Here is a 230,686-nt window from a genome sequence, read left to right as displayed (position 1 = left end):
CGCCAGGCGCTCGTCGTCCGCGGGGGCTGGGACGGCCACCAGCCCGTCGAGACCACCGACCTGTTCGTCCCGTTCCTGCGCGACAACGGGTTCGCGGTCCGGGTGTCGGACTCGACGGCCGTCTACGCCGACGAGTCCGTCATGGCCGAGGTCGACCTGATCGTGCAGGTCGTCACCATGTCGACCATCGCCGACGACGAGTTCGCCGGGCTGCAGCGCGCGGTGCTGAACGGCGCCGGACTGGCTGGCTGGCACGGCGGGATCGCGGACGCGTTCCGGAACACCGCCGACTACCTGCACATGGTCGGCGGCCAGTTCGCCCACCACGCCGGCAAGCACCCCGACGAGCGCGTCGGGGAGCAGTCCGACAACTACATCCCGTACACGGTGCACCTCACCGACCTCGGACGATCGCACCCGATCACGCAGGGCATCGAGGACTTCGACCTCGTCACCGAGCAGTACTGGGTGCTGTCCGACGAGTACAACGACGTCCTCGCGACCACCACGCAGGAAGCGCGCGACTTCGACGCCTGGAACCGACCGGTCACCGCACCGGCGATCTGGACACGGCAGTGGGGCGAGGGCCGCGTGTTCGTCTCCGCACCCGGGCACCGCCTCGAGGTCGTCGAGTCGCAGCCACTCCGCACCATCATCGAGAGGGGCCTCCTGTGGGCAGCACGGTGAACGAACCCGTCCTCCGCGTCGGGGTGGTGGGCGTCGGCGTGATCAGCCAGCAGTACTTCGAACACTTCCCGTCCCTGCCCGGACTGTCGCTCGTCGCGGTCGCCGACCTCGACGTCGACCGGGCGCAGACGGTCGGTGCCGCGCAGGGCGTGCGCGGGACGAGCGTCGACGAGCTGCTCGCGGCCGACGACGTCGACGTGGTGCTCAACCTCACGATCCCCGCCGCCCACGCCGACGTCGCGACCCGGGCGCTCGCCGCGGGCAAGCACGTCTACGGCGAGAAGCCCCTGGCGATGTCCACAGCCGAGGCCGAACCGGTGCTCGAGGCAGCCCGGGCCGCGGGCCTCCGGGTCGGCAGTGCTCCGGACACCGTGCTCGGCACCGGCATCCAGACCGCTCGGGCCGCCCTCGACGACGGCCTGATCGGCACCCCGGTCGGCGCGGCCGTCGCCTGGAGCGCCCCCGGTCACGAGCTCTGGCACCCGGCACCCGCGTTCTACTACCAGCCCGGTGGCGGCCCGCTGCTCGACATGGGCCCCTACTACCTGACCAGCCTCGTCACGTTCTTCGGACCGGTCGTCCGGGTGAGCGGCAGTGCCACCCGCTCCACCCGTGAGCGCACCGTCGCGACCGGACCGAACGCCGGCACGTCGATCCCGGTCGACATCGACACCCACGTGGTCGCGATCCTCGAGCACGAGAACGGCGTCGTCTCGACCGTCACCGTCTCGTTCGAGGTGTGGGCGACCCGCGCACCGCTCTTCGAGGTGTACGGCACGGCCGGCACCCTCGGTGTGCCGGACCCGAACCGGTTCTCGGACCCGGTGTCGATCGCCACGTCGGACGACCGCGAGTGGCGCGAGCTGCCGGTCTCCGCCGGGTACACCGACGCCGGTCGCGGCTACGGACTCGCCGACCTGGCGCACGCGATCACCACGGACCGTCCGCACCGGGCCTCCGGCGACCTCGCGTTCCACGTGCTCGAGGTCATGGAGGCCGTCTCGGCCGCGGCCCGCGACCACGCGGTCGTCGATGTGCACTCGCGCGTCGACCGCCCCGCCACCGTCCCCGCCGGGTCCGACCCCGGGTCATGGTGACAGCCCTCGACCACAGCACGGACCTCGACCACCGCACGGAAGGACGACGACGATGACGACGACGGACGCGAGCGACCAGGCGGAGCCGACCCGGGCCTCCAGGCCGGTCACGCTGTTCACCGGACAGTGGGCCGACCTGCCCTTCGAGGAGGTCGCCCGGCTCGCCGGCGACTGGGGGTACGACGGACTCGAGATCGCCTGCTGGGGCGACCACCTGGACGTCCGGCGCGCCGCGACGGACCCGGCGTACGTCGCCGAGCGGCAGGCGATCCTGGAACGCAACGGGCTGCGGGTCTGGACCATCGCGAACCACCTGGTCGGCCAGGCCGTGTGCGACGACCCCATCGACCAGCGGCACGAGGACATCCTGCCGCCGCACGTCTGGGGCGACGGCGAGGCCGAAGGTGTCCGACAGCGTGCCGCCGAGGAGCTCCAGTGGACCGCACGCGCCGCAGCGGCACTCGGGGTCGACACCGTCACCGGGTTCTCCGGGTCGTCGATCTGGAAGACCGTCGCGGGCTTCCCGCCGGTCCCGCCGAGCATGATCGACGCCGGATACCAGGACTTCCACGACCGGTGGTCGCCGATCATCGACGTGTTCGAGGAGGTCGGGGTCCGCTTCGCGCTCGAGGTGCACCCGTCCGAGATCGCCTACGACTACTGGACCGCCAAGCGCACGCTCGAGCTCTTCGCGGACCGGCCGGCGTTCGGGTTCAACTTCGACCCCTCCCACTTCGTCTGGCAGGACCTCGACCCCGCCGCGTTCCTGCTCGACTTCGCCGACCGGGTGTACCACGTGCACTGCAAGGAGTCGGTGAAGCAGCTCGACGGGCGCAACGGCCGGCTCGGCTCACACCTGCCGTGGGGTGACCCGCGCCGCGGCTGGGACTTCGTGACCGCCGGACACGGTGACGTGCCGTGGGAGCGCGTGTTCCGCGTGCTGAACCACATCGGGTACACCGGCCCGACCAGCGTCGAGTGGGAGGACGCCGGCATGGACCGACTCGTCGGAGGACCCGAGGCGCTGGCGTTCGTGCGGCAGCTCGGCACGATCGCGCCGCCGGAGGCCTCGTTCGACGCCGCGTTCTCGCGTTCGCGGTGACCGGCGGTTCCGGGCGTACCTGCCGGATCCGGGCGTACCTGGTCGTTCGTTTCGACCAGGTGTGCCCGATCCCGCTTCCCATCGCGGGCGTTCTGGGAAGGACCGAACACGCGAGGATGGGCCAGCACACACGGAGCACGACCGAGAGGACCCGATGGCTCGCCTGACAGCGGCACCCGTCGTCGCGCAGACCCCGACACGCGGCAACGCTGCGCGCGTCCTCCGCCTGGTGCACGAGGACGGTCCCATCACCCGCGCCGAGATCACCCGACGCACCGGTCTCAACCGGTCGACCACGCTCACGCTCGTCGGTGAACTGGTGGAGCGCGGACTCGTGCACGAGGACGTCCCTGCAACGGGAGGCACGACCGGCGGCACGGGAGGCACGACGAGCGGCGCGACCGCAGGCGTCGGCCGTCCGAGTCCCGTCGTCCGCGCCGTGGCTGAGGTGGTCGCCGTCGCCGTCACGGTCGAGGTGGACGCCGTCACCGTCGCGTTGGTCGGGCTCGACGGTAGCGTGCGCGACCGTGCGGTGGCGTCGAGTCGCTCGGCCCCGACCGCTGCCCAGGCAGTCGAGACCATCGCCGGACTCCTGGACGAGCTGGTCGCCGGGGACGCCGCACCCGCCCGGATCGCCGGCATCGGCGTCGCCGTGCCCGGGACCGTACGGGTCGAGGACGGCGTGGTCCGCTCCGCGCCCCACCTGGGCTGGCACGACGAACCGATCGCCCGTCCCCTCGCCGAGCGCACCGGCCTGCCGGTCCGTGCGACGAACGACGCGAACTCCGGTGCCTGGGCGGAGCGCCTGTACGGCAGCGGCCGCGGAGTCGACGACCTGATCTACCTCAACGGCGGCGCGAGCGGTATCGGCGGCGGTGTCATCAGCGCCGCCCGGCCCCTCAGCGGCGCGGACGGCTACGCCGGCGAGCTCGGCCACACGTTCGTCGCGGCGAACGGTGTCCGCTGCCACTGCGGGGCCGTCGGGTGCCTCGAGACCGAGGCCTCGCGCGACGCCCTCGTCGCGGCGGCCGGTGTCGCTCCGGACGACCCGTCCGCGCTCGCCGCGGTGCTCGCGCAACGCCGACCCGAGGTCGAGCGGGTGGTCGACCGCCAGGTCACCGCTCTCGCGACCGCACTCCGCAACGCGATCCACACCGTCAACCCCGAGGTGGTCGTCCTCGGCGGGTTCCTCGGGGTGCTGCTCGAGCACGTCGGCGACCGCATCGAGGTCGAGGTCCGCGCCCAGTCGATGGCCGCCGTGACCGAACGGCTGCGGATCGCTCCGGCGGCGCTCGGTGCCGACGTGCTGCTCCGCGGCGCCGCCGAACTCGGGTTCCGCGACCTGCTGCGCGACCCGACGGCAGCCCGGCTCGTCCCGAGGCCAGCTCCAGCCGGCACCACGACCGCCCACACGCCCGACCGCTCCACCACCCCCACGTCCGACCGCGACGCCGCGGCCGAGGAAGCGAGAACCCCATGACCTCCATCCAGCGCCAGCGCACCAGCGTGCTGCTCGGGACCCAGGACCTGACCGTCGAGGACCGCCCCGTCCCCGAGGTCGAACCGGGCGACGTGCTCGTCCGGGTCGCCGCCGTCGGGGTGTGCGGCTCCGACGTGCACTACTACCGCCACGGCCGCATCGGGGACTTCGTCGTCGAGGAGCCCCTCGTCCTCGGTCACGAGCTGTCCGGCACGATCACCGCTGTCGGCGCTGGCGTCGACCCCGCCCGCGTCGGGGAGCGCGTCGCCGTCGAACCGCAGCGCCCGTGCCACCGCTGTGCGCAGTGCCTGGCCGGCCGCTACAACCTCTGCCCGCACATGCGCTTCTACGCGACCCCGCCGGTCGACGGCGCCTTCGCCGAGTTCGTCACGATCGAGGCCGAGTTCGCCCACGTCCTGCCCGACTCCGTCTCGTTCGAGGCCGGTGCCCTGCTCGAACCGCTGTCCGTCGGGATCGCCGCGGTCCGCAAGGCCGGCATCGTCCCCGGCTCCTCGGTGCTCATCGCCGGTGCCGGCCCGATCGGGATCATCTGCGCCCAGGCCGCGCGGGCCTTCGGCGCCACCCGGATCGTCATCAGCGACCTGGTCCCCGAGCGCCGGGAGCGTGCGTTGCAGTACGGCGCCACCGAGGTCGTCGACCCGACCGTGGTGTCCGTCGCCTCGGACATCGCACCGGTCGACGCGTTCATCGACGCCAGCGGTGCTCCCCGTGCCGTGTCCGACGGCATCAAGGCCGTCGGACCAGCGGGCGCCGCGGTGCTCGTCGGGCTCGGCAACTCCGAGATGACCCTGCCCGTCGAGCACATCCAGAACCTCGAGGTCACGGTCACCGGCATCTTCCGCTACACCGGCACGTGGCCCGTCGCGATCGGCCTGGTCGCGTCCGGACAGATCGACCTCGACTCGCTCGTGACGGGTCGGTTCGGCCTCGACGAGGTCCGCGAGGCACTCGAGAGCGACACCGACCCGGAGTCCCTCAAGTCGGTCGTGTACCCCGGCGGCGTGCCCGCCTGAGCGCGCACGGTGCGCGGTTCGCCGCCCCGTGCCGCGTTGCGTGCCACGTGCGGGGTTGCGACCGGACACGGTGCGCGGAAGCTCGCACCGGGTGACGACGCGCGCACGGTGCGGACGGGAGGCCCGTGGCCAGGCCGCCACGCGCCTCCCGTCCGGCTCGTGACCCGGAACGGGGCCACCGGCGCGTCACCGGGACGCGCTACGGTTCGCGCATGACCGCTTCACCGGCCGCCGTCGTGCCGCAGCGCACCGACCGGCGCGCGCTCGTGTCCTGGGCGCTGTGGGACTGGGGGTCCGCGGCGTTCAACGCCGTCGTCACCACGTTCGTGTTCAGCACGTACCTGGCCAGCCGGGCGTTCGTCGACCCGGCGAAGGTGGCCGACACGTCCGCCGCGGGCACGGCGTTGGTGGAACGCGAACTCGCCCACAACGCCGCGGTGGTCTCCACAGCCCTGACGATCGCCGGCATCGTCGTCGCGCTCGTGGCCCCGGCGATCGGGCGCCTCGCTGACTCGTCCGGGCACCGCCGCCGGTCCGTGCTCATCGCCACGATCGGCATCGTGCTTTCCATCGGCGGCATGGTCTTCGTCGCACCGAGCCAGCCGTACCTGGTGCTCGGGGCGGCGCTGCTCGGCATCGGCACGGTCGCGTACGAGATCGCGAGCGTGGGCTACAACGCCATGATCGGGCAGGTCGCGTCAGGGGAGCGCACCGGACGGGTGTCCGCGATCGGGTGGGCCGCCGGGTACTTCGGCGGCATCGTGCTGCTCGTGCTGCTGCTCGTGCTCTGCATCCAGGACTTCCGCGGCGACGGCGTCGTCGGCGGACTCCTGCAGCTGCCGGCCACCGTCGCGACCGGGCAGTGGGACGTCCGCGTCGCCATCGGCATCGCCGCCGTGTGGCTCGCGGTCAGCTCGATCCCGCTCTTCGTCGTCGTGCCCGAGGCCGCGCCCGACCACCGGCACACCGGCGGCGTGTTCGGTGCCTACCGCGACCTGGGTCGGGACATCGCCCGGCTCTGGCGCGAACGGCGGAACGTGCTCGCGTTCCTGGTCGCCAGCGCGGTGTTCCGCGACGGCGTCGGCGCGGTGTTCACCTTCGGCGGGATCATCGCGGCGCAGGTGTTCGGGTTCAGCGCCTCGCAGGTCATCCTGTTCGCCATCGCCGCGAACGTCGTCGCCGGCGTCGCCACCTTCGTGTCCGGACGGCTCGACGACCGCTTCGGCTCGCGCGCGCTCATCATGGTGTCGCTGATCGGCCTCGCTGCCTGCGGGCTCGGCGTCCTGGCGGTCGGCAGTCGGACGGAGTGGTTCTGGGTGCTGGGGCTGACCCTGGCGTTGTTCGTCGGACCGGTGCAGTCGTCGTCGCGGGCGTACCTGGCGCGGCTGGCGACCCCCGGCCGCGAGGGCGAGCTCTTCGGCCTCTACGCCACCACCGGCCGGGCGGCGTCGTTCCTGGCGCCGGCACTGTTCGGTGTCGCGGTGACGGTCGGCGGCTCGACGCGTTTCGGGATCCTCGGGATCGTGGTGGTGCTCGTCGTGGGGCTGGTGCTCATGGCGTTCGTGAAGGCCGAGCCGCGGGTGCTGCGCGGGTAGGTGTTCGGGTGTAGCTGGTCGTTTCGGGCGTAGCTGGTCGTTTCTTCCGGCCAGGTACGCCCGATCCCGCTTTCCATCCCGAGGTCGATGGGAAGGAACGTCACCGGTGCGGTTGTGCGCACGGTTCTGCACAGGGCCGCGGTTCCACCGGACTCCGCGGCGCGGGTGCGCCAGGATGGACCCATGACCGACCAGCGCATCGCCGTCGTCGTCCTCGCCGCCGGGCAGGGCACGCGCATGAAGTCGTCCACCCCCAAGGTGCTGCACCGGCTCGCCGGGCTGCCGCTCATCGCGCACGTGCTGCGGACGGCGTCGTCCCTCGGGCCGGAGCACGTGGCCGTGGTCGTGCGGCACGAGCGTGACCTGGTCGCAGCGGAGATCACCGAGCGCGCGCCCGACGCCATCATCGTCGACCAGGACGACGTCCCCGGCACCGGCCGTGCGGTCGAGGTCGCGGTCCAGGCGCTCCCCACCGACTTCGACGGTGCCGTCGTGGTGCTCTCCGGCGACGTCCCGTTGCTCGACGCGGGCTCGCTCCGGACGCTGGTCGACGCGCACCTCGGCGCGGCCAACGCCGTCACCCTCGTCAGTGCGATCGCGCCCGACCCGACCGGGCTCGGGCGCGTGGTGCGGGACGGCTCCGGGGCGTTCGTCGGCGTCGTCGAGCACAAGGACGCGACGGCCGACCAGCTCGCGATCACCGAGACGAACGCCGGCATCTACGCCTTCGACGCCGCCCACCTGCGTGCCGTGCTGCCGTCGCTGACGACCGCCAACGCACAGGGCGAGAAGTACATCACCGACGCGCCGACGCTCATCGCCGGGCGCGGGGGGATCATCGACGTCGTCACGCTCACCGACCCGTGGCTCGTCGCCGGCATCAACGACCGCGCGCAGCTGTCCGACGCCGCCCGCGAGCTCAACGCCCGCATCGTCCGCCGACACCAGCTCGCCGGCGTCACCGTGCAGGACCCGGCCACCACCTGGATCGACCTCGACGTCTCGATCGAAGCGGATGCCGAGGTCCTGCCCGGCACCCAGCTCCTCGGCGCGACCGCCATCGCCGCCGGTGCCGTCGTCGGGCCGGACACCACGCTGCGCGACACCGAGGTGGGCGCCGGCGCGACGGTGAACCGGGTCGACGCCACCCTCGCGGTCATCGGTGACGGTGCCTCGGTAGGGCCGTTCGCGTACCTGCGTCCGGGCACGATCCTGGGCGACCAGGGCAAGATCGGCACCTTCGTCGAGACGAAGAACGCGAAGATCGGGCGCGGCAGCAAGGTCCCGCACCTGTCGTACATCGGCGACGCCGAGGTGGGCGAGGACTCGAACATCGGTGCGAACACGATCACCGCGAACTACGACGGCGTGCACAAGCACCGCACCGAGGTCGGCTCGCACGTTCGTACAGGCTCGCACAACGTGTTCGTCGCCCCGGTTAGGATTGGTGACGGTGCGTACACGGGTGCCGGAACGACGGTCCGCAAGGACGTCCCGGCCGGATCGCTCGCGATCAGCTACGCCCCACAGCGCAACACCGACGGATGGGTCGAGGAACACCGACCCGGCACACCGGCGGCCGAGGCTGCTCGGCACGCGAACGGCGAATAGATCCTGGCGACCACCGGTCGTCGACATCGACCCCACACGGGTCAGGGAGTGAGCACCGCACTTGTCCGGAATCAAGACAACCGGCCAGAAACGACTCGTCCTCGTCTCGGGGCGAGCACACCCGGCGCTCTCCGCCGAGATCGCAGAGGAACTCGGTGTCGACCTGGTCCCCACCGATGCCCGGACCTTCGCGAACGGTGAGCTGTACGTCCGGTTCGACGAGTCGGTCCGCGGGTGCGACGCGTTCGTCATCCAGTCGCACACGGCACCGATCAACGAGTGGCTCATGGAGCAGCTCATCATCGTCGACGCGCTGAAGCGGGCCTCGGCCAAGCGCATCACCGTCGTCGCCCCGTTCTACCCGTACGCCCGTCAGGACAAGAAGGGCCGCGGCCGCGAGCCGATCTCGGCCCGCCTGGTCGCCGACCTGTTCAAGGCCGCGGGCGCGCACCGCATCATGAGCGTCGACCTGCACGCCGCCCAGATCCAGGGCTTCTTCGACGGCCCGGTGGACCACCTCTTCGCCATGCCGGTGCTGCTCGAGCACTTCCGCGAGATCCTCGACCCGTCGATGCTGACGGTCGTGTCGCCCGACATGGGGCGCGTCCGCGTCGCCGACATCTGGTCCGAGAAGCTCGGCGCACCCCTCGCCATCATCCACAAGCGTCGCGACCCGCTGGTCCCGAACCAGGTCACGGTCCACGAGATCGTCGGCGACGTCTCCGGCCGCTGGTGCCTGCTCGTCGACGACCTGATCGACACCGGGCGCACGATCGCCAAGGCAGCTGAGGCGTTGAAGGCTGCCGGTGCGATCGGCGTCGTCGTCGCCGCGACCCACGCAGTGTTCTCCGACCCGGCCACCGAGCTCCTGCAGAGCGAGTTCATCGACCGTGTCGTCGTCACCGACACCCTGCCGGTGCCGGTCGAGAAGCGCTGGGACCGTCTCGAGATCCTGCCGATCGCCCCGCTCCTGGCCCGCGCCATCCACGAGGTCTTCGACGACGGGTCCGTCACGTCGATGTTCGACGGCGCAGCGTAGCGGAGCCGTCGAACCATGGGCACAGCCGACGGCGCCTCACCGTCTCGTCGACGTGACGTGTCTGCGGAACGTTCGTGACCCATCCCGCGCGTGACGCCCTCGCGGCCCGGCTCCGGGCCACGGGGAGCGTCTTCGCCGAGGACGAAGCCGACCTGCTCCTCGAAGCAGGCGACGGTGAACCCGTCCGGCTGCGTTCCCTGGTCCAGCGTCGCCTCGCCGGTGAGCCGCTCGAGTACGTCCTCGGCTGGGCCGCCTTCGACGGACACCGTATCCGGGTGACACCTGGGGTGTTCGTCCCCCGTGCCCGGACGACCGTCGTGGTCGAGCAGGCTGCCCGTCGGTTGCAGCGCTACGACCGCGTGGTCGACCTGTGCTGCGGCGCCGGTGCGATCTCGGTGGCGTTGTTCGGCCGGGTCGGCGCGCTCGACCTCGTGGCCACGGACGTCGACCCGGATGCCGTCGACGTCGCGGCCGAGAACATCGGCGACCGTGGGATCGTCGTCGCCGGCGACCTGTTCGCGCCGCTGCCGGACCGGTTCCGCGGCGCCGTCGACGTCATCGCGGTGAACGCCCCGTACGTTCCGACGGCGTCGATCGCGATGATGCCGGTCGAAGCGCGGGAGCACGAGCACCGCGTGGCCCTCGACGGTGGCGCGGACGGCCTCGACCTGCACCGGCGGATCGCCGCAGGAGCGGGAGAGTGGCTGCGCCCCGGTGGTTCGGTCGTGATCGAGGTGTCGGTGGCGCAGGCAGATGCGTCGGTCGCGGCGTTCGTGTCCGCCGGGTTCACTGCCGTGGTCGAGCAGGACGACGAGGTCGACGGCACCTGCGTCGTCGCGACGCTCCCCGTCTGACCCGACGAGTCTGACCCGACGAGTCTGACCCGACGAGTCTGACCCGACGACCCGACCCGCACGAGTTCGACCCGCACGGGCTCGACCCGCGCGAGTTCGGCCGGCGCCTGGTTCGCCGACCGGTCGCGACACGCCGCTCAGTTCCGTCGAGGTCGCACAGACGGCCGTTCGAACGCTCGACATGCCGAGATCTCGGAACCTCGACGACCAGCGGACGGCGTGCCGCACGGCCTCACCCGACGCCCCCGACGCGCGCCGGCCAGCGCTACTTCGCGTCGACCGTCACCGACGCCCAGCCCGAGGCCCCGTTCGGCGCGGGCGGCCGCTCGACGCTCGTCTGCACCTCGCCGTCGGCGCTCACGGCACGGACCTCGATCCGGTGCGAGCCCGCGGTCGGCGTCCACCGCAGCACCCACTGGCGCCAGGTGTCCGCGGACACCGACTCGGCGAGTTCCGCCTGCTGCCACGCACCCGAGCCGACCCGGACCTGCACGGCCTTCACCCCGGTGTGCGGCTGCCAGGCGACCCCGGCGATGGCGACCTGCTCGCCGACGGTCACGGTCGTCCCGTTCCGTGGGGTGTCGATGCGCGACTCGAGCTTCACGGGCCCGCGTTCCGACCATCCGCGCGGCGTCCAGTAGCCCTGCGCATCGGCGAAGCGCGTGACCTCCATCTCGGTCACCCACTTCGTCGCCGACACGTACCCGAACAGCCCGGGCACGACCATCCGCGCCGGGAACCCGTGCTCGGTCGGCAGCGGTTCGCCGTTCATGCCGATGGCGAGCAGCGCGTCGGTGCCCTCGTCCTGCAGGACGTCCAACGGCGTCCCGGCGGTGAACCCGTCGATGCTGCGGGAGAGCACCATGTCGGCGTCCCCGGTCGGCTTCGCGCGGGCCAGCAGCTCCCGGATCGGGTACCCGAGCCAGAGCGCGTTGCCGATCAGGTCGCCGCCGACCTCGTTGGACACGCAGCTCAGGGTGGCCATGTGCTCTTCGAGCGGCAGGGCCAGCAGCTCGTCCCACGTCAGCGTGACCTCGTTCTCGACGGCGCCGTGGATGCGAAGGCTCCAGTCGGCCGGGTCGATCGAGGGGACACGCAGCGCGGTGTCGATCCGGTAGAAGTCGGCGTTCGGTGTGACGTACGGCGTGATCCCGTCGACGTCGAGCGAGGCGCCGCCCGGCACGGCCGGTGCGGGTGTCGCCGCCGCGGGCAGGCGCACGGCTCGTCGGGCAGCGGCGACCGCCTGCATCGCGGACGACCCCACCCGGGAGGCCGTGCCCACCACGACCGCGACCGCTGCGGTCGCGACACCCCAGACCAGGAACGCGCGGCGCTCGGTCGAGGCAGGTCGCGGTGACGCCGACGGGACGGCCGCTGCGGCCTCCCAGCGCCGGAGCCGACGGAGCAGCAGTCGCAGGGTGATCACGGCGGCTGCCACGCCGAACACGGTGGGAGCGCCGTCGAACGTGCCGCTGCCGGAACGGGTGCTCACCGCGATGAGCGCGAGCACGCCACCGACGGCGAAGACGAGTGCCCCGAAGGGCGGCCGAGCGCGCTCGAGGACCCCGGCCCCGGCGCTGATCGCGGCGACGATGACGGTCATGAGCGCGAACAGTGCGACCTTGTCGCCGGTGCCGAACAGGGCGACCATCAGGTTCTTGGCCCCGGCCGGTGCGAGGTCGATCACGGCGGACCCGACGGCCACCAACGGGCTGCCGGCACCACCGAGGAGCAGCGCCCCGAACTCCGCGATCCCGAGGAAGGCGGCGGCGGCCACGAGACCGACGGCCGCAGCGAGGACCGCGGGCCGGCGGAGCGGGGCTCCGGCCGGGTGTTCGTCCGTCGATGGGTCGTCCGGCGTCGGGACGTCCGTGGTGCGTTCGGTGGTCACCGCCCGAGCGTAGGTCGCCCGGCCGCTCGTCCGCTGTGCGTGCGGTTCCCCGGGCGTTCACCGACCCCGGCCAGCACCTGCCGATCGGGCCGTGCGAGGATCGGGGTGTGCCGAGGCATCCAGATCCAGTTCCGCGCCCCGGCCGCGCCCGCCGATCCGACCGCACGCCGATGTCGGCTGCACAGCGCCTGTCCACGTTGCGGTGGGTGATCGTGGGCATCTGGGCGGCGCTCCTCACCGCGCGGATCATCGTCGTCGCGACGGCACCTGACGTGGACCTGTCCTGGTTCGGGATCGTCGAGTTCGGTGCGATCGCGCTGGGCGTCACGGTCATCGTGGTCGCGGTCTTCCGTGCCGCTGCGGTGCGACGTCGGCACGCTGACGAGGCCCTCGCGCTCGCCATCCGCCGCATCGACCCCACGGTCTGGCTAGTGCCGGCGGCTCCGACGACCGAACTGCGCGACGCGATCGCCGAGGTCCGGCCGGAGGTGAGCCTCGGTGCCCGTGTGACGTGGGCGTTCGGGGCGACCGAGGCCTCCCTGTGGGAACTCGACGACCGCAAGGCCACACGGTTGCTCGTGGTCCGGTGGAGCCGGGTGGTGCACGTCGGGATCGAGGACGTCCACGGCGACGGTGACCACGCCGATGCCCGTCGGGCGTGCGCGGTCGCGATCCACTACGTCCGGCCGGACGACACACCGGCGGTCGCGACCTTCTTCGTGCGGACGGCTCCCGGCTCTCGTCGGCTGCTCGGCCGCGGACAGCGGCTGGACCGGCTCGTCGCCGACCTCGCGCGCGAGCGCATCGTCGCCTGAACCGAGCGCTTCGTCGTGACCGAGCGCACTGCGGTCGGACGTGGGAAGGGCCCCGCCGATCGGCAGGGCCCTTCGAGGGTGCGGTCGTGCCGCGGTCTAGTGGGTTGACGGTTCCTGGTCGACCTCGCGGCGGTCGTCGTCGGACCACAGCGTGTGGAAGGTACCGTCCTTGTCGATGCGCTGGTAGGTGTGCGCGCCGAAGAAGTCGCGCTGCCCCTGGATGAGCGAGGCGGGCAGCCGCTCGGAGGCGAGCGAGTCGAAGTAGGACAGCGCCGACGAGAAGCCCGGCGCGGGGATCCCCGATGCGGCGGCGATCCCGACGATGCGGCGCCAGGCGGCTTCACCCTCCTGCACGGCGTTCGCGAAGTACGGGTCGACGAGCAGTGACTCGAGCTCCGGGTTCTTGTCGTACGCCTCGACGATGCGGTTGAGGAACTGGGCACGGATGATGCAGCCGCCCCGCCAGATCTTCGCCACGTTGCCGAGGTTGATGTCCCAGCCGTACTCCTTCGCCCCGGCGATGATCAGGTCGAACCCCTGCGCGTAGGCGACGACCTTCGAGGCGTAGAGCGCCGCGCGGACGTCGTCCTCGAAGCCGTCGGGGACCTCGGCGATGGCGGGCCGGTCCGGGAACGCCTGCTGCACCGCGGCACGCTGCGAAGGCTTCGACGACACTGCGCGGGCGAACACCGCTTCGCCGATGCCGGAGACCGGGATGCCGAGTCCGACCGCGTTCTGCACGGTCCACACGCCGGTGCCCTTGGACCCCGCTTCGTCGCGGATGACGTCGACGAGGGGCTTGCCGGAGTCGGCGTCGCGCTGCTTCAGGACCTCGACCGTGATCTCGATCAGGTAGGACTCGAGGTCGCCGCCGTTCCACTCCTGGAACACCTTGACCAGGTCCTCGACGGAGAGCCCGCCGACGCGGCGGAGCAGGTCGTAGGACTCGGCGATGAGCTGCATGTCGGCGTACTCGATGCCGTTGTGCACCATCTTGACGAAGTGGCCGGCGCCGTCGGTGCCGATGTGGGTCACGCAGGGCTCGCCCTCGGCGACCGCCGCGATCGACTTGAGGATGGGGCCCAGGGTCTCCCAGGCTTCCTTCGAGCCGCCGGGCATGATCGACGGCCCCTTGAGCGCGCCCTCTTCACCACCGGAGATGCCCGTGCCGACGAAGTTGAGGCCCTTCTCGCGCAGGTCGTGCTCACGCCGGATCGTGTCGTGGAAGTTGGCGTTGCCGCCGTCGACGATGATGTCGCCTTCCTCGAACTTCTCGGCGAGCTGCGAGATCACGGCGTCGGTGCCCTTACCGGCCTGCACCATGATGATCGCCGTGCGCGGCTTCGAGAGCGAGGCGACGAAGCCGTCGATGTCCTCGGACGCGATGAAGCCGGCGTCACCGTGCTCCTTGATGAGTTCTTCGGTGCGGGCGTAGGTGCGGTTGTACACCGCGACCGTGTTGCCCTCACGCGACGCGAGGTTGCGTGCGAGGTTCGACCCCATGACGGCGAGGCCGATGACCCCGATGTTCGCCTGACCAGTGCTGTCTGCCACGTCGTCTCCTTTGTCCGGACGTGACACCAACCTACGGTCGGCGCCCTGGGACCGCACGGGTGTTACGGCAACTGGGGACCACTGTTCACCCCGTCAATACTGTGGAGGGATGACCGACACCGCTGTCCTCCCACCTGTCCTCGTCATGGGCGTCTCCGGTTCCGGCAAGTCCACGATCGGGCAGGCGCTCGCCGACGCGCTCGCCGAGCAGGGCGAACCGACCGTGTTCGTCGACGCCGACGACCTGCACCCGGCCGCGAACAAGGAGAAGATGCGGCAGGGCATCCCCCTCACCGACGACGACCGCTGGCCGTGGCTCGACGCCTGCGCCGCGCAGATCGCCGCCGTCGAGGCGTCCGGGAGCCGCTGCGTGATGGCCAACTCGGCCCTCAAGCGCGTCTACCGGGATCGGCTCCGGCAGTCGGCGCCGGGCCTCGTCATCGCGTTCCTGGACGGCTCGCACGACCTCATCGCCGAGCGGCAGGCGCACCGGCACCACGAGTACATGCCGTCGTCGCTGCTCGACTCCCAGTTCGCGACGCTCGAACGGCCGCAGGCCGACGAGGCCGCCGTCGACGTCTCCATCGACGGGCCGGTCGACGACACGGTGACGACGATCCTCGCGGCGCTGTCGGTCACTTCCGGCTGAGCTCGGACAGCCGGGCGCGGTACTCCTCGGCATCGATGTCGCCGCGCGCGAAGCGGTCGGCGAGGACGCCGCGAGCGTCGGAACGGGCCCGCCACGACCCGCGTCGGAGCACGCCGAACACCAGGAAGACGACGAGGAACACGACCAAGAAGAACACCGGGAACACGAAGAACGGGAAGCCCGGGCCCTGCCAGTGCGGCCCGTACGTCGCTGCCGCGGTGAGTGCTGTTGCCGAGATGGTGCTGAACACGGGGACCTCCAGTGGTCGGGTTGGGTGCCGCAGGAGCGACAGGACAAGCGTCCGGTCTGGAGGCCCGTCCCGCGTCCGCCACCGAGGCGCACTTCCGTCTGCTCCCACGGGCGTGGACGGGGTTCTCCTGCACACCCCGGTACTCCCGGGGGAGTACTCCACAGGTCCTCGTGCGGCCGATGCCGCCGCGGACGGGCGACCCTAGGCTCGACCCATGACCACGGCACCGCGCAGCGACGACCTCGACCGGGCCGGTGCCCGGTGGCGGGGCCGTCCCCGGTTCGCCCGGGTCGGGCGGGTCGTGCCGGTCGCGTTCGTGCAGATCGTCGGGACCCTGGTGGCCGCGCGGATCACGCCCGCCGGTCCGGGCGGACCACCGTGGACCCGATCCGCGGCGGCCGTCGGAGTGGACCCGGTCGTCCTGGGCCCACTCGCGGTCGCGCTGCTCGTGGCGGGGGTCGTCGTCCTGCCGTGGCGCTGGCGGTGGCCGCGGTCCGTGCTGTTGCTGACCTTGGCCACGACCGTCGGGTACGCCGTCGTCGTCAGTCCGCGCGGACCGTTCGTGGCCGCCTTGACGATGGCGATGGCGAACGCGTGGTTGCGCGGCCACCGTCGGACCGTCGCTGCTGCCGCGGTCGTCGCAGTGGCCGTCCTGCCGACGGCCGACGTCGTGCTCGGTCGGGCACCGACGATCGACCTCGCGGCCGTCGGACTCTGCGTCGCGTGGGTCACGGTGACGATCGTGGTCGCCGAACTCGTCCGGGTGCGGACCGAACGCGTGGCCGAACGCCGTCGTGCCCGTGCCGAAGCCGAGCGTCGGCGCGCGGGTGAGGAACGGGTGCGCATCGCACGGGAGCTGCACGACTCGGTTGCCCACAGCATGTCCCTCATCACCCTGCAGGCCGGCGTCGCGCTGCACCTCGGTGCGGAACTCCCGGCTCCGACCAGACAGGCCCTGGTCAACATCCGCGACTCGAGTCGCGATGCCCTCGTCGAGCTCCGGACGATCCTCGGGGTCCTCCGGTCGGTCGACGGCGACCGGCGCGACGGCGACCGGCGCGACGGCGACCGGCGCGACGGCGACCGGCGCGACGGTGACGGACCGGACCGGAGTCCCGTCGCCGGACTCGAACGTGTCCCCGACCTCGTGGAACGTGCCCGAGCCGCCGGCGTCGCCATCGAGCTCTGCGTCGACGGCGATCTCGGGTCGGTGCAGGGGACCACCGGGCGCAGCGCGTTCCGCATCGTGCAGGAGTCCGTGACCAACGTCATGAAGCACGCCCCGGGGCACGTCGCTCGCATCGAGGTCACCATCGGACCCGACGTCGTGGACCTCGCAGTCGAGGACCGACCGACGCCCGGCGCGCCGACCTCGTCCGAGGGCACCGTGCCGGCCGGACTCGGCACGACGGGCAACGGCGTCATCGGCATGCGGGAGCGAGCGGCCGCGGTCGGCGGCGACCTACGAGTCGGCCCGACGACGGACGGCGGCTGGCGGGTTGCGGCCAGGTTGCCGCTGGCGACGGATGGTTCGGTCGACTCCGCGGGTGGCGCAGTGGACCCGGCCGACGCGTCGGAAGGTGGCAGCGCATGACCACCATCACCGTCCTGCTCGTCGACGACCAGGTGCTCGTCCGAGCCGGTCTCCGGGCGCTCCTCGATGCCGAGCCGGGCATGACCGTCATCGGCGAGGCGGGGGACGGGGACGACGCCGTCGACCTCGCCCGCAGCCTGCGTCCCGACGTCGTGCTCATGGACATCCGGATGCCGGGCACCGACGGCATCGCTGCGACGCGACGGATCAGCGCCGACGCCGCGCTCGACGGGGTGCACGTGGTCATCCTCACGACCTTCGAGCAGGACGACTACGTGTTCGAGGCGATCCGCTCCGGTGCCGCCGGGTTCCTGGTGAAGGACACCGAGCCGGCCGAACTCCTCCGGGCTGTCCGCACCGTGGTCGCCGGGGATTCGCTCCTCTCGCCGCGGGCGACCCGCTCCCTGATCGAGGCCTACGCGACCCACGCCAAGCCCGCGTCCCTCGCTCCGGGCCTCGGCGTCCTCACCGCCCGTGAGCGCGAGGTCATGCAGCTCGTCGCGATCGGCCTCACCAACACCGAGATCGCCGAGCAGCTCTTCGTCAGCCCGCTCACCACGAAGACGCACGTGTCCCGCGCGATGATCAAGCTCGGCGCCCGTGACCGCGCGCAACTCGTCGTCTTCGCCTACGAGACCGGCCTCGTCACCCCCGGCTGGCAGCCCTGATGCCCCGGTACGCTCGCGGGATGAACGTCATGCGCACTGATCTCGACGCACTGCTCGACCGCGCGCTCACCGAGTACGCCGACGCGCTCACACGCCTCGCGACCCGCCTGAGCTGACCGGACTCACCGCCGCGTCGCGCGGACGGCAGCGTGCGGCCGCCGTCCCGGATCGACCCGGACCCGGACGTCCACCACGTCGAACCCGTGGTCGTCGAGGACCTCCGCCAGCGCGCTCGTCGGCCACCGGTACGCCGTGACGACCGCGTGGTCGAAGGACTCGATCCAGGGCCCTTCGAAGAACCCGACCAGCAGGCCGCCGCCCGGCCGGAGCACCCTGCGGAACTCGGCGAAGACCTCGCCGACGCAGGACGGATCGTGGTGGATCACGGAGTACCAGGCGAGCACCCCGTCGACGCTGCCGTCGTCGAGACCGGTGGACTCGATCGCGCCCAGGCGGAAGTCGACGCCGTCGTGCGCGCGTCGTGCGTGCTCGACGAAGGGTGCGACCGCGTCGATGCCGATCACTGCGTGCCCACGATCCGCCAGGTGTGCGGCCCAGTGCCCCGGCCCGCACCCTGCGTCGAGGATGCGCGCACCGGATCCCGACGCCCAGGCCTCGACCTGTGTCCGGTCCTCGTCGTGGACGGCCGACATCGATCCGAGGAGCTCCGCGTACTCGCCCGCACGGTCGCCGTACGCAGCGGTCACGTCGAGGTCCATCGTCCGACCGTACCGGCGCCGGTGGCAACGGACGGCAACAGTCGCCGTCGGCACCTCGGACGAGTTGCATGGACCGCATGTCGTCCAGGGGACTCGGCGTCGTGGCCGGGGCAGAACTGACCGAGGTGGTCCGCCGCGCGGGCGCGGACCACGTGGAGCCGACGATCGCCGGCAACCTCGCGGTCCGCGACGGAACGGGGTGGCGGCGGAACGAGGTCTACGCCGGCCAGCGGTTCCCGTCCTTCGCCATCCTGGTGCCCGGCGATCTCCCGCTGCTGACCACGGAGCTCGGGACGGTCCGGTCGTACTTCGAGTCGGTCCTGCCGATCGTGCGGTCGGTCGCGGAACCGGGCGCGACGATCGTCTTCGGGTCGGGGACCGCTCGGAACGCTCCCGACGGCATGGCGGGCGACGACGCCCTGCGCCGGTTCGGCGAGGTGGTCCGGACCGCACGCGATGTGGCCGCCGCGAACGACCTGCGCATCGTGGTGGAACCCCTGAGCCGCGCGGAGACGAACGTCCTGCACACGGTCGATGCGACGGCGACGTTCCTCGACGGTGCCGCCCTCGACGGTGTCGGCGTCGTCGCCGACCTGTTCCACATCCGGAACGAGGGCGAGTCGTTCGAGGTCCTGCGGCGCCACGGCGACCGGATCGGGCACGTCCACCTCAGCGACCCGGACCGTCGGCCACCCGGCACGGTCGACGACGTCTGGCACGAGTTCCTCGCCGCCGTGCACGACGGCGGGTACCGGGGCGCCGTCTCGCTCGAGTGCCGGTGGGCGCTCGACGCCGAGACCGCCGAAGCCGAGATCCGTTCCGCGCTGGAACGCGTCCGCAGCGCCACGGCCACGGCCACGGCCCCGGCCCGCACCGCTACAGCTTGAACGTCGCCCGCGGGATGTCGGACACGATCCGCCGTGCGGTGCGGACGGCGTCGTCCTCCGAGATCTCGTGCGTGACGACGAGCGACGCCAGGTACGCCGCATCCGCTCGCCGCGCCATGTCGTGCCGCGCCGGGATGGAGCAGTACGCCCGGGTGTCGTCGATGAACCCGGAGGTCTTCGTGAACGACGCCGAGTCGGTGATCGCGGAGCGGTAGCGGCCGATCGCCGCCGGGGTGTCGATGAACCACCACGGTGCCCCGGCGTACACGGCGGGGTAGAAGCCGGCGAGCGGGCCGATCTCGCGCGAGAAGACGGTCTCGTCGACGGTGAACAGCACGAGGTGGAAGCCCGGAGCGGTGCCGAAGGACTCCAGGAGCGGTCGCAGCGGCGTGGTGAAGGAGCCGACGGCGGGCAGGTCGTGGCCGGTGTCCGGGCCGAAGCGTTCGAGCGTCGGCGCGTGGTGGTTCCGGATGACGCCGGGGTGCAGCTGCATGACGAGGCCGTCCTCGACGCTCATCTCGGCCCAGCGGTAGAGCATGTCGTGCCGGTACGCGGTGGCGTCCGCCTCGGAGACGGAAGACGGGTCGCGGAGCGCCTCGGCGTGGATTCGCTCGCGCGACGTGGCGGACAACGGCGACGATCCGGCGTCGAGCACCCCGGTGTCCGTGGCCGTCGCACCGTGCTCGATGAAGTACTGGCGACGGGCGCGGAGTGCTGCCAACAGCCCTGCGTGGGTGCCCGTGTCGATGCCGGCGGCCTGCCCGATGGACGCGACCACGGGCCTCCAGTCCGATCGTGACGGGTCGAACACGGCGTCCGCGCGGAACGTGGGGACCACCCGGCCGGTGAACGTGGGGTCGGCGGCGAGCTGCGCGTGCGCGGCGAGGTCGTCGGCGGGGCCGTCGGTGGTGGCGAGGACCTCGATGCCGAAGGTGTCGAACAGCGCGCGCGGGCGGAAGGCGGGCGAGGCCAGCAGACCGGCGATGTGGTCGTACTGGGCGTCGGCGTTCGCCGCCGACGGCTGCTCCGTCAGTCCGAAGACGTCGTGCAGCTCGGTCTCGAACCAGTAGCGGACGGGGGTGCCGAGGAAGTCGTCCCAGTGGTCCGCCAGGTTCCGCCAGATGGCTCGACCGGGAGGCACGGGGCTGGTCCCCGACAGGTCGGCGCGTCCCAGCGCGGCCAGGTCCACCCCGTTCGCGTGCGGCAACCGGAGCACGTAGTGGTCGGGCGTGATGAGCAGCGACGCGGGATCGCTGAACGGCTGGTCGGCGGCGATGAGCGCCGCGTCGACGTGTCCGTGCGGGGAGATGATCGGTGCGTCCTTGACCGCGTCGTAGACGGTCCGCGCCACCCGTCGCGCGCCGGGGTCGGCGGGGAGCAGCCGGTCGGGGTGCGGGGCGAGACGGGTGGCGGTGCTGGTCTGGGTCATCATCGACTCCTTCGAGAACGGTACGGACGGCGGGGCGCGGCAGGGCCGGCGGGTGCAGCAGGCGTGCGCCGGTGTCAGGCGGGCGCGGGACCCGTCGACTCCCGGACGGTCAGGTGGGTGGGCAGTGCGACGGCGCCGGTCATGTGCTCACCGGGCAGCTCGTCGGCGGGGATCGCACCGAGCCGGCCGAGCAGCATCCGGATCGCGACCCGGCCGGCGCGTTCGATCGGCGAGGTCATGGTGGTGAGCGGCGGGTTGCAGAAGTCGGCACCGAAGATGTCGTCGCAGCCGACGATGCTCATGTCCTCGGGGACGCGGACGCCCCGTTCCCGCAGCCGCGCGAGCATGCCGATCGCGATCAGGTCGTTGAAGGCGATGCAGGCGGTGGCCCCGGCGTGCACGGCGGCGTCGGCGGCTGCGGCTCCGGAGTCGACGAACGGCGCGTGCGGCCCGACGCGGGCGACGCGGACGCCGAGGCGCTTCGCGACGCGCACGAGCGCCTTCCACCGGCGTTCGTTCGACCACGAGCTGTCCGGACCGGCGACGTAGAGCACGTCGCGGTGGCCCAGGGAGACGAGGTGCTGCACGGCCTGCTCGACGCCGCCGGGGGTGTCGATGAGCACCGAGGGCACCCCGGCGGGGCGACGGTTGACGACGACGAGGGGGATCCGTTCGGCGAACCGGGCGATCTGGGCGTCGGACAGGCGTGAGGCGGTGAGGACGACGCCGTCGGCCTTCGCGCCGATCGAGCTCAGGGTGGCGAGCTCGGCGTCGGCGGACTCCTCGGTGTCGACGAGCAACTGCGTCCACCCGGCGCCGGCGAGCTGGTGCTGCGTGCCACGGATGACGTCGAAGTAGAACGGGTTCGTGATGTCGGAGACGAGCACGGCGACGGCCCGGGTGCGGCCCGACGTCAGGGCGCGTGCCTGCGAGTTGGCGACGTAGCCGAGTTCGCGGGCCGCGCGTTGGATGCGCTCCTGCGTGGTGTGGTTCACGCGGTCGGGCAGCGAGAGTGCGCGGGACACGGTCGACGGGGCCACGCCGGTCGCGTCGGCGATGTCCCGGATGGTCACGCGCCGGGCAGCGCTGAAACCGGCGCCGACGCTCGTGTCGGCGCTCGCGTCGGATCGCGTGCCGAAGCCGCTGCCGGCGCCGGAGACGTCGATGTCTGTGTCGCTCACGAGGCCGAACGTATTCGCGTCTGGCAACAAGTGGCAACCGGTTGCCGGATGTTGCCAACGGCGGAACAGTGGTGCCACCGGGCAGCGCCGCCCGGAGGAGGTCTCGAGGAGGAAGCCCCCGGATGAACAGAACACGGCTGAAGCCCCGCACCCTCGTCGGTGCCGTCGCGGTGATCGCCCTCGCCGCTCTCTCCCTGCAGGGCTGCGCCGTCGTGAACGGCAGCGGCGACGACCCGAACACCCTCCGCGTGATGATGGGCGCGGACACCACGTACCCCAAGGAGCGCAAGCAGTGGCAGCAGGACACCGCTGCCGAGTTCAAGCGCACCACCGGTGCGGACATCCAGTGGGAGACCTACTCGTCCGCGCAGGAGGAGTTGACCGCCATCCAGACCAGCGTCATCTCCGGCCAGGGCCCCGACGTGTACGCCATCGGCACCACGTTCACCCCGACCGCCTACGCCACCGGTGCCTTCGTCGAGATGGGATCGAAGGAGTGGCAGGCCATCGGCGGCAAGGACCAGTTCGACCCGGCCTCGTTCGGCATCTCGGGTCCGAGCGATTCGAAGCAGATCGGGATCCCGTTCGCCAGCCGCCCGTTCGTGATGGCCGTCAACAAGGACCTGCTCGCGAAGGCCGGCATCACCGACATGCCGACCACGTGGGACGAGCTGACCGAGGACGCGAAGGCCACCACCGGTGACGGCCGCCACGGCCTGGCGATCGCCTACGCCGACGGCTTCGACCCGTGGAAGTTCGTGTGGGGCATGGCGCAGAACGCCGGCAACACCATCGTCGACGGCTCGAAGGCCGAGATCGACAGCGACGCCGTCGAGAACGCGTACCGGACCTACTTCGACTGGGTCACGAAGGACGGCGTCGTCGACAAGGCCGCGATCGGCTGGAACAACGCGCAGGCCCTGGCCCAGTTCACCGAGGGCAAGGCCGCGTTCTTCCCGATGACGACCACCACCGCGATCAACTCGTTCAAGGACACCAAGGTCGACGGCAAGTACGAGTTCGCCCTGCTCCCCACCGTCCCGCCGGGGGCCAGCGAGCGCCCGGCCGACGGCATCGAGGCCGCGAGCATCCTGTCCGGCGACAACTGGGTGGTGGCCGACTACGGCACGAAGCAGCAGCTGTCCTTCGACTTCGTCAAGCAGCTCAGCGCACCGAAGGCGCAGCTCGAGTACTACGACCTGTTCGGCAACCTGCCGACCAATGCGTCCGCCGCCGCTGACCTGGCAGCAGACAACCCGCAGCTCAAGCCGATCATCGACGCGGGCCGCCTGTCGAAGCCCACCGCCTTCACCGGCGCCTGGTCCGACATCCAGCTCGCCCTGGTCGACGTGGTCGTGCAGTCGATCCCGTCGCTCAAGAGCGGCGAGGTCACCGACGACCAGCTCCGCAAGCGTCTGCAGGACGCCCAGAAGGACGCCCAGTCCACCCTCGACCGTCAGAAGAACGGAGGTCTGTGATGACCAGCACCCAGACCAGACCGCCGCAGCGCACGGAGCAGACGGTCCGCCCGCACGGCACGACGCCGCTGTACAAGAAGGAGCGTCCGCTCTGGATGCTCATCCCCGGCGGGGTCCTCATGCTCGCCGTCATCGTGGTGCCGCTCCTGGTGGGCTTCTACATCGCGATGCTCGACCTGGACCAGTACACGCTGCGGCAGTGGTTCAGCGCCCCCTTCATCGGCTTCGCGAACTTCACCGAGGCCTTCACGAACTCGCCCCTGCTCCACTCGATCTGGATCTCGGTGTCGCTGTCCGTCCTGGTCACCGCGGTCACCGTGCCGATCGGCGTCGCGGCGGCGATCTCGACGCAGAACCGGTTCCCGGGGCGCGGCCTCGTCCGGTCGATCTACCTGATCCCCTACGTGCTGCCCGCGTTCGTCGTCGGCACGTTCTTCCGCACGATGCTGCAGCCGCAGGGCGTCGTGAACTCGATCCTGCACACCGACGTGCTCTGGCTGAACGGCTCCGCGTCGTACTGGGCGCTGGCCGGCGTGATGATCTGGACGAGCTGGCCGTTCGTCTACCTGCTGTCGCTCGCCGGACTGCAGGCCGTGGACAACGAGGTGCACGAGGCCGCCGCGCTCGACGGGGTCACCTGGTGGGCGAAGCTCCGCTACATCATCTTCCCGTACCTGCGCGGGCCGCTCAGCCTGGCGGTGATCATCGCGATCCTGCACAACATCAACAACTTCACCCTGCCGTTCGTGCTGTTCGGCATCCCGCTGCCGTCGAGCGTCGAGGTCATGCCCGTCCTGACGTACATCGCGAGCTTCCAGTCGTTCCGCTTCGGTCTGTCCGCGGCCATGGCGATCTGCTCCCTCGTGATCGTCGCCATCCCGCTGTTCGTCTACCTGCGAGCCGTCAAGCTCGACACCGGTGACGACGCGGGCCCCAACCGGAAGCAGCGCCGCGCCGACCGCGCCACGCTCGCCGCCGCCCCGACCGCCGCCGACATCGACGGAGCACGAGCATGAGCACGCAGAGCACATCCTTCGCCGGCACCACCCGGACCCGCCCGACGTCGACCCTGACCGAGAGCATCACCGCACCCGGTCGACGCCACAAACGCCCCTACGACACCGACGTCACCCGGCTCCTGCCCCGCTGGCTGCTCATCGTGGTGATCGCGATCATCATCGCGTTCATCGCCGCCCCGGTCCTGTACATCCTGTTCGGCTCGGTGAACTCGGACGTCGCGGTCGCCCGCGGCGAGTACTTCCCGTCCGAGTTCACGCTGTCGAACTACGTCGAGATCTGGTCCACGGTCGCCCTCGGCGAGGGGCTGGTCAACTCGATGCTCACCGCCGGCGCGGTCGCCATCGCGAGTGCCGCGCTCGCCGTGTCCACCGCGTACGTGCTGGTCCGGTTCCGGTTCCTCGGCCGCCTGACCATCCTGCGTGGGCTCCTCGCGCTGCAGTCGATCCCGGGCACGCTCCTGCTGCTGCCCGTGTTCGTGGTGTTCTCGAACATCGCCAGTGCCACAGGCGTGCAGATCATCGGCACCCGCTGGGGTCTGTTCGTCACCTACCTGACGTTCGCCCTGCCGTTCTCGACCTGGGTGATGGTCACCTACCTGCGTGGTCTGCCCAAGGAACTCGAGGAGGCCGCCCGCATCGACGGCGCCTCGAGCACGAAGATCCTGACGAAGATCGTCCTGCCGCTGTCGTGGCCCGGCATCGTCGTCTCGGCGATCTTCGCCTTCCTGCTCGGCTGGAACGACGTCCTGTTCTCCACGATCATGACGACCCCGAACACCCGGACGGTGGCCGTGGTCCTGCAGGTGCTCGGCACCGCGCAAGAGGGCGGTGCCGTCCCGATCTACGGCCAGATGATGGCCGCCTCGATCGTCTGCGCCGTGCCCGTCGTCGCCCTGTACCTCATCTTCCAGCGCTACCTGGTGGGCGGTCTGACGGCCGGTTCCGTCAAGTGAGCGCGGCAGTCACCGCAACCCAGAACCGGACTGGAGGCCCGTGGCGGCCCCGCCACGCGCCTCCCGTCCGACACGAAAGGACACCATGACCGACCAGCCCACGTGGGAACTCTCCGGCTTCGGCGACGAGATCGACGCAGACCCCGTCGTCCAGGTCGCGGTCCTGCAGGCGCTCGGCGCGAGCGCCATCGAGGTCCGCAGCGCCTGGGGCGTGAACGTCGTCGACCTCGACGAGGACCAGCTCGCCGGACTCCACCGCCTGCTCGAGGAGCGCGGACAGACCGTGTCCGCCATCGCCTCGCCGATCGGCAAGGTCTCCGTCGACGAGCCCGTCGAGCACGAGGTCGGACGGCTCGGTCGCGCGATCGCCGCCGCGCACGCCCTCGGCACCACGAACATCCGGATCTTCTCGTTCTACTTCGAGGGCCGGCAGCCGGAGGACGTCCGCGACGACGTCCTCGTCCGGATGCGCGCCCTGGCCGACCTCGCCGCACGCGAGGGCGTGACCCTGCTGCACGAGAACGAGAAGGACATCTACGGCGACGTCCCCTCGCGCGTGCTCGACATCGTCGAGAGCGTCGGGTCCCCGGCGCTCCGACTGGCCTGGGACAACGCGAACTACGTGCAGTGCGGCGTCAAGCCGTTCACCGAAGGGTGGGCGCAGCTCGCGCCCTACGTCGACTACCTGCAGGTCAAGGACGCCCTGGCCGCCGACTCGTCGGTGGTCCCCGCGGGCGAGGGCGACGGCGAACTGCTGCAGACCCTCACCGCGCTGCGCGACGCCGGGTACTCCGGCTACGCCTCGCTCGAGCCGCACCTCAGCGACTTCACCTCCCTCGGCGGGTACTCCGGCCCCGCGGCCTTCGGTCGCGCCGGTCGTGCCCTCCGCACCCTCACCGACCAGATCGGAGTCACCCTGCGATGACCACCCCACTGAAGTTGGCAGTCGTCGGCGCCGGCGTCATCGGACGCCACCACGCCACGGTCGCCGTCCACCACCCGGACCTGCAGGTCGTCGCCCTCGTCGACGCGATCCCCGCCGCCGCCACGAGCGCCGCCGACGAGATCGAGGCGATGGGCGTCACCCGCCCCGTCACGACGTCCACCATCGAGGAAGCGATCGCGCAGACCGACATCGACGTCGTCGCGATCTGCTCGCCCTCCGGCATGCACGTGCAGCTCGCCGAGGCCGCCCTGGCCGCCGGCAAGCACGTCGTCATCGAGAAGCCCCTCGACACCACGATGCCCCGGGCCCGGCAGATCGCCGCGCTCGCCGCAGCGGCACGCGACCGTGGACTCGTCACGAGCGTCATCAGCCAGCACCGCTTCGACCCGGCCTCGGCTGCCGTCGCCGCAGCCGCCCACGACGGCGGGTTCGGCACCGTGACCTCCGGCCTGGCGAGCGTCGCCTGGTACCGGTCGCAGGGCTACTACGACTCCGGCGACTGGCGCGGCACCTGGGCGCTCGACGGTGGTGGCGCCGTGATGAACCAGGGCGTGCACACCGTCGACCTGCTCGTCTGGGCGCTCGGCCGTCCGGTCGAGATCTCGGCCCAGACCGGGCTGCTCGCGCACGACCGCATCGAGGTCGAGGACACCGCCGTCGCCACCGTCCGGTTCGCCGGCGGCGCGCTCGGCGTCATCCACTGCACGACCGCCGCGTACCCGGGCCTCTCCGCCCGCTACGCCGTGTACGGCACGCACGGGTCGGCGATCGTCGACGACGACCGCCTGGCCTACTTCCACATCGCACCCGACGCCGCGACCCTCGAGTCCGCGTCGACCACCTCGAACGCCTCGGCGATCGCGGGCGCGGTCGACCAGAAGGACGACGTCGTCCCGCCGGAGCACGTCGTCGGCGGCCCTGCCGAGCCCGACCACTTCGCCGCAGGGCACGGTCGGCAGTACACCGACATCGTGGCCGCGATCCGCGAGGGCCGTGAGCCCGGCGTGACCGTCGACGCGGCCCTCGTGTCGCTCGCCACCGTCCGCGGGCTGTACGTCAGCGCGACGCTCGGGCAACCCGTCCGGATCGACGACGTGATCGAGGGCAAGTACGACGACGTGGTGCCCGTGGTGGGCGCTGCAGCAACGTCCGACACCGCGACCGAAGGAGCCACCCGATGAAGTTCTCCGTGTTCACCGCCTCCACCCCCGACTGGACTCCGTCGCAGGCCGCCTCGACGCTGGCCGAGCAGGGCTGGGACGGCGTCGAGTGGCGCATCGTCGACGACCGCCCCGCGGACGGCACCGTCGTGCCCGCCGGTCGCTCGTTCTGGGCCGGCAACAACTCCACGTGGCAGTTCACCGGCGTCCAGGACCACGTCGGCGAGATCGCGCGGATCACCGACGCCGCCGGCCTCGAGTACTCCGGCATCGGCGGGTACCAGCAGGCGTCGGACCACGAGGGCGTCGAGACGATGCTCCGCGTCACGAGCGAGCTCGGCGCCCGCCAGGTCCGCGTCTCGATGCCGATGTACCGGCAGGAGAAGGAACGCACCGGCGAGACGTACGGGCAGATCTTCGACCGCACCCGCGCCGACCTCGAGTGGGCGGTGACCCGGGCGACCGAGCTCGGTGTCAAGGCGCTCGTCGAGCTGCACCACATGACGATCACGCCCTCGGCCTCGGCGGCGCTGCGGCTCGTCGACGGCCTCGACCCGGAGCACATCGGCGTCATCCACGACCTCGGCAACCTGGTCATCGAGGGGCAGGAGGACCACCTCGCCGCGTTCGAGCTCCTCGGCCCGTACCTCGCGCACGCCCACGTGAAGAACGCCCGCTGGGTCGACACCGGCGACACCCGCGCCGACGGCAGCACGATCTGGCAGAACGAGTGGGCGCCGCTGCGCACCGGGCAGGCCTCCGTCTCCGAGTACCTCGACGCCCTCCGCCAGGTCGGCTACGACGGCTGGGTCACCATCGAGGACTTCTCCACCGACCTGCCCCTCGAGGCCCGGACCGCCGACAACCTGGCGTACCTGCGGTCCCTCGTCCCGGTGACCGCATGACCGATCGCCGCCCCGGCATCGTCCACCTCGGGGTGGGTGCGTTCGCGCGTGCCCACCTCGCCTGGTACACCGCCCACACCACGGGGGAGCCGTGGGGCATCACGGCCTTCACCGGCCGCTCGCCCGCGGCGGCGGACGCCCTCACCGCGCAGGACTGCCGGTACACGCTGGTCACGCGTGCTGCGTCCGGCGACGACGCCGAGGTGGTCGACACGATCGTGGCCGCCCACCCGGGCAGCGACGACACGGCCTGGAGGCACGTGGTGGCGTCCCCGGAGACCACCATCGTCACGCTGACGGTCACCGAGCAGGGCTACCGGTCCGGTTCCGACGTCCCGGCCCGGTTGGTCGCGGGGCTCGACGCCCGGCGGACGGCCGGCGGCGGGCGCATCGCGCTGGTCAGCCTCGACAACCTGACGCACAACGGCGCGGTGCTGCGCGAGGCCGTGCTGGGCGCCACCACCGACCCCGACCTGCGCGCGTGGATCGAGGCGAACGCCTCGTTCCCGTCGTCGATGGTCGACCGGATCACCCCCGCGACCACCGACGCCGACGTCGAGGGCCTCGCCGCCCTGCCGGGAGCGCTCGCCGGGGACCGGGTGCCCGTCGTCACCGAGCCCTTCGCGGAGTGGGTGCTCGAGGACGCCTTCGACGGGATCGACCGCCCCGCGTGGGAGACCGCCGGCGTGCGCATCGTCGACGACGTCACCCCGTACGAGCAGCGGAAGCTCTGGCTGCTGAACGGCTCACACTCGCTGCTCGCGTACCTCGGGCTCCAGCTCGGGCACGAGACCGTCGCCGCGGCCATGGACGACCCGGTGTGCCGTGCCGCCGTCGAGCAGCTGTGGGACGAGGCCGCCCGCGAACTGCCCCTGCCTGCCGACGAGGTCACCGACGCCCGTGCCGCCCTGGTGGACCGGTTCCGGAACCCCCGCATCCGGCACACCCTGCGGCAGATCGCCTCCGGCGGGTCGCAGAAGCTGCCCGTCCGGGTCGTCGACGTCGTGCGGCACCGACTCGAGCGCGAGCCGTCCGCCGGCATCGGGCCCGGCGCCGCGACCGCGATCGCCGCGTGGTGGCTCCACGTCACGACGCAGCCCGACCTCGTGGACGACGACGAGGCCCCCGGGGCAGACTCGGACGTGCGCGACGTGCTGCGCGTCATCGCCTCCGACCTCGACAGCACCGACGTGGTCGACGCGATCACCGCAGCGGCCGACGACATCCGAGCGGCGGGCACCACCGCACGCACCACCACCAGCACCGCCCGAACGAGCACCGACGAAGGAGTCCACGCATGACCGACACCACCACGAACCCCGCGGCCCCGGTGCCGGGCGCCGCCGACACCGGCGCGGCGACCGGGCACACCTCCGGGCGTCCGGACACGTGGGCGTCGGCCGACCGCGGTCAGCTCATCGAGCGTGCCGAGGTCATCGTCACCAGCCCGAACCGGAACTTCGTCACGCTGAAGATCACGACCGCCGACGGTGTCACGGGCCTCGGCGACGCGACGCTGAACGGCCGCGAGCTCGGTGTCGCCGCGTACCTGTCCGAGCACGTCGTGCCGCTGCTGATCGGCCGCGACGCCAGCCGCATCGAGGACGCCTGGCAGTTCCTGTACCGCTCGTCGTACTGGCGTCGCGGCCCGGTCACGATGGCGGCGATCGCGTCCGTCGACATGGCGCTCTGGGACATCAAGGCCAAGGTCGCCGGCATGCCGCTGTACCAGCTGCTCGGTGGTGCCTCGCGCACCGGGCTGATGGCGTACGGGCACGCCTCGGGCAAGGAACTCCCCGAGCTGTTCGACTCGATCCGCGAGCACCAGGAGGAGGGCTACCGCTCGATCCGCGTGCAGACCGGCGTCCCCGGCCTCGAGAGCATCTACGGCATCGCGTCGAACAAGACCACCGAAGGCAACGAGGGCGTCCGGTACGACTTCGAGCCGGCACAGCGCGGAGCCTTCCCGGCCATGGAGGACTGGGACACCCGCGCCTACCTGCGCCACGTCCCCACCGTGTTCGAGGCCGTCCGCAACGAGTTCGGACCCGAACTGCCGCTGCTGCACGACGGCCACCACCGGATGACCCCGCTGCAGGCCGCGAAGCTCGGCAAGTCGCTCGAGCCGTACGACCTGTTCTGGCTCGAGGACTGCACCCCCGCCGAGAACCAAGAAGCACTCAAGCTCGTCCGGCAGCACACCACCACACCGCTCGCGATCGGTGAGGTCTTCAACACGATCTGGGACTTCAAGGACATCATCCGCGACCAGCTCATCGACTACGTCCGCGGAGCCGTCACGCACATGGGCGGCATCTCCCCGCTCAAGAAGACGATGGACTACGCCGCGATGTACCAGATCAAGTCCGGGTTCCACGGGCCGACCGACATCTCGCCCGTCGGCCTGGCCGCCCAGATGCACCTCGGGATGGCGATCCACAACTTCGGCATCCAGGAGTACATGCAGCACGGCCCGCAGACGAACCAGGTGTTCCAGCAGACCTTCACTTTCACCGACGGCTACCTGCACCCAGGTGACGAGCCCGGCCTCGGGGTCAGCCTCGACGTCGACGAGGCCGGCAAGTACCCGTACGAGCAGGCCTACCTGCCGTTCAACCGCCTGGCCGACGGCACCGTCCACGACTGGTGACCCCGCCGCGACCGCGAGGTGCTCGTACCTCGCGGTCGCCATGCATACAGAAACCGTTGCGTCAGTGGCCTCCGGCAGTATCGTTCCTGCAACAAGTGGAAGGAGACGACATGGTTCCGACGGTGACCTTCATGGACAGGAGCTCGATCGCGATCGAGCGTTCACGCCTGCTTGCCCTCGCGCACATGCCCTTGGCAGACCTCCGCAAGAAGGGGGCGACGTTCCAGCTCGACCCCGAAGAGCAGTCGATCCTGCGCGCCCTCGACGAACTCGACTTCCTCGAAGGTGATGACTGACCGCACCTCTGACCTCGCAGCACGGGTCCAGGGGTTCGCACAAGAACTGATCGACACACTCTCTGCAGTCCTCGGCGCGCCGGTGTCCTTCGACGTCAAGGTCGGAACATCGCCGGCGCGGCCGCAGGTCGCGATCTCGCAGTCTGATCCGATCGGCGTCCCGCTCACCGTCGACGGACACGTCATGTTCCGCCTGCTCGTCCAGTTCCGCTGTCGGTGGAACACGACCGGAAACTACCTCGCCGTCGAACAGTCCTCCTTCGCCGTGGCGGTCGAGCAGGTCGCCGAGCCGTTCTTCCACTTCGACTACGTCCGCGACTCGATCGAGTCGGTTCCCGTTGCGCACCTGAACATCCACGCGCACCGAGACGAGGTGATCTGGGCGATGCTCATGGCCCGGACCAAGCGAGGGAAACGTCGCGCGAAGGACGCTGCCAACGGGAAGATCACGCGGATCTCGACGCTGCACTTCCCGCTCGGCGGGCATCGGCACCGACCATCGATCGAGGACGTCCTCGAGATGCTCGTCAACGAGTTCGGGATCGATCACGCCGAGGACGCCCGCCACGTACTCGCCGCCGGTCGGCGGCGGTTCCGCTCGATCCAGACGGCGGTCGGCGTCCACGACGCTCCCGAAGTCGCGGCGACGGCGCTCCGGGAGCTCGGGTACACCGTGACAGCTCCGGCGAACACCCCGGTGCTCCGAGCGGACCGTCTCGAGCGTTACTGAGGGGATCGCGGGCAAGCTGGGGGCATGGAGTTCGCGGACGTGGCCAGGGAGCTGCTGCTCGTCGCCCCCGGGGACTTCGTCGCCGAGCGCACGGCCCGCCAGCGCGCGGTCCGGAAGGACGACCGCGACCTGGCGGCGGCGATCGGGAAGCTCCGGAAGCCGGCACCGGCAGCGTGGGTCGTGGACCTGCTCGCGCACGATGGCGCCCTCGACGACGCGATCGACCTCGGGCCAGCCCTCCGCAAGGCCCAGGCCGACGCCGACCCCGGCGAGATCCGGACTCTCCGACAGCAACGCTCCGAGGTGATCGAGGCGCTGGCGCAGGCGGGGGCCGACCTCGCCTCGGACGCCGGACACCCCGCGACGTCGGCCGTGCTCGACCAGGTGCGCGCGACGATCGAGGCGGCGATGGCCGACCCGCACGCCGGAGCCGCCGTGCGTTCGGGGCTGCTCGTGACGCCGCTGGAGAGCGTGGGGTTCGACGCGGTCGACCTGGACGGGGCGCTCGCGGATCCGGACGCGGTGCCCGACGCCTGGTCCGGCAGCGATGCCCCACCCATCCCGATCACCCAGGCGAGGGGCGCGCGGAAGGCGAGCCGTGCCTCCCGGTCGACCGAGACGGAACCACCGGACGGACCGGAGCCGGAACGCGCCCCCGAGCCGAAGCGTGACCCGGCCGCTGAGCGGAAGGCCGCGCGCCAGGCGGAGACCGCCGCCCGGAGCGAGTCGCGCGACGCCGATGCCGCACTCGACGCCGCGGAGGCGGACCTCGAGCAGGCCGAGGAGCGCCGGGCCGACCTCCAGCGCGAGCTCGATCGGGCGATCGCGGAGATCGAGGCCCTCGAACGTGCTCGTGACGCCGCCGAGGCCACGAGCAACGACGCCCGCGAGCTGCTGGCGGCCGCGCAGGAGCACCGGCGCAGCCTCGGTCGATGAGCCTCGCGGAGCGTTCCTTCCCATCACGCGCGCGATGGAAGGTCGAATCGGGCGTACTCGGCCGAAAGGAACGACCACCTATGCCCGGAACGACCCACTACGCCCGGAACGACTCCCTCCGCGCGGCACGACCGCCGATCGTTACACAACAGTTGTCGTTCTTGACGAGCGGCGTTGGAGCGGTCTAACGTCGGACACCATGCTTCGGGCCGGCGATGGTCCGCCGGGATCCGTCTCCGCACCAGCACGGGGCGCCCCGGGTACAGGACTCGCATCATCGCCGACGCCCCGACCGCCCGCAGCCACTGCGCGGGCGGTCGGGTGCGTGGCGCGCGGCGCACCCCGGAGACATGCCGCGATGCCGGGTCGAGCACTCCGGGGCCCCTCCAGGAGAGACGACACATGTCGGAACCCCGCACCAACCGCACCACGACCATGACCCCGCCGAACGGCGTGACGACCGCCCCACCTGCCACCGCACCACCGGCTGCCGGGCGCGAGGGCTTCATCGCCCGCCTCGGCATCCCGCACCCGCTGCGCTGGGGCTTCCTCGGTGTCCTCGTCTTCATGACGGGCGACGGCATCGAGTCGAACTTCATCGCTCCGCACATCGCCGCGGCCCTCGGCTCGGGCGGTACGGACAGCGCCGCGATGGTGATCGGCATCTACGGCGTCGCCGTCCTGGTGGCGTCCTACTTCGCCGGCGTGCTCTCCGAGCTGTGGGGCCCGCGCCGCGTCATGACGATCGGGGCCGTCCTGTGGGTGGTGTTCCAGGTCGCGTTCCTCGCGGCACTGCCCACCGGGTCGGTCGGGCTGATCGCCCTGACGTACTTCCTGCGCGGACTCGGCTTCCCGCTGTTCGCCTTCTCGTTCCTCTGCTGGGTGAACCACACCGTGGCGCGCGACCGGAACGCCACGGCCGTCGGCTGGTTCTACGTCGTCTTCACCGGCGGCCTGCCGACGCTCGGCTCGCTCATCGCGATCGGCAGCATCCCCGCGTTCGGTGGCGGCCACACGGGTGAGACGTGGTCGATGGCCCTGTCGCTCGTCCTGGTCGTGGCCGGCTGGGTGATCGTCCGGTTCGGCGTGCACGAGCGGACCGGGCTCGGCCGCATCGCCCCGCGCTCGCACTCCGCCGCACGGGTCATCGCCAGCGGCATCGAGGTCTGCATCACGCGCCCCAAGGTCCTGCTCGCCGTCCTGATCCGGCTCGTCAACACGGCGCCCGAGTTCGGCATGTTCGTGATCATGCCGGCGATCATCGGTACCGAGCTCGGGTGGGGCCAGTCGAAGTGGCTCACGATGACGGTGATCGTCTACGCCGGCAACATCCTGTTCAACGCCTTCTTCGGTGCCCTCGGTGACCGCATCGGCTGGATCCGCACCGTCAAGTGGTTCGGCATCGGCGCCTCGGCGATCGGGCTGCTGGCCTGGTGGTACGTCCCGCACCTGGTGCCGGCCGGTTCCGAGTGGGGCTTCTGGCTCGCCACCGCCGCGGGGACGGTGTTCGGCATCATGCTCGCCGGGTTCACACCCATGGGCGCGATCGTCCCCGCCTTCGCCGGCGAGGAGCGTCGCGGTGCCGCGATGGCGATGTACGCCACGGCGGCCGGTGGTGCGACCTTCCTCGGCAACGCCGTGGTCAGCGCCGTCCTGCCGTGGGGTGGCCCCGGTGGCGTGGTCTGGACGTTCGTCGGCCTCTACGTCCTCGCCTTCGTGGTGCTGTCCTTCCTCAAGGTGCCGAAGGAGTCGGTGGCTGCGGGGCACTGAGGCACGACACGCCCGGCGGGTGCTGGTAGAGTCGGTGATTGACTTCGGCGAGGGCCGCGACAGCGGCCGTGATCGACGCGGTGGGAGACCCGGCCCAGCCCAGGGAACGTTCCTCACGCGTGCACGCGTTCGAGTTGCAACACCACAGACCCCCACGATGCCGGACCGCCGGTGTCGACCCCCGAGACCAGGAGGCACCATGGCCGACTACACGAAGCTCGCAGCGGACGTCCGCACCAAGTTCGGCAAGGGTGCAGCGCGCAAGCTCCGCGCCGCCGACAAGATCCCGGCAGTGGTCTACGGCCACGGCACCGAGCCGAAGCACATCTCGCTGCCCGGCCACGAGACCATGCTGCTCGTCCGTACCGCCAACGCGGTCGTCGACCTCGACATCGAGGGTGCGGCCCAGCTCGCCCTCGTCAAGGACGTCCAGCGTGACCCGGTGCGTCAGATCATCGAGCACATCGACCTCGTGGTCCTGCGCCGCGGCGAGAAGGTCACGGTCGACGTGCCCGTCGTCATCGAGGGCGAGTCCTTCTCCGGCACGATCCACGTGCAGGACCTGAACACCGTCTCCCTGTTGGTCCTCGCGACCGACATCCCGGAGCACGTCGTCGTCGACGTCGAGGGCCTCGAGGACGGCGTGCAGATCCACGCCGCCCAGCTCGAGCTCCCCGAGGGCGCCGAGCTCGAGACCGACGCCGAGGCGCTGGTCGTCGCGATCGTCACCCCGCGTGGCACCGCTGACGACGACGCTGCGGACGAGGCCTCGGCCGAGGCCGGTGCCGAAGCCGGCGCCGAGGGCGGCTCCGAGCCGGTCGACTCCGAGTAACACCCCTTCGAAGGCATCTGGTCGACGCTGTGGCGGATCGAACGTTGGTCGTGGTCGGACTCGGGAACCCCGGGCCCGACTACGCCGGCAACCGGCACAACGTCGGCCAGATGGTCCTCGACGAACTCGCCGCCCGCATGGGTGCGCGGTTCAAGAAGCACAAGACGCCGAACCAGGTCGCCGAGGGGCGCCTGGTGCCCGGCGGTCCGCGCCTGGTGCTGGCGAAGCCGGGCTCGTTCATGAACACCTCGGGCGGACCGGTCTCGTCGGTCCTCGGGTTCTACAGCGCCACCCCGGCCGACCTCGTCGTCGTGCACGACGAGCTCGACCTGCCGTTCGACACCGTCCGCCTGAAGGGCAGCGGGGGTCACGGCGGGCACAACGGCCTGCGCGACATCATCAAGGCCAGCGGCACGAACGAGTTCACGCGCGTGCGGGTCGGCATCGGTCGTCCGCCCGGTCGTCAGGACCCCGCCGACTACGTGCTGCGTGACTTCTCCGCAGCCGAGAAGAAGTCGCTGCCCATCCTGCTGGCCGACGCCGCGGACGCGGTCGAGGCGATCGCCGAGGTGGGACTCGTCGCCGCGCAGCAGCGGGTGCACGCGCCGTCCTGACCACGCCGCCCGTGTTCGCCCGTCGCGCACCACGCGGGCGGTGTCGGTGGGGGCCGGTACCATCTCCTGAGTGACGATCTCGGGCATCATCCCTGCGCTCTCGCGCGCCTCCGCGTTCGATCGCGTGCTCCGCGCCGCGCCTCGTGACGCCGACTTCTCGGTCGTCGACGGCCTGCGGGTCCCGCTGCTCGGAGCACTGATCGCCGAGCGGAACGGGCCCCAGTGCGTGCTCGTCATCACGGCGACGGGGCGTGAAGCCGAAGCGGTCCGCGACGCCCTCGGCAGCTACGTCCCCGACGCCGACGTCCTCGAGTTCCCGGCGTGGGAGACCCTGCCGCACGAACGCCTCAGCCCGAGTGCCCAGACCGTCGGCACCCGCATCGCGACGCTCCGCAGGCTCGCGTCCTGGTCCGCTGCCGACGCTGCCGACCGCCGCACCACCATCGTCGTGGCGAGCGTCCGCGCAGCGCTGCAGCCGATCGCCGCCAACCTGACCTCGCTCGCACCCGTCGTGCTGCGCACCGACTCGCGCGGCAACGACCTGGCCGCCATCGCCGCGAAGCTGGTCGACATGGCCTACGCCCGCGTCGACCTCGTCACGCGGCGCGGTGAGTTCGCGGTGCGCGGCGGCATCCTCGACGTCTTCCCGCCCACCGCGGACCACCCCGTCCGCGTCGACTTCTTCGGCGACGAGATCGAGGCCGTCAAGGCGTTCTCGGTCGCCGACCAGCGCACGACCGAGGACGACCTCGGCTCGGTCGAACTCACGGCCTCGCGCGAACTCCTGCTCAGCGACGACGTCCGGCAGCGGGCGCGCGAGATGCTCCACGAGTTCCCGAACCTGTCCCAGATGCTCGCGAAGATCGCCGAGGGGATCCCGGTCGAGGGCATGGAGTCCCTCGCCCCCGCGCTCGTGCAGGACCTCGTCCCGATGACGTCGTACCTGCCCGAGGACGCCACCATCGCGGTGTTCTCGCCCGAGCGGGTGAACGGTCGCGCGAACAGCCTGGCCGAGACGAACACCGAGTTCCTGCAGGCCGCGTGGAGCGCCGCGGTCGCCGGGGCCCAGGCGCCGATCGACCTCGACGCCGGCAACTTCCTGACGGTGCAGCAGCTCAAGAACACCCGCGGCCAGCGCACCTGGTGGACGGTGTCGCCGTTCGACTCCGGTCTCGACGAAGGCGACACCGCGCGCGTGCTCACCGACGCCGAAGCAGCAGCCGAGGCGGGGGAGTACATCCGCGTCCGTGCCGAGGCAGTACCGAGCTTCGCGGGCAGCGCCGACGGCGCGATCGCGCACGTCAAGGCGCTCACCGATGACGGGTGGGCGGTCGTGGTGACCGCCCAGGGCCAGGGTCTGGTCGAGCGGGCGGTGCAGGTCCTCGCCGACGCCGGGGTCGCAGCCCGTGCCGAAGCCCTGCCCGCGCCTCCCGAACCGGGTGTCGCCATCGTCACGACGGCCACCGTCGAGCACGGCTTCGCCATCCCGGATCCGCGCATCGTCGTGCTCAGCGAAGCGGAGTTCTACGGCCGGAGCGTCCAGCAGGGCGCGCGCACCGTCAAGAAGCTCGCGAGCCGTCGCAAGAACGTGGTCGATCCGCTGCAGCTCAAGCCGGGCGACGTCGTCGTGCACGCGACCCACGGCATCGGCAAGTTCGTGGAACTGGTGAGCCGCGAGGTCAGTTCCGGCGGCCGCAACGCGGTGAAGACGCAGCGCGAGTACCTCGTGCTCGAGTACGCGCCGTCGAAGCGGAACTACCCCGGCGACAAGCTCTTCGTGCCGACCGACCAGCTCGACCAGCTCTCGCGGTACGTCGGTGGCGAGTCACCGACCCTGTCGAAGATGGGCGGTTCGGACTGGTCCGCCGCCAAGTCGAAGGCCCGCAAGGCCGTCCGCGACATCGCCGTCGACCTGGTGAAGCTGTACTCGGCGCGGATGGCGTCGAAGGGGCACGCGTTCGGCCCGGACACCCCGTGGCAGCGCGAGCTGGAAGAGGCGTTCCCGTTCGCCGAGACCGCCGACCAGCTCACCACCATCGACGAGATCAAGCGCGACATGGAGCGGCCGATCCCGATGGACCGCCTGCTCTCGGGCGACGTCGGCTACGGCAAGACCGAGGTCGCGATCCGCGCCGCGTTCAAGGCGGTGCAGGACGGCAAGCAGGTCGTCATGCTCGTGCCGACGACCCTGCTCGTCCGCCAGCACATGGAGACGTTCCAGGAACGCTTCGCCGGGTTCCCCGTGCACCTGCGCGCCCTGAGCCGGTTCCAGTCCGAGAAGGAGTCGAAGGAGACCATCGCCGGGCTCGCCGACGGCACCGTCGACATCGTCATCGCGACCCACCGGATCCTGTCGCAGGGCATCACCTTCAAGGACGTCGGGCTCGTCATCATCGACGAGGAGCAGCGGTTCGGTGTCGAGCACAAGGACCAGCTGAAGAAGTTCAAGACGAACGTCGACGTCCTGGCGATGTCGGCGACCCCGATCCCGCGGTCACTCGAGATGGCCGTCACCGGCATCCGCGAGATGTCGACCCTCGCGACCCCGCCCGAGGACCGCCACCCCATCCTGACCTTCGTGGGGCCGCAGTCCGACCTGCAGGTGGCCGCAGCGATCCGTCGCGAGCTCCTGCGCGAGGGCCAGGTGTTCTACGTCCACAACCGCGTGCGGGACATCCAGGGCGTCGCCGCGCACCTGGCCGAGATCGTGCCGGACGCCCGCATCGCCGTGGCACACGGGCAGATGTCCGAGAGCACCCTCGAGCAGGTCATGGTCGACTTCTGGGAGCGCCGGTTCGACGTCCTCGTGTCGACGACGATCATCGAGACCGGCCTCGACATCGCGAACGCGAACACGCTCATCATCGACAAGGCCGACAAGTACGGGCTGTCGCAGCTGCACCAGCTACGTGGCCGTGTCGGACGAGGGCGGGAGCGCGGGTACGCGTACTTCCTGTACGACTCCGAGAAGCCCCTGTCCGAGACCGCACAGGATCGCCTCGAGACCATCGCCGCGAACAACGAGCTCGGCGCGGGCATGCAGGTCGCCATGAAGGACCTCGAGATCCGCGGCGCCGGCAACCTGCTCGGCGGCGAGCAGTCCGGGCACATCGCGGGCGTCGGGTTCGACCTGTACCTCCGGATGATCGGCGAGGCCGTCTCGCAGTTCCGCGGTGACGTGGCCGAGGGGCAGACCGAGTTGCGGCTCGAGATCCCGGTGGACGCGCACATCCCCGAGGACTACGTCGAGTCCGAGCGGCTCCGGCTCGAGGCGTACCAGAAGCTGTCAGCGGCCTCGGCTCCGACGGCCCAGCAGGACGCCATCGATATGGTGCTCGACGAGCTCACCGACCGCTACGGGCAGCCGCCGCAGGCCGTGCAGACGCTGGTCGAGGTCTCCCGCCTGCGTCGGATGGCGCAGCAGGTCGGGCTGTCCGACGTGGTGGTCATGGGCTCGAACCTGCGCGTGGCGGGCAAGGAGCTCGCCGACTCGTCGCAGGTGCGGCTCAAGCGGATGTTCCCGGGCGCGAAGTGGTTCCCGCAGCAGAACGCGGCGAGCATCCCGATGCCGCGTCCGCACGACCAGGCGCTGCCGGACGACGCCCTGATCCAGTGGGTCGAGAGCATCCTCACCGCCGTGTACGGCGCGACGACGCCGGCGGAGGCGCCGGCCGCGTAAGGGGTGCAGTGGTCGCGAGCGGCGACGGACAGGAGGCACGGTGCGGGCTGGCACCGTGCCTCCCGTCCGCTCGTGGGCGCGTCCACCGCGCACACGCTGTTCGCGACGATCCACCCGTTGATCGACGCGTGGATGGTCGCAAAGGTGGTGCGCGCCCGGAACCGCGCCCCGCTACTCGGTCGCCTCGGCCTCGGACAGCTCGCGCCGCCCGCGGTACGTCCGGGCCCGCAGCGTGACCACGACCGCCGACGCGACGATGGCGATGCCGGAGCCGACGAGCACGGCGAGCACGCCCTCGTCGAGGATCTCCTCGTTCCGGGCGAACGCGAGCTCGTTCATGAGGAGCGAGACCGTGAAGCCGATCCCGCCGAGCACCCCGACGGTGATGATCGAGAAGAACGACAACGAGGACCGCCCCGGTGAGCGGAAGACCCGCGTCGCCACCGCGCCGAACAGCGTGATGCCGATGACCTTGCCGACCGGCAGCGCGATGACGACCGCCCAGAACGTGGGCGAGAGCTCGCTGATGCCGACGGCGGGGATGACCACCGCGGCCGACGCGAACGCGAACACCGGGAGCACGATCGCGTTCGACCACGGCTCGACGTTCTCGTGCAGGGTGTGGCCCGGACGGCGGGGGAGCACGAGCCCGAGCGCGACGCCGGCGATGGTGGCGTGCACGCCGGAGTGGTAGACGAGCCACCAGGTCAGGAGCCCGACGACGACCATCGCGACGATGAGCAGCGTCTGCCCGTTGCGCCCCGGACGGAGCATCCGGCCGAGCAGCCAGAACACCGCGAGCGTGACGACGGCACCGGCGAGGGCCAGGAAGTCGGTGTCGTGCGCGAACACGACGGCGATGATGATGATCGCGATGAGGTCGTCGAGCACGGCGAGTGCCAGCAGGAACACCCGGATGCCGCTCGGCAGTCCGCGACCGAACATCGCCAGGACACCGAGGGCGAACGCGATGTCGGTCGCCGTCGGGATCGGCCAGCCGTGCGTGTACGGGGTGCCCGCGGTGACGAGCAGGAAGATGCCCGCCGGCACGAGCACGCCGCCGACCGCCGCGATGGCGGGGATGATCGCGGTCTTCGGGTTCGACAGCTCACCGTCGACGAGTTCCTGCTTCAGCTCGATCGCCACGAGCAGGAAGAAGACGGCGAGCAGGCCGTCGCTGATCCAGTGCGCGATCGACAGGTCGAGGCCGACGGCACCGAGCGGCAGGTGCGCGTCGAGCAGCCGTTCGAGGCCGGGGCCGACGGGTGAGTTCGCGACGACCAGGCCGAGCACGGCGGCGGTCAGGAGCGCGATGGCGCTGAAGCGGGGGGAGCGGACGAGGGACGACATGGATCTCCGTCTCGAGGGGTCGGGTGGTTGTCCGTCGACCAGACTTCCCGACACACCACGACCAGCATACGTGGGTGAGACGATGGCGCGATGACCGCCGTACCGGACCTCGTGACCGTCGTCGACCGCCTGCTCGCCGAGGACGGGGGCTGCGTCTGGAACCGTGCGCAGACCCACGCCACGCTCGCGCGCTACGCGGTCGAGGAGTCCTACGAACTCGTCGACGCCATCGACGACGGCGACCCGGACGACGTCCGCGAGGAGCTCGGCGACGTCCTGTACCAAGTCGTCCTGCACGCCGGGATCGCCGAACGCGCGGGGGAGTTCACCCTGGAGGACGTCGCCGCCGGGGTCCGCGACAAGATGGTCCGTCGACACCCGCACGTGTTCGGCGACGAGACCGCGGACACCGTCGACGACGTGGTCCGGGTGTGGCGCGCGGCGAAGGCGGCGGAGAAGTCGGCCCGGACGAGCGCCCTCGACGGCGTCCCGCGTGCGATGCCGCCACTGGAGCGGGCCGTCAAGCTGCTGGAGCGCCTGGAGGAGCACGGTGCTGCCGACACGGCCGTCGCGTCGGTCGTGGCCGCCGCGTCCGTCGAGTCCGTCGCGTCCGCCGAGTCCGTCGCGTCCGCCGCATTCGGCTCGGTCGCTGACCGGGAGGCCCGCGGCACGTCCGACACGTCGGCCGCGGCACCCGGAGCGGGGACCGCTCGGGCATCGGTCGGGTCGCCGGCACCGGCCGACGGTGCGGGGGCGGTGGACCCGGCGTGGGGGATCGCGATGCTGGAAGAGGTCGCCGGAGCGGTGCGGGACGGGATCGACCCGGTCGCGAGTCTCCGCGTGGCGGTCGCTGCGCTCGAGGAAGCCGGCCGCGCCGCGGAGTGAGTGCGCGGGGAAAGAGAAGGGCGCCCTCCTAACCCGAAAAAGGAGGGCGCCCGTGAGCGGGTGGGCACACCCCCAGGGAGAGGTGTGCACGCAGAACCCGCTCGGGTCGCGGGGCACACTGCAGCACGGTGCCCACGCGATCGGTCCGGAGAGTGGATCAGGCACGCTCCGAACCGAGGTACTGAATGCAGTATGCCAGTAGGACGCATGCCGCGCAAGCCGGCAGGGTGCATCTGCCAGACTGGACGCCATGGCGACGACCGTGACGGCACCCCGTGGCATGCGCGACTTCCTCCCGGCGGACAAGGCCCGACGCGAGCACGTGCTCGGTGTCGTCCGCGACGTCTACTCGCGGCACGGGTTCGACGAGATCGAGACCCCCGTGGTCGAGGACGCCGCACGGCTGCACTCCGGGCTCGGCGGCGACAACGAGAAGCTGGCGTTCGCGGTCATGAAGCGCGGGCTCAGCACCGAGGACCTGCAGGCTGCCCAGGCGCCGCTCGACCTCGCTGACCTCGGGCTCCGGTTCGACCTGACCGTGCCGCTCGCCCGGTTCTACGCCTCGCACCGCGCCGAGCTGCCCTCAGTGTTCCGATCGGTGCAGATCGCGCCGGTCTGGCGCGCCGAGCGTCCGCAGAAGGGGCGCTACCGCCAGTTCGTGCAGTGCGACATCGACATCCTGGGGGAGCCCGGGCAGCTGGCCGAGATCGAGCTCATCCGCGCCACGACCGCCGCGCTCGATGCGCTCGGGGTGACCGGCACCACGATCCGCATCAACGACCGGCGGATCCTGCTGACCCTGCTGGCGTCGTGGGGCATCGCGGACCCCGCTGCCGCCGACCGCGCACTCATCACGGTCGACAAGCTCGACAAGATCGGCCCGGACGGCGTCGCCGCCGAGCTCCGCAGCACCGTCGGACAGGAGCTGCCGGGGCTCGAGGACACCATCCGTGCGCTCGAGGCCGCGGACTGGACCTCGGTCGAGGGGGCTGCGTGGCTCGACGCCGAGGCGTTCGCCGACCTGCTGCGCCTGCGGGAAGCGCTGCCCGGCGTCGACCTGCGCTTCGACCCGACGCTCGTGCGCGGCATGGGCTACTACACCGGCACGATCTTCGAGGTCGCGCACCCCGACTTCGGCTACAGCCTGGGCGGCGGCGGTCGGTACGACGGCATGATCGGTCGGTTCCTCGGGCAGGACGTCCCCGCGGTCGGCTTCTCGCTGGGCTTCGAGCGCCTGGTCGACCTCGTGACACTCCCGGAGTCCGCCGAGTCGGACGCCGTGGTGCTCGTCTACGACAAGGACGTCGACCCGGTCCGGCTCGCGGCCCTCAAGACCGAGGCGCTCGCATCGCACCGGCGCGTGCGGCTCGAACGGCGCACCAAGAACACGAAGAACCTGCTCGCCGGTCTGGCCGCGCAGGGGTTCTCCGCCTTCGCGACCGTCGTCGCCGACACGACGTCGCTCGAGGGTGTGGAGTTCCGCCCGCTCGACTGAGTTGTCCACACCGGGCGTCACGGTCGACGTCGTGTTCACCTCGGCTCGCTAGGATCGGTCCCGCAAACACCACAACCAATGTGTAGGGAGTACCCCGTGGCCCTGATCGATGCCGTAGGCGCACGCGAAGTCCTCGATTCCCGAGGCAACCCGACGGTCGAGGTCGAGGTCCTCCTCGACGACGGCGTCGTGTCCCGCGCGCTCGTCCCCTCCGGTGCCTCCACCGGCGCGTTCGAGGCGTACGAACTCCGCGACGGCGATGCCTCGCGCTACGGCGGCAAGGGCGTGCTCAAGGCCGTCGACGCCGTCCTCGACGAGATCGGCCCGGCGCTCGAGGGCTTCGACGCCACCGACCAGCGCCTCGTCGACGCCGCGCTCATCGAGCTCGACGGAACCGAGAACAAGTCCCGCCTCGGCGCGAACTCGATCCTCGGTGCCTCGCTCGCCGTGGCCCGTGCCGCTGCCGACTCGGCTGACCTGCCGCTGTTCCGCTACCTCGGCGGCCCGAACGCGCACACGCTGCCCGTTCCGCTGATGAACGTCGTCAACGGCGGTGCCCACGCGGACACCAACGTCGACATCCAGGAGTTCTTCCTCGTGCCGTACGGCGCCGAGTCGTTCTCCGAGGCGCTCCGTTGGGGCGTCGAGACCTACCACGCCCTCAAGGGCGAGCTGAAGAAGCAGGGCCTCGCGACCGGCCTCGGCGACGAGGGCGGCTTCGCGCCGGAGCTCGCGTCGAACCGTGCGGCGCTCGACTTCCTGCTGACCGCGATCGAGAAGGCCGGCTTCACCCCGGGCAAGGACATCGCCGTCGGCCTCGACGTCGCGTCCACCGAGTTCTTCCACGACGGCAAGTACTCGTTCGAGGGCAAGCAGCTCTCGAGCCAGGAGTTCACCGCGTACTTCGCCGACCTCGTCGCGAACTACCCGCTCGTCACGATCGAGGACCCGCTGGCCGAGGACGACTGGGAAGGCTGGTCGCACCTGACCGCCGAGCTCGGCGACAAGGTCCAGATCGTCGGCGACGACCTGTTCGTCACCAACCCGAAGCGTCTGCAGCGGGGCATCGACGAGAAGGCCGCGAACTCGATCCTGGTGAAGGTCAACCAGATCGGCACGCTCACCGAGACCCTCGACGCGGTCTCGCTCGCGCACCGTCACGGCCTCACCTCGATCCTGTCCCACCGCTCCGGCGAGACCGAGGACACCACGATCGCGGACATCGCGGTCGCGGTCGACGGTGGTCAGATCAAGACCGGTGCACCGGCCCGTTCGGACCGCGTCGCGAAGTACAACCAGCTGCTCCGCATCGAGGAAGAGCTCGGCGACGCCGCGGTGTACGCCGGTCGCTCGGCCTTCCCGCGCGCCAAGTCACTGTAAGCAGCTCGGCCAGCAGCACCGGCACCACCGAGACGCCGTCCTCCTCCGGGAGGGCGGCGTCTCGTCGTGTGCGCGGCGTCGAGTTGCTGAGCGGTCAGGACGTGCCGCGCGCGCTGCGTCGAGTGGTCACGAGTCGTCGGCCGGGCCGGGCCTGGCCGACAGGACGTGACCGCCGGACGCACGCCGGGCGGTGTGTCGTGACCACTCCTGGCACGGGCCGGACGGTGCGGACCGGAGCCGCGCCTCCCGGCAGCATCGATCGGACGACACGAGTCGCTGAGAGGCCACCGAACGGCCGCGTGCCGGGCGCTCCCACCGCGTCGGTCGGGTTATCGTCGGGACGTGCCCAGCCAGAAGCCCCGCGTCCGCCGCGTCCCCGTGGCGATGCCCGACGGCAGCACGTCGGCGCAGCCCTGGTACCGCTCGATCCACTTCTCCGGGTTCAGCCTGCTGATGCTCGCGATCATCGTGCTCTTCGTCGTGGTGCTCGCCCCGTCGCTCCGCACGCTCATCCAGCAGCAGGAGCAGATCGCCCAGCAGCAGCGTGAGGTCGCGAGCCAGAAGGCCGACGTCACGCAGAAGAAGAAGGACGTCGCCCGCTGGGACGACCCCGCGTACATCGAGGCGCAGGCGCGCGACCGCCTGCTCTACGTGTACCCGGGCGAGGAGAGCTACCTCGTGATGGGCGCCGAGGACCGGAAGGCCGAGACCACGCCGACGACGGACTCCGGCACGCCCGTCAGCACGAAGGTCCAGACGCCGAAGGTGGACTGGGTGCAGGCGATGCTGTCCTCCGTGCTGCAGTCGGGGCTCACCGACGAGACCGCCGCCGACCTCGTGGCCCCGGACGTCTCGGGCACCGGCGAGAGCAAGTAGCTCCGAGCCGGACCCGTCCGGCGCGACGGTGCGCGGGGTACCGGGTCTCCGGTAGGCTCACGTTCCCGTGACGACCCCTCCCTTCGACCCGCCCTCCGACCGCGACGTCCAGGTCGTGTCGGCGCAGCTCGGCCGACCGGCACGCGACGTCATCGGGATCGCGGCACGGTGCGTCTGTGGCAACCCCACGGTCGTCTCCACGAAGCCCCGACTGTCGAACGGCACCCCGTTCCCGACGTTCTACTACCTGTGCCACCCCGCGGCCACCGCTGCGGTCAGCACCCTCGAGGCCAACCAGGTGATGCCGGAGCTGGCAGCACTGCTCGAGGACGACACCACCGCGGCCGCGTACCTCGCGGCCCACGAGTCCTACCTGGCCGATCGCGAGTCGATCGAGCACGTCGACGAGATCGTCGGCATCAGCGCCGGTGGCATGCCCACCCGTGTGAAGTGCCTGCACGCCCTCGTCGGTCACGCCCTCGCCGCCGGACCCGGCGTCAACCCCATCGGTGACCTCGCGCTCGAGCGCGCGGACTGGTCGCCCTCCCGGTGTGAGTGCCGGGCGTATGATGACGGTGCAGACGCTGGAGTCGGGGCGGGTGGCGGCGAAGTCTGACTCGACTCCGAAACCCCCATCCAAGGAGATCATCCCCCGTGCCCAAGATCCTCGTCGTCGGCGGCGGTTACGCCGGTTTCTACACCGCATGGAAGCTCGAGAAGCACCTTCGCCAGGGCGAAGCCGAGGTCGTCATGGTGGACCCGCTGCCGTACATGACGTACCAGCCGTTCCTGCCCGAGGTCGCTGCCGGTTCGATCGAGCCGCGTCACGCGGTCGTCTCGCACCGCCGCCACCTCAAGAACACCCGCGTCGTCACCGCGAAGGTCACCAAGGTCGACCACGCGACGAAGACCGCCACGATCACGCCGACCGAGGGCGAGGCGTGGGAGGAGTCCTACGACCAGATCGTCATGACCGCCGGCGCGGTGTCCCGCACGTTCCCGATCCCGGGTGTCGCGGACGAGGCCATCGGCCTCAAGACGATCGAGGAAGCCGCGGCGATCCGCGACAAGATCCTCACGAACTTCCACAAGGCGGCGAACCTGCCGGCCGGTCCCGAGCGTGACCGCCTGCTGACCGTCGTCGTCGTCGGTGGTGGCTTCGCCGGCATCGAGGTCTTCGCTGAGCTCCGCTCCTTCGTCACCGACCTGCTGAAGAGCTACCCGCAGCTCTCCTTCGACGAGACGCGCTTCCACCTGGTCGAGGCGATGGGCCGCATCATGCCCGAGGTCTCGCTCGAGACCTCGCACTGGGTGCTCAAGAACCTGGCGCAGCGCGGTGCGAACGTGCACCTCGAGACCCAGCTGGCCTCGGCCGTCGGTGGCGTCTGCGAGCTCAAGACGAGCGACGGCGCGATCGAGAAGATCGAGTCCGACCTCATCATCTGGACCGCCGGTGTCATGGCGAACCCGATGGTCAAGGGCACCGACTTCCCGCTCGAGCAGCGCGGTCGCATCCGCGTGCAGCCCGACCTGCGCGTCGTCGACGACAACGGCGTGATCGCGGACGCATGGGCCTGTGGCGACGTCGCAGCCGTGCCGGACCTCACCGGTGGTGGCGTCGGCGGCTTCTGCGTGCCGAACGCCCAGCACGCCGTCCGTCAGGCGAAGCAGCTCGCGAAGAACCTGGTCGCGACCATCCGTGGCGAGGCCACGACCGACTACAAGCACGAGAACCTCGGCGCCGTTGCGGGCCTCGGTCTCGGCATCGGCGTGTTCCAGTCCGGCAAGTTCGCCATGAAGGGCTTCCTGGCGTGGGGCGCGCACCGTGGCTACCACGGCATGGCGATGCCGTCGTGGGAGCGCAAGTGGCGCGTCATCGGCGACTGGGTCGGTGGCTTCTTCCTGGGCCGCGACATCGCGTCGCTCGACGACCGTGAGACCCCGCGCGCTGCGTTCGAGGCCTTCGCGTCCCGTCCGAAGCCCGCGGCCGAGGCCCCGGCCGCGCCCGCCGCGGCCCCGGCTCCGGAAGAGGGCAAGGTCGCCGGTGCCGCCGGTCCCGTCTACGGCGAGCCCGCGAAGGACGTCTCCAACGCCCCCGAGCCGGTGACGGCCCCGGCCGACGCCAAGTAGCACCACTCGTCACGAAGGCGGTCACCCCGAGCGGGGTGGCCGCCTTCGTGCATCGGTAGGCTGTTGCGGCCCGCCCCCGTGGCCCAATCGGTAGAGGCACGCGACTTAAAATCGCTGAGTTGTGGGTTCGAGTCCCACCGGGGGTACCAAATCGAGTTCATGCGAACCCTTGACAGAAAGAAAATCTGTCAAGGGTTCGTTCTCTTCCGGAGACGGTTCGCTGCTGACGTGAGCGCGATAGTCGAGGACCGTCGTGAAGGGCTCTGCGAGTTCTCCGTCGGCCAGGCCGTGCTCGTCGATGTAGAGCCGGCTGAAGAACGCCTGGTTGAACTGCCGACGGACGGAGTCGCTGGCTCGTGAATACGCCTCGTGGCAGTGTTCGGCGAGATAGATGGCCGACTCGACGTTGGCTTCGACATCGACTGTCCGGACGTCGAAGGCTGCGATGCGTTCGGAGAGGGCTGCTGACCGCGCGCTGATGCGTTCCTGTTCTTCTGCGTAGAGCTCGGAGGGGATGACTCCGGACAGGTGGCCATCGAGTAGCACGCGGGCGCGCTCGGACAGCGCTTTCAGGTCTGCGGCGCAGCGGGCGCGCAATGCTAGCGTGTCGGCCAGCGAGACGTGCGCGTCCTCGCGTACGACGTTCCGGGCGCGTTCAGCGGCTTCGGGCGTGAGTGCGATCCGTCGATAGAGCTTCGCGACTTCCTCTTCAATCACCGAGATGCGCATCGCTTGGCGCGAGCAGGACGTGCGCTTCGAGTGACGTCCGGCGCACAGCGTGATCGTGCTCCACCGGAATTAGTGGCTGTTCGTCAGTGAGCTCCCGAGTCTCGCGCGCCGACGCTCACTGGCAGCGTTCCTGTGCGCGCGACAGCACCGCTCATCCTCCAGACGGGCACGACTGCCCGGAACCCTAGGCGGAGGGCCGTCAGTCGCCTGGCCGGATTCGGGTCTGGGTGAGCCGGTCGACAACCTGGCTCGGCAGGCACCCGTTGTCACTGAGGACGGCACGGACATGCTTCCTTTGTTCACTTTCGGACATGCGCCCCGTCGCCGCGGACAGAAGGTTCATCCAGACGGCGGTCACGTCGCCGACCATCCCCAGCACCACGTCGGGCGGCGTCAAGTAGACGTAGGGATTGGCGCCTGACGCATGTTCAGGGTCGACCGCAAGCCGTTCCGACAGGAGTACGACCACGCTGCCCGCGGGAGCGTGGTCGGCGCCGCGGTCATGGGCAAGCTGGTCGAGCTGCGTGTTCGCCTGACGGATGTCCTTGGCGGGGAGCAGCCCGTCTTCGCGCTCCTCGGACTTCGCCTCGAGGGCGACCCACAGCGCGGTGCCCCATTCCCAAGCGGAGTCGCAGCGTGCCTGCCCTTCCGGCTTCGACGCCGAGGCCCCCAGGTACTTGCCGAGGGTCGTAAGGCCCCGCTCGTACCTTGCGGCCTCCTGCTGCGCGAGCGCGGCTTGCATCTCCGCGATTTCGGCCGTGATGACGCCCAGGCGCAGCCGGCCCCGAAGGCGCGCGACGATCTCGTTCACGGCGACCACGTCCATAGGAGCGAGATCGACCTCGTCGGCGGCCGGAAGCGGCAGCATCTCCCGCAGCCAAGTTCCGCGGTTCGCGGCGAGGCCCGCCTCGCGGACGAGTTCGCGCGCTCGCGCGCGTTCCGTTTCGTCCGTCGCTCCGACGTGCAACCAGACGCCTGCGATGTAGAGCAGAAGGCCCCGGTAGCCGCGGGTCGTTTCGGGCCCGACGTGGACCACCGCCTCCCGGAGCTTACCGCTCGCCCCGATCCAGTCGCCGCTGTAGGCGAGGTTCCACGCGTCGACTTCAAACGGAGCCGCCTTACCGAGAGGCTCCGCTGCCGGGGGCTCCATCTTGACGGCGTCTTCTCGGAATTCGGAGACCATCTCCTCGCCGTTCTCTCGCCATTCCTTGTCGTGCGCGAGGAACGTGGCGACGTTCTGGACGATGTCGTCCGGATCCGCACCGCGGCTGTTGGCCCAGCCGAACTGCACCTCCGCCTGAACTTCGGGCTCGAGTGCCGAGATGTTGTCCTGCCGGCTGAAGTACTTCGTGATGTCTGCGCCGCGGACGATCACGACCGCGTAGTCATTCGGACCTCGCGTGCTTCGACCGGCGCCCTGAACGATCCGGGTTCGGATTCGTTCTGACAGCGCCGCGTTCGCTTCGGCGCGTTCGCTGAGGAATTTCTCTTGCAGGCCGACGGCGTCGGGCTTGCCGTCGAGGACGACGATTCTGCACGCGTGGTCAGGGAGGTCCATGCCGTCGTACCGGTTCGCGAGTCCGAGCACCCCGGTCTTCGCTTTCGCGAACTCCTCGAGGCCCTTCTGTTCCAGTTCGTCGCGGCCGAGCACGGGAACGTTCTTGCCGGCGAGCGACTCCGCCGTTGCTCGGGCGCGTGCGACGGTGTCCTGGCTGAGGACCAGCGCCTTGTCCGTGAGACCTACGAGGCGCTTGGTGAGGGCCGTCCCGTCGCCTCCGGCGACCAGGTCCGGGAAGACGAACAGGCGCCGGCCGGATCTAGGGGGCGTCTTGCTCGGCAGCGGCATGCGGGTGATTTCTCGGCGCCCGAATGCGCGTTCGAGCTCTCCGCCGGCACCGAGAGTCGCGGACAGGTAGATGCGCTGTCCCGCCCCGGTGAACACCCTGTTCTCGAACGTGGGCGGAATCATCGGGCGTATCTGAATGCCGCCGTAGGAGAGGTAGACCAGACACGAGGCAAGCCCTGCGCGCACCATCGCCAGTTCGAACTTGTACGGTTTCGGAAGTTTGGCCAGGGTCGCATCCAGCGCGGCGAGCGCGTCCGGATCCGCCGCAGGGAGGATCAGCCGCACCTGGTGGTGCGCGCCTGGATCGGGGGAGCCTTCAAGCCGTTGGAGCAACAGGCCGGACATAAAAGGCTTCAGGGCGGCCAGCAGCGCCAGATAGGCGTCTTCGTCGTCGGACCGCCGAATGTCGACGCCGTACTCGTGTCCGACGAACTGTTCGCCGGCGTGGGCGTCGTCGAAGACGACGAGCCGGGGGACGGGCACGTGCGGGTTGCTGTTGAAGATTGCATTGTATGTCACGACGCCGATCGCGTCTCCGCTCTCTACGGCGGTCGCGTCAGCGAGGTCCCAGCTCGTGTGACTCCCGATCAGGAGCGCGACCGGCACGCCCTCGCGCTTCGCCGCGGCGGCTACCTGCTTCGCGAGCTGCTTAGTGGGCGTCGCGTAGAGAACGGGTCCTTCTCCCTTTCGCCGCACCCATTCTCCGATGAGCAGGCCCGGGACCGTCTTGCCGGTGCCCGTCGGGAGCTCCAGAGCGAGGTCCGCAGTCGTCTGGTGCTTCTCGGCATACGCGCGGATGACGTCGCCCTGGTGCAGCCAGAGCGACGGAACGGCTTCGCCGGTTCGGGGGAGCCCTCCGCGGAGGTACATCTCCTCCGGCGTCTCGAAGTGCTGGGCAACCTTTTTCGCCTTGCCGACGAACGCCATCGTGAACTCCTCCGTGGCAGGCCGCGCCTCAATGCGCGTACGGGACTGCACCAGACATATTCTCACGTCTGGCGGCCCTGTGCCGGGACAACCGGCGGTCAGCGCCGAAGTCGTGCGAGCCTACTGGAGACCTCCTCCGCGCGGGCACCGATCATGTGGTCATCCGTGATGGCGAACCCGGACTTCCTGAAAAAGGCTTCCCGCTCGGCGGGGCTCGAAGACAGGTCCAGAGCCCCCGCGACATAGGTGCATGTGCGCGCGAGAGCCTCATCTACGAACGCCTCAAGCAAGTCCGACCCGGCGCCCTGTCGACGCGCGCTCGTGGCGACGTAGATACGAGTCAAGAACGCGTGCGGCCCAGGCGGGAGATCGAGTGAGTCGAACGAAACGTTGTCTCGATAGTCGTATCCGAACGTACCGGTGATCACGCCCTTGATCGCGGCGTCGGTCCGAACGACGAAGTCCACGTGAGGCGGCTTCGCCGCGAGGTACCAGTCGGCGACGCCCGCAGGCAGATCGCTGGCGTCCTTCAACATCGACACCAGCTCGCGACGATCCGTCGAACGGATAAGTTGCACGGTCATGCGCCTAGCAGACCACACGGAGGGGCGTTGCGGCTCCATCCTTCGCGCCAACATTGAAACGCACGGTCACGCGTCATCTCGACCGACGAGGCCAAGGAGGAGAAGTCTGGCCGCACGAGCGGGCGCTGGGCCTCGCGGCGCCGCACCGGGCGCGGACGCCTGAAGGTGGGTTCGGGGTTTCCGGAAGGCCGGCCAACCTGGGCGCCCTAGAGGGACGCCGCTCCGGTGCCCGGCGCCTGAAATCCGCATGTCCGGAGGCCTGGACTAACGCGCCGTGGCGACGCGCCGATAGAAAGCAGGCGAGCCCCGTCCAAGGAGTCCATGTGTTTCTAATCTTGATCGCAGCCCCACCGGCGCTGACTCCGACCCCCACATCAACGCCTACGCCGACCGTGCTGCTTCCCGCCGATTCCGGGCCGTGGTCCGGTTGGGCGTCCGCAGCCATCGCAGTTCTTGCCTTGGTTGTCTCTATCCTGACATTCGTCGCCACAACGCGAAAGAATCTCAAAGAGGCAAAGCGGAAGACGATTGATGACTTACGCGTCGCGTCTTCGGTGTTGCGCAGCCCAAGCGTTCAACGAGCCATTGAAGAAATCGAAGGGTCAGCGGAGGCGATCCGACTCAGGAAAAGCGAGTACGACAACCGGCTGCGGACCGCCGACCCCGCTTCCGTGCCCGACGCTGTGCTGGAAGAGAGGATCCGAGGCCGCCACTTCGCTCGTAACGGCGACGAATTCGGTCGTGCCTACGGGCAAATCGCGGGGGCCATCATTACGGCTGCTTCTTATGTTCCCCCTGAGATAAAATCTCGCGACGTTCCGGTGTGGCGACAGAATGGGCGCGATCTCTACCTGCTCGTGAAACACGCAGTCGGATCACTGGCCGAGCCGCGCTGGGAGCTGAAGAAGCTTCCTACTCTCCGTGCGATGTTCGGTGTCGAATCGGAGCTTAGCGACGCGGCCCTGCTGGCTGCGATCGCGACACTGAATCGCATTCGTCCTGACGACACCGAAGCCCTGATTCTTGCTTATGCGGACGAGTGACGACGGGAAACCGCCAATCGCAATGCTGCGATCATCAGCTTAGAACTTGGATGCTGAGAAACGCGCTTCCCCGTCACGCGCACCGGGACATTGGCATGGTCGGAACCACGCTCGATATCGATGGTGCCGGCAAGGAAGTCCGGAGTCTCATCGCCCACGGTTTAGCGCGTCCGGAACCGGATTACCGCTTGCTCGCAAAGGCGCTTCTTGCTGAGGCCGAGCAGTTGAATCGCGGCCAGTAGATGCGGCGTTCAACGAATAAATGCACATACTGCGCTGTTCGAAAGCTATTCAAGCAGTGGTGCTCACCCTTCGAGCAGCAGCTGGGCTCCTCGTTCCTCTGAGGTCAATTCGAGGAGATCAGGTCGTTCCGCGTAGAGCGTGCGGAGGAGTTGCAAGGCGATCTCGATGGCCCGCTCCTTCTGGGCCCATGCGACTTCAGGCTTCGGTTCTTTGGAGCCGTGAACGAGCATGCTGCGCGCCGAATAGAGCTTTTTCAACTCGGTTTGCAATTTCAGCCTGTCGTCGGTACTGCCGGGTTCCAGGAGCTTAGCTATGGATGCGGTGACACGGAACGTCGTTTCCTGCTGGGTGCCAAAGGCATTTTCCCATACGATGACCGCGTCAATGAAGGCGTCTGCCGCATCCCACCGCTGGGACACAGCCCCGAGAAGGCGCTTCATCGCGATGTTAAGCGATTCCGGATGTTTGTCCAGGACAAGCTTGTGCCAACGGACTGCCTCTTTGCCCAATGGCTGCGTCAGTTCGTAGCTCGCGGGGGCGCGGGCGTCGGTCTCCCATGAAGACGAGCCTCCGGGCTGTGTTGGGTCTGCGATATACCGTGATACTTCGCCGGTAGCCAGCAGCTCGCCCTTCGACGTCGAGGCGAGTAGCAAGCCGAGGCGGACGCGGTCAATCCGCCTTTGGAGTGCGCGATATGACTCTTCGATGCGCGGACCGAGTTTTCGCCACTCCTTTAAGAATTGATCATCGCTGGGAAGCGACTGCGGGTAGATCTTCAGCAGCTGGATAGGGAACTGCGTTGTGTAAACGCTTGTTATGCGATCGGTCTGATTCAGCAGTAGTTCCTGTTCGACTGGGAGCATCTCCCGAAGTTGGTCGTCGCCGAATGAGAGAGATGTTCCTTCTGCCATTCGAACGCCGCTGAAGCCGATGAATGCAGGAACCTCAACCTCGTGTCCGGCGGCGAGTTGACGGAATGTGTTGACAGACTCCTCGATCGAGTCCATGAGGCGTGCCTGCGTAAGAGCCGATCCATCGAGCCGAGCGAGCACCGAGGCGTGGAAAACGATGCCGTCTAGTACTGAAATCAGCTGCCGGCTACCGCCCTGGCCGGTGCTCATCATCCAGTTGCTCTGTATCGCAAGTATCTCTTGGCCCATAGTTTCGACGTGGTCGATCGACTCTGCATCTGGGAAAAGCTTCGTCAACTCCGCGTCTGCCATGAAAGCTTTCGCGGCCTGAGGAGTCTCGGGGTGAGAGAACAAACCAGGCGTCGTCGACATCCAAAAAGTGCGCGGGCCCTGTGTCGGAGGCTTCAATAGGAGAACTGGCCATAGATCGCGAGCTACGATGCTTAGCGCATGAACTACAGGGCCGTCGCTTGGAGATGCGTCGGCTACTTCGCCTCCGCATTGGAGTCGAAGGTAGTTCGCAAGACTCCCGCCGAAATCGGCTCGGAATTGAGCGAATGCCGAAGACGAGTAGAGCATGACGTCCAGCTCCCCATTGCCACTCCAAGGGGCCTGGTTCATTGCATCGAGAAGCAGTGCCACTGCTGAGGGATCGGTGCGCGCTTCGATCAACTCCATGATCGAGCCCTCAATCGGAAGATTGAGCACATACCGCAAGAACTCATCGCCATAAGAGTTGATTAAACGCTGGTAGGTTTGCTCGGGAAACTTGTTCATGTTGTGTACCAGTGTGACACCTCGAACTTTATTTGGCTAGAGGCGGCGGTCTCGGGTGTACCTGCCTGGTGCTCAGACCATCATTCTGATATACGGGTCAGGGTCACTATTAAGGAAGTAGAGCCAGGTCCAACGTAGTGCAGAACTTCGCTTCGTGAGATGCGCGCGATCGCTGTGTGATATGAGCGCGCGTTACTCCAATCAATCCTCTCGTTTCAGTGCCGACCTGACTGTTGTGGCACCCCGTGAGAGTTGACGCGCTATGACCTGGTAAGTGAGCCCTTGCGTACGCAGCTCTTTCGCTCGTCGCACTTCGGCTCCGGATAGCGGCTGCTTGCCAAGCGCAAGACCCCGTGACCTTAGGTGCCGCGAGACTGTGACTCTGTGCACTCCGTACTTGGCTGCCAGGTCGTAGATCGACTGCCCGCCGGCCATGTACTCACCAGCCACAGCGTCGACGTCCGCGGAACTGAGCCGCAGCTGCTGGGCCGCACTCGGGGCAGCGGGACGGACGTCCGATGAGAGCAGGTCGTCCATGCCGCCGGACTTGACCATCTCGATGAGCCTCCTCGTTGCCGCCGGAGGGTTTGCGAACGCTTCCCTTCGCCGTACCGCCGAGGCTCTGGCGTGGCGCCCGCCGCGTGCCGCTGCGAAAGCGACAGAACTCTGCGAACAGTTCGCGTCGTTCTGTCGCTCCGGCCGCACAGTCCGAGCGATGGTCCTGCCATCTGTCGCTTCGACGGTGGGATCGGGTCGCCCTGGGCATCGGACTGGAGGCGCGGGACCGGCCCGCCACGTGCCTCCCGGCCCGCGGGCCGTCGCCTTCCCGCGAAGACGGCGCGACTGCACGACCGGCTCGCTGCCCAGTAGCATCGACGATCGTGGTCGGACTCGGAAGCGCACTCGCGAACCTGCAGAACGCCCTCCGTCGGCCCGAGGCCCACGTCGAGGTCGTCGACGGCGAGACCGTCCCCGTCGGCATGCTCCTCGGCACGCTCGGTGCACTGCTGCTCGACGCGGGCAGCTCCGTCACCGACGTCCGCTCGGCGCTCGAGAAGGCCCGCGACGCCGCCGGGGTCGGTCCGACCCTGGCGATCGGGGTGCTGCCGGCGCTGGTGATGGTGAGCGAGGTCTCGACCGGTGCGGCGACGATCGTGAACGCCGAGGGCGTCGAGCTGTCGTCCCGACAGGCTGCACGGGCGAACCGGGTCGTGCTCGGGTTGGAGAGCGGGTCGATCGCCCTCGCCGAGATCCCCGCGCGGGTCCGGGCCATCCGTGCCGGCACCGTCCCGCCGCCCGCACTGCCGTGGATCCTCGGCAACGCGCTGACCTCCGCCGGGCTCGCCGTCGTGTTCCGGTGCCCGTGGTGGGCGATCCTGCTCGCGCTCCTGGTCGGTGCGCTCGTCGGGGTCATCGGACTGCTGCTCCGGCGCTTCCGCGAGGCCGTCGCGATCATCCCGTTCCTTGCCGCTTTCGTGTCGACGGCCATCGTCGGACTCGTCGCCGCGGGTGCCGGGTTCGAGCAGGTCCCGCTGTTCGCCGTGTGCGCCCCGGTGGCGGTGTTCGTCCCCGGTGCCCTCATCACCAACGCCCTGCTCGAACTGACCGCCGCGGACATCGTGACCGGGTCCTCGCGGCTGGTCCAAGGGCTCATCATGCTCGGCTTCATGGCGGCCGGCATCGCCTCGGGCAGTGCGCTGACCGGGCTGCATGTCGACCCGTCGTCGGCCGCGCTCGTCGGCGAGGTCGCCGGCGTCGGCACGGACCTGGCCGGGTGGGAGTCCGTGCCGTCCTACTGGGTGTCGTGGGTCGCCGTCGTGGTCTTGGCGGTCGGCCTCGGCCTGGTGTTCCGCTCGGGCTGGCGGCTGACGCTCGTGTCGGTGGCCGTCATGGTCACCGCCTACGCGCTGGTGAGCGGGACGACGCCGGTGTGGGGGAGCGTCGTCGCGACCGGGGCGACGGCTGCCCTGTTGTTCGTCGCGACGCGGTTGCTCGAGCGGCTCGTGCCGGCGATCCCGGCGACGGTGTCGTTCTTCCCGGCGTTCCTGCTGCTCGTCCCCGGGACCGTCGGGCTGGTGGCGGTGGCCACGTTCGACCCCGAGTCCCTCGCGACACCTCTGGCGACCTTCGTCAGCCTGTGCATCGGGACGAAGATCGGTGGGTTGCTGCCGGGTCTGTTCGCCCGGAACGCGCCGAGCCACACGTAGCGCCGCCCCGGGCGGCCCCGCACCGCCTCGGGGGTACCTGGCCGGATCGGGCGTACCTGGTCGGAAGTTTCGACCAGGTACGCCCGATCCCGCGGAGCACCGCGGCTGCAGCCGCGACCGCAGCTGTGGACGCGACCGGCTGACGGACGGGAGGCGCGCGGCGGGGCCGCCACGGGCCTCCCGTCCGGCGCCGCGCACGTGCAGAGCCCGCTACGGCTCGAGCAGTCGGCCCGCCGCCTGGTCCTCCGCTGCCGTCGCCTTGGCGAGGTAGTGCACCTTCTTGCCCGTCGCGTTGTAGGGCAGCTCGTCGACGAAGCGGTACCGCCGCGGCCGCTTGTAGCGGGCGAGACCGGGGTGCGAGCCCGTCCACTCCTCGAGCTCGGCGGCGGCCGCGACGTCGTCCTCCGGTAGCCGTCCCGCTGCACGGACCACGTACGCCGTGACGACCTCGCCCCACCGCTCGTCCGGGATCCCGACGACGATCGAGTCGGCGACGCCCGGGTGCTCCTGCAGTGCGGCCTCGACCTGGACGGGGTGGACGTTCTCGCCGCCGGAGATGATCATGTCGTCCTTGCGGCCGACGATCGTCACCCGTTCGTGCTCGTCCCACGTGGCGAGGTCGCCGGGGTAGAACCAGCCGTTCGCGAACTTCTCCGCCTCGAGCCCCGGGTTGCGGTACGAGTAGCCGGACTTCACGGTCCGGACCGCGAACTCGCCGATCTCGGAGCCGTCCTTCGGCACGGTGTCGCTCGGGTCGGCCAGGCGGTCCTCGTACACGCGCACCACGGCGACGTCGTCGTCCGTCGATGCTCGTCCGGTGGAGCCGGCGCCGTCGGGGAAGTCCTCAGGACGCAGGAACGTGTTCCAGAAGGTCTCGGTCGTGCCGTAGCCGTTGAAGATCCGCGGGGACAGGAGCTCCTGGTAGCGGAGTGCGGCGGCACGGTCGAGCGGCGCACCCATCGTGACGATGCCGTGCAGGGACGACAGGTCGCGGGGCCGGGCCTCTTGCGCGTTGGCGAGCTGCACCAGGTTCGGCGGCGCACCGATCAGGAACGTCAGGCGCTCGGACTCGACCAGGTCGAGCACCCGCTCGGCGTCGAAGTGCCGCAGGGTGGTGAGCTCGGCGCCGACGTAGAACACCGGGTTCGGGCCGCCCGAGTACAGGCCGCCACGGTGGAACAGCGGCGACATGTTGAGCGTCTTGTCGAAGGGGCTGAGCGGGAAGTGCATCACGACGTCGTGGGCGCTGAGCACCTCGACCAGGCTCGGCAGGGGTACCGGCTTCGGTCGCCCGGTGGTGCCGGAGGTGTAGAGCCGGGTGGTCTCGTCGTAGGTGCTGCGGGGCTCGGTCGCGGCGAGCTCGGCGGGGGTGACGGGGTCGGCGGCGAGGAGCGCGCTGAACGCGACGCGCGCGTCGTGTGCTGCGTGGCCGTCGTGTGCGGTGTGCGTGTCTTGGTCGTCGTGGTGCGCTGCGTGGTCGTCGCCACTGACGACGACGATGTGGTCCGGACGGTGCGGCGCGGTCTCGAGCGCTCGGGCGATGTCGTCGCCGCGCACCGCGTCGTGCACCAGCACCACGGGCGCGGAGTCCTCGATGATGAAGGCGACCTCGTCGGGGGCGAGCCGGAAGTTCGTCGGCGAGAACACCGCGCCGATGCGGTGGCACGCCAGGTAGAGCATCGCGAACTCGGGCGAGTTGAACAGCTCGACCATCACGACCGAACCGCGACCGACTCCGTGCCGGACGAGCCACCCGCCGATGTGGTCGACGACGTCCCCGAGTTCCGCGTAGGTCCACGACCGACCCGTGTCCGGGTCGCGCAGCGCGGGCCGGTCCGCGAAGCGGTGGGTGTTCCGCGCGAAGCCGTTCGCGTACGTGTAGCTGCCCTCGAACACCTCGCGGAACCGCGTCGGGTCGTAGTCGGATCGGGTCTCGGTCATCATCGCTCCCTGGGGCGGTCGAACGGCGCGTCACGCACCGATCGTCACTGTATCCGCCGCGCGGGGACGGCGGACGGGAGGCCCGGTGCGGGTCAGGCGGCCGCGTCCGGTCGCGCGGTGCGCGCCCAGAACCAGGCCCCGATCGCGCCCGCCACGCAGGCCGCGCCGACCGCGCCGAGCAGCACCGGCGACGCGTGGGTCCCCGCGGGACCCGAGTAGACCGCGGCGGTGAGCGCCACCGCGACGACCGCCAGTGCCACGTACCGGGCACGCGAGGCCACCAGGACCGCACTGCCGGCGGAACCCGCGAACGGCAGCAGCGTCGCGACGACGGCTCCGACCCCGCCGACGCACAGGGTGATGGCGAACTCCGACGTCAACGCGGACCAGAAGCCCCCGCCCGCGGTCAGGCTGTGGAGCACCCACCCCGCGGTCGCGAGCCCGAGCAGCGCGATCGTCCGCCAGGTCGCGCTGCGGGCACCGGCGGCGATCCCGGAGCCGAGGCGCAGTGCGGCGGTGTCCAGGTCGGGGCGTCCCGACGGCACGAGCACCATCCCGACGATCAGAGCGGGGGAGAGGTCCGCGGCCCGCGTGATCCCGCACGCCACGAGCGCCGCGAGCACCAGCCACGGGGACACCCGGAAGCCCACCGCACGGTGGTCGGGTCCGGCTGCCCACCGGGTCACGAGCACCACGGCTGCCGTGAGCACCGCGGTGCCGAGCAGCACGGCGATGGCGAGGCGGACGTAGCGGGCCTCGAGCGAGACGCCAACGCCGAGCAGTGTGCACAGGGCGGCGACGGCCACCGCGACCGTGATCGACACCCACGTCGGCAGCACGTCGTCGGACCCGGAGCGGTCCGAGCGCGAGCGGTTCCGCCCGAGCAGTCCGGCGAAGGGCGAGCGGATGCGCCCGCGGGCAGCGGCGGCGACGAGCGCGAGGGGTGCGGCGATGAGCAGGAGGAACCCAGCGGCGACGGCCGTGGCGATCAGGACGGTCCGCCACGAGAACGCGGCCTGGATCGTCGGAACGGTGCGGTCGTAGGCGGTGGCAGCGGTCCAGTCGCCCGCGGGGCCCGACCAGTCGGTGCGGCCGCCGCCGGAGCCTGCGGCCCCGGGGGTGCTCGTGCCGGTCGGGTCGGTGCCGTCACCGGGCGCTGCCGCTGATCCGGGGCCGTCGTCGCCGGTGCCGCCTGCGTTCCCGGTTCCGGCCGGGGTCTCCGCGTCACCGGGGGTCTGGCCGTCACCCGGTGCGGTCGTGGTGCCGGTGGTGTCGGTTCCGTTGCCGGTGCCGGTGCCGGTGCCTGTGGTGCCGGTGCCGTTGGTCGGTGCGTCCCCGCCGGTTCCGGAGGTGCCGGGGGTGCCGTTCGGGGTGCCCGAGGTCGACCACACGGTGACCTGCACGGCAGCGGACGACCGCGAGTAGTTGCCGGCGGCGTCGTGCTGCGTCGCGGTGAGGTCGTGTCCGCCGGCCCGCAGCTGCGACCCCGCGGTGGAGCAGGACCAGGAACCGTTCGCAGCGACCTCGGCCCGGCAGACGGGTGCGCGGTCGACGTAGACGGTCACGTCGGCGCCGGGCTCGCCGGTGCCGCGGACGACCGTGGCGTGCGAACCGACGCGGTCGCCGTCGTCGGGTGCGGTGATCCGCGGAGCCGCCGGTGCTGTGCGGTCGACCGTGATCCGCACCGGGGCCGAAGATGCGCTGCGCAGGTCGGAGCGGTAACCGCGGGCCGTGCTGGCGGTCTGCGAGGCGGTCACGGTGACGGTCGCGTCGGACCGCAGCGCGAGCGAGGTCACCCACCGACCGTCCGGGCCGACCGGGGCGGTCTGCTGCGTCGACGATCCGGAGACCGACAGCACCACGGTGGAACCGGGGAAGCCCGTGCCGGAGAGCGCGCCGCTGGTCGGGTGGTCGGACGCGATGGTCGGCGGCACGATGACGTCGGAGGCCGGGGCACTCGCGGGCGGCTGGCTCGGCGCGGTGACGTCCCGCACCGTGAAGACCTGCTGCGGACCCGACCGCACCGTACCGAGGCACGACCACGAACCGTTCGCCTGCACCTGGGCCGAGCACCCGGCCGAACCGGTCGACGCGGGGCCCGCGACGCGGACGACGTGCGCCGGGGTCCCGGTGCCGTGGAACCGGGCGGTGCTGCTCGTCACGTCCCCTGGGTCGGCGATGGTCGGTGCGACGGGCGGTCGCCCGGTGGACGCGGGCGGGGGCGTGGGGGTGCCGGGGCGACCGCTGCTCGGCGGGCCGACGAGTTCGCCCGGTGCGGGGGTCGCGGTGCTCGCGGCGCTGACGCGTTCGGTGGTCGCCTGTTCGTGGGGCGCCGTGCCGGCGAACGCGGGTGCGGCTGCCGCAGCCAGCAGCGCCGCGGCGAGGACGGCCGTGGCCGAGGCGAGCGCGACGAACCGGGTACGACGACGAGGGCCGTCGCCCCCGACGGCCCGGTCGTCCACGTTGTCCCCTCGCGTGCTCACCGGCTCCATCCCACGTGATCCGGGCCGCTGGGTCAATACACCTCGCGGATGATGTCCCGCATCCGGTCGTGTTCGCCCCGCAGCCCGAACGCCCGGTGTGCGTGACTCGGGAATCGCCCGTGAACCCTGGCGGTCGACGCGAGCACTGCGGACGCGTCGGTAGACTTCACGACGGCCGTTCAGGCCACGCAGCACCGCGGATCCGAACGCGAGAAGGAGCACCCACGCATGGACACCGGACTCGTCACGACGCTGATCGTCGTCGGAGTGGTGGTGGTGATCCTGGTCATCATCGGGATCTACCTCTGGGTGACGTACAACTCGCTCGTCACGCTCAAGGTCCGTGTGGACGAGGCCTGGAGCGACATCTCGGTGCAGCTGAAGCGGCGCGCCGACCTGATTCCGACCATCGTCGACACGGTCAAGGGGTACGCCACCCACGAGAAGGCCGTCTTCGACGACGTCACCAAGGCGCGCTCCGAGACGCTGACGGCCGGTGACGCCGGCACGGCCTCCGCGGCCGAGGGGCACATGCAGAAGGCGCTGAAGAGCGTGTTCGCGGTCGCCGAGGGGTACCCGCAGCTGCAGTCGAGCCAGAACTTCCTGCAGCTGCAGACCGAGCTCGTCGACACCGAGGACAAGATCCAGTCCGCCCGGCGCTTCTACAACGGCGGCGTGCGCGAGCTGAACACGAAGATCCGGGTCTTCCCGAACTCCACGTTCGCCAAGCGACGGGGCTTCGCCGAGGCGACGTTCTTCGAGACCGCCGAGCCGGCAGCCATCGCCGAGCCGCCGCGCGTCCAGTTCTGACCCCAGCCTCGCAGCTGCCGTGTACAGCGCCATCGCGCGGAACAAGCGCAACACCGTCGTCATCGTCCTGGTCTTCCTGCTGATCATCGGCGCGCTCGGGTTCCTGGGCGGCTACCTGGCGGGGAACGTGTCGATCGGCGTCATCGTGCTCGCCGTCGCCCTGGGCTACGCGGTGCTGCAGTACTTCTTCGCCGCTCGGCAGGCGACCGCCATCGCCGGTGGCATCGAGATCGACCGCACCTCCGAACCGCGGCTCTGGCGGACGGTCGAGAACCTCGCGATCTCGACCGGCATGCCGATGCCCCGGGTCTACGTGATCCAGGACCCGTCGCCGAACGCCTTCGCCACCGGGCGCGACCCGGAGCACGCCGTGGTCGCGGCGACGACCGGGCTGCTGCAGATCATGGACGACCAGGAGCTCCAGGGTGTGATGGCCCACGAACTCGGGCACGTCCGCAATTACGACATCCGGGTCTCGACGATGGTGTTCGGGCTGGTGGTCGCCGTCGGCCTGATCGCCGACGTGCTCCTGCGCATCTCGATCTTCAGCGGCCTGTCCGGCGGCCGGAACCGCAACTCGGACAACGGCGGTGGCGCGAACCCGGTGCTGCTCATCGCCGGCATCGTGGCTGTGGTCGTGGCGCCGATCGCCGCGGCGGGCGTGCAGGCTGCGGTGTCCCGGCAGCGCGAGTACCTCGCCGACGCCACCGGTGCGATGACGACGCGCCACCCCGAGGGCCTCGCCCGGGCGCTCGAGAAGCTCGGCGCGTACGGCCGTCCGATGCAGACGCAGAACTCGTCGATGGCGCACCTGTGGATCGCCGACCCGATGCGCCCCGGCGTGATGGACCGGCTGTTCTCGACGCACCCGCCGCTGCCGGACCGCATCGCACGGTTGCGGGCGAACGCCGACCGATTCTGACGCCGGTCAGGCCTCGACGGCGTCGAGCTGCTCCGTGGGTTCGGGGGCATCGGCGTCGTCGACGGCTTCGTGCGGGACCAGCGGGAGGCCGAGCGCCCCGGCGACCGCGGCTGCAGCCGTGCCCCGATCCGTGACCTCGACCTCGTCGAGTCCCTGCCAGGCGGCGGTGCGTCGGAGGGTCTCGGCCAGCCGCTCGGCATCGAGGTGCTCGCCGGGCTCCTGCCACGCGGTCCGGACCCGCAGCACGCCACGCTGCCGGTCGCTCTTCAGGTCGACCCGGCCGACGAGGCGGTCGTCCTGCAGCACGGGCAGCACGTAGTACCCGAACACCCGCTTCGGCGCCGGTGTGTAGATCTCGATCCGGTAGTGGAACCCGTACATCCGCTCCGCCCGTCGGCGGAACCACACGACCGGGTCGAACGGGCTGAGCACCGCGTCGGCGGTCAGCTGCCGGGGCACCCGGGCATCGGGGTGGAGCCAGGCCCGCTCACCCCAGCCCTCGACCCGCACGGGCAGGAGCTCGCCGGCCGCGGTGAGCTCCGCGATGGCGCCGGCGGTGTTGTCCGACCGCAGTCGGTAGTAGTCGGCGATGTCCGCTCGGGTGCCGACGCCGAGGGCGCGGGTGGCGTGCCGGACGAGTTCGAGCACTGCGGCAGCGCGCGGCGGTGCCGTCTCGAGGAACCCGGCCGGCAGGACCTGCTCGGGGAGGGCGTACACGCGCTCGAAGCCCGACCGTCCGGCGCTCACGGCCTCGCCCCAGCGGAACATCTGCTCGAGCCCGAGTTTCACGTCGCTCCAGCCCCACCACGGACCACGGCGGACGTTCGACTCGTGCTCGACCGCGCTGGCCCGCATCGGCCCCTCGGCACGCAGGAGCGCGTGCAACTCGCGTCGGACCCCGGCGGTGCGGGTGACGCCGTCGATCCTGGTCGGACCGGCGTCGCGCTCCCGCAGGGCGTCCATCCGCCAGCGGAACAGCCGCAGGTCGTCGCGCGGGATGAGGGCTGCCTCGTGCGCCCAGTACTCGGTGTAGGGCCCGGACCGGCCGAGGGTCAGCCGGTCGAGCGTGGACCGGTCGTACGCCCCCAGCCGTGCGAAGAGCGGCAGGTAGTGGCTGCGCTCGAACACGTTCACCGAGTCGATCTGCAGCAGCCCGAGCCGGGCGAACGCTGCGTTCACCGCACGCGTCGAGACCTCCGTCGCCGGTGGCCGACCAAACCCCTGCGCGGCGAGGGCGACGCGGCGGGCTTCGGCGGCGGAGAGCGAGGACCTGACCATGCGGCGACGCTACCGAACCCCGCCGACAGCGCGGCGTCCGAACGTATGCCGTATCTGGAACGCGAGGACGTCTGGATCGCTAGGATCGGCCCATGGCCTGGGGAAAGAAGACACCGCACACGGATCCCGTCGTCGTCGATGACGCGGTGCCGCCCGGCATGCGGATCGCCGGTGCGTGGTCGTGGCGGATCCTCGTCGTGGTCGGCGTCGTCGCGGTGGTCATCTACCTGGTCACGCTGTTCAGCGAGATCCTCATCCCGTTCCTCATCGGCATCGTCGTCGCCGCGCTCCTGGTCCCGCTGTCGAACTGGATGCAGCGCCACCACGTGCCGAAGTGGCTCGCCGTCATCGTCAGCCTGGTCGGTGGGCTCGCCGCCGTCGGGGCGCTCATCTGGCTCGTCGTCGACCAGATCGCCGCCGCCTACCCGTCGCTCCGCGACCGCACCCTGTCGCAGTACGACAACATCCGCGACTTCGTGCTCAGCTCCGGGCTCGGGATCAGCCAGAAGGACCTGAACTCCTACCTCAACCAGGCGACCGACTGGCTGCAGAGCAACTCCGGCTCGATCCTGTCCGGAGTGGCCAGCGCGGGGTCGTCGCTGACGCACATCCTCACCGGCCTGTTCATCGTCATCTTCACGGTGATCTTCCTGCTCATCGACGGCAAGAACGTCTGGCGCTGGACGGTCCGGCTCTTCCCGAAGAACGCCCGCAGCGCGATCGACGGCGCCGGGGTCGCCGGCTGGACGACGTTGACGAGCTTCATCCGGGTGCAGATCTTCGTCGCGTTCGTCGACGCCGTCGGCATCGGCCTCGGTGCGTTCTTCCTGCAACTGCCGCTCGTCGTGCCGATCGCGGTCTTCGTGTTCCTCGGGTCGTTCATCCCGGTCGTCGGCGCGATCGTCACCGGGTTCCTGGCGGTGTTCGTCGCCCTGGTCTTCAACGGCCCGGTGGCGGCGGTCATCATGCTCGGCGTGATCCTGGTCGTGCAGCAGGTCGAGGGACACATCCTGCAGCCGCTCGTCATGGGCAGCGCCGTCAAGGTGCACCCGCTCGCCGTCGTCCTCGGGGTCACCGCGGCGTCGGGTCTCGCGGGCATCGCGGGCGCGTTCTTCGCCGTCCCGCTCATCGCCACCGTCAACTCCATGGTCACGACCATCTCGAGCGGCCGGTGGAAGACGATGGACTCCGACCACGTGCTCGAGGCCAAGCAGGACGCGCACGACGAGAACGTCCGGACCAAGCGCCGGCGCAAGATCCTCAAGCTGCGCAAGCGCCGTGGCGACGTCCCGAAGCCGGGCACCGACGAGCAGCCGACCGCGGTCAAGGGGACGGCAGGCTGACGCTGAACGATCCCTCGTGTCACGGGTTCGCCGCGGACGCCCGGAACGACGATGATGGGGGAGTGACCGACACCAGCGCCTCCCAGCACACGCTCGCCGCGATCCCCACCCTCGCGGACATCGAGACGGCGCGGGAGACCATCTCGGGCGTCGCGCGCGTCACCCCGATGGAGACCTCGCAGTTCCTGGCCGAGGTGCTCGGTTCACCGGTGCACCTGAAGTGCGAGAACCTGCAGCGCACCGGCGCGTACAAGGTCCGCGGCGCCTACAACCGCCTGTCGACCCTGTCCGAGGAACAGCGCGCCAAGGGCGTCGTCGCGGCCAGCGCCGGCAACCACGCCCAGGGGGTCGCCCTCGCCGCCCGCGAGCTCGGCATCCCGGCGACGATCTTCACCCCGGTCGGTGTCGCGCTGCCGAAGCTGCAGGCCACCCGCCACTACGGCGCCGAGGTCGTGCTGCGCGGCCACTCGGTGGAGGAAGCCCTGAGCGCCGCCAAGGACTTCGCTGCGCACACCGGCGCGGTCTTCATCCCGCCGTTCGACCACCCCGCCGTCATCGCCGGCCAGGGAACCCTCGGCCTCGAGATCATCGACCAGGTGCCCGACGTGGACACCGTCGTCGTGCCGATCGGCGGCGGCGGGGTCATCTCCGGCATCGCCCTCGCGGTCAAGGGCATGGCCGAGCGGCTCGGACGACCGATCAAGGTCATCGGGGTGCAGGCCGAGAACGCCGCTGCCTACCCGTCGTCGATCCGCGCCGGCGAGCCCGTCACCATCACGACGACACCGACGATCGCCGACGGCATCGCGGTCGCCCGCCCCGGCGACCTGAACTTCCCGATCATCCGCGACCTGGTCGACGACATCGTCACGGTCTCCGACGACGACACCGCCCGCGCCCTGCTCGTGCTGCTCGAGCGCGCGAAGCTCGTGGTCGAGGCCGCCGGAGCCGTCGGCGTCGCCGCGATCATGTCCGGCGCGGTCCGCGACACCGGGCGCACCGTCGTGCTGCTCAGCGGCGGCAACATCGACCCGCTCATGATGGAGCGCGTGATCACGCGCGGTCTCGTCGCCGCGTCGCGCTACATCGGCATCCGCATCATGCTGCCGGACCGTCCGGGCCAGCTCGCCCGGGTCGCCCAGGTGATCTCGGACGCCGGCGCGAACGTGGTCGAGGTCCTGCACACCCGCCACGGACAGGGCCTGGTCATCAACGAGGTGGCCCTCGACCTGTCGATCGAGGCGCGCGGCCCCGAGCACGCGCAGGAGGTCATCCAGCGCCTGCACGAGGTCGGCTTCCGCCCGGAGCTCCTCGAGCACTAGCCCTGCGACGATCCACGAGTCGTTCGACGCGTGTCCTGTCGGATCCGTGGTGCGCCCCGGCGGGCGGGGCCGTGGAGGCGACCAGCGGACAGACGGGAGGCCCGTGGCGGTGTCGCCCCGGGCCTCCTGTCCGTCTGTGGTGCTGCCTACGGCTCGTAGCGCTCGATCTTGACGACCTCGACCGCGATCTCCTTGCCGTTCGGCGCCGTGTAGGTGGCCTTGTCGCCGGCCTTGAGGCCGACGATCGCCGCGCCGACGGGGCTGACCGGGCTGTAGACCGTCAGGTCGGAGCCCTCGGCGACGATCTCGCGGCTGCCGACCAGGAACGTCGACTCGTCGCCCGCGATGACCGCGGTGACGACGGTGCCGGGCTCGACCGTGCCGTCGAAGACCGCTTCGCTGACGGTCGCGTGCTTGAGGAGGTTCGTGAGGACGCGGATGCGCGCCTCGATCTTGCCCTGCTCGTCCTTGGCGGCGTGGTAGCCGCCGTTCTCCTTGAGGTCGCCCTCTTCGCGAGCGGCCTCGATGCGGCGCGCGATCTCGGCACGGCCCTCGCCGCTCAGCTCGTCGAGCTCCGCCTGGAGACGGTCGTGCGCCTCCTGGGTCAGCCAGGTGACCTGCGTGTCGTTGCTCATCTTCTGTCCCTTCGACCATGAAAAAACGAGACCGGCCGAGTGGTCGGTCTCGAGAGGCGAATCAGGACAGTCTAGGGAATCCAGCAGTCGTGGATCAAGCCGGTGACGCCACGGGTCGTGGTCGTCACCTCGGTGCTGACACTGCGGGTGCGCTGCTCGGACGGGGCGAGGGTGATCTCCTTCCAGCCGACGATCGAGTAGCTCTTGTCGAGGACCTGGACGGCGCACTTCGCCCGGACGCCCGGGTCGACGGAGACCTGCGAGTGCACGACCGTGCTGTGCTGGGAGAGGACCTCGTACCCCACGACGTCGTCGGTCAGGCCGCGGTCGGACTGGTCGAGACCCGCCCAGATCACCCAGGCGGCGAAGACCACGACCACGGCGATGGCGGCGGTGATCGCGACGGCCTTGCTGCGGCGCGCTCGGGCCGGGGTGCGGCCGTAGCGGTCGTCGAGGGTGGCGGTGTGGTGCTGTTCGGACAGTTCGGGGCTCCCGGGGTGATTATCCTGATCCCAGGGTAGTTCACGCGTCGCTGTGCACTTCCCGTCCCCGCTCGTCCTCCGCTCGCCCACGCTCACCCACGTGAGGAAGTCCCGTGCCGTACCGCTTGCTGGCCGTCCACGCCCACCCCGACGACGAGTCGAGCAAGGGGGCGGCGACCGCGGCGAAGTACGTGGCCGAGGGGCACGAGGTGCTGGTCGTCTCCTGCACCGGGGGCGAGGCCGGCGACATCCTCAACGACCAGCTCGGCGAGCCCGCGACGAGCCGCGCGCACCGCGACATGGCCGGGTACCGCCGCGGTGAGATGGCCGCCGCGCAGGCAGCCCTCGGCATCGACCACCTGTGGCTCGGCTACCACGACTCCGGGTTGCCCGACGCCGAGAAGGGCGAGACCGTCCGACCGGGCACGTTCTCGACCGTGCCGCTCGAGTACAGCACCGAGGCGCTCGTCCGGGTGATCCGCCGGTTCCGTCCGCACGTGCTCGTCACCTACGACGAGAACGGCGGCTACCCGCACCCCGACCACATCCGCACGCACGAGGTGTCCGTCGCCGCCTGGGCAGCCGCGGCCGATCCCGCTGCGTACCCCGCGGCCGGCGAACCGTGGTCGATCGCGAAGCTCTACTACGAGCGCACGATGAACCCGCGCCGCTTCCGCACGATCTTCGAGGCGCTGCAGGACCGCGACCCGGACAGCCCCGCGATCGAGCAGCTGCGCGAGTGGGTGGAGCGGTTCGCCGACCGACCCGACCTCGCCACCACGCACGTCGACGTGCACGAGTACTTCGACCAGCGCGACGCCGCGCTCCGTGCCCACGCCAGCCAGGTGGCGCCGGACAGTGCGTTCTTCTACTGGCCGAACGACCTCCTGGCCACGGTGTGGCCGACCGAGGACTACCAGCTCGTGGAGGCCCGCGTGCCCACCGAGCTCCCGGAGACCGATCTGTTCGCCGGGATCCCTGCCGACAAGGAACCGACCCCGTGAGCTCCATCGCGGCGGCACTCGCCGCCACCCCCAGTCCCAGCCCCAGCGTCGTGCCGGACGTGAACGTCACCCCCGGTGTCGTCGGGTTCATCGCCATCGCGCTCGTGGCGATCGCGACGATCGTCCTGGTCGTAGACATGACCCGGCGCATCCGGCGGACGCGCTACCGGTCGGAGATCCGCGAGCGTCTCGAGGCGGAAGCGAACGGCACCGCGGTCGACGGTCCGGCGACGGACGAGTCGGAGCGGCGTGCGGCCGAGGACGGCCGAGCCGACGTCGGGGACGACACCGAGCGCGGTTGACCCGCTAGCGCCTGACGGAACCGGGCGTACCTGGGCGGATCGGGCGTACTTGGTCGAAAGTTCCGGGTGAGTACGCCCGGAACGACCAGGCATCGCGCGCGTTCTGGGAAGGAACGTGCGACCGTCAGCGCACCGGGTCCAGGGCGACGATGAGCACGCCGACCCACTGCGCGCCGAAGGCCACGACCGTCAGGGCGTGGAACACCTCGTGGAAGCCGAACTGGGTGGGCACCGGGTTCGGCCGCTTGAAGCCGTAGACCAGCGCGCCGATGATGTAGGCGACACCGCCGGACAGGATGAGCACGGTCATCGGGACGCTCGCCGCGAAGAACTGCGGCAGCAGCCCGAGCGCCGCGCAGCCGAGCACCAGGTAGATCGGCACGTACAGCCACCGGGGCGCGTTGATCCACAGCACCCGGAAGGCGATGCCGAGGGCGGCGCCGGACCACATCACCCAGAGCACGACCACCATCAGGGTGTGCGGCAGGGCGCAGATCGCGATCGGCGTGTAGGTGCCGGCGATGAGCAGCAGGATGTTCGTGTGGTCGATGCGCTTGAGCACCGCCTTGACGGTCGGCCCCCACGGGAACCGGTGGTACGTCGCGGAGACCCCGAACATGGCCAGCGACGTCGCCATGAACACCGCGCTGCCGACCTTCGCCGCCGTGCTGTCGGCAAGGGCGATGAGGACGATGCCCATCGCGATGGCGAACGGGAACGCGCCGAGGTGGATCCAGCCGCGCCAGGCGGGGCGGGTGTCCTCCGTGGTCGTCGCGGCCTCTTCGGTGAACGGGACGTGGGGGAGGGTGGCGGTCTCGTGCTCGTCCTGCATGTGCCGACTGTAAGCCCCGTGCCCGAACGGATGCCACGAGTTCTGGGGGAGCCGCACTCGGGACGCTCCGACCGACGGTGCACTACGCTCGGTGCGTGACCGGCAGGGTGGGATGGGCAGGACGAGGGATCCTCTACCGCGCCTACCAGAGCCGCATCCGCCGCCAGATCGAGGGCAGCGCGAAGCCGAAGCACGTCGCCATGATCGTCGACGGCAACCGTCGGTGGGCGAAGCAGCTCGGGCTGGAGTCCGCTGCGCACGGCCACCGCGCCGGCGCCGCGAAGATCCCGGAGTTCCTGACCTGGTGCGACGAGCTCGGCATCGAGGTCGTGACGCTCTACCTGCTCTCCGCCGACAACCTGACCGGACGTGCCGGAGCGGAACTCAGCGAGCTCGTCGGCATCATCGGCGACCTGGCCGGGGTGCTCGCCGACACCACGGACTGGCGCGTGCAGCACGTCGGGTCGAACGAGGGCCTGCCCGACTCGCTCGTGTCCGCGCTCGCGCAGGCCGAGGAGCGCACCGCCGGCCGGACCGGACTCCACATCAACCTGGCCGTCGGGTACGGCGGGCGCCGCGAGATCGCCGACGCCATGCGCAGCATCGTGGAGTCGCACGGCGCGGGTGGCGGCACGATCGACACCCTGGCCGAGGTCCTGACGCCGGAGCTCATCGGCGACCACCTGTACACGCAGGGACAGCCCGACCCCGACCTGGTGATCCGGACCTCGGGCGAGCAGCGGCTGTCCGACTTCATGCTGTGGCAGAGCGCGCACAGCGAGTTCTACTTCGTCGAGGCGCTCTACCCCGACCTGCGCGAGGTCGACTTCCTGCGCGCTGTCCGCGACTTCGGGCTGCGGTCGCGACGCTTCGGCGGCTGACCGACGGACGTTGCCCAGGCCGCTGACGCGCTGGCCACGTCCCGCGTCGGTTCGGCCCCGGCAGCCCCGTCCCAGTAGGCTCACAGGGTTCCACCCCGTGAAAGGTGCACCACCTGTGAACATCGACGAGTACGCCGCCGGCTTCTCCGAAGACCCCGGCTACCTCGACCACGCCGCGTTCGGCCCCGTGCAGACCGCCGTGCTCGAGGAGCAGCGCGTGCTCGGCACGATCCAGGCGCACATGCGCTTCGGCGCGATGGAGACCCTCGACGAGCAGGACGCCCGCGTCCGCACGATCGCCGCGCGGCTGGTCGGCCGCCGCGTGGACCAGGTCGTCTCGCAGACCGCGACGACGCCCGGTCTGCTGCACACCGCCTTCGGTCTGACCGGCGGCGTGCTCGTGTCCGCCGACGAGTACCCGTCGCTGCCGCTCGCGCTCGCCAGCGCCGCCTCGGCGACCGGCGGCCGGGTCCAGCCCGTCGTCATCGAGTCCGGTGCCGGGTGGATGACCCCCTCGCTCATCCAGGAGCGCCTGACCGACGACGTGACGGCCGTGGCGGTGTCGCTGGTCGACTGGCGCACCGGCTACATGGCCGACCTCGCCGGCATCCGCGAGGTCATCGGCGACCGCCTGCTGATCCTTGACGCGATCCAGGGCTTCGGGGTGGTCGACGCCCCGTACGAGATCGCGGACGTCGTCGCGACCGGCGGCCAGAAGTGGCTGCACGCCGGCTGGGGCACGGGCTTCACCGCCTTCAGCGACCGCGCCCTGAACCGCCTGCGTCCGGCGCTGTCCGGCCCGCACGGCACCACCGGCTGGCCCGTGGACGTCCCCGCCGTGCGCCCGGGTGCCGCCGGGTACCAGATGACCCGCATCGACCCCATCGCGCAGGCCCGCCTCGCGGTGTCGCTGGACCGGCTGACCGCCGTCGGCGTCGCCGCCGTGCAGGAGCGCGTCACCGAGCGCGTCGAGCGCGTGTTCGCGATCGCGGACGAGTTCGGGCTCGAGGTCGAGTCCAGCCGCGACCCGCGCGAGCGCGCCGGCATCGTCGTGCTGCGGCCGGCCGAGGGGCGCCTGACCGCGCTGTCCGCGGCGCTGCACAACCACGGTGTGACCGCGACGACGCGGCTCGGCGTCGCGCGGGTGTCGGTGTTCGCCTCGACGACGGACGAGACACTCGACATGTTCCGGGACGCCTGCGTCTCGTACGCCACGCTGCAGTAGCGCGGTTCCGCGAAAGCGACAGATCTCCGGGAACGGTTCGCGGAGATCTGTCGCTTTCGCGGATCTGGACGTGCGGAAGGGCGGACGGGAGGCGCGGGGCGGCGCCGCCACGGGCCTCCCGTCCGGCGGTCGGCCACGTCGACTGCCGGTGTCACGTTGTTCACGTGACCGTAACGCCGGAAACCGCGTGTCGCTGGCGGGGTGTTGGAGGGCGGACGTACGTTGTCCCCATCGGGCACCGCGCCCGATCGAAGCGGCCACAGTCGGTGCTTCGGGACCCGCTCCACGGCCGCGTTCGAGGACATGGACCGGGCTGCTCGCGGCCCGGGGATGGAGTGGTCGTGACCTCTCAGAACGTCTCTCGCGGAACCCAGCACCAGCCCACCGCGGACTCGTCCACGTCGGTCGCCCAGCGCACGTACGTGCTCGACACATCGGTGCTCCTCAGCGATCCGCGGGCCTTGTTCCGCTTCGCCGAGCACGCGGTGGTCCTGCCCGTGGTTGTCGTCAGCGAACTCGAGTCGAAGCGCAACGACCCGGAGATCGGGTACTTCGCACGGCAAGCCCTGCGGCTGCTGGACGAGATGCGCATCGAACACGAACGGCTCGACTTCCCGATCGCGCTCGGTGACGGCGGTTCCTTCCGCGTCGAGCTGAACCACTCCAACCAGTCCGTCCTGCCGTCCGGGCTGCAGCTCGGCGACAACGACTCCCGCATCCTCGCCGTCGCCTCGAACCTGCAGAACGACGGGCTCGACGTGGTCGTCGTGTCGAAGGACCTGCCCCTGCGCGTCAAGGCGTCGTCGATCGGCATGGCGGCCGAGGAGTACCGCGCCGAGCTCGCGGTCGACTCCGGCTACACCGGCATCGCCGACCTGCAGGTGTCCGGCGAGCAGATGGCCGACCTGTACGAGAAGGAGGAGATCCGCTCCGTTCAGCTCGACGGCGTGCCGGTCAACACCGGTGTCGTCATCCACTCCGAGCGCGGTTCGGCCCTCGGCCGCGTGCACACCGCCGGTTCCGTCGCCCTGGTCCGTGGCGACCGCGAGGTCTTCGGGCTGCGCGGCCGCTCCGCCGAGCAGCGGCTCGCGATCGACGCCCTGCTCGACTCCGAGATCGGCATCGTGTCCCTGGGCGGCAGCGCCGGCACGGGCAAGTCCGCGTTGGCCCTGTGCGCCGGGCTCGAAGCAGTGCTCGAGCGGCAGCAGCACAAGAAGATCATGGTGTTCCGGCCGCTGTACGCCGTGGGTGGCCAGGACCTCGGGTTCCTGCCCGGTGACGCCGGCGAGAAGATGAACCCGTGGGCGCAGGCGGTCTACGACACCCTCGGGTCGGTGGTGTCCGACAACGTCCTCGACGAGGTGATCGAGCGCGGCTTGATCGAGGTCCTGCCGCTCACGCACATCCGCGGTCGGTCCCTGCACGACGCGTTCGTGATCGTCGACGAGGCGCAGTCGCTCGAACGGAACGTGCTGCTCACCATGCTCTCCCGCATCGGGCAGAACTCCCGCGTGGTGCTCACCCACGACGTCGCGCAGCGCGACAACCTGCGGGTCGGACGGCACGACGGCATCGCGAGCGTCATCGAGCGGCTCAAGGGCCACCCGCTGTTCGCCCACGTCACGCTGACCCGGTCGGAGCGCTCCGCGATCGCCGCCCTCGTGACGGACCTGCTGGACTCGCCCGACCTGGTGTAGCGCCCGGCTGTTCCCCACACACGAAAGCGACAGATCTCCGCGAACAGTTCGCGGAGATCTGTCGCTTTGGCGGAGGGGTCAGCGCGGAGGGGTCGCGCGGCAGGAGCTCAGTTCGGGTGGGTCATGGACAGGACGTCCAGTGCCGCGTCGAGCTGCTCCTCGGTGACCTCGCCACGCTCGACGTGGCCGAGTGCCACGACGGCCTGGCGGACGGTGATGCCCTCGGCGACGGCGTACTTCGCGACCTTCGCCGCGGCCTCGTAGCCGATGACCCGGTTGAGCGGGGTGACGATCGACGGCGACGACTCGGCGAACGCGCGGGCCCGCTCGAGGTTCGCCTGCAGCCCGTCGATGGTCTTGTCGGCCAGCACTCGCGAGCTGTTCGCCAGCAGGCGGATCGACTCGAGCAGCGCCGTCCCCATCACGGGGATCGCGACGTTGAGCTCGAACGCACCGGACGCACCCGCCCAGGCGATGGTGGCGTCGTTGCCGATGACCCGCGCGCCCACCATCAGGGTGGCCTCGGGGATGACCGGGTTGACCTTGCCGGGCATGATCGACGAGCCCGGCTGCAGGTCGGGGATGTGCAGTTCGCCGAGCCCGGTGTTCGGGCCCGACCCCATCCAGCGCAGGTCGTTGTTGATCTTCGTCAGGCTGACCGCGAGCACCTTGAGCGCCCCGGAGGCCTCGACCAGGGCGTCGCGCGCGCCCTGGGCCTCGAAGTGGTCGACGGCCTCGGTGATCGGCAGGTCGGTGTCGCTCGCGAGCTGGGCGATCACCCGCTGCGGGAAGCCCTTCGGGGTGTTGATGCCGGTGCCGACGGCGGTGCCGCCGAGCGGGACCTCGGCGACGCGGGGGAGCGTCGCGGTGACCCGCTCGATGCCCAGGCGGATCTGGCGTGCGTAGCCACCGAACTCCTGGCCGAGGGTGACCGGGGTGGCGTCCATCAGGTGCGTGCGGCCGGACTTCACGGCGTCGGCCCACAGCGTCGCCTTGGCCTCGAGCGACTGGGCGAGGTGCTCGAGCGCCGGGACGAGCGAGCGCAGCAGGGCTTCGGTCACGGCGACGTGCACCGAGGTCGGGAACACGTCGTTGGAGGACTGCGAGGCGTTGACGTGGTCGTTCGGGTGCACCGCGGTGCCGCCGATGTCCGACGCCAGCGTGGCCAGGACCTCGTTCATGTTCATGTTCGACGAGGTGCCGCTGCCGGTCTGGTACACGTCGACGGGGAACTGGTCGTGGTGCTGCCCACCGATGATCAGGTCCGCCGCGCCCGCGATGGCGTCGGCGACGGCGGGCTCGACGATGCCGAGCTCGCCGTTCACGATGGCCGCGGCGCGCTTGATGCGGGCGAGCGCCACGATCTGGGCCGACTCGAGCCCGGTGCCCGAGATGGGGAAGTTCTCGACCGCGCGCTGGGTCTGGGCGCGGTACAACGCCGACTTCGGCACCCGCACCTCGCCCATGGTGTCGTGCTCGATGCGGAACTCGGTCTCGGTGGTGTCGGTCACGTCGTCGTGGTCCTTCCTGGGGTGCTCGCCGGACGCGGTCGCGTCGGGGGACTGCGCCGGCGCACGAGGTCCCCGTGGGTCACGGAACCGGCGCCGGGCGTCTCGTTCGACTGTACCGGTGCGACGGATGTGGGACGTGCGGGTGCGGCGTCGAGAGGCCGTCAGGCGTTGCCGACCACCGTGTCGATCGTGACCTCGCCCGTGCCGAGGTCGTAGGTCGCGCCGACGACGGCCAGCCGGCCCTCGGCGATCGCGTCGGAGACGGCACCGGAGCGCTCGAGCACCTGGCGGAGCGTGGCCTCGAGGTGGGCGGCGCCGATCGCTTCCTGCGGGAGCTCGGCGTCGGTGGCACGGACCTTCTCGACGCTCGGGGCGATGGCGTCGACCAGGGCCTGCAGGTGCGGCGCGGGGACCGGCTCACCCGAGCGGGCCGCGGCGACCGCACCGCACCGGGTGTGGCGCAGGACGACGACGAGCGGGGTGCCGAGCGCGACGACCGCGAACTCGATCGACCCGAGCACGACGTCGTCGACGATCTGCCCGGCGTTGCGGATGGCGAAGAGGTCACCGATGCCCGCGTCGAACACGTGCTCGAACGGCACACGCGAGTCGGAGCAGCCGAGGACGGTCGCGAACGGCGCCTGCGACCCCTGGAGCTCGGTGCGGCGGTCGGGGTCCGTGCGGCCCATGCGGCGCTTGTCGGCGGCGAAGCGAGCGTTGCCGTCGACGAGCAGGCGCAGGGCGTCGGACGGGGTGGAGGCGGCGCGGTCGGGCATGGGGCTCCTCGGATCGGGTCGGATCAGGTCGAGTGGTCGGGCTGCGGGGTGTCCGGCAGGATTCGTCCGGCGGTCGCTACTGGGAGAACTGCTTCGTCACGGCCGTGGCCACGGTGCGGTACGACGAGTCGTCGGCGGTGCCGGAGAGCACGATCGTGTTGGCGCCGAACGTGGACACGAGCGAGTACGCGTGGTTGCCGGCGTCGGAGCCCTCGGCCCGTCGGTCGTACACGGTCCACTTCGTGCCGTCGATGACGCGGGTGCCGGTCGACGGTCGCTGGTCGAGCTGGTTCGAGACCCACGAGCCGTTCGCGTCGACGCCCTGCTGCAGGCTGAGGTACTGCTTGTCCGGCGTCACGAACCCGACGGTCCAGACGTCGACGTCGTCCGAGGTCTTGTCGGAGAAGTCGGCCCGGTTCGACGTGAAGCCGCTCGGCAGGTCGGGGGCGGCGAGGGTGATGTCGCCGACGTGGGCATCGGCCGCGATCTGCTGGTAGTCGACGGTGCGGTCGACCGTGGTGTTCGGCCGCACGACCACGGCGACGAGGAACAGCACGATGCCGAGCGACGCGATGAGCGCGATCACGAGGTTGAAGGCCGTCTGGTGCTGGCGGCGAGCGGTCCGTGCAGCGTCCTTGCGTGCCCAGGTCTCCTCTGCCGTCTCGGGTCGGCCGAGCTCGGCGACGATCGGGCGACCGTTCGCGTCGGTCATCGGGCGGAGCCGTCCTCGGCGCTGCTGGCCGCGCGGGCCGCGTCGAGCCGGGCACGAGCGCCGACGAGCCACTCTTCGCAGCGGGCGGCCAGGGCCTCGCCGCGCTCCCAGAGCGACAGCGAGCGCTCGAGGGTCGCGGAGCCCTGTTCGAGCTCGCTCACGACGCGCACGAGTTCGTCGCGGGCTGCTTCGTAGCTCAGCGACTGGACGTCGGTCTGCTCGGGTTCCTGCTGGGATGGCACGACTCGATCCTACCGAGGGTCCACCGACTGACCGACGTGCCCGCTGCGCCTGGGGAGAACACCGGCCGGTAGGGTCGCGCCATGACGGATCTCCCCGAGGGCGTGGACTGGTACCCGGCACCGGACGGACCGAGCGCTGGGCGCGACGGGCTGCCGGGCCGCCCCTCGCTCGCGGTCGTCCTGCCCGGCGGCGGGTACGGCATGCACGCTCCGCACGAGGGTGAGGGGTACGCCCGCTGGCTGAACGGGATCGGCATCGACGCGGTCGTGTTCGCGTACCCGCTCGCCCCGCACCGCCACCCGGACGCCGTGGTGGCGACCCGAGCGCTCGTCCGTGACCTGCGTGCCGGACGCTGGGCGGGCCTCCCGTCCGATCCGCGGATCGTCGTGATCGGTTCGTCGGCAGGCGGGCACCTGGCGGCCCTCGTGTCGAACGCACCAACGCCGGCCGAGCGCGCCGTGTCGGACGTCGACGACCGGCCCGACCTGACGGTGCTCTGCTACCCGGTGACGTCGATGACGGACCACCCGCACGTCGGCAGCGCCGACAACCTGCTCGGACCGGGCGCGAGCGTCCGCGAGCGGTCCGCGGTGGACGCCGACCTGCTCGTCGACGACCGGACCCCGCCGACCTTCCTGTGGCACACGGCCGAGGACGAGCACGTGCCGGTGACGCACTCGCTGTCCTACGCACACGCGCTGGCGCGGCACGGGGTGCCGTTCGACCTGCACGTGTTCGAGCGCGGGGTGCACGGCATCGGGCTCGCCGACGGCCTCGGGCCGGCCGAGGCGTGGAGCACGCTGGCGACGACCTGGCTGCGCGACCGCGGCTGGTGACCAGGCCGTCGGCGACCCCGACGCGTCAGGCAGCCGGACCCGACCCGTCCGGACCCGGCCCGTCCGGCTCGAGCGTTCCGGTCGCCGTCCCCGCGCCGAGCGTGACGTGCACCGGCGTCTGCCCGGTCAGGTCGTCGGACGACCGCACCACGCCGCCGTCGGCCCGCTGCACGATCGCGTAGCCGCGGCGCAGGGTGTCGCGCGGCGACAGCGCACGGAGCCTGGCGGTCAGGTGCCCGACCTCGGAGTGGCCCCGCTCGAGCCGACGGTCGAGCAGCTCCCGCGACCGGGAGAGGTCGCGGGCCACTTCCTCCGCACGGGTGTCGACGAGCCACGCCGTCGACGCGAGCGCCGGGCGTGACCGGAGCGCTGCGATCCGGTCGGCCTCGACCGCGAGGGTCTGCGACAACCGCAGGCCGATGCGGGCGCGGGCCTGCCGGACGTTCGCGAGCTCCTCCGCGACGTCGGGCACGACGCGCTTGGCGGCGTCGGTGGGGGTGGAGGCACGGAGGTCCGCGACCTCGTCGAGGATGGGACGGTCGGCCTCGTGCCCGATGGCCGACACGATCGGTGTGCTCGCCGCTGCTGCTGCGCGGACGAGTCCTTCGTCGCTGAAGCCGAGCAGGTTCTGGAAGTCGCCGCCACCACGGGCGATGATGATGACGTCCACCGTCGGGTCGGCATCGAGCTCGAGGATCGCCGCCGTGACCTCGCCCACGGTCCGCTCGCCCTGCACCGCGGTGTGGACGGTGCGGAACTCGACCTGCGGCCACCGGAGCTGCGCGTTGCGCTTGACGTCCTTCTCTGCGTCGGAGTCCTTGCCGGTGATCAGGCCGATGCGGTGCGGCAGGAACGGCAGGCGCTTCTTGCGTGCGGGATCGAACAGCCCCTCTTCGCCCAGGGTCCGGCGCAGGCGTTCGAGCCGTTCGAGCAGGTCACCGAGACCGACGTGCTTCATCTCGACGACCTGCATGGTCAGCGAGCCGCCCTTGACCCAGTAGTTCGGCTTGACCGCTGCGACGACCCGGTCGCCCTGCTTGATGTCCGCCGGCACCCGGGACCGCACGCTCGACCAGATCGAGAACGACACCGTCGCATCGACCTCGACGTCCTTGAGCTTGCCGTAGACGTTGCCGCCGGCGACGTTCCACTGCGTGATCTCGCCCTCGATCCACGCGGTGCCGAGCCGGTCGATCCAGTCGCGGAGCTTCGCGCCGAGGAGCGCGACCGGCCACGGGTTGTCGGCCGTCGGCGGGCCCTGTTCGATCGCCATGTCGCTCCTTCTCGTGCTGGACGTCCATCGTGCCCGACACCGGTGACAGCGGGCGAGCGGCGGGTTCTCCACAGCCGGCCCCCGCGCCCAGGTCGCCTGCGTCCCGCTCACCTATCATCGGAGACGTGACGATCACCAACGGCCACACGGTCCCGCTCGCCCCACCGCGTGTGCACGCGGCGCGTGGGCGACTGCGTGACGAGCCGGTCGCCGGTCCGAAGAAGGTGCTGCTCGCGGCACCCCGCGGCTACTGCGCCGGGGTGGACCGAGCGGTGGTGGCGGTCGAGAAGGCGCTCGAGCAGTACGGCGAGCCCGTCTACGTCCGCAAGCAGATCGTCCACAACGTCCACGTCGTGTCGACCCTCGAGCAGCGGGGTGCGGTGTTCGTCGACGACGTCGCCGAGGTCCCGCGCGGTTCGCACGTCGTCTTCAGCGCCCACGGCGTCTCACCCGCCGTCGTGGCCGGTGCCGCCGACCGCGACCTGCACGCCATCGACGCCACCTGCCCCCTGGTCACCAAGGTCCACCGCGAGGCCACCCGGTTCGCCAAGGCCGAGCGGACCATCATCCTGATCGGACACACCGGCCACGAAGAGGTCGAGGGCACGATGGGCCACGCCCCCGAGCGCACGATCCTGGTCAACGGCCCGGACGACGTCGCCGCGCTCGACGTCCCCGACCCCGACAACCTCGTCTGGTTGTCGCAGACCACGCTGAGCGTCGACGAGACGATGGAGACCGTCCGCCTGCTGCGCGAGAAGTACCCGACCATCCAGGATCCGCCGTCCGACGACATCTGCTACGCCACCCAGAACCGCCAGGTCGCGATCAAGAAGGTCGCCCCGGGCACCGACCTGGTGATCGTCGTCGGCTCCGCGAACTCGTCGAACAGCGTGCGTCTGGTGGAGGTCGCCCTGGAGCACGGGGCGAAGGCCGCGCACCGCGTCGACTACGCGGAGGAGATCCGCCAGGAGTGGCTCGACGGCGTCGCCACCGTCGGCGTCACGAGCGGTGCGTCCGTCCCCGAAGAGCTCGTCGCCGAGGTCCTCGAACAACTCGCCGACGCCGGGTACGGCGCCGTGGAAGAAGTCGTGACCGCACACGAAGACCTGATGTTCTCGCTCCCCAAGGAGCTCCGCACCGACGCGTCGGGCAACCCGACGCGCGCGCTCGGCGGGCGTCGGGCATGAGCGGCGCGGACGGCTGGGGCTCGGTGCCGCAGCGCGAGCCGGGTCACGTCGACGACACGGCGGCAGCCGGCCAGGAGGCCCAGGGCACGTCCCCGACGACGGCCGCCGGTGCCGTCAGCGGCCGGGTCCACGGCCGACCCGCTCCCGCGTACGGCGAGTACGCGCCCGAGGGATGGGTCAACCCGGTCCTGGTCGAACAGGAACGTCAGGAGCGCGAGCAGCAGGAGCGCGACCGCCGCCAGCAGGCGGCGAGCCAGGCCGGGCAGGACGGCGCGACCGCGTACCGGTCCGGTGCCGGTGCGCCGACCGGCACCGTGCCTCCAGGCCGACCCGGCGCATCCGGCGACCCGACCACGGGCGGGTCGCAGCGGTCCGCGTCGACGAGCCGGTTCGGACGCACGCCCGCCGACTTCGTCCTGACGGTCGGGCTGCTCGCCTTCGGACTCATCTCCGTGGTGCAGTCCCTCGCGGTGACCAACGTCGCGTCGACGGTGCGTCGGACCCTCGAGACGCAGTACACGGCGCTGAACGACCCGAGTGCACTGAGCGGTGCCGCGATCATCGGGGCGATCACGAACGTCGTGGTCTTCGCGCTCGTGGCGTGGTGGTCGATCCGCCGGCTCCGGGCACGCAAGCGCACGTTCTGGGTGCCGATCGTCGGTGCGGTCGTGGCCACGTTCGTGAGCACCATCGCGTTCGTCGTCGTGGTGTTCCAGGACCCGCAGTTCGTCGAGTTCATGATGCGCCAGGCCGGCGCCTGACCCTCGGACCGCCTGACCGCCAGGCTGCTCGCGGCGCTGGCATCCGCGCGTCGAGTGGTCGCAACACGCCGCATGCCCGCCGTCGAGCGGTCACGAAGTGTCGTCCGGCGCCGGGGCCCCCGACAGTTCGTGACCACTCGGTCCTGCGCGCGCGGGGAGTCGCGACCACCCCGGCCCGCGGACGCCGGGCGGGGCTCAGCCGGGCGGGGCTCAGCCTGCCAGGAACGCCGCGACGGCGCCGTGCAGTGACGCCAGGTCCTCGACGTGCACGAGCTCGCGGATCGAGTGCATCGACAGCAGCCCGACGCCGATGTCGATCGTCGGGATCCCGAGCCGGGTCGCCGCGATCGGGCCGATGGTCGAGCCACCGGGGATCGTGTTGACGTTGACGAACGGCTGCCACGGCACCCCGGCGGTGTCGCACGCGGCGGCCCAGACGGCCTCGCCCTTGGCCTCGGTCATGTAGCGCTGGTTCGCGCTGATCTTCAGCAGCGGACCGGCGCCGGGGCGCGGACGGTTCGTCGGGTCGTGCTTCTCCGGCTGGTTCGGGTGCACCAGGTGCCCGGCGTCGCTCGACAGCAGCCACGAGGCGCGGAACGCCCGGGCGGCCTCGGAGCGGCTGGCACCGAGACCCTCCTGCACGCGGCCGAGGACGTCCTCGAGGAACGGGCCACCGGCACCGGACGGGGTCGAGGAACCGATCTCCTCGTGGTCGAACGCCGCGAACACGGGGATGTGGTCGCCGTCGACCGGGGCGTCCACGATGCCGCGGAGCCCGGCGTGCACGCTCGTCAGGTTGTCCATCCGGCCCGACGCCAGGAACTCGCGCTCGATGCCGATGCGGGCGGGGGCCTGGGTGTCGGCGAGGAAGAGGTCCCACGACACTGCATCGTCTCCGAGGCGAGCGCGCAGCCACTCCACGACCGAGGTCCCTCCGGCGTCGCCGTCCACGCCGACGATCGGCAGCGTGTGGCGTTGGCGGTCGATCTCCTTGCCGTCGTTCACCCCGCGGTCGAGGTGGATCGCGAGGTTCGGGATGCGGGCGACGGCGTCGGTGCTGACGAGCCGCACGCTGCCGTCGGCGTCGACGACCCGGCCGGCGATGCGCAGGTCGCGGTCGAACCACGTCGACAGGAGCGCGCCGCCGTACACCTCGACGTTCAGCTGCTCCCACCCGCCGGTGCGGACTCCGGGGTTCGGCTTGATCCGGAACCCGGGGGAGTCGGTGTGTGCGCCGAGGATCCGGAACGGGGTCGTCGCCGGTGCACCCTCCGGCAGGCGCCACGCGATGACCGCACCGTCGCGGACCACGACGTACGCGCCGGGTTCGGTCGGCCACGCGTCGAGCTCGGACAGCTCGGTGAACCCGGCTGCGACGAGGCGGTCACGGGCGGCCGCTGCCGCGTGGAACGCGGTGGGCGACTCGGTGACGAACTGGGCGAACTCGGAGGCGATGGCGTCGACGGTCACCTGCCCATCGTGGCATGCGGTGGAGGCGGCCGGACGCAGAACGGGGCACGTCCGTCGGACGCGCCCCGTTCCTCCTGGCAGTTGCTCCCGGTGTCAGCCCTTGGTGTGACCGGCGGAGCCGAGCACCTTCGCGGCCTCGCCCACGCGAGCCGCCATGGCGGACTCGGCGACCTTGCCCCAGGCGCGGGGGTCGTACTGCTTCTTGTTGCCGACCTCGCCGTCGATCTTCAGGACACCCTCGTAGTTCCGGAACATCGAGTCCGCGATCGATCGGGTGAACGCGTACTGCGTGTCCGTGTCGATGTTCATCTTGATGACGCCGTTGCGGACGGCCTCGTGGATCTCGTCGTCGGTCGAGCCGGAGCCGCCGTGGAAGACGAGGTCGAGGGGGTTCTCGCCGGTGCCGTGCTTGGCCGCGACCGAGGCCTGGATCTCGCCGAGGAGCTCGGGGCGGAGCTTGACGTTGCCCGGCTTGTAGACGCCGTGCACGTTGCCGAAGGTCAGCGCGGCGATCCAGCGGCCCTTGTCGCCCAGACCGAGTGCATCGACGACCTTCTCGACGTCGTTCGGGGTCGTGTAGAGGGCGTCGTTCGTGCCCTCGTGCTCGACGCCGTCCTCTTCGCCGCCGACGACACCGATCTCGACCTCGAGGATCGCGTTGATGTTCCGCGTCTTCTCGAGCATGGTCTTCGCGATCTCGATGTTCTCGTCGAGCGGCACGGCCGAGCCGTCCCACATGTGCGACTGGAAGATCGGGTTGCGGCCGGCACGGACCTCTTCCTCGCTCGCCGCGATGAGCGGCAGGACGAAGCCGTCGAGGGCGTCCTTCGGGCAGTGGTCGGTGTGCAGGGCGACGGTGATGTCGTAGTTCTTCGCGACCTCGTGGGCGAATTTCGCCATCGCGAGGGCACCGGCGGCACGGTTCTTGATCGTCTGGCCGGCGAAGTAGTCGGCACCGCCCGTCGTGACCTGGAGGATGCCGTCCGAGCCGGACTCCTGCAGGCCCTGGAGGACCGCGTTGATGGTCTGCGACGAGGACACGTTGACCGCGGGGTACGCGAACTTGCCCGCCTTCGCGCGTTCGATCATCTCGGCGTACTGTTCCGGCGTTGCGATGGGCACGTGGATCTCCTTCGACTTCGGTGATGTCCCCGCCGATCGTAGTCAGAAGGGCTGGGCCCCGACCGCCGGTTCCGGTGCGACGCGTCAGCGGCGGACCGGCCGTGCCGGTTGGGAGAGGGACGGTGCGGGTTACGCGGTCGACCCACGTCCGTCGTGCACATGCGTGCACGGGCCCGGTGTCCGGACCGCCGGTCGGCCGCCGGTCGGTAGGCTCGGGTCGTGACTCCCTCTACGGAAACCGGCTCCCTGTTCCTCCAGCCCGACCGCAACCTGGCCCTCGAGCTCGTGCGTGCGACGGAGGCCGCCGCGATCCGTGCGCAGCCGTGGGTCGGGCGTGGTGAGAAGAACCTCGCCGACGGTGCGGCCGTCGACGCGATGCGCAAGTTCCTCGGCACGGTGAACTTCGACGGCGTCGTCGTCATCGGTGAGGGCGAGAAGGACAACGCCCCGATGCTCTACAACGGCGAGCACGTCGGCAACGGCCACGGCCCGGCCTGCGACATCGCGGTCGACCCGATCGACGGCACCTCGCTCACCGCCGCCGGCCGTCAGAACGCCATCTCCGTCATGGCCGTCTCGGACCGCGGTTCGATGTACGACCCCTCCGCCGTGTTCTACATGGACAAGATCGCCGCCGGCCCCGAGGGCCGCGGGGTCCTGGACCTCGAGAAGCCGATCGGCGAGAACATCCGCGCGCTGGCGAAGGCCAAGGGCAAGGACCTCGAGGACATGGTCGTGGCCGTGCTCGACCGTCCCCGTCACGACGAGCTGATCCGCGCGATCCGTGCGACCGGTGCAGGCACGCGACTGCTGCTCGACGGTGACGTCGCCGGTGGCATCGCCGCCGCGCTGCCCGGCTCGACGATCGACATGTGCGTCGGCGTCGGTGGCACCCCCGAGGGCATCATCACGGCGTGCGCGATCAAGGCGCTCGGCGGCGTGATCCTCGGCAAGCTCCAGCCGAAGGACGACGAGGAGCGCGAGCGCGCCATCGCCGCCGGCCACGACCTGGACAAGGTCCTCGACCAGGACGACCTGGTCACGGGGGACAACACGTTCTTCGTCGCCACCGGCGTCACCGACGGCGTCCTGGTCGACGGTGTCCGTCGTTCGCGCGGCGTCATCCACACCGACTCGCTCGTGCTCCGCTCGCGCTCGAACACGATCCGCCGCATCCAGGCGGACCACCGTGCGGAGAAGTGGTTCTAGGCCGGACGATCGTCCGCCGCTTCGGGGCGTCGCCGGTCTTCCGGCGGCGCCCCGTTGTACGAGCCCTTGCGTAGGCTCGACGCATGACTGCGACAACGGCACGGATCGTCGGACTGGACACCGCGGGCATCCGCACGCTGCACGCGGAGGCGGACGGCACGGCCGACCGGCTGCCGCACGTCGTGCCGGTGGCGCCCGACCTCGGCGTGATCCTGGCGGACGAGGACGGCGCGATCCTCACCGCGCCGGCGCTCGCCGAGATGGGCTGGGCGGACGACGACGTCCTGCGTGCAGCCGTCGCCGCCGCGCAGGAGCAGGCCGGAGGCGACGTGGCGGTGATCCAGCCCGGCACGATCGTCATCCAGGACCCCGACCTCGCCGTGGTGCTCGTGCTCGCACCGCAGGCGTTCCAGGGGATCGAGTTCCGCGGCAGCGCAGTGGTCTTCCCGGTTGCGCCGACGACGTTCATCGTCACCGGCGACCAGGACGAGGACGGGCTCCAGGTCGCGGCCGGTGTCGCCCAGCAGATCCTGGCCGACGACGAGGGCGAGGTCCTGAGTGGACCGCCCATGGTGCTGCGCGGTGACGGGTGGGTCCGGTTCGAGCACCCGTCACTCGACGGCGAGCTCCGGACGATCCGCGCGCTCTGGACGGCGACCGCCGCGAACCTGCAGCAGGACGCCCTGCAGGAGTCGTTCGACCGGCGGGGCGAGGACGTCCACGTCGGTGCGGTCTCGGTCGCCCGGCTCGCCGAGGACGACCCGGCCTTCTCGTACTCGTCGTGGACCGAGGACGTCGAGACCGTCGTCGCCGCGGTCGACACGATCGTGCTCGTGACTCTCGACGGGCAGACGCAGCCCGTGCCGTTCGGTCGGCTGCGGGAGCTGGCGTCCGGGTTGATCGAGGAACTCGAGGTCCGCCCGACGCGCTATCGGCTCCGTGGTTTCCCGGATCTCGAGTCGGTCCGCGCGGCCCTCTGACGGGTCGACATCGGTCGGTGGCACTCGTCCCCGTCGCTGCCCCCTGATATGGTCACACTCGCGCGCTTGTGGACAACGGCGCGAGAGATCGGACCTGGGGAGGAATGATGGGGCGGCCGTCGGGGTGGGACGTTGTCGATCAGGGTGATGATCCGGTCAAGGGTGATCCGTCGACGTTGCGGATGATGGCGCGGGAGTACCAGCGTATCTCCGACGCGGCCGCTGACGCCTCGACCCGGTTGCAGTCGGTGAAGGGGTCCGGGTGGCTGACCGACTGGGAGGGTGAGGCCGCGGATGTGTTCGTCGACGCGATCGAGGACACCCCGTCGGACCTGACGAAGCTCGTCGATTCGTACGAACTCGCCGCGACGGCGTTGTCGGGGTGGGCTGACACGGTCGATGACACCCAGTACCGGGCTGATGGTGCGTTGGCGGACGCGAAGGACGCCACCGGGGACCTCGCCGCGGCGCAGGACCGGTTGGCGGATGCGCAGTCGACGCTGTCGCACTACGAGTCGACGTCGAAGGACCTGTCGAAGGTCGCGGACGAGTACCCGGCGGGTTCCGACGTGCCGGACGGGGTGGATGTTCCCTCGCCGGCGCAGTTGCGGGCAGCGTCCGACAACGCGTCCGTCGCGCAGGGGTCCGTGTCGTCGGCGCAGGGGGACATCTCGGCGGCGCAGTCGCGGATCGATGCGGCGAAGCGGCTCGTGGCGGATGCGAAGGGTGACTGGCAGGACGCGGAGCAGCGGACCGCGACGAAGATCGGTGAAGCTGCGGACGCGGGCCTCGGGAAGCAGTCCACGTGGGACAAGATCTTCGGGTCCGAGGCGTGGGAGACCATCGTGTCGGTGGCGAAGGTCGTCGTGGCGGTGGGTGGGATCATCGCGATGATCATCCCGGGGCCGTGGACGTTGATCATCGCGGCGATCGCGCTCGTGGTGTTGGCGGACACGTTGTACAAGATGAGCAAGGGTGAAGCCGACGGGTGGGACCTCGCGTTCTCCCTGCTCGACTGCGTCCCCGCAGGCGGCGCGGTCGGCACGCTCTTGAAGAGCACCCGAATCGCCACGCAGATCGCACGAGTCGGGTCGATCAGCATGAAAGGCGTGGCGGTCGTCGGGCGTTCGACCGGCCCGTTCAGTATGGCGAGCCGATCGGCGCGTGCGCTCCTCACGAGGGTCCAGCGGCCACTCTCCGGTCTCAGCGACGCGAGTAGCTCGGCTCTCAACCCACTCCGGAAGCTGACAGATGCGGCTAACCCCACCGGAAGATCGATCTCTCGCTTGAGCTCGAACAAGACAAAAGCTGAGTTCGGAGAAGCGCAGACCAAAGCCTTCTTCGAGTCTCATGGTTTTGTAGATGTCACGAGGCCGAAGAGCGTGTTCAAAAACGGTATTGACCATGTATTTCATCACCCAGAAACTGGGCAGTATTTCGTTGTTGAGTCTAAATTCTCGTCCAACGCGGGCAAGAGTGGAGTGGACCTACTCGGAAGCACGAAGAATCATGGCCGACAAATGTCGGACACGTGGCTTAACGGGATACTTCCTGGACAGCCCGGTTCGCGACTCCGAGTCGGCACACAGTCCGAACACTCTTCTGCTGTTGTGAACTCGTTGATCGACGGTACGCTTGAGCGCGTGGTTGTCAAGATCAGTCCGGACGGTACGTGCCTTCCTCAGCTACTCGACGCAGCGGCACGTCTACGCTGAACATCATGACTCCACGTGATGACCGAGTGAATGCTGCCTACTGGGACGACGCGTTCAGAGTCCTCGAGCGCGATATCGAGAAGTTTCGTCCGTTCAGCCATACTTTCCGGTCGGATGACGTCAGGGCTGGCATCATGCGGACCACGGCGAACTTGGAGAATGTGCTGTTCCTGCTGGGAGCGCGCTATTCAGCTGGAGTACCTGTGGTCGAGCTCGCGGCGGACGTCGAGTCGGCCGTCACTGTCTGGGAGACCTGGAACCGCTACGCGGCGGTGCCGGATGCGGGATTCCCATTGGATCCATTGGAGTTCGACAACAAGTCGACGTACTACAACGCGTTGTGGCTGTCGTCGGTGGCGCGGTGCATCGGTGTCGCTCCGGAGTTGACGGATCGGTTGATCGGGATTGTTGCTGCTGCTGGCGGTGCTGACCCAGTGCTCGGGACGCTGCTGGGGGTTGATCCGGTGCGGGACACCGTGTGGCACAAGCGACCGTTCCAAAACCTTGCTACGGCAGCGAGTGCTCCGCCCGATCGTGCCGTTTCTGCGTTGAACAGGTATGTGCAAGCGTGGCAGAAGAACATCTCGTTCATCTGGTGGGCGCCGGCACTGCAGGCAGTGCAGGGAGACCGGTTCGAAGCGTACTTTGGGTACTGGGCGTGGGAAGCCGCGGGGCTCGTGGTGGCGCGGGGGCTTGACGATTCGGCGCTGCGGCCGTCGCCGTACTACCCAGTCGATCTCGTCGACGTCCAACGGGACAGATGAGTTGCCTACCTTCTCGAGCGAGGACCTCGGGGAGGGGCCGCGGCTGATTCGAAGATGTACCGGGCGGCCATCGTGGAGGCAGACGCTGCGCGCATCCGGTCCATCCGCGGGACAGGGGTGACTCCGATCAACTCTTCCTACTCGAGACACGGTGATGTTGCATGCGAACTCTGAAGGATGCTCAGGACGAATTTCCGAAGGAAGTGCGCGCTAACGACGACCTTATTTGGGATAGGGGATGGATCGAGACCGACGATTGGTGGATCGTTCTGTACAACAGTCGACAGTGTTACGAGACGCAAAATCCATTGTTTAGCCTGGCTAACCGTTGAGGGCAAAAGGGGTTGAACGCTTCACGAAGCGTGGCTACGCCGAGCCCAGAACGTTGGGGGCGCTGAGGTTCGGATAAAGTTGCAAGGCGCGAATCGGTCGAAAGTGAATCCAGATGGGTCTCACGATCCCCGAAGCTCCCCGGAGGACCACAGTGAGGGAACGTCGACTAACAACCGTCGAGGAACGGCAAGTCGAGGCGCGCTTGATCGCGCCCGAGGGATTCCAGTACCCCGAGCGCTTTCAACGTGCCCTTGCACAAGACCCGCTTCCCGACATCGATCCCTTCATGTGGACGTCTGAGTACGAGAACCAGACAACGGACTGGGTTGACATCGTTGGGAAGCAGTATCCGACCCGTTCCCTCGTACCCTTTGCAAAGCACCAGGACACGGACGATGTGTTCTGCTTTGACGGTGGCGACCATTCGGGCAACCCTCCCGTGCTGATCATCCACACGTTCGCTTCACCCGGGACGGAGTACCGGGGTCAGTGGACATCCTTCGACGTCTGGTGGGAGGAGATGGAGGAGCATCGAGCAGCGTGGCTCGCGGAGCAGGAAGAGGACTGAGGCATGCCTCGTAGGGACACGTCGATCAGCAAGGCGATGTCGCACGCGCTGCGGCACGAACCGCGTGCGTACGGGCTGGAGCTCGACGCCGACGGGAGCGTCCCGCTTGTAGACCTCGTGGACGCCTTGCAGCGGGCGGGCGTGGCAGCGTCCGAGGACGATGTTCACCGTGTGGTGGTCGAATCCGACAAGCAGCGCTTCGCCGTCGAAGGCGACCGGATCCGTGCGCAGTACGGGCACTCGATCGACGAGCGCATCGTGAAGCAATTGATCGTTCCGCAGCCGGTGCTCTGGCACGCAACTTCCCCCGCTGCGGCTGAGTCGATCCTGCGCGACGGGCTCTTGCCGATGGGGCGCCAGTACGCGCATCTGACGACCGATCGCGAGCTGGCGATGCAGGCTGGGCGGCGCAAGTCCACCGCTCCCGTCCTGTTGCGAGTCGATGCAGCTCGCGCCCACCTGGAGGGCGTGGAGTTCTCGGAGGGGCACGACCGGGTGACCCTGGCCTTGTTCGTTCCCGCTCAGTACATCTCGGCGGAAACCTCCCGATCCTGATGCCGCTGTTCCGACGGAGTGCTGGGCTGCGCCAGCGGGCGAGCGAGTTCAACGGTCGCTACTGGCGGAGTGCCATCCAAGTCACCTCAACCAACTGGGAGGGGCGCAGGGCGGCGGTGCACCGAGCAACGGATGCGGAGAAGCGACTGAGGGCGTTGCGCGGCGAATGGCACATGGGCCTCAAGCATCTGGTCGTGCAGTACTCCGCAGGTGTCAGCGTCGATGAGATCGGCGATGTAGCCGAGTCCGTCGCGGCCTCGTACTGTGCTTGGGTCACCTCCGCGCTCTCCGATGCCGGTCCTTCGCCCCGCCTCAGCGACGGGAACGAGTATTACATCAGCATCTTGCAACTTCTCGGGATCACGATGGGCTGTGGTCGGGACGACAGCGCGCGGACGATACTCGAGTCCGTGATCAGGCAGGGCGCGGATCCGTTGTTCTCGGCTCTTGCTTCTGCACACCGGCTGGCCCTTCCCAGCGGATCCCCTGCGGCTTCGACGCCCCGGGTTGCGCGGCCTCTGCTGGCGGTTCTTCAACGGCCCGAAGAAGCGGACCGCACGATCCAGACCTATCTGACGGACTGGCCAACGCGTATGAAGTCGATGAGCTGGATGGGGTCCCTGGAACGGGTCAGACCCGGTGACTCGTACGGTCAAGGCTTCATCGGGTACTGGGCGATGGAACTGCCTGCGGTGGCCAGTGCCATCGATGCGCACCTCGATGACGTTGTGTCGCCCTTCCTCCCGGCGGATCTCTTGTGAAGTTCGACAGATCTTTGGTCGGGCAGCCCAGGTGAGGCAACGAGACGAACGAGTGTCGACGGGGCAATCGCGTGCACTCCTCCCAGCGAGACTCTCGGTGAAGGCGGTCAACTGGCGGTCGAGCAGCGCCCTGTCGCTGCGAAGGCTCCTGGTCGCTACACGTACGAAGGTGGTTCAAGGTGATCGACGTCGAAGTGCTCCGCAGGCGGATCGCAGCGGAGTGGGACCGCAACGCCGAGGCCGTCCGCGCGCTCCCCGGGTACTCCGACGCATGAGCCGTCGCCCCGAGGAGGACACGGTCGCGTTCAGGAGACCGACGCGTCGTCCTCGTCCGCCCACAGTGGGTCGCTGACGGTTCGGGGCAGCAGCGCCCCCGGCGACCCCGGCCACCGCAACCGCGTGACCGGCCAGTTCGAGGCGAAGAGCTCGCGCCGCCCGGCATCGAACTCCTGCACCGTCTTGAGCTCGTCGTAGACCAGGGCGTACGCAGCCCGCAGGTTGTCGAAGTAGTCGTCCCACGAGTCGAACAGGGTGAAGGCGGCATCGGAGACCAGGTCGATCGACGACCAGGCATCGTCCTCGCTCAGGAGCCCGGCGGCGTACGCACCTCTGACGGCGGTGACCGCGTTCTTGACGTCCATCGACCAGAGCAGTTTCGGCGGGCGGTCCGCTCGGCGTTCGAGCAGGCTCGACCCTGCCCACGGGTCGGTGCCGAGCAGTGAGGACAGCCGGGTGAGCCGGGTCTCACCCTCGGCGGATCGGCTCAACGCGAGGAACTGCCACGACACGCTCTTCGGGCCGAGCAGGTCGACGGCGAAGGCCTGTGCGTCCCGCCCGCTTGCGATCTTGTAGGTCTCGTCGAGTTCGCGGCGCAGGAACGTCAGCGGGGGCAGGGGTATGGTCACGAAGGGCGACGGCGTGGTGTCCTGCAGGTACTCGCCGCCGAGCTCCACCCGCGAACCGTACGGGGCGAGCGACGCCGGCCACCATCCGTCGTGGAAGTCGCCGAACGAGGCGAGGGCCAGCTGCTGCAGTCGGCGGACGGGCAGCTCGCGGGCACCGGTGCGCTCCCGGTACCGCCGCTGTTCCCGCACCGGCAGCCCGATGTCACGGAGCGAGGTGATGAAGGTCAGCACGAACCACACGACGACGGCGATCAGGAAGCAGCGCCACACCGCCTGGATGCCGTACCCGAAGTACGCCCGGACGTCGTACGGACCGGCTGTGGCGGCGACGAGGGCGACGAAGAACGCGACGATCGCGATCGCCATGATGATCCACGCTGCGGCGCGGTCCCGTCGTCGCCCGGTCTGCTTCCGCGCCTTGGCGACCATCGCCCGGTGCCGCCAGCGTGGACGGACCGGGAACTCGCGGTCGCCGGGATGGTTCTGCAGTGCTTCCCCCATGACGATCGATCGTAGCGAGCGGCTCAGTCCTCGTCGACGGCGCCGACGAGCTCCGGCGCCGTGAGCAGCCGTGGCTCGTCCTCGATCGACGACGGGTCGGCGATGACCTTCGACTCGTCGAGCAGTGACAGCCGACGGGCGCTCGGCAGCACCTGGCGCTCGAGGGACCCGACGAACCGGTTGTAGTCGACGACGGAGCCCCGGATCGAGCGGCCGAGCTTGTCGACGTGCCCGGCCATCGTGGACAGCCGGCCGTAGAGCTCGCGGGAGACCTTGAAGAGCTCGTGGGCCTCTTGCGAGACGACGTCCTGCTGCCACGAGAACGCCACGGTCTTGAGCACGGACCACAGGGTCACGGGTGAAGCGAGCGCGATGCGCTTGCGGAAGGCGTGGTCGAGCAGGCCGGGGTCGGCGGCGAGGGCGCTCGAGATGAGCGACTCGGATGGGATGAAGGCGACGGTGAGCTCGGGGGAGGCGTCGTACCCGGTCCAGTATTCCCGTGCGGCGAGGGCGTCGACGTGCGCTCGGAGCGCCTTGACGTGCTGTCCGATGAGGGCGTCGCGCCGAGCCCCCTCGGCGCCGGTGGCGGTCGCCGGGATCTCGGCGGCCTGCAGGTAGGCGCTGAACGGCACCTTGGCGTCGACGGCGATGGTCTTGCCGCCGGGCAGGTGCACGACCATGTCGGGCCGGGCGGTGCCGGCCGAGGTGGTGACCGAGGACTGCACGTCGAAGTCGACCCGTTCGAGCAACCCGGCGGCCTCGACCACGTTGCGCAGCTGCGTCTCGCCCCACACGCCGCGGGTGCTGTTCGACGACAGGGCGCTGGCCAGGGTGTCGGCCGTGGCGCGCAGGCGTTCCTCTGACTCTGCGGCCGACCGGAGCTGCGCCGAGAGCGCGCCGTACTGCTCGCTCCGCGACTGCTCGAGCTCGGCGATCTTCGTGCGCATCACGTCGAGCGTCTGCGCCACGGGGCTGAGCGCGGAGAGCACCTTGGACTCGTTCTGGTTCCGTGCCGCGTCGACGCCGTGCATGCGCTGCACCAGGTGCTCGAGCTCGGCGGAGCGCCGTTCGAGCGAGTCGACCTGGCGGCGGTACTGCGTGTCCTGGGCGTCGAGGCGTTCCTCGGCGTCGCGGCGGGCACCCTCGAGCTGGCCGCGGAGCGCCTCAGCCGTCGCACGGGACGACGCGGCGTCGATGCCCGCGCGCGACCGCGCGAGCGACCAGGCGACGACCGCACCGACGGCGATGCCGATCACGAGACCGATGACCAGGGCGAGGATCTGCATGTCGTGACCTTGGCAGGACCCACCGACAGCGGGCCTCCCGGCACACCGACGCGGCCACGCGCCCGGCGGGACCAGCCCCGAAAACCATGTCATAACATTAGGGCAAACACGGTGTACAGTCGTGAACGTCCGCCGATGAAGCCGCACGGAAGGTCCACCACGTCGCATGACGAACCCCGCTCCCCACGCCTACGACGTGATCACGATGGGACGCGTCAGCGTCGACATCTACCCGCAGCAGACCGGCCCACTCGAAGACGTCACGACGTTCTCGAAGTCCGTCGGCGGCAGCGCGACCAACGTCGCCATCGCCGCAGCGCGCCACGGTGCCGACGCCGCGGTCATCACCCGCACCGGCAACGACCCCTTCGGCCGGTACATCGCCCGCACCCTGCCGGAGTTCGGCGTCGCGAACGCCTTCGTCGAGACGGTCGAGGGGCTGAACACCCCCGTCGCGTTCTGCGAGATCTTCCCGCCGGACGACTTCCCGCTGTACTTCTACCGTGCCCCGAAGGCGCCGGACCTGATGATCACGGCGAAGTCCCTGCCGCTGCACGAGATCGAGCGGGCGAAGATCTTCTGGACCACGGTGACCGGCCTGAGCGAAGAGCCGAGTCGGCAGGCACACCACGTCGCGTACGAAGCGCGCACAGCCGCGCAGAACAGCACGAAGAACCACACCGTCTTGGACCTGGACTACCGCTCGATGTTCTGGTCGAGCCCCGAGGCCGCGACGCGCGAGGTCGCCGTCGCCCTCGAACACGCCACGGTCGCCGTCGGCAACCGCGAGGAGTGCGAGGTCGCCGTCGGTGAGACCGACCCGGTCCGCGCCGCCGACGCCCTGCTCGAGCGTGGGGTCGAGATCGCCATCGTGAAGCAGGGCCCCAAGGGCGTGCTGGCGAAGACCCGCGACGAGTTCGTCGAGTTCCGCCCGCACCACATCGACGTCGTCAACGGGCTCGGCTCGGGCGACGGCTTCGGCGGCGCGCTGACCCACGGCCTGCTGCAGGGCTGGGGCCTCGAGCGGATCCTCGCCTTCTGCAACGCCGCCGGTGCCATCGTCGCGACGCGGTTCGAGTGCTCGACCGCGATGCCCACGAGCGACGAGATCGAGTCGTTCATCGCCAGCAACCCCGCCGACGGCACGAACCACACGAGCACGGGTGCGACCAACACCGAGGAGAAGACCCATGCCTGAGATCAGCCCCGCTGACTTCCAGCGCCTCCGGGACATCCGCGCCGGACAGCCCGAACTGGTGCGGTCCGTGCTCGACGCGCGGCACAAGCGCTCCCTGCTCGCCGACGACGGCAAGCTCTTCATCGTCGCCGCCGACCACCCGGCACGCGGCGCCCTCGCGGTCCGGAACGACGAGTCCGCCATGGCCGACCGCTACGACCTGCTCGAGCGGCTCGTCACGGCGCTCGGGCGCCCCGGGGTCGACGGTGTGCTCGGGACGCCCGACATCCTCGAGGACCTGGCACTGCTCGGTGCCCTCGACGGCAAGGTCGTCGTCGGCTCGATGAACCGGGGCGGACTGCGCGGCGCGACGTTCGAGATGGACGACCGCTACACGGCGTACTCGGCACAGGCCATCAAGGACTCCGGACTCGACTTCGCCAAGCTCCTGGTGCGCATCGCGCTCGAGGACGCGGGCACGGCCCCGACGCTCGAGGCCACGGCGCGCGCCGTCAGCGAGGCCGCCGCACTCCAGCTGCCGATCATGCTCGAGCCGTTCATGTCCGCGTGGCAGGACGGCCGGGTCGTGAACGACCTGACCGCCGACGCCGTCATCACCTCGATGGCGATCGCCGCGGGCCTGGGGGAGTCCAGCGCCTACAGCTGGCTCAAGATCCCGGTCGTCGACGACATGGAGCGGGTGATGGCGGCGACGACGCTGCCGACGCTCCTGCTCGGTGGCGACCCGTCGAGCAAGCCGCTCGAGACGTACGCCAAGTGGGCCGACGCCCTCGCACTCCCCGGCGTGCGCGGCCTGGTCGTCGGCCGGACCCTGCTCTACCCGCCGGACGGCGACGTCGCCACCGCGGTCGACGTGGCCGCCGGCCTCGTCCACACCGGGAGCGCCGGCACCGCGAACGCCGGCACCACGCACGAACAAGCCACCACACTCGAAGGAAGCAACGCATGACCACCACGGAGACCGCCACCACCACCGTCGGCCACTGGATCGGCGGCAAGCACGTCGAGTCCGCGTCGGGCAACAGCGCCCCCGTGTACGACCCGGCCCTGGGCGTCGCGACGAAGCAGGTCGCCCTGGCGAACGAGGACGAGATCCAGGCCGCCATCGCGAGCGCCAAGGCGGCGTTCCCGGCGTGGAGCAACCTGTCGCTCACCAAGCGCCAGCAGATCCTGTTCTCGTTCCGCGAGATCCTGAACCGCGACAAGGGCGAGCTCGCCGAGATCATCACGAGCGAGCACGGCAAGGTCATCGACGACGCCCTGGGTGAGATCGCCCGCGGGCAGGAGGTCGTGGAGCTCGCGACGAACATCCCAAGCCTGCTCAAGGGCGAGTTCTCCGACCAGGTCTCGACCGGCATCGACGTGTACTCGATCCGGCAGCCGCTCGGCGTCGTGGGCATCATCAGCCCCTTCAACTTCCCGGCGATGGTGCCGCTGTGGTTCCTGCCGATCGCGATCGCCGCGGGCAACACCGTCGTGCTGAAGCCGTCCGAGAAGGACCCGAGCGCCGCCATCTGGCTCGCTGAGAAGTTCTCCGAGGCCGGTCTCCCCGACGGTGTCTTCAACGTCCTCAACGGCGACAAGCTGAGCGTCGACGGCCTGCTCACGAGCCCCGACGTCGAGTCGATCTCGTTCGTCGGTTCCACGCCGATCGCGCAGTACGTCTACGAGACCGGCACGAAGCACGGCAAGCGCGTGCAGGCCCTGGGCGGCGCGAAGAACCACATGCTGGTGCTGCCGGACGCCGACCTCGACCTGGTCGCGGACAACGCCATCAACGCGGGCTTCGGCTCCGCCGGTGAGCGCTGCATGGCGATCTCGGTCGTCGTCGCCGTCGAGCCGGTGGCCGACGAGCTCATCCAGAAGATCAAGGACCGCGCGGCCACCCTGCGCATCGGCGACGGTCGTCGCGGATGCGACATGGGCCCGCTCGTCACGAAGCAGCACCGTGACAAGGTCGCCTCGTACATCGAGGTCGCAGAGCAGGACGGTGCGGTGGTTGTGGTGGACGGCCGCACCGTCCGACCCGACGGCGACGAGAACGGCTTCTGGCTGGGCCCGACGCTGATCGACCAGGTCCCCACCACGAGCCGCGTCTACACCGAGGAGATCTTCGGCCCGGTGCTGAGCGTCGTCCGGGTCGCCACGTACGAAGAGGGCCTCGAGCTCATCAACTCGGGTGCGTACGGCAACGGGACCGCCATCTTCACCAACGACGGCGGCGCTGCCCGTCGCTTCCAGCGCGACGTGCAGGTCGGCATGATCGGCATCAACGTCCCGATCCCCGTGCCGGTCGCGTACTTCTCGTTCGGCGGCTGGAAGAACTCGCTGTTCGGTGACCACAAGGCGTACGGTGCCGACGGCGTGAGCTTCTTCACCCGCCAGAAGGCGATCACCAGCCGCTGGCTCGACCCGTCGCACGGCGGCATCAACCTCGGCTTCCCGTCGAACAACTGAGCCGCAGCATGGCGAACGAACAGCACGAGCACGACCAGTGGTTCATCTCGAAGGGGAGCCGGCCGGAGGCCGGCTGGACCGACGTCGTCGACGGCCGCATCGCAGGATGGGCGCACACCGGGCTCCGGACCGGCACCCTGACGGACGGTGACCCGACCGGCACGCGCGAGTTGCGCCTCCCGGCCGACGCCGTGGAGCGCATCGTCGTGCCGCTCGCCGGGTCGTTCCACGTGACCTACGCGGGCGCCGCCGGGGACGGCGAGCAGGCCCTGCAGGGGCGCGCGAACGTCTTCGAGGGCCCCACCGACGTCCTGTACCTCGGGTCCGGCACCGCGGCGACGATCACCGGCGCAGGCCGGTTCGCGGTCGCCGAGGCGCCCACCGACACCGTCAAGCCGACCACGTACGTGGCCCGGCAGGACGTGCCGGTGGAGCTCCGCGGTGCCGGGCAGTCGAGCCGCCAGGTGCACAACTTCGGCACCCCGGCGGCCCTCGACGCGGACAAGTTCATCGTGTGCGAGGTGATCACGCCGGCCGGCAACTGGTCGTCGTACCCGCCGCACAAGCACGACACGAACGTGCCGGGCGAGGAGTCGAACCTCGAGGAGATCTACTACTACGAGTCCGCGGTCGCACGCGGACTTTCCGCTCCGGCCACCGCCGACCCGTTCGCACTGCACCGCACGTACGCCTCGGACGACCGTCCGATCGACGAGTTCCGCGAAGTGCGCACCGGCGACGTCGCGCTGGTGCCGCACGGCTGGCACGGTCCCGCCGTCGCCGCCCCCGGCTACGACATGTACTACCTCAACGTGATGGCCGGACCCGACCCGGAGCGCGTCTGGAACATCACCGACGACCCGGCCCACGGCTGGGTCCGCCAGGCCTGGGCGAGCGAGCAGCTCGACCCGCGCCTGCCCTACGAAAGGAAGCACGCGTGACCACCAACACGCGCCGGATGACCGTCGGCCAGGCGCTCGTCGAGTTCCTGGCGAACCAGTGGACCGTCGACGGCGACGTCCGCGAACGCACCATCCCGGGGATCTTCGGCATCTTCGGGCACGGCAACGTCGCCGGCGTCGGACAGGCCATCAAGCAGCTCCACGTCGAACAGCCCGGCCTGCTGCCGTACCACCAGGCGCGCAACGAGCAGGCGATGGTGCACGAGGCCGTCGGCTTCGCCCGCATGCACCGCCGCCGTGCGACCTTCGCCGCGACGGCGTCGGTCGGCCCCGGTGCCGCGAACATGCTCACCGCTGCTGCGCTCGCGACGACGAACCGGCTGCCCGCACTGCTGCTGCCGTCGGACACGTTCGCGACGCGGACCACCGACCCGGTGCTCCAGCAGATCGAGCTGCCGCACGACACCTCGATCCAGGTGACGGATGCGTTCCGTCCGCTGTCGCGCTACTTCGACCGCGTCGAGCGCCCCGAGCAGCTGTTCTCGATCGCCCTCGCCGCGATGCGCGTGCTCACCGACCCGGCCGAGACCGGTGCCGTGACCATCGCACTGCCCGAGGACGTGCAGGCCGAGGAGTTCGACGTCCCCGTCGCGTTCCTGCAGCCGCGCGAGTGGCACATCCGTCGTCCGCTGCCCGAGCACGGGCCGCTGGCGCGTGCGGTCGCCGCGATCCGGGGCGCGCAGCGTCCGGTGATCGTCGCGGGCGGCGGCGTGCTGTACTCCGGCGCGGAGCACGAGCTCGCGGCCTTCGTCGAGGCCACCGGCATCCCGGTCGGTACCTCGCAGGCCGGCGGCGGCTCGCTCGTCTGGGACCACCCGCAGTACCTCGGTGGCATCGGCGCGACCGGCACGGCCGCCGCGAACGCGGTCGCCGCGCAGGCGGACGTCGTGATCGGGATCGGCACGCGCTACAGCGACTTCACGACCGCGTCGCGGACCGCGTTCCAGAACCCGGACGTCACGTTCGTGAACGTCAACGTGGCCGCGTTCGACGCGTACAAGCACGGTTCGCAGCTGCCGCTGATCGCGGATGCCCGGGAGGCCCTGGTCGCGTTGACCGCGGCGCTCGCGTCGTCCGGGGCGTCACCCGCAGAGCCCGCGTTCGTCGTCGACGCCGCCTACGCTGCGGAGATCGCGTCGCTGAAGGCGGCGTGGGACGCGGCCGTCGACGGCGCGTTCGCGCCGTCCGGCGCCGACCTGCCCGGTCAGCCGGAGATCATCGGCGCCGTGCAGTCGGTGTCCGACCCGCGCGACGTCGTCATCCAGGCGGCCGGCTCGCTGCCCGGCGACCTGCACAAGCTCTGGCGTGTGCAGGACGCCCTCGGCTACCACGTCGAGTACGCGTTCTCGTGCATGGGCTACGAGATCGCCGGCGGCATCGGCGTCCGTCGTGGCGCCCCGGACCGCGACGCGATCGTCATGGTCGGCGACGGCAGCTACCTCATGCTGCACACCGAGCTCGTCACCGCCGTGGCCGAGGGCATCAAGATCATCGTCGTGCTCATCCAGAACCACGGGTACGCGTCGATCGGGCACCTGTCCGAGACCGTCGGGTCCGAGCGCTACGGCACGAAGTACCGCTACCTGGACGAGACCCAGTCGTTCGACAACGGCGACCCGCTGCCGGTCGACCTCGCGGCGAACGCGCGGTCGTACGGCGTCGACGTGATCGAGGTCCAGCCCGGCCCGGACAGCATCGAGGACCTCAAGGCCGCGGTGCGCCAGGCGAAGGCGAACGACCACACCACCCTCGTGCACATCAACTCGGACCCGCTGGTCTACGCCCCCGAGGGCGACGGCTGGTGGGACGTGCCGGTGGCGCAGACCTCGACGCTGTCGAGCACGCAGACCGCCCGCGCCGAGTACGAGCAGCAGGTCGCCGCACAGCGCCCGCTGCTCGGCTGAGCACCACCGTCCACCACAGGCACCACACCCAGAAAGCAGACGACGACGTCATGACCGACACCGCCACCGCCACCGACGCCATCCGGATCGGCACCGCCCCCGACTCGTGGGGCGTCTGGTTCCCCGACGACCCCAACCAGGTGCCGTGGAAGCGCTTCCTCGACGAAGCGGCCGCCGCCGGGTACGAGTGGATCGAGCTCGGACCGTACGGCTACCTGCCGACCGACCCGTCGCAGCTGTCCGACGAGCTCGAGTCGCGCGGGCTGAAGCTGTCCGCCGGAACGGTGTTCACCGGGTTCCACAAGGGTGAGGACCAGTTCCAGCGTGCCTGGGACCAGGCCGTGGCGGTCGCGGGTCTGGCGGCGAAGCTCGGCGCCCAGCACCTCGTGACGATCCCGGACCTGTGGCGCTCGGACGCAACGGAGGAGATCCTCGAGTCGCGCACCCTGACCGACGAGCAGTGGGACCGCCTCGGCAAGGGCCACGACCAGCTCGGCAAGGCGCTGCTCGAGGAGTACGGCGTCCACCAGCAGTTCCACACCCACGCGGACAGCCACGTCGGCACCTACAAGGAGACCGTGCGGTTCCTGTCGGAGACTGATCCGGCGTACACGAACCTCTGCCTCGACACCGGCCACTTCGCGTACTACGGCGGCGACAACCTCAAGCTAATCGCCGCGCACCCGGAGCGGATCGGCTACCTGCACCTCAAGCAGGTGGACACCGACCTGCTCTTCGACGTGCTGAAGAACGACGTCCCGTTCGCCACCGCCGTGTCGCAGGGGATCATGACCGAGCCGCCGCACGGCACCCCGGAGCTCGCCCCGATCATCGAGGCCGTCGCGAAGATCAACCCGGACGTCTTCGGCATCGTCGAGCAGGACATGTACGGCTGCTCGGTCGACGCCCCCGGCCCGATCGCCGAGCGCACCTTCCAGCACATCTTCGGTTCCACGTCCGCCGCCCGCGTGTCCTGACCGGCCCCAGCAGCCGTCCACGCAGCGTCATCTACCCCAGGAGCACCGCCATGAGCACCACTGACAACCTCCGCGTCGCCGTCGTCGGCGCGGGCGCCATGGGCAGCGACCACATCCGTCGCATCACCTCGACCATCGCCGGCGCCGACGTCGTCGCGATCGTCGACCCGGACACCGGCCGTGCGACCGCCGCCGCCGCGAAGGCGCCCGGCGCGATCACCGCGGCATCGTTCGAGGAGGCGCTCGACGCCACCCCGATCGACGCCGTCATCGTCGCGACGCCCGGCTTCCTGCACGAGCCGGTCCTGGTGCCGGCGATCGAGCGCGGTCTCGCCGTCCTGTGCGAGAAGCCGCTCACGACCTCGGCCGAGGACTCGTTGCGGATCGTCGAACTCGAGCAGGCGACGTCCGACCGTCCGAAGATCCAGGTCGGTTTCATGCGCCGCTTCGACAAGGGCTACCAGGAGCTGCGCGCGCTGCGCGAGTCCGGGGCCAACGGGGCCCTGCTCGCGCTGCACCACGCGCACCGCAACCCGACCACGCCGCCGAACTTCAGCGAGTCGATGCTCATCCACGACTCGGTGATCCACGAGATCGACATCATCCCGTTCATCACGGGCGAGGCGATCACGAGCGTCGAGGTCAAGAAGCCCCGCAAGAACTCGCTCGCCCCGGCCGACCTGCCCGAGCCGCAGTTCGTGCTGTTCACCACCGAGTCCGGCACCATGGCGATCGTCGAGATCAACGTGAACGCCCAGTTCGGCTACCAGGTCACGACCGATGCGGTGTTCGAGTCCGGTGTCGCGTACATCGGTCGCGAGACCTCGCTCAACCTCGTGTCGCGGGGTGTCTCCGGCCAGGGCGTCACCCCGTCGTTCGTCGAGCGCTTCGGTGCCGCGTACGACGAGGAGGTGCAGCGATGGGTCGACGCCGCGCGCACCGGTGGCATCGACGGCCCGAGCGCCTGGGACGGCTACACGGCGTCGGTGGTCGCCGAGGTCGCCGTGCGTGCGCAGCAGTCCGGTGCGCTCGAGCCGATCACGTACGCCACCGCGAAGCCCGCGTTCTACGAGACGGCCTGATCGATGCCGAAGATCGCACTCGACCCCACGCCGTACCACCACGACCTGTCGCTGCTGGAGTTCCCGCAGAAGGTCGCCGACCTCGGCTACGAGTACCTGCAGCTCACCCCGCACAAGGACTTCATCCCGTTCTACCGGCACCCCACGGCCGACGACGACCTCGTCGACGCGTTCGCCGCGGCGTGCACGACGGCCGGGGTCCAGGTCGCGTCGGTCCTGCCCGTCCTGCGCTGGGCCGGCCCGGACAAGGAGGCCCGCGAGGCCGCCGTCAAGAAGTGGAAGCGGGTCATCGAGATCACGAAGCGCCTGGGCGTGGACACGATCAACACGGAGTTCTCCGGCCGACCCGAACGCGCTGAGGAGTCCGAGGACCAGTTCCACTGGGCGATGGAGGAGCTCCTGCCGATCATCGAGGACTCCGGCATCCGGGTCCTCATCGACCCGCACCCCGACGACTTCGTCGAGGACGGGCTCGAGGCGCTCCGGGTGATCCGCGGGCTGAACTCGAAGAGCATCGGCTTCGTCTACGTCGCCTGCCACACGTTCCACTACGGCGGGAACATGGACGAGATCATCGACGCCGCGGGTGATTCGCTGCAGCTCGTGCACGTCGCCGACGCGTACGACCACCACCGGTCGCACGGCCTGCGCTACATCACCAACCCGCCCGGCAACCCGGTCCGCGTGCACCAGCACCTGCCGGTCGGCCAGGCGGACGTCGACTTCGACGCCTTCTGGGCCGCCCTCGACCGGGTCGGCTTCACGGCGCGCGAGGACACCGTCGCGGTGTCGAGCGTCTTCGCCGAGGACGAGAACGCCGACGAGGTCTCGCGCTTCCAGCTCGACACGATCAAGAAGGGACTCACACGATGACCGACACCCTCTCGTCACCGGCGACCACCGACGCCGACGTCCGACCCGTCACCCTGCAGGCCGCGTCGCAGACCGTGACCGCCCTGTGGAACGACTCCGCCGACCCGCGCGAACTGTCCACCGCGATCCACGAGTACGGCGCCGTCGGGGCGACCTGCAACCCGGTGATCGCGTACACCTGCATCAAGCAGGACCCCGAGACCTGGGTGCCGCGCATCCGCGAGATCGCCGCGGAGCACCCGACCGCGGGGGAGTCCTGGATCGGTTGGAAGGCCGTCGAGGAGCTCTCCATCGCGGCGGCCGAGCAGCTGCTGCCCGCGTTCGAGGCGTCCGGCGGCCGCAACGGTCGCCTGTCGATGCAGACCGACCCGCGCTTCCACCGCGACGCCGACGCCCTGGTCGAGCAGGCCGTACGGTTCTCGCAGCTCGCCCCGAACATCATCGTGAAGATCCCCGCCACCAAGGTCGGCATCGCCGCGATCGAGGAGGCCGCCTACCGCGGGGTCTCGATCAACGCCACGGTGTCCTTCACGGTGCCGCAGGTCGTCGCCGTCGGTGAGGCCATCGAGCGTGCGCTCGACCGTCGTGCCGCCGACGGGCTGCCCGACCAGGAGTTCGGCCACGTCGTCACGCTGATGGCCGGCCGGTTCGACGACTGGCTGAAGACCGTCGTCAAGCGGGACCACGTCATGGTCGACCCCGGCATCCTCGAGTGGGCCGGCGTCGCCGCGGTGAAGAACGCCTACCGGGTGTTCCAGGAGCGTGGCTTCCGGTCGCGCGTGCTCGTCGCCGCCTTCCGGAACGCCCTGCAGTGGTCGGAGTTCCAGGGCGGGGACCTCGTCGTCTCGCCGCCGTTCCAGTGGACGAAGGACATCAACGCGAACGCGTTCCCGTTCCGTCCGGACGCCATCCACGACGAGGTGCCGGCCGACGTCATCGCGGCTCTGCGCGCGGCGACGCCCGAGTTCGCGCGCGGGTACGACGTCGACGGCATGACGATCGACGAGTTCGACCGGTTCGGCGCCACGGTGACGACGCTGCGCCAGTTCCTCGACGCCGACGCGCAGCTCGACGCCCTGGTGCGGGACATCATCTTCCCGCCGAACTGAGCCGAGCCACTTCGTGAGCAGAAGACGTCGGGTCGCCCCAGGTGACCCGACGTCTTCTGCTCACGGTGTTTGTACTGACAAACCACGAGCGATCCCGTACGATGGTTGGCGCGCTCCAATCGGCGCCCACGAACGAAGGAGTTCCCATGGACAGCATCGGTGTCGGCCTCATCTCGGTCGGCTGGATGGGGCGGCTGCACTCCCGCGCCTACCGCGCCCTGCCGGACCACTTCCCGGAGCTCGGCGTGCAGCCCCGGCTCGTCGTCGCCGCGGACCCGATCGAGGCCGCACGCGACCAGGCCGTCACCCGCCTGGGCTACGAGCGGGCGGTCGCCGACTACCACGAGGTCCTCGCCGACCCGGCCGTCGACGTCGTGTCGATCTGCTCGCCGAACTTCCTGCACCGCGAGATGGCGGTCGCCGCTGCCGAGGCCGGCAAGCCGTTCTGGATCGAGAAGCCGATGGGCCGCTACGCCAGCGACTCCCGGCAGATCCACGAGGCCGTCCAGCGCGCGGGCGTCATCACGAGCGTCGGGTTCAACTACCGGCACGCCCCCGCGATCGAGCGGGCGCGCGAACTCGTCCGCAGCGGCCGCCTCGGTCGGATCACGAACGTGCGCGGGTCGCTGCTCGCCGACTACTCGTCCGACCCCGCGGCGCCGCTGACCTGGCGCTTCGAGCGTGAGCGTGCCGGTTCGGGCGTGCTCGGCGACCTGCTGTCGCACGGCCTCGACCTGGCGCAGTACGTCGTCGGTCGGATCGCCAGTGTGAGCGCGCTCGCCGAGACCTTCATCCAGGAGCGCCCGAAGCCAGCCGCGGGCATCGTCGACCGGAGCGCCGCCGCCACCGGCGACCTCGGCCGCGTCGAGAACGAGGACTACGCAGCCCTGCTCTTCCGCTTCGAGGACGGCGCCGTCGGCACCATGGACTCGAGCCGTGTCATGCGGGGGCCGCACGCTGAGTACACGCTCGAGATCTACGGCACCAGGGGTTCGGTGCGGTGGGACTTCCAGCGTCTCAACGAGCTCGAGGTGTACCTCGACGGGCAAGAGGTGGACGGCTACGCCACGCACTACGTCGCCGCGGGTGACGGTGAGTTCGCGCGCTTCCAGCCCGGCGCCGGCACGGCCATGGGCTACGACGACCTGAAGACGATCGAGGCCGCTCAGTTCATCGCGAGCGTCCGCCGCGGGGAGCAGCTCGCCCCGTCGGTCGCCGACGGACTGGCCGCCGCGTCCATCGTCGAGGCGGCGGAGGCGTCCCTCGCCGACGGCGCGTGGCACGACGTCGCGCGCGTCGACGGACCGCTCACCTACGCGGCGGCGACCCCCGTGCTCTAGACGGTCGCGGACGACGGACGGGAGGCGCGGTGCCAGCTGGCACTGCGCCTCCAGTCCGTCTGTTGCTGGGTCTCGATCCATGTTAGTTTGTCAGGACAAAGTCCCGAACTGCAGGAGGCACCATGCCGCTCGTCCGTATCGACCTCACCACCGGACGCACCCCGGAAGCCGTCCGCGCCATCGCCGACGCGATCCACCAGGCCATCGTCGACGTGTACGCGATCCCCGTGCGCGACCGGTTCCAGGTGATCACCGAGCACCCGGCGCAGCAGATCATCGCCGAGGACGCCGGCCTGGGGTTCGAGCGCACCGAGGGCGTCGTCGTGATCCAGGTCTTCACGCAGCGCGGGCGCACCGACGAGGCGAAGACGACGCTGTACGCGGCCATCCACGACGCCCTGGCGGCGATCGGTGTCGCGTCCGAGGACGTCTTCATCGGCTACGTCGAGAACGGCCCGCAGGACTGGTCGTTCGGCTTCGGCCGTGCCCAGTACGTGACCGGCGAGCTCGGCGTGCCCGCGCCAGCCTGAGCGCGGCCATCCGGCCCGGTCCCGAGGTTCCGAAATCTCGGCATCTCGGCGCGTCCAGCGGCCATCCGTGGAACCTCGGCGTCACGCGTACGGCAGTTCGTGGAACCTCGACGTCACGCGGTCAGCACGAACTGGCTACTTGTCGACGAGGGTGACCTCGAACGAGTAGCGGTCGGGGCGGTAGCAGTGCACGCCGTACTCGACCGCGCGCCCCGAGGCGTCGTACGCGGTGCGGCTCATGGTGAGCACGGGGTCGCCGTCCTCGATCTCGAGCAGACCGGCCTCTTCGTCGGTGACCGCGCGGGCACCGATCCGCTGCTTGGCCACCCGCATGGTCACACCGCGACCGCGGAGCAGCTGGTAGAGCCCGTGGTCCTGCAGGTCCTGGTCGGTGATCTCGAGGAACTCCGGCGGCAGGTAGTTCTCGAGGATCGCCATCGGGACGTCCTCGGCGAACCGGACGCGGCGGATGTGCGCGACGATCGTGCCGGGCTCGATGCTGAGGGCTGCGGCGACCTCGTCCGAGGCAGGGACGTCGTTGCGCTCGAGGAGCTTCGTCGCCGGTGCCTGTGACCCCTGGGCCAGGTCGTCGTACAGGCTCGTGAGCTCGACCTTGCGGGTCACCGGGCCGTGCACGACCTGTGTTCCGATGCCGCGGCGGCGGACGAGCAGACCCTTGTCGACGAGGTCCTGGATCGCCCGGCGGATCGTCGGGCGGGACAGCCCGAGGCGTTCGCCGAGCGCGATCTCGTTCTCGAGACGGGCGCCGGGAGGCATCACACCGGAGCGGATCGACTCCTCGATGCGCGAGGCCACCTGGAAGTAGAGGGGCATGGGACCCGACCGGTCCAGGTCCATGAACAGGTCGGACGGCAGCTGGCCTTCGTTGGTCATCGCGGTCCTTCGGGGAATTGCGGGTTCGGCATCGATGCCGAGGGATTGTCGTGACAATACCACCGGGTGCCCTGCTCCCCGGTGTGCCACTCCCGTCAGCGCTCGACCGCAGCCTTCAGCTTGGCGAGGCCCTTCTCGAAGTCGCCGCCGAGGAACTTGTCCATGTTGACGAACACCCCCATCACGCGCGACATCACGTTCTGCGGGCTCGTCATCGACCAGACGACCCGCGTGCCGTCGGTCGCTTCGTGCAACCGGAACGCGACCGCGCTCGACGACTTGAACGGTGCGGTGAACTGCAGGTCGACGTCGACCTCGGTGGCATCGACCCGTGTGATCGCCATCGACCCAGCGCCGGCCTTGCGGTTGCCCTTCCAGGCGTACGTCGAGCCGACCGTCCCCGGTTCACCGGTGTACGTCCGGTGCAGCGCGGGATCCTGCCCCTCCCACGGCGACCACTCGACCCAGCGGTGCAGGTCTGCCAGGTACGGGGTGATGTCCGCGGCGCGAGCCGTGATGACGGTCTCGCGTTCGATCGTGGTGGGCGCTGCCATGCGCTGAGCGTAGCGCCGCGGTCGAGGGCGCGACAGGGACCTTCGGTTCGGCCGGCTCGGCCGGTTCGGTCAGCTCAGTCGGCGAAGACCATCGGGCGGTTCGACAGCCGGGGCTGCGGCGTCGAGGCCTTGGGCTTCTCGGCTCGGGCCCGGACCGGGGCGATCGTCACGCGGGTCGCTGCACCCAGGGCCTCGACCGTGTCGGTGCCGTGGTGGCCGGCGGCGTGGATGACGATCGCGGCGCACGCCTCGGCATCGGCGGCGGCATCGTGGTGCTGGAAGCCTTCGAACCCGGCGGCCATCGCGGCGACCGGCAGACGGTAGGAGTCGAGCGTGTAGGTCTTGCGGGCCACCGCGAGCGAGCACATCGAGTGGTGCTCGGCGAGGTCGATGCCGGTTGCCGAGCACCCACCGGCGATGACGCCCATGTCGAACCGAGCGTTGTGCGCGACCAGGACGTCACCCTCGGCGAAAGCCACGAGGTCGGGGTACTGCTGCTCCCACGTCTTCGCGCGCACGACGTCCTCGGCGACGATCCCGTGGATCCGGGTGTTCCACTCGAGGAACGCGTCGTGTCCGAACGGTGGGCGGATGAACCACGACGCCCGGTCGACGACCCGGCCCGCGCGGACCTTGACCAGTCCGACGGAGCACGCACTGGCGGGCGAGCTGTTCGCGGTCTCGAAGTCGATCGCGGTGAAGTTCAACGGCACGGTTCCGATCGTCGCACGGGGCGCCGACATCGCCGGAAGCCGCCTCGGCGTTGCGGCCGGACGCTCAGCGGCGTTGCGGCCGGACGCTCAGCGGCGTCGCACCCGACGCGAACCCCGCCGGCGACGTGCCGTCAGCTGCCAGGTGGCGGCGAGGCGCTTGCGCTCCGCCTGCCGCCAGGGATCGAGCAGCGTGCCGACGAGCTCGAACGGCAGGTACGCCGTGTCGACCTGCCAGCGTGGCGGCACGCTCCGGACGTGCGCGGTGAACGCCGATTCGAAGTCCGAGGTGATCGCGGGGAACGCGAACTCGACCGGCAGCACCACGTCGCGGTACCGGTCCTCTTCCTCGTGGTCGATCGCCGGGTCGTCGGGGTCGTAGTCGACGAGCACCTCGGCCGCGAGGTCACCGAAGGCATCGTGGAGCGCGTCGAGCTCCTCCGGCGGCAGCGCCTGGAGCGCCTCGACCGTCGCGCTGGTGAAGTAACGCCGCTGCGTTCGACGGTCGTGCCCCATCGAGTGCACACCGAGCCGGTCGCGTTCGAACCACATCGACGTCCTCCTGTTCCGTCGTCCGGACTGGGCGACGGGGACCACGCTGCCAGAACCCGTCGCGGCGCGTTCCGGGCGCTAACGTGCCCGCATGAGGAACGACGAAGACGGTCGGCCGCTCGTGCTGGTGCTCGCCGGAGCGGGCTACGGTCAGCAGGCACCGTTGCTGTGGTGGTCACGAGCCATTGCCTCGGCGGCCGGGTGCGAGGTCGTGGCTCCGACCTGGACCATCGACGATGCCGCCGGGGCCGACCCGGTGGCGTTCGTCGAGGCCGCGATCGGGGCTGCGCTGGGCGATCGCCTACCCGACCTGGTCGTCGCGAAGTCGTTCGGGTGCTTCGCCCTGCCGTGGGCGATCCGGAACGACCTGCCCGGGGTCTGGCTCACGCCGGTCCTCACGCACGACGACGTGGCCACAGCGCTCGCCGCCGCCACCGACACGCACGACGCGATCGGGGGTGAAGACGACACCATGTGGCGGCCCGAGCGGGTCTCGGGGACTGCTGCGCGCCTCCAGACCGTCGACCGTGCCGACCACTCGCTGCAGGTGGCCGGTGACTGGCGGCGCTCGCAGCAGCTGCAGGCCGACGTCTTCGACGTCGTCGAGCGCCGCGTCGCGGCCCTGGCCGCACACCAGACGGGCGGATAGCCTCCGCCGTTCTGACGGACGGACTGGAGGCCCGGGTCGGCTCCGGCGGGCCGCCGCCGGTAGGCTCTTCTTCCGTGGCTCTCACCATCGGAATCGTCGGTCTCCCGAACGTCGGCAAGTCGACCCTGTTCAACGCCCTGACCAAGAACCAGGTCCTCGCCGCGAACTACCCGTTCGCGACGATCGAGCCGAACGTCGGGGTGGTGAACCTGCCCGACTCGCGGCTCGACCAGCTCGCCGAACTCTTCCACTCGGAGAAGACCGTGCCCGCGCCGGTGTCCTTCGTCGACATCGCCGGCATCGTCAAGGGTGCGAGCGAGGGTGAAGGACTCGGCAACAAGTTCCTCGCCAACATCCGCGAGGCCGACGCCATCGCGCAGGTCGTCCGCGGCTTCACCGACGACGACGTCGTGCACGTCGCGAACAAGGTGTCCCCGAAGGACGACCTCGAGGTCATCAACACCGAGCTGATCCTCGCCGACATGGAGACGATCGACAAGGCGCTCCCGCGGTACGAGAAGACCGTGAAGCTCAAGCAGGCCGAGCCCATCGTGCTCGAGACCGCTCGGGAGGCCCGCGCCGCGCTCGAGCAGGGCACCCTGCTGTCCGCCACCAAGATCGACCTCGCGCCGATCGCCGAGCTCGGACTGCTGTCGGCCAAGCCCTTCATCTTCGTGTTCAACGTCGACGAGGCGATCCTGACCGACGACGCTCGCAAGGCCGAGCTGGCCGCGCTCGTCGCCCCGGCCCAGGCCGTGTTCCTCGACGCCCAGGTCGAGTCAGAGCTCATCGACCTCGACCCGGCCGACGCCGCCGAACTGCTCGAGTCGACCGGCCAGACCGAATCCGGACTCGACCAGCTCGCACGGATCGGCTTCGACACCCTCGGGCTGCAGACCTACCTGACGGCCGGTCCGAAGGAAGCCCGCGCGTGGACGATCGGCAAGGGGTGGAAGGCACCCCAGGCTGCCGGCGTCATCCACACCGACTTCGAGAAGGGCTTCATCAAGGCCGAGGTCATCTCGTTCGGTGACCTGGTCGAGACCGGCTCCATCGCCGAGGCCCGCGCTGCCGGCAAGGCCCGCATCGAGGGCAAGGACTACGTCATGCAGGACGGCGACGTGGTGGAGTTCCGCTTCAACAACTGACCTCGCCGTGGGTGCGCCAGGATGAGCGCATGACGAACCCACAGGCAGGTTGGTACGACGACGGTTCCGGCGCGATGCGGTGGTGGGACGGCTCGGCGTGGACGGAGCAGGTGCAGCCGAAGGCACCGGGCGCGCCCGGTATCGGCGGAGTGATCGACCGTATCCAAGCGGAGGCCGCGGCAGGCGGACAGCCTCGGCCGGCGCAGAACGGCATGAGCTACGTCGTCCTGCAGGTGGTCCTGCGGGAGAAGTTCTTCGGGACGGGATCCGGCAACCTCACCGAGCTGGAGAAGGCGATCAACGCACAGGCGGCGCTCGGCTACCGGCTGCACACGATCACGACGGCTTCGTCGGGCAGTACGGGGTTCGGTGGCGGAGACCGACTGCAGGCCACCATGGTGTTCGAGCGGATCAACTGAGTCGATCCACGCCCGGAGCAATGAGCTCGGCTCAGTCGACTAGCGCGATGATGACCGCTGGGACGCGGTGCTCGATCGCCTCCCAGATGATCTCCTTCCGCGCCTGCCGGTAGTCGTGCGAGAGGATGTTTCGCGTCTTCCTGACAGCGGCGAGCGACAGGTCGGACGGAAGTCGGGCTTCCCTGTCGGCGGGAAGACGTCCAAGCAGGTCGTCGAAGTGGATGATGACGGCCTCAGCCGCTCGATACGTCAGGCTCCGAGTTGCGTCGAACTCGACGCGGCCGTGTTCGACGATCTGCGAACATTCGGCGAGCAAGTCGAGGAAGCTCGCCTGCAGCGACGGCCAGCGGTCTGCTGAGTCGGCTGAATCGCGATCAACGCGTTGCCGTGGGGTGAACCGGGGCGATGGGGTCACAGCGGCACTGCTTCGTCGAGCACGTGCGCGAAGTGCTCGTCGTCCTCGAGGTCGTCGGTGAGGACGTCGACGTCGAAGCCCGTGATGGTCTCGACCTCGTGGGCGAAGCCGCCGAGGTCGAACAGTGATGCGGCTGGGGTCAGGTGTACGAGCAGGTCGATGTCGCTGTGCTCGGTGTCCTGCCCGCGGAGCGTGGAACCGAAGACGCGAACGTTCTCGAGGTGGAACCGCTTCGCCTCGTCGAGGATCGCGTCGGCATAGACGGCAAGAGGGATGCTCGGGCGCGTGTGCGCAGCAGTGAGGATCCGCTGGAGCGACTCGAGCCGCGGCTGCTTGCGTCCGCTCTCGTACGCGGAGATGGTCGGCTGCTGCATCCCGGCGGCGGCGGCGAGGCTGGTCTGTGAGAGGCCCAGGTCCTCGCGGGCAGCGCGGATGAGTTCTGCTGCACGTTCGACTCGCATGGGCACCTCCATCTATAGCTCTCGACTATAGATGTGTCGCGCTCGCTCGGGAAGGTGTGCGGTGGACTAGATTCGGCACGTCCGAGCGCCCGAGGAGGCCCCCATGTCGTACGTCGTCGACTTCGTGAACGTGTCCACGGTGGGTCTCGAGTCCTCGCCGGTCGCCGACGCACTCGCCGGGCTCCGGGCCAACGAGGCGCGGTACTTCGCGAACAAGTACGACCACGTGTTCACCACGCACGCCGCAGCTGACGTGCCGGACCTCGTCGCCTACGTGCGGCGGGTCCTCGAAGAGGAACGCGGGCTGGTCATCGCGTCACCACCGCTCGAAGCCACGGAAGCGCTCGTCGACGGCGTGCGCTGGACGTACGTGTTCTACGAGTCCGGCCTGGCGATCAACGTGCTCTACACGCTCGAACCAGGCGGCAAGCGTGCGGTCGGCTTCAAGCTCTCCGACGGCATGGACGTGCCCGAGGAACTCGCCGACAAGTTCAAGTTCGCGCGGCAGAAGTCGAAGCTCGCCGGCACGATCCGCGGCTCGTTCTTCGTGGTGAAGGGCGAGTACTGACGTCGCGAAGCAGCCGTGCATGCAAAGTGTTTGGTACGGCAGGCCGCGCTGATCGAGCCTGGTCACCACGAACCGGTGATGAAGGGCAGGGCGTGGGCTATGACGGCGACTCTGGTGAAGACTGCGGTGATGCACGGCCTGTACGTCGGGTTCACGGGGGACCGCTCCCGAGCGCGGTCGCTGCGGGAACTCTTGAACGAGAGGCGGGCGTCAGCGGCGCAGCGAGCGGCAGCCGAGGAGAGGCGGACGCCGACGTCCTCAACATCGCTGCAACGGAGATGTTCAGTGGACCGGTAGCGTCCCCACGCGTCCTGGCCGAGTACGAGCGGCTCGTTCCGGGAGCGATCCTCATCTCGGCCGGTCACACCGTCGGAGCGCTCGCAGCGATCGTGCCCGGCGTGCTCGGGGCGGCATCGCAGGTCGTCGCTGCGGCCCGTCGAGGTGTGTGACCGTCGCACGGCCGGTCGCAGGTACGACGAAGCGCCGCCGGGACAGCCCGGCGGCGCTTCGTGTTCGTCCTGGTGGAGCCTAGGCCGCGAGGGCCATGTCGCCTGCGTGCACGGACTGCGCCTGCAGCAGGGTCCGGCTGGCCTCGCCGGCCCAGGAGCGGCCCGGGACGGTCCAGCCGGCCTCGCCGACGGCATCCAGACGGGTGCCGCGGGTGACGAAGGTCTGCAGGTCGTCGGCCGCGATGCGGACGAGGTACTCGCGCTGCGAGCGGTCGTCACGCACGGGGAACTCGGCGATGCGGTCGGGGGTGATCGTCGGGGCCGCGAGTGCGGTCCCGAACACGGTGATTCGTTCGTTGCTGGTCATGGTGCTGTACTTCCTGGTCATTCGGCGCCAGGGCGACTCGGTGTCGGCGGACGTCTCAGTCCGGCGCGACGCATCGAGTGCGGGGCGCGCACGTCGAGTTTCAACGTGCTGCTGATCCGTTCGGATCAAGCGGTGGTCTCGGTTGGAATGCGACTCGGGTGAGTCGGTGTCGAGACGTTGGTGTGCGCGAGTCAGATGGGTTCGCTGCAGTGCACCAAAGAAACACTATACGGGCCCGATGCCGAGAAGTCCAGCGGACCGGCAGATCGACTCAGGAGGCCAGGAACGCGTCCCATCGCGAGCCACCCGCAGCCACGTTGCCGGAGCCGTCGAGCCGAGCGGCGGCCGAGGACGGCTTGCGCGAAGCCTGCGCGTGGATGAGTTCGTCGAACGTGCCGGAGAACCCGAGGCGGGGCAGTGCGGTGGCGACGGCGTGCAGGTCGTCGGTGGACCACCGCGAGAACCCGGCCCCGGAGACGTCGAGCGAGGTGGCGACCTCGAGTAGGTGCCCCTCCACGTCGACCGCGGGGTCGACGGAGGTCCACATGTGCCGCTCGATGACCTCGCCGACGCGTCGAGCGCGCGCTGCGTCCCACCCGGCGCCGAGGGCGAAGACGGAGCCCACGGCACCACCAGCGTCTTCGAACGGCACGTCGTGGGCATCGAACGACGGTGTGACGCCGAGGTCGTGCAGCATCGTCGCGACGAACAGCAGCTCGGGGTCGGGCTCGAGGTCGACGGTCGGGGCGAGCAGGACCGCCCACGCCCACGAGCGCAGGCAGTGGTTCACCAGGGCGGGGGAGGACCAGGTGCGGACGACGTCCAACGCCCGTGCGGCGACGGGGGAGGGCGGGGTGAGCAGAGCTTCGACGTCGAGCGACATGGCACGACAGTAGCGGTGCGACGGAGCCGTAACGGCGCGGAAACGTGCCGGGCCCGAGCCGGAAACAGCGCACCGTTAGCTTTCGGATCACTGAGTACCCGCTCAGCACCCGACCTCCTCCCGAAGGACCTGCACCCATGCAGCACCGCCTCCGGCTGCGCCCCCGCGCGACGATCGTGTCCTCGACACTCGTCGCCGCCGGGGCGATCGGCCTCGCCGCCCTGACCGCCTCGCCGGCCCAGGCAGCACCGACCGCGACGACCGCGACCATCGACGCCCCCGCCACCGCGACCGTCGGCACCGCCTTCGACGTCGACCTGACGATCCCGGCGACGACCGACGTCTACGCCTACGAGATCACCCTCGACGCCGACGCGGACTCCGTCTCGTACGTGGAGGACAGCGTCACCGGTCCCGACGGCGGCTTCGACAGCGTCGAGCAGGACGGCGACGCCCTGACGATCGTGCACACCCGGCTCGGGACGTCCCCGGCGCTCGACGGCGACCTCGCTGCCTCGATCGGCCTGACGCCGACCGCACCGGGCAGCGTCGACCTGGCGGTCACGAGCATCACGCTCGTCGGCTCCGACGGCACCTCGACGACGCTCACCGACCCGGCGAGCACCTCGATCTCGATCGCTGCAGCGGCGACGGCCACCCCGACGCCCACCCCGACGGCCACGCCCACCCCGGGCGCCACCGCCACGGCCGACCCGGGCGCCGGCGCCGGCGACCCCGACCCGACGACCACCGCCGGCCCGAGCGACCCCTCCGGCCCGACCAGCGGCGCCACCGCCGTGGCCGCAGCCGGTGGTGACCGTCCGACCGGCGGCGAACTCGCCTGGACCGGCGCCGACGTCGCCCCGTGGATCGCCGCGTCGCTGGCCCTCCTCGCCGCTGGCGGGACCCTGATCACCCTGCGTGCGCGCCGCGCCCGCCGCGAGCGCACCGGAGCAGCAGAATGACCGCCACCAGCCGGAAGCGCATGGCCGTCGCCGGCGCCTCGCTCATCGCCCTCGTCGGCACCGTCCTCGCCGCGACCCCCGCGGTCACGGCCGCAGCAGCACCGGCAGCCGTGGACGCCAGCCCCGCCGCGATGCTCGCGCCGTACTACACGGACCTCGACCTGACCGGCGACGACCAGGTCACGAAGGCCGACCTCGCGGTGCTCACCGAGCACCTCGGGGCCACGAGCGCCAGCGGTGACTGGGCGACGGTCAGCGCCGCGGACACCGACGCCGACGGCACGATCACCGTCTCGGACATCGCGGCGCTGTCCCAGCGGATGATCTACGACGACGGCCCGTTCACGCTCGTCGAGGCGTCCAGCATCGACATGCAGGCTGCGATGAACGCCGGGGTCACCACCTCGGTCGCCATCACGCAGGACTACCTCGACCGCATCGCCGCGTACGACCGCACGAAGGTCGACTCCGCGTCGACCGGCCGTGCGCTCAACTCGATCGTCACGACGAACGCCGAGGCCCTCGCCGCCGCGAAGACGGCGGACACCGAGCGTGCCGAGCACGGCATGACGAGCATGCTGCTGGGCGTGCCGATCGCGGTGAAGGACAACTACGACACCAAGGACATGCCGACCACGGGCGGCTGCGGCTGCTGGGACGACAACCAGACCGACACCGACGCCACCATGGTCGCCGGACTGCGCGGTGCCGGTGCGGTGATCCTCGCCAAGGCCAGCCTCGACGAGTTCGCCTACGGCTTCGTGTCCGAGTTCTCGTCGAACCAGCCCGCCGGTTCGTCCCTCCTGGTCGCCAGCCCGTACAACACGGCGCAGACCGCCGGTGGCTCCAGCGGTGGGACCGGTGCGGCGATCGCGGCGAACCTCGCCGGCATCGGGTTCGGCACGGACACCGGTGGCTCGATCCGCATCCCGTCGACGTACAACCAGCTCGTCGGCATCCGCCCGACGGTCGGTCTGGCCAGCCGCGACGGCATCATCCCACTCGCACTGTCGCAGGACACCGGCGGGCCCATCGCCCGGTCGGTGACCGACGCAGCCGTCGCGCTCGACGCCGTGACCGGCGTGGACGCGGCCGACCCCGTCACGAGCGCGCAGTCCGGCAAGGTGCCGACCTCGTACACGTCCTCGCTCGACGCGGACTCGCTCGACGGCGCCCGCATCGGTTACGTCACGAGCATGGTCGGCACGAACGCCACGGCCAAGCGACTGTTCGACGCGTCCGTCGCGAAGCTCGAGGCCGCTGGGGCGACCGTCGTCCCGATCACCGCGACGACGGCCTTCAACCGGGTCCTGTCCGAGGGCAGCGGCAGCACGAACGAGTTCAAGCACGACCTGGACGAGTACGTCGCGAAGCACCTCGACCCCGACGTGACCGCCCGGTCGCTGCAGGGCATCCTTGCCTCGGGCGAGTACGTGCCGAGCCGCAAGTCGACCTACGAGTCCCGCGACCTGATCACCGACGCGCAGTACCAGGCGTGGGCCGGGCCGACGGGGTCGCACACGACGCAGCTCGCCACCGGCAAGCAGCTCGTCACGCAGATGCTCGACGACCAGGACCTCGACTCGCTCATCTACCCGTCGGGCACGCCCTACGGCACGCAGTCGACGAACATGCGTCTGAGCCCGAACACCGGCATGCCGGCGATCACCGTCCCGATGGGGCAGGCGACCGCGGCCGACGGCACGATCACCGGCGCCGGCGTGAACCTCGAGTTCCTCGGCCGCTCGTTCGACGAGAGCACGCTGATCGGCCTCGGCTACGCCTTCGAGCAGGAGACGACGGCGCGCACCACGCCCGCGCTGTACCCGGCGCTCGGCTGAGCTGAGCGGGTCGCGATCGCGACCGCAGGACGGACGGGCTCGCCCCGCTCAGCGGCAACGCGAAGCGTTGCGCGGGGCGCGCCGACCGAGCCTGCGAGGGAGGGGGCGACACCGCCACGGGCCTCCCGTCCGCCTGTTCCGTCAGTTCAGGGTCGGGGTGTCCTCCGGCACGACGCCGTCGGCGTACAGGTCGGTCGCCAGGTCGCGGAGCGCGCGCAGCGCGACGCGCTGCGTGAGCGGACCGTAGGAGATGCGGGCCACGCCGAGCGCCTCGTACTCGGCGGCGGGCAGGGCTCCCGGCAGGCCGATGACCGACAGCGTGCCGCGGCCGAGGCCCGCGACGAGCTGCTCCACGACGTCGCGCTGGATCGCGCCGGGCACGAAGACGAGCGCGGCGCCGTTGTCGAGGAACGCCTTGCCACGTGCGATGGCGTCCGCGATGCTCTCGTCGATCGGACGGTCGCCGCCGCGGGCGATCGCATCCGTGCGGGCGTTCAACTGGAAGTCGACGCCCTCGGCCTGGGCAGCGGCCGTGATCGCGGCGACCCGGGCGACGGCCTCGTCGAAGGGACGCAGGCGGTCCTCGACGTTGGCGCCGACGATGCCCGAGCCGATCGCGCGGCGGATGGTCTCGGCCGGGTCCTCGTAGCCGTCGTCCAGGTCCGCGGTGACCGGCAGGTCGGTCGCGGCGGCCACGATCGCGGCACCCGACAGCGCGAGGTCGAGGGGCATCCCGCCGTCCTCGTACCCGTACGACGCGGCGATCGAGTGCCCGGCGGTGGCGATCGCCTTCGTGCCGGGCAGGTCGCTGACGACCTTCGCGGTGATCGCGTCCCACACGTTCACGACGCGGAGGATCTCCGGGGCTTCGTGCAGCTGCTTGAGGGTGGTGGCCTTGTCGGCGGTGCTCGTGCTCATGGGACCGACAGTAGGCGGGGCGACGCCCCGCGTCCCAGGGTGCGCGGAAGACGACGCTGGATGACAGGCGGGCTCGCGCCGGGCCTCCCGGTCGGTGCATGCTGGGACGCATGGCGAGCGACGAGCAGGACCCGGTCGGCACGCTCCGCGGGGTCCGTACGAGCATCAAGTGGACGCGGTACGCGCCCGACGTGCTGCCCCTGTTCGTCGCCGAGATGGACCACGACGTCGCGCCGGAGATCCGGCAGGCCCTGATCGAGCGCGTGTCGCAGTCCGACCTCGGCTACCTCGACGGACCCGGGCCGCTCGCGCCCGCGTTCGCGCAGTTCGCGCTCGACCGCTGGGGCTGGGAGATCGATCCGTCGCGCATCCACCTGGCCACCGACGTCAGCGTCGGCATCGTCGAGTCGCTGCGGCTCGCGCTGCCCGACGGCGGTCGCGTCGCGATCACGCCGCCGGTGTACCCGCCGTTCTTCGAGCTCGTCGACGAGGCCCGATGTCAGGTGGAAGAGGTCCCGCTGCTCGAGCAGTGGGGGCAGTACCGACTCGACCTCGAGGGACTCGAGCGGGCGTTCGCCAGCGGGGTCGGCGTCTTCCTGCTCTGCAACCCGCACAACCCCGTGGGCCTCGTGCACGACCGCGCCGACCTGCTCGCGATCGCCGAACTCGCGGCGAAGTACGACGTCCTCGTCATCAGCGACGAGATCCACGCACCCCTGACCCACCCCGGCGTGCAGTTCACCCCGTTCGCGGCCGTCGCCGAGCCCGTCGGAGCCCGCAGCGTCTGCGTGACCTCGGCGAGCAAGGGCTGGAACCTCGCGGGCGTGAAGTGCTCGATCATCGTCGCCGGTGACGACCGGACCGCCGCACTCCTCGACACCCTGTGGGAAGAGGTCGCCTGCCGCACGAGCATCCTCGGGCTGCACGCGAACCTCGCCGCGTTCACCGTCGGGACCACCTGGCTCGACGACGTGGTGTCCCGGATCGTGGCCAACGACCGGCTGCTCGCGAAGCTCCTCGCCGAGCACCTGCCCGGTGTCGTCTACACGCGGCCCCGAGCCGGGTACCTGGCGTGGCTCGACTTCCGCGGGATCGGGCTCGGCGACGACCCGGCCGTGCCGCTGCGTGAGAACGCCTACGTCGCGCTGAACTCCGGGCTCGGGTTCGGGAGCGAGGGGCGCGGGTTCGTCCGCCTCAACCTGGCGTGCTCACCGGAGACGCTGCGCGAAGCCGTGTTCCGCATCGCCTCGGCGTACCCGTCGAGTGCGCAGGAGGGGCTGGTCTGGCACGTCGCGTGAGCGGTGGAACGGCGTGGTTTGCCGCCTGTGCAGCATCGAGTGAGCACAAGACGTCGGGTCGGCAGCGCGCACTCGACGTCTTCTGCTCACTCGAGCGGGACGCAGCGGCCAGGAGGCCCGGGTCGGCTCAGGCGGGTCGGCGCGCTTCGATGAGGTGGCGCGTCGAGTGCGCCACGAACGGTCCGTCCCGCTGGATCAGCTCGTGCAGGTCGAGCAGGCGGTCGCGGTACCGCTCGACGGTGAAGTCCGGCACCCACCAGATCACCTTGCGGAGCAGGTAGACGACCGCGGCGACGTCGTGGATCTCGATCCGGGTCCGCGCCGTCCGCAGCTCGACGACCTCGAGTCCGGCGGCGCGTGCTGCGTCGGCCTCGTCGTCGTGGTGCCGTCCGCGCCGCTCGACGGGCTTCGGGCCGAGGAAGAACTCGATCAGCTCGAAGACGCTCGCCGGGCCGACGTGCTGGGCGAAGTACGTGCCGCCGGGAGCAAGGACCCGGGCGATCTCGTCCCAGTGGATCGCAGCGGGGTGCCGGCTCGTCACGAGGTCGAAGGCGCCGTCGGCGAAGGGCAGCGGCGGCTCGTCCGGATCGGCGACGACGACCACGCCGCGTGGGTGCAGGAGTCGTGTGGCGGTGGCGATGTTCGGTGCCCAGGACTCCGTCGCCACCGCGGTGGCCGGGAACGCCGGCGCCTCGGCGAGGACCTCGCCACCGCCGGTCTGCACGTCGAGGCTCGCGGTGCCGGAGACCCCGGCGAGGCGACCGAGTCGCTCGCCGAGCATCTTCGCGTAGCCCCACGGCGGGCGTTCCTCGGTGGCACGGCCGTCGAGCCACGAGAAGTCCCAGCCGGTGACGTCGGCGGCTTCGCCGATCGCGATCAGGTCGTCGAACGTGGTGCGCATGCCGTCCATGGTGGCGTCTCGCCGGTGCGAGTGCCAACCGCTGTTCCTCCACAGCATGCCCCGGCTGCAGCCTGTCCACAGATCACCACGGCGCTCCCGGATCGCACTCCGCGGGCCGCCACGGTCGGTGGATGCAGACATACGAGCCGTCCTTGTCCAGCCGCGATAGGCAGACTTGCCTAGTCCTGGTTGGCGAACTACGGTGAAGCGCACGGAGTTGCTTCGCCGGCTCGCTCGGAAGGCTGACGAGAACGATGTCGCGTTCGTGTTCCACCGTCACGGCGGGAGTCACGACCTGTTCCGCTTCGGTCGGAACACGATCGTCGTCCCGAGGCACCGAGAGGTGGAGGAGATGACGGCGCGCGGCATCCTCCGTGACTGCGACCGAGAAGGAGATGGGCGACGATGAGCCGACACACGGTGCGAGCTGAGCGCGGCAAGAAGTACTGGGTGATCTGGATCGACGGGGTCATCCGGACCCAGGCGAAGCGCGAGCGTGAGATCGAGCTCATGGCCCGTGACTGGCTCTCGTTGATGAACGACGACCGCGATCCGGAGTCCTTCGAGCTCGTCGTCGAGGTGTCGTTGCCCGAAGCGGCACAGGCGCACCTGGACCGCGCGGTGGCGCTCCGCGAGGAATCCGAGCGAGCGCGCATCGAAGCGGCGAAGGAGACGGCCGCTGCGGCGCTGGTGCTGCACGAGTCCGGGCTCACGGTGCGTGAGATCGGACCGCTGCTCCACGTGTCGCACCAGCGAGCACAGCAGTTGGTCGCCGCCGCTCGCTGACCGGGTCAGTCGATGTACTGGTTGCGCCCGACGACACGGATCTGCAGGTCGTCGGTGCGGTCCATCGCCAGGATCTCGCGGGCGACGAAGCCGACGGCCGGCCAGCGGTCCACCTCGGTCACCATGAAGCCGTCGATGAACACCTGCCACGCGCCGCGCTCACGGACCGCCTGCACCTCGTACGTCGCCATGCCGCGAGCGTACCGAAACGGCGCTGTCTTCAGCGAAGTTCGAGTGTCATGTGCACGTCGGCGCGGACGTAGGGGCTCGGCACCAGCTCGTCGCCGCGCAGGTGCCGGAAGCCGAACGCCTCGTACAGGTGCACGGCGCTGGCCAGCTGTGCGTTGCTCTCGAGGTCGATCCGCTGCGCGCCGAGCTCCCGGGCGCGGTCGAGTGCAGCGGCGATGAGCTTCCGACCGGTGCCGTGCCCCTGGTGACCGGGCGCGACGGCCATCTTCACGAGCTCGAACACCCCAGGGGTCGTCGGCACGATGCCGATGCACCCGATCACCTGGTCGTCGAGTCGCGCGACGAAGACGGCGCCGCCGGGCTCGACGACGTGACCGACGGGGTCGCCGAGGAACTTGCGGTCCTCGTCCTCGAGCGCGAAGAACTGCGTGATCCAGGCCTCGTTGAGGACGCGGAACGCCTCGGCGTCAGCGGGGGTGGCGAGGTCGGCGATGGTGACGGTGGAGGTCGCTTCGGGCATGGCTCCATCCTCCGACCCGGATGAGGTCACGTCCAATACTCGTTCGCGTCGATCGATAGGCTGCGTGCATGGATCGGGATCCGGACGTCGACCTCCGCCAGCTCCGCGCGTTCCTCGCCGTGGCCGACGAACTGCACTTCGGGCGCGCGGCCGGGCGCCTCCGCATCGCGCAGCCGGCGCTGTCCCAGCAGATCCGCCGCACCGAGCGCGAACTCGGCGTCGACCTGTTCGTCCGGACGAGCCGCAGCGTCGCCCTCACCGCCGCCGGCCAGGTGCTGCAGGGACGTGCGCGGTCGTTGCTAGGGCAGGTGCGCCGTGACCTCGACGAGACGGTCCGGGTCGGTCGAGGTGAGGCCGGCCGGCTCGACGTCGGGTTCGTCGTCTCCGCGCTGCCCCTCGGGCCGATCGAGCGGGTGCAGGCGTTCCGCGAGCGGTACCCGCTGGTCCGTGTGGACCTGACCGAGGGCTACTCGTCGACGCTCCTCGCCCGGATCGTGCGGGGCGAGCTCGACCTGGCCGTCGTGCGCGACCCGGATCCGGATCCCGCCGTGCGGCTGCTGCCGTTCCGGACCGAGGCGTTCGTCGCGGCGGTCCCACGCGGACACCGGCTCGCGGGCCGTGCGGCGATCCGCGGCACCGAGCTCGTGGACGAGCCGTTCGTGTTCTTCCCCGCCGTGGCCGGTTCGCTCGCGACCGAGCGGAACCTCGCCCCGGTCACCGCCGGTGGCCGACGGCCCGCGGTCGTGCAGGAGGCCACGACCTGGGCCACCGTCCTGCACCTGGTGGGCGCGGGACTCGGCGTGACCGTCGCTCCGGAGAGTGCCGCGCTCGCCGCACCGGACACCGTCGTGCTGCTGCCGCTGACCGACAGCGATCACCGCAGCGAGCTGTCATGGGCGATGCGCGCCGACGACGACCGCGAGATCCTGCGCAACTTCGTCGAAGCCGACTGAGCGACGCCGACTGAGCGACGCCCGGCTGGAAGCGCTTCGCTCAGCCGAGCGCGAGCGCGAGCACGGGCGCCCGGTGGTCGCCGAGCTCGTCGACGTGCCACGGCCGTGCACCCCGCAGGGTCAGCCCGAGCTGCACGAGCACGAACCCGACGTGGGGCTCGACGTCCGGGTCCCACGGACCCTCGACCCCGAGGCCGAACGCACCGAGTTCGTCGTCGGCCTCGTCGCGCAGGGTGAGGCGCCAACGGCCGTCGCCGAGTTCCTCGACCACGGCCCAGCGGGCGGTGCCGAAGCGGCTCACGCCGACTTCATGATGTCCGCGGTGAAGTTCTGCACGCGCTGCAGCAGCGAGGCACCGCGCATCGCGATCGTCGCCGGCGGGTTGAGGTGCGGGGGAGCGGTGCGGATGAGCATGGAGCACCCGAGGTCCTCGCAGATGTAGGTGCCGATCGTGTTGCCGTTGCGCCCGGCCTCGCCCGCACGGGGTGCCGAGAACAGCCGCACCTGCGTCGCCGGCTGGGGGGAGTGGCAGAACGAGCACATCGCGGCGATGCCGGCGCGCAGGGATCCGCCCGCGGACCGCACGATGATGCCCACGGGGCGGTCGTCGATCCAGGACACGATGTACCCGCGGCGGGCGGCCTGCGGGTCGCGCCAGCCCAGGAACTCGCGCTCGTCCCAGAGCATCTCGTGCAGGCCAGGGATCGGCAGCTGCTCGAGCTCGTCGGGGGTGGCGTTGACGAACGAGGATCGGATGTCGGCTTCGGTCAGTGGCTTCACGGTCCGATCACCATATGCCTCGCCTCCGACACGTGCTCGCTCAGGACAGACGTTCGGGCGACGGTGCGGTCTCGGATCGCCCCGTCAGGACAGACGGGAGGCGCGGATCGCCCCGAGCGCGCTGCTCTCGTCCGCCACCAGGACGGCCCGGCGCAGGGCGTCGCGTCCGACACGTCGGGCTGCGGCGTCGTCGGCGGCGAACTCCACCAGGACGCGCGTCGAGCGCGCCATGGCGCGCGCACCGGGCACCCACGGGACCGCACGTTCGATCGATTCGGCGACCGCGACCGCAGCCGCGTGGTGCTGGGTCAGGTGGGCGCGCTCGTGGGCGACCACCGCCTCCAGTTCGTCCGTCCGCAACCGGTCTGCCAAGCCGGTGCTGACCAGCACACCGCCGCTCCGCCCGGGCACGGCGCAGGCCAGGGCGTGGTCCGCGTCGACGACGGCCACCGGGGTGCCGTCGATCTCGCGGTGCGGCGCGACGCCGGAGCGCATGGCCTGGCGGACGGCCTCGTGCTCGGGTCCGGGCCGGACGCGGACGGCGACGACGAACGCGATGACCGCGAGCAGTGCGACGCCGACGTTGAAGCCGTGCGTGGGGGAGCCGTCACCGCCGAGGAGTTCGGTGAGCGGGCGGTCGGCGAGCACGACGAGGGCGATGCCGGCGACGAACCCGACGACGCCGAGCAGCACCGCGAGCGACCAGCAGACCAGGGCGGTGCGCGGGCGGTCGATGGTCCAGGCGGACCGGGTCAGCACCCTCGGGGCGAACACGACCACCAGCAGGGCGAGGACGATGAGCGCGATGCCGGCGACGACCACGGAGCGACCCCGGTCAGGAACGTGCGCGGGCGTCGAGGGCGCGGCGCAGGGCCTCGAGGTCGTCGGAGGCGAGCGAGCCGGTGAACTGCAGCAACGCTGCTTCACGGTCGGCCGAGGCGGCGAGCGCACTCGACATGAGGGACGCGGTCTGTTCGTCGCGGCTGTGCACGGCACGGAAGCTCAGCGGGGCGTCGTCGTGCTCCTGCCGCTCCACCTGGCCCTTGCGGCCGAGCCGGTCGAGGACGGTGAGCACGGTGGTCAGCGCCGGCCGGGGCTCCGGGAAGGCATCGAGCACCTGTCGTGCGGTGAGGCCGTCGGTCACGGAGCGGAGCGCGTCGAGCACCGCTTGCTCGAGCTGCCCCCTGGGGCGTGATCGCTGTCCGGCCATCCCCGCATTCTACGAGATGTCGAAGGCCGGCACGCGACACACGTTCGTAACGCGGTCTCGGTATGCTCAGCGCGGACAACTGAACACACCGGCCGCTCATCCGTCGCGGGAGACGCCGTGCAGTGCCAACGGGTACATCGTGCCCACGGGCGCATCGTGCCCTCGGGCGCATCGTGCCCTCGGGCGCACGCACGGCACCGAAGGAGCAATCCCCCCGTCAATCTCTCAGGTCCCACACCGCAGCGGACAGGCCACTCTGAAAAGCAGACGCTCAGTCGTCTCGCCCACGGTGAAAGCCGCCGGACCTCACGGGCCGCGGTGAAACTCTCAGGCCCATGACAGAGGGGGAGTTCCACCCGGCGATCGTCGCCGGGCCCTGCTGATGCCAGGAGAACTCCGCCATGAGTCCGACGCCACTGCGTTCGTCCCCGCTCGAACCCGCGCACGAAGCCGCCGGTGCGACCTTCACCGACTTCGCCGGGTACCGCATGCCCGTGCGGTACTCGTCCGACCTCGCCGAGCACCACGCCGTGCGCCAGTCGGCCGGGGTCTTCGACCTGTCGCACATGGCCGAGATCGGCGTCACCGGTCCGGACGCCGTCGCGTTCCTCGACCACGCGCTCGCCGGCTCCTTCGGCGCGATGCCGCTCGGCCGCGCGAAGTACTCCCTGCTGCTCGCTGAGGACGGCGGGATCCTCGACGACCTCGTCGTGTACCGCACCGACGACGACGTGTTCCTCGTCGTCGCGAACGCCTCGAACCGCGAGGTCGCCGTCGCCGCACTGTCCGCGCGCACCGACGGCTTCGACGTCGCGGTGTCGGACGACTCGGACAGCACCGCACTCGTCGCGATCCAGGGCCCCGCGGCCGCCGGCACGCTCGACGCCCTCGTCGTCGCCGACCGCCTGCAGCCGGAGAGCCCCCTCGACGACCTCGGCTACTACCGCGCCCTGCACGCCGTGTTCGACGGCTCCGAGGTGCTCGTCGCCCGCACCGGGTACACCGGCGAGGACGGCTTCGAGCTGTACAGCGCACCCGAGGTCGCCCCGGCGATCTGGGACGCGCTGCTCGAGGCCGGCGCCGACCGCGGTGTCGTCCCCGCCGGGCTCGCGGCGCGCGACACCCTGCGGCTCGAGGCCGGCATGCCCCTGTACGGGCACGAGCTCGGCACCGACGTGCGCCCCGCCCAGGCAGGCCTCGGCCGCGTGGTCGCCAAGAGCGGTGACTTCGTCGGCGCTGCCGGGGTCGCGCCGTCGGACGACGCCCGCGTGCTCGTCGGGCTCGTCACCGAGGGCCGCCGCGCCCCGCGTGCCGGCTACGACGTGGTCCACGACGGCGCGGTCGTCGGCACCGTCACCTCGGGAGCCCTCTCGCCGACGCTCGGCCACCCGGTCGCGATGGCCTTCGTGGACCCGGCGCTCGCCACCGAGGGACAAGTCCTGCACATCGACGTCCGCGGAACGGCCATCCCCAGCACCGTCACCGCGTTCCCCTTCTACCGCCGTCCTCAGAAAGGCTGATCCCGTGAGCGACCAGACCGCACTCCAGTACACCGCCGACCACGAGTGGCTCCTCGTCGAGGGCGACACCGTCACCGTCGGCATCACCGACCACGCCGCCGAGCAGCTCGGTGACGTCGTCTACGTCGAGCTCCCCGCCGTCGGCACCGCCACCACCGCGGGCGAGCAGATCGGCGAGATCGAGTCCACCAAGAGCGTCGGTGAACTCTTCGCGCCGATCGAGGGCGAGGTCGTCGCGGTCAACGACGCCGTGGTCGATGCCCCCGACACCGTCAACCAGGACCCGTTCGGCACCGGCTGGCTCGTCAAGATCAAGGTCGACGGCACCTCGTTCCCCGAGGACCTGATGGACCACGACACGTACCGGGCGTCCATCGCATGACCGGCCCCGACGACCAGCGGGGGTTCCAGAACCTGCAGACCTCGTTCGCCGACCGCCACATCGGCACCACTCCGGCCGACCAGCAGACGATGCTCGACACCGTCGGCCGGCCGTCGCTCGACGCCCTGGTCCGCGCCGCGATCCCGGAGTCGATCCACGCAGCACCCGTCACCGACTCGGTGATCCCCGCCGCCGTCGGCGAGACCGAGGCGCTCGCCGAACTCCGCGCCAAGGCCGGGCGCAACACCGTCCGCCGGGCCATGATCGGCCTCGGCTACCACGGCACCCACACCCCCGCCGTGATCCAGCGGAACGTGCTCGAGAACCCGAGCTGGTACACGGCCTACACGCCGTACCAGCCGGAGATCTCGCAGGGCCGGCTCGAGGCGCTCATCAACTTCCAGACGATGGTCTCCGACCTGACGGGCATGGCCACCGCCGGCGCCTCGATGCTCGACGAGGGTACCGCCGTGGTCGAGGGCATGCTCCTCGCCCGCCGCGCGTCCAAGGTCAAGGGCGACGCGTTCCTGGTCGACGACGACCTGCTGCCGCAGACCCGCGCGCTGCTCGACCACCGCGCCGACGCCGTCGGTATCACGCTGCGTGCGTTCGACCCTGTCACCGGGCCGACCGACGCCCAGCTCGACGGGGCCTTCGGCGTGATCGTGCAGTACCCCGGTGCCTCCGGTCGGATCGTCGACCCGTCGTCGATCATCGAGCGCGTCCACGCCGGCGGCGGCATCGCCGTCGTCGCGGCCGACCTGCTCGCCATGACCCTGCTCGCCAGCCCCGGTGACCTGGGTGCCGACGTCGCCGTGGGCACGAGCCAGCGCTTCGGCGTCCCGCTCGGCTTCGGCGGCCCGCACGCCGGGTACCTCGCCGTCCGTGCCGGTCTCGAACGCCAGCTGCCCGGTCGCCTGGTCGGGGTGTCCTTCGACGCCGACGGTGCGATGGCCTACCGCCTCAGCCTGCAGACCCGCGAGCAGCACATCCGCCGCGAGAAGGCGACGAGCAACATCTGCACCGCGCAGGTCCTGCTCGCCGTGATGGCCTCGATGTACGCCGTCTACCACGGGCCCGAGGGGCTGCGCTTCATCGCGAACCGGGTCGCCCGGACGACGTCGGCGCTCGCCGCGGTCGCCCGTGACGCCGGGCTCGAGGTCGTGCACGACGCGTTCTTCGACACGCTCACCCTGCGGGCCACCGGTCGCGCCGGGGCGATCGTCAGCGCAGCGCAGGACGCCGACTTCCTGCTGCACCAGGTGGACGAGGACGTGTTCCAGCTCTCCGTCGACGAGACGACCACGCCCGACGACGTCACCCGACTGGCGGGCGTGTTCGGGGCGGTGGACGTGACCGTCCCGGCGACCGAGGCGGCCGTGCGGGACGCGGCCACGGGCCTCCCGGCCGGTCTGCTGCGCGAGAGCGAGTACCTGACGCACCCGGTCTTCAGCGCACACCGCAGCGAGACCCGCATGATGCGGTACCTGAAGCACCTGGCGGACAAGGACTACGCGCTCGACCGGGGCATGATCCCGCTCGGCAGCTGCACGATGAAGCTCAACGCGGCGACCGAGATGGCCGCGGTGACGTGGCCGGAGTTCGCGAACATCCACCCGTTCGCGCCGCGCGGCGACGTCGAGGGCTACCTCGACATGATCGGTGACCTGGAGTCCTGGCTGGCCGAGGTCACCGGGTACGACACCGTGTCCCTGCAGCCGAACGCCGGCAGCCAGGGTGAGCTCGCCGGACTCCTCGCGATCCGCGGGTACCACCTGGCGAACGGCGACACCGAGCGCACCGTCTGCCTCATCCCGTCGAGCGCGCACGGTACGAACGCCGCGTCCGCGGTGCTCGCCGGCATGAAGGTCGTCGTGGTCGCCTGCGACGAGAACGGCAACGTCGACCTCGCTGACCTCCGCGCGAAGACGGAACAGCACGCCGACACCCTCGCGGCGCTGATGATCACGTACCCATCGACCCACGGCGTGTACGAGCACGACATCCGCGAGATCTGCGACGCCGTGCACGACGCCGGCGGGCAGGTCTACGTCGACGGCGCGAACCTCAACGCCCTGCTCGGCCACGCCCGCTTCGGCGACTTCGGCGGCGACGTCTCGCACCTCAACCTGCACAAGACCTTCTGCATCCCGCACGGCGGCGGCGGACCCGGTGTCGGTCCGGTCGCGGCGAAGGCGCACCTGGCGCCGTACCTGCCGGGGCACCCGTTCGCGCAGCAAGCCGACCGACGGCCCGGTTCGACCGCGGCCGAGGCCGACGACCGCCTGGCGCACGCCGGCGGCCCGGTCAGCGCGGCACCGTACGGCAGCCCGAGCATCCTGCCCATCACGTGGACCTACGTCCGGATGATGGGGCTCGAGGGCCTCACCCGTGCGACCGAAGCAGCCGTGCTCGGGGCGAACTACATCGCGGCCCGCCTGCGCGACGCGTTCCCGGTGCTCTACACGGGCGAGGACGGCCTCGTGGCACACGAGTGCATCCTCGACCTGCGGCCGTTGCGCGACACCACCGGCATCACCGTCGACGACGTCGCGAAGCGCCTGGTCGACTACGGCTTCCACGCCCCGACCATGTCGTTCCCGGTCGCCGGCACCCTGATGGTGGAGCCGACCGAGAGCGAGGACCTGGCCGAGCTCGACCGGTTCGTCGACGCGATGCTCGCCATCCGTGCCGAGGCCTCGGCCGTGGAGCGCGGGGAGTGGCCGGCGGACGACAACCCGCTCGTGCACGCCCCGCACACGGCGTCCTCGGTGATCTCGGGGGAGTGGGAGCACGCCTACACCCGCGAGCAGGCCGTCTACCCGCTGCCGGGCATCAGCGGCCGCAAGTACTGGCCGCCGGTGCGCCGGATCGACCAGGCGTACGGCGACCGCAACCTGGTGTGCGCGTGCCCGCCGGTGGAGGCGTTCGCCTAGCGACCCGCGTCCACCGGCGTGACGGGCAGGTGCTCCGCCCACCAGGCGAGGACGTGCTCGAACCGCTGCACGCGGTGCCACGGCGTGCCGGAGCGGGAGAGCTCGTGGCCCTCGCCCGGGAACACGAGGAACGATGCGTCGGCCCCTGCGCGCCGGAGGGCCACGAACTGGCGCTGCCCCTGCTCGATCGGGCAGCGCCAGTCCGCTTCCGAGTGCGCGACCATGAACGGGATCGTGACCTGCGCGGCGTACGTCAGCGGGCTGCGGCGACGCTGCTCTTCCGGGTCGGCGCCGACGTACGCGTCGGCGAAGTACCAACCGATGTCGGAGCTGCCCGCGAACGAGTCCCACGCGTTCACGGCGCGCTCGCTCCACGCGGCGACGAACCGCTCGCCGTGGTGGGCGGCGACCCAGCTCGTCATGAACCCGCCGTACGAGCCGCCCATGATGCCGACGCGTGCCGCGTCGAGGTCGGGGCGCTCGAGCGCTGCGTCGAGCAGGGCGAGCACGTCGTCGACGTCGACGGTGCCCATCGCCCCGATGACCGCGCGGCCGTGGTCGAGGCCGTACCCGCCGGAACCGCGCGGGTTGCCGATGACGACGGCGTACCCGGCACTGGCGTAGACCTGCGCCTCGTCGAAGAACGCCCAGGTGTCCTGGCCGAACGGTCCGCCGTGCACCACCCGGAGGACGGGGTGCGGCCCCTCGCCCTCGGGCAGGACGACCCAGCCGTGCACCGGGGTGCCGTCTGGAGCTGTGCCGGTGAGCTCCTCGATGCGGCGGACACCGGGGGCCGATGCCTCGGACCGGAGCGGGGCCGCGTAGTCGGTGAGCACCGTGGGTACTGCATCGCCGGACGCGGTCAGGTCGACCACGTGCACCTCGCCGGGCGAGTCCGTCGTGGCAGCCGTGGCGACCAGGACGTCCCCGTCGACGTCGAAGCCCGAGACGACCAGGCGGCCGCCGAGGACGACCCCCAGCTGGTCCAGCCGGAGCGGAGCCGTCGTGCCGGCCGGGACACGACGGACGGTGACGGTGCCGCGGTCGAGCACCTGCACGAGGACGTCGTCGCGGTGGAACACCGGCATCCCTGCGACGTCGACCGTCTCGCGGGCGGTCAGTCGGACCGGTTCGGAGTCGTGCGCCGCGACCCACAGCCCTTCGGGTTCGCCGACCAGTCGCCCGTCGCGGTGCGACGCCCCGACGTAGTGGACGGTACGGTCCGGGGCGATCGCGATCGCGCTGACCGAGCCCTCGGTCCGGACCGCCAGCGCCATCGTGCCGTCGGACGCGTCGACGCGGTACAGGTCGTCGTCGTGGCTCTCACGCACACCGAGGTCTCGCGGGGCGACGACGAGGAGCGCGCCGCCGTCCGGGTACCAGGCCGGTGCGGAGACCGAGCAGGGCGCACTCGTGAGCGGGGAGTCCACCGGTGCCGCTGCCGGGTCGGTGACGTCGACGACCACGATCTGCTGCGGCTTGTCGAGCAGGTACCCCGTGCCGTCGACGTGGAAGTCGAGCCGGGACACGAGCCGCGGCGCCTCGGCGGCCGCTGCCGGGCGACGGTCGCCGCCGGGGACTGCGGAGCCGTAGCGTCCGGGTTCGGGGAAGCGTGCGGTCACGGCGACGCGTGTCGAGTCGGGGGACCAAACGGGGTCGCCGGCACCGAGGGGGAGCGCGGTGACGACGCGGGCCTCGCCGCCGTGCACCGGTGCGACGGCGAGCTGCGGGTGTGCGACGCCGTGGTCGTCCTGGACGGACCGGAGGAAGGCGAGCGAGCGACCGTCGGGGGACAGGGCCGGCGAGGAGTCGCGGTCACCGGACGTCCAGCGGACCACGCCCTCGGCGGTCACGCGCTCGATGGTGCTGCGGTACGCGTCCTGTTCGAGGTCCGGACGCGAGACGGCGACGAAGGCCGCTCCGCCGTCCCCGGGATCACCGCTGACGGTGGGGGAGGAGGGGACGTGGAGATGGGGGATGTCGTTCGCGAGCACGTGTTCACGGTACGGCTGGTGCGGCGCGGATGCCCGGGTCCTGAGGGGGACTCGGAACAGGTCTTCCTTGCACAGAACTGTGTCGCAGTGCAACAAGTTTCATGCAGATGCAACAAAAGCGCGAGGGCGTTCAGCAAGCGCGCGAATCTTGCATCTTCTCGCAAGGATCGTGCAAGTTGGTTACCGGCTTGTAACCGTTCGCTCCAGGGTTTGGAGGCTGCTGTCCACCTTGCCTACAGTGCAGATGTCAAACGCGCCCGGGTGACACCGCTGTGCCCTTGCGCGTCCCATGCACCAGGAGGAACCTTGATCAAGAAGCGCGCCGGGCTCACAGCCCTCGCCGTGCTCGGGGCCACAGCACTCGCCCTGACCGCCTGCTCCAGCAACAGCAACAGTGGGGGTGGCTCGGGCTCGTCCAACGCCTCCGGCATCGTCACGACCAACGGCAGCGAGCCGCAGAACCCGCTGATCCCGTCGAACACCACCGAGACCGGTGGCGGCAAGATCATCGACTCGCTCTTCGAGGGCCTCGTGTCCTACGACGCCGACGGCAAGTCCGTCAACGAGGTCGCGAAGAGCATCGACACCGATGACTCGAAGACCTTCGACATCAAGCTGAACACGAACTACACGTTCACGAACGGCGAGAAGGTCACCGCGGAGTCCTTCACCAAGGCCTGGAACTGGGCCGCGCAGAAGTCGAACGCCCAGGGCGCCAGCTACTTCTTCGAGAACATCGAGGGCTACAACGCCGACAAGGACTCGGAGCTCACGGGCCTCAAGGTCGTCGACGACGACGAGTTCACCGTCACGCTGAAGTCGGCCCAGTCGGACTTCCCGCTGTCGCTCGGCTACTCGGCGTTCGTGCCGCTGCCGTCCTCGTTCTACGACGACACCAAGGCGTTCGGTGAGAACCCGATCGGCAACGGTCCGTACAAGCTCGACGGCAAGAAGGCCTGGACGCACAACCAGTCCATCAAGCTCGTCACCAACAAGGACTACGAGGGCAAGCGCAAGCCGAAGAACGGTGGTCTGACGATCACGTTCTACGCTTCGCAGGACACCGCGTACTCCGACGCGCAGGGCGGCAACCTCGACGTCCTCGACGCCGTGCCGGACAGCGCCTTCAAGACGTACAAGTCGGACTTCCCGGACTCGAACGTCAACCAGCCGGCCGCCATCTTCCAGGCGATCTACCTGCCGTACTACCTCGACCACTGGAAGGGCGAGGAAGGCACGCTCCGTCGTGAGGCCGTCTCGATGGCCATCAACCGCAAGCAGATCACCGACAAGATCTTCGACGGCACGCGCACCCCGGCGAAGGACTTCACGTCGCCGGTCATCGCGGGCTGGAACGACGACCTCGACGGCTCCGACGTCCTGGACTACAACGAGTCCGAGGCCAAGAAGCTGTGGGCCGAGGCCGACAAGATCTCGAAGTACGACGACACCCTCACCATCACGTACAACGCCGACGGTGGGCACGAGGCGTGGGTGACCGCGGTCACGAACTCGATCTCGAACACGCTCGGCATCAAGGCCGAGGGCAACGCGATCCCGACGTTCCAGGAGGCCCTTGACCTCCAGACGAACGACAAGCTCACGGGCGGCAGCCGCACCGGTTGGCAGGCCGACTACCCGTCGCTGTACAACTTCCTCGGCCCGACCATGGGTGAGGGCTCGTCGAACAACTACTCGCGGTATGACTCCAAGGAGTACAACGAGCTGCTCGCCGAGGGCCGTTCGGCCGCCACGGTCGAAGAGGGCAACAAGGCCTTCGACCAGGCCCAGGAGCTCCTGTTCAAGGACCTCCCGGAGATCCCGCTCTGGTACTCGAACGTCACCGGTGTCTGGAACGCAGACAACGTGTCCAACGTGAAGTTCGGTTGGAACTCGGTGCCGCTGTACTACGACATCGAGGTCAAGAACTGATCTAGGTCTCCCAGAGACCAAAGCGCGAGCAGGTATCCTGCCTCGCGACCACCGGACGGGGGTTCGGGGACCACAACGGTCCTCGAACCCCCGTACCTCGGCGGCAACACCTCCCCACCACATCGGGCGCCGCCGCCCGAACCGGACATCCGTGCCGACCCTCGGAACGTCCACCCCTCACCACAATGAACCTGATCGACATCGCTCCGGACCGGGCAGGGATCTGATGCTCTGGTACCTCGGCAAGCGCCTCCTGCAACTCATCCCCGTGTTCTTCGGGGCCACGTTCCTCATCTACTTCATGGTGTTCTCGCTGCCCGGCGACCCCATCGCAGCGCTGTTCGGCGACCGCCAGCCGTCGCCGCAGGTCATCGAGACCCTGCGCCAGCAGTACAACCTGGACAAGCCGTTCATCGTCCAGTACCTGCTCTGGATCGGCGGGGTGTTCCGCGGCGACCTCGGCGTGACCTACTCGGGTCTGCCGGTCAGCCAGCAGCTCGCCTCGGCGTTCCCGATCACCGCTCGCCTCGCGATCCTCGCGCTCGTGTTCGAGGCCGTCGCCGGCATCGTCGTCGGCGTCATCGCGGGTCTGCGCAAGGGCAAGCTCTTCGACGCCACCGCCCTGGTCGTGTCGCTCCTGCTCATCTCGGTGCCGACCTTCGTCGTCGGGTTCGTGCTGCAGTACGTGTTCGGCATCAAGCTCGGGTTGTTCCGGGTCACGGTGTCCGGGCAGGCGCCGTGGGACGAACTGATCCTGCCGGCGATCGTGCTGGCGTCCGTGTCGTTCGCCTACATCGTGCGGCTCACCCGCGCGAGCGTGGCGGAGAACACCACGGCGGACTTCGTGCGTACCGCGACCGCGAAGGGCCTGCCCCGTCGTCGTGTGGTGGGCGTGCACATCTTCCGGAACTCGCTCATCCCCGTGGTGACCTACCTGGGTGTCGACATCGGCAACCTGATGGTCGGTGCGATCGTCACCGAGGGCATCTTCAACATCAACGGTGTCGGCGGCACGGTGTTCCGCGCCGTCAAGCTCGGCGAGGGCCCGACGGTGGTCTCCTTCGTCGCCGTGATGGTCATCATCTTCATGCTCGCCAACCTCCTGGTGGACCTGCTCTACGCCGTCCTGGACCCGAGGATCCGCTATGCCAAGTAACGCCGCACCCCGCTCGGCGACGCACTTCGTCGCCCCGCTGGAGGAAACGCCCCTGCAGGCGATCGACCAGGTCAACGAGGACGAGAAGACCCGTTCCCTGTGGACCGACGCCTGGGAGTCCATGCGGACCCGCCCGACGTTCTGGATCTCCTCGATCCTGATCCTGCTGATCATCGTCGTCGCGGTCTTCCCCGGGCTCTTCGCCCACGTCGACCCGCGTGCGTCGAACCTCGACAACAGTGACGGCGGACCCGAGGCCGGGCACATCCTCGGCTTCACGCGTCAGGGTTCCGACGTCTACGCCCGCGTGATCTGGGGCGCCCAGAACTCGCTCATCGTCGGCATCGTCGCGACGGTCCTGGTGTCCATCGTCGGCATCGTGATCGGTGCGCTGGCCGGGTTCTACGGCGGCTGGCTCGACACGATCGTGTCCCGCATCGGTGACATCTTCTTCTCGATCCCCACCGTCCTCGGTGCGATCGTGATCATGTCCGTCATCCCCGCGCGGAACGCGATCACCGTCGCGCTCGTGCTCTCGGCCTTCGCGTGGCCGCAGATCGCCCGCATCATGCGCGGTGCCGTCCTGAGCGCCAAGCAGGCCGACTACGTCATGGCGTCGGCGGCCCTCGGCGTCAGCCGGTTCCGGACGCTCGTGCGCCACGTCATCCCGAACTCGTTGGCTCCGGTCATCGTGGTCGCGACCGTGTCGCTCGGCACGTTCATCGTGGCCGAGGCGACCCTGTCGTTCCTCGGCATCGGACTGCCGCCGTCGGCCCTCAGCTGGGGTCTCGACATCGGCACGGCGCAGACGTCGATCCGCACCAACCCGTCGACGATCTTCTGGCCGTCGGCCGCGCTGTCCATCACCGTGCTCGCGTTCCTGCTCCTCGGTGACGTGGTGCGCGACGCGCTCGACCCGAAGGCGAGGGCCCGCCGATGAGCGAGACGCTGACCAACCCCACCGGCCGACGCACCAACGCCGACGGCGCCCCGCTGCTCGAGATCCGCAACCTGCAGGTCGGCTTCAAGACGCAGTCCGGTCTCGTGCAGGCCGTGCGCAGTGTCGACCTCACCCTCGAGCAGGGCGAGCGTCTGGCCATCGTCGGCGAGTCCGGTTCCGGCAAGTCGACGAGCGCCCAGGCGATCATCAAGCTGCTGCCCGGCACCGGTCAGGTCACCGGCGGGTCGATCAAGTTCAACGGGCGCGAGCTCGTCGGGCTGAGCGACAAGGAGATGTCCGAGATCCGCGGGAAGGAGATCGGCTACGTCCCACAGGACCCGATGTCGAACCTCAACCCGCTGTGGTCGATCGGTTTCCAGGTCGAGGAGGCGATCCGTGCGAACGGCATGGCCACCGGCAAGAAGGCCGTCCGCGACCGTGCGATCGAGGTCCTGAAGGAAGCGGGCCTCGGCGACGCCTCGACCCGCCTCAAGCAGTACCCGCACGAGTTCTCCGGCGGTATGCGACAGCGCGTGCTCATCGGCATCGGTCTGTCGAGCCGCCCGCAGCTGCTCATCGCCGACGAGCCGACGAGCGCGCTCGACGTCACGGTCCAGCGCGTCATCCTCGACCACCTCGAGAGCCTGACCCGCGACTTCGGCACCTCGGTGCTGTTCATCACGCACGACCTCGGCCTCGCCGCCGAGCGGGCCGAGAAGCTCGTCGTGATGTACAAGGGCCAGGTCGTCGAGGCCGGTCCCTCGAAGGAGATCCTGGCCAACCCGCAGCACCCGTACACGCAGCGCCTGGTCGCCGCGGCGCCCTCGCTCGCGAGCCGCCGCATCCAGTCGAAGGTGCAGCACGAGCGCATCGAGATCGCCGACGCCGGCAACGACGACGCCGAGCTCATCGCCCGGGCGCAGGAGCGCGAGCACCGTCCCGCCGAGGACCTCATCGTGGTGAAGAACCTCGAGAAGATCTACAAGCTGCGCGGCAAGAGCCTCGCCACCCGCGAGCTCAAGGCCGTCGACGACGTGTCGTTCGCGATCCCGAAGGGCACCACCACGGCGCTCGTCGGCGAGTCCGGTTCGGGCAAGTCGACCGTCGCCAAGCTGGTGCTGCAGCTCGAGAGCATCTCGAGCGGCACCGTTCAGTTCGACGGCATCGACATCGGCGCGCTGAAGGGCAAGGACCTCTTCGACTTCCGCCGCCGCGTGCAGCCGGTGTTCCAGGACCCGTACGGCTCGCTGGACCCGATGTACAACGTCGGGAACACGATCGCCGAGCCGCTCGCCACGCACAAGGTGGGCGACAAGGCATCGCGCCGGGCCCGCGTGCTCGAGCTTCTCGACCAGGTCGCGCTGCCGAAGTCGATGGTCAACCGCTACCCGAACGAGCTCTCGGGCGGGCAGCGGCAGCGCATCGCCGTCGCCCGGGCGCTCGCGCTCAAGCCGGAGGTCATCGTCCTCGACGAGGCCGTCTCCGCGCTCGACGTGCTCGTGCAGGGGCAGATCCTCGACCTGCTGACGGAGCTGCAGACCGAACTCGGCCTGACCTACCTGTTCATCACGCACGACCTGGCGGTCGTCCGCCTGGTCGCGGACAACGTGTGCGTCATGCGCCAGGGCAAGATCGTCGAGAAGGCGACGACCGACGAGGTCTTCGCCGCCCCGAAGGAGCAGTACACGAAGGACCTCCTGGCTGCCATCCCCGGCGCCGGGTTCGAGTTCGGACGCTGATCCTGCTGGACACGAACGAGGCCGGACGTCCCGTCGTCCTCCGCGCTGGTCGCGGAGGCGCCGTGGCGGCCGGCCTCGTCGCCGTCCTGGGCCTCTTCCTGCTGGTCGACGCGGCGGTGCGCGGCAGCTGGATCGTGGTGCTCGACGCCGTCGGACCGATCGCCGTGCTGGTCTGGGTCCTGTGGGTGCTCACCTACCGCCCGTGCATCCGCATCGACGACACGGCCGTCACCGTCGTCAACCCGCTCCGCCGCACCGTGGTGCCGTGGCACGCGGTCGCCGACGTCAAGCTCCGCTGGCAGATCGTCATCGAGACGGTCGCCGGCCGTCGCGTGCAGTGCTGGGGCGGTCCGTCGCTGCCCCGGCCGAAGCCGGCCCGGCGCGGCGAGCGTGCCGTGCTGCGCCAGCCGGACGAGATGACCGTGCTGCTCGACCGGTGGGCTGAGCAGCGTGCCGTCGCCAGTGACGGCGACGCCGTGCGCGGCTGGGACGTGCCGGCCCTGGCGGTCGGCGCAGCGGCGCTGGCGCTGCTCGCCGCCTCGCTGCTCAGCCTGTGGCTGGGAGCCTGACGCGGCTCGCGATCGCGACCACGAGACGGACGGGAGGCCCGGCGCACGACGTGTGCCGGGCCTCCCGTCCGTCCTCTGGTCACGTCCACTGCCGCGCTTGGTGAGCAGAAATGGTCGGGTCCGCGAACGGGACCCGACCATTCCTGCTCACGATGTGGAGCGGTGAACGTGACCAGCGTCGTCAGACGACCGCGCCGACCCGCTCGGTGAGCAGGTGCTCCTGGTCGGTCTGGATGCACGCGACGCCGCGGCCGTGCACGTCCTGCAGGCGTGGGTCGACGGTGCGGCACTGTTCCTGCCGGCCCTCGTCGAGGAGCTGGTAGAGCGGGCAGCGGGTGCGGAACCGGCAGCCGTCGATGCGCTCGGTGGGGGAGGGCAGGTCGCCGTCGAGCAGGATCCGCCCGCGGGCGGCCTCGGCGGACGGGTCCGGCACCGGCACGGCCGACAGCAGGGCCCGCGTGTACGGGTGCTGCGGGTCGGAGAACACCTTGTCGCCGTCGCCGTACTCGACGATCCGGCCGAGGTACATGACCGCGACGTCGTCGGCGATGTGCCGGACGACGGACAGGTCGTGCGCGACGAACAGGTACGACAGGCCGAGGCGGTGCTTCAGGTCCTCGAGCAGGTTGATCACGCCGGCCTGCACCGAGACGTCGAGCGCCGAGACGGGCTCGTCGAGCACGAGGATCTTCGGTTCGACGATGAGCGCCCGGGCGATGCCGATGCGCTGCCGCTGGCCACCGGAGAACTCGTGCGGGTACCGGTCGATGTAGCTCGGCTCGAGCCCGACGAGCTCGAGGACCTCGCGGACCCGGCGGCGGATCTCGTCCTTCGCGACCCCGTGCACCGTCAGCGGTTCACCGATCACCGAACCGATGTCGAGCCGGGGGTCGATCGACGCCATCGGGTCCTGGAACACGACCTGGATGTCGCGGCGGATCGCCAGGCGGTCCTTCTTCGACAGCGACGCGGTGTCGACGCCGTTCACCCGGATGGTGCCCTGCTGGGCGCCGGCGAGCTCGAGGATCTCCATGATCGTGGTGGTCTTACCGCAGCCGGACTCACCGACCAACCCGAGCACCTGCCCGCGCTTCAGCGTCAGGGAGATGCCGTCGACCGCGTGCACCTCGCCGATCTGCCGCCGGAAGAGCGCGCCCTTGGTGAGCGGGAACGTCTTGACGACGTCGGTGAGCTCGAGCACGACGTCGTCGCCGTGGTCGACCGCCGCCTCGGGGATGTCCTCGGGGCGGGGGAAGATCTCCGACCGCTCGAGGGTGCCCGCCGCGATCTCGTCGCGACGGATGCACGCGGCGGTGTGGTCGTCGAGCAGCGTGCCGTTGCCGATCGTCGGGACGGTCCCGGTCAGGACCGGGTTGTCGCCGCTCTGCGGGACGGTCGGCTCGACCAGCGCGGGCTCGCCGTCGCGGCAGGCGTCGATGACCGCCGGGCAGCGGTCGGCGAACGGGCAGCCGGTCGGCTTCTGCGTGAGCAGGGGCGGGCGCCCCTCGAGCGGGACGAGTCGTTCGGTGCGGGCCGCGGTCATGTTCGGCATCGAGCGGAGGAGCCCGATCGTGTACGGCATGACGGGCTCGCGGAAGAGCGGCTCGACCGGAGCCGTCTCGACGATGCGGCCCGCGTACATCACGGCGACGCGGTCCGCGTTGCCGGCCACGACACCGAGGTCGTGCGTGATCAGGACCACGGCGGCGCCGGTCATGTCCTTCGCCGTCTGCAGCACGTCGAGGATCTGCGCCTGGATCGTGACGTCGAGCGCGGTGGTCGGCTCGTCGGCGATGATCAGCTTCGGGTCGTTCGCGATGGCGATGGCGATCATCGCCCGCTGCCGCATGCCGCCGGAGAACTCGTGCGGGAACGCGTCGAGGCGCCGAGCGGGGTTCGGGATGCCGACGACGCGCAGCAGCTCCTCGGCGCGGGTGCGGGCGGCGTGCTGGGTGAGGGAGCGGTCGTGCAGTCGCAGCCCCTCGATGATCTGCTGGCCGATCGTGTACACGGGCGTCAGGGCGGACAGCGGGTCCTGGAACACCATCGCGATGTCGCCGCCGCGCAGGCGGGACATCTCGCGGTCGTTCTTGCCCAGGAGCTCTTGGCCGTCGAAGCGGATGCTGCCCTCGACGTGGGCGGACGACGGGAGCAGACCCATCACGGCCATCGAGGACACCGACTTGCCGGAGCCGGACTCGCCGACGATCCCGAGGAACTCGCCGGGGGCCACCGTGTAGTCGACCCCGCGGACGGCGTAGACGGGCTTGGTCTTCGGGTTGAACGTGACCGACAGGTCGGACACGGTCAGCAGCGGCTCAGTCACGGTTGGCTCCGGAGGTGGGGTCGATGGCGTCGCGCAGGGCGTCGCCGAGCAGGCTGGTCGAGAGCACGGTCGCGACGAGGGTCGCGGCGGGCAGGACGAACAGCCACGGGCGGGTGACGGCGGATTGGCTGCCGGCGGCGAGCAGGGTGCCGAGCGAGACGTCGGGGATCTGGATGCCGAAGCCGAAGAAGCTCAGCGAGCTCTCCGCCAGGATCGCGGCCCCGACGCCGAGCGTCGCGTCGATGATGAGCAGGGACGCCACGTTCGGCAGGATGTGCCGTCGGATGATCGTGAACGAGGGGACGCCCATGAAGCGGGCGGCCTTGACGTAGTCGCGTTCGCGCAGGGACATCGTCTGGCCGCGGATGACGCGAGCCATCACCATCCAGCTGAACACCGCGAGACCGACGATGAGCGCCACCCACGTCAGGTTCTTGAACACCGGGCTGAGGAGCACGAGCGCGTAGAACGACGGGATCACGAGCAGCAGGTCGATGACCCACACGAGCACGCGGTCCACGGTGCCGCCGAAGTAGCCGGCGATCGCACCGACGATGCCGGCGATCAGCGTGGCGGCCGGACCGGCGATGAGGCCGATGAGCAGCGACTTCTGCAGGCCGACGAGCGTCTGCGCGTAGATGTCCTGGCCGATGTCGTTCGTGCCGAACCAGTGCGCGGCGCTCGGCGGCATGCCGAACGCCAGACCGTCGGAGTCGACGGCGTTCCAGTGGTACAGGTGCGGGCCGACGAAGGCCCACAGCAGGATGAGCAGCAGGGCGCCGCCACCGATGCGGGCACGCCAGGTGCCGAACACCTTGCGCCAGAGCGGCGTGCGGCCGCCCTTGACCTCGATGACGTGCGCCGGGGTGCCGGCGTTGCCGTCACCGGGGTCGCCGGCAGTGGTCGTGGTCGTGGGGTCGAGAACAGACACGGGTCACACCCTCACTCGCGGGTCGAGCGCGGCGTAGAGCAGGTCCGCGAGGGTTCCTGCGATGAGCACGAGGATCGCCGTGAAGAGGATCGTGCCCGAGGCCGCGTTGATGTCGTTGTTGGTGATGCCCTGGACGAAGTACTCGCCCATGCCGTGCCAGCTGAAGACCAGCTCGGTGATGCTCGCGCCGGTCAGGATCAGCCCGAACGAGTACGCGAAGAACGTCGACATCGGGATGAGGGCGACGCGGACGCCGTGGCGCATGATGGCCGATCCACGCGTCCGGCCCTTCGACCGCGCGGTGCGGATGAAGTCGTTCGACAGCACGTCGAGCATCGCGGAGCGCTGGTACCGCGAGTACGTGGCGACGGCGCCGACGGTCAGCGAGATCGTGGGTAACAACAGGTGGATCAGTCGGTCGCCGAGCACCGGGAAGAACCCGTTCACCCCCGGCGTGTACTCACCCGTGAACCGGATCACCTGGGTGCCGAGCCCCTGGTTCATCGCCGTCGCGAGGATCATCAGGACGACCGCGATGACGAAGGTCGGGGTGGCGAGCACCGCGAACGACAGGTACGTCGAGACCTGGTCCGACGTGCGGTACTGGCGGACGGCGTTCCACACGCCGAGCAGCACCCCGAGGATCGCGCCGAGCAGGGTGCCGATGACCAGCAAGCGCAGGCTCGTACCGGAGCGGGCGACGATGTCGGCCGTGACCTCGGTGCCGCGGGTGCTCATGCCGAGCGAACCGTGCGTCACGAGGTTCGACCACCAGGTCCACGTCCGGACGATGAGCGGGGTGTCCGGATCGGCACCGAGCTTCCGCAGGGACGCGTCGATCGTGCCCTGCGGCACGGCCGGGTTGCGGCCCAGGAACCGGGCTGCCGGGTTGAGCGTGCTGCTGGCGAGGATGTAACCGAGGGTCGTCGCGACGATCGTCAGGACGATGTAGTTGACGATCCGCTTTGCGATGAAGGCAAGCATGTACTGGGACCTCGTGGGGTGCGGCCGTCCGTCCGGACGGCGTTGTCGGTGGCGACAGGTTAGCCGCTCGCGACGGAGGGGTGGGACTTCCGTTGTGACGCTATGCAACATTCGTTACGAGCATGTTTCGATTCCCCACATCAACCCTTGTGGAGCCTTCGGATGTGACTAGGGTTCTCAACCAACAGGCGTGGCGGCGGGGGTCGTCGCGTTCCAGCGCGAACTGCGCGAACCACAACGAAAGGGAATCCTCGCCATGCGAAAGAGGATCAAGGGCATCGCCGTGCTGGCCACCGCTGCGGCTGCGGCCGTCGTGCTGGCCGGCTGCTCCGGCGGTGGACAGGCGGGCAACAGCAGCTCCGCAGTCGCCGAGTCGACGCTGAAGTCGACCGGCTGGACCGTCGCGGACCGCGCGGACGTCAAGGACGGCGGGTCGATCACCCTGCCGATCGACACCGCACCGGCGAACTTCCAGATCAGCAACCTCGACTCCGGGACCGTCGACGACAACACGATCTCCGGTGCGTACCTGCCGGGCTTCATCCAGTTCAAGGAGAACGGCGAGTGGGAGGCGAACAAGGACTACGCGACCTCGGTCGAGCTGACCAAGGACTCGCCCCAGACCGTCGAGATCAAGATCAACCCGAAGGCCGTGTGGTCTGACGGCACCCCGATCAGCGCGAAGGACGTCATCGCCAACTGGAAGGCGCTGAACGGCACGAACAAGGCCTTCGCACCCCTCGCCACCAACGTGTGGGAGGACGTCGACTCGGTCAAGCAGGGCTCGGACGAGCGGGACGTCATCATGACGTTCTCGAAGACGAACGCCGACTGGGCGAGCGTCCTGACCGCGATCTACCCGTACTGGGCCGTCGACACCCCCGAGCACTTCAACACCGCCTGGGCCAAGGGTCCGTACGCCGCTGACGGCAAGACCTACGTCTCCGGTGGCCCGTACATCGTGAAGTCCTTCGACGCCAACGGCGGCGTGCTCACGTTCGAGAAGAACCCGAAGTGGTGGGGCGACGAGGGCAAGCTCGACACCATCGTCTTCAAGACGGTCTCGCGTGACGGTGTCGCGCAGGCGTACGGCAACAAGGAACTCGACGCGTTCAACCTGAACGGCAGCGCCGACAACCTCAAGACGGCGAACTCGCGCTCCGACTCGAAGATCGAGCGCTCGCTCGGCACCACGCAGCGGCAGATCACGCTCAACGGCACCTCGGACGTCTTCAAGGACCAGGACGTGCGCCAGGCGTTCGCGCAGGCCATCAACCGCAAGGTCCTCGCCCAGGCGATCCTGTCGCCGGTGAAGAGCCCGGGTGACGTGCTCAACAACCTCGTCTACCTGCCGGGTCAGCAGGGGTACGAGGACGACGTCTCGTCGGTCTACGGCTACAGCACGGACAAGGCGAAGTCGAAGCTCGAGGACGCCGGCTGGAAGGTCGGTTCGGACGGCTACGCGACCAAGGGCGGCAAGGAACTCGACGTCCGCTTCGTGATCCCGTCGGACAACCCGAACTCGGCGAACGTCGCGCAGCTCGTGCAGCAGCAGACGAAGCTCGCCGGCTTCAAGGTCACGATCGACACCGTGCCCTCGGATGACTTCTTCACGAAGTACATCACCACCGACGGCCGTGACTTCGACGCCACGTACTTCGCGTGGCAGGGCACGCCGTTCCCGATCTCGTCGCTCAAGTCGATCTACTACCCCGCCGACGCCGGCCAGAACTACACCGGTGTGACGGACGACTCCCTCGGCGCGGCATGGGACAAGGCGAACGGCGAGCTCGACCCGGATGCCCGCATCAAGGACGCGCAGGCCATCGACAAGAAGATCGTCGCCGTCGCCGGCACGATCCCGCTGTTCGCCGAGCCGTACGCCTGGGGGGTGCGCAAGGACCTCGTGAACTACGGGCCCGCGCAGTTCCAGCAGTCCTCGGTCAAGTGGCAGGACGTGGGCTACTCCAAGTAGTCCCGCGGTCGCACGACCAGCAACGACACCCTCGACGTCGCACGACGTCGGGGGTGTCGTTCTGCGTCGGCGGGGGAGTGGACGCCGGGCGCTACAGCCGGGCCGCCGCCAGCGACGCCGCGATCCCGAGCACGACGAACGCCAGGACCGTCCAGCCGTGCACCCGGTGGGTGATCGGCGCCGCCGTCACGGTGGCGGGCGGCGGGCCGTCCTGAGGAGCCGGGGCGGGCACGAGGGCCAGCACCTGCGCGGCCGCAGCGTCGACGTCGAGGTGATCCGGGCCTCCCGGTCGGCCCTGGACCTGGGCGGTGAGCCGCGCGGTCGGGCGCGTCGCGATCCAGACGCGGCGGACGCCCTCGGTCGTGACGACCTCGATGCCGTACTTCGTGCGCACCTCGGTGACGCGCGACCACGTGTAGGTGCTGGTGCGGCGGACGTCCACGATCCGCAGGTGCTCGGGCGTCAGCTCGATGCGCGGCCGCCAGAGCGCGGCCCACGCCACGAACGCGATGCAGATGCTCGGGACCGGGACGAGCCACGGGTTGCTGCCACCGAGCAGTGCCAGGGGGACGAGCGCCACCGCGACGACCCAGAGGGCGATGGCGAGACGGCGGAGGCCCGGGGCGACGATGGTGGTGTGCACCGGACGAGGTTACGAGATGCCTCCCCGGAGACGCCCGGGGAGCGGGTGTGACACACCAGCGCGTATCTCCGGACGACCCGATTCCCCGGGGAGGCAGATCCTGCGTGGACCTCTCGTGCCGACAATGGTCGTCGCCCCCAGTTCGGGTGTCAATACCCCATGGCGACGGATTCGGGAAACCCACACGCCGGGAACGGCGTCAGTCGCAGGATCCGGTCACGAGACGAGCAGTTCGATCTGTTCTCGGATGGTCTCGGCCGTCGGGAACCGCAGACCGACCAGGCCGACGTGCCGCCACCGCACGACCCCGTCGGGACCGATCACGAACACCGACCGACGGAGTCCGATCCCCGGCGCACGCACGCCGTAGTCGCGGATCACCGAGCCGGCGGTGTCGCTCAGCAGGGGGAACGTAAGCGAGGAGCCGCGTGCGAACGTCTCGTGCGAGTCGAGGGCCTGCGGGCTGATGCCCCACACCACGGCGCCCAGGTCGTCGAACTCGTCGAGCTCGGCCTGGTAGCTGCAGAGCTGCGCGGTGCAGACGGCCGTCGCGTCGCCGGGGTAGAAGGCGAGCACCACGGTCCGGCCGATCTCCGACGACAGGTCGTACTCGTCGTCGGTGCGGACCCCGTCGCGGACGATCATGCCCGGCAGGGTGAACGTCGGCGCGGACTCGCCGACCTCGGGGATGCTCATGTGCTCACGCTACGAGAACAACCGGGGGAACGCGCTCGCGACCCAGGGGTACCCGACGAACACCGCGGCGTCGAGCAGGCAGTGCGTGATGATCAGGGGCATCAGGCGGCCCCACTTCGTGTAGATCCAGCCGAACACGATGCCCATCACGGCGTTGCCGACGAACGCGCCGAAGCCCTGGTACAGGTGGTAGCTCCCGCGCAGCAGTGCCGTCGACAGGATCACCTGCCACCGCCCCCAGCCCAGGTCGCCGAGCCGGGCGTAGAGGTACCCGATCACGATGACCTCCTCCTGCAGGCCGGAGCGGATCGCGGACAGCAGCAGGACCGGCACCGTCCACCAGTACGAGTTCAGGGCAGCGGGGTCCACGTCCACCGTGATGCCGAGCGCACGCCCGGCGAAGTACAGGGCGAGCCCCGGGATCCCGATGCACAGCGCGATGAGCGCCGGACCGCCCAGGTCGGGCTTCACCCGGAACCGGTCGATGCCGAGCCGGGACAGGTGCGGGCGGGACGTGCTCCACAGCAGGAAACAGACGAGCGCGACCGGTGCCAGGTCCACTGCGATGCCGAGCAGCTGCCGGGCCAGGTCGACGTACTGCACCGTCGTCGACGAGGTGTTGAGCGCCGTGGACTGCTCGCCGAGCGGGGTCGTCTGCGACAGGTCGTCGATGATCTGGAGGATCGAGTACAGCGCGCTGGCACCCAGTGAGAGCAGCAGCACGATGGTGATCTCGACCCACGTTCGCCGTCGGCTCATCTGCTGTACTCCTGACGGTTGCGAACTACCGGTAGACTGGCGTGTCGGGCGTTCTGCCCGCGGGTGCGGTGCCGACAAATCACTGGCCCGACACTCTCCCAGAAATTGAAGGATGTCCTGTATGGCGCTCGCCACCCGGTCCGACCTGCGCAACGTCGCCATCGTGGCACACGTCGACCACGGCAAGACCACCCTCGTCGACGCGATGCTCACGCAGACCAACTCGTTCGACGCCCACTTCGAGGGCGAAGACCGCATGATGGACTCGAACGACCTCGAGCGCGAGAAGGGCATCACGATCCTCGCGAAGAACACGTCGGTGCTCTACAACGGCAAGCACGCGACCGAGTTCGGCGCGGACGGCCCCATCACCATCAACGTGATCGACACCCCGGGTCACGCCGACTTCGGTGGTGAGGTCGAGCGAGGCCTCTCCATGGTCGACGGTGTCGTCCTGCTCGTCGACGCGTCCGAGGGCCCGCTGCCCCAGACGCGCTTCGTGCTCCGCAAGGCGCTCGCCGCCAAGCTCCCGGTGATCCTGCTCGTCAACAAGACGGACCGCCCCGACTCCCGCATCGACGAGGTCGTCTCCGAGTCGCAGGACCTGCTCCTCGGCCTGGCGTCCGACCTGTCGGACGAGGTCGACGACCTCGACCTCGACGCGATCCTCGACGTCCCCGTGGTCTACGCCTCGGGTCGTGCCGGTGCCGCGTCGCGCAACAAGCCGGCCGACGGCTCGCTGCCCGACAACGACGACCTCGAGCCGCTGTTCGAAGCCATCCTGCAGCACGTCCCCGCGCCGAAGTACGACGACCAGCACCCGCTGCAGGCCCACGTCACCAACCTCGACGCGTCGCCGTTCCTCGGTCGTCTCGCGCTGCTGCGCATCTTCCACGGCACGATGAAGAAGGGCCAGACGGTCGCGTGGGTCAAGCACGACGGCACCGTCGTGAACGCCCGCATCACCGAGCTCCTCATCACCAAGGCCCTCGAGCGCTACCCGGCCGAGTCGGCGGGTCCCGGTGACATCGTCGCCGTCGCCGGCTTCGACACGATCACCATCGGTGAGACGCTGACCGACCCCGAGGACGTCCGCCCGCTGCCGACCATCACGGTCGACGACCCGGCGATCTCGATGACGATCGGCACGAACACCAGCCCGCTCGTCGGCAAGGTCAAGGGTCACAAGCTGACCGCCCGCATGGTCAAGGAGCGCCTCGACCGCGAGCTCATCGGCAACGTCTCGCTCAAGGTCCTCGACATCGGTCGTCCCGATGCGTGGGAGGTCCAGGGCCGTGGTGAGCTCGCGCTCGCCATCCTGGTCGAGCAGATGCGTCGTGAGGGCTTCGAGCTCACCGTCGGCAAGCCGCAGGTCGTCACGAAGCGTGACGAGAACGGCAAGCTGCAGGAGCCGTACGAGCACATGACGATCGACACGCCGGAGGAGTACCTCGGCGCGATCACGCAGCTCATGGCCGCTCGCAAGGGCCGCATGGAGAACATGACGAACCACGGCACGGGCTGGGTGCGCATGGAGTTCATCGTCCCGTCGCGCGGCCTGATCGGCTTCCGCACGTCGTTCCTGACCGAGACCCGCGGCACCGGCATCGCCAACGCGATCTCGCACGGCTACGACGAGTGGGCCGGCCCGATCCAGACCCGTATCAACGGCTCGATCGTGTCCGACCGCTCGGGTGTCGTCACGCCGTTCGCCATCACGAACCTGCAGGAGCGGATGACGTTCTTCGTCAACCCCACCGAAGAGGTCTACGAGGGCATGGTCATCGGCGAGAACTCGCGCGCCGACGACATGGACGTCAACATCACGAAGGAGAAGAAGCTCACGAACATGCGTTCGGCGAACGCCGACTCCTTCGAGTCGATGACGCCGTCGCGCCAGCTCTCCCTCGAGGAGTGCCTGGAGTTCGCGCGCGAGGACGAGTGCGTCGAGGTCACCCCGGCCGTCGTCCGCATCCGCAAGGTCGAGCTCGACGCGCAGGCCCGCCAGCGCTCGTACGCCCGCCTGAAGCGTCAGGACGCGTAAGCACCAAGCGACGCGTCGCGTCAGCAAGAGCACGACCTGAGGAGGTCGGGGGTTACGGTGGATGCCGTGACCCTCGACCTCCTCTCGCTGTACCAGGACCTGCACGCCCACCCCGAGCTCGGTTTCCAGGAGCACCGCACTGCGGGCATCGTGGCCGACCGGCTCGCCGAACTCGGTGGCATCGAGGTGACCACCGGCGTCGGTGGCACCGGTGTCGTCGGCGTCCTGTCGAACGGCGCGGGCCCGGTCGTGTGGCTCCGCGCCGACATGGACGGCCTGCCGGTCCAGGAGCGGACGGGTCTGTCCTACGCCAGCCAGCACCGCGGCACCGACGAGGACGGCAACGACGTCCCGACGATGCACGCCTGTGGCCACGACATCCACGTCACCTGGCTGCTCGGCACGCTCGAGCGCCTCGTCGCCACCCGGGGCCAGTGGAGCGGCACGGTCGTCGGCGTCTTCCAGCCGGCGGAGGAGGTCATCTCCGGCGCCCGCGCCATGGTCGAGGACGGCCTGGTCGACCGGTTCCCGAAGCCCGACGTCGTGCTCGGCCAGCACTCGGCTCCGGCCCCGGTCGGCATCGTCGCGATCGGCTCCGGCCCGGTGATGGCGTCGAGCGACCGGCTCACCGTGACCTTCAACGGTCGCGGGGCGCACGGGTCCGCGCCGCAGGCATCCCTCGACCCGGTCGTCACCGCCGCGTCCGCCGTCGTCCGGCTGCAGACCGTCGTCTCGCGCGAGGTCTCGCCGAGCGACGCCGGCGTCGTCACCGTCGGCAGCTTCCACGCCGGCACCCGCGCCAACATCATCCCCGACCAGGCCGTCATCGAGATCTCGACGCGTGCCCGCAACGAGGAGACCCGGGCGCGGATCATCGCGTCGATCGAGCGGATCGTCCGTGCCGAGAGCGACGCCGGCGGGCTGCCGGAGCCGACGATCGTGCGGTCGCCCGGTGCCGAGGTGACCGTGAACGACGCGGAGTCCGCTGCCCGGGTGCTCGCGGCCGTCAGCGCCGCCGTACCGGGTGCGCGCGAGCTCGAGATCGGGCTGGCGATGGCGTCGGAGGACGTCGGGCAGCTCGCGACGGCGGCGGGCGTCCCGCTCGTGTACTGGTTCACGGGGATCACCGACCCGGAGCTGTTCCGCCGCGGCGACGACATCCCGAGCAACCACTCGCCGTTCTACGCGCCGCAGGCCGAGACCGCGATCCCGGTGGGCGTCGACGCCTTGGTCGCCGCGACGCGCGCCTACGTCGCCTGACGGGCGGACGGGAGGCGCGGGGCGGCCGCGCCGCGCGGGTGACCGTCCCGGGGACAGGACGTTCACAGCCAACTCGCGCCGTGCCTCCCGGCTCACCCGTTACCGTCGGCGCATGCGTTCCCTCCGTACCCCGCTGATCGCCGCCGTCGCCGCCGGCATCGCCCTGGCCGGACTCACCGGCTGCTCGTCCGACTCCGTGAAGCAGGCGACGGACCTCGGGTCCTCGGTGGCCTCGACGGTCGCGGACGGCGTCGCGGGCATCGACGGCAAGGCGATCCAGGACGGCATGTCCTCGGTCGCGGGCGGCATCGACGGGGCGCTCGACACGGCGCTCAAGGGTGCGAACGTCACCTCTGACGGCAAGGTGCCCGACGGGTTCCCGTCGTCCGACGTGCCGCTCGTCGACGGCACGGTGCTCGGCGGGGGAGCGGGACCGAACGGCTCCGGGTGGGTCGTTCAGGTGCGCGCTGGGTCGGTCGACGACTTCGCCTCCGCCGCGCAGCAGCTCGCCGACGCCGGTTACACCGAGTCGGCGAAGCGCGCCGACTCGTCGAGTGCGTTCGGGATGTTCCGCAGCGACGGGTACCGCGTCGTGCTCACGTTCTCGGACGGCGACGACGGCGTCACCGCGACCTACATCGTCACGGCCCGCTAGTCCCGTACCCTTGGGGGCGATGTCGAAGGCCTCCGTCACGCGCCCCGAGCGCGTCCTGTTCGTGCACGCCCACCCCGACGACGAGACCCTGTCGTCCGGTGGGACGATCGCGACCCTGCTCGAGCTCGGCGCCGAGGTCACCGTGTTGACGGCGACCCGCGGTGAGCGCGGCGAGATGCTCACCGAGCGGCTCGCACCCCTGGCCGGCGACGCACAACGCGTCGCCGCGCACCGCGAGACCGAGATCGACGCGGCGCTCGCGGCCCTCGGCGGCCCGGCGCACCTGTGGCTCGGCGGGCGCGGTGCCCGGCCCACCGACCTGCCGGAACGCCGGTACGTCGACTCCGGCATGCAGTGGGGGCCGGACGGGCGGGCGACCGCCGCCGACGACGCCCCCGTCGACTCGCTGACCGCCGCCGACCTGGGCGAGGTCGTCGACGACGTCCGTGCCGCGATCCGCTCCACCGGTGCCGACGCGGTCGTGAGCTACGCCGACGACGGCGGGTACGGCCACCCCGACCACGTGCGTGTGCACCACGCTGCTCGGTACGCGGCCCGGGCAGAGGAAGTGGCGTTCTCGATGATCGTCGCCCCGGACTTCGGGGACGCCGACGTCACCGTCGACGTCCTGCCGGTGCGGGCGAAGGTGCGTGCCGCCGTCGAGCAGTACCGCTCGCAGGTCACCGTCGACCCGGTCGACCCCGCCGACCCGACCGCGCTGTCGTGGGTGATGCCGCACGGCGTCCGCGAGCACGCCCCCGCCGTCGAGGCCTTCCGGCACGACGCCGACCCGCAGCCCCCGGCACCGCAGACCTACGCCGAGATGTCCGGCCAGGGAAAGGTCGCCGCGGTCGCCGTCGCGCTCGTGCTCGGGCTCGTCACCGGCGGACTGGGCACCGTGACGCACCAGCAGACCGTCGGCGCCGCCGCGTTCCCGATCGGCATGGTGATCACCACGCTGCTCGTGATCGGGCTGACCGTGGGCATCCGGCTGCTGTACCGGTCGCGGGCGATGGTCGCCGCGATCGGCATCGGCATCCTCGTCGCCACCCAGGTGCTCGTCTCCGTCGGTGGCCAGGGCTCGCCGCTCGTGCTGGCGAACGCGGCCGGGTACGTGTGGACGTTCGCCCCCGCCGTCATCGCCGCCCTGGTGCTCGCGTGGCCGGACCTGTCGGGGCTGCGGTCCCGGACGGCCCCGGGCCGCGAGTAGACTCGAACCCGCTCGTCGAAGGGAGCACCCGAACCGTGACCTACGTGATCGCCCAGCCCTGTGTCGACGTCAAGGACCGTGCCTGCATCGACGAATGCCCCGTCGACTGCATCTACGAGGGCGACCGCTCGCTGTACATCCACCCCGACGAGTGCGTCGACTGCGGTGCGTGCGAGCCGGTGTGCCCGGTCGAGGCCATCTACTACGAGGACGACCTGCCCGACGAGTGGGCCGACTACTACAAGGCCAACGTCGAGTTCTTCCAGGAAGTCGGCTCGCCCGGTGGCGCCGCGAAGGTCGGTGTGATCCACAAGGACCACCCGGTCGTCATGGCCGAACCGCCCCGCGGCTGAGCCGGACACGCACGTGGCGCTCGACCTGCCCGACTTCCCCTGGGACCAGCTCGTCCCGTTCAAGCAGCGCGCGGCCGGGTACGAGGGCGGCATCGTCGACCTCAGCGTCGGCTCGCCCGTCGACCCCACCCCCGAGGTCGTCCGGCGTGCTCTCGCCGACGCCACCGACGCGCACGCCTACCCGCAGGTCGCCGGCACCCCGGCGCTGCGGCAGGCCATCGCCGACTGGTACGGCCGCCGGCACGGGGTGCAGCTGACCGAGGCGCACACGCTGCCGACGATCGGGTCGAAGGAGTTCATCGCCGGCCTGGCGCTCTGGCTCGGCATCGGCGCCGGCGACACCGTGGTGTTCCCCGCCGCTGCGTACCCCACCTACGAGCTCGGTGCGGCCCTGGTCGGTGCCGACGCCCTCGCCTCGGACGACCCGGCCGCGTGGCCGGCGACGACGAAGCTGGTGTGGCTGAACTCGCCCGGCAACCCCGACGGCCGCGTGCTCTCCATCGACGACCTGCGCGCAGCGGTCGACCGGGCCCGCCAACTCGGTGCCGTCATCGTCGGCGACGAGTGCTACGCCGAGCTCGGCTGGGACCCGCAGTACGCGACCACCCCGACCCCCACGATCCTCGACCCCCGCGTCGTCGGCGACTCGGTCGACGGCGTGCTCAGCGTGTACTCGCTGTCGAAGCAGTCGAACCTGGCCGGGTACCGCGCGGCGTTCGTCGCCGGTGACGCCCGGATCCTCGCCGACGTGCTCGCGGTCCGGAAGCACGCGGGGCTCATGCCGCCGCTGCCGGTGCAGGAAGCGATGATCGTCGCACTCGCGGACCAGACCCACGTGCAGCAGCAGAAGACCCGCTACCGGGCGCGCCGGAACATGCTCCGACGGGCACTCGAGGACGCCGGCTTCCGCATCGACCACAGCGAGGCTGGCCTGTACCTCTGGGCGACCCGCGGTGAGCCGGCGCTCGACACGGTGTCGTGGTTGGCCGACCGGGGGATCCTCGTCGCACCGGGCACGTTCTACGGCACAGCGGGCGGGGAGCACGTCCGGGTGGCCCTCACGGCGACCGACGAGCGCATCGCAGCGGCGGCCCAGCGGCTGGCCAGCAGCCGTCGGCTCGGCACCGCGTAGCGCGGGGACGGACCCCGCGACCGGCTGGATCGTGCATTCCGCCCGGAGCGCAACCGGGGGTTCCCATCAAGTCGTGACCATCGATGTGTGCACGAGCGACAGACGCCGCGATTAGGCTGTCAACGTGACTGACACTGCCAACGACGCTCAGAAGACGGCCACACCGCCCACGACGCCCGTGCCCGTGAGTCCCGCCGCCGAACAGACGGGCGAGACCGCGACGCTGACGTACCCGGGCGGTAGCGCGGAGTTCCCGATCCTGCCGAGCGTCGACGGCGCGTCCACGATGGACATCTCGACGTTCAAGAAGCAGACCGGGATGAACACGCTCGACTACGGGTTCGTGAACACCGGGTCGACCAAGAGCGCGATCACCTACATCGACGGCGACGAGGGCATCCTGCGGTACCGCGGGTACCCGATCGACCAGGTCGCGTCGAACTGCACCTTCCTCGAGGTCGCGTGGCTCCTGATCTACGGCGAGCTGCCCGACGAGTCCGAACTCGCCGACTTCGACGCCCGGATCCGTCGGCACACCCTGCTGCACGAGGACCTCCGGCGCCTGTTCGACGCGCTCCCGCACTCCGCGCACCCGATGTCCGTGCTGTCCAGCGCCGTCAGTGCCCTGTCGACGTACTACGAGGACGACATGGACGTCGACGACCCGGAGAAGGTCGAGCTGCAGACCGTGCGGCTGCTCGCCAAGCTGCCGGTGATCGCCGCGTACGCGCACAAGAAGTCCATCGGGCAGGCGTTCCTGTACCCGGACAACGGGCTGTCGTTCGTCGACAACTTCCTGCGCCTGAACTTCGGCACCATGGCCGAGACCTACCAGCCGAACCCGGTGCTGTCGAAGGCCCTCGACCGGCTCCTCATCCTGCACGAGGACCACGAGCAGAACGCCTCCACCGCGACGGTCCGCCTGGTCGGCTCGACGAAGGCGAACATGTTCGCCTCGATCTCGGCCGGCATCAACGCCCTGTACGGGCCGCTGCACGGCGGCGCGAACGAGGCCGTGCTCGAGATGCTGCAGCAGATCAAGGACTCCGGCGAGCCGGTGCAGCGCTTCGTCGAGCGGGTGAAGAACAAGGAGCGCGGCGTGAAGCTCATGGGCTTCGGACACCGCGTCTACAAGAACTACGACCCCCGCGCGAAGCTCGTCAAGGAGTCGGCGGACGAGGTGCTCGAGTCCCTCGGCGTGCAGGACGACCTGCTCGACATCGCGAAGGAGCTCGAGCAGATCGCGCTGAGCGACCAGTACTTCATCGACCGCAAGCTGTACCCGAACGTCGACTTCTACACCGGCATCATCTACAAGGCGATGGGGTTCCCGCCGCGGATGTTCACGGTGCTGTTCGCGATCGGCCGCCTGCCCGGCTGGATCGCGCAGTGGCGCGAGCTGAACAACGACCCGCTCAACAAGATCGGTCGCCCGCAGCAGCTCTACGTGGGTGCGCCGAAGCGGGACCTCCCCGCACGCTGACGCGCGTTCTCACTCGTGAAAGCGACAGAGTCCCGCGAACAGTTCGCGGGACTCTGTCGCTTTCGCAGGGCCAGGCCTACGCGTGGAGCGCGGTGTTGAGCTGGATGCCCTCGCCCTTGCGCTGCAGCGCCTCGACGGCGCCGCTGACGCTGTTGCGCCGGAACAGGACGTTCGGGGTGCCGGACAGCTCGGCGGCCTTGACGGTCTTCGGCGTGCCGTCCGGGTTCGGTGCGGCGCCGACCAGGACGACCTTCGTGCCGGCCGTGACGTACAGGCCGGCCTCGATGACGGAGTCGTCGCCGAGGGAGATGCCGAGACCCGCGTTCGCACCGAGCAGCGCGCGCTCGCCCAGGGAGACCCGGTGCGTGCCGCCGCCGGAGAGCGTGCCCATGATGGACGCCCCGCCGCCGATGTCGGTGCCGTTGCCGACGACGACGCCCTGCGAGACACGGCCCTCGATCATGGCGTCGCCGAGGGTGCCGGCGTTGAAGTTCACGAAGCCCTCGTGCATGACGGTCGTGCCCGGCGCCAGGTGCGCCCCGAGACGGACGCGGTTGGCGTCACCGATGCGGACGCGGTCCGGCACGACGTAGTCGACCAGACGGGGGAACTTGTCGATGGCGTGCACGGCGATGCCCGTGCGCTGCAGCGACGGGCGCAGGCGGGTCAGGGACTCCGGGTGGACCGGCCCCGCGTTCGTCCACGCGACGATCGGGAGGTACCCGAAGACACCGTCGAGGTTGATGGTGTTCGGACGCACGTGCAGATGGCTCAGCAGGTGCAGGCGCAGGTACGCGTCCTCGGTGCTGGTCGGGGCGGCGTCGATGGTGACCTCGGTGGTGACGGCCTCGATCCGGACCTCGCGGCGGGGGTCGTCGCTGACGTGCGCCTGCAGTGCTGCCGGGAACACCGCGTCAGCGGGCAGCGGGCCGAGGTGGGTCTCCGGGTACCAAGTGTCGAGCGTCGTGCCGTCGGCGGCGATCGTCGCGAGGCCGTGGCCCCAGGCGTGCGTCGGGCGGTCGGCGGTGGCGGTCGGGTCGGTGGCAGCGGTCGTGTCGGTCACCGCACCAGGGTACCGACGCACTGGACGGGAGTACCGGACCGACCGGACGGACGCTGCGGAAGCGCACCGTGCCTCCCGGCCGCCGTGCCGTGGGCCAGCGCGACGGGAGCGACGGCAGATAAGGTGACCGCATGCCGGAGCAGCTCGACCTCACCGCCTCGTCCATCGACATCACCCGTGCCATCTGCGACATCGAATCGGTGTCGGGGAACGAGCAGGCCCTCGCTGACGCGATCGAGGCGGTGCTCGCACCGCTGCCGCACCTCGAGGTGATCCGCGACGGCGACGCGATCGTCGCCCGCACGAACCTCGGCCGCGACCGCCGCGTCGTGATCGCCGGGCACATCGACACCGTGCCGCTCAACGACAACCTGCCGACCGAGTTCCGCACCGCCAAAGACGGCACCGAGATCCTGTGGGGTCGCGGCACCGTCGACATGAAGGCGGGTTGCGCGGTGCAGCTCAAGCTCGCGTACGACCTGGTCGAGTCCTCGGTCGACGTCACGTGGGTCTGGTACGACCACGAAGAGGTCAGCGACCTGCTGAACGGCCTCGGTCGTCTCGCCCGGACCCGTCCGGAACTGCTGGCCGCCGACTTCGCCATCCTGGGGGAGCCGTCCGGCGCGCAGATCGAGGGTGGCTGCAACGGCAACCTCCGCGCCGAGATCCGCACGTTCGGCAAGCGCTCGCACAGCGCCCGCAGCTGGATCGGCGACAACGCGATCCACAAGACGGCACCGATCCTCGCCACGCTGGCCGCCTACGAGCCCCGCACCGTCACGGTCGACGGGCTCGAGTACCGCGAGGGCCTCAACGCCGTCGGGATCAGCGGCGGCATCGCGGGCAACATCATCCCGGACGAGGCGATGGTGCACGTGAACTACCGCTTCGCGCCGTCGCGTTCGGCCGACGAGGCCGTGGCGCACATCCGCGAACTCTTCGACGGCTACGACGTGACCATCGTCGACCTCGCCGCCGGTGCCCGCCCCGGCCTCGACGCCCCGCTCGCGCAGGACTTCGTGTCGGCGGTCGGTGGCCCGGAGCCCCGCCCGAAGTACGGCTGGACCGACGTCGCCCGCTTCTCGGCGCTCGGGGTGCCCGCGGTCAACTACGGACCCGGCGAACCCGTCTTCGCCCACCACGACGACGAGCAGGTCCCGGTCGCGCAGATCACCGCGGTCGAGGCCGGCCTCCGTCGGTGGCTGACGGCCTGACGACGGCCGGGGCCACCCGGCCGACCCCAGCACGCACCCGCTGGCGCGCCCGCTACCGGGTGGTGCCGTGGTGGGTCCGCATCACGGTCGTCTACGTGCTCGCCCGGTTCGTCACCGGACTGATGATGCAGGCCTTCGCGAGCGTGCAGGCGGCGAACTCGTTCACCGTCCAGCACCCGGCGTACCTGTCGTTCGCGTCCATCTGGGACGGCGCCTGGTACCGCGTGATCGCGACCGGCGGGTACCCGTCGACCCTGCCCGTGGACGCGGCAGGGCACGTGACCGAGAACGCGTGGGCGTTCATGCCCGCGTACCCGTTCCTGGTGCGCGGCCTGATGCTGCTCACCGGAGCGTCGTTCGAGTTCGTCGCGGTGGCGGTCTCGCTGCTCGCCGGACTCGGCGCCGCGCTCGTGTTCCGTCGCCTGATGGGGCGCTTCGTCGACCCGGCGCGGGCGACCTTCGCCACGGTGCTGTTCTGCGTCGCGCCCGTGTCGGCGATGTTCCAGGTGGCGTACGCCGAGTCGATGGGGCTGTTCCTGCTGCTCGTCGCGCTGCTGCTCATGGTCGACCGGCGGTGGTGGACGATGCTGCCCGTCGTGCTCCTGCTCGGCATGACCCGGCCGACCGGGCTCGCGTTCGCGCTGCTCGTCGTGCTGTTCGTCGGCGCCTGGGCGATCCGGCCCGCGTGGGTGCGGTCGTCGGAGCCGCTCACCCTGCGCCGCCTCGTGCCGCCCGCCGTGGTCGCGGTCGTGTCCGGACTGGTCGGCCTGGCGTGGCCGGCGATCGCCTGGGCCGTCACCGGGGTGCCCAAGGCGTACACCGACACCGAGCTCGCCTGGCGGTCGTCCTACGTCGGGTGGCAGGAGCTCGTGCCGTTCGCGCCGTGGATCCAGGGCTTCGGGTGGTGGTTCCACCAGCCCGCCGGCGGGGTCCTGCTGGCCGTCGTGGTCGTCGGATTCGTGGCGTTCGTCTGCATGCCCGCAGCCCGGGTGATCGGGATCGAGCTGCGCCTCTGGGGCATCGCCTACGTCGTGTACCTGCTCGCCGTGTTCTTCCCGCAGTCGAGCACCTGGCGGATCCTGGTGCCGATCGCGCCGCTGCTCGGCATCGTGGCGCTGCCGCGGTCCCGCGTCTACCGGGTGGCCGTCGTGGTGGCGTTCGTCGGGCTGCAGTGGGTCTGGCTGTACTACTGCTGGTGGATCGACGGCTACGACTGGACCCCGCCGTGATCGGCACGGCGCTCACGGGCCTGGGCGCGGGCCAGGAGCCGTGCGGCGGGGCCGCTCCGCTCGCGCTTCGGCACCGTCGCTGACATCGGCTCCGGGTCACCCGGCCGCCAGTTCGCCGCCGCCACGACCATCGCGTTGACGGTGGCGATGAACGGCACCGCGAAGAACGCGCCGACGACACCCGCGATCGTCGTGCCCGCGGTCACCCCGAGGACGACCCCGAGCGGGTGGACCTTGACGGCCGTGCCGGTCAGGAACGGGTGCAGGACGTGGCTCTCGAGCTGCTGCACGACGACCACGATGCCGAGCATCACGAGCGCCGGCACCCAGCCGTTGAAGACCAGGGCGATGAGCACCGCGACCGCACCGGCGACGATCGCCCCGACGACCGGGACGAACGCGCCGAAGAACACGATCACGCCGATCGGGATCGCCAGCGGGATCTGCAGCGCGAGCGCGCCGATGGTGACACCGAGGGCGTCCGTGACGGCGACCACGAGCTGGACGCGGATGAAGCTCGTCAGGGTCTTCCAGCCGGCGTGCCCGGCGACGTCGATGCGAGCACGTGCCCGGCGCGGGAAGAGCCGGACGACCCACCCCCAGATGCGCGGGCCGTCGATGAGCACGAACAGCGTCGTGAACACGATGATGAACAGCCCCTCGAGCACGTGCACGGCGCCGGTGCCGGCGGCCTGGAACCCGGACAGGATCGTCGAGGCGTGCGCCTGCAGGTAGTCGAAGCCGTTCGACACCCACGAGTCGACGTCCTTGGCCGTGATCCCGAACGGCTCGCTGTCGAGCAGGGTCCGCAGGGACTGCACGCTGTGGTGGAGCCGGCGTTCGAGCGACGGCAGGTCGGACCGCACCTGCTCGGTGACGAGCAGCGCCAGCCCGCCGAGCGCCAGCACCAGGGCCACCAGGCTCGACAGCACCGCCGTCCACTTCGGCCACCGGTGCCGCTGCAGGAACGACGACATCGGCATGAGCAGTGCGCACACGAGCAGCGCGATGAGGAACGGCACCACGATGTCCTGCAGCAGCACGACCAGCGCCACCAGGACGGCGAGGCCGGCACCCACGACGAGGATGCGCCAGGTGAACGCCGCGCCGATCCGCAGGCCAGCGGGCACTGCGTCGTCGGACCGCGCGGATCGTCCGGCCGGACCGGTCCGCTCGGCCGGTCCGGTCCGCCCGGCCCGCTCGGGACGTCCGTTGGGGGACTGACGGCGCATGGAGCGGATGTTCGGCATCCGCCAAGGTTACGAACGGAACCCGCGAAGAACCGCCGATCCGACACCCCCAACCTGGGCGGTTTCGCAGTTGCCCCATCAATACGAGATAATGAGCGGGCATGTACTGCACGAAAGGGGACATCTGATGGCAGCCATGAAGCCGAGGACCGGTGACGGGCCGATGGAGGCTGTTAAGGAGGGTCGACTCATCATCGTGCGGGTTCCGCTCGAAGGAGGAGGCCGCCTGGTCGTCTCGGTCAACGATGCCGAGGCCAAGGAACTCCATGACGCACTCGCTGAGGTCGTCTCGGCCTAGTAGTCGAAAGCACCAGAACGACGGGTCCGGAGCGTGTACGCGCCGGGCCCGTCGTCTGCGTCCGGGGCGCCGCGCCGTCGGCGTGCGCGCCCGTCGCGCTGTCGGTCGCGTCCGGCAGGATGGCCTCGTGCCGAGGACCCACATGCCGATCCGCCGCGTCGAGGAGTACCGCGACCCGGACCCGATGCCACGCGACGTGTGGCCGGCGACGCTGCCCCCGGTGCGACAGCTGCTCGACGAGGGGCTCGACCTCGACCCGGTGACGGTGTTCGTCGGTGACAACGGTGTCGGCAAGTCCACCCTGATCGAGGCGATCGCGCTCCGGTTCGGCATGTCACCCGAGGGCGGCTCCACCCTGGCGAACCACTCGACGCGTCCGTCCGAGTCGTCGCTGTGGCAGCACATCGTCCTCCGCCGTGACTTCGGTGCGCCGCGTGGCGGGTTCTTCCTGCGTGCCGAGACCATGCACGGTTTCTTCACCTACCTCGAGGACAATCCCAACCACTCCCGCCCCGAGCCGGTGTTCCACGAGCGCAGCCACGGTGAGTCGTTCCTCGACTTCGTCATCGACCGCGCGCAGTGGCCGGGGCTCTGGATCCTCGACGAACCGGAGTCGGCGCTGTCCTTCTCCGGGTGTCTGACGCTCATCGCGCTGCTGCGGTCGATCGTCGACAGCGGGGTCGGGCAGGTCGTGCTCTCGACGCACTCACCGGTCCTGGCGGCGTTCCCCGGCGCGACGATCCACGAGGTCGGCGAGTGGGGGTTCCGGCGCACCGAGTGGGAGGACCTCGACCTGGTGCGCAACCAGCGGTCGTTCCTCGAGTCCCCGGAGCGGTACCTGCGGCACCTCGAGTGACCGGCCACGCGTTCTTTCGGTTCTTTCGTTTAGGCTGGTCGCATGACCGTCACGACCGAGCCCGCTGACCGCCGCGCGGCATCCCGCACGTACTTCCCGGGCGATGATCGCGACGACCTCGTCGGGCTGGCGAAACTCCTGCACGAGATCGAGCGCGAGGCCCTCGCCGGTGGCGTGGCTGAGCTCCGAGCGCCGGACGGACGGGTCCGGACGATCCCGACCGAGGTCTTCGAGGTCCTCGAGCAGGTCGCCGATGCGCTCGCGAGTGGGAGCGGGGTCACGGTCGCTCGGAACGACACGCAGATGACCACGCAGCAGGCGGCCGAATTCCTCGGGGTGTCGCGTCCGACGCTCGTGAAGTACCTCGAGGACGGCGCGATCTCCTTCGAGCGGCGCGGGCGGCACCGGCGCGTCCTGCTCCGGGACCTGGTGTCGTTCCAGGACCACTTCCGCAATCGACGCCGCAGCGCGCTGCGCGAGGCCGCGCGGGAGGGCCAAGCGCTCGAACGTCAGCAGCGCGGTGACGGGTCGGCGGAGCGCTGACCGTGGCGTTCCCCGCGTTCTTCGACGCGTGCGCGATCTACGGGATCACCCTCTCGGACCTCCTGCTCCGACTGGCCGATGACGGGGTCTTCCGGCCGCTGTGGTCTGAGCAGGTCCTCGACGAGGTCCGGCGGAACGCCGTCGAGGCGGGTGTCTCGCCGAGCGGGATCGACCGACGGTTGTCGATGATGCGGACGTACTTCCCGGATGCGCTCGTCACCGGCCACGAGGATCTTGCCGAGGGGCTGACGTGTGACCCGAAGGACCGCCACGTGCTCGCAGCCGCGGTGCGTGCCGGCGCGGACGTGCTCGTGACCTTCAACCTGCGGGACTTCCCGCCGGCATCACTCGCTGTACTCGACGTCGAGACGGTCCACCCGGACGACTTCCTGCTCGACCAACTCGACCTGTTCCCCGGCGTCGTGACCCGGGTCCTCCGCGAGCTCGCCGAGGACTACGTGGACCCGCCGCAGTCGGTCGAGGACATCCTGGACACCCTCCGTCGCGCGGGCGTCCCACGCTTCGCCGTCGACGTCCGGCGGTACCTCTGACGCTAGGCGGTGACCTTCGTCAGCTGCAGCAGCCCGTCACCAGCCGGCGAGAGCGCACTGCGCACCGCCCCCGACGTCGACACCTCGGTGAGCAGCAGCCGGAAGTCGGTCGTCGCCCGGTCGCGCTTGACCGGGTCGGCGACGCGTCCGCGCCACAGGGCGTGCGGCACCAGGACGGTCCCTCCGAGGCGTGCGAGCCGCAGCCCGTGCTCGACGTACTCGATGACGTGCTCGGGGTCGGCGTCGACCAGGACGACGTCGTAGGACGCCTCGTTCATCCGGGGGAGCACCTGGTTCGCGCGGCCCGGGATGAGCCGGATGCGTGCGGGGGCGGTGCCGGCGCTGATGTAGGCGTCGCGGGCGAACTGCTGGTGGTCGACCTCGACGTCGATCGTGGTCAGGGTCGCGTCCGGCGCGCCGCCGAGCAGGTACAGCCCGGAGACTCCCAGGCCTGTCCCGATCTCGATGATGCTCGTGGCTCGGGAGGCTGCGGCGATGACACCGATCTGCGCGCCGATCGCGGGCGAGATCGCCTCGACACCGAGCTCCAGGGAGTGCTCACGAGCGCGGGCGATCGCCTCGGACTCCGAGACGATGTCCTCGGCGAACTTCCAGTTCGACTCTTTCTCTGACACGCACACTCCGTTCGGTTGACAACTCTAGGGGTGCATCGGAGCCGTACGGGTTAGGCTCGCTCACGTGAACATCCCGCTCGACAAGATCCTGATCATCGGGATCATTGCCGTGCTCCTGCTCGGGCCGCAGCGCCTGCCGATGTACGCCCAGAAGTTGGCCGAGTTCGTGAAGGCCGTCCGCCGGTTCGCCGACACCGCGAAGGAGCGGATGCGCGACGAGATGGGCCCCGAGTTCGACGACATCGAGTGGCAGAAGCTCGACCCGCGACAGTACGACCCCCGTCGGATCATCCGCGATGCGCTCCTCGACTCCGGTAGCGCCAGCAGCGCCGCCGCGGTCCAGACCGCGCAGGTGACCGCCTCCAAGGTGCGCGCGACGGCTCCCGTCGTGCCGCTGGCCGCGGGAGAAGCGCCACCGTTCGACGCGGAAGCGACCTGACGCCCGTCACATGACCACCTGACGGACGGGAGGCCCGGTGCCAGCTGGCACCGGGCCTCCCGTGTTCGGTGTGGTGACGACTACTTCAGGTCGGCGAGGAAACGATCCGTCCAGGCGAGTGCCGGTGCGCTCGGGACGGAGCTGCAGGTGGACGACGCCGTCGTCGAGGCGCAGGGCGTGTCGCGGTCGAGCGACCAGTAGTGGATCCCGGCGAGGCCGTTCGCCTTCGCGTAGGCGGACAGGGTGTCGACGTCGGCGAGGGTGAAGACCTCGTCGGTGGTGTCGTTGACGCCGATCATCGGGGTGACCTCGATCTTCGACGACGCGATGCCGTACGTGTGCTGCAGGTTCGTGACGGCCTGGATCGAGGACTTGCCCATCTGGCAGGTGGAGCCGGAGAGCACGCAGTTCGCGGTGGTCGCGCGGCCGAAGTCCATCGTCATGAGGTTGATCGTGTAGTTCGTCAGGGTCGACGCCTTGATCGCCTTCACGGTGGCGTCGCCGGTGCTGTTCAGCCCGCCGTACGAGCCGTCGCTGGCGGCCAGGGTCGCGAGCGTGAACGAGAAGCGCATGCCCGGGTACTTCGCCTGGGCGAGGGCTGCGGCGCTCACGAGGTTCTGCACGTCGGCGGCCGACTGACCGCTCTCGATGTCGAAGTCGACGCCGATCATGTGCGGGGTCGCGTACCGGGCGATGAACGACTGCAGTGCGGCGCCCGAGCACTTGAACGAACCGGCGGCTCCACCGGTGCTGATGATGTAGTTCACCCCCGCGGCATCGAGCTTCGGGATGTTGGCGTTCGCGAAGGCATCCGCCGCGACGCCACCCCAGTTCTCGCTGCCGCACGTGCCGGTCGCGAAGGCGAGGGTGAGCGCCTTGAGGCCGGGCTCCCGGGTCGACACCAGGCTGTTGCTCGAGCCGACCACCGGGATCCGCGTCCCGGTGACCGCGGTGTTCATGACGTTCGTGTTCCAGTCGAGGTTCACGGTGATGTCCTTGTACGGGCTGAACACCAGTCCGCTGGCCGTGCCGCCGCTCCCGCCCGTGCCGGGGGTGGTCGTCCCCCCACCGGGAGGAGTGGTCCCGCCGCCCGTGCCCGTGCCGGAGCAGGCGCCGGTCGACGTCCACGGCTGGCCGCTGCCCGTCGTCCCGGCGTGCGTCGCGGGGTCGTCGCCCTGCGTCCACCAGTTCGCGGTGTAGTTCGATCCGTTCTCGCTGACGGTGGCACCGCCGGAGTACGCGGTCCACGCGGTCCACGCGGTCGCGCACGACGGTGTCGCGGCGATGGCCGGTGCTGCGGCGAGGGATCCGCCGGCGATCACTGCGGCGACGGTGGCCACGAGGCCGATCCGTACTCGGGTGTTCTGGTTCACACGGTTCTCCTGTCCTCGGCCGGACGTCGTCGTCCGGCGGGTGGAGCCCAGGCGGTCACATTCCGCAAGGGCATTGTGCAATGCCCTTGCATAATGCTCCGGGGTGGAACGACCTGTCCATGAACGAACGTACAGGCGCGCGCCGAGCGGATGGCAGGCGCCCGTCGTCAATCGCGGGTGGCGACGATCGTGTAGGTCAGGGGAACCCGGTCGCGATCGGCGTCGGGCCACGCCCACGAGCCGTCGCCGGTGTCCTCCATGCGGGGACTGAAGCGCCAGGGCAGCGTGCGCCCCTCGTCCAGGCGGCGGAGTCGGAGTCCGGCGCCGAGCAGGGCGTTCACGATCTCGGACAGCGGGTGCGGCCACTCGAACGTGCGGGTGTTCGCCACGGTGCCGTCGCCGGCGTAGGTGCCGGCGTCGTCCCACTGCTGCGCGGTGCCGTCCGGGAAGTACCGGTACCGGGTGACGAGCTCGTCGGCGGTCTCGTCGAGGCCGTAGAGCGCGGGGTGGCCGTCGCGGATGAAGAACACCCCGCCCGGGCGCAGCAGGCCGGCGACCTGCGCTGCCCAGCGGTCGAGGTCGGGGAGCCAGCAGATCGTGCCGATGCTCGTGTAGACGACGTCGAAGTCGCCCGTGACCGCGGCGCGGGCGTCGAGCACGTCGGTCTCCACCCAGGTGACGTCGAGGCCGAGCCGCGTCGCGAGGCCGGCGGCGGAGGCGAGCGCCGCGGGGGAGAAGTCGACCCCGGTGAGCCGGGCGCCCTCACGGGCGAGCGACACGGTGTCGGTGCCGATGTGGCACTGCAGGTGGCAGACGTCGAGGCCGGCGAGCGAGCCGTTCGGCAGCCACGGCGTCAGCGCCGGCAGGTCGTCGCGCACGACGTCGGAGCGGTGTGCCGGGTCGGACAGCTCGTCGACGGCGTAGGCGCCCTCGTGGATCGGCACCCGGTCGTCCCAGTTCGCCCGGTTCGTGTCGCGGGCGCGGTCCCAGTCGACGCTGACGTGATCCATGCTCATGCTGACGAGCCTAGGACAGCGACAGACCCAGCTTCCGCCCGGCCAGTCCGCGCCCCATCGTCGTGATGCCGTCGGCGATCGCGGCGAGGGCGACGGCTGCGGGGTCCTCCGGCGCGCCGAGCACGACCGGCAGGCCGGTGTCCCCGCCCTCGCGGAGCGGCACGGACAGCGGCACGCTGCCGAGCACCGGCACGGGGGCGTCCTGGCCCCGGGAGAGCCGTGCGGCGGTCCCGGCGCCACCGCCCTCGCCGAACAGGTGCAGGACCGAGCCGTCGGGCTGCACGAGCCCGGCCATGTTCTCGATGACCCCGATCACCCGCTGGCCCGTCTGGCGTGCGACGATCCCGCTGCGCTCGGCGACGTCGGCCGCGGCCGCCTGGGGCGTGGTGACGACCAGGACCTCGGCGTGGGGGAGGAGCTGGCCGACCGAGATCGCGACGTCGCCGGTACCGGGCGGCAGGTCGAGCAGGAGCACGTCCAGGTCGCCGAAGAACACATCGGTCAGGAACTGGTTCACGGTGCGGTGCAGCATCGGGCCACGCCAGGAGACCGCGGTGGAGGCGTCGTCGACGAACATCCCGATCGACACGACCTTCACGTCGTGGGCGACGGGCGGCAGGATCATGCTGTCCACCCGGGTCGGCCGCGGCGCGACGCCGTGCTCGTCGGTCAGTCCCATCAGCCCGGGGATGCTGAAGCCGTGCACGTCGACGTCGACGATCCCGACCCGCAGGCCCCGGCGGGCGAGCGCGACGGCGAGGTTGGCGGTGACCGTCGACTTGCCGACACCACCCTTGCCGCTCGTGACGGCGATCACCCGGGTGAGCGAGTCCGCCGTGAACTGGATGCCGTTCGGCCGGCCGGCCCGCAGGCGTTCGGTCAGCGCGGCACGCGTCGCGGGGGCCATCACCGACACGTCGACGTCGACCGACGACACACCGTCCACGGAACCGGCGGCGACGCGCACGTCGCGCTCGATGGTGTCGGCGGCGGGGCACCCCACGATCGTGAGCTGCAGGTCGACGCGCACCGCGCCTCCCGGCTGCACGTCGACCCCACGGATCATGTCGAGCTCCGTGACGGGCCGACGGATCTCGGGGTCGATCACGCGGCCGAGCGCAGCGAGGACCGCCGTGCCCAGCTGCTCGTCGGCGGGAGCCGCGTCAGCCACGGGTCGAGCTGCCGGGCTCGTTCGCGTAGCCGGCGTCGTCGGCGTCGCGCCGGTCGAGTTCCTCGAGCAGGGACCGCAGCTCGGCGCGGATGAAGTCCTTCGACGCCATGTCGCGCATCGCCAGCCGGAGCGCGACGACCTCGCGCGCCAGGTACTCGGTGTCCGCCAGGTTGCGCTCGGCACGCTGCCGGTCCTGCTCGAACTGCACGCGGTCGCGGTCGTCCTGCCGGTTCTGCGCGAGCAGGATGAGCGGGGCGGCGTACGAGGCCTGCAGCGACAGCACCAGGGTCAGTGCGGTGAAGCCGATCGCGGCGGAGTCGAACTGCCACGGCTTCGGCGCGAGGGTGTTGTAACCCATCCAGACCACACAGAACAGGGTGAGGCCGATGAGGAACCACGGCGTGCCCATGCCCCGTGCGATGCCCTCGGTCGCGCGACCGAACGTGTCACCGCGTCCGCCACGACGGCGGGTCGGGAGCACGCGCGTGCGCATGCCCTTGGGGGAGTCGAGGCGGACGTCGGAGCGCTCGCGATCACGACGGTTCTCATCCGTTCGGGCCACGGGTGGTCCTCCTTCCCGTCGTCACGGGTGTCTTGCGCGGGCGTTGGCGTGGAAGCGGTGAGGGTTCCCCCTCGCCCTGACTTCGCCAGTCGTCCGGCAGGACGTGGTCGAGGACATCGTCGATCGTCACCACCCCGACGAGGCGGTGGGCGTCGTCGACCACGGGGACGGACAGCAGGTTGTAGGTCGCCATCACGCGGGTGACCTCGGCGGCGCTCGCGTCGACCCGGACCGGCTCGGTCTGCTGGTCGATGAGCGTGCCGAGCCGTTCGTTCGGCGGGTAGCGGAGCATGCGCTGGAAGTGCACCAGCCCGAGGAACCGACCGGTCGGCGGCTCGTACGGCGGCAGCGTGACGCACACCGCGGCACCGAGCACCGGGGCGAGGTCGTGTCGGCGGACGAGTGCGAGCCCCTCGGCGACGGTCGCGTCGGCGGAGACGATGACGGGCTCGGTGGTCATCAGACCACCGGCGGTGTCCGGCTCGTACTCCAGGAGCATGCGGACGTCCTGCGCCTCCTCCGGCTCCATGAGCTGCAGGAGCGCCTCGCTCCGTTCGTCGGAGAACTGCGCGAGCACGTCGGCGGCGTCGTCGGGCTGCATCTGGTCGAGGACGTCGGCCGCGCGGGAGTCCTCGAGCCGCGACAGGATCTCGACGCGCTCCTGGTCGGGCATCTCCTCGAGCACGTCGGCCAGTCGGTCGTCGGGCAGCTCCTCGGCGACCTCGAACCGGCGTTCCTCCGGCAGGTCGAGCAGCGTGCTCGCCAGGTCGGCGGGCACCAGGTCGGAGTACGCCGCGATGACGTGCTCGGCGGACTGGGCCTCGCCGGGGAGCTCGTCCTCGGTGACCTCGTTCCACGTCGCGAACGTCGTCGGGCCCTTGCCGAACGGCGACGGGGTGGTCTTCGGCTTGCGGAGGAAGAGCTGCGCGACCTCCCAGTCGCCCTGCCCGCGGTCCTCGATCGCGACGTCCTCGATGGTGGCGCGGATGCGCTGGTTCTTGATGAGCACCTTGCGACCGAGCATCTCGGCGATCACCCGGACCTCGCCGCCGCGCTGCTCGAAGCGGCGCATGTTGACGAGCCCGGTGGTGATGACCTGGCCGGCACCGATCGAGGTGATGCGGCCGACGCTGACGAAGATGCGGCGCTTGCCCGGCACCTCGACGATCAACCCCACGACGTGCGGGGGATCGGCCCGGCGGTAGACCACCAGGACGTCCCGGACCTTGCCCACGCGGTCGCCCGCGGGGTCGAAGACGGAGCACCCGGCGAGGCGGGCGACGAAGACCTTCGTGGCGCTCACCCGACCCAGCGTAGTCGGTTGCGTGCTGGCGCTTCCCCGGCGGTGCACGTGCGATTGCAAGGTGCGCGGTGAATGATGGCTGTGTGAGCAATCAGAGTCCCTTCGCCGGCAGGACCGCCCAGGCCTTCCCGACGCTGCCCAAGGGCGACGTCCTCGGCACGTACGACAGCTACCCCGATGCGCAGCGCGTCGTGGCGAAGCTCGCCGACGCCGACTTCCCGGTCAACCAGCTCTCGATCGTGGGCAACGACCTGAAGACCGTCGAGCGCGTCACCGGCAAGATGACCTACGGCCGTGCGGCGATCGCCGGAGCCCTGTCCGGTCTCTGGCTCGGCATCTTCTTCGGCATCGTGCTCACCCTGTTCTCGCCGAGCTCCGGTGGCCTGATCCTCGCCGCCGCGATCATCGGTGCTGCGTTCGGCATGCTCTACGGCATCGTCTCGTTCGCGATCACCAAGCGACAGCGCGACTTCACGAGCGTCCACCAGGTGCTCGCCACGAACTACCAGATCGTCGTCAACCCGCAGCTGACCGGTCAGGCGCAGCGGATCCTGGGTGAGCACGGTGCGACGCCGTCCACGCACTGGAACGAGCAGCCCCAGCAGGGCGCTCCCGGCGCACCGGTGCAGGGACAGCAGCCGTGGCGTCCCGCCCCGCCACAGCAGCAGTCGCCGTACGGCGGACACGCCACACCCCACCAGCAGCCAGGAGGCCCGCAGCAGCCCGGCACGTCGGCCCCCGGCGCGCAGACGGATGCGCCCACGGCGCCGGGTGCGTCGAGCGCGCCGCGGTACGGCACGAACGACGGGCCCCGGTACGGCGAGAACGCCGACCCGTCCGCTGCCGCCCCCGCCGACCGACCCACCTCGGGTGGGCCGGCGATCCCCGAGCGTCGTCCGCAGGACCCGCCGCAGTACGGCGAGCGGGTGCCCGGTGCGACGCCGCCGGCACCGTCGTCTTCGTCGACCCCGTCGTCCCCGAAGGGCGACGAGCGCCCCTGACGCCTGCGTGCTCGGGGCCGGTGTGCTCGGGTTACAGCACCTTCGAGTAGCAGATCGACAGCGGGGCTCCGATGTAGGGGCCGAAGTTGGCGATGCGCGTGAAGCCCTCGCGCTCGTAGAACCCGACGGCGCGCTTCTGCTCGTTCCCCGTCTCGAGCACGAGCGCCGGTGACCCGAGGTCGAGCGCGGCCTCTTCGAGCCGGCGCAGCAGCGCGGCCGCCACACCCGAGCCGCGGGACTCCGGCCGGACGTACATGCGCTTGATCTCGGTGATGCCGTCGTCGACGACCCGCAGTCCCCCGCACGCCAGCGGAGTGCCGGCCTCGTCGCGCGCCAGGAAGAACACCGCGATGGAGTCCGCCGTCGGCTTCTCGCCGGGTTCGGTGTCGCCGCCGTAGGCACGGTCGATCTCCAGGCGCTGCGCGGCCCGGAGCCGCTGCGCGTCGGGGGAGTCGAAGTGCTCGACCTCGATCGAGAACTGCGGCGTGCGGGAGTCGGTGGAGGCGTCGGGCGTCGTCACCCGCTCAGGCTAGCGGCCGGAGCGGGCGATCCACCCCTCCACTTCCGAGGGGGTCCGGGGGATGCCGATCGACAGGTTCTCGGCCCCGTCCTCGGTGACCAGGATGTCGTCCTCGATCCGGACACCGATGCCGCGGAACTCCTCGGGCACCGTCAGGTCGTCCTGCTGGAAGTACAGGCCGGGCTCGATCGTGAACACCATGCCGGGCTGCACGACGCCGTCGATGTACATCTCGCGACGGGCCTTCGCGCAGTCGTGCACGTCGAGGCCGAGGTGGTGGCTCGTACCGTGCACCATGTAGCGGCGGTGGAACTGGTTGTCCGGCTCGAGCGACTCTTCCGCCGAGACGGGCAGGAAGCCCCACTCGGCGGTCTTGCGGGCGATGACCTCCATCGCGGTGGCGTGCACCTGGCGGAACGTGATGCCCGGCTTGACGATGGCGAACGCGGCGTCTGCTGCCTCGAGCACGGCGTCGTAGACCATGCGCTGCACGGGGGAGAACGTGCCGCTGACCGGCAGCGTGCGGGTGATGTCGGCCGTGTAGAACGAGTCGACCTCGACCCCGGCGTCGATGAGGATCAGGTCACCCGGCTGCACGGCGCCGTCGTTCCGGGTCCAGTGCAGGATGCAGGCGTGGTGGCCCGAGGCGGCGATCGTGTCGTAGCCGACCGTGTTGCCGTCGGCACGAGCCCGGCGGTTGAAGGTGCCCTCGACGATGCGCTCGCCCCGCTGGTGTGCCAGGACGGCGTCGAAGTCGGCGATCACGTCGTCGAAGCCGTGCTTCGTCGCGTCGACGGCCTTGCGGAGCTCGCCCACCTCGTACGCGTCCTTCACCAGGCGCTGCTCGGACAGGTCGCGGGCGAGGACGTCGTCGGTCGCCGGTGCGTCGTCGGTCTCCGGCGCGCCGCCGACGGCGCTGCCGAGTCGTGCGTCGAGGGTGCGGGTCAGGTCGTCGTCGGCCTCGCGCACGAGCAGCGCCGAGGCGTCGAGCCCGTCGGCGACGTCCGAGAAGGCACCGAGGTCGGCCGTGGCCAGCCCGAGGTCGGCGGCGACGGCGTCGAGCGAGGGACGCGGGCCGACCCAGAACTCGCCGATCTCGGGGTTCGCGTAGAACTCTTCCGACTCACGACCGGCCGTGGCACGGAAGTAGAGCGTGGCGTCGTGCCCGGAGCCGTTCGGCGTCATCACGAGGACGGAGCCGACGACGGTGTCGGTGCCCCACCCGGTCAGGTGCGCGAACGTGGAGTGCGGGCGGAAGGGGTAGTCGCAGTCGTTCGAGCGGACCTTGGCCTGTCCGGCGGGGACGACGATCGTGCGGCCCGGGTGCAGCTCGGAGATGCGGGCCCGACGCTCGGCAGCGAAGGCGGCCTGCTCGCGGGGCTCGGGGATCGTCTGCTCGCGGTCGGCCCACTGCGACCCGATGAAGTCCTTGAAGGTCGAGGACCCGGGGGTCGTGGATCGGTTGCTCGTCGCGCGGGGAGTCGTGTCGGCCATGCCCCCATCATCGCACCGCGCTGCACCGGCGTCCTGTGCGGCCCCTCACCTGTGGATAGCATTGTCGACGTGCCCGACCCGTTCATCGACCTGCACGCGCACTCGAGTGTCTCCGACGGCACCGAGCGACCCGCGGAGCTCGTCCGAGCGGCCGCGGCCGCCGGCCTGGACGCCGTCGCGCTGACCGACCACGACACGACCGCCGGCTGGGCCGACGCGTCCGGGTCCGCCCGCGAGCTGCCGCTGACGCTCCTGCCGGGTCTCGAGCTCAGCACGCGCATCGGTTTCCGGAGCGTGCACGTCCTCGGCTACCTGGTCGATCCACACGACCCGGGCCTGGTCGAGGAGACGGACCGCATCCGCTCCGGCCGCCTCTCCCGCGCGCACCGCATGGTCGACCGCATCGGCGAGGACCACCCGATCACCTGGGCCGACGTCCTGGCCCAGGCGAGCCCCGGGGCCACCATCGGCCGCCCGCACATCGCCGACGCGCTCGTCGCGCGGGGCCTCGAGTCCGACCGGAGCGCGGCGTTCCGCGGCATCCTGCACCCGGCGTCCGGCTACTACGAACCGCACGAGGCACCGTCGCCCCTGCGCGGCGTCGAACTCATCCGACAGGCGGGCGGTGTGCCGGTCATCGCGCACCCGGCAGCCTCGTCGCGGGGGATCGTCATCGACGAGCCGATGCTCCGCGACCTCGTCGACGCCGGGCTCGGCGGGCTCGAGGTCGACCACCGCGAGAACCTGGCGCACGGCAAGCGCACCCTGCTCGACTGGGCGTCGCGCTACGGCCTGTTCGTCACCGGTTCGAGCGACTACCACGGCACGGGCAAGCCGAACCGGCTCGGCGAGCACCGGACGGCGCGGGTCGCGTTCGACGCCATCCTGTCCGAGGCCACCGGCAGCGCCCCCGTGGTCGGCCCCGGCTCGCGCCTGTCCTGACCCGAGGCTCGTCCCCACCGAAGCGACAGTTCTCGCTCGGCGCGGCCTGACCCCTCCGCGAAAGCGACAGATTCCCGCCGACGGTTCGCGGCAATCTGTCGCTTTCGCGGGGGCAGTCGGCAGGTGAGGACGACGAAGGGCCCGTCGCGTCAGCGACGGACCCTTCGGTCTGGAGGCGCTACTCGCCGTCCGACGAACCCTGCGGTGCCGAGGCGGTCGCCGAGGCATCGCCGGTGCCGGCTCCGCGACGGCGGCGACGGCGGCGACGCTTCGCGGCGCCGTCGGTGGTCCCGCCCTCGGTGGCCGACGAGTCGTCGGTGGGCGCGGAGGTCGGAGCCGCGGACTCGGTGGCGGGAGCCTGCGAGGCGGGCTGCTCCGAGCCTCCTGACCGGGTGCGGCTGCGCGACCGCGAACGCGACGCGTCACGCGGACCGGAGGCCGGACGGTCGCTGCTGCGCTTCTCGGCGGGGGCACCGGCCGACGCGGCGTGCGACGAGGCACCGGGCAGACGGCCCTTGGTGCCCTTCGGGATGTCGAGTTCCTCGAACAGGTGCGGCGACGACGAGTAGGTCTCGACGGGCTCGGGGATGCCGAACTCGAGGGCCTTGTCGATCAGCGTCCACTTGTGCAGGTCGTCCCAGTCGACGAACGTGACCGCGATGCCGGTCTTGCCGGCACGGCCGGTACGACCGGCGCGGTGCAGGTAGGTGTCCGGGTCGTCCGGGATCGTGTGGTTGATGACGTGCGTGACGTCGTCCACGTCGATGCCGCGGGCGGCGACGTCGGTGGCGATGAGCACATCACGCTTGCCGGCCTTGAAGGCGGCCATCGCGCGCTCGCGCTGCTCCTGGTTGAGGTCACCGTGCACCGCTGCGGCGTTGAACCCGCGGTCCTTGAGCTCCTCGACGAGCTTCGCCGCCGCACGCTTGGTGCGGGTGAAGATCACGGTCTTGCCGCGGCCCTCGGCCTGGAGGATGCGGGCGATGACCTCGTCCTTGTCCAGGGAGTGCGCGCGGTAGATGAGGTGCTTGATGTTGGCCTGCATGAGGCCCTCGTCCGGGTCGGTCGCCCGGATGTGCACCGGACGGCTCATGAACCGGCGGGCGAGGGCGACGATCGGCGCGGGCATCGTGGCCGAGAACAGCATCGTGTGCCGCACCTCGGGGATGGCCTGGAAGATGCGCTCGATGTCCGACAGGAAGCCCAGGTCGAGCATGCGGTCGGCCTCGTCGAGGACGACTTCCTGCACGTGGGACAGGTCGAGGAGTCGCTGGCGCTGCAGGTCGATGAGGCGCCCGGGCGTGCCGACGACGATCTGGGCGCCGGCCTTGAGCTGCTCGATCTGGCCCTCGTACGCCTTGCCGCCGTAGATCGCCGCGACGGTGGTCGGGCGGTTCGAGGTGGCGACCTCGAGGTCCTCGGTCACCTGGACCGCGAGTTCGCGGGTCGGGACGACGACGAGGGCCTTGACGCCGGGCGCCGGGTCGGCGCCGAGGCGCTGGATGAGGGGGAGGCCGAACCCGAAGGTCTTGCCGGTACCGGTCTTGGCCTGGCCGATGATGTCCTGGCCGGTGAGGGCGAGCGGGATCGTCTGCTGCTGGATCGGGAAGGGCTCGAGGATGCCCTTGCCCGCGAGCGCGTCGACGATGTCCTGCTCGATGGAGAGGTCTGCGAAAGTCAAAGAATCACCTTAGTTCTGGTGGAAGTCCGGGCCAGTCTACCGATGGGCGGGTGGAGCGGGGCGCGAGGCGGTTCCCGCTATGCTCTCCGGGTGGTGTCGTGGTGGAACCGGAAGCGCGCGGCGCAGCTCGCAGCAGCGTGGCTCGCGTCGCGGAACCCGCGCAACGCAAGCCAGGTCAAGCGTCTGGCGCTCGACGACGTCACCCCCGAGCTCGACGTCTACCTGGGCCAGGCCGCGTACCTGCAGCTCTCCGTCTACGAGACGATGGGTCGTGCCGGTGCCTCGGCGCCGACGCTGTCCGGTCGCTTGGTGACGGGTGTGCTCGCGACGACGGCGCTCGACCGGCACCGCACGATCGTCGCCGAGATCGAACGCAACGGGTCGGACCCGGCGGAACTGATGGCGCCGCACCGCGAGGCGATCGACCGGTTCCTCGAGCGCACGAGCGGCGCCGACTGGTACGAGTCGATGCTGACCGGCTACGTCACGGCCGGCATCCTGAACGACCTGTTCGGCAACCTGCTGCGGTCGCTGCCGAACGACGTGCGGCAGCGGTTGCGCTCCGTGTTCGACGCGCGTGAGGAACCCGCGGTCGTCGAGGAACTGACCGCCCGCATCGAGGACGACCCCGAGGTCGGTTCGCGCTTGGCGATGTGGGGCCGGCGTCTGGTCGGCGACACCCTGCTCGTGGCGCGGTCGGCACTGGCGTCGCACGCGCGCGAGGACCAGGAGCGGCTCGAGCCGGTCTGGACCGAACTGATCGCGGCGCACACCCGTCGAATGGACGCGCTCGGCCTGACGGCCTAGGCCCCGCGGGCCTTGAGTCGTTCGTAGTACTCGACGTCGCTCTTGTCGCGGCGCCTCCCGAGCAGCCACTCGACGACGAGGGCGACGACGCCCGCACCGACCAGGGCCACGACCCAGATCCAGGTGGCGTCGTACCGCCATCCGGCCCAGGTCAGCGCCTCCCACAGCACGGCAGCGGCGATGCCGCCCACGGCGGGCCCGATCAGGACGCCACGACTGGCACGCCACGGCAGGACCACGTGCGCGATCCCGCCGATGATCAGGCCGCCGAGGACGGCGAAGAGCAGTTCCACGTCGTCAGGCGACGAAGCCGATGCGGCGTGCCTCTTCCGCGCCGACCTCGACGTACGCCAGGGCGGCGACCGGAACGATGAAGCGACGGCCCTTCTCGTCCTGGAGCGACAGGTGCGTCGCCTTCGACGCGAGGGCCTCAGACACGGCCTTCTCGATCTCGTCGGCGGTCTGGGCGGTCTCGAACGCGATCTCGCGCGGGCTGTTGATGATGCCGATCTTGATGTCCACGAGCACAGCGTATCCGAGCGGTCCCGGAGGACATCGGACGTTCGCCGCGGGCGCACTCTGCGGCCCGGGTGCGCGCCGCGCCCGCGTCGGGCCGGGTGGTGTCGGCGGTCGTGGGTACCGTACGAGCGTGCCGCAGACCACGCTGACGCCAGCCCCCGCAGACGTCGGCGTCGCACGCGCCCTGGTCGACGACCCGTCCCAGACCGCCGTGCTCGCGCTGCCCGACGGCCGGCACGCGGCGGTCATCGGCGCTCCCGGCACGGGCAAGACGACCACGCTCGCCCGGCTCGTCGCCGACCGGTTGCGCCGACCGGACGCGATCAGCCCCGACGGGCACGCCACCGTGCTCGCGCTGACCTCGTCGCGGACCGCTGCCACGGCCCTCCGTGACCGCCTCGCCGCCGCCGTCGACCGCGTGGTGCCCGGAGCGCTCGCCCGGACCGTGAACTCGTTGGCCTTCCAGATCGTCGCGCACGCCGCCGCGGTCCAGGGGCAGGAAGCGCCCACGCTGCTGACCGGTGGCGAGCAGGACCGCATCATCGCCGACCTGCTCGCCGGTCACGAGCTCGACGGCACCGGTCCGAACTGGCCCGAACCCATCACCGCGGTGGTGCGCGAGCGCGCCGGGTTCCGGACCGCGCTGCGCGACGTCATGATGCGTGCGGTCGCGGCGGGCGTCGAGCCCGAGGACATGCGCGAGCTCGGCGACGAGGGCGGTCGACCCGAGTGGCGGGCCGTCGGTGACTTCGTCGACGAGTACCGGGCCTCGGTCACCGCGTTCCGCGCGACCAGCCTCGACTCCGGTGAGCTCGTCGCGTTCGCCACCGCCGCCGTGCTGCGCGGGGAACTCCCGGCGAGCATCGCCGCCCTCGGACTCATCGTGGTCGACGACACCCAGGAACTCGTCGAGGGCGAGGTGGCACTGCTCGGTGCGCTCGCCCGGTCCGGCGTGCAGGTCGTCGCGTTCGGCGACCCGGACATCGCCGCCTCGGCGTTCCGCGGGGCCGAACCGGACGTGCTCGGGCGCCTGGCCGTGCGGCTCGGCGTGGACCGCGTCGACGAACTCTTCCTCGGCACCGTGCACCGGTACCCCGCGCCGATCCGGTCGTTGGTCTCCGGGATCACGGGGCGCATCGGCACGGCAGCGGCCGGTCGGCAGCGCGCGGCGACGGCGAGCGACGAGGACGCCCGAGCCGACGCCGTCGTGCACCTCGAGGCGGCGAGCCGGTCGGCGCTGCTCGTGGCCGTCGCGCGGAGGCTCCGGGAGCACCGCCTGCTCGACGGTGTGCCGTGGCACCGGATGGCCGTCGTCACCCGCAGCGGCGCCGCGATCCCCGAGCTCGTGCGTGCGCTCTCGGTGGCCGAGGTCCCCGCGACCGCCGGTGCCGCGCCCGTCCGCCCCCGTGACGACTCGGCGGCGCGGGCACTGCTCGACGCCGCGGCGGTCGCCCTCGGGGTCCTTCCCCTCGACGCCGCCCTGGCCACCGCGTTCGCCACCGGGCCGCTCGGCGGACTCGACACCCTGGCGATGCGCCGGCTGCGGCTCGCCCTGCGGCGCGAAGAGCTCGCCGGCGACGGCACCCGCACGGCCGACGAACTCCTGATCGACGCGCTCGGTGCCCCGGAACGTCTGGCCACGGTCGACGCGGGCTTCGCCAGACGGGCGACCCGACTCGCGCGCAGTCTGGTGCAGGCACACGCCGACGCCGAGGCCGGATCGAGCATCGAGGAGATCCTCTGGGGCTTGTGGGAGCGCAGCGGCCTCGCGAAGTCGTGGGGCGGCCAGTCCGCAGCCGGCGGGGTCGGTGCCGGCGAAGCGGACCGGCACCTCGACGCCGTCGTCGGCCTGTTCACCGCCGCCAAACGGTTCGTCGAGCGCACCCCGGACGCCCCGGCCCGGGTGTTCGTCGACGACCTGCTCGGCGCCGACCTGCCCGAGGACTCCATCGGCCCCGACCGCACCGCCGGCCGGGTCCGGGTGCTCGCCCCCTCGGCGACGATCGGACTCGAGTGCGACGTCGTCGTGGTGCTCGGGCTGCAGGACGGCGTGTGGCCGAACACCCGGGTGCGCGGCAGTCTGCTCGATCCGGACGGCCTGGTCCGTGCAGCGTCGGGGGCCGAGCGTTCGCCGATCGACGACCGCGCCGCGGTGGTCGCCGACGAACTCCGCTTGTTCGCCCGCGCCGTCTCCCGCGCGACCACGCAGGTCGTGATCGGCACCGTCGCCAACGACGACGAGTCCCCGTCGCCGTTCGTCCGCCTGGTGCCGGTGCCGCCGGACCGGCAGCCGACCGTGCACCCGCTGTCCCTGCGCGGACTGGCCGGGTCCCTGCGACGTCGGGTCGTCCTGTCCGGCGACCACGAGGCCGCCTCGGCGTTGGCCCGGTTGGCCGAGGCCGAGGTCCCCGGGGCCGCACCGGACGACTGGTACGGCCTCGCCGAGCCCACCACCGACGAGCCGCTGGTCGACCTCGACGCCGAGCCGGTGCCCGAGGTCGAGGGCGGCGAACCCGTCGCCCCGACCGTGTCCGTCTCGCCGTCGCGCATCGGCACGTTCGAGGAGTGCCCGGTGCACTGGTTCGTGCAGACCTTCGGCGGCGGTGCGCCGAGTCCGGCGATGGGGATCGGCACGATCGTGCACGAGGCGATGGAGCACGCGACCGAGATCGACGTCGAGTCGCTGTGGGAGCGGGTCGAGGCCCGGTGGGACGAACTGACCTTCGAGTCGCCGTGGGTGGCCGATCGGGAACGCGCACGCACCCGCCGCATGATCGAGGGGCTCAGCGACTACCTGCGGACCTTCGCGGGCGCCGGCCGCCGGTTGCTCGGCGCCGAGACCTCGTTCGCCCTGGTTACCGGCCCCGCCCGGATGCGCGGCAGCATCGACCGCATCGAGGTCGACCCCGAGGGCCGCGTCAGCGTCGTGGACCTCAAGACCGGACGCTCGATGCCGAGCGAGAAGAACGACATGCCGGAGCACCCGCAGCTCGGCGCGTACCAGCTGGCGATCGAGGACGGCGCGGTCGAGGGTGTTCCGGCCGGCTCGCCCATGACGGACGCCCGACTCGTGTTCGTGCAGAACCCCCGCGGCGGGCAGGCCTACTCGGAGCGCACCCAGCACGCGTTCGACGCCGAGGCGCGCGACGCCTACCGGGAGCGCCTGCACGGGGTCGCGCGCGGCATGGCCGGACGGACCTTCCTGGCGAACGTGGACGACCACTGCGAGAAGGCCCGGACCGGCGTCGAGTGCCGCATCCACGTGGTCTCGGAGGTGACCTGGTGACCGACACGACCGGCACGACCGACGCGACGGGCTCGACGGGCACGACGGACGTCCTCGTTGCGCCTGTGGTCCGGCACGGCGCCGACGCCATCGCCGACGCCCTCGGCCGCCCGCGCCCGACCGCACAGCAGCGCGCCGTCATCGAGTCCCCGCTCACCCCCGCCCTGGTCGTCGCCGGAGCCGGCAGCGGCAAGACCGAGACGATGGCGTCGCGGGTGGTCTGGCTGCTCGCGAACGGCATGGTCCGCCCCGACGAGGTCCTCGGCCTGACCTTCACCCGCAAGGCCGCCGGCGAGCTCTCGGTGCGCATCAACGACCGCATCCGTGCACTCGAGGACGTCGGCCTGATCACCCCGGGCGACGCCTTCGAAGCGCCCACGGTGTCGACCTACAACGCGTTCGCGAACGCCGTCTTCCGCGAGAACGCCCTGCTCGTCGGCCGCGACGGCGAGTCCCAGGTCCTGACCGAACCGTCCGCCTGGCAGCTGGCCCGCCGCGTCGTGGTGGCCGCGCGTGACGACCGACTGGCCGGACTCGACCGCGACGTCGACACGCTCACGGCGGCCGTCGTGGCGCTCGCCGGGGCCACGTCCGAGCACCTCGTCGAACCCGAGGACCTCCGCCGGTTCGCCGTCGAGTTCTCCGACCTGCTCGAACTGCCCGGCAACCGTGGCAAGCCGTACAAGGCGATCACCGACGCCGTCGCTGCGATCGGTGCGCTGGAGCCCCTGGCCGACCTGGTCGCGGAGTTCCGACGGCAGAAGGTCGACCGCGGCTTCGTCGAGTTCTCCGACCAGATCGCCCTGGCGCTCGCCGCGGCCGAGTCCGCGCCGCGGGTGGTCACGGACCTGCGGCAGCGGTTCGGCGTCGTGCTGCTCGACGAGTACCAGGACACCTCGGTGGTGCAGACCCGGTTCCTCGCCCGGCTGTTCCGCGGGCACTCGGTGATGGCCGTGGGCGACCCGCACCAGTCGATCTACGGGTTCCGCGGTGCGAGCGCCGCGAACCTCGCACGCTTCCCGCACGACTTCGGCGGCACCGAGCCGGATGCGGTCCGGCCCGTGACGTTCGCGCTGTCGACGAGCTGGCGGAACCCGGTCGACGTCCTCGCGGGAGCGAACGCGATCGTGGCGCCGCTGTCCGAGGCATCCGAGGTCGACGTCGAGCGCCTGTCACCGCGACCCGGTGCGGACGCCGGGACGGTCCGGGCGGTGTTCCCGGAGACCCTGCCAGAAGAGGCCGACGAGGTCGCCGCCTGGTTCCAAGGCCACCGGAAGCGGAACCCGACCGGGTCGATGGCCCTGCTGCTCCGTGCCCGCAAGGACCTGGCGTCGTTCACCGCGGCGCTCGGAGCGCGCGCGGTGCCCTTCCACGTGCTCGGCACCGGCGGTCTGCTCCAGCGCCCCGAGATCGTGGACCTGGTCGCGTGCCTGCGGGTGCTGCACGACCCGGCTGCCGGCAACGACCTCATCCGGTTGCTCGCGGGTGCCCGGTGGCGGGTGGGCGCGGCGGACGTCGTCGCCCTGCACCACCTCGCGCGGTGGCTGTTCCAGCGCGACCACACGCAGCAGCGGCTCGACGACGAGCTGACGGCGGCGTTCCGCGCCTCGGTGGCTGCGGGCGAGCACGGTTCGATCGTCGACGCCCTGGACTTCGTGGCGACCGCACCGGACGAGCACGGCGCGCTCGAGGGCATCACGCCCGCCGGCCGCAGCCGGATGCGGGCGCTGGGCACGCAGCTCGCGATGCTGCGGTCGCGGGCCGGCAGCGACCTGGTCGACTTCGTGACGCTCGTGGTGCAGGAGATGCGGCTCGACATCGAGGTCGCGGCGCACGAGCAGGGCAGCGGGGCGTACCTCGACGCCTTCATCGACGAGCTCGCCGGGTTCGTGTCCACCGACGACCGTGCCGACCTCGGCTCCTTCCTGGGGTGGATCGACGCCGCCGCCCGCCGTGACGACATGGGCCCGCGCTCCGAGGAACCCGAAGCCGGCACGGTCCAGATCCTGACGATCCACGGGTCGAAGGGCCTCGAGTGGGACGCCGTCGCGGTGCCGCGCATGGTCGAGGGCGGACTGCCCGCGCGGCCGCAGGAGGGCTCGTCCGGGTGGCTCGGCTTCGGCCGGTTGCCGTACGAGTTCCGGGGGGACGGCGCCGAGCTGCCGAGCCTGGCGTGGCGCGGGCAGGAGACCCAGAAGGACGTCACGACCGCGATCGACGCCTTCAAGGAGCAGGTGAAGGCCCGCAACGAGGACGAGGAACGCCGACTCACGTACGTCGCGCTGACCCGTGCCCGCCACGACCTGCTCGTGTCCGGTTCGTTCTGGGCCGGCGGCGTGCGCCCCACCGAGCCGAGCCGGTACCTGCACGACCTGGTCGAGGCCGGGGTCGTCGACGGCACCGCGATCCCGGAGACCACCGTGCACGACGAGAACCCCCTCGGCGAGGACGGCGCCCAGCAGCTCTGGCCGCACGTGCCGTTCGGGCAGCGGGCGCCCCGGGTGCTGGCGGCGGCCGAGCGGGTCCGGAACGCCAACCCCGGTGCCTCCGGCCGGTACGCGGCCGACATCGACCTGCTGCTCGCCGAACGACGTGCGACCCGGAACGCGAAGCACGCGGTCGTGGTCCCGCACCGCGTGCCGGCCTCCGGCTTCAAGGACTACCTCACCGAGCCGGACACGGTGGCCGAACGCCTGCGGCGGCCGATGCCGGAGCGTCCGTACCGAGCGACCCGGCTCGGCACGCTCTTCCACCAGTGGGTGGAGCAGCGTGCCCGGACGGGCGGGTCGCTCGAGACGCTCGACGTGTGGGGCGACGAGCTCGACCTCGACGCCGACGACCTGGTCGACGCCTCGCCGGACGCAGTGGTCACGGACGACGACGCCCGACGACTGGCCGACTTCCAGGCCACCTTCGCCCGCTCACGGTGGGCCGGCCGCACGCCGGTCGAGGTCGAGCGCGAGATCCACATCCCGTTCCTCGGGCACAGCGTCGTCTGCAAGCTCGACGCCGTCTACGAGATCGACGGGCGTGCCGAGGTCGTCGACTGGAAGACGGGCAAGGCGCCGTCCGGTGCCGACGACCTGGCCCGACGGACGCTGCAGCTCGCCCTGTACCGGGTGGCCTACGCCGAGTTCACCGGTCGACCGCTCGACCAGGTCGACGCCGTGTTCTACTTCGTCGCGGACGACCTCGAGGTGCGCCCGACCGAGCTGCTCGACCGTGCTGGACTCGAGCGCGCCTGGACGGCCGCGATCGGCTGACGGACGAGGGGTCGCGACACCCCGCGGCGTGCACGGCGACCGGTCACAGGCAGTCAGCGCGAGGCTCGACGGCCGACGGTTCGTGGCCGGTCGGTGCTCGGATGGCAGGGAGTCGTGACCGCTCGGTGCCGGACGCCGGCGGGGAGCGCGCCGCGCCCAGCCAGCCACCCTGGAGGCCCGGTGCCGGTCTCGCGGACCGGCCCTGGGCCTCCAGGCAGTCGCGCCCACCGCCCAGCGCGACCGCCACTGGTCACGACAGCCCGTCGGCGGATGCGGACTGGTCGTGGACGGTCGCTCGAACACGGGGCGGACGACGTTGCGTGACCGCTCGGCAGAGGTGAGCGCGGTACACGAGCCGGAACGTCGGAGCGGGGGTCAGCCGTGTCGGCGTTCGGTCGACGACAGCAACTGCTCGACCTCGCCGATCTCCATCGTCTCGGGGGACACCGACTGCAGCGGTTCCGCGCTCGGCGCGTGCACCGCGTCGACCAGCCGGTGCATCATGGCGACCGCGTCGTCGACGACCTCGGTGCTCTTCGCCTGGACGCCGTGCAGCAGCCAGTGCGCCGTCTCGAGTTCGTGGTGCACCCGGGCGCGCTGTGCGAGCTGACGGTCGCGTCCGCCGCCGTTCGCCTCGTAGGCGCTCAGGACGGTGTCGAAGGCGTCGCGTCGGCCGGCGAGCACCCAGGCGAGGTCCTTCGCCGGGTCGCCGAGTCGGAGCTCGCCCCAGTCGAGGATCCCGCTGACGGAGTCGCCGTCGACGAGCAGCACGCCGGTGCCGATCGATCCGTGCACGACGGTGGGGGTGAACTGCCACAGCTGCTGGTCGCGCGCGGCACCCTCCCACCGTTCGACCAGGGCGGCGGGCACGAGCTTGGTGGCGACGGCGCGGTCCATCACGGACACGGCGGAGCGCAGCACCTCGAACGGGGTGAGCGACGGCAGGCCGGCGTCCGAGACGAAGCTCGTCGGCAGCTGGTGGATCGCGGCGAGGGCGCGGCCGACGCTCGTGGCGAGCTCGGGGCGCTCGGCGAACGACGCGAGCGTCGGGTGCGCGCCCGGCAGCCGGGTGGTGACGATGGCGCGGGTCGATCCGATCGGCGCCTGACCGCGGTACTCGGCCACACCGAACGGGAGGCGCGTGCGGATCCCGGCGCTCAGCGCACGGATCGCGACGAGGTCGGCCGACTGCCGGGCTTCCGCCCGCTGGTTCCGGGGACGTCGGATGACCGTCAGGGCGCCGTCGGCGTCGCGGAGGAGAGCCGACTCGTAGTCGCCGGCCGCGGCCGAGCCGAGCGTGCGCGTGCCCGTGACGACGAGACCGGGCACGGCCGTCGTCGCCAACGCGGCTAGAGTGAACTGGGATCCCGCCATGCCCCTCAGGGTAGGTGCGTGACGCCTGCACCGGTGCACGCCACGCTGTTCCCGAAGCCTTCCCAGTACGCCTTGCCGCACGCCCCGCCCGCACGCCCCGCCCGCAGGCCTCGCCTGCACCTGAACCGAGGAGCCCTCTGCCGTGACCGTCGAGTTCGCCTCCCGGCTCCCGCTGTCCCGCAACGAACTCGACCGCGACGCCGAGTTTCGCACGACGCCGGACCTCGACCGGGTCCTGCGCGAGGACTCCGCGACCCGGTACCTGCCGGTGCACGGCTCGGAGATGCTCCGGAACGCCGACGGAACCCTGCGGTTCGTGATCGCGGCCGACGTGCCGGACGGCACCGTGACGCTGTACCTCGGCCGCGCCGTGTCCGACGCTGCCGACGCCCCCGCCGGCACCCGCTTCGTCGCGGCCCTCGTCGACGACGCCACCGCGTCGGCCATCGAACCGTCCGACGACGCGTGGGAGAGCCTGCGCATGTTCGGCACCGAGCTGTCCCCGCGCGACCAGGGCCTGGCCGTCGAGGCCGTGGCGATGGCGAACTGGCACGCCGTCCACGGCTTCTCGCCCCGCACCGGGTCCGCGACCGACGTCGTCACCGGCGGGTGGGTGCGCCGCGACCCTGAAGGACACGAGCACTTCCCGCGTACCGACGCCGCGATCATCGTCGGTGTCGTCGACGCCGACGACCGCATCCTGCTCGGCTCGAACGCCGCGTGGGACGCCGACCGCTACTCGCTGCTCGCCGGGTTCGTCGAACCGGGGGAGTCGCTCGAGGACGCCGTCCGCCGCGAGGTCTTCGAGGAGTCCGGCGTGCACGTCGAGGAGCCCGAGTACCTCGGCTCGCAGCCGTGGCCGTTCCCCGCGTCGCTGATGGTCGGCTTCCGTGCCCGCGCAGTGGACGGCGACCCGTCCACTGCCCGGCCCGACGGCGTCGAGATCCTCGACGTGCGCTGGTTCTCGCGCGAGGACATCCGGGAGCGCGCGGGGGACACCCTGCTGCTGCCCGGTCGGACCTCGATCGCCCGCGCCATCATCGAGGAGTGGTACGGCGGGCCGCTGGACCTGCCGTGAGCAGTGCTGGTGGTGGGCCGGTGCCGGCTGGCGCTGGTCCGGGCGGTTCGAGCGGTTCGGCCGGTTCGGCCGGTTCGGCCGGTTCGGCCGGTTCGGCCGAGGTCCGTCCGCCGTCGCCCGATGAACTCCTCGCCGCTCTCGACACCGAGCAGCGCACCGTCGCCCGGACCCTGCTCGGCCCCGTCGCGGTCCTGGCGGGCGCCGGCACCGGCAAGACCCGTGCGATCACCCACCGCATCGCCTACGGCGTCGCGACCGGCACCTACGCACCGAACCACGTCCTCGCGCTGACGTTCACCACCCGCGCCGCCGGGGAGCTGCGGTCGCGACTCCGCTCGCTCGGCGCCGGCACGGTGCAGGCGCGCACCTTCCACGCTGCGGCGATGGCGCAGCTCAGCTACTTCTGGCCGGACACCGTCGGCGGGCACGCGCCGAAGATCGTCGAGTCCAAGGGCCGGATGATCGCGCACGCCGCGGACACCGTCGGGATGTCGGTCGACACCCCGGTGCTGCGCGACCTGGCCGCCGAGGTCGAGTGGCGCAAGGTGCAGATGCTCTCGCTCGAGGAGTACGAGGCCGCCGCCGCCGAACGGGTGATGCCGCGCGACACCTCGCCGCGCCGGGTGATCGACCTGATGAAGGCCTACGAGCGCCTGAAGGACGACCGCCGACAGCTCGACTTCGAGGACGTCCTGCTCGCCACGCTCGGCATGGTCGAGTCGGAGCCGCGGGTGGCGTCCTACGTGCGGCAGCAGTACCGGTTCTTCGTCGTCGACGAGTACCAGGACGTCTCGCCCGTGCAGCACGACCTGCTGCGGGCCTGGCTCGGCGGCCGCGACGACCTGTGCGTCGTCGGCGACGCCAGCCAGACGATCTACTCGTTCGCCGGTGCGTCGAGTGACTACCTGCTCGGCTTCGGCTCGGAGTTCCCCCGCGGCTCGGTCGTGCGACTCGAGCGGAACTACCGCTCCACCCGCGAGGTCGTGCACGCCGCCAACGCCCTGATGCGCGGGCAACCGGGCGCGCTCGACCTGGTCGCCCAGACGGAAGAGTCCGGTCCCGACCCCGTCGTGGTGCCGTGCGTGCACGACGGCGACGAGGCGCAGACCATCGCCCGACGGATCGCGGAACTCGTCGCCGGCGGAGCGTCGTACGGCGACTGCGCGGTGCTGTTCCGCGTCGGCGCCCAGTCCGCGGCCCTCGAGTCCGCGCTCGGCCGCAACGGCATCCCCTACCGGGTGCAGGGCGGCACGCGCTTCTTCAACCGGCCCGAGGTCAAGCTCGCGGTGCACCACATGCGCGGCGAGGCGATCCGGCAGACCGACGACGAACTGACCCGCCGTGTCCGCCTCGTGCTGCAGGTCAGCGGGTGGACGTCGACCGCCCCCGAGGGCACCGGTGCCGTCCGCGAGCAGTGGGAAGCCCTGCAGGCGATCATGGGCCTGGCCGAGGACGCCCCCGCCGGCACGACCATGCAGCAGTTCACCCAGGACCTGGTGGACCGTGCCGCGACCCACCACGAGCCCGAGGTCGACGCCGTGACCCTGGCGACCCTGCACTCGTCCAAAGGGCTCGAGTGGCCGAACGTGGTCATCGCCGGCGCCGCCGAGGGCCTCTTGCCGATCTCGCACGCCACCACCGACACCGAGGTGGACGAGGAACGTCGCCTGTTCTACGTCGGCCTGACCCGCGCCCGGCGGACCGTGACGATCACGTGGTCGAGACAGGGTTCCACGCGTGGGGGAGCCCGCGCTCCGAGTCGGTTCCTGGCAGCGCTCGGCACGCGCACCGCGGATGGGGCGGCACCGACCACCGGCTGACGGCCAGGTCGTCGCGGTCGAACACCACCTGGTCCGGGTCGGCACGTTGCGACCGGAGCGGCAGGCGCTGCACGAGCAGCCGGGTGGTGGCCGCGGCCACCGCGGCGGACCGCCACGGTGACAGCGGCGCCGGTGGTCGTCCCCACAGCTGCGACGCGATCGCCGGCCACGCCGGGTCGTCGTCCACGCGTGCGAACTCGGCGCACTGGAGGCACGGGCCGGCCCCCGGGACCACGAACGGCCCGAGGCGGATGCGGCCGTCGCCCACCACGACCGCCAGGTGCGGCACGCCCCTGCGGGTCCAGGCGGCGCGGAGCGCCGGGTCGACGACGTGGTCGGCGACCACCACGGCGAGCCGGGGTTCGTGCTCCGGCAGGTCGACGGGGCCGCCCCGCGGGGACGAGGTCCGGGCGACGGTCACGCCCTCGCCGGACAGGTGCGCCGCGATCGTGTCCGCCAACCCGCCGGCCCCGTGCACCTCGACCCGTTCGAGCGGTTCGGGCAGGACGTCGATCACCGCGGGGGACGCCGCACCGAGCACGCGCGCGGCGACGTCCGGTGGGCAGCCCGAGGTGACGGCGAGGCCGTTCAGCGCTTCGCGCCCCGTCTCGCGCCGCAGGGCACTGAGGAACCGTTCCTCGCCCGTGGTCGGGACGTCGACGACGGCACGAGGCGGATCGACTCCGAGCTGCACCGTCGTCGGGTCGCGCCAGACGAACTCGAGTGTCGGATCGATGCGGATGCCCATGACCCCACGGTGCCCGAGTCGGGGGCACGCGTGGGGCCGGGTGGTGGATCTGTGGAGAACTCGGCGGTGCCGGACTCAGCGGGGCTGGTCGCCGGGGCGGTCCTCGTCGGTGCCTGTCTCGTCGGTGCCCCTTCCGTCGGTGCCCGTCTCGCCGGTGCCTGTCTCGTCGGTGCCCGGGGCGCCGTCGTCGATCCGGCCGGACTCGTCCTCGTGCGGACGGGCGCCGGTGGCGTCGTTGAGCAGGTCCTCGAGCGCCTTGTCGAACGCGTCGTCCTCCTCGGTCTGCGCGGGGTTCCGCAGACGGGCGACCAGGGCGTCGGGTGCGTCGACGTCGTCGGACGTGGGGACCAGGTCGAAGTGCGACCAGAGTGCGTCACGCTGCTCGGCTCCGAGCTCGTCCGTCACCCGCTGCCACATCGCGGCGGCCTCGCGTAGACGGCGGGGTCGCAGTTCGAGGCCGACGAGCGTCGCGAACGCGGACTCGGCGGGTCCTCCGGCTGCACGGCGACGACGGACCATCTCGGCGATGGCACCGCTCTTCGGCAGCCGGACGGTGGCGGCGGCGGTCACCGTGTCGACCCAGCCCTCGACGAGCGCGAGCATGGTCTCGAGTCGTGCCAGCGCAGCATCCTGCTCGGGCGTGCGCGGCGGGATGAGCGCGCCCGAGGCGAGCGCGTCCCGCAGCTGCTCCTGGTTGGTCGGGTCGATGTCCGCGGCGAGCTCCTCGACGCGGTCGAAGGGGATGTGGATGCCCCGTGCGTATTCCGTGATCGACGAGATGATGTGCAGTCGCAGCCACCGTGCCGAGCGGAAGAGCCGTGCGTGGGCGAGTTCGCGGACCGCCAGGTAGATGCGGACCTCGTCCTCGGAGACGTCGAGTCCCTCGGCGAACTCGGCCACGTTCTGCGGCAGGAGTGCGGCGACCTGCTCGTCCAGCAGCGGGACACCGACGTCGCCGCCGGACACGACCTCCTTCGACAGCTGGCCGACGACCTGGCCGAGCTGGATGGCGAAGAGGGCACCGCCGACGCCGCGCATCGCCTTCGAGACGTCACCGAGCATCGCCTTGAGTTCTTCGGGAGCACGCTGGTCGATGGCCTCGGTCAGCGCATCGGCGATGCTGAACGCGACGGGCTCGGCGATCTGGGTCCACACCGGAACCGTCGCCTTCGCCCACTGCTCCCGCGTGTACAGGCTCGGGGTGGCGGTGAGCTCGGCCACGGTCGTGACCTCGTCCAACCAGAGGGCTGCGACCTGGAACGCCTGGTCGGCCGCCTGCGAGGCCACCGGGTCGACGGCGTGGCCGCCCTCCCGGGCGATCGCGGTGGCGCGCTCGGCGGTCGCGGAGAAGTCGATGCCGTCGCCGCCGGACTGCGCGGCACGCTGCAGCTGGCTCATCAGGTTCGCGACGAAGGCCGGGTCGTTCGGCAGGCCGGCTGCACCGGCGAGCTGCGACGGGTCGATCTGGCCCTCGCCCGAGAGCAGCTTGCGCAGCATCTCCTGGAAGTCGTCGTCCGGCCCCGGCTGTGGTTCATCAGGCATGCCGACTACGCTAATCGCTGCTCACGGGGCCGCACCTGGGATGCCCCCGTGGGAACGCCCGAACCGCTGCGCCGAGGGCGAACAGTCCCGCCGCACGGCGCGGACGACCGCCCCGCCGTCAGGCCCGGCGACCGCCCCTGGAAGGACCCCGCGTGACCCTCTTCACCCCCGCGCCCCGTCGTCGTTCGCGTGCCAGGACCGTCGGGTGGGCGTTCGTGATCGGTGCCGTCGTGCTGGGGATCCTGGCGAGCGTGCTGCCGAGCCCGTACCTGATCGAGGTCCCCGGACCGGTCTACAACACCATCGGGACCCAGAAGCAGGGGACGGGCAAGGACGCGAAGGACGTCAAGCTGATCCAGGTCTCCGGGCACGAGACCTACCCCACCGCCGGTGCGCTCGACATGCTGACGGTCGGCATCCAGGGCGACGCGACGAACCGCCCGTCGTGGACCAGCGTCGTCCGGGCGATCTTCACGAAGTCCGAGGCCGTGATCCCGGTCGAGGCGATCTACCCGACCGGCACGACGACCGAGCAGGTGAACCAGCAGGACTCCGCCGACATGCAGGCGTCGCAGCAGTCCGCGGTGGCCGCAGCACTGATCCAGCAGGGGAACGACCTGCCGACCGAACTCGAGGTCGGTACCGTGCAGCCCGGCTCGGCTGCCGACGGCCCGATCGAGAAGGGCGACGTCATCACGGCCTTCGACGGCACCTCGCTCACGACGAACGCCGACGCCACCTCGCTGCGGGAGCTCGTCGCGAAGCACGGCACGTCGACCCCGGCCACCGTCACCATCGAGCGCGACGGTGCGACGAAGGACGTCCGGGTGACCCCGCGCGACGAGCAGGGCACCGCGCTCCTGGGCGTCGGCGTCACGGAGAAGTACGACTTCCCGTTCGACGTCTCGATCAAGCTGCAGGACGTCGGTGGCCCCTCGGCCGGCATGATGTTCGCGCTCGGGATCATCGACGAGATCACACCCGGCAAGCTCAACGGCGGCAAGCACGTCGCGGGGACGGGCACGATCACCGCCGACGGCGAGGTCGGAGCCATCGGCGGCATCCGGCAGAAGCTCTACGGAGCGCGGGAAGCGGGGGCGACGGTGTTCCTCGCCCCGGCCGACAACTGCGGCGAGGTCGTCGGGCACGTGCCGGACGGGCTCGACGTCTACAAGGTGTCGACGCTCGACCAGGCCGTCACCGACCTGCAGACGATCGCCGACGGGAAGAGCACCGCGAAGCTCGCCCGCTGCGGTTCCTGACCGGGTTCCTGAGTCCTCGCACAGTTTCACAGTCCGCCCGGTCCAATAGGATCAGTGCACTGACGGCCCGCCGCGAGCCGGGCCCGCCGGTCCGACACGTCTGGAGCACATCAAGTGACGACAACCTCGTCCACCTCGGGGCGGCGTTCGCCGCGGGTCCCGATCGTGGTCACGATCATCGTGCTGGCCGCACTGGTGATCGGCTTCTTCATCTTCGCCAGCCTGTACACCGACTACGCGTGGTTCGCGCAGCTCGGGTTCCAGCAGGTCCTCACGACGCGGTGGATCGCAGGGACCGTGATGTTCCTCGCGGGCTTCCTGGGAATGGCGATCCCGGTCTTCCTGAGCATCGGACTGGCCTTCCGGTACCGCCCGGTCTACGCGAAGCTCAACTCGCAGCTGGACCGGTACCAGCAGGTCATCGAACCGCTGCGCCGCGCCGTCATGATCGGCATCCCGGTGGTGCTCGGCATCTTCGCCGGGCTGTCGACCTCGGGGCGCTGGAGCATGGTGCTCGAGTACTTCAACCGGACCCCGTTCGGCAAGACGGACCCGCAGTTCGGCCTGGACATCGGCTTCTACGTCTTCGAGCTGCCGTTCTGGCGCTCGATCGTGGCGTACTCGTCGGCCGTGGTGCTGATCGCGGGGCTCGCCGCCCTCGCCGCCTGCTACCTGTACGGCGCGCTGCGCTTCGGGGGACGTGAAGTCCGGATCTCCCGTGCCGCGCGCATCCAGCTCGCCGTCACCGCTGCGCTCTACATCGCGCTGCAGGCCGTCAGCCTGTGGCTCGACCAGTACGCGGCGCTCACCAAGTCGAACTCGCTCATCACCGGTGCGCAGTACACCGAGGTCAACGCGGTCATCCCGGGTCGCGAGATCATGGCGGGCATCGCGGCGATCGTCGCGATCCTGTTCATCGTCACCGCGGTCATCGGCCGCTGGCGCATCTCGATCGTCGGCACCGGCCTGCTGCTCGTCGCCGCGATCGTCATCGGGGGCATCTACCCCTGGATCGTCCAGCGCCTGCAGGTCAAGCCCTCGGAGCGTACCTACGAGTCCGCGTACATCGAGCGGAACATCAAGGCCACGCGGGACGCCTACGGTGTCTCCGACGTCAAGGAACAGAACTACGACGCCACGACCGAGGCCAGCTCCGGCGCCCTCGCGCAGGACGCCCAGACGACGGCGAACATCCGCCTCATCGACCCGAAGATCGTCTCCGACACCTTCAGTCAGCTGCAGCAGTACCGGCAGTACTACCAGTTCCCGGACGAGCTCGACGTCGACCGGTACGACGTCAAGGGCGAGACCGAGGACACCGTCATCGCGGTGCGCGACATCGACCTCGACGGTCTGAGCTCGGCCGCGAACACCCAGTACAACCGGGCGTTCGTGTACACCCACGGCTACGGCGTGACCGCGGCCTTCGGCAACCAGCGCGCGAGCGACGGCAAGCCGGTCTTCCTCGAGTCGGGCATCCCCTCGAACGGTGCGCTGGGTGACTTCCAGCAGCGCGTGTACTTCGGCGAGACCTCGCCGGCGTACTCGATCGTCGGCGCGCCGAAGGGTTCGAAGGACGTCGAGCTCGACTACCCGTCCGGATCCGACGACGACAACGGCGGCAACGCCACCACGACGTACTCCGGCGACGGCGGACCGAGTGTGGGCAACTTCTTCAACCGACTCGTCTACGCGGCGAAGTTCCAGTCGGAGCAGGTCCTGCTGTCGGACGCGGTCAACAAGGACTCGCAGATCCTCTACGACCGCGACCCGATCACGCGTGTCCAGAAGGTCGCGCCGTACCTGACGGTCGACAGCGACGCCTACCCGGCGATCGTCGACCACCGCATCCAGTGGGTCGTCGACGGCTACACGACGAGCGACGCCTACCCGTACTCGCAGAGCCAGAGCCTGTCGGACAGCATCGCCGGTTCGGAGTCCTCGGCGTACCGCACCGACCAGGTCAACTACATCCGCAACTCGGTGAAGGCCACGGTCGACGCCTACACGGGCAAGGTGACCCTCTACGCGTGGGACACCAAGGACCCGGTGCTGAAGACGTGGGAGAAGATCTTCCCGACGTCGGTCAAGTCGGTGTCGAGCATGAGCGCCGAGCTGCTGGACCACGTCCGCTACCCGACGGACCTGTTCAAGGTGCAGCGGTCGATCCTCGGCACCTACCACGTGACGAACGCGAACTCGTTCTACTCGGGTGACGACGCGTGGAACACACCACAGGAGCCCACCACCACGGGGTCGACCGACACGGATGCGAGCGCCGCCGACACGTCGACGACCACCAACGCCCTGGGCGCGCAAACGACGACGACCGCGAGCAAGGCGAACCTGCAGGATCCGTACTACCTGACGATGAAGGTGCCGGGGCAGGAGACCGCGTACAACCTGTACACGACCTACATCCCCCAGCAGTCCGCCGGTGCGAACAACCGCAACGTGCTGACCGGCTACCTGGCCGCCGACTCCGACGCGGGAGGTGCGGGCAAGGGCAAGAAGGCGTCGGGCTACGGCAAGCTCACGTTGTTGACGATGCCGAAGACCGACAACATCCCGGGCCCGGCGCAGGTGCAGAACCTGTTCAACTCGGACACCACGGTGTCGCAGGAGCTGAACATCCTGAAGCGCGGCAACTCGACGGTGAAGCAGGGCAACCTGCTCACCCTTCCGGTCGGCGGCGGCTTCCTGTACGTGCAGCCCGTGTACGTGCAGTCGACGTCGAGCGGTTCGTACCCGCTGCTGCAGAAGGTGCTCGTCGCGTTCGGCGACAAGATCGCGTTCGAGGACACCCTCGACGAGGCACTCAACTCGCTGTTCGGCGGTGACTCGGGTGCTGCTGCCGGAGACTCCGATGCCAGTGGTTCGGGGAGCGACTCCGGTTCGTCCGGGTCGGGCTCGTCCGACTCCGGTTCCGACTCGGGCTCCGGGTCGACCGGTGGCTCGACCGGTTCGGGCACCACGGACAACGACGCACTGCAGCAGGCGCTGTCCGACGCGAACGACGCCCTGCAGGACCGTCAGCAGGCCTACGCCGACAACGACCTGGTCGCTGCAGCCGAGGCCGACAAGCGCCTGCAAGAGGCGATCGAGGCCGCGACCGCAGCCGAAGACGGCAGCTGACACGCCGTGGCGGGGCACACGATTTGTGCCCCGCCACGACCGTGTGTAGGCTATTCAATGTGCCGCGGGGTGGAGCAGTTCGGTAGCTCGCTGGGCTCATAACCCAGAGGTCGTAGGTTCAAATCCTGCCCCCGCAACCAAGCGTCACACGAAAGCCCCGGTCCGAAAGGACCGGGGCTTTCCTCGTTCCCGGGATCCTCCACGCCGGAACGCTCCGCAGTGCGCCGGTACGCTCGGCGGATGGGCACCCTCACGATCGCCGCCGCGCAGTTCGCTCCCGTGGACGACCCGGTGGCCAACCTCGAGACCGTCCGGACCGCGGCGGTCGACGCAGCGGCGCGGGGAGCGGCGCTGCTCGTCACGCCGGAGTACTCGTCGTACTTCACCGCCGACATCGACGACCGGTTCGTCGCCGCAGCGCAGCCGCTCGACGGCCCCTTCGTGTCAGGGCTGCGCGACATCGCCCGCGACACCGGTGTCGCACTGATCGTCGGGATCGCCGAGACGACCGACGCCGAGACGACCGACGCCGAGTCGACGGAAACAGCGACGACCGACGCAGCGACCGCGGACGAACCCACGCGCTTCCGCAACACCCTGGTGGCAGTGCTCCCCACCGGCGAGCTTGCGGCGACCTACCGGAAGGTGCACCTCTACGACGCCTTCGGGTCGCGGGAGTCCGACCGCATCGAGTCCGGCGACCCGGAGCAGCTGCCGGTCTTCGAGTTCGAAGGCCTCCGGATCGGGCTCGAGACCTGTTACGACCTGCGTTTCCCCGAGGTCACCCGCCGGCTGGCAGCGCCCGAGCACGGTGCGGCCGACGTCGTCGTGCTGCCGGCCGAGTGGGTGCGTGGCCCCGGCAAGGAACACCACTGGCGGACCCTGCTCACCGCGCGGGCGATCGAGAACACCGTCTGGGTCGTCGGTGTCGGCCAGACGCCGCCGATCGGCATCGGGGCCTCGGTGGTGCTCGACCCCTCCGGTGTCGCCGTGGCGTCGGCCGGCTCTGCGCCCGGCACGCTCGTCGCGACCGTCGACACCGCTGTGACCGAGGCGGTCCGGCAGGTCAACCCGTCGCTGGCACTCCGCCGGTACGACGTCGCGCTGCGCGCCCGGCCTGGAGGCACGGCTCGCCCCTGACCGGCAGGTCCCGTCCGATCCGTGGTCGCGACTGCGCCGGTGGCGGGATCGGGCTCAGGACGGCGCGTGGAGGCTTGCCAGGCGGCCGGCGGCGTCCTCGAGGACGGAACGCCGCTTGCAGAATGCGAAGCGCACGAGGGACCGGTAGCCCGCGGCGTGGTCGGGCCGGACGAAGGCCGACACCGGTACGCCGACGACCCCGGCCAGGGCGGGCAGTTCGAGGCAGAAGGCCCGCGCATCGTCGTACCCGAGCGGCGCGGTGTCGGCGATCACGAAGTACCCGCCGTCCGGCCGCATGACGTCGAAGCCCGCTGACCGGAGCCCCGAGGCGAGCAGTTCGTGCTTGGCGGCGAGTTCGGCGGCGATCCCGGCGAAGACGGCGTCGGGCAACCGCAGTCCGACGGCGACGGCCGGTTGGAACGGTGCGCCGTTGACGAAGGTCAGGTACTGCTTCACCGTCGTGATCGCGTCGACGAGCGTCGGGGGAGCGGTGAGCCAACCGATCTTCCAACCGGTGGTGCTGAAGGTCTTGCCGGCGCTCGAGATCGAGACCGTCCGCTCGGCGGCTCCGGGCAGTGTCGCGATCGGCGTGTGCGGGACGGTGAACGTCAGGTGCTCGTAGACCTCGTCGGTGACGATGAGGGCGTCGTACCGCGTCGCGAGTTCCACGATCGTGCGCAGGACCTCGTCGGGCAGGACCCGGCCGGTCGGGTTGTGCGGCGTGTTGACGAGCACGACGCGGGTGCGGTCGGTGAACGCGGCGCGCAGGGTGTCCTCGTCCGGCAGGAAGTCCGGAGCAGTGAGGGGCACGGTGACGTGGGTGCCGCCGGCGAGCCGGACGAGCGCACCGTAGGCGTCGTAGAACGGTTCGAACGTGATGACCTCGTCGCCCGGTTCGACCAGGGCGAGGAGCGTCGCGGCGAGGGCTTCGGTGGCGCCGGCGGTGACCAGGACCTGCCGGTCAGGGTCGACCTCGAGGCCGTACCACCGCTGCTGGTGTTCGGCCACGGCGGTGCGGAGGTCGACCGTCCCGCGTCCGGGCGGGTACTGGTTGACGCCGTCCCGGATGGCGCGGACCGCGGCTTCGAGCACCTCGGCAGGGCCGTCCTGGTCGGGGAAGCCCTGCCCGAGGTTGATCGCGCCGGTGCTCGCGGCGAGGGCGCTCATCTCGGCGAAGACGGTGGGCGCGGGGACGCCGTCGGGTCCCAGGAGCATCGCTCCCTCGGCTGCTCGCAACCAGGGTCCTGCCTGCCGCATGTGGTTCCCTCCGGTGACGGCGACGACGTGTCGCGCTGAACGGACCCCAACCTAGCTGGCCGTCCGACGGCGATCCGGGGACGGACCCACAGCCCACGCATAAGATCGGCAGAGGATGCTTCCAGCGTCGCCAGAAGCACCGCTCAGGTGGTTGCGACAGACTGCACGAGCTTGAAAGGAGCACGTCCAGCATGACCGACACCACGCCCAACGGGCAGGGCGACGACCGCCGTCCGGACGATGCGGCATCGCCTGCCGCCAGTGAGGACGCCGCCGCAGCGGCCACGAAGGGGAACACGTCGATGCCGAACGACTCCGAGCAGTTCAACGACGCCGAGCAGCCCGAGAACGCCGAGCGGTCCGACGACGCCGCGCAGCACGCGGCTCCGTCCGACGACGCCACGAGCGCCGACCACACCGACGTGATCCCGTCGGCGACCGACCACCCCACGGACCGCTACACGGCCCCGTACCCGACGCTCTCGGGCGACCAGCAGCGCGATGCCGGCCAGCAGCCGGCCGGGTACGGCCAGCAGACCTCCCCGTACGGGCAGGCGTCCCAGTACGGCCAGCAGCCCGCCGCAGACCAGACGAGCCAGTACGGGCAGGCCCAGCAGAGCCAGTACGGCCAGAACCAGCAGCCGCAGTACGGCCAGGCCCAGCAGAGCCCGTACGGCCAGCAGTCCCAGTACGGCCAGAGCCAGCAGGGCCAGTACGGCCAGAGCCAGCAGTCCCAGTACGGCCAGAGCCAGCCGAACCAGCAGTCCCAGTACGGTCAGCAGTCGCAGTACGGCCAGCAGGGCCAGTACGGCCAGGCCCAGCAGCCGCAGTACGGCCAGCAGCCGACCGCGGGCCAGCCGCGGTACGGCGAGTACGCCCAGCCGGCCTCCGCCGCTGCCCCCGCGTCCTCGTCGGAGTACGCGACGGCGTCGGCCCAGGCGCCGCAGTCCGCCACGAGCGCCTTCGGCGACGTGGACGGCGCGAACCAGCGCAACGGCCACTACTTCGCCGACGGAACCGCGGGTGCAGCGGCCACCACGACCACCACCCGTTCCGGGCGCAGCAAGCTCGTCCTGCCGATCATCGCCGGACTGGTCGTCGCGGGTCTGGTCGGCGGCGGCGCCGGGTGGCTCGCCGGGTCGTCGCAGGGCGGCACCGTCACGTCGTCGTCCGGTTCGTCGCAGGGCGGCAACCTCACGGTCAACGACTACGACTCCGCGACGGTCGTCACCGCGGTCGCTGCTCAGGCGACGCCGTCGGTCGTGACGATCAACGTGTCCTCCAGCAACGAGGCCGGCACCGGTTCGGGCGTCGTGATGAGCAAGGACGGCTACATCGTCACGAACACCCACGTGGTGACGCTCGACGGCGACAGCTCGAACGGTTCGATCACCGTGACGACCTCGAACGGCAAGATCTACGAGGGCAAGCTCATCGGCACCGACCCGACGGTGGACCTCGCGGTCATCAAGATCGACGCGACCGACCTCAAGCCGATGGAGTTCGCCGATTCCACGAAGCTCAACGTCGGTGACACCGCGGTCGCGATCGGTGCGCCCCTGGGCCTGTCGAACACGGTCACGGACGGCATCGTCTCGACCCTGAACCGCAGCATCCAGGTCACGTCGAGCGCTCCCAGCGAGGGCGGCGACTCGAACGAGGGCGGCAACGGCGGCAGCGGCCCGTTCGACTTCTGGGGCAACGGCGACAACGGGAGCAGCTCGTCCGCGAACACCACGGTCTCGCTGCCCGTCATCCAGACCGACGCGTCGATCAACCCGGGAAACTCCGGTGGTGCCCTGCTCGACGCGAAGGGCAAGCTGATCGGCATCAACGTGGCCATCGCCTCGGCCGGCAGCTCGTCGTCGTCCGACTCGGCGGCCGGCAGCATCGGCGTGGGCTTCTCGATCCCGTCGAACCTGGTGAAGCGCGTCGCGAACGAGATCAAGGACAAGGGCTCGGCCACGCACGGCCTGCTCGGTGCCACGGTCGGCGACGCCTCGGAGAACGCGAGCGCGACCCAGATGGGTGCGCTGATCAAGTCGGTCTCGTCCGGCGGTGCGGCGGCGAAGGCCGGTCTGCAGAAGGGTGACGTCGTCACGAAGATCGGTTCGGCGACCGTCTCGGACGCCACCGACCTGACGGCACAGGTCCGGTACTTCGCGGGCGGCGCGTCGACGACGATCAGTTACCTCCGGAACGGGCAGTCCCGCGAGGCGGAGGTGACCCTGGGCACGTACGACAGCAAGGGCTGACGCCACCACGGACAGGACGGGAGGCCCGGTGCACGACGTGCGCCGGGCCTCCCGTCCGTCTGCGGGTCGCGTCGCGGGCACCCCGCAGGTTCCGGGTTCGGGTCTTGATAGGCTCATGGTCGCTCTGCGGGGCGGCACCGCCCCGGTGCGTCCCGTGCACCCAGCCAGCACCCCGAGGTACGCATGCAGACAGACGGACAGCCCCTGCCGGGCGTCTCGTACGTGATGCCCGTGCTCAACGAGGTCACCGAGGTCCGCGCTGCGGTCGCCAGCCTGCTCGACCAGGACTACACCGGCGTGTTCGAGGTCATCCTCGCGCTCGGCCCCTCGATCGACGGCACGAACGAACTCGTGGCCGAGATGAGCGCGGCCGACCCGCGCATCCGGGCGATCGACAACCCGGTCGGGTCCACGCCGGCCGGCCTGAACGTCGCGATCACGGCGTCGGTGCACCCCGTGGTGGTCCGCGTCGACGCGCACTCGGTGCTGCCACCGGACTACACGCGCATCGCCGTCCGCACCCTGCTCGAGTCCGGTGCGGACAACGTCGGCGGCATCATGCGCGCCGAGGGCCGCAGCCCGTTCGAGCGGGCCGTCGCGTTGGCGTACGGCAGCCGCGTCGGCCTCGGCGGCACCCCGCACCACGTCGGTGGGACCGCCGGCCCCGCCGAGACCGCGTACCTCGGCGTCTTCCGTCGCGACCGCCTGTTCGAGGTCGGCCTGTTCGACGAGGGCATCAAGCGCGGCCAGGACTGGGAGCTCAACCGACGCCTGCGCCAGACCGGCGGCACGGTGTGGTTCACGCCCGAGCTGGTCGTCACGTACCGCCCGCGACCGAGCCTGAAGCGCCTGGTGCGGCAGTTCGTCGCCACCGGGTTGTGGCGAGGCGAGCTCGCCCGTCGGTTCCCCGCGAACAACGGCCTGCGGTACTTCGTGCCGCCCGCGATGGTCGCCGCCATGGCCGTCGGGATCCTCGCCGGCATCGTCGGTGTCGTCGGCGCGGCCCTCGGCAGCCCGGTCGCCTGGGCGCTCCTCGGGTTCGCCGTGCCCGCCGTGTACCTGCTCTTCGTCGTCCTCGGGTCGGTCGCCGTCGCGCGCCGGTCCGGGGTGGCGACCTTTCTCTGGTTGCTCGTGGTGCTGCCCTGCATCCACGTGGGATGGGGGCTCGGTTTCATCATCGGGTTCCTCACCCGTACCTCCGAGCTGACCACCCACACCGGACGGTGACCCCATGACCGACCCCGCCACCCACGGCCGCGGATCCGCACGCCCGACGTCGATCGCCGAGCTGCGGGCCGTCGCCCAGCCGGACGAGGTCCGCGCCCGCGCCAACGCCGAGCACTGGACGGCGTCGCTGTACCTGCGCGACGTCTCGCCGTACCTGACCTGGGTGCTGCTGAAGACCCGCGTCAGCGCCAACCAGGTGACCGGCCTGATGATCCTGGTCGGGTGGAGCATCGCCGCGGCCCTGCTCATCCCCGGCATCTGGGGCGCAGCGCTCGCCCTGGTGCTCGGACAGCTGCAGATGCTCGTGGACTGCTGCGACGGCGAGGTCGCACGGTGGCGTGGCACCCGCTCGCCCGCCGGGGTGTTCCTGGACAAGGTCGGGCACTACACGACCGAGGGACTGATCCCGGTGGCGCTGGGCATCCGAGCCGCCACCTGGCCGATCCACGGCGCCGACTGGATGTGGACCACGATCGGCTGCGCACTCGGTCTGGTCATCGTGCTGAACAAGGCCCTCAACGACATGGTGCACGTCGCCCGGGCGAACGCGGGGCTCGACAAGCTCGTCGACCGACGCGACGCCTCGACCGCGCCGTCCGGCCGGAAGCTCGCCTCGCTCCGCCGCCTGGCGCGGTTCCTGCCGTTCCACCGCCTGTACCACTCGGTCGAGCTGAGCATGCTCGCGTTCCTGTTCGCGCTCATCGGACTGGCGATCGGCGACGCGCTCGCCAGCCGGATCCTGGTCGGCGCGCTGCTGCCGCTGGCCGTGCTGGCGACCGTCGGGCACTTCCTGGCGATCATCGCGTCCAAGCGGGTCAAGGCGTGACCGACGACGCGGTGCCCGACGACGCGGTGCCCGACGACGCGGTGCCCGACGACGCGGTGCCCGACGACGCGGTGCCCGACGACGCGGTGCCCCACGACGCGGTGCCCGACGACGCGGTGACCGATGGCACCGTGACCCCGAGCACCGTTCGTCGCCACGCGGTCGCGCACCCGAAGCGACCCCGTGTCGCCGTCGTGAGCCTGTCGCAGGGCACCCGGCCCGACGACCTGCGCCGCGGGCTCGACAGCGTGCTCGCGCAGCAGGGCGTCGAACTCGACGTGGTCTGCGTCGGCAACGGCTGGGAGCCGACCGGCCTGCCGGACGGGGTGCGGACGCTGGCGCTGCCGGAGAACCTCGGGATCCCGGCCGGCCGCAACGCCGGTGCCGAGGTCGTCGACGGGGACTACGTGTTCTTCCTGGACGACGACGCCTCGATCCCCTCGGTGACGTTCCTGCAGGACGCCGTCGGCCGCTTCGAACGCGACCCCTCGCTCGGACTGCTCCAGCCGCGCGTGGTCGACCCGACCGGCGCCGCCAACCCGCGGCGCTGGGTCCCGCGCATCCGCAAGGGCGAGCCGGACCACTCGTCGCCGGTGTTCTCGGTGTGGGAGGGCGCCGTCGTGCTGCCGATGGACGTGTACCGGGTCGTCGGGGGCTGGGGAGCGGAGTACTTCTACGCGCACGAGGGCATCGAACTCGCGTGGCGCGTGTGGGACGCCGGTCGACGTGCCTGGTACGCCGGCGACCTGGTCGCACACCACCCGGCCATCGACCCGGCCCGGCACACGGAGTACTACCGCCTGAACGCCCGCAACCGCGTCTGGCTGGCCCGACGAAACCTGCCGGCACCGCTCCGGCCGCTCTACGTCGGCTCGTGGGCCGCGATCCAGGTCGCACGCTGGTGGCGACACCCGCGACGCCTGACGACGTGGTTCGCCGGCATCCGCGAAGGACGGACCACCGACTGCGGGCCGACCCGACCGATGAGCTGGCTGACCGTCGCCCGGATGACGCTCGCCGGGCGCCCGCCCGTCGTCTGACCACTCCGAACCCCATCGCCACCGCAGAACGGGAGACAGTCCATGCCGATCACCAGTGACGTGCGGACCGCCGTGCGCCTGGCCCAGCGCCTGCTCGCCTCGCGCCGGAGCCGCCGGGAGCTCGCCCGTCGCCTGCCGTCGGTCGCGGCGCCGGCGCCCGGCACGATCGAGATCGCGGTCTACTTCGCCGACGGCCCCGTGAACATGTACCAGGTGCGCCAGTGGTACGCGCCGCTGGCCGAACTGGCGAAGACGCACCCGGTCGCGATCATCGCGCGCAGCCCGGGCACGATGACCACGCTCATCGACGAGTCGCCGGTCCCCGCCGTGTACGCCCGTCAGGTCGTCGACCTGGAGCAGTTCGTCGAGACCCAGGCGCCGAAGGTGGTGCTCTACGTCAACCAGAACGCCCGCAACTTCCAGATGATGCGGTACGGGCGCATGTGGCACGTCTTCGTCAACCACGGCGAGAGCGACAAGATGTACATGACGACGAACCAGTTCAAGGCGTACGACTACGCGTTGATCGCCGGGGACGCCGCGCGTGGTCGGCTCGCCGAGGCGCTGTGGGACTACGACCTCGACGCCCGGACCATCGCGATCGGCCGCCCCCAGGCCGACCACTTCGCCGGCGCGGCACCGTACCCCGACGACGACCGGACCGTCGTGCTGTACGCACCGACGTGGGAGGGCGACCGCGGCGCCGCGGCGTACGGCTCGATCGCGTCCCACGGCACCACCATCGCCGAGCAGGTGCTCGCGTCGCCCCGCCACCGCCTGGTGTACCGCCCGCACCCGCGGAGCGGCGTGCTCGACCCGGCGTACCGAACGGCACACGAGCGGATCGTCGCGGCGATCACGGCGGCGAACGCGGCCGACCCCACCGCGCACCACGTCCACGACGAGGGCGGCGAGCTCGGCTGGCAGCTGGCCGACGCCGACGTGGCGATCACCGACATCAGCGCGATGATCTACGACCGCCTGGCGGTTGGGAAGCCCCTGATCGTGACCCGCCCGGTGTCGCCGGAGGCCGACGTGGACGAACGCGGCTACCTGAGCGACGCCAACTGGCTGACCGCGGCCGACGCGCCGTCGGTGCTCACGCGGATCGACGCCGCCGTGGGGGACGCCGCCGAGCTCGCCAAGCTGCAGCAGTGGGTGGCGCGCTACTTCGGCGACACCACGCCCGGTGCCGCGACGGCCCGGTTCCACGCTGCCGTCGAGTGGCTGCTGGAGCGCTGGCGCACCGTCGCTGCCGAGCGCGGCGAACGCTGAGCCCCGTCCGGACACGGTCACGGGTGCAGCCCCTGACCGACCAGTGACATCCGCCACACGTACTCGGAGCGGTCCGGACGGCGCCAGCGGACGATCACGACGCCGGTGTCCTGCGGATCCGCGCCGAACACGGCGACGGACAGACGTCGACCCGGTTCGAGCCGGTGCACCGCCAGCGGCGGGCTGTAGCCGTTGCCGAGGTGGGTGAGGGTCAGGCCGTCGACCGGTTCGTCCCCGGTGTTGACGAGGTCGTAGCGGCGCGGGGCCTGCGAGCGGTCGATGGTGAACGGGACGGCGTACGCGGGTGCTGGGTGGTGCATGGGGGGAACGCTAGGGGGAGGGTCCGACGGTGGGCCCCCGGCGCAGCACCCGGGAACCCGTCGCTGTGGAGGGGGCAGCGTGGTGCCCTGGTTGTGGAGGGGGAGTACCCGACCGGTCAGACGCCGTAGTCGGCGGAGTACTGCGCCAGCGCTTCCTCGATGGTGCCGTCGAGCTGCAGCCGGCCCTTGTCGAGGTACAGACCGCGGTCGCAGAAGCGGCGCAGGTCCTTGTCGCTGTGGGACACGAAGAAGAGCGTCCGACCGCCGGCCAGGAGCTCCTCGATCCGCTTGTAGCACTTCTCGCGGAAGGCTTTGTCGCCGACGGCGAGGACCTCGTCCACCAGGATGACGGGCTCGTCGAGCCGCGAGATCACCGCGAACGCGATGCGCACCTTCATGCCGCTCGACAGGTGCTTGTACGGGGTGTCGACGAAGTCCGCGATCTCGGCGAAGTCGATGATCTCGTCGAAGGCGGCACGGATCTCGGCGCGCGACATGCCGTGCAGGCCGGCGGTCAGGTAGACGTTGTCGCGGACGGACAGGTCGCCGACGAACCCACCGGTGATCTCGATGAGCGGCGCGACGCCGGCCCCGACGTCGATCCGGCCTTCGTCCGGCAGCATCACCTGCGCCACGAGCTTCAGGAGCGTGGACTTGCCCTGACCGTTGCGACCGACGACGCCGATCGCCTCGCCCGGACGGACGTCGAACGACACGTTGCGGAGCGCCCAGAACTCGTCGGCACGCTTGCGGCGGCCGCGTCCGCCGAAGAGGTCCTTGAAGTTGCGGCTCGCCCGTCGGTTGCGTTTGAAGCAGATGCCGGCGTCGCGCACGGTGATCACCGGCGCGACGGTCTCGGTACGTCGGGTCTGGTCGGTGGCGGTCATCACAGCTCCTTCAGCACGCGGTGCTCGCTGCGTCGGAACACCGCGAAGCCGATGACCAGGACGATGCCCGTGATGACCACCGACGCCCCGACCTCGAGCCAGTCGAGCTGGCTCGGGAAGAACGCGGCGCGGTACATCCCGAAGATGCCGGTGAGCGGGTTGACCGCGGCGATGGGGCGCAGGGCGTCGGGCAGCGCGTGCGTGCCGTAGATGATCGGCGATGCGTAGAACAGGAAGCGCAGGACGAGCTTGGTCGCCCGCTCGAGGTCGCGGAAGAAGACGACGAGCGGCGCGACGATCAGGCCGAGGCCGTACACCAGCGCGCACTGCAGCACGATCGCCAGCGGGAAGAAGACGACCTGCCAGTGCAGGTGCGCACCCGTCGCGATCGCGAACGCCGCCAGCACCGGCAGGCTCAGCAGGAACTCGATGCCCTTCGACGCGTCGATCCGCGCGACCCAGATGGTGCGGGGGATCGTCGTCGAGCGGATGAGCTTCGACTCCTTGATGAACGCCCGCGTGGAGTCCGAGACGCCCCCGGTGAACCACATCCACGGCAGCAGCGCGGAGAGCAGGAAGACGATGTACGGGTCTTCACCGACCGAGCCGCGGTGGAACACCTGGGTGAAGACGAACCAGTAGATCGCCGACATCACGAGCGGGTCGAGGATCGACCAGACGTACCCGAGCGCCGACGTCGAGTACCGGACCCGGAGGTCGCGGACGGTCAGCAGCCAGAGGGCATGACGATAGCGCCGACCGGCGCTCCGGGTCGCCGCTGGTGCGGCAGCCGCGGACACGGTCGGCGCGCTCGCTGTGGTCACGGTTTCCCTTCGGGCGGAACCGCCGAAGGGGTCCTGACGGAGGTTCAGGCGAACAGGTTGTTCGCGCGCTCGAGGTCCTCGGCGAAGTCGATCTCGACCGCGTACAGGTCGGAGATGTCGATCGGGGACCAGCGTAGCCCGTCCTCGGCGATGGCAGCCTCGATGCCGCCCTCGAAGTACTCCTGGTCGTCGACGCGACCGAGCTGACGGATGAGGGCCTGCTTGTCGTTCGCCGACACGTAGTTGATGCCGACGGCTTCGCCGAGCCCGCCGACGACCTGCTTCGAGAGCTTGTGGATGAAGCCCTCGGCGTCGACGGTGTACTTGACCTCTTCGTCGGAGACCTTGTCGGTGTTGACGCTGACGAACGAGTGGTCCTCGTCGATCATGTCGGCCGCACGGACGAGCGCCATCGGGTCGAAGACCACGTCGCCGTTCATCCAGAGGACACCGCTCTTGCCGGTCGCCTTGAGGGCGCGCAGCAGGCTCTTCGAGGTGTTGGTGGAGTCGTAGGACTCGTTGTAGACGAAGGACGCGTCGGGGAAGGCCTCGACGATGTGCTCCGACTTGTAGCCGACGACGATCGTCACGCGGGCGCTCGAACCGAACGCGGCGCGGATGTTGTCGAACTGCTGCTGCATGATGGTGCGGCCGTCACTGAGCTCCGTGAGCGGCTTCGGCAGGCTTCGGCCGAGCCGGCTGCCCATCCCCGCTGCGAGGATCACGATCTGCGTGGTCATGCTGGTCCCTTCTGGTGTCCGCCCGCGCGCCCTGGGGCACGGGCGGGCCTCGTCGAGTCTGCTCGCGGAACGTCCGAGTTCGCCGAGAACCGGACGCCGCTGGCCACGGGGGCCGGCTGCTGCGCGGTGTCGGAGAGCCCGCCGGAGCAGGTTTCCAAGTGGTGAACACTCCTTCGTGCCCTGGTGAATGATACGGAAACACCCGCTCAAGGGGTAGGTCTGCCGCGCTTCGTACTCATTTCGTGACACTGGAGCGGGCGGTTCCCCGCTGTCCGGAGAGCGTTGGTACGGTTGGGCGATGGCCGCCAGAGCAGAGAACGAGGACGTGTACGCCACGACCGACGCTGCCTGGATGACCGAAGCGAGTGACACCGACGAGCAGGACGCCGACGAGCGTGCCGCCGACCGGGTGGACGCCGCGGCGGGGGACGACGCCGACGACGACGACATGGGGGAACCGGATGCGCGCGACGCCTCCGTTGATGACGAGATGACCGACGACACCACGGCTGCCGACACCACGGCCGCCGACACCGATCCGGTCACCGAGCCGCAGTCGGACGCAGTGCCCGGTACCGCAGTGGCCGGTCCCGCGGCCCGTGCCGCAGCCGCGGCCCCGACGACGACCACCGGCGCCCGACCCGCCAAGGCGCGCACCACGAAGCAACGCACCAAGCGACCGGCGAAGGCCGCCGGCACGACCGGCACCGTGCCTCCCGGCCCCACGGCGAGCGACGCGACGTCCGCGACGGACGCGACCGCGCACGCAGCGCAGGGCGCACCGGAGGCGGGCGCACCGGAGGCGGACGCCGCGACGAGCCCCGCCGCGAAGAAGCGTGCTCCCCGGGCCACCGCGCCCAAGGCCCCGCAGAAGCTGCAGCCCGTCGTGCTCGCCGCCGACGGCCTCGTCAAGCGGTACGGGCAGACCCTCGCCGTCGACGAGGTCGACCTCGAGATCCGCCAGGGCTCGATCTTCGGCGTGGTCGGCCCGAACGGCGCCGGCAAGACGACCACCCTGTCGATGATCACCGGTCTGCTGCGTCCCGACGCCGGGTCCGTGACGGTCCTGGACCACGACGTCTGGGCCGACCCCACGGCCGCCAAGCGCAGCCTCGGCGTGCTGCCGGACCGCCTGCGGCTGTTCGACCGCCTCACCGGTGCGCAGCTGCTCTACTACTCGGCCACCCTGCGCGGTCTCGACGGCGCCACGGCTCGTGAGCGCAGCACCGACCTGGCCGAGGCGTTCGGGCTCGGCGAGGCGCTCGGTCGCCAGGTCGCCGACTACTCGGTGGGCATGGCGAAGAAGATCGCCCTGGCCGCCACGCTCATCCACTCGCCGCGGGTCCTCGTGCTCGACGAACCGTTCGAGTCGGTCGACCCCGTGAGCGCCGCGACCATCACCGACATCCTGCGCCGCTACACGCGCGGTGGCGGCACCGTCGTGCTCTCCAGCCACTCCATGGAGCTCGTGCAGCGCACCTGCGACTCCGTCGCCATCATCGTCGGCGGCAAGGTCCTCGCCTCGGGGACCATGGCCCAGGTGCGCGGTCGCAAGAGCCTCGAGGACAAGTTCGTCGAACTCGCGGGCGGCCGCGTCGTGGCAGAGAGCATGGAATGGTTGCACAGCTTCTCCGGCTGAGGGCCGACCTGCTCGCGGGCGAGGTCCGCGGCAGCGCCCGCCGGTCCGTGCTCGTCGTGCTCGGCAGCCTCGTCGGGCTCCTCGCCGCCGTGTTCGTCGCGACGCAGACGGTCGCGCTGCGTTCCGCCGACCCCGACACGGCCCGCGCGGTCACCGTGCCGGTCGGCACGCTCATCGCGTTCGCGTTCACCGTCGTCCCGCTCGTCGTCGGACGGAGCGACCAGCTCGACCCGCGGCGCTTCGCGGTGTTCGGCATCGGCCGTCGCGGGCTCGCGATCGGCCTCGTCGTCGCCGGGCTGATCGGTATCCCGGTGATCGGGGTCGTCGTCGTGGCCGTCGCCCAGTCGATCGCCTGGGCGCGTGACGCCGGGACCGGTGTGCTCGCGGTGATCGGCGGCCTGCTCGCGATCGCCACCTGCGCGCTCCTGGTCCGCGTGTGCTGCACCGTCGGCTCGCGGCTGATCGGTCCGCACAGGTCCCGCGACGCCGGGTGGCTCGTCGCGCTCGTGATCATCGTGCTCGCGATCCCGGCGGTCTCGCTGCTGCTCCGCGTCGACTGGCTCGACCCCGAGGGCGCCGAGATGCAGCGCGTCGCGGACGTCGCGGGGTGGACGCCGTGGGGCGCTGCCTGGGCCGTGCCCGCCGAGGTCGCCAGCGGCCACGTCGGCACCGGGTTCCTCAAGCTGCTCGTCGCGATCGCCGTCGTCGCCCTGCTGGCCTGGGCGTGGTGGGCGCTCGTCGGTCGGGCGCTCGACACCGTCGACGGTCGCACCCGGACCCGGCGCTACCAGGGGCTCGGCTGGTTCGACCGGCTCGGCTCGACTCCGGTCGCCGCCGTCGCCGCCCGCGCCCTGACCTACTGGGTGCGCGACCCGCGGTACCGCACCTCGTACCTGATCATCCTGTTCGTCCCGCTCGTCGTCATCCCGCTCGGGGTCGCCGGGGTGCCGTGGCACTGGACCGCGCTCGTGCCGTTGCCGCTCATGGCGCTGATCGCCGGGTTCCTGCCGCACAACGACGTCTCGTACGACAACACCGCGGTGTGGTTGCACGTCGCCTCCGGGGCTCCCGGGTGGAGCGACCGTCTAGGCCGTGTCGTCCCTGTGCTCGTCGTCGGTGCGCCGGCGATCGTGGCCGGCTCGGCGGTGTCCGCCTGGTTGTTCGACGACTGGACGGTGTTCCCGCTGCTGATCGGCGTGAGCGCCAGCGCCCTGCTGTCCGGACTCGGGCTGTCGAGCGTCGTGTCCGTGCTGCTGCCCTACCCGACCGTGCGGCCGGGCGACCACCCGTTCCAGCAGCCGCAGGCCGCGGGTGTGACGGCGACGGTCGCGCAGTCGATGATGGTGATCGGCATCGTGCTCTGCACCGTCCCGGCGGCGTGGCTCGCGGTGCTGGCCTTCGTCCGCGGCGCTGAGCCGTGGTCGATGCTGACGCTCGCGGTGGGCATCGGGGTCGGCGCGGTCGTGCTCGTCATCGGGATCTTCGCGGGCGGGCGGCTGTTCGACCGGCGCGGCCCGGACCTGCTGGCCGCGGCGCAGCGCAACTAGCGTTCCGGAACGAACTCGAGGTGCGCAGACCAACGTGCGCAGACCGTCGTACCCTGGACCCATGAGCATGACGGAACCAGGCGGCGGCCTCGACGTGATGGACCGGGAGCTCGAGAAGCTCCTCGAAGACGAAGCGATCGAACCCGGCGACCACGAGCGGTTCTCGCACTACGTCAAGAAGGACAAGATCCTGCAGTCCGCCCTGTCCGGCAAGCCGGTCAAGGCGCTGTGCGGCAAGAAGTGGATCCCGGGCCGCGACCCGGAGAAGTTCCCGGTGTGCCCGGACTGCAAGGCCATCTACGAGAAGATGAAGTCCGAGTAGGCGCAGCCTGCGCATCGTGAGCAGAAATGGTCGGGTCGCCTTCGGGGACCCGACCATTTCTGCTCACCAAGCGATGCGCAGCGGCGCAGCGGCGCTGCGGCGCGCTAGATCACCAGGGTGGGGATCGCGGGGTCGCCGCGACCGATGCGCGCGGCGTCCGCCGGCAGCTCGGCCTTCGCCCGCTTGTGGTGCGCCCGCGCGGCCTCGACGCCCTGTGCTCCGAGGAACGCCGGATCGACCACGCCGCCGGTGACCACGGGCACGAGCAGGGCGCGCTCGTCGGGGCCGACCTGTCCGGCGGTGAGCACGACCTCGGCCGTGGCGACACCGTTGCGCAGGCGTCGGCCGGCTTCCTTGCGCCCGCCGATCGAGGCCTTGTCCGCCGACTTCTTCGCCACGGCGACCCAGTCGTCGCCGTCGGCGGACTGGTGCGCCACGAGCTTGAAGACCATGCCGGCGGCCGGGTGCCCCGAGCCGGAGACCACCGAGGTGCCGACGCCGTACGAGTCGACCGGGGCCGCACGGAGGGCCGCGATCGTGTACTCGTCCAGGTCGTTCGTGACCGTGATCTTCGTGTCGGTCGCGCCGAGCCGGTCGAGCTGCGCCCGGACGGCCGCGACGACCGAGGGCAGGTCGCCGCTGTCGATGCGGACACCGCCGAGCTTGCCGTCGGTCAGCCGGACGGCGGTCTCGACGGCCTGCTCGATGTCGTAGGTGTCGACGAGCAGCGTCGTGCCGTTGCCGAGGGCGTCGAGCTGCGACCGGAACGCCGCTTCCTCGGAGTCGTGCAGCAGGGTGAACGCGTGCGCCGCGGTGCCCATCGTCGGGATGCCCCAGGTGCGGCCGGCCTCGAGGTTGCTCGTCGCGCCGAACCCGGCGATGTACGCGGCCCGTGCTGCGGCGACGGCGTTCCACTCGCCGGTGCGGCGGGAGCCCATCTCGGCGAGCGGACGCCCGTCGGCGGCGGAGACCATGCGCGCGGCGGCCGAGGCGATGGCGGAGTCGGCGTTGAAGACCGACAGGGCGAGCGTCTCGAGCACGACGGCCTCGGCGAACGTGCCCTCGACCTGCAGGATCGGGGAGTTGGGGAAGTACACCTCACCCTCGCGGTACGCCCGGACGTCCCCCGTGAACCGGTAGTCGGCGAGGAACGCCGCGGTGCCCTCGTCGATGACCCCGCGGTCGCGCAGGAACCCGATCTCGTCGTCGCCGAAGCGGAAGTCGCCGAGGGCGGTCAGGAACCGCCCGAGGCCGGCCGCGACGCCGTAGCGACGACCGTCGGGCAGTCGCCGGGCGAACACCTCGAAGACGCAGCGCCGGTGGGCGGTGCCGTCCTTCAGGGCCGCGTCGACCATGGTGAGTTCGTACTGGTCCGTCAGGAGCGCGCTGGTCACCTCCCCGACACTACTGCGAGCGTCGCTACGCTGGTCACCGTGACGGATGCACCGATCGGAGTCTTCGACAGCGGGGTCGGCGGGCTCACGGTGGCCCGCGCGATCATCGACCAACTGCCGCGCGAGAGCATCCGGTACGTCGGCGACACCGTGCACTCGCCGTACGGCCCGAAGCCCATCGCCGACGTCCGCCGCTACGCGCTCGAGGTCATGGACGACCTGGTCGAACTCGGCGTCAAGGCCCTCGTCATCGCCTGCAACACCGCGTCGTCGGCCGTGCTCCGCGACGCCCGCGAACGGTACGAGCAGGCGTACGGCATCCCGGTGGTCGAGGTCATCCAGCCCGCCGCCCGCGCCGCCGTGAAGCAGACCCGGACCGGGCGCATCGGCGTCATCGGCACGGTCGGCACCATCACCTCGCGCGCCTACGAGGACGCCTTCGCGGTGGCCTCCGACGTCAGCCTGACCCTGGCGGCGTGCCCGCGGTTCGTCGAGTTCGTCGAGGCGGGGGACACCTCGTCACCCGAGCTGCGCGAGGTCGCCGCCGGGTACCTCGACCCGATCCGCGCCGCCGACGTCGACACCCTCGTGCTCGGCTGCACCCACTACCCGCTGATGTCCGCCGCCATCCAGTACGTGATGGGCCAGGACGTCACCCTGGTGTCGAGTGCCGAGGAGACCGCCAGCGACGTGTACCGCCGGCTCGTCGAGCACGGCCTCGAACGCACCTCCACCACCGCCCCGACGTACTCGTTCGAGTCGACCGGCGACGACGAGGACGGGTTCCTGCGGCTCGCCCGCCGGTTCCTCGGCCCCGAGATCGTCCGCGTCGGCCACCTCGAGACCGGCGCCATCACGCTGCCCCGTGGGCGGGCCTGAGCGGCGACCAGCCGCCAGCCGCCGCCCGCCCCGATGACCCGCACCGCGCCTCCAGGCCGGACCGAAAGGACACCATGACCACCCGCATCGACGGCCGCCAGGCCGAGGAACACCGTCCCGTCACCATCGAGCGGGGGTGGAGCACGCAGGCCGAGGGCAGCGCGCTCATCTCGTTCGGCAACACCAGGGTGCTCTGCACCGCCTCGTTCACGAACGGCGTGCCCCGTTGGCTCGCCGGCAAGGGCGCCGGCTGGGTCACCGCCGAGTACTCGATGCTGCCGCGGTCGACGAACGAGCGCATGCAGCGCGAGTCGATCAAGGGCAAGGTCGGTGGCCGCACCCACGAGATCTCCCGGCTGATCGGGCGTTCGCTCCGCGCCGTGGTCGACACGAAGGCCCTCGGGGAGAACACCCTGGTCATCGACTGCGACGTGCTGCAGGCCGACGGCGGCACCCGCACGGCGTCGATCACCGGCGCCTACGTGGCGATGGTCGACGCGATCGAGTGGGGCCGCGGCAAGGGCTTCATCGGCAAGAAGGCCACCCCGCTCACCGACAGCGTGCAGGCGATCTCGGTCGGCATCGTCAAGGGGGAACCGATGCTCGACCTGGCGTACACCGAGGACTCCGCCGCCGACACCGACATGAACATCGTCACGACCGGGTCGGGCAAGTTCATCGAGGTGCAGGGGACCGCCGAGCACGCGCCGTTCGACCGCGACGAGCTGAACGTCCTGCTCGACCTGGGCCTGGCCGGCAACCAGTCGCTCGCGGCGATCCAGAAGACCGTGCTGGGGCTGGTGTGACCGGCACCGTCGTCCTGGCCACCCACAACCAGGGCAAGGTCGTGGAACTGCGCGAGATCCTCGGGTCGGCGCTGGGCGAGGGTGTCGAGCTGGTCGGGTACGACGGCCCCGAGCCGGTCGAGGACGGCGACACCTACGCCGCGAACGCCCTGATCAAGGCCCGTGCCGCGGTCGCCCACACGGGGCTGCCGGCGCTCGCCGACGACTCCGGCATCGCGGTCGACGCGCTCGACGGTGCCCCGGGCATCCACTCGGCGCGGTACGCGGGCACCCGGTCGGACGCCGACAACATCGCGCTGCTGCTGCAGAACCTCGACGGCGTCGTGGAGCGGACCGCCGCCTTCGTGTGCGCGGCCGCGTTCGTCACGCCCGACGGGTTCGAGCACGTGGTCGAGGCGGTGTGGAACGGCGAGGTGCTGACCGCGCCGGTCGGCGACGGCGGACACGGCTACGACCCGGTGTTCCGGCCGGACGACGCCGACCGCTCGTCGGCCGAGCTCACCCGCGACGAGAAGAACGCCCTGTCGCACCGCAGCAAGGCGTTCCGGGGCATCGCGCCGGTCGTGCGGGAGCACTTCGGGCTCTGAACTGCCCACCTGCGACGACGACAGGCCCACACCGAACGGTGTGGGCCTGTCATGTTCGGTCCGGCGTGCCGCTACAGCTGCGGGTCGACGGCCGTCGACTCGGCCTGGTGCTCGCGCTTCTTCGCCTTGCGGGCGTTCCGGATGTACGTCAGCGCCATCGGCACGACGGTGACCAGGACGGCGGCGAGCAGGATGATGTCGATGTACTCGCGCACGATGTGGGCGACGAACGGGATGTGCCCGATGAAGTACCCGAGGAACGTCACGCCGACACCCCAGACGACGGCGCCGATCGCGTTGTAGAGCGAGTACTTCTTGTAGTCCATGCGGCCGACGCCGGCGGCGATCGGCGCGAAGGTGCGGACGACCGGCACGAAGCGCGCCAGGATCACCGCGAGCGGGCCGAACCGGTGGAAGAACGCGTTGGTCCGCTCGACGTTCGCCTTGGAGAACAGACCGCTCTCCTTGCGCTCGAAGATCGGCGGGCCGGCCTTCTTGCCGATGTAGTAGCCGAGCTCCCCACCGAGGAACGCCGCAGCGCCGATCATCAGGGCAGCGACCCAGATCGGGATGCCGCCGATCTCGCCGCCGCGGTCGAACGCGAACAGGCCGGTGATGACGAGCAGGCTGTCGCCCGGGAAGATGAAGCCGATCAGCAGACCGGTCTCGGCGAAGACGATCGCACAGACGACGAGCACTGCGACCGCCCCGAAGTGGTCGAGGATGTACTGCGGATCCAGCCATGGGATCAGGGCGAGTGCGACGGAGTGCATGTCTCTTCCGGTCGTGCAGATGCGGTGACGGGAGGGTCACCCGCACGACGAGGGTACCGTCCGCGCGTGACCGGAACGTCCCTCGGTGGTATGAGATGCGCGAGCACGCAACGGTCGGTGCGGAAGGAGGGACTCGAACCCTCACGCCTGGGGCACAGGAACCTAAATCCTGCGTGTCTACCGATTCCACCACTCCCGCGAGCAGCGGCAGTCTACCGAGCGGTCCCTGGTCGGCGGACGTCGGTGCGTGCGCACGGTGCGCCGGTCGTCACTCGGTGCGGGGTTGCCCGCTCGGTGCGGCGCAGCAAGCGCGCACGGAGCGACCAAACGCCGTGGGGGTGACCGTGTCGGCACCGTGCGGTGTTCGTGGCGGGGGTGCGCCGGGCCTCCCGGGCGTTGGTGGCGCGCACGTGCGCACGGTGCGCCGGACGCCACTTGGTGCGGACTTGCCCGCTTCGTGCGCCGCAGCAGGTGCGCACGGAGCGGCCAGCGGCGTTGTGGGTGACCGTGTCGACACGGTGCGGTGTTCGTGGCGGGGTGCGCCGGGCCTCCCGGGCAGTGGTGGTGCGCACGTGCGCACGGTGCGCCGGACGTCACCTGGTGCGGGTTTGGCCGCTTCGTGCGCCGCGGCAGGTGCGCACGGAGCGGGGAACCTCGCACGGATCGGCGGGACGCGCACCGTGCGCCGGCCGCGGCGCGCGCGGCGTCAGCGCCCCGCGCGCGTCAGCGCAGCTGGCGCGGCAGGTACCGCGGCACGTACCGCAGCAGCACACCGGCACCGATCAGGCCGAGCACGCCCATCACGCCGCTGGCCACCGCGATCGTCGCGACGGCCGTCACCCCGGAGATCACGAGCGGTGCCGCTGCCGACCCGAAGTCGCCGGTGAACCGCCAGGCCCCGAGGAACGGCGCCGGGTCGTCGCGCGGGGCGAGGTCGGCGCCGAGCGTCATGAGGATGCCGGAGCCGACGCCGTTGGCGAGCGACATCCCCATCGCGATCCCGACGAACCAGCCGACCCGCGCGTCGAGGTGCCCGCTCCAGGCGAGCAGGAAGTAGCTGATGCTCAGCCCGAGCATGCAGGGGAGTGCGCTCGCCAACCGTCCCCAGCGGTCCATGATCTGGCCGCTCGTGTAGAACAGCGCGAAGTCGACGGCACCGGCGATGCCGATGATCAACGCGGCCGTCGAGTCGTTCAGCCCGACACTGACCGCCCACAGCGGCAGGATCACCTGGCGTCCGGCGCGCATCGCGCCGATGAGCGCGGCGCCGCTGCCGAGCCGCAGCAGCACGGCCCGGTTCGTGCGCAGGGTGCGGAAGAGGCCGTGTGCCTCCTTGCCGACGAAGACCGCTCCGGTGTCGGTGGACGGCTCGGTCACGCCGGTCGCGTCCGACCCCGACCGGGAGGCCCGTGGCGGCAACCGTAGACCGCGTGCGCCCGTCGCCGGGTCGCGCAGCACCAGGAGCACGGTCGCCGCCGCCAGGCAACACACGACGTGGATCCAGAAGGCGCTCGCGGTGGTGCCGGTCAGGTGGATCACACCGGCGGCGAGGAACGGTCCGACGAAGTACCCGAAGCGGAACACCCCGCCCAGGCTCGACAGCGCCCGGGCTCGGATGCGGACGGGGATCGCCGTGGTCATGTAGGCGTGCCGTGCCAGGGCGAACACCGCGGTCGAGACACCGACCAGGAACACCCCGAGCGCGAGCACCCACGCGTTCGACGCGGTCGTGCAGACGACCAGGCCACCGACCGACACCAGGGCGGCGCCGATCATCGCGTTCCGCTCGCCGATCCGCGCGACGACGATGCCGGACGGCACGTCGCCGATGAGTTCGCCGACCAGGATGAGCGACGCGACGAAGCCCGCGAACGCCAGGGTCGCGCCGAGGGAGTCCGCGGCGATCGGGATGATCGGGATGATCGCGCCCTCGCCGATGGCGAACAGTGCCGCGGGCAGGAACCCGGACAACAGGACGGACCGGAAGTCGAATGAGTCGTTCCCCGTCGTGGCCATCGCTCGACCAACGGTACGCCAGCGGTACGGGTTCGTCGGCGGGTTACCCTGGAGGCATGCGTGTTCTGGCGGCGATGAGCGGTGGGGTCGACTCGGCGGTGGCTGCTGCCCGGGCGGTCGACGCCGGGCACGACGTGGTCGGTGTGCACCTGGCGTTGAGCCGGATGCCGGGCACGCTCCGCACCGGCAGTCGCGGGTGCTGCACGATCGAGGACTCGATGGACGCCCAGCGCGCCGCGTCCGCCCTCGGCATCCCCTACTACGTGTGGGACTTCTCGGCCCGGTTCAAGGAGGACGTCGTCGACGACTTCGTCGCCGAGTACCAAGCCGGCCGCACCCCGAACCCCTGCATGCGGTGCAACGAGCGGATCAAGTTCGCGGCGCTGCTCGAGAAGGCGCTGGCCCTGGGCTTCGACGCCGTCGCGACCGGGCACTACGCCTCGATCGTCACCGGCCCGGACGGCTCCCGCGAACTCCACCGGTCGGCCGCGTGGGCGAAGGACCAGTCCTACGTGCTCGGGGTCCTGACCGCCGAGCAGCTGCAGCACGCGATGTTCCCGCTCGGGGCGACCCCGTCGAAGGACGAGGTCCGGGCCGAGGCCGCCGAGCGTGGGCTGACCGTCGCCCAGAAGCCCGACTCCTACGACATCTGCTTCATCCCCGACGGCGACACCCGCGGCTGGCTCGCCGACCGTGTCGGCAGCGAGACCGGCGACGTCGTGGAGCGCGACGGCACCGTCGTCGGTTCCCACGACGGCGCGCACGGCTACACGGTCGGGCAGCGCCGCGGACTGTCGCTCGGGCGCCCCGCCGCCGACGGCAAGCCGCGGTTCGTGCTCGAGATCCGCCCGAAGGACAACACCGTCGTGGTCGGTCCGAAGGAGGCCCTGGCCGTGTCGTCGATGTCGGGCTCCCGCTTCACGTGGGCCGGCACCGCACCCGCCGACCCGCAGACGCCGTTCGCGTGCGACGTGCAGATCCGGGCACACGCCGACCCGGTGCCGGCGACCGCGCGGGTGCAGGACGACGTGCTCGTGATCGACGTCGACGAGCCGCTGCACGGGGTCGCCCCCGGGCAGACGGCCGTGGTCTACGTCGGCACCCGGGTGCTCGGACAGTGCACGATCGACAGCACCGTCAGCGCCGTCCCCGTCGACGCCTGAGACCGCCGCTCCCGGGCGGTGGGTCCGCTGCACGCGCCGTCGGTGGCACACGGTAGAACTGATGGCATGAGCGAGACCGACGCCACGTTCGAGACCATCGACCCCGACGGGCTCGACGCCGCCCAGGCCGGGCGCGAGGTCGACCGGCTGCGGGCCCGTATCAACGAGCTGCGACAGGCGTACTACCAGGGCGACAACGGATCACCGGAAGCCGATGCCGACTACGACGTGCTGGTCCGACGGCTCGCCGCGATCGAGCAGCGGTTCCCGGAGCTCCTGACCGAGGACAGCCCGACCCAGACCGTCGGCGGGCAGGCGCAGACCACGCAGTTCGCGCCGGTCGAGCACGCCGAGCGGATGCTGTCGCTCGACAACGTGTTCAGCCCGGACGAGCTCACCGAGTGGGCCGTCAAGGTGCAGCGCGACGCCGGTGCCGAGCGTGTCCGGTTCCTGACCGAGCTGAAGATCGACGGCCTCGCGATCAACCTGCGCTACGAGCACGGCCGGTTGGTGTCGGCGGCGACCCGTGGTGACGGCGTCGTGGGCGAGGACGTCACCGGCAACGTCCGGACGATGGGCACGATCCCGGACCGGCTGTCGGGGACGGGCCACCCGCCCCTGGTCGAGGTCCGCGGCGAGATCTTCTTCCCGGTCGCCGAGTTCGACGAGCTCAACGCGAACCAGCGCGAGGCGGGGGAGCGCGTCTTCGCCAACCCGCGCAACGCCGCCGCCGGGTCCCTCCGCCAGAAGGAAGAGGGCAAGTCCGAGGCGAAGCGCGCGCTCATGGTCGACCGCCTCCGGCGCTTGCGGATGCTCGTGCACGGCATCGGCGCGTGGCCCGTGCGCGAGCTCGAGCAGGAGACCGACGTCCGCTCGCAGTCCGAGGTGTACGAGCTGCTCGAGACCTGGGGCCTGCCGACGAGCAGCCACTACCGGGTCTTCGACACGATCGACGAGGTGAACGCCTTCGTCCGCTCCACGGGCGACCGCCGCGCCTCGGTCGAGCACCAGATCGACGGCGTCGTCATCAAGGTCGACGACCTCGCCCTGCACGAAGAACTCGGCTCGACGTCTCGTGCACCCCGGTGGGCGATCGCGTACAAGTACCCGCCGGAAGAAGTCCACACCAAGCTCGTCGACATCGTGGTCAGCGTCGGGCGGACCGGGCGTGCGACCCCGTTTGCGGTGATGGCCCCGGCCGAGGTCGCCGGGTCGGTCGTCCGCCAGGCCACCCTGCACAACCAGCAGGTGGTCAAGGCGAAGGGCGTCCTGATCGGCGACACCGTCGTGCTGCGGAAGGCCGGCGACGTCATCCCCGAGGTCCTGGGGCCGGTCGTCGACCTGCGCGACGGCACGGAGCGCGAGTTCGTGATGCCGACGCACTGCCCGGAGTGCGGCACCGAGCTCGCCCCTGCGAAGGAAGGCGACATCGACCTCCGCTGCCCGAACGCGAAGAGCTGCCCCGCGCAGGTCCGCGGTCGTGTCGAGCACATCGCATCGCGCGGTTCCCTCGACATCGAGGGCCTCGGCGAGGTCGCAGCCGCAGCGCTCACGCAGCCGCTGCACCCGGAGACCCCGCCGCTCGTGACCGAGGCCGGGTTGTTCGACCTGACGATGCAGGACATCGTCCCGATCGAGGTGATCGTCCGCGACGCCGAGACCGGCATGGAGAAGGTCGACGACGCCGGTGCCCCGAAGCGCGTGACCCCGTTCAGCCGCGCGCGCAAGAAGACCGACCCGCCGTTCGACCCCGAAGCACGCGGTGCGGACTACACCGGCGAGCCGAGCCGCTTCCCGTCGAAGAACGCGTTCGAGATGCTCGCGAACATCGACGCGGCGAAGACGAAACCGCTCTGGCGCATCATGGTGGGGCTGAGCATCCGCCACGTCGGACCGGTCGCGGCGCGGGCGCTCGCGAACCACTTCGGGTCGCTCGACCGGATCCGCAGCGCCTCGCGCGAGGAACTCGCGGCGGTCGACGGGGTCGGCGGGATCATCGCCGACGCTCTGCTCGCGTGGTTCGAGGTCGACTGGCACCGCGAGATCATCGACCGCTGGACGACGGCGGGCGTGCAGTTCACCACGCCGGACCACCCCGGCCCCGGGGGCGCGGCGATCGAGGGCGGTGTCCTGAGCGGCGTCACGGTCGTGGCGACCGGGTCCCTCGAGGGGTACACGCGAGAGGGCGCGCTCGAGGCGATCATCACCGCCGGCGGCAAGGCGGCGTCGAGCGTCAGCAAGAAGACCGACTTCGTGGCCGCGGGTCCCGGGGCCGGGTCGAAGCTCACGAAGGCCGAGCAGCTGGGGCTCCGGATCATCGACGCCGAGCAGTTCCACCTGCTCGTGACCGAGGGGCCGAGCGCGCTCCCCGAGCCGGAGGTGCCCGCGCCCGAGAGCTGAGTCGGGGCGACGAGCACGACCGCGATGTGGCCGCACGCTGCGGCGCGCCGTGCGACGCACCCAGTTCGGGGGACAAGTTGCATCGCGCATGACCGATCCTCGGGCATTCTCCTTACACTCGACAGAGCATCACCCGTCGTCTGCAGGGAGACGGCGGGACGGCCTTCCAGGGGGAGACCCGATTGCTGCTCATCGCCGCGGCTCTGCTCACCGCCTCGATGCACTCGCTCGGAGTGATCGAGGCCCCCGTCGCGCCTCCGACCCATGCCGCCACGGCCACCGTGACGGTCGCGCTCGTCTCCGAGCGCCACGCGGTGCCCCAGCCGGTCATGACCGGGGGACAGATCGACGTCGACACCGTCGCCGACGCGCACGGTCGGGCGTTCCTCGACGACCTCGGGGTCCTCGGCGCCGGTGACCTGCGCCGCGCTGCCGACGACCGCCGTGTCGTGGCGACCGCGCAGGACGACCCGCCCGCGGCGGCCGTCGTCGCGCAGTGGTGGGCGGGACTCGGCGCCGACGAACAGGGCACGCTCCTGGTCCACGCGCCGTCGATCATCGGCAACCTCGAGGGCGTGCCGTACGCCGTCCGCGACCGCGCGAACCGGTCGACCCTGACCACCGGACTCGCCGACCCCGACACCGGAGCCGCGCACGCCGCGATGCTCGGACAGGTGCGGGACTCGTTGCGGCGCGAACCCGGTGACCCGCAGCGGTTCCTCATCACGCTCGACACCCGGGCGGCGGGTCGAGCGGCGATCAGCATCGGTGACCTCGACACCGCGGCGGACGTCACCGTCATCGTCCCCGGGATGTTCTTCACCGTGACCGGGCAGATGGCCGACTTCACGAACACCGCCAACGACCTGGCGAGCGAACAGGCGACCCTCGCGCCGCTGGCGGCCGGTGGCTCCGGCGACGGGACGGGCGTCGCCGTCGTGGCGTGGATGGGCTACCGCACGCCCGACCTGTCGAACATCATGTCGCTCAGCCTCGCCGACTCCGGGGCGCAGCGACTCGAGCGCGCCGTCGACGGCCTGCGGCAGATCCGCGACGGCGACCAGCCCCGGCTGAACATCGTGGCGCACTCGTACGGGTCGACGACGGCGCTCATGGCGCTCGCCTCCGGACGGATGAGCGCCGACACCCTCACCGTGCTCGGGTCACCGGGCAGCGACGTCCGGTCGGCGGCGGACCTGGACGTCGCCTCGGACGAGGTGTTCGTCGGTGTGGCGCACAGCGACCCGATCGCCGGGTCCGGGTACTACGGCACGGACCCGGGTGGTTCGTCGTTCGGCGCCACCGTGATGAACCTGGCCGGCGGTGCCGACGCGCTGGCCGCCGGCGACCTGTTCCGCCGTCCGGTCGGGCACAACGACTACCTCAAGCCGGGGACCGCATCGCTGCACGACGTCGCCCTGATCGGGATCGGCCGCGGTGACCTCGTCCGCGAGCAGGTCCGACGCGGCAGCACCGGTGACGACGGTGTCGTCGGTGCGTCGGTCGACATGTACCTGGTCCGTCCGCAGGACCTGCAGCCGCGCGACTGACGGGGCGAGGCCCTGGGCGTGACCGGATCGTGACCGGCGGCCGACGTGCCGGGGCCGCACCGGGCCTCCCGGCCGGATCCGCGACCCCGCGCGGATCGCGACCCGCGACAGGTGTTGCCTGTGCGGCAACCTGAGCGACGGCGCAGCCTCAGTCGGTTCCACGGCAGAACCAGTACAGCCCGCCTCCCTACGGTTCGGGGCATGCGTGTGGTGCGATGGCCTGGTGCTCTCCTGATGTTCGTGGTGATGTCCGTGCTCGCCGGCATGCTCGTCGCCGTCGCGGTGACGCCCGCGGTCGCCGTCGCGGGTGAGGGCACCTCGGGTGCGGTCGCGTTCTTCGAGGACCTCCCGAGCTACCTCGACGTGCAGACGCCGCAGCAGGTCTCGTCGGTGTACGCGACGAAGGGCGGCAAGCAGGTCAAGATCGCGTCGTTCTACGCCGAGAACCGGACGAACGTCACGGCCGACCAGATGGCGGACACGCTCAAGCAGGCCGCCATCGACACCGAGGACCCCCGCTACTACGACGAGGGCGGCATCGACGTCCTCGGCACGCTGCGCGGAGTCGCCGCCACCGTCGTCGGCGGCGACGTCCAGGGCGGATCGAGCATCACGCAGCAGTACGTCAAGAACGTCCTCGTGCAGCAGTGCGAGGAACTCACCGGCAAGGACCAGGCCGCCACGGCGAAGAAGGTGGAGGCCTGCTACGAGGACGCAGCCGGCGTCACCCCGCAGCGGAAGCTGCAGGAGATGCGGTACGCGATCGCGGTGAACAAGAAGTACTCGAAGGACGACATCCTGACCGGGTACCTGAACATCGTCGGGCTCGGCGGTCGGGTGTACGGCGCCGAGGCCGGTGCCGAGTACTACTTCGGCGTGCACGCGAAGGACCTGTCGCTCGTGCAGTCGGCCACGCTCGTGGCGATCCTCAACAACCCCTCGAACCTGCGCATCGACGTGCCCGGTGACAAGGCGAACGGCCAGGCGAACGGCTACGCGCTCACCAAGGAGCGACGCGACTACGTGCTCCGCCGCATGCAGGCGCACGGGTCGATCACGAAGGCCGAGATGACGAAGGCCATCGCGACCCCGGTCACGCCGAAGATCACCGAGACCGCGAACGGCTGCTCGACCGCGGCGACGAACTACGACGCCGGCTACTTCTGCGACTACGTCCGCGACCAGGTGCTGCAGGACCCGGCGTTCGGCAAGACCGCCGCGGCGCGCATCGCGACGCTCGACACCAAGGGCCTGCAGATCCACACCTCGCTCGACCTCGACCTGCAGGGCCAGGCGCAGACCGCACTGTCGACCTACGTGCCGGCCACGATGGCCGGCGTCGACGTCGGCGGCTCCAACGTCACCGTCGAGCCCGGCACCGGACGCATCATGTCGATGGTGCAGAACACGTCGTACACGCAGGGCGACAACGCTGCAGCGGGGTCGACCGCGGTGGACTACAGCGCGGACTCCGGCTACGGCAACTCCGGCGGGTTCCAGACCGGCTCCACCTACAAGGTGTTCACCCTGGCCGAGTGGCTCGCGACCGGCCACACGCTCTCCGAGTCGGTGTCGACCACCGAGCACACGTTCCAGAACTCGGAGTTCACGAACTCCTGCCAGAACGTCAGCGGCGGGACGTGGCCGGTCGCGAACGCCGAGTCCGTGCCGGCGTCGATGACCGTGCAGGCCGCCACCGTCGAGTCGATCAACACCGCCTTCGGCGCGATGGGCAAGCAGCTCGACCTCTGCAAGATCGCGCAGCTCGCGCAGTCGATGGGGATCCACCGCGCCGACGGCGGTGCCCTCGGGCAGACCCCCTCGTCGATCCTCGGCGTCAACGAGCTGTCGCCGATCGACCTGGCCGAGGCCTACGCGGGCTTCGCGAACGGCGGCGTCGTCTGCACGCCGACCGCGATCGACTCGGTCACCGAGTCGGACGGCACGAAGATCACCCCGACGCCGTCGTCCTGCACGCAGGGGGTCTCGGCGGACGTCGCCGGCACCGTCGACTACGCGCTGCAGGGCGTGCTGTCGGGCTCCGGCACCGCCGCGAGTGCGAACCCCGGCGACAGCGTGCCGAAGTTCGCGAAGACCGGCACCACCGACGGCGACGTGCAGAACTGGCTCGTCGCGTCGTCGACGAAGTACACGAACGCCACCTGGATCGGGAACGTGCAGGGGAGCGTGAGCCTTGCGAACTGGCCGTTCCTGCAGGGCACCACCGGGTACAGCGCGAAGTTCGGGGTCGGGAAGTCGATGATGGCGTACCTGGACCGGACGGTCGGCGGGGACGCCCTGCCCACGCCGAGCCAGGCGATGATCGGGCAGGCGAGCCACTCGTCGCAGTCGTCGCAGTCGCAGTCCTCGGCGTCGTCGGGATCCGGTGCGTCGCAGGCCGACCAATCGACGCCGACCACGCCGACGCAGACCGCTGCACCCGCTGCACCCGCTGCACCGGCTGCTCCGGCGGCGCCGGCGGAACCGGCTGCGCCCGCCGCCACGGCGGCTCCGGCAGCGGGTGACCAGAACGGGAAGTGACGGCTCGGGTCCACGCCGCCTGGAGGCCCGTCACCGGTCCGCCGGACCGGTGACGGGCCTCCAGGCAGCCGTCCACAGCCGCGCCTGCGTGATCGACCGCAGCCAATAGACTGTCGGACGTCCACGAACCGATCGACGGAGCACCATGCCTGACATCACGAGCGAGCAGGTCGCGCACCTGGCGAACCTCGCACGTATCGCACTCACGCCCGACGAGATCGAGAAGCTGACCGGGGAGCTGTCGCACATCGTCGAGAGCGTCGCCAAGGTCGCCGAGGTCGCGACCGACGACGTCCCGCTGACGAGCCACCCCGTGCCGCTCGGCAACGTCACCCGACCCGACGTCGTCGGCCAGACGCTGACGCAGGAGCAGGCGCTCTCCGGAGCGCCGGACTCCGACGGCGAACGGTTCCGAGTGACCGCCATCCTGGGAGAAGAACAGTGACCGACATCACGCGGATGAGCGCCGCGGCGCTCGCCGACGCCCTCGTGGCGCGCGACGTCTCGAGCGTCGAGGCCACGCAGGCCCACCTCGACCGCATCGCGGCCGTCGACGGCGACGTGCACGCCTTCCTGCACGTCAACCAGAACGCCATCGCCGTCGCGAAGTCGATCGACTCGCGTCGCTCGGCCGGCGACGACCTCGGGCCCCTCGCCGGTGTCCCGATCGCGATCAAGGACGTCCTGTGCACGCAGGACATGCCGACCACCTCGGGCTCGAAGATCCTCGAAGGGTGGATGCCGCCGTACGACGCCACCCCGGTCGCGAAGCTCCGCGCCGCCGGCCTCGTGCCGCTCGGCAAGACCAACATGGACGAATTCGCGATGGGCTCGACCACCGAGTTCTCGGCGTACGGACCGACGCACAACCCGTGGGACCTCGACCGCATCCCCGGCGGGTCCGGCGGTGGCTCGGCCGCTGCCGTCGCCGCGCACGAGGCACCCATCGCCCTCGGCTCCGACACCGGTGGCTCGATCCGTCAGCCCGGCGCCGTCACCGGCACCGTCGGTGTGAAGCCGACCTACGGCGGGGTCAGCCGCTACGGCGCGATCGCCCTGGCGTCCAGCCTCGACCAGATCGGCCCGGTCGCCCGCACCGTCCTCGACGCCGCGCTCCTGCACGACGTCATCGGCGGGCACGACCCGCGCGACTCCACCTCGATCCCCGACGCCTGGCCCTCGATGGCCGCCGCCGCCCGCGAAGGACTGCAGGCGGACACGCTGCGCGGTCTGCGCGTCGGCGTGGTGAAGGAGCTCGCCGGGGGCGACGGCTTCCAGGCCGGGGTCACCCAGCGCTTCCAGGAGACCGTCGCGCTGCTCGAGTCGGCCGGTGCGGTCGTCGTCGAGATCGACGCCCCGTCGTTCGCCTACGCGATCAGCGCCTACTACCTGATCCTGCCGGCCGAGGCCTCGTCGAACCTGGCGAAGTTCGACTCGGTGCGCTTCGGCCTGCGCGTCACGCCGGAGAACGGTGCGACGGTCGAGGACGTCATGGCCGCCACGCGCGAAGCCGGGTTCGGTCCCGAGGTGAAGCGTCGCATCATCCTCGGCACCTACGCCCTGAGCGCCGGGTACTACGACGCGTACTACGGCTCGGCGCAGAAGGTCCGCACGCTCGTGCAGCGCGACTTCCAGGCCGCGTTCGACCAGGTCGACCTGCTCATCAGCCCGTCGGCCCCGACGACCGCGTTCCCGATCGGTGAGCGCATCGACGACCCGCTCGCGATGTACCTCAACGACCTCACCACGATCCCGGCGAACCTGGCGGGCGTGCCCGGCATGAGCATCCCGAACGGCCTCGCACCCGAGGACGGCCTGCCCGTCGGCGTCCAGCTGATGGCCCCGCAGCGCGAGGACGCCCGCCTGTACCGCTACGGTGCGGCACTCGAGCGTCTGCTCGAACAGCAGTGGGGAGCCCCGCTCATCGACCGGATCCCGGACCTCGACCAGAGTCAGCAGTCGGCTGCGCAGGAAGGTGTGATCTGATGGCGCAGAAGGACGCGCTCATGGACTTCGACGAGGCACTGGAGCGCTACGAGCCGGTGCTCGGCTTCGAGGTGCACGTCGAGCTCGCGACGAAGACCAAGATGTTCTCGGACGCGCCGAACTTCTTCGGTGGCGAGCCGAACACGAACGTGACGCCGGTCGACCTCGGGCTGCCCGGGTCGCTGCCCGTCGTCAACGCGCAGGCCGTCCGGTACTCGATCCAGCTCGGGCTCGCGCTCGGCTGCTCGATCGCCGAGTCGTCGCGGTTCGCCCGGAAGAACTACTTCTACCCGGACAACCCGAAGAACTACCAGGTCTCGCAGTTCGACGAGCCGATCGCGTTCGAGGGCGAGGTCGAGGTCGAACTGGCCGACGGCACGATCTTCAACATCCCGATCGAACGCGCCCACATGGAAGAGGACGCCGGCAAGCTGACGCACGTCGGTGGTGCCACCGGCCGCATCCAGGGTGCCGAGTACTCGCTCGTCGACTACAACCGCGCCGGTGTGCCGCTCGTCGAGATCGTCACGAAGCCGATCTTCGGTGCCGAGCACCGTGCCCCCGAGCTCGGTGCCGCGTACGTGCAGGTCATCCGCGACCTCGTGCGCGCACTCGGTGTCTCCGAGGCCCGCATGGAGCGCGGCAACCTGCGCTGCGACGCCAACATCTCGCTGCGCCCCCGCGGCCAGGAGAAGCTCGGCACCCGCACCGAGACGAAGAACGTCAACTCGTTCCGTGCCGTCGAGCGTGCGATCCGCTACGAGATCCAGCGCCAGGCCGCGATCCTGGCCGACGGCGGCTCGATCACGCAGGAGACCCGTCACTGGCACGAGGACACCGGCCGGACCTCGGCCGGCCGTCCGAAGTCGGACGCCGACGACTACCGCTACTTCCCCGAGCCCGACCTGCTGCCGGTCGTGCCCGACCCCGCGGTCGTCGAAGAGCTCCGTGCGTCCCTGCCCGAGGCCCCGGTGGCTCGCCGCCGTCGCCTCAAGGGTGACTGGGGCTTCGCCGACCTGGAGTTCCAGGACGTCGTCAACGGCGGGCTGCTCGACCAGGTCGAGGGCACCGTCGCCGCCGGCGCTGCGCCGCAGGCGGCCCGCAAGTGGTGGACCGGCGAGATCAGCCGGGTCGCGAACGCGCAGGACGCCGAGCCCGGCGACCTCGTGTCGCCGCAGCACGTCGCCGAGGTCATCGCGCTCGTCGAGTCCGGCGACCTGACCGACCGCCTGGCACGCCAGGTGCTCGAGGGCGTCATCGCCGGCGAGGGCTCGCCGGCCCAGGTCGTCGAGGCCCGCGGGCTCAAGGTCGTGTCCGACGACTCGGCGCTCACCGCCGCGGTCGACGAGGCACTCGCCGGCCAGCCGGACGTGCTCGCGAAGATCAAGGACGGCAAGGTCCAGGCCGCCGGCGCCATCATCGGTGCCGTCATGAAGGCCATGAAGGGCCAGGCGGACGCCGCCCGCGTCCGTGAGCTGGTGCTGGAGCGCGCGCAGCAGGCGTAGTCGCCGTTCCGTGCAGTTCCGTTCCGCGGAACCAGGTTCCGGACACAGCACCGTGGGAAACCACGGTGCTGTGTCCGTTCCGCGGTGTGGGAGAACCTGGGGACGCGTCAGCGACCCGGTGACAGGATGAGTCGTGTCCGCAACGATCCGCGCCATCGGAACCGCCGTCCCGGAGACGACGCTCGAGCAGGCTGCGGTGCGAGACCTCTTCGCTGCGCAGCCCGAGCTCGGTCGTCTCGGCCGGCGGCTCGTCCCCGCAGCCTTCGACGCCTCGGCGGTCGAGCACCGGCACACCGTGCTGGCCGAACTCGACCGGAGCCGTCCAGCGGGCGCGTTCCGCGACACGGACGGCGCGCTGCACTCGCCCTCGACGGGCACCCGCAACGACCGCTACCGCGAGCTCGCGCCGCCGCTCTTCGTCGAGGCTGCTCGTGACGCTCTGGACCGCGCGGCCGTCGACGCGGACTCCGTCACGCACGTCGTCACGGTGTCGTGCACCGGCTTCACGCAGCCCGGCCCGGACCTGGACATCGTGACCGAGCTCCGCCTGCGCCGTGACGTCTTCCGCCACCACATCGGGTTCATGGGGTGCTGCGCGGCGTTCCCGGCGCTCCGGATCGCGGCCGCGTTCGCCGAGGCCGACCCGGCCGCGGTCGTGCTGGTCGTCTGCGCCGAGCTCTGCACCCTGCACGTCCGCGCGAGCGACGACCCGGACCAGATCGTCGCGAACAGCGTCTTCGGGGACGGTGCCGCCGCCGTCGTGGTCACCGCCGACGGCCCCGGCCTGCGCCTCGACGCGTTCGCCACCGCCGTCGTGCCCGAGAGCGCCGGCGAGATGGCCTGGAACATCGGCGACGAGGGCTACGAGATGGTCCTGAGCACCACGGTCCCCAAGCTCGTCGGCAGCAGCGTCGCCGAGGCCGTCGCGTCGCTGCTCGACGGACCGGCCGCCGACGTGCCGGTGTGGGCCGTGCACCCCGGTGGACGTGCGATCCTCGACCGCACGCAGCAGGCGCTCGACCTGCCGGACACGGCGATCGCGGCGAGCCGGACGGTGCTGCGCGACCACGGGAACATGTCGAGCGCGACCGTGCTGTTCGTGCTCCGCGAGGCCCTCGACGCCGGGATCCCGGAAGGAGCCGCCGTCGTGGCGCTCGCCTTCGGCCCCGGTCTCACGGTCGAGAGTGCGCGACTGACCATGGTGCGCACGTGAGCCGTCCCGACGGCGGTTCCACGGGCCTCCCGGTCCTCGACCTGCGCACGCGCGCGGTCGACCTGACCGAACTCATGGACGACCCGGACTGCGACCCGCGCGCGCTCGCGCGGACTTTCCGGCGCTTCGCGCTCGTCAACGCCCTGGTGAGCGGCTGGCGTTCGGCGTGGCGGACCCACGTCGTACCGGCCCTGCCGGTGAACGGCCGCGCCCGGGTCCTCGACCTCGGGTGCGGCGGCGGCGACCTGGCCCGGGCCGTCGTTCGGTGGGCGGCGAGCGACGGGTTCGACGTCGAGGTCGTCGGGGTCGACCCGGACCCGCGGGCGATCGACGCGGCGAACCGACGGGCACCGCGGGGTGTCACCTTCCGGCAGCAGTCGAGCGGTGACCTGGTCACGGCGGGCGAGCGGTTCGACGTCGTGGTGTCGAACCACGTCCTGCACCACCTGGGCGACGACGAGCGGAACGGGTTCCTGGCGGACTCGGAGGCGCTCGCGTCGGGTCGCAGCGTGCACTCGGACATCCGTCGGTCGCGCGAGGCCTACCGGGCGTACGCGCTGGCGTCGCCGCTGGTGTCCGCGGGGACCTTCGTCCGGGTCGACGGCCTGCGGTCGATCCGTCGGTCCTTCACCCTGGCGGAACTGCGGGACACGCTGCCGACCGGGTGGCGAGCGGAACGGGCATCGCCGCACCGGGTGCTGGCCGTCCGCGACGCCTGACGATCAGGACGGCTCGGCCGCCCGGCGCAGGAGCTCGGCGTGGAGTCCGGCAGCGCCGGCGGGTCCGAGGTCGAGGATCTCCGACTCGGGCACACCGAGGTCGTGGAGTGCCCGCACCAGGTACAGCGGGAGGGCGTTCGCGGGCGCCGGGTGCACGGGGCTGCCCCGGTCCGGCAGCGTGCCGTCGTCGACGCAGCGCCAGAAGGCCGGTGCATCGACCTGCAGCTGGTGGCGCAGGACGTGCGCCCACATGCGCGCACCGTAGGTCGACCGGTCGACGGGCTTCGAGATCCGGGTGCGCAGGACGCGTGCGTCCCAGAGCACGAGCTCGTAGGTGCGATGGTGCCGGACGGGCTGACCGGTGGCGCCGCGCACCAGTGTCCAGCGCTCGGTCGTGCAGAACGTGTCGTGGTGCTCGCGGTTCGGAGCAGGGTGCCTCGGGCTACTCACCGCCGCGCTCCAACCAGTCGCGCAGTTCGGCGTCCGTGGACAGCTTGACCAGCTGGACGAGCGCCCACGCGTCGTGGTGGTTCGGGGCGTGCTGGAGACGGTCTTCCCAGTCGACCGCGTACTCCCGCAGCGACAGGGCGAGGTCGTCGAGTGCGTCGTCGACGTCCGTTCCCTGGGCGACGAACGGGCGCCCCTCCATGAGGGCGACGACCGCGCCGGCCTCGCGGAAGACACTGACCCGCGGGGAGACGGTCCGGAAGAAGTAGTCGCGAAGCCGGTCGACGGGCAGCATCGCGGAGACGGCGCCGTCGCGGGCGACCGTCACGGTGCGGCCGGTCGCGGTGGCGTCGAGCATGTCCTTGAAGTGCTCGCGGGCGCGCGAGTACGTGGGGTAGTCGGCTGCGATGGGCACGAGGGCCTCCGGTGAGTACGGCACGTACGGAGCGTACGTGGTGTGCTGATCCTAGGGGAGGGGGCTGACAGATCTGTGGAGAACGCGAGGGTGACGTGTTCGGCTAGCGTCGCCGGTATGGCCCGGACCCCACTGCACCGCGTCGCGGTCCTGGTGCTCGACGGCGCGAAACCGCTCGACGTCGGGATCCCCGCGCAGGTGTTCTCGAACCGGCCGAGCATGCCCTACGAGGTGCGGGTGTGCGGCCCCCGGGCCGGTCGGATCACCGGCGGCGACGGGTTGGCCTACGCGGTCGACCACGGGCTGGAGGCACTGGACTGGGCGGAGACCGTCTTCGTGCCCGGCTACCGTCGTCCGTCGGACTCGGCGCCGCCGGCCGACGTCGTCACGGCACTCGCGCGGGCCCACGAGCGCGGCGTCCGCATCGCGGCGATCTCCACCGGGGCGTTCGCGCTCGCGGCAGCCGGGCTGCTCGACGGCCGCCGGGCGACGACGCACTGGCACTACGCGCGGGTGCTCCGTGAGCGGTACCCCGAGGTGGACGTCGACGAGGACGTGCTGTTCGTCGACGCCGGCTCGGTGCTGACCAGCGCCGGCGCCGCGAGCGGGATCGACCTGTGTCTGCACATCGTCCGACAGGACCACGGCGTGGCACTGTCGAACCACGTCGCCCGACGGCTCGTCAGTGCCCCGTACCGCAGCGGCGGCCAGGCGCAGTACGTACCGCGGAGCGTTCCCGAACCGCTCGGCGACGTGTTCGCCGACACCCGGGAGTGGGCGCTCCGGCACCTCGCCGAGCCGCTCACGCTCGAAGCGCTCGCGCGGAACGCCACGGTGTCGACCCGGACGTTCTCACGCCGGTTCGTGGAGGACACCGGGTACACGCCGATGCAGTGGGTGCTGCGGGCGCGCGTCGACCTCGCGCGGGAGCTCCTGGAGCAGTCCGACCTCGGCGTCGACCAGGTGGCCGAGCGCGCGGGCCTCGGTTCCGACGCGAACCTGCGGACGCACTTCCGGCGGATCCTCGGGACCTCGCCCACCGAGTACCGCCGGACGTTCCAGGACTGACCGCGCCGACGCGGCGGTGGTGGCGACATCCTTTCGGACGCTGGCTTCCCTGCCACTGGAGCCGTGCCTCCCGGCCCGTGAGCATGGACCACGGAACGAAAGGAACCCCACATGACCCGCATCGCCATCAACGGCTTCGGCCGCATCGGCCGCAACACGCTCCGCGCCCTGCTCGCACGGGGCGGTGACGACCTCGAGGTCGTCGCCGTGAACGACCTGACCGCCCCCGACACACTCGCACACCTGTTCCGCTACGACTCCGCCCTCGGGCCGTTCGACGGCACCGTCGAGGTCGACGGCGACACGCTCGTCATCGACGGCCGCCGCGTCCGCGTGCTCGCATCGACGTCGCCGGCGGACCTGCCCTGGGCCGAACTCGGCGTCGAGGTCGTCCTCGAGTCCACCGGACGCTTCACCGCACGCGACGCGGCAGCCGGGCACCTGACCGCCGGCGCCCGACGGGTCCTCATCAGTGCGCCGGCCACCGGAGCGGACGCCACCATCGCGTACGGCGTGAACTCAGACACGTTCGACCCGGCCGTGCACACAGTGATCTCGAACGCATCGTGCACGACCAACGCGCTCGCACCCCTGGCGTCGGTGCTCGACGACCTGGCGGGCATCGAACACGGGTTCATGACCACCGTGCACGCGTACACGCAGGAGCAGAACCTGCAGGACGGGCCGCACCGTGATCTGCGTCGGGCCCGCGCTGCCGGCGTGAACATCGTGCCGACGACGACCGGGGCTGCCAAGGCCATCGGGCTGGTGCTGCCCCGCCTGGAGGGCAAGCTGTCCGGTGACGCCATCCGCGTGCCGGTGCCCGTCGGGTCGATCGTCGAGCTGAACACCGTCGTGTCGCGGGACGTGACCGTGGACGAGGTGAACGAGGCCTACCGCGCCGCGGCTGCCGGTCCGCTCGCCGGGGTCCTGGCGTTCACGGTCGACCCGCTCGTGTCGACGGACATCACCGGGCGGCCGGAGTCGAGCATCTTCGACTCGCTGCTCACCCGCGTCGACGAGGGCCGGCACGTGAAGGTCGTCGCCTGGTACGACAACGAGTGGGGCTTCTCGAACCGCGTGGTCGACACGCTCGGGATGCTGGCGCGGGCGTAGGCCGCGGGCCGGTCGGACTGGAGGCGCGGCGCGGGCTGGCGCCGCGCCTCCGGTCCGGTCGTGGTCACGTTTCGGGCTGTGCGACAGTTCACGGGACCGGGCGGCCGTGAGCTGTCGCTGAGCGCGAAATCTCGCGGCGGGCGGGCGGGCGCGCCCCCCGCCCCCCCCCCCCCCCCGTGCGTGCCCGCCGGTCGGGACTGGTCGTCGGGGGGGGCATTTCGCCGCCCCGCGGCGGGCC

Annotated in this window: 207 protein-coding genes, 3 tRNA genes and 1 riboswitch (1 of these 211 cut by a window edge); of the genes, 135 read left to right on the top strand and 75 right to left on the bottom strand. The window is 70.6% G+C overall.

What is annotated here, in order from left to right; all coding sequences use genetic code 11:
• The 9 genes from M4960_RS11210 to M4960_RS11170 all read left to right on the top strand — a co-directional run.
• Positions 1 to 687: the 3' portion of a ThuA domain-containing protein gene (locus tag M4960_RS11210; protein WP_248704261.1), read on the top strand. Its footprint begins 21 nt before the window's first position; 687 of the gene's 708 nt are visible here — the last part of the coding sequence; its start codon lies off the left edge, out of view; its stop codon occupies positions 685 to 687.
• On the top strand, positions 684 to 1,784 hold the full coding sequence (locus M4960_RS11205; RefSeq protein WP_248704260.1) for a Gfo/Idh/MocA family protein: 1,101 nt from the start codon (positions 684 to 686) through the stop codon (positions 1,782 to 1,784). Before M4960_RS11210 ends, M4960_RS11205 begins: the two co-directional genes overlap by 4 nt.
• 52 nt (positions 1,785 to 1,836) lie before the next feature.
• Positions 1,837 to 2,886 (top strand): sugar phosphate isomerase/epimerase, encoded by a 1,050-nt coding sequence (locus M4960_RS11200; RefSeq protein WP_248704259.1) that lies wholly within the window; start codon positions 1,837 to 1,839, stop codon positions 2,884 to 2,886.
• A gap of 154 nt (positions 2,887 to 3,040) precedes the next feature.
• Positions 3,041 to 4,366 carry an ROK family transcriptional regulator gene (locus tag M4960_RS11195; RefSeq protein WP_248704258.1) on the top strand — a complete coding sequence of 442 codons (1,326 nt, stop codon included), beginning with the start codon at positions 3,041 to 3,043 and terminating at the stop codon, positions 4,364 to 4,366.
• Positions 4,363 to 5,400: an NAD(P)-dependent alcohol dehydrogenase gene (locus M4960_RS11190; protein ID WP_123294705.1), complete on the top strand. Its 1,038-nt coding sequence runs from the start codon at positions 4,363 to 4,365 to the stop codon at positions 5,398 to 5,400. The genes M4960_RS11195 and M4960_RS11190 overlap by 4 nt, the downstream gene beginning before the upstream one ends.
• A 212-nt stretch (positions 5,401 to 5,612) precedes the next feature.
• Positions 5,613 to 6,995 (top strand): MFS transporter, encoded by a 1,383-nt coding sequence (locus tag M4960_RS11185; protein WP_248704257.1) that lies wholly within the window; start codon positions 5,613 to 5,615, stop codon positions 6,993 to 6,995.
• A 183-nt stretch (positions 6,996 to 7,178) separates the two neighbouring features.
• Positions 7,179 to 8,606: a bifunctional UDP-N-acetylglucosamine diphosphorylase/glucosamine-1-phosphate N-acetyltransferase GlmU gene (gene glmU / locus M4960_RS11180; protein ID WP_248704256.1), complete on the top strand. Its 1,428-nt coding sequence runs from the start codon at positions 7,179 to 7,181 to the stop codon at positions 8,604 to 8,606.
• Positions 8,607 to 8,667: 61 nt separating this feature from the next.
• Complete coding sequence (locus tag M4960_RS11175; RefSeq protein WP_123294708.1) at positions 8,668 to 9,645, top strand: ribose-phosphate diphosphokinase; 978 nt, start codon at positions 8,668 to 8,670, stop codon at positions 9,643 to 9,645.
• Positions 9,646 to 9,719: 74 nt separating this feature from the next.
• Positions 9,720 to 10,499, top strand: a complete 780-nt coding sequence (locus M4960_RS11170) for a putative protein N(5)-glutamine methyltransferase (protein WP_248704255.1) — start codon at positions 9,720 to 9,722, stop codon at positions 10,497 to 10,499.
• A gap of 265 nt (positions 10,500 to 10,764) precedes the next feature.
• Here M4960_RS11170 and M4960_RS11165 read toward each other — a convergent pair whose 3' ends face one another.
• Positions 10,765 to 12,390 carry a molybdopterin-dependent oxidoreductase gene (locus M4960_RS11165; protein ID WP_173170705.1) on the bottom strand — a complete coding sequence of 542 codons (1,626 nt, stop codon included), beginning with the start codon at positions 12,388 to 12,390 and terminating at the stop codon, positions 10,765 to 10,767.
• 170 nt (positions 12,391 to 12,560) lie between these two features.
• On the opposite strand from M4960_RS11165, the gene M4960_RS11160 reads away from it, so the two are divergent.
• On the top strand, positions 12,561 to 13,205 hold the full coding sequence (locus M4960_RS11160) for a hypothetical protein (protein WP_173170707.1): 645 nt from the start codon (positions 12,561 to 12,563) through the stop codon (positions 13,203 to 13,205).
• A gap of 96 nt (positions 13,206 to 13,301) precedes the next feature.
• Here M4960_RS11160 and gndA read toward each other — a convergent pair whose 3' ends face one another.
• Positions 13,302 to 14,759, bottom strand: coding sequence for an NADP-dependent phosphogluconate dehydrogenase (gene gndA, locus M4960_RS11155; RefSeq protein ID WP_173170709.1), 1,458 nt, complete (start codon positions 14,757 to 14,759; stop codon positions 13,302 to 13,304).
• 109 nt (positions 14,760 to 14,868) lie between these two features.
• On the opposite strand from gndA, the gene M4960_RS11150 reads away from it, so the two are divergent.
• Positions 14,869 to 15,408, top strand: a complete 540-nt coding sequence (locus M4960_RS11150) for a gluconokinase (protein ID WP_173170710.1) — start codon at positions 14,869 to 14,871, stop codon at positions 15,406 to 15,408.
• Here M4960_RS11150 and M4960_RS11145 read toward each other — a convergent pair.
• Positions 15,395 to 15,658, bottom strand: coding sequence for an SHOCT domain-containing protein (locus M4960_RS11145; protein ID WP_248704254.1), 264 nt, complete (start codon positions 15,656 to 15,658; stop codon positions 15,395 to 15,397). The genes M4960_RS11150 and M4960_RS11145 overlap by 14 nt on opposite strands.
• Positions 15,659 to 15,872: 214 nt before the next feature.
• Between M4960_RS11145 and M4960_RS11140 the strand changes: the two genes are divergently transcribed.
• A complete protein-coding gene (locus M4960_RS11140; RefSeq protein ID WP_248704253.1) occupies positions 15,873 to 17,252 on the top strand; it encodes a sensor histidine kinase in 1,380 nt (459 codons plus the stop codon).
• Entirely contained in the window at positions 17,249 to 17,920 is a 672-nt protein-coding gene (locus M4960_RS11135; protein ID WP_173170714.1) for a response regulator transcription factor, read from the top strand. Before M4960_RS11140 ends, M4960_RS11135 begins: the two co-directional genes overlap by 4 nt.
• 122 nt (positions 17,921 to 18,042) lie before the next feature.
• Here M4960_RS11135 and M4960_RS11130 read toward each other — a convergent pair whose 3' ends face one another.
• Positions 18,043 to 18,639, bottom strand: coding sequence for a class I SAM-dependent methyltransferase (locus M4960_RS11130; protein ID WP_248704252.1), 597 nt, complete (start codon positions 18,637 to 18,639; stop codon positions 18,043 to 18,045).
• 77 nt (positions 18,640 to 18,716) lie between these two features.
• On the opposite strand from M4960_RS11130, the gene M4960_RS11125 reads away from it, so the two are divergent.
• A complete protein-coding gene (locus M4960_RS11125; RefSeq protein ID WP_248704251.1) occupies positions 18,717 to 19,526 on the top strand; it encodes a sugar phosphate isomerase/epimerase in 810 nt (269 codons plus the stop codon).
• On the opposite strand, the gene uxaC is transcribed toward M4960_RS11125, so the two are convergent.
• Together uxaC and M4960_RS11115 are read right to left on the bottom strand one after the other, a co-directional pair.
• Positions 19,516 to 20,955, bottom strand: a complete 1,440-nt coding sequence (uxaC, locus tag M4960_RS11120) for a glucuronate isomerase (protein WP_248704250.1) — start codon at positions 20,953 to 20,955, stop codon at positions 19,516 to 19,518. The two genes, M4960_RS11125 and uxaC, sit on opposite strands and share 11 nt — an antisense overlap.
• A gap of 74 nt (positions 20,956 to 21,029) precedes the next feature.
• Complete coding sequence (locus M4960_RS11115; protein WP_374202956.1) at positions 21,030 to 22,136, bottom strand: LacI family DNA-binding transcriptional regulator; 1,107 nt, start codon at positions 22,134 to 22,136, stop codon at positions 21,030 to 21,032.
• A 122-nt stretch (positions 22,137 to 22,258) separates the two neighbouring features.
• Here M4960_RS11115 and M4960_RS11110 point away from each other — a divergent pair, with 122 nt between their 5' ends.
• The 15 genes from M4960_RS11110 (at position 22,259) to mfd (ending at position 40,104) form a co-directional block, all read left to right on the top strand.
• Entirely contained in the window at positions 22,259 to 23,614 is a 1,356-nt protein-coding gene (locus M4960_RS11110) for an ABC transporter substrate-binding protein (RefSeq protein WP_131878202.1), read from the top strand.
• Positions 23,614 to 24,630, top strand: a complete 1,017-nt coding sequence (locus M4960_RS11105) for a carbohydrate ABC transporter permease (RefSeq protein WP_123294721.1) — start codon at positions 23,614 to 23,616, stop codon at positions 24,628 to 24,630. Before M4960_RS11110 ends, M4960_RS11105 begins: the two co-directional genes overlap by 1 nt.
• The gene (locus tag M4960_RS11100; RefSeq protein ID WP_248704249.1) at positions 24,627 to 25,586 is read left to right on the top strand and encodes a carbohydrate ABC transporter permease; all 960 of its coding nucleotides are present in this window, start codon (positions 24,627 to 24,629) and stop codon (positions 25,584 to 25,586) included. The genes M4960_RS11105 and M4960_RS11100 overlap by 4 nt, the downstream gene beginning before the upstream one ends.
• An 85-nt stretch (positions 25,587 to 25,671) precedes the next feature.
• Positions 25,672 to 26,511: a sugar phosphate isomerase/epimerase gene (locus M4960_RS11095; RefSeq protein ID WP_133938517.1), complete on the top strand. Its 840-nt coding sequence runs from the start codon at positions 25,672 to 25,674 to the stop codon at positions 26,509 to 26,511.
• Positions 26,508 to 27,713: a Gfo/Idh/MocA family protein gene (locus M4960_RS11090; protein WP_248704248.1), complete on the top strand. Its 1,206-nt coding sequence runs from the start codon at positions 26,508 to 26,510 to the stop codon at positions 27,711 to 27,713. The genes M4960_RS11095 and M4960_RS11090 overlap by 4 nt, the downstream gene beginning before the upstream one ends.
• Complete coding sequence (locus M4960_RS11085; protein WP_248704247.1) at positions 27,710 to 28,597, top strand: sugar phosphate isomerase/epimerase; 888 nt, start codon at positions 27,710 to 27,712, stop codon at positions 28,595 to 28,597. The genes M4960_RS11090 and M4960_RS11085 overlap by 4 nt, the downstream gene beginning before the upstream one ends.
• A complete protein-coding gene (locus M4960_RS11080; protein WP_248704246.1) occupies positions 28,594 to 29,898 on the top strand; it encodes a mannitol dehydrogenase family protein in 1,305 nt (434 codons plus the stop codon). Before M4960_RS11085 ends, M4960_RS11080 begins: the two co-directional genes overlap by 4 nt.
• A complete protein-coding gene (gene manD / locus M4960_RS11075) occupies positions 29,895 to 31,247 on the top strand; it encodes a D-mannonate dehydratase ManD (protein WP_228504708.1) in 1,353 nt (450 codons plus the stop codon). The genes M4960_RS11080 and manD overlap by 4 nt, the downstream gene beginning before the upstream one ends.
• Before the next feature lie 110 nt (positions 31,248 to 31,357).
• A complete protein-coding gene (locus tag M4960_RS11070; protein WP_131845273.1) occupies positions 31,358 to 31,543 on the top strand; it encodes a hypothetical protein in 186 nt (61 codons plus the stop codon).
• Positions 31,536 to 32,273, top strand: coding sequence for a hypothetical protein (locus M4960_RS11065; RefSeq protein WP_248704245.1), 738 nt, complete (start codon positions 31,536 to 31,538; stop codon positions 32,271 to 32,273). The genes M4960_RS11070 and M4960_RS11065 overlap by 8 nt, the downstream gene beginning before the upstream one ends.
• 24 nt (positions 32,274 to 32,297) lie before the next feature.
• Entirely contained in the window at positions 32,298 to 33,209 is a 912-nt protein-coding gene (locus tag M4960_RS11060) for a hypothetical protein (protein ID WP_248704244.1), read from the top strand.
• Positions 33,210 to 33,611: 402 nt separating this feature from the next.
• The gene (locus tag M4960_RS11055) at positions 33,612 to 34,979 is read left to right on the top strand and encodes an RbtT/DalT/CsbX family MFS transporter (RefSeq protein WP_248704243.1); all 1,368 of its coding nucleotides are present in this window, start codon (positions 33,612 to 33,614) and stop codon (positions 34,977 to 34,979) included.
• Between the two features lie 199 nt (positions 34,980 to 35,178).
• On the top strand, positions 35,179 to 35,811 hold the full coding sequence (locus M4960_RS11050; RefSeq protein ID WP_248704242.1) for a 50S ribosomal protein L25/general stress protein Ctc: 633 nt from the start codon (positions 35,179 to 35,181) through the stop codon (positions 35,809 to 35,811).
• 29 nt (positions 35,812 to 35,840) lie between these two features.
• The gene (pth, locus tag M4960_RS11045; RefSeq protein WP_248704241.1) at positions 35,841 to 36,425 is read left to right on the top strand and encodes an aminoacyl-tRNA hydrolase; all 585 of its coding nucleotides are present in this window, start codon (positions 35,841 to 35,843) and stop codon (positions 36,423 to 36,425) included.
• A gap of 70 nt (positions 36,426 to 36,495) precedes the next feature.
• Positions 36,496 to 40,104, top strand: a complete 3,609-nt coding sequence (gene mfd, locus M4960_RS11040; protein WP_248704240.1) for a transcription-repair coupling factor — start codon at positions 36,496 to 36,498, stop codon at positions 40,102 to 40,104.
• A 171-nt stretch (positions 40,105 to 40,275) separates the two neighbouring features.
• On the opposite strand, the gene nhaA is transcribed toward mfd, so the two are convergent.
• On the bottom strand, positions 40,276 to 41,454 hold the full coding sequence (nhaA, locus tag M4960_RS11035; protein WP_248704239.1) for a Na+/H+ antiporter NhaA: 1,179 nt from the start codon (positions 41,452 to 41,454) through the stop codon (positions 40,276 to 40,278).
• Between the two features lie 90 nt (positions 41,455 to 41,544).
• Between nhaA and M4960_RS11030 the strand changes: the two genes are divergently transcribed.
• From M4960_RS11030 to M4960_RS19380, 8 genes are all read left to right on the top strand, one after another.
• Positions 41,545 to 42,339 carry a MazG family protein gene (locus M4960_RS11030; RefSeq protein ID WP_248704238.1) on the top strand — a complete coding sequence of 265 codons (795 nt, stop codon included), beginning with the start codon at positions 41,545 to 41,547 and terminating at the stop codon, positions 42,337 to 42,339.
• 250 nt (positions 42,340 to 42,589) lie between these two features.
• Entirely contained in the window at positions 42,590 to 43,834 is a 1,245-nt protein-coding gene (gene hisS / locus M4960_RS11025; protein ID WP_248704237.1) for a histidine--tRNA ligase, read from the top strand.
• A 96-nt stretch (positions 43,835 to 43,930) separates the two neighbouring features.
• Positions 43,931 to 45,214 carry a phosphopyruvate hydratase gene (gene eno, locus M4960_RS11020; protein WP_123294734.1) on the top strand — a complete coding sequence of 428 codons (1,284 nt, stop codon included), beginning with the start codon at positions 43,931 to 43,933 and terminating at the stop codon, positions 45,212 to 45,214.
• A gap of 342 nt (positions 45,215 to 45,556) precedes the next feature.
• Positions 45,557 to 46,090 (top strand): septum formation initiator family protein, encoded by a 534-nt coding sequence (locus M4960_RS11015; RefSeq protein ID WP_111084824.1) that lies wholly within the window; start codon positions 45,557 to 45,559, stop codon positions 46,088 to 46,090.
• A 67-nt stretch (positions 46,091 to 46,157) separates the two neighbouring features.
• Entirely contained in the window at positions 46,158 to 46,706 is a 549-nt protein-coding gene (locus M4960_RS11010) for a DUF501 domain-containing protein (RefSeq protein ID WP_111084823.1), read from the top strand.
• Between the two features lie 38 nt (positions 46,707 to 46,744).
• The gene (locus tag M4960_RS11005; protein ID WP_248704236.1) at positions 46,745 to 48,220 is read left to right on the top strand and encodes an FAD-dependent oxidoreductase; all 1,476 of its coding nucleotides are present in this window, start codon (positions 46,745 to 46,747) and stop codon (positions 48,218 to 48,220) included.
• A 72-nt stretch (positions 48,221 to 48,292) separates the two neighbouring features.
• Positions 48,293 to 48,369, top strand: a tRNA-Leu gene (locus M4960_RS11000).
• A gap of 79 nt (positions 48,370 to 48,448) precedes the next feature.
• Entirely contained in the window at positions 48,449 to 48,580 is a 132-nt protein-coding gene (locus M4960_RS19380; RefSeq protein ID WP_260097048.1) for a hypothetical protein, read from the top strand.
• Between the two features lie 568 nt (positions 48,581 to 49,148).
• On the opposite strand, the gene M4960_RS10995 is transcribed toward M4960_RS19380, so the two are convergent.
• Positions 49,149 to 51,722: a DEAD/DEAH box helicase gene (locus M4960_RS10995; protein WP_248704235.1), complete on the bottom strand. Its 2,574-nt coding sequence runs from the start codon at positions 51,720 to 51,722 to the stop codon at positions 49,149 to 49,151.
• A gap of 98 nt (positions 51,723 to 51,820) precedes the next feature.
• Positions 51,821 to 52,306 carry a GNAT family N-acetyltransferase gene (locus M4960_RS10990; protein WP_248704234.1) on the bottom strand — a complete coding sequence of 162 codons (486 nt, stop codon included), beginning with the start codon at positions 52,304 to 52,306 and terminating at the stop codon, positions 51,821 to 51,823.
• Positions 52,307 to 52,698: 392 nt separating this feature from the next.
• Between M4960_RS10990 and M4960_RS10985 the strand changes: the two genes are divergently transcribed.
• Together M4960_RS10985 and M4960_RS10980 are read left to right on the top strand one after the other, a co-directional pair.
• Positions 52,699 to 53,349, top strand: coding sequence for a hypothetical protein (locus M4960_RS10985; protein WP_248704233.1), 651 nt, complete (start codon positions 52,699 to 52,701; stop codon positions 53,347 to 53,349).
• 95 nt (positions 53,350 to 53,444) lie between these two features.
• Positions 53,445 to 53,591: a hypothetical protein gene (locus M4960_RS10980; protein WP_248704232.1), complete on the top strand. Its 147-nt coding sequence runs from the start codon at positions 53,445 to 53,447 to the stop codon at positions 53,589 to 53,591.
• Positions 53,592 to 53,654: 63 nt separating this feature from the next.
• On the opposite strand, the gene M4960_RS10975 is transcribed toward M4960_RS10980, so the two are convergent.
• Positions 53,655 to 55,280: a HEPN domain-containing protein gene (locus M4960_RS10975; protein ID WP_248704231.1), complete on the bottom strand. Its 1,626-nt coding sequence runs from the start codon at positions 55,278 to 55,280 to the stop codon at positions 53,655 to 53,657.
• An 881-nt stretch (positions 55,281 to 56,161) separates the two neighbouring features.
• Here M4960_RS10975 and M4960_RS10970 point away from each other — a divergent pair.
• Complete coding sequence (locus M4960_RS10970) at positions 56,162 to 57,487, top strand: threonine/serine exporter family protein (RefSeq protein ID WP_123294738.1); 1,326 nt, start codon at positions 56,162 to 56,164, stop codon at positions 57,485 to 57,487.
• A 210-nt stretch (positions 57,488 to 57,697) separates the two neighbouring features.
• Here the strand turns inward: M4960_RS10970 and M4960_RS10965 are convergent, their stop codons facing one another.
• Both M4960_RS10965 and M4960_RS19745 read right to left on the bottom strand, forming a co-directional pair.
• Complete coding sequence (locus tag M4960_RS10965) at positions 57,698 to 59,428, bottom strand: class I adenylate-forming enzyme family protein (RefSeq protein WP_248704230.1); 1,731 nt, start codon at positions 59,426 to 59,428, stop codon at positions 57,698 to 57,700.
• 92 nt (positions 59,429 to 59,520) lie between these two features.
• On the bottom strand, positions 59,521 to 61,911 hold the full coding sequence (locus M4960_RS19745; RefSeq protein ID WP_308222009.1) for an Ig-like domain-containing protein: 2,391 nt from the start codon (positions 61,909 to 61,911) through the stop codon (positions 59,521 to 59,523).
• 228 nt (positions 61,912 to 62,139) lie between these two features.
• On the opposite strand from M4960_RS19745, the gene M4960_RS10955 reads away from it, so the two are divergent.
• Positions 62,140 to 62,721 carry a LemA family protein gene (locus M4960_RS10955; RefSeq protein WP_111084820.1) on the top strand — a complete coding sequence of 194 codons (582 nt, stop codon included), beginning with the start codon at positions 62,140 to 62,142 and terminating at the stop codon, positions 62,719 to 62,721.
• Between the two features lie 19 nt (positions 62,722 to 62,740).
• On the top strand, positions 62,741 to 63,643 hold the full coding sequence (locus M4960_RS10950; RefSeq protein ID WP_111084819.1) for a M48 family metalloprotease: 903 nt from the start codon (positions 62,741 to 62,743) through the stop codon (positions 63,641 to 63,643).
• Between the two features lie 6 nt (positions 63,644 to 63,649).
• Here the strand turns inward: M4960_RS10950 and M4960_RS10945 are convergent, their stop codons facing one another.
• Complete coding sequence (locus M4960_RS10945; protein WP_248704229.1) at positions 63,650 to 64,921, bottom strand: winged helix-turn-helix domain-containing protein; 1,272 nt, start codon at positions 64,919 to 64,921, stop codon at positions 63,650 to 63,652.
• Positions 64,922 to 65,013: 92 nt separating this feature from the next.
• On the opposite strand from M4960_RS10945, the gene M4960_RS10940 reads away from it, so the two are divergent.
• Complete coding sequence (locus M4960_RS10940; protein WP_131878233.1) at positions 65,014 to 66,264, top strand: AI-2E family transporter; 1,251 nt, start codon at positions 65,014 to 65,016, stop codon at positions 66,262 to 66,264.
• A 62-nt stretch (positions 66,265 to 66,326) separates the two neighbouring features.
• Positions 66,327 to 67,586 carry a threonine ammonia-lyase gene (gene ilvA / locus M4960_RS10935; RefSeq protein ID WP_123340649.1) on the top strand — a complete coding sequence of 420 codons (1,260 nt, stop codon included), beginning with the start codon at positions 66,327 to 66,329 and terminating at the stop codon, positions 67,584 to 67,586.
• A gap of 146 nt (positions 67,587 to 67,732) precedes the next feature.
• Here the strand turns inward: ilvA and greA are convergent, their stop codons facing one another.
• Entirely contained in the window at positions 67,733 to 68,221 is a 489-nt protein-coding gene (greA, locus tag M4960_RS10930) for a transcription elongation factor GreA (protein WP_111084815.1), read from the bottom strand.
• 71 nt (positions 68,222 to 68,292) lie between these two features.
• The gene (locus tag M4960_RS10925; RefSeq protein WP_165918729.1) at positions 68,293 to 68,793 is read right to left on the bottom strand and encodes a DUF4307 domain-containing protein; all 501 of its coding nucleotides are present in this window, start codon (positions 68,791 to 68,793) and stop codon (positions 68,293 to 68,295) included.
• A gap of 23 nt (positions 68,794 to 68,816) precedes the next feature.
• On the opposite strand from M4960_RS10925, the gene mca reads away from it, so the two are divergent.
• Both mca and M4960_RS10915 read left to right on the top strand, forming a co-directional pair.
• On the top strand, positions 68,817 to 69,707 hold the full coding sequence (gene mca / locus M4960_RS10920) for a mycothiol conjugate amidase Mca (protein ID WP_123294744.1): 891 nt from the start codon (positions 68,817 to 68,819) through the stop codon (positions 69,705 to 69,707).
• Complete coding sequence (locus tag M4960_RS10915; RefSeq protein ID WP_123294745.1) at positions 69,704 to 70,009, top strand: hypothetical protein; 306 nt, start codon at positions 69,704 to 69,706, stop codon at positions 70,007 to 70,009. Before mca ends, M4960_RS10915 begins: the two co-directional genes overlap by 4 nt.
• 124 nt (positions 70,010 to 70,133) lie before the next feature.
• On the opposite strand, the gene M4960_RS10910 is transcribed toward M4960_RS10915, so the two are convergent.
• Positions 70,134 to 70,841 (bottom strand): hemolysin III family protein, encoded by a 708-nt coding sequence (locus M4960_RS10910; RefSeq protein ID WP_123294746.1) that lies wholly within the window; start codon positions 70,839 to 70,841, stop codon positions 70,134 to 70,136.
• A gap of 95 nt (positions 70,842 to 70,936) precedes the next feature.
• Between M4960_RS10910 and M4960_RS10905 the strand changes: the two genes are divergently transcribed.
• The 3 genes from M4960_RS10905 (at position 70,937) to M4960_RS10895 (ending at position 74,644) form a co-directional block, all read left to right on the top strand.
• Positions 70,937 to 71,722, top strand: a complete 786-nt coding sequence (locus tag M4960_RS10905; protein WP_173170760.1) for an isoprenyl transferase — start codon at positions 70,937 to 70,939, stop codon at positions 71,720 to 71,722.
• Positions 71,723 to 71,837: 115 nt separating this feature from the next.
• Positions 71,838 to 72,947 carry an aminotransferase class V-fold PLP-dependent enzyme gene (locus M4960_RS10900; protein WP_248704228.1) on the top strand — a complete coding sequence of 370 codons (1,110 nt, stop codon included), beginning with the start codon at positions 71,838 to 71,840 and terminating at the stop codon, positions 72,945 to 72,947.
• 335 nt (positions 72,948 to 73,282) lie between these two features.
• Positions 73,283 to 74,644: a PhoH family protein gene (locus M4960_RS10895; RefSeq protein WP_185021053.1), complete on the top strand. Its 1,362-nt coding sequence runs from the start codon at positions 73,283 to 73,285 to the stop codon at positions 74,642 to 74,644.
• Between the two features lie 107 nt (positions 74,645 to 74,751).
• Here the strand turns inward: M4960_RS10895 and M4960_RS10890 are convergent, their stop codons facing one another.
• The 4 genes from M4960_RS10890 to M4960_RS10875 all read right to left on the bottom strand — a co-directional run bounded on the left by M4960_RS10890 (position 74,752) and on the right by M4960_RS10875 (position 77,885).
• Positions 74,752 to 76,155: an aspartate ammonia-lyase gene (locus M4960_RS10890; protein ID WP_173170764.1), complete on the bottom strand. Its 1,404-nt coding sequence runs from the start codon at positions 76,153 to 76,155 to the stop codon at positions 74,752 to 74,754.
• Between the two features lie 161 nt (positions 76,156 to 76,316).
• Positions 76,317 to 76,931: a carbonic anhydrase gene (locus tag M4960_RS10885; RefSeq protein ID WP_111084807.1), complete on the bottom strand. Its 615-nt coding sequence runs from the start codon at positions 76,929 to 76,931 to the stop codon at positions 76,317 to 76,319.
• Positions 76,932 to 77,007: 76 nt separating this feature from the next.
• On the bottom strand, positions 77,008 to 77,643 hold the full coding sequence (locus M4960_RS10880) for a DUF4245 domain-containing protein (RefSeq protein WP_123673045.1): 636 nt from the start codon (positions 77,641 to 77,643) through the stop codon (positions 77,008 to 77,010).
• Positions 77,640 to 77,885, bottom strand: coding sequence for an exodeoxyribonuclease VII small subunit (locus M4960_RS10875; RefSeq protein WP_111084805.1), 246 nt, complete (start codon positions 77,883 to 77,885; stop codon positions 77,640 to 77,642). The genes M4960_RS10880 and M4960_RS10875 overlap by 4 nt, the downstream gene beginning before the upstream one ends.
• A gap of 81 nt (positions 77,886 to 77,966) precedes the next feature.
• Between M4960_RS10875 and M4960_RS10870 the strand changes: the two genes are divergently transcribed.
• A complete protein-coding gene (locus tag M4960_RS10870) occupies positions 77,967 to 78,722 on the top strand; it encodes an alpha/beta hydrolase (RefSeq protein ID WP_131845295.1) in 756 nt (251 codons plus the stop codon).
• 25 nt (positions 78,723 to 78,747) lie between these two features.
• Here the strand turns inward: M4960_RS10870 and xseA are convergent, their stop codons facing one another.
• Entirely contained in the window at positions 78,748 to 79,995 is a 1,248-nt protein-coding gene (gene xseA, locus M4960_RS10865; protein ID WP_131845296.1) for an exodeoxyribonuclease VII large subunit, read from the bottom strand.
• A 125-nt stretch (positions 79,996 to 80,120) separates the two neighbouring features.
• Between xseA and M4960_RS10860 the strand changes: the two genes are divergently transcribed.
• A complete protein-coding gene (locus M4960_RS10860; protein ID WP_333926701.1) occupies positions 80,121 to 81,185 on the top strand; it encodes a 4-hydroxy-3-methylbut-2-enyl diphosphate reductase in 1,065 nt (354 codons plus the stop codon).
• A complete protein-coding gene (locus M4960_RS10855; protein WP_173170768.1) occupies positions 81,182 to 81,946 on the top strand; it encodes a DUF6264 family protein in 765 nt (254 codons plus the stop codon). Before M4960_RS10860 ends, M4960_RS10855 begins: the two co-directional genes overlap by 4 nt.
• Before the next feature lie 210 nt (positions 81,947 to 82,156).
• On the opposite strand, the gene M4960_RS10850 is transcribed toward M4960_RS10855, so the two are convergent.
• Both M4960_RS10850 and fbaA read right to left on the bottom strand, forming a co-directional pair.
• Positions 82,157 to 83,416: a M18 family aminopeptidase gene (locus tag M4960_RS10850; RefSeq protein WP_131845298.1), complete on the bottom strand. Its 1,260-nt coding sequence runs from the start codon at positions 83,414 to 83,416 to the stop codon at positions 82,157 to 82,159.
• Positions 83,417 to 83,509: 93 nt separating this feature from the next.
• Positions 83,510 to 84,538 (bottom strand): class II fructose-bisphosphate aldolase, encoded by a 1,029-nt coding sequence (gene fbaA / locus M4960_RS10845; RefSeq protein WP_123294161.1) that lies wholly within the window; start codon positions 84,536 to 84,538, stop codon positions 83,510 to 83,512.
• 219 nt (positions 84,539 to 84,757) lie between these two features.
• Between fbaA and glpX the strand changes: the two genes are divergently transcribed.
• From glpX to M4960_RS10810, 7 genes are all read left to right on the top strand, one after another.
• Positions 84,758 to 85,747 carry a class II fructose-bisphosphatase gene (gene glpX / locus M4960_RS10840; protein ID WP_111084799.1) on the top strand — a complete coding sequence of 330 codons (990 nt, stop codon included), beginning with the start codon at positions 84,758 to 84,760 and terminating at the stop codon, positions 85,745 to 85,747.
• Positions 85,748 to 85,830: 83 nt separating this feature from the next.
• Complete coding sequence (locus M4960_RS10835) at positions 85,831 to 86,727, top strand: hypothetical protein (protein ID WP_111038843.1); 897 nt, start codon at positions 85,831 to 85,833, stop codon at positions 86,725 to 86,727.
• Between the two features lie 68 nt (positions 86,728 to 86,795).
• Positions 86,796 to 88,442 carry a putative T7SS-secreted protein gene (locus tag M4960_RS10830; RefSeq protein WP_248704227.1) on the top strand — a complete coding sequence of 549 codons (1,647 nt, stop codon included), beginning with the start codon at positions 86,796 to 86,798 and terminating at the stop codon, positions 88,440 to 88,442.
• 5 nt (positions 88,443 to 88,447) lie between these two features.
• Complete coding sequence (locus tag M4960_RS10825; protein ID WP_248704226.1) at positions 88,448 to 89,206, top strand: PoNe immunity protein domain-containing protein; 759 nt, start codon at positions 88,448 to 88,450, stop codon at positions 89,204 to 89,206.
• A 445-nt stretch (positions 89,207 to 89,651) separates the two neighbouring features.
• Positions 89,652 to 90,107 (top strand): hypothetical protein, encoded by a 456-nt coding sequence (locus M4960_RS10820; RefSeq protein WP_248704225.1) that lies wholly within the window; start codon positions 89,652 to 89,654, stop codon positions 90,105 to 90,107.
• A 3-nt stretch (positions 90,108 to 90,110) separates the two neighbouring features.
• On the top strand, positions 90,111 to 90,662 hold the full coding sequence (locus tag M4960_RS10815) for an RNA 2'-phosphotransferase (protein ID WP_248704224.1): 552 nt from the start codon (positions 90,111 to 90,113) through the stop codon (positions 90,660 to 90,662).
• The gene (locus M4960_RS10810; protein ID WP_248704223.1) at positions 90,662 to 91,423 is read left to right on the top strand and encodes a PoNe immunity protein domain-containing protein; all 762 of its coding nucleotides are present in this window, start codon (positions 90,662 to 90,664) and stop codon (positions 91,421 to 91,423) included. Before M4960_RS10815 ends, M4960_RS10810 begins: the two co-directional genes overlap by 1 nt.
• A gap of 305 nt (positions 91,424 to 91,728) precedes the next feature.
• On the opposite strand, the gene M4960_RS10805 is transcribed toward M4960_RS10810, so the two are convergent.
• Positions 91,729 to 92,829 carry a DUF1266 domain-containing protein gene (locus M4960_RS10805; protein ID WP_248704222.1) on the bottom strand — a complete coding sequence of 367 codons (1,101 nt, stop codon included), beginning with the start codon at positions 92,827 to 92,829 and terminating at the stop codon, positions 91,729 to 91,731.
• 23 nt (positions 92,830 to 92,852) lie between these two features.
• On the bottom strand, positions 92,853 to 94,115 hold the full coding sequence (locus M4960_RS10800) for a DNA recombination protein RmuC (RefSeq protein ID WP_131845303.1): 1,263 nt from the start codon (positions 94,113 to 94,115) through the stop codon (positions 92,853 to 92,855).
• A gap of 166 nt (positions 94,116 to 94,281) precedes the next feature.
• Here M4960_RS10800 and iolC point away from each other — a divergent pair, with 166 nt between their 5' ends.
• The 11 genes from iolC to M4960_RS10745 all read left to right on the top strand — a co-directional run bounded on the left by iolC (position 94,282) and on the right by M4960_RS10745 (position 106,547).
• On the top strand, positions 94,282 to 95,313 hold the full coding sequence (gene iolC, locus M4960_RS10795; RefSeq protein WP_123294149.1) for a 5-dehydro-2-deoxygluconokinase: 1,032 nt from the start codon (positions 94,282 to 94,284) through the stop codon (positions 95,311 to 95,313).
• A complete protein-coding gene (locus tag M4960_RS10790; RefSeq protein ID WP_200849152.1) occupies positions 95,306 to 96,262 on the top strand; it encodes a class I fructose-bisphosphate aldolase in 957 nt (318 codons plus the stop codon). Before iolC ends, M4960_RS10790 begins: the two co-directional genes overlap by 8 nt.
• Complete coding sequence (locus tag M4960_RS10785; protein WP_173169470.1) at positions 96,259 to 97,770, top strand: CoA-acylating methylmalonate-semialdehyde dehydrogenase; 1,512 nt, start codon at positions 96,259 to 96,261, stop codon at positions 97,768 to 97,770. The genes M4960_RS10790 and M4960_RS10785 overlap by 4 nt, the downstream gene beginning before the upstream one ends.
• A gap of 8 nt (positions 97,771 to 97,778) precedes the next feature.
• On the top strand, positions 97,779 to 98,711 hold the full coding sequence (iolB, locus tag M4960_RS10780) for a 5-deoxy-glucuronate isomerase (protein WP_248704221.1): 933 nt from the start codon (positions 97,779 to 97,781) through the stop codon (positions 98,709 to 98,711).
• Between the two features lie 17 nt (positions 98,712 to 98,728).
• Positions 98,729 to 100,636 carry a 3D-(3,5/4)-trihydroxycyclohexane-1,2-dione acylhydrolase (decyclizing) gene (gene iolD / locus M4960_RS10775; protein WP_248704313.1) on the top strand — a complete coding sequence of 636 codons (1,908 nt, stop codon included), beginning with the start codon at positions 98,729 to 98,731 and terminating at the stop codon, positions 100,634 to 100,636.
• Between the two features lie 50 nt (positions 100,637 to 100,686).
• Positions 100,687 to 101,613 (top strand): sugar phosphate isomerase/epimerase, encoded by a 927-nt coding sequence (locus M4960_RS10770; protein ID WP_248704220.1) that lies wholly within the window; start codon positions 100,687 to 100,689, stop codon positions 101,611 to 101,613.
• A gap of 50 nt (positions 101,614 to 101,663) precedes the next feature.
• Positions 101,664 to 102,695, top strand: a complete 1,032-nt coding sequence (locus tag M4960_RS10765; protein WP_248704219.1) for a Gfo/Idh/MocA family protein — start codon at positions 101,664 to 101,666, stop codon at positions 102,693 to 102,695.
• A 3-nt stretch (positions 102,696 to 102,698) separates the two neighbouring features.
• The gene (locus M4960_RS10760) at positions 102,699 to 103,568 is read left to right on the top strand and encodes a sugar phosphate isomerase/epimerase (RefSeq protein WP_123938993.1); all 870 of its coding nucleotides are present in this window, start codon (positions 102,699 to 102,701) and stop codon (positions 103,566 to 103,568) included.
• Complete coding sequence (locus tag M4960_RS10755) at positions 103,565 to 104,677, top strand: transaldolase family protein (protein ID WP_123340670.1); 1,113 nt, start codon at positions 103,565 to 103,567, stop codon at positions 104,675 to 104,677. The genes M4960_RS10760 and M4960_RS10755 overlap by 4 nt, the downstream gene beginning before the upstream one ends.
• Positions 104,678 to 104,823: 146 nt before the next feature.
• Positions 104,824 to 106,017 carry a Gfo/Idh/MocA family protein gene (locus M4960_RS10750; RefSeq protein ID WP_123340671.1) on the top strand — a complete coding sequence of 398 codons (1,194 nt, stop codon included), beginning with the start codon at positions 104,824 to 104,826 and terminating at the stop codon, positions 106,015 to 106,017.
• A gap of 122 nt (positions 106,018 to 106,139) precedes the next feature.
• Entirely contained in the window at positions 106,140 to 106,547 is a 408-nt protein-coding gene (locus M4960_RS10745) for a tautomerase family protein (protein WP_248704218.1), read from the top strand.
• 135 nt (positions 106,548 to 106,682) lie between these two features.
• Here M4960_RS10745 and M4960_RS10740 read toward each other — a convergent pair whose 3' ends face one another.
• The 4 genes from M4960_RS10740 to M4960_RS10725 form a co-directional block, all read right to left on the bottom strand.
• Positions 106,683 to 107,441 (bottom strand): GntR family transcriptional regulator, encoded by a 759-nt coding sequence (locus M4960_RS10740; protein WP_123294141.1) that lies wholly within the window; start codon positions 107,439 to 107,441, stop codon positions 106,683 to 106,685.
• A 95-nt stretch (positions 107,442 to 107,536) separates the two neighbouring features.
• Entirely contained in the window at positions 107,537 to 107,995 is a 459-nt protein-coding gene (locus M4960_RS10735) for an SRPBCC family protein (RefSeq protein ID WP_123294140.1), read from the bottom strand.
• 74 nt (positions 107,996 to 108,069) lie between these two features.
• Entirely contained in the window at positions 108,070 to 108,708 is a 639-nt protein-coding gene (locus M4960_RS10730; protein WP_123294211.1) for an exonuclease domain-containing protein, read from the bottom strand.
• Between the two features lie 87 nt (positions 108,709 to 108,795).
• Positions 108,796 to 109,257: a hypothetical protein gene (locus tag M4960_RS10725; protein WP_248704217.1), complete on the bottom strand. Its 462-nt coding sequence runs from the start codon at positions 109,255 to 109,257 to the stop codon at positions 108,796 to 108,798.
• Between the two features lie 91 nt (positions 109,258 to 109,348).
• On the opposite strand from M4960_RS10725, the gene M4960_RS10720 reads away from it, so the two are divergent.
• The 3 genes from M4960_RS10720 to M4960_RS10710 all read left to right on the top strand — a co-directional run bounded on the left by M4960_RS10720 (position 109,349) and on the right by M4960_RS10710 (position 111,473).
• Complete coding sequence (locus M4960_RS10720; RefSeq protein ID WP_248704216.1) at positions 109,349 to 109,906, top strand: hypothetical protein; 558 nt, start codon at positions 109,349 to 109,351, stop codon at positions 109,904 to 109,906.
• A 74-nt stretch (positions 109,907 to 109,980) separates the two neighbouring features.
• Positions 109,981 to 111,054 (top strand): redox-regulated ATPase YchF, encoded by a 1,074-nt coding sequence (gene ychF / locus M4960_RS10715; protein WP_131845308.1) that lies wholly within the window; start codon positions 109,981 to 109,983, stop codon positions 111,052 to 111,054.
• Positions 111,055 to 111,083: 29 nt separating this feature from the next.
• Positions 111,084 to 111,473 carry a DUF2510 domain-containing protein gene (locus M4960_RS10710; RefSeq protein WP_123938987.1) on the top strand — a complete coding sequence of 130 codons (390 nt, stop codon included), beginning with the start codon at positions 111,084 to 111,086 and terminating at the stop codon, positions 111,471 to 111,473.
• Between the two features lie 31 nt (positions 111,474 to 111,504).
• Here the strand turns inward: M4960_RS10710 and M4960_RS10705 are convergent, their stop codons facing one another.
• Both M4960_RS10705 and M4960_RS10700 read right to left on the bottom strand, forming a co-directional pair.
• Positions 111,505 to 111,888: a HepT-like ribonuclease domain-containing protein gene (locus M4960_RS10705; protein WP_123938986.1), complete on the bottom strand. Its 384-nt coding sequence runs from the start codon at positions 111,886 to 111,888 to the stop codon at positions 111,505 to 111,507.
• Complete coding sequence (locus M4960_RS10700) at positions 111,885 to 112,349, bottom strand: XRE family transcriptional regulator (RefSeq protein WP_123938985.1); 465 nt, start codon at positions 112,347 to 112,349, stop codon at positions 111,885 to 111,887. The genes M4960_RS10705 and M4960_RS10700 overlap by 4 nt, the downstream gene beginning before the upstream one ends.
• A gap of 103 nt (positions 112,350 to 112,452) precedes the next feature.
• Here M4960_RS10700 and M4960_RS10695 point away from each other — a divergent pair, with 103 nt between their 5' ends.
• The gene (locus M4960_RS10695; RefSeq protein WP_123294134.1) at positions 112,453 to 112,917 is read left to right on the top strand and encodes a phage tail protein; all 465 of its coding nucleotides are present in this window, start codon (positions 112,453 to 112,455) and stop codon (positions 112,915 to 112,917) included.
• 528 nt (positions 112,918 to 113,445) lie between these two features.
• Here M4960_RS10695 and M4960_RS10690 read toward each other — a convergent pair.
• Entirely contained in the window at positions 113,446 to 113,733 is a 288-nt protein-coding gene (locus M4960_RS10690; protein WP_111084949.1) for a hypothetical protein, read from the bottom strand.
• 271 nt (positions 113,734 to 114,004) lie between these two features.
• Positions 114,005 to 114,616 (bottom strand): HD domain-containing protein, encoded by a 612-nt coding sequence (locus M4960_RS10685; RefSeq protein WP_123294132.1) that lies wholly within the window; start codon positions 114,614 to 114,616, stop codon positions 114,005 to 114,007.
• Between the two features lie 137 nt (positions 114,617 to 114,753).
• Here M4960_RS10685 and M4960_RS10680 point away from each other — a divergent pair, with 137 nt between their 5' ends.
• The gene (locus M4960_RS10680) at positions 114,754 to 115,581 is read left to right on the top strand and encodes a hypothetical protein (RefSeq protein WP_248704215.1); all 828 of its coding nucleotides are present in this window, start codon (positions 114,754 to 114,756) and stop codon (positions 115,579 to 115,581) included.
• A complete protein-coding gene (locus tag M4960_RS10675) occupies positions 115,578 to 117,422 on the top strand; it encodes an amidase family protein (RefSeq protein ID WP_248704214.1) in 1,845 nt (614 codons plus the stop codon). The genes M4960_RS10680 and M4960_RS10675 overlap by 4 nt, the downstream gene beginning before the upstream one ends.
• 141 nt (positions 117,423 to 117,563) lie before the next feature.
• Here M4960_RS10675 and M4960_RS10670 read toward each other — a convergent pair whose 3' ends face one another.
• Entirely contained in the window at positions 117,564 to 118,340 is a 777-nt protein-coding gene (locus M4960_RS10670; protein ID WP_248704213.1) for an isocitrate lyase/phosphoenolpyruvate mutase family protein, read from the bottom strand.
• Positions 118,341 to 118,450: 110 nt separating this feature from the next.
• On the opposite strand from M4960_RS10670, the gene M4960_RS10665 reads away from it, so the two are divergent.
• A complete protein-coding gene (locus M4960_RS10665; protein WP_243648879.1) occupies positions 118,451 to 119,638 on the top strand; it encodes a MalY/PatB family protein in 1,188 nt (395 codons plus the stop codon).
• A gap of 127 nt (positions 119,639 to 119,765) precedes the next feature.
• Here M4960_RS10665 and M4960_RS10660 read toward each other — a convergent pair whose 3' ends face one another.
• Complete coding sequence (locus M4960_RS10660; RefSeq protein WP_131845320.1) at positions 119,766 to 120,539, bottom strand: class I SAM-dependent methyltransferase; 774 nt, start codon at positions 120,537 to 120,539, stop codon at positions 119,766 to 119,768.
• A 405-nt stretch (positions 120,540 to 120,944) separates the two neighbouring features.
• Between M4960_RS10660 and M4960_RS10655 the strand changes: the two genes are divergently transcribed.
• Entirely contained in the window at positions 120,945 to 121,325 is a 381-nt protein-coding gene (locus M4960_RS10655; RefSeq protein ID WP_248704212.1) for a hypothetical protein, read from the top strand.
• Between the two features lie 5 nt (positions 121,326 to 121,330).
• On the opposite strand, the gene M4960_RS10650 is transcribed toward M4960_RS10655, so the two are convergent.
• A complete protein-coding gene (locus tag M4960_RS10650; protein ID WP_123313312.1) occupies positions 121,331 to 121,516 on the bottom strand; it encodes a hypothetical protein in 186 nt (61 codons plus the stop codon).
• Between the two features lie 29 nt (positions 121,517 to 121,545).
• Entirely contained in the window at positions 121,546 to 122,034 is a 489-nt protein-coding gene (locus tag M4960_RS10645; protein ID WP_248704211.1) for a GNAT family N-acetyltransferase, read from the bottom strand.
• Between the two features lie 68 nt (positions 122,035 to 122,102).
• Here M4960_RS10645 and M4960_RS10640 point away from each other — a divergent pair, with 68 nt between their 5' ends.
• The gene (locus M4960_RS10640) at positions 122,103 to 122,987 is read left to right on the top strand and encodes a LysR substrate-binding domain-containing protein (RefSeq protein ID WP_248704210.1); all 885 of its coding nucleotides are present in this window, start codon (positions 122,103 to 122,105) and stop codon (positions 122,985 to 122,987) included.
• A gap of 40 nt (positions 122,988 to 123,027) precedes the next feature.
• On the opposite strand, the gene M4960_RS10635 is transcribed toward M4960_RS10640, so the two are convergent.
• From M4960_RS10635 to M4960_RS10620, 4 genes are all read right to left on the bottom strand, one after another.
• Positions 123,028 to 123,288: a hypothetical protein gene (locus M4960_RS10635; RefSeq protein WP_123294124.1), complete on the bottom strand. Its 261-nt coding sequence runs from the start codon at positions 123,286 to 123,288 to the stop codon at positions 123,028 to 123,030.
• Positions 123,285 to 123,767 (bottom strand): FBP domain-containing protein, encoded by a 483-nt coding sequence (locus M4960_RS10630; protein WP_123673093.1) that lies wholly within the window; start codon positions 123,765 to 123,767, stop codon positions 123,285 to 123,287. Before M4960_RS10630 ends, M4960_RS10635 begins: the two co-directional genes overlap by 4 nt.
• Positions 123,768 to 123,851: 84 nt before the next feature.
• Entirely contained in the window at positions 123,852 to 124,589 is a 738-nt protein-coding gene (locus M4960_RS19740; protein WP_111084961.1) for a M48 family metalloprotease, read from the bottom strand.
• A 13-nt stretch (positions 124,590 to 124,602) separates the two neighbouring features.
• Positions 124,603 to 124,977, bottom strand: coding sequence for a BlaI/MecI/CopY family transcriptional regulator (locus M4960_RS10620; RefSeq protein WP_111084962.1), 375 nt, complete (start codon positions 124,975 to 124,977; stop codon positions 124,603 to 124,605).
• Positions 124,978 to 125,223: 246 nt separating this feature from the next.
• A riboswitch (glycine riboswitch) is annotated at positions 125,224 to 125,329 on the top strand.
• A gap of 49 nt (positions 125,330 to 125,378) precedes the next feature.
• Here M4960_RS10620 and gcvT point away from each other — a divergent pair.
• From gcvT to gcvP, 3 genes are read left to right on the top strand one after another with little or no spacing between them, the layout of a single operon-like run.
• The gene (gene gcvT, locus M4960_RS10615) at positions 125,379 to 126,497 is read left to right on the top strand and encodes a glycine cleavage system aminomethyltransferase GcvT (protein ID WP_123294122.1); all 1,119 of its coding nucleotides are present in this window, start codon (positions 125,379 to 125,381) and stop codon (positions 126,495 to 126,497) included.
• Positions 126,498 to 126,501: 4 nt separating this feature from the next.
• Complete coding sequence (gene gcvH, locus M4960_RS10610; RefSeq protein WP_123938974.1) at positions 126,502 to 126,879, top strand: glycine cleavage system protein GcvH; 378 nt, start codon at positions 126,502 to 126,504, stop codon at positions 126,877 to 126,879.
• Positions 126,876 to 129,815, top strand: coding sequence for an aminomethyl-transferring glycine dehydrogenase (gcvP, locus tag M4960_RS10605; RefSeq protein WP_248704209.1), 2,940 nt, complete (start codon positions 126,876 to 126,878; stop codon positions 129,813 to 129,815). The genes gcvH and gcvP overlap by 4 nt, the downstream gene beginning before the upstream one ends.
• On the opposite strand, the gene M4960_RS19735 is transcribed toward gcvP, so the two are convergent.
• On the bottom strand, positions 129,812 to 131,809 hold the full coding sequence (locus M4960_RS19735; RefSeq protein WP_248704208.1) for a S9 family peptidase: 1,998 nt from the start codon (positions 131,807 to 131,809) through the stop codon (positions 129,812 to 129,814). The two genes, gcvP and M4960_RS19735, sit on opposite strands and share 4 nt — an antisense overlap.
• Before the next feature lie 306 nt (positions 131,810 to 132,115).
• On the opposite strand from M4960_RS19735, the gene M4960_RS10595 reads away from it, so the two are divergent.
• From M4960_RS10595 to M4960_RS10575, 5 genes are all read left to right on the top strand, one after another.
• Complete coding sequence (locus M4960_RS10595; RefSeq protein WP_173169489.1) at positions 132,116 to 133,741, top strand: ABC transporter substrate-binding protein; 1,626 nt, start codon at positions 132,116 to 132,118, stop codon at positions 133,739 to 133,741.
• 226 nt (positions 133,742 to 133,967) lie between these two features.
• Complete coding sequence (locus M4960_RS10590) at positions 133,968 to 134,897, top strand: ABC transporter permease (RefSeq protein ID WP_111084968.1); 930 nt, start codon at positions 133,968 to 133,970, stop codon at positions 134,895 to 134,897.
• The gene (locus M4960_RS10585) at positions 134,887 to 135,837 is read left to right on the top strand and encodes an ABC transporter permease (RefSeq protein WP_173169490.1); all 951 of its coding nucleotides are present in this window, start codon (positions 134,887 to 134,889) and stop codon (positions 135,835 to 135,837) included. Before M4960_RS10590 ends, M4960_RS10585 begins: the two co-directional genes overlap by 11 nt.
• The gene (locus tag M4960_RS10580; protein WP_123294116.1) at positions 135,834 to 137,576 is read left to right on the top strand and encodes an ABC transporter ATP-binding protein; all 1,743 of its coding nucleotides are present in this window, start codon (positions 135,834 to 135,836) and stop codon (positions 137,574 to 137,576) included. The genes M4960_RS10585 and M4960_RS10580 overlap by 4 nt, the downstream gene beginning before the upstream one ends.
• A gap of 62 nt (positions 137,577 to 137,638) precedes the next feature.
• The gene (locus tag M4960_RS10575) at positions 137,639 to 138,145 is read left to right on the top strand and encodes a PH domain-containing protein (RefSeq protein ID WP_248704207.1); all 507 of its coding nucleotides are present in this window, start codon (positions 137,639 to 137,641) and stop codon (positions 138,143 to 138,145) included.
• A gap of 181 nt (positions 138,146 to 138,326) precedes the next feature.
• Here the strand turns inward: M4960_RS10575 and M4960_RS10570 are convergent, their stop codons facing one another.
• Genes M4960_RS10570 through M4960_RS10560 form a run of 3 tightly spaced genes read right to left on the bottom strand, consistent with a single transcriptional unit; the run spans position 138,327 to position 142,386 of the window.
• Complete coding sequence (locus M4960_RS10570; protein WP_123294114.1) at positions 138,327 to 140,471, bottom strand: dipeptide ABC transporter ATP-binding protein; 2,145 nt, start codon at positions 140,469 to 140,471, stop codon at positions 138,327 to 138,329.
• Positions 140,464 to 141,402: an ABC transporter permease gene (locus M4960_RS10565; protein ID WP_123294113.1), complete on the bottom strand. Its 939-nt coding sequence runs from the start codon at positions 141,400 to 141,402 to the stop codon at positions 140,464 to 140,466. The genes M4960_RS10570 and M4960_RS10565 overlap by 8 nt, the downstream gene beginning before the upstream one ends.
• Before the next feature lie 3 nt (positions 141,403 to 141,405).
• Positions 141,406 to 142,386 (bottom strand): ABC transporter permease, encoded by a 981-nt coding sequence (locus tag M4960_RS10560; RefSeq protein ID WP_123938965.1) that lies wholly within the window; start codon positions 142,384 to 142,386, stop codon positions 141,406 to 141,408.
• Positions 142,387 to 142,642: 256 nt separating this feature from the next.
• On the opposite strand from M4960_RS10560, the gene M4960_RS10555 reads away from it, so the two are divergent.
• On the top strand, positions 142,643 to 144,361 hold the full coding sequence (locus tag M4960_RS10555) for an ABC transporter family substrate-binding protein (protein ID WP_248704206.1): 1,719 nt from the start codon (positions 142,643 to 142,645) through the stop codon (positions 144,359 to 144,361).
• A gap of 91 nt (positions 144,362 to 144,452) precedes the next feature.
• On the opposite strand, the gene M4960_RS10550 is transcribed toward M4960_RS10555, so the two are convergent.
• The 3 genes from M4960_RS10550 to M4960_RS10540 form a co-directional block, all read right to left on the bottom strand.
• Positions 144,453 to 145,004, bottom strand: coding sequence for a PH domain-containing protein (locus M4960_RS10550; protein ID WP_248704205.1), 552 nt, complete (start codon positions 145,002 to 145,004; stop codon positions 144,453 to 144,455).
• A gap of 216 nt (positions 145,005 to 145,220) precedes the next feature.
• Positions 145,221 to 145,700: a peroxiredoxin gene (locus tag M4960_RS10545; RefSeq protein ID WP_131878336.1), complete on the bottom strand. Its 480-nt coding sequence runs from the start codon at positions 145,698 to 145,700 to the stop codon at positions 145,221 to 145,223.
• Between the two features lie 9 nt (positions 145,701 to 145,709).
• Entirely contained in the window at positions 145,710 to 146,459 is a 750-nt protein-coding gene (locus tag M4960_RS10540; RefSeq protein ID WP_131921583.1) for a CPBP family intramembrane glutamic endopeptidase, read from the bottom strand.
• A 121-nt stretch (positions 146,460 to 146,580) separates the two neighbouring features.
• Between M4960_RS10540 and typA the strand changes: the two genes are divergently transcribed.
• The 7 genes from typA to M4960_RS10505 all read left to right on the top strand — a co-directional run bounded on the left by typA (position 146,581) and on the right by M4960_RS10505 (position 154,596).
• Positions 146,581 to 148,503, top strand: a complete 1,923-nt coding sequence (typA, locus tag M4960_RS10535; protein ID WP_111084979.1) for a translational GTPase TypA — start codon at positions 146,581 to 146,583, stop codon at positions 148,501 to 148,503.
• Between the two features lie 66 nt (positions 148,504 to 148,569).
• Positions 148,570 to 149,763, top strand: a complete 1,194-nt coding sequence (locus M4960_RS10530; protein ID WP_185021049.1) for an amidohydrolase — start codon at positions 148,570 to 148,572, stop codon at positions 149,761 to 149,763.
• A 112-nt stretch (positions 149,764 to 149,875) separates the two neighbouring features.
• Positions 149,876 to 150,418, top strand: coding sequence for a hypothetical protein (locus M4960_RS10525; RefSeq protein WP_123673112.1), 543 nt, complete (start codon positions 149,876 to 149,878; stop codon positions 150,416 to 150,418).
• A 19-nt stretch (positions 150,419 to 150,437) separates the two neighbouring features.
• Positions 150,438 to 151,628 (top strand): PIG-L family deacetylase, encoded by a 1,191-nt coding sequence (locus M4960_RS10520; RefSeq protein WP_248704204.1) that lies wholly within the window; start codon positions 150,438 to 150,440, stop codon positions 151,626 to 151,628.
• A 35-nt stretch (positions 151,629 to 151,663) separates the two neighbouring features.
• Complete coding sequence (gene fdxA, locus M4960_RS10515) at positions 151,664 to 151,981, top strand: ferredoxin (protein WP_069711637.1); 318 nt, start codon at positions 151,664 to 151,666, stop codon at positions 151,979 to 151,981.
• Between the two features lie 13 nt (positions 151,982 to 151,994).
• Positions 151,995 to 153,113 carry a succinyldiaminopimelate transaminase gene (dapC, locus tag M4960_RS10510; RefSeq protein WP_248704203.1) on the top strand — a complete coding sequence of 373 codons (1,119 nt, stop codon included), beginning with the start codon at positions 151,995 to 151,997 and terminating at the stop codon, positions 153,111 to 153,113.
• Positions 153,114 to 153,297: 184 nt separating this feature from the next.
• Positions 153,298 to 154,596 carry a citrate synthase gene (locus M4960_RS10505; RefSeq protein ID WP_123340789.1) on the top strand — a complete coding sequence of 433 codons (1,299 nt, stop codon included), beginning with the start codon at positions 153,298 to 153,300 and terminating at the stop codon, positions 154,594 to 154,596.
• A 76-nt stretch (positions 154,597 to 154,672) separates the two neighbouring features.
• Here the strand turns inward: M4960_RS10505 and dapD are convergent, their stop codons facing one another.
• Positions 154,673 to 155,659 carry a 2,3,4,5-tetrahydropyridine-2,6-dicarboxylate N-succinyltransferase gene (gene dapD / locus M4960_RS10500; RefSeq protein ID WP_248704202.1) on the bottom strand — a complete coding sequence of 329 codons (987 nt, stop codon included), beginning with the start codon at positions 155,657 to 155,659 and terminating at the stop codon, positions 154,673 to 154,675.
• Between the two features lie 131 nt (positions 155,660 to 155,790).
• Between dapD and dapE the strand changes: the two genes are divergently transcribed.
• A complete protein-coding gene (gene dapE / locus M4960_RS10495) occupies positions 155,791 to 156,873 on the top strand; it encodes a succinyl-diaminopimelate desuccinylase (RefSeq protein WP_248704201.1) in 1,083 nt (360 codons plus the stop codon).
• Entirely contained in the window at positions 156,858 to 158,102 is a 1,245-nt protein-coding gene (locus M4960_RS10490; protein ID WP_248704200.1) for a hypothetical protein, read from the top strand. The genes dapE and M4960_RS10490 overlap by 16 nt, the downstream gene beginning before the upstream one ends.
• Here M4960_RS10490 and M4960_RS10485 read toward each other — a convergent pair.
• Entirely contained in the window at positions 158,081 to 159,352 is a 1,272-nt protein-coding gene (locus M4960_RS10485; RefSeq protein WP_243648880.1) for an AI-2E family transporter, read from the bottom strand. The genes M4960_RS10490 and M4960_RS10485 overlap by 22 nt on opposite strands.
• A 127-nt stretch (positions 159,353 to 159,479) precedes the next feature.
• On the opposite strand from M4960_RS10485, the gene M4960_RS10480 reads away from it, so the two are divergent.
• The 4 genes from M4960_RS10480 (at position 159,480) to M4960_RS10465 (ending at position 161,600) form a co-directional block, all read left to right on the top strand.
• A complete protein-coding gene (locus M4960_RS10480) occupies positions 159,480 to 159,650 on the top strand; it encodes a DUF3117 domain-containing protein (RefSeq protein WP_017887054.1) in 171 nt (56 codons plus the stop codon).
• 127 nt (positions 159,651 to 159,777) lie between these two features.
• Positions 159,778 to 160,506, top strand: a complete 729-nt coding sequence (locus M4960_RS10475; RefSeq protein WP_194648242.1) for an AAA family ATPase — start codon at positions 159,778 to 159,780, stop codon at positions 160,504 to 160,506.
• Positions 160,507 to 160,548: 42 nt separating this feature from the next.
• Entirely contained in the window at positions 160,549 to 161,049 is a 501-nt protein-coding gene (locus M4960_RS10470) for a helix-turn-helix domain-containing protein (protein ID WP_248704199.1), read from the top strand.
• A 2-nt stretch (positions 161,050 to 161,051) separates the two neighbouring features.
• Entirely contained in the window at positions 161,052 to 161,600 is a 549-nt protein-coding gene (locus tag M4960_RS10465; protein ID WP_248704198.1) for a PIN domain-containing protein, read from the top strand.
• A 2-nt stretch (positions 161,601 to 161,602) separates the two neighbouring features.
• Here M4960_RS10465 and M4960_RS10460 read toward each other — a convergent pair whose 3' ends face one another.
• Positions 161,603 to 162,235 carry an O-methyltransferase gene (locus M4960_RS10460; protein WP_123294100.1) on the bottom strand — a complete coding sequence of 211 codons (633 nt, stop codon included), beginning with the start codon at positions 162,233 to 162,235 and terminating at the stop codon, positions 161,603 to 161,605.
• A 64-nt stretch (positions 162,236 to 162,299) separates the two neighbouring features.
• Between M4960_RS10460 and M4960_RS10455 the strand changes: the two genes are divergently transcribed.
• On the top strand, positions 162,300 to 162,674 hold the full coding sequence (locus M4960_RS10455) for a twin-arginine translocase TatA/TatE family subunit (protein WP_111084987.1): 375 nt from the start codon (positions 162,300 to 162,302) through the stop codon (positions 162,672 to 162,674).
• 80 nt (positions 162,675 to 162,754) lie between these two features.
• Here M4960_RS10455 and M4960_RS10450 read toward each other — a convergent pair whose 3' ends face one another.
• The 5 genes from M4960_RS10450 to M4960_RS10430 form a co-directional block, all read right to left on the bottom strand.
• Entirely contained in the window at positions 162,755 to 164,047 is a 1,293-nt protein-coding gene (locus M4960_RS10450; RefSeq protein ID WP_248704197.1) for a carbohydrate-binding protein, read from the bottom strand.
• Positions 164,048 to 164,214: 167 nt separating this feature from the next.
• A complete protein-coding gene (locus M4960_RS10445) occupies positions 164,215 to 165,063 on the bottom strand; it encodes a bifunctional 2-polyprenyl-6-hydroxyphenol methylase/3-demethylubiquinol 3-O-methyltransferase UbiG (protein WP_248704196.1) in 849 nt (282 codons plus the stop codon).
• Positions 165,064 to 165,073: 10 nt separating this feature from the next.
• On the bottom strand, positions 165,074 to 166,234 hold the full coding sequence (locus M4960_RS10440; protein ID WP_248704195.1) for a P-loop NTPase: 1,161 nt from the start codon (positions 166,232 to 166,234) through the stop codon (positions 165,074 to 165,076).
• A complete protein-coding gene (locus tag M4960_RS10435) occupies positions 166,227 to 166,727 on the bottom strand; it encodes a DUF1003 domain-containing protein (RefSeq protein WP_111085044.1) in 501 nt (166 codons plus the stop codon). The genes M4960_RS10440 and M4960_RS10435 overlap by 8 nt, the downstream gene beginning before the upstream one ends.
• Positions 166,728 to 166,779: 52 nt before the next feature.
• Complete coding sequence (locus M4960_RS10430) at positions 166,780 to 168,099, bottom strand: magnesium transporter MgtE N-terminal domain-containing protein (protein ID WP_111084991.1); 1,320 nt, start codon at positions 168,097 to 168,099, stop codon at positions 166,780 to 166,782.
• An 83-nt stretch (positions 168,100 to 168,182) separates the two neighbouring features.
• On the opposite strand from M4960_RS10430, the gene M4960_RS10425 reads away from it, so the two are divergent.
• A complete protein-coding gene (locus M4960_RS10425; RefSeq protein ID WP_131921592.1) occupies positions 168,183 to 169,100 on the top strand; it encodes a general stress protein in 918 nt (305 codons plus the stop codon).
• A gap of 31 nt (positions 169,101 to 169,131) precedes the next feature.
• Here the strand turns inward: M4960_RS10425 and M4960_RS10420 are convergent, their stop codons facing one another.
• Complete coding sequence (locus M4960_RS10420; RefSeq protein ID WP_159571561.1) at positions 169,132 to 169,620, bottom strand: GNAT family N-acetyltransferase; 489 nt, start codon at positions 169,618 to 169,620, stop codon at positions 169,132 to 169,134.
• A gap of 9 nt (positions 169,621 to 169,629) precedes the next feature.
• Positions 169,630 to 171,114, bottom strand: coding sequence for an aminopeptidase P family protein (locus tag M4960_RS10415; protein ID WP_123294094.1), 1,485 nt, complete (start codon positions 171,112 to 171,114; stop codon positions 169,630 to 169,632).
• A gap of 69 nt (positions 171,115 to 171,183) precedes the next feature.
• On the opposite strand from M4960_RS10415, the gene M4960_RS10410 reads away from it, so the two are divergent.
• Complete coding sequence (locus M4960_RS10410) at positions 171,184 to 172,056, top strand: PHP domain-containing protein (protein WP_123938949.1); 873 nt, start codon at positions 171,184 to 171,186, stop codon at positions 172,054 to 172,056.
• A 178-nt stretch (positions 172,057 to 172,234) separates the two neighbouring features.
• On the opposite strand, the gene M4960_RS10405 is transcribed toward M4960_RS10410, so the two are convergent.
• A complete protein-coding gene (locus tag M4960_RS10405) occupies positions 172,235 to 173,737 on the bottom strand; it encodes a DEAD/DEAH box helicase (protein ID WP_131878363.1) in 1,503 nt (500 codons plus the stop codon).
• Positions 173,738 to 173,827: 90 nt separating this feature from the next.
• On the opposite strand from M4960_RS10405, the gene M4960_RS10400 reads away from it, so the two are divergent.
• Entirely contained in the window at positions 173,828 to 174,544 is a 717-nt protein-coding gene (locus M4960_RS10400; RefSeq protein WP_235035842.1) for a ferritin-like fold-containing protein, read from the top strand.
• Here the strand turns inward: M4960_RS10400 and M4960_RS10395 are convergent.
• Both M4960_RS10395 and M4960_RS10390 read right to left on the bottom strand, forming a co-directional pair.
• A complete protein-coding gene (locus M4960_RS10395; RefSeq protein WP_173169507.1) occupies positions 174,541 to 174,837 on the bottom strand; it encodes a hypothetical protein in 297 nt (98 codons plus the stop codon). The genes M4960_RS10400 and M4960_RS10395 overlap by 4 nt on opposite strands.
• Positions 174,838 to 174,841: 4 nt before the next feature.
• Positions 174,842 to 175,066: a DUF3107 domain-containing protein gene (locus M4960_RS10390; protein ID WP_111084998.1), complete on the bottom strand. Its 225-nt coding sequence runs from the start codon at positions 175,064 to 175,066 to the stop codon at positions 174,842 to 174,844.
• Between the two features lie 127 nt (positions 175,067 to 175,193).
• On the opposite strand from M4960_RS10390, the gene M4960_RS10385 reads away from it, so the two are divergent.
• The gene (locus tag M4960_RS10385; protein ID WP_248704194.1) at positions 175,194 to 178,349 is read left to right on the top strand and encodes a UrvD/REP family ATP-dependent DNA helicase; all 3,156 of its coding nucleotides are present in this window, start codon (positions 175,194 to 175,196) and stop codon (positions 178,347 to 178,349) included.
• Positions 178,346 to 181,612 (top strand): ATP-dependent DNA helicase, encoded by a 3,267-nt coding sequence (locus M4960_RS10380; protein WP_248704193.1) that lies wholly within the window; start codon positions 178,346 to 178,348, stop codon positions 181,610 to 181,612. The genes M4960_RS10385 and M4960_RS10380 overlap by 4 nt, the downstream gene beginning before the upstream one ends.
• A gap of 375 nt (positions 181,613 to 181,987) precedes the next feature.
• Here M4960_RS10380 and M4960_RS10375 read toward each other — a convergent pair whose 3' ends face one another.
• A complete protein-coding gene (locus tag M4960_RS10375) occupies positions 181,988 to 182,986 on the bottom strand; it encodes a phosphotransferase (protein WP_123938945.1) in 999 nt (332 codons plus the stop codon).
• A gap of 142 nt (positions 182,987 to 183,128) precedes the next feature.
• Here M4960_RS10375 and nudC point away from each other — a divergent pair, with 142 nt between their 5' ends.
• Both nudC and M4960_RS19730 read left to right on the top strand, forming a co-directional pair.
• Entirely contained in the window at positions 183,129 to 184,064 is a 936-nt protein-coding gene (gene nudC / locus M4960_RS10370; RefSeq protein WP_248704192.1) for an NAD(+) diphosphatase, read from the top strand.
• A complete protein-coding gene (locus M4960_RS19730) occupies positions 184,061 to 185,884 on the top strand; it encodes an ATP-dependent helicase (protein WP_248704191.1) in 1,824 nt (607 codons plus the stop codon). Before nudC ends, M4960_RS19730 begins: the two co-directional genes overlap by 4 nt.
• Here the strand turns inward: M4960_RS19730 and M4960_RS10360 are convergent.
• Positions 185,775 to 186,632: a TOMM precursor leader peptide-binding protein gene (locus M4960_RS10360; RefSeq protein WP_248704190.1), complete on the bottom strand. Its 858-nt coding sequence runs from the start codon at positions 186,630 to 186,632 to the stop codon at positions 185,775 to 185,777. The genes M4960_RS19730 and M4960_RS10360 overlap by 110 nt on opposite strands.
• A 75-nt stretch (positions 186,633 to 186,707) precedes the next feature.
• Positions 186,708 to 188,174 carry a zinc-dependent metalloprotease gene (locus M4960_RS10355; RefSeq protein WP_248704189.1) on the bottom strand — a complete coding sequence of 489 codons (1,467 nt, stop codon included), beginning with the start codon at positions 188,172 to 188,174 and terminating at the stop codon, positions 186,708 to 186,710.
• A gap of 152 nt (positions 188,175 to 188,326) precedes the next feature.
• Here M4960_RS10355 and M4960_RS19725 point away from each other — a divergent pair, with 152 nt between their 5' ends.
• The 4 genes from M4960_RS19725 (at position 188,327) to M4960_RS10335 (ending at position 193,711) form a co-directional block, all read left to right on the top strand.
• The gene (locus M4960_RS19725) at positions 188,327 to 189,436 is read left to right on the top strand and encodes a S16 family serine protease (RefSeq protein ID WP_248704188.1); all 1,110 of its coding nucleotides are present in this window, start codon (positions 188,327 to 188,329) and stop codon (positions 189,434 to 189,436) included.
• A 165-nt stretch (positions 189,437 to 189,601) separates the two neighbouring features.
• Positions 189,602 to 192,571: a UPF0182 family protein gene (locus tag M4960_RS10345; RefSeq protein WP_248704187.1), complete on the top strand. Its 2,970-nt coding sequence runs from the start codon at positions 189,602 to 189,604 to the stop codon at positions 192,569 to 192,571.
• A 63-nt stretch (positions 192,572 to 192,634) separates the two neighbouring features.
• Positions 192,635 to 192,711: transfer RNA gene (locus M4960_RS10340), tRNA-Met, on the top strand.
• Between the two features lie 100 nt (positions 192,712 to 192,811).
• A complete protein-coding gene (locus M4960_RS10335) occupies positions 192,812 to 193,711 on the top strand; it encodes a carbon-nitrogen hydrolase family protein (RefSeq protein WP_248704186.1) in 900 nt (299 codons plus the stop codon).
• 54 nt (positions 193,712 to 193,765) lie between these two features.
• Here the strand turns inward: M4960_RS10335 and M4960_RS10330 are convergent, their stop codons facing one another.
• Positions 193,766 to 194,968 carry an aminotransferase class I/II-fold pyridoxal phosphate-dependent enzyme gene (locus M4960_RS10330; protein ID WP_248704185.1) on the bottom strand — a complete coding sequence of 401 codons (1,203 nt, stop codon included), beginning with the start codon at positions 194,966 to 194,968 and terminating at the stop codon, positions 193,766 to 193,768.
• Positions 194,969 to 195,159: 191 nt separating this feature from the next.
• Here M4960_RS10330 and M4960_RS10325 point away from each other — a divergent pair, with 191 nt between their 5' ends.
• The 5 genes from M4960_RS10325 (at position 195,160) to M4960_RS10305 (ending at position 201,591) form a co-directional block, all read left to right on the top strand.
• On the top strand, positions 195,160 to 197,223 hold the full coding sequence (locus M4960_RS10325) for a S1C family serine protease (RefSeq protein ID WP_248704184.1): 2,064 nt from the start codon (positions 195,160 to 195,162) through the stop codon (positions 197,221 to 197,223).
• A 183-nt stretch (positions 197,224 to 197,406) separates the two neighbouring features.
• Positions 197,407 to 198,450, top strand: coding sequence for a glycosyltransferase (locus tag M4960_RS10320; RefSeq protein ID WP_111085006.1), 1,044 nt, complete (start codon positions 197,407 to 197,409; stop codon positions 198,448 to 198,450).
• A gap of 4 nt (positions 198,451 to 198,454) precedes the next feature.
• On the top strand, positions 198,455 to 199,276 hold the full coding sequence (locus tag M4960_RS10315) for a CDP-alcohol phosphatidyltransferase family protein (RefSeq protein WP_248704183.1): 822 nt from the start codon (positions 198,455 to 198,457) through the stop codon (positions 199,274 to 199,276).
• A gap of 131 nt (positions 199,277 to 199,407) precedes the next feature.
• On the top strand, positions 199,408 to 200,316 hold the full coding sequence (locus tag M4960_RS10310) for a glycosyltransferase family 2 protein (RefSeq protein ID WP_248704312.1): 909 nt from the start codon (positions 199,408 to 199,410) through the stop codon (positions 200,314 to 200,316).
• A 42-nt stretch (positions 200,317 to 200,358) separates the two neighbouring features.
• Positions 200,359 to 201,591, top strand: coding sequence for a CDP-glycerol glycerophosphotransferase family protein (locus tag M4960_RS10305; protein ID WP_248704182.1), 1,233 nt, complete (start codon positions 200,359 to 200,361; stop codon positions 201,589 to 201,591).
• A 17-nt stretch (positions 201,592 to 201,608) separates the two neighbouring features.
• Here M4960_RS10305 and M4960_RS10300 read toward each other — a convergent pair whose 3' ends face one another.
• The 4 genes from M4960_RS10300 to M4960_RS10285 all read right to left on the bottom strand — a co-directional run bounded on the left by M4960_RS10300 (position 201,609) and on the right by M4960_RS10285 (position 204,362).
• Positions 201,609 to 201,911 carry a hypothetical protein gene (locus M4960_RS10300; protein ID WP_111085009.1) on the bottom strand — a complete coding sequence of 101 codons (303 nt, stop codon included), beginning with the start codon at positions 201,909 to 201,911 and terminating at the stop codon, positions 201,609 to 201,611.
• 116 nt (positions 201,912 to 202,027) lie between these two features.
• Complete coding sequence (locus M4960_RS10295) at positions 202,028 to 202,798, bottom strand: ABC transporter ATP-binding protein (protein ID WP_133936880.1); 771 nt, start codon at positions 202,796 to 202,798, stop codon at positions 202,028 to 202,030.
• Positions 202,798 to 203,622 carry an ABC transporter permease gene (locus M4960_RS10290; RefSeq protein WP_374202949.1) on the bottom strand — a complete coding sequence of 275 codons (825 nt, stop codon included), beginning with the start codon at positions 203,620 to 203,622 and terminating at the stop codon, positions 202,798 to 202,800. Before M4960_RS10290 ends, M4960_RS10295 begins: the two co-directional genes overlap by 1 nt.
• Before the next feature lie 44 nt (positions 203,623 to 203,666).
• The gene (locus M4960_RS10285; protein ID WP_111085011.1) at positions 203,667 to 204,362 is read right to left on the bottom strand and encodes an NTP transferase domain-containing protein; all 696 of its coding nucleotides are present in this window, start codon (positions 204,360 to 204,362) and stop codon (positions 203,667 to 203,669) included.
• A gap of 298 nt (positions 204,363 to 204,660) precedes the next feature.
• Between M4960_RS10285 and M4960_RS10280 the strand changes: the two genes are divergently transcribed.
• The 3 genes from M4960_RS10280 (at position 204,661) to M4960_RS10270 (ending at position 207,870) form a co-directional block, all read left to right on the top strand.
• Complete coding sequence (locus tag M4960_RS10280) at positions 204,661 to 206,001, top strand: ABC transporter ATP-binding protein (protein WP_248704181.1); 1,341 nt, start codon at positions 204,661 to 204,663, stop codon at positions 205,999 to 206,001.
• Positions 205,977 to 207,548: an ABC transporter permease gene (locus M4960_RS10275; protein WP_248704180.1), complete on the top strand. Its 1,572-nt coding sequence runs from the start codon at positions 205,977 to 205,979 to the stop codon at positions 207,546 to 207,548. Before M4960_RS10280 ends, M4960_RS10275 begins: the two co-directional genes overlap by 25 nt.
• Before the next feature lie 61 nt (positions 207,549 to 207,609).
• Positions 207,610 to 207,870 (top strand): DUF3039 domain-containing protein, encoded by a 261-nt coding sequence (locus M4960_RS10270; RefSeq protein ID WP_111033217.1) that lies wholly within the window; start codon positions 207,610 to 207,612, stop codon positions 207,868 to 207,870.
• 104 nt (positions 207,871 to 207,974) lie between these two features.
• Here the strand turns inward: M4960_RS10270 and M4960_RS10265 are convergent, their stop codons facing one another.
• On the bottom strand, positions 207,975 to 209,264 hold the full coding sequence (locus M4960_RS10265; protein ID WP_132099602.1) for a nicotinate phosphoribosyltransferase: 1,290 nt from the start codon (positions 209,262 to 209,264) through the stop codon (positions 207,975 to 207,977).
• Between the two features lie 39 nt (positions 209,265 to 209,303).
• Between M4960_RS10265 and murI the strand changes: the two genes are divergently transcribed.
• The 3 genes from murI to rdgB all read left to right on the top strand — a co-directional run bounded on the left by murI (position 209,304) and on the right by rdgB (position 211,536).
• Positions 209,304 to 210,143 carry a glutamate racemase gene (murI, locus tag M4960_RS10260; protein ID WP_248704179.1) on the top strand — a complete coding sequence of 280 codons (840 nt, stop codon included), beginning with the start codon at positions 209,304 to 209,306 and terminating at the stop codon, positions 210,141 to 210,143.
• A gap of 74 nt (positions 210,144 to 210,217) precedes the next feature.
• Entirely contained in the window at positions 210,218 to 210,949 is a 732-nt protein-coding gene (gene rph, locus M4960_RS10255) for a ribonuclease PH (protein ID WP_248704178.1), read from the top strand.
• Entirely contained in the window at positions 210,946 to 211,536 is a 591-nt protein-coding gene (rdgB, locus tag M4960_RS10250) for an RdgB/HAM1 family non-canonical purine NTP pyrophosphatase (RefSeq protein ID WP_123340733.1), read from the top strand. The genes rph and rdgB overlap by 4 nt, the downstream gene beginning before the upstream one ends.
• A gap of 71 nt (positions 211,537 to 211,607) precedes the next feature.
• On the opposite strand, the gene M4960_RS10245 is transcribed toward rdgB, so the two are convergent.
• From M4960_RS10245 to M4960_RS10235, 3 genes are all read right to left on the bottom strand, one after another.
• Positions 211,608 to 212,309: a DedA family protein gene (locus M4960_RS10245; RefSeq protein WP_123294071.1), complete on the bottom strand. Its 702-nt coding sequence runs from the start codon at positions 212,307 to 212,309 to the stop codon at positions 211,608 to 211,610.
• A 118-nt stretch (positions 212,310 to 212,427) separates the two neighbouring features.
• Positions 212,428 to 212,508, bottom strand: a tRNA-Leu gene (locus M4960_RS10240).
• Between the two features lie 524 nt (positions 212,509 to 213,032).
• Positions 213,033 to 214,325: an MFS transporter gene (locus M4960_RS10235; protein ID WP_248704177.1), complete on the bottom strand. Its 1,293-nt coding sequence runs from the start codon at positions 214,323 to 214,325 to the stop codon at positions 213,033 to 213,035.
• Between the two features lie 56 nt (positions 214,326 to 214,381).
• Here M4960_RS10235 and mnmA point away from each other — a divergent pair, with 56 nt between their 5' ends.
• From mnmA to M4960_RS10190, 9 genes are all read left to right on the top strand, one after another.
• Positions 214,382 to 215,488: a tRNA 2-thiouridine(34) synthase MnmA gene (mnmA, locus tag M4960_RS10230; protein WP_123340734.1), complete on the top strand. Its 1,107-nt coding sequence runs from the start codon at positions 214,382 to 214,384 to the stop codon at positions 215,486 to 215,488.
• A gap of 66 nt (positions 215,489 to 215,554) precedes the next feature.
• Complete coding sequence (ligA, locus tag M4960_RS10225; protein WP_248704176.1) at positions 215,555 to 217,888, top strand: NAD-dependent DNA ligase LigA; 2,334 nt, start codon at positions 215,555 to 215,557, stop codon at positions 217,886 to 217,888.
• Between the two features lie 182 nt (positions 217,889 to 218,070).
• Entirely contained in the window at positions 218,071 to 219,438 is a 1,368-nt protein-coding gene (locus tag M4960_RS10220) for an alpha/beta hydrolase (protein WP_248704175.1), read from the top strand.
• Positions 219,439 to 219,639: 201 nt separating this feature from the next.
• A complete protein-coding gene (locus M4960_RS10215; RefSeq protein ID WP_248704174.1) occupies positions 219,640 to 221,979 on the top strand; it encodes a transglycosylase domain-containing protein in 2,340 nt (779 codons plus the stop codon).
• Positions 221,980 to 222,124: 145 nt separating this feature from the next.
• Positions 222,125 to 222,424, top strand: a complete 300-nt coding sequence (gatC, locus tag M4960_RS10210) for an Asp-tRNA(Asn)/Glu-tRNA(Gln) amidotransferase subunit GatC (RefSeq protein ID WP_111085021.1) — start codon at positions 222,125 to 222,127, stop codon at positions 222,422 to 222,424.
• Positions 222,421 to 223,965: an Asp-tRNA(Asn)/Glu-tRNA(Gln) amidotransferase subunit GatA gene (gene gatA / locus M4960_RS10205; protein WP_111085022.1), complete on the top strand. Its 1,545-nt coding sequence runs from the start codon at positions 222,421 to 222,423 to the stop codon at positions 223,963 to 223,965. The genes gatC and gatA overlap by 4 nt, the downstream gene beginning before the upstream one ends.
• Complete coding sequence (gene gatB / locus M4960_RS10200) at positions 223,965 to 225,470, top strand: Asp-tRNA(Asn)/Glu-tRNA(Gln) amidotransferase subunit GatB (RefSeq protein WP_123340738.1); 1,506 nt, start codon at positions 223,965 to 223,967, stop codon at positions 225,468 to 225,470. The genes gatA and gatB overlap by 1 nt, the downstream gene beginning before the upstream one ends.
• 133 nt (positions 225,471 to 225,603) lie before the next feature.
• Positions 225,604 to 226,683: a type III polyketide synthase gene (locus M4960_RS19720; RefSeq protein ID WP_248704173.1), complete on the top strand. Its 1,080-nt coding sequence runs from the start codon at positions 225,604 to 225,606 to the stop codon at positions 226,681 to 226,683.
• A complete protein-coding gene (locus M4960_RS10190) occupies positions 226,680 to 227,402 on the top strand; it encodes a methyltransferase domain-containing protein (protein ID WP_123340740.1) in 723 nt (240 codons plus the stop codon). Before M4960_RS19720 ends, M4960_RS10190 begins: the two co-directional genes overlap by 4 nt.
• A 3-nt stretch (positions 227,403 to 227,405) precedes the next feature.
• On the opposite strand, the gene M4960_RS10185 is transcribed toward M4960_RS10190, so the two are convergent.
• Complete coding sequence (locus M4960_RS10185; protein WP_185021045.1) at positions 227,406 to 227,852, bottom strand: cytotoxic translational repressor of toxin-antitoxin stability system; 447 nt, start codon at positions 227,850 to 227,852, stop codon at positions 227,406 to 227,408.
• Positions 227,845 to 228,288, bottom strand: coding sequence for a prevent-host-death protein (locus M4960_RS10180; protein ID WP_123294062.1), 444 nt, complete (start codon positions 228,286 to 228,288; stop codon positions 227,845 to 227,847). Before M4960_RS10180 ends, M4960_RS10185 begins: the two co-directional genes overlap by 8 nt.
• Positions 228,289 to 228,381: 93 nt before the next feature.
• Here M4960_RS10180 and M4960_RS10175 point away from each other — a divergent pair, with 93 nt between their 5' ends.
• Together M4960_RS10175 and gap are read left to right on the top strand one after the other, a co-directional pair.
• Complete coding sequence (locus M4960_RS10175) at positions 228,382 to 229,332, top strand: GlxA family transcriptional regulator (protein WP_248704172.1); 951 nt, start codon at positions 228,382 to 228,384, stop codon at positions 229,330 to 229,332.
• A 111-nt stretch (positions 229,333 to 229,443) separates the two neighbouring features.
• The gene (gap, locus tag M4960_RS10170; protein ID WP_123294060.1) at positions 229,444 to 230,448 is read left to right on the top strand and encodes a type I glyceraldehyde-3-phosphate dehydrogenase; all 1,005 of its coding nucleotides are present in this window, start codon (positions 229,444 to 229,446) and stop codon (positions 230,446 to 230,448) included.
• Positions 230,449 to 230,686 lie beyond the last annotated feature (238 nt).

The sequence above is a fragment of the Curtobacterium sp. MWU13-2055 genome, from assembly GCF_023242305.1.
Taxonomy (GTDB): Bacteria; Actinomycetota; Actinomycetes; order Actinomycetales; family Microbacteriaceae; genus Curtobacterium.
This window is presented reverse-complemented; position numbering and strand designations above follow the sequence as displayed.

Bases quoted from the DNA above. Each gene is read 5' to 3' on its own strand.
- M4960_RS10680 (WP_248704215.1), top strand. From the start codon at position 114,754: ATGCAGCACCGCCTCCGGCTGCGCCCCCGCGCGACGATCGTGTCCTCG.
- M4960_RS10885 (WP_111084807.1), bottom strand. From the start codon at position 76,931: ATGCCCGACCGCGCCGCCTCCACCCCGTCCGACGCCCTGCGCCTGCTC.
- ligA (WP_248704176.1), top strand. From the start codon at position 215,555: ATGAGCGAGACCGACGCCACGTTCGAGACCATCGACCCCGACGGGCTC.
- gcvT (WP_123294122.1), top strand. From the start codon at position 125,379: ATGAGTCCGACGCCACTGCGTTCGTCCCCGCTCGAACCCGCGCACGAA.
- M4960_RS10650 (WP_123313312.1), bottom strand. From the start codon at position 121,516: ATGGCGACGTACGAGGTGCAGGCGGTCCGTGAGCGCGGCGCGTGGCAG.
- M4960_RS10940 (WP_131878233.1), top strand. From the start codon at position 65,014: ATGGCCTGGGGAAAGAAGACACCGCACACGGATCCCGTCGTCGTCGAT.
- M4960_RS10685 (WP_123294132.1), bottom strand. From the start codon at position 114,616: ATGTCGCTCGACGTCGAAGCTCTGCTCACCCCGCCCTCCCCCGTCGCC.
- M4960_RS10770 (WP_248704220.1), top strand. From the start codon at position 100,687: ATGACCGACACCGCCACCGCCACCGACGCCATCCGGATCGGCACCGCC.
- M4960_RS11060 (WP_248704244.1), top strand. From the start codon at position 32,298: ATGGAGTTCGCGGACGTGGCCAGGGAGCTGCTGCTCGTCGCCCCCGGG.
- M4960_RS10620 (WP_111084962.1), bottom strand. From the start codon at position 124,977: ATGGCCGGACAGCGATCACGCCCCAGGGGGCAGCTCGAGCAAGCGGTG.
- M4960_RS10335 (WP_248704186.1), top strand. From the start codon at position 192,812: ATGGGCACCCTCACGATCGCCGCCGCGCAGTTCGCTCCCGTGGACGAC.
- dapE (WP_248704201.1), top strand. From the start codon at position 155,791: ATGCCGGAGCAGCTCGACCTCACCGCCTCGTCCATCGACATCACCCGT.
- M4960_RS10825 (WP_248704226.1), top strand. From the start codon at position 88,448: ATGACTCCACGTGATGACCGAGTGAATGCTGCCTACTGGGACGACGCG.
- greA (WP_111084815.1), bottom strand. From the start codon at position 68,221: ATGAGCAACGACACGCAGGTCACCTGGCTGACCCAGGAGGCGCACGAC.
- M4960_RS10810 (WP_248704223.1), top strand. From the start codon at position 90,662: ATGCCGCTGTTCCGACGGAGTGCTGGGCTGCGCCAGCGGGCGAGCGAG.
- M4960_RS10175 (WP_248704172.1), top strand. From the start codon at position 228,382: ATGGCCCGGACCCCACTGCACCGCGTCGCGGTCCTGGTGCTCGACGGC.
- M4960_RS10690 (WP_111084949.1), bottom strand. From the start codon at position 113,733: ATGACCAGCAACGAACGAATCACCGTGTTCGGGACCGCACTCGCGGCC.
- M4960_RS10295 (WP_133936880.1), bottom strand. From the start codon at position 202,798: ATGACCGCCACCGACCAGACCCGACGTACCGAGACCGTCGCGCCGGTG.
- M4960_RS10725 (WP_248704217.1), bottom strand. From the start codon at position 109,257: ATGTGGTTCGAACGCGACCGGCTCGGTGTGCACTCGATGGGGCACGAC.
- M4960_RS10585 (WP_173169490.1), top strand. From the start codon at position 134,887: ATGCCAAGTAACGCCGCACCCCGCTCGGCGACGCACTTCGTCGCCCCG.
- M4960_RS11095 (WP_133938517.1), top strand. From the start codon at position 25,672: ATGACCGACCAGCCCACGTGGGAACTCTCCGGCTTCGGCGACGAGATC.
- M4960_RS10330 (WP_248704185.1), bottom strand. From the start codon at position 194,968: ATGCGGCAGGCAGGACCCTGGTTGCGAGCAGCCGAGGGAGCGATGCTC.
- M4960_RS10555 (WP_248704206.1), top strand. From the start codon at position 142,643: ATGCGAAAGAGGATCAAGGGCATCGCCGTGCTGGCCACCGCTGCGGCT.
- M4960_RS10355 (WP_248704189.1), bottom strand. From the start codon at position 188,174: ATGCCTGATGAACCACAGCCGGGGCCGGACGACGACTTCCAGGAGATG.
- M4960_RS11130 (WP_248704252.1), bottom strand. From the start codon at position 18,639: ATGGACCTCGACGTGACCGCTGCGTACGGCGACCGTGCGGGCGAGTAC.
- M4960_RS10975 (WP_248704231.1), bottom strand. From the start codon at position 55,280: ATGAACAAGTTTCCCGAGCAAACCTACCAGCGTTTAATCAACTCTTAT.
- M4960_RS10470 (WP_248704199.1), top strand. From the start codon at position 160,549: ATGACCGTCACGACCGAGCCCGCTGACCGCCGCGCGGCATCCCGCACG.
- manD (WP_228504708.1), top strand. From the start codon at position 29,895: ATGACCGACACCACCACGAACCCCGCGGCCCCGGTGCCGGGCGCCGCC.
- M4960_RS10710 (WP_123938987.1), top strand. From the start codon at position 111,084: ATGACGAACCCACAGGCAGGTTGGTACGACGACGGTTCCGGCGCGATG.
- M4960_RS10270 (WP_111033217.1), top strand. From the start codon at position 207,610: ATGAGCATGACGGAACCAGGCGGCGGCCTCGACGTGATGGACCGGGAG.
- rph (WP_248704178.1), top strand. From the start codon at position 210,218: ATGACCACCCGCATCGACGGCCGCCAGGCCGAGGAACACCGTCCCGTC.
- M4960_RS10820 (WP_248704225.1), top strand. From the start codon at position 89,652: ATGGGTCTCACGATCCCCGAAGCTCCCCGGAGGACCACAGTGAGGGAA.
- M4960_RS10995 (WP_248704235.1), bottom strand. From the start codon at position 51,722: ATGGCGTTCGTCGGCAAGGCGAAAAAGGTTGCCCAGCACTTCGAGACG.
- M4960_RS10965 (WP_248704230.1), bottom strand. From the start codon at position 59,428: ATGACCGAGACCCGATCCGACTACGACCCGACGCGGTTCCGCGAGGTG.
- M4960_RS10695 (WP_123294134.1), top strand. From the start codon at position 112,453: ATGTCGTACGTCGTCGACTTCGTGAACGTGTCCACGGTGGGTCTCGAG.
- M4960_RS10325 (WP_248704184.1), top strand. From the start codon at position 195,160: ATGACCGACACCACGCCCAACGGGCAGGGCGACGACCGCCGTCCGGAC.
- M4960_RS10375 (WP_123938945.1), bottom strand. From the start codon at position 182,986: ATGGCGGGATCCCAGTTCACTCTAGCCGCGTTGGCGACGACGGCCGTG.
- M4960_RS11150 (WP_173170710.1), top strand. From the start codon at position 14,869: ATGACCGACACCGCTGTCCTCCCACCTGTCCTCGTCATGGGCGTCTCC.
- M4960_RS10320 (WP_111085006.1), top strand. From the start codon at position 197,407: ATGCAGACAGACGGACAGCCCCTGCCGGGCGTCTCGTACGTGATGCCC.
- M4960_RS11080 (WP_248704246.1), top strand. From the start codon at position 28,594: ATGACCGATCGCCGCCCCGGCATCGTCCACCTCGGGGTGGGTGCGTTC.
- M4960_RS10655 (WP_248704212.1), top strand. From the start codon at position 120,945: ATGAGCCGACACACGGTGCGAGCTGAGCGCGGCAAGAAGTACTGGGTG.
- M4960_RS10235 (WP_248704177.1), bottom strand. From the start codon at position 214,325: ATGGCCACGACGGGGAACGACTCATTCGACTTCCGGTCCGTCCTGTTG.
- M4960_RS10445 (WP_248704196.1), bottom strand. From the start codon at position 165,063: ATGAGCATGGATCACGTCAGCGTCGACTGGGACCGCGCCCGCGACACG.
- mnmA (WP_123340734.1), top strand. From the start codon at position 214,382: ATGCGTGTTCTGGCGGCGATGAGCGGTGGGGTCGACTCGGCGGTGGCT.
- typA (WP_111084979.1), top strand. From the start codon at position 146,581: ATGGCGCTCGCCACCCGGTCCGACCTGCGCAACGTCGCCATCGTGGCA.
- M4960_RS10700 (WP_123938985.1), bottom strand. From the start codon at position 112,349: ATGCGAGTCGAACGTGCAGCAGAACTCATCCGCGCTGCCCGCGAGGAC.
- M4960_RS11135 (WP_173170714.1), top strand. From the start codon at position 17,249: ATGACCACCATCACCGTCCTGCTCGTCGACGACCAGGTGCTCGTCCGA.
- M4960_RS11195 (WP_248704258.1), top strand. From the start codon at position 3,041: ATGGCTCGCCTGACAGCGGCACCCGTCGTCGCGCAGACCCCGACACGC.
- M4960_RS10785 (WP_173169470.1), top strand. From the start codon at position 96,259: ATGACCACCACGGAGACCGCCACCACCACCGTCGGCCACTGGATCGGC.
- M4960_RS10745 (WP_248704218.1), top strand. From the start codon at position 106,140: ATGCCGCTCGTCCGTATCGACCTCACCACCGGACGCACCCCGGAAGCC.
- M4960_RS11190 (WP_123294705.1), top strand. From the start codon at position 4,363: ATGACCTCCATCCAGCGCCAGCGCACCAGCGTGCTGCTCGGGACCCAG.
- M4960_RS10760 (WP_123938993.1), top strand. From the start codon at position 102,699: ATGCCGAAGATCGCACTCGACCCCACGCCGTACCACCACGACCTGTCG.
- M4960_RS10540 (WP_131921583.1), bottom strand. From the start codon at position 146,459: ATGAGCCGACGGCGAACGTGGGTCGAGATCACCATCGTGCTGCTGCTC.
- M4960_RS10590 (WP_111084968.1), top strand. From the start codon at position 133,968: ATGCTCTGGTACCTCGGCAAGCGCCTCCTGCAACTCATCCCCGTGTTC.
- xseA (WP_131845296.1), bottom strand. From the start codon at position 79,995: ATGGCGATCGAACAGGGCCCGCCGACGGCCGACAACCCGTGGCCGGTC.
- M4960_RS11185 (WP_248704257.1), top strand. From the start codon at position 5,613: ATGACCGCTTCACCGGCCGCCGTCGTGCCGCAGCGCACCGACCGGCGC.
- M4960_RS10480 (WP_017887054.1), top strand. From the start codon at position 159,480: ATGGCAGCCATGAAGCCGAGGACCGGTGACGGGCCGATGGAGGCTGTT.
- M4960_RS10315 (WP_248704183.1), top strand. From the start codon at position 198,455: ATGACCGACCCCGCCACCCACGGCCGCGGATCCGCACGCCCGACGTCG.
- M4960_RS10755 (WP_123340670.1), top strand. From the start codon at position 103,565: ATGACCGACACCCTCTCGTCACCGGCGACCACCGACGCCGACGTCCGA.
- gcvP (WP_248704209.1), top strand. From the start codon at position 126,876: ATGACCGGCCCCGACGACCAGCGGGGGTTCCAGAACCTGCAGACCTCG.
- M4960_RS10750 (WP_123340671.1), top strand. From the start codon at position 104,824: ATGGACAGCATCGGTGTCGGCCTCATCTCGGTCGGCTGGATGGGGCGG.
- M4960_RS10805 (WP_248704222.1), bottom strand. From the start codon at position 92,829: ATGGGGGAAGCACTGCAGAACCATCCCGGCGACCGCGAGTTCCCGGTC.
- uxaC (WP_248704250.1), bottom strand. From the start codon at position 20,955: ATGACCCAGACCAGCACCGCCACCCGTCTCGCCCCGCACCCCGACCGG.
- M4960_RS10545 (WP_131878336.1), bottom strand. From the start codon at position 145,700: ATGAGCATCCCCGAGGTCGGCGAGTCCGCGCCGACGTTCACCCTGCCG.
- M4960_RS11105 (WP_123294721.1), top strand. From the start codon at position 23,614: ATGACCAGCACCCAGACCAGACCGCCGCAGCGCACGGAGCAGACGGTC.
- M4960_RS10735 (WP_123294140.1), bottom strand. From the start codon at position 107,995: ATGGCAGCGCCCACCACGATCGAACGCGAGACCGTCATCACGGCTCGC.
- gatC (WP_111085021.1), top strand. From the start codon at position 222,125: ATGCCTGACATCACGAGCGAGCAGGTCGCGCACCTGGCGAACCTCGCA.
- M4960_RS10300 (WP_111085009.1), bottom strand. From the start codon at position 201,911: ATGCACCACCCAGCACCCGCGTACGCCGTCCCGTTCACCATCGACCGC.
- M4960_RS10675 (WP_248704214.1), top strand. From the start codon at position 115,578: ATGACCGCCACCAGCCGGAAGCGCATGGCCGTCGCCGGCGCCTCGCTC.
- M4960_RS10980 (WP_248704232.1), top strand. From the start codon at position 53,445: ATGGTCGGAACCACGCTCGATATCGATGGTGCCGGCAAGGAAGTCCGG.
- M4960_RS10670 (WP_248704213.1), bottom strand. From the start codon at position 118,340: ATGAGCACGAGCACCGCCGACAAGGCCACCACCCTCAAGCAGCTGCAC.
- gap (WP_123294060.1), top strand. From the start codon at position 229,444: ATGACCCGCATCGCCATCAACGGCTTCGGCCGCATCGGCCGCAACACG.
- M4960_RS11070 (WP_131845273.1), top strand. From the start codon at position 31,358: ATGGTTCCGACGGTGACCTTCATGGACAGGAGCTCGATCGCGATCGAG.
- M4960_RS10660 (WP_131845320.1), bottom strand. From the start codon at position 120,539: ATGCGCACCACGTTCGACGACCTGATCGCGATCGGCGAAGCCGCCGAC.
- M4960_RS11160 (WP_173170707.1), top strand. From the start codon at position 12,561: ATGTCGGCTGCACAGCGCCTGTCCACGTTGCGGTGGGTGATCGTGGGC.
- M4960_RS11100 (WP_248704249.1), top strand. From the start codon at position 24,627: ATGAGCACGCAGAGCACATCCTTCGCCGGCACCACCCGGACCCGCCCG.
- M4960_RS10525 (WP_123673112.1), top strand. From the start codon at position 149,876: ATGCGTTCCCTCCGTACCCCGCTGATCGCCGCCGTCGCCGCCGGCATC.
- M4960_RS11090 (WP_248704248.1), top strand. From the start codon at position 26,508: ATGACCACCCCACTGAAGTTGGCAGTCGTCGGCGCCGGCGTCATCGGA.
- M4960_RS10870 (WP_131845295.1), top strand. From the start codon at position 77,967: ATGACGGATCTCCCCGAGGGCGTGGACTGGTACCCGGCACCGGACGGA.
- M4960_RS10245 (WP_123294071.1), bottom strand. From the start codon at position 212,309: ATGCACTCCGTCGCACTCGCCCTGATCCCATGGCTGGATCCGCAGTAC.
- M4960_RS10580 (WP_123294116.1), top strand. From the start codon at position 135,834: ATGAGCGAGACGCTGACCAACCCCACCGGCCGACGCACCAACGCCGAC.
- M4960_RS11065 (WP_248704245.1), top strand. From the start codon at position 31,536: ATGACTGACCGCACCTCTGACCTCGCAGCACGGGTCCAGGGGTTCGCA.
- M4960_RS11030 (WP_248704238.1), top strand. From the start codon at position 41,545: ATGACCGCCGTACCGGACCTCGTGACCGTCGTCGACCGCCTGCTCGCC.
- M4960_RS10990 (WP_248704234.1), bottom strand. From the start codon at position 52,306: ATGACCGTGCAACTTATCCGTTCGACGGATCGTCGCGAGCTGGTGTCG.
- M4960_RS11055 (WP_248704243.1), top strand. From the start codon at position 33,612: ATGTCGGAACCCCGCACCAACCGCACCACGACCATGACCCCGCCGAAC.
- M4960_RS10665 (WP_243648879.1), top strand. From the start codon at position 118,451: ATGGCGAGCGACGAGCAGGACCCGGTCGGCACGCTCCGCGGGGTCCGT.
- M4960_RS11140 (WP_248704253.1), top strand. From the start codon at position 15,873: ATGACCACGGCACCGCGCAGCGACGACCTCGACCGGGCCGGTGCCCGG.
- glmU (WP_248704256.1), top strand. From the start codon at position 7,179: ATGACCGACCAGCGCATCGCCGTCGTCGTCCTCGCCGCCGGGCAGGGC.
- M4960_RS10800 (WP_131845303.1), bottom strand. From the start codon at position 94,115: ATGCAGATCCTCGCCCTGGTCATCGGTCTCGTGATCGGCATCGCCGTC.
- M4960_RS10765 (WP_248704219.1), top strand. From the start codon at position 101,664: ATGAGCACCACTGACAACCTCCGCGTCGCCGTCGTCGGCGCGGGCGCC.
- M4960_RS11200 (WP_248704259.1), top strand. From the start codon at position 1,837: ATGACGACGACGGACGCGAGCGACCAGGCGGAGCCGACCCGGGCCTCC.
- M4960_RS10560 (WP_123938965.1), bottom strand. From the start codon at position 142,386: ATGCTTGCCTTCATCGCAAAGCGGATCGTCAACTACATCGTCCTGACG.
- M4960_RS10305 (WP_248704182.1), top strand. From the start codon at position 200,359: ATGCCGATCACCAGTGACGTGCGGACCGCCGTGCGCCTGGCCCAGCGC.
- gatB (WP_123340738.1), top strand. From the start codon at position 223,965: ATGGCGCAGAAGGACGCGCTCATGGACTTCGACGAGGCACTGGAGCGC.
- M4960_RS10285 (WP_111085011.1), bottom strand. From the start codon at position 204,362: ATGACCACGCAGATCGTGATCCTCGCAGCGGGGATGGGCAGCCGGCTC.
- iolB (WP_248704221.1), top strand. From the start codon at position 97,779: ATGGCGAACGAACAGCACGAGCACGACCAGTGGTTCATCTCGAAGGGG.
- iolD (WP_248704313.1), top strand. From the start codon at position 98,729: ATGACCGTCGGCCAGGCGCTCGTCGAGTTCCTGGCGAACCAGTGGACC.
- M4960_RS10910 (WP_123294746.1), bottom strand. From the start codon at position 70,841: ATGCAGGACGAGCACGAGACCGCCACCCTCCCCCACGTCCCGTTCACC.
- M4960_RS10880 (WP_123673045.1), bottom strand. From the start codon at position 77,643: ATGACCGACGCGAACGGTCGCCCGATCGTCGCCGAGCTCGGCCGACCC.
- M4960_RS10945 (WP_248704229.1), bottom strand. From the start codon at position 64,921: ATGGTCAGGTCCTCGCTCTCCGCCGCCGAAGCCCGCCGCGTCGCCCTC.
- M4960_RS10280 (WP_248704181.1), top strand. From the start codon at position 204,661: ATGGCCGCCAGAGCAGAGAACGAGGACGTGTACGCCACGACCGACGCT.
- M4960_RS10835 (WP_111038843.1), top strand. From the start codon at position 85,831: ATGACTGCGACAACGGCACGGATCGTCGGACTGGACACCGCGGGCATC.
- M4960_RS10275 (WP_248704180.1), top strand. From the start codon at position 205,977: ATGGTTGCACAGCTTCTCCGGCTGAGGGCCGACCTGCTCGCGGGCGAG.
- M4960_RS10215 (WP_248704174.1), top strand. From the start codon at position 219,640: ATGCGTGTGGTGCGATGGCCTGGTGCTCTCCTGATGTTCGTGGTGATG.
- nhaA (WP_248704239.1), bottom strand. From the start codon at position 41,454: ATGTCGTCCCTCGTCCGCTCCCCCCGCTTCAGCGCCATCGCGCTCCTG.
- M4960_RS10435 (WP_111085044.1), bottom strand. From the start codon at position 166,727: ATGCGCACGCGCGTGCTCCCGACCCGCCGTCGTGGCGGACGCGGTGAC.
- hisS (WP_248704237.1), top strand. From the start codon at position 42,590: ATGGCGACGACCGTGACGGCACCCCGTGGCATGCGCGACTTCCTCCCG.
- M4960_RS11125 (WP_248704251.1), top strand. From the start codon at position 18,717: ATGTCGTCCAGGGGACTCGGCGTCGTGGCCGGGGCAGAACTGACCGAG.
- M4960_RS10360 (WP_248704190.1), bottom strand. From the start codon at position 186,632: ATGGGCATCCGCATCGATCCGACACTCGAGTTCGTCTGGCGCGACCCG.
- iolC (WP_123294149.1), top strand. From the start codon at position 94,282: ATGACGAACCCCGCTCCCCACGCCTACGACGTGATCACGATGGGACGC.
- M4960_RS11085 (WP_248704247.1), top strand. From the start codon at position 27,710: ATGAAGTTCTCCGTGTTCACCGCCTCCACCCCCGACTGGACTCCGTCG.
- M4960_RS10720 (WP_248704216.1), top strand. From the start codon at position 109,349: ATGAGGAACGACGAAGACGGTCGGCCGCTCGTGCTGGTGCTCGCCGGA.
- M4960_RS10790 (WP_200849152.1), top strand. From the start codon at position 95,306: ATGCCTGAGATCAGCCCCGCTGACTTCCAGCGCCTCCGGGACATCCGC.
- M4960_RS10520 (WP_248704204.1), top strand. From the start codon at position 150,438: ATGTCGAAGGCCTCCGTCACGCGCCCCGAGCGCGTCCTGTTCGTGCAC.
- M4960_RS10740 (WP_123294141.1), bottom strand. From the start codon at position 107,441: ATGACCAACGAAGGCCAGCTGCCGTCCGACCTGTTCATGGACCTGGAC.
- M4960_RS10640 (WP_248704210.1), top strand. From the start codon at position 122,103: ATGGATCGGGATCCGGACGTCGACCTCCGCCAGCTCCGCGCGTTCCTC.
- M4960_RS10815 (WP_248704224.1), top strand. From the start codon at position 90,111: ATGCCTCGTAGGGACACGTCGATCAGCAAGGCGATGTCGCACGCGCTG.
- M4960_RS10955 (WP_111084820.1), top strand. From the start codon at position 62,140: ATGGACACCGGACTCGTCACGACGCTGATCGTCGTCGGAGTGGTGGTG.
- M4960_RS10855 (WP_173170768.1), top strand. From the start codon at position 81,182: ATGAGCGGCGCGGACGGCTGGGGCTCGGTGCCGCAGCGCGAGCCGGGT.
- M4960_RS11110 (WP_131878202.1), top strand. From the start codon at position 22,259: ATGAACAGAACACGGCTGAAGCCCCGCACCCTCGTCGGTGCCGTCGCG.
- M4960_RS10485 (WP_243648880.1), bottom strand. From the start codon at position 159,352: ATGCCGAACATCCGCTCCATGCGCCGTCAGTCCCCCAACGGACGTCCC.
- M4960_RS11050 (WP_248704242.1), top strand. From the start codon at position 35,179: ATGGCCGACTACACGAAGCTCGCAGCGGACGTCCGCACCAAGTTCGGC.
- M4960_RS10415 (WP_123294094.1), bottom strand. From the start codon at position 171,114: ATGGCCGACACGACTCCCCGCGCGACGAGCAACCGATCCACGACCCCC.
- M4960_RS10645 (WP_248704211.1), bottom strand. From the start codon at position 122,034: ATGCCCGAAGCGACCTCCACCGTCACCATCGCCGACCTCGCCACCCCC.